Raw genomic sequence first — 230,686 nt, forward strand, 5'->3', positions numbered from 1 at the left:
CGCTCCATAGAGGGCTATCTGGGGTACACTCGCGTCAAGTCCGCCCGTCGGCTCTTAATCCCCTCCACACCACAGGTCGTCTACTGCAGCGGCGGATCCGGGCGAATCCGCTGTGTCATGCTCCCTCGACAATCCTCACTGTAGCCTCCGGCTACACCTCCGGTGTGTCTCGGTCGCCTTCCTTGCGTTTCCACCCGTCTGCACCGCTTCGTCACGACGACCCATGGCCTGGAGGAGATCTTCTGTAATTCAACAATTACATCATTTTCTAAAGATGAAATTACTCCAAGTCCAATATCCATGTGGGATCAGTTGGGAATGTGTTGGAATACGCCACAATGATTACAAGTATAATCACTACCAGTAAATAAATGAGCATGAATGATACAATCCATTTACGCTTGAAAATCAAATAATAGATGACCATGATGATCGATGAACCCCAAAGAATCAAATAAACCAAATGGGGAGCGAAAATAATATAGTCAAAATAGGATTTCCAATTAAAAAAACCAGATACAACAACGAGGATCATGAATTTTCTTAAAAAAACAGTGGCGAGATATTGTGATAACAGGAAAATGGCGATGATGATCGCATTGTTAATCTTACTTTCTGATTTTGAAGCATCGGTTTGATTGTTCATGAACGAGTAGATAAATCATAGCAGGTTAACCGGGACTCGTCACGTAAAATATGCCGTAATTCAATGGTTGCCTGAGATGATCGAGTGCAGGTGGGTAACTCATTACATCGATGAGTCCATACTGAGTTCCCTGACTACAGGCTACTGACTACTATTTCTCACACCACAGGTCGTCTACTGCAGCGGTTGTCAGGGGACACGTAACGAGTACATGTCCCCTCGGCGGATCCCCTTCTTCCTCAGGGCTGCGTGACGATACCGTAGGCTTCCGGGTGGAGGTAGCGGCCCCGCTCTTCCACAGGCTTCTCCTCCCGCACCGGTATGCGATGGGCCTCGGCCCAGGGGTCCTTCCGGATGCCGGTCACCTGCCAGGAGACCTTCGTAAAGGGCCGGTCGGTTCGGATGACGAAGGTATTGCCTTCAATCTCATGCCAGACGACGGCGTGCGCGAATGAACCCAGGACCGTGAGCTGATAACGGAAGTCCCGATTCAGGGAATCGAAGTAGTCCGGCAGAGTGACCACGGCCTCGCCGGACTGGTCGGTCGTGATGTTCCCGTTATAGATGTTCATCATGTCGGGGGATTCCACGAAGGAGTGATAAAGGTAGAAGTTCAGGGGGTCGTCGGGGTAGTCGATCTTGAAGCTTCCTCCACCCTTGGAAAGTGAACCGGTGACGTTGACGTTCCCCACGAAGTATCCGGCACTGGCGTTGGTTCCCGCCCCGATCGCATAGACGGCCACACCGTTGTCACCCTCCGCGGAGGCCTGGAGACCCCTTCCTCCCTGACCCAGGGCAATCGCCCGGACTCCGTTCCCGTAGGCCTGGCTGGAGGTTCCCATAACGCCAGCACTGACGCCGCTGTCTCCCCACACCGCCGCCCGCAGATCCACAGGGTTGGCGGGACTGTAGCCGCTGCCTCCACCGCTCACACCGAAAATTGAAATGGAACTGGATGATCCCGCCACAAGGGCGTAAGAATTATCACTCTGGGCGAATACCCCGGCGCTATTCACAGACTGCCCCATGACACCGTAACCATTGTAGCCAATACCGACCGCACCGGCGGTGCTGGCTCCTAATCCTCCCTGGTTATTGCTGGCGGAATGGACCCCGAAGACACCCACGCCGGCGGGAGAGGAACCGAAGACACCGCGTTCGCTCTGGGAAAATCCGTAGACTCCATAGTCGTAGCCTCCCAGACGTCCTTCGTCTCCCGACACGTCATTGTGTCCCATGACACCCATGCCCGAAGTGCTCTGGGAAAAACCGGCGATTCCGGCGCCGTCGACGTTGGAGGCTCGGATGGTGTGAGTCCCACCACCGGAGAGCTCCAGAGGAACAGCGATGGAAATGGCATCAGCACCCACCTGGATTCCCGTTCCACCCCCGACATGGAGCGTGACATCACCGGTGGAGCCCCCTCCGGTGAGGCCGTTGCCAGCTGTTACTCCCGTGATAGAACCGGTGGAGGCATTCTCTGCGAGCAGGTCATCCTTAAAACGCATCTCGAAGGTGGAGGGATCGTTGCTTTGGTTGGCCAGGCCGGAACCGTAGAGGAGGACCTTTCCGTTTCCCGAGACCACTTCGGCCCGGATTCGAAAGTTGTCCCCGTCGATGGCCGGAAAGAGCTCTTCTGCAGCGAATTGCCTGGGCTGAAAGACTCCTATATCGGCGTAGGTCTCGTGGATGGGCAAACCCTGGGGGCTGAGAAAGGTCAGCTTTACCGTCACCGGTGCACCGGTTGTCTCCACTAATCCTACGTTGTAGCGGAAGAGGGAGTCTGTCTTGGGGCTGGTCTGGTGCACGCCTAATAGATCGGAGGTCTCCCCCTGGCCGATGGCGAAGCTGGCAGGCACTGCGGAAAAGAACTGGCCGGCTGAATCACGCTCCGTCCCTCCGGAAGGCGTGGAATAGATGCGGGAGTTGACCAGAACCGGTTCTGTTGACGTGATCCTGAGGGCGCCGAAGCCGTCGATCCCGAACATGGTGACGATGGCGTCCTCGTACCGGCGGGTCTTCCCCGCGGAGATCGTGTCGGTGAAGGTGAGGGGGCCGGGGTTCTCCTGCTCCCTCGCAAGGAGCGCGAATGTCACGACGGCGTCGGTGGACCCCGGGTTGTAGACCCAGACGGTCGTGGACCAGTAGGACCCCATGGCTCCGGGTCCCGTTCCCGCCGCGGGGAGAAAGGACTCCGTCGCGGGAAAAGAAGCGAAGGCCGCGGCCGCGGCCAGGGTGATGACGATAATGATAAGAAATTGGCGATGATTCATGGCATCCCTCCCAAACGAGATACGCCTACTCTATGCCTCCTGTACCGGGACTGTCAAGGATACGCGATATGGAGAGATGCCCGCCTGGTACGATCTCTGAATTGACACAGTTTCCTTGAAAAAACCAACCGCCCCCGCATTACGGGAGCGGCCTTTCGGATTGCCTTGTGACTGTGCTGAGCTATGTTCTTTTAGCTTTTGCTGTTGGACTTGCTTTTGGAGCCGGATTTGGCGCCCTGCTTGTTGACGCCCTGTTTCCCGCTCTGCTGTCCGCCCTGTTTTCCGGTCTGGGTCTGACCGTTGTCGGTGCTGGAGTTCCCGGAACCTGCCTCCTGACTTCCGGTTCCCTGCTGCGTTCCCGACTGGCCCTGCGAATTGCCGGCGGAGTCACCCTGGGAAGTACCCTGGCCGCTGCCGGACTGGTTACCCGAGCCGGATCCATCACAGTCACCGGTTCCGGAACCACTGCCCGAATTGTTACCGCTTCCGGAGCTACTGCCCGAACCGCTGCCGGACTGGCTTCCAGAACCGGATCCACTGCCTGATCCGCTTCCCGAGCCGTCCTTCATCTGGCTTCGCTGGGCTTTCATGTACTTGTTCATGGTTCTGGATCCGTTCTGACTGCCGGATCCATCGGCACTTCCCTGCTGTGAGCCCTGGCTTCCACTGCCTGAATCGGAAGATTTCTGCCTGGACTCCTCGTACCATATGGTCTGCTGGTTCCCTGAAGGATTGGGATTGGTCGACACACCCGAACCGGATCCCTTTGCTGCGGAATTCTTCGATCCGGAGCCTGATCCAGAGCTGGTATTTGTTCCCGAATTGCGGGAATTTCCGGATCCGCTCGTCTGGGTACCACTGCTCCGGGAAGAAGATCCAGAACCACTTCCACTCCCGGATTGTCCTGAAACCGATTGTCCTGATTTTGATGTGGAGGACTGCTGGCCGCTCTTTCCTTTTCCTTTACTCCCACCACCAGGCGGCAGGGCAATAAGAGCTATTGACATACCAGTGATACAAAAAAACAGGCCCAATGCTTTCATGTTGCCCTCCTTGTAGATTTAGTTTTTATCTTATCATAAGGCAATCTCTATTAAAACCTGTGTGTCCCATTAGACTATTCCAACCGGGAATATTCGGGGACTCGATTTCCTTGGTGTACAATACCCGAATGAGCGTCCACCCTGATATCGTCTGGCTTGCAGCCGCTCTCTTCCTTTACAGTGCCGCACTCTATGTTGCGGTTTTCCGGATTGTGAAGCAGCATCGGGCTCCGTCCAGAATTGTCAACCTGCTTCTCGGCACCGGTCTCCTCTTCCATATCATCTCCATGGTTATAAGCGGCCACCCCATGGCCATCCTGGCCCATGTCCTCTCGGAGCTTGCTGTCTTCGTGCTTATCATCTACTTCATCATGCAGGCTCTGGGGAAGTGGGGAGCCCTTGCCGTTTTCATTATCCCGACGGTGATCATTCTCTCACTCTTTTCTCTTCTCCTGCCGCGGGATTTTGCGGGAGTAGGGGTTTCGAACATCCTCTTTGCCATCCATATCATCGTCTCCCTGGCCGGGATTGGAGGCATCTTCACGGGCATGTTTTACACCTTCCTCTTTGTCATGCAGGAGAAAGCCCTCAAGCGCCACGACCTGGGAACCTGGTTTCACCTGATCCCCTCCCTGAGCGCGTCGGAACACTTCGCCTGGCGTTCCCTTATTGGCGGATATTACCTTTACACTCTCGGGATTCTGCTCGGATTCCTCTGGTCCTTTATCTCGAAAAATGTGTGGTTTTCCCCCAACCCCAAGAACCTGGGCGGTGTGGCGGCATGGGTTGTCTTTTCCATCCTGGTTCTGGCACAGCATTTCTTCCACGTGAAGGGGAGACGAAGCTTCGTCTTTTACTTCCTTGGCTTTGCCTGTATTCTGCTGGCCTTTTCTGGAATTCGCCTGGGATGAAGGAAATCCTGCTCGTCGGATTAAACCACCGTACCGCACCCGTGGAAGTGCGGGAGAAGGCCGCCTATTCGAAGGAAATACTCCCCGCGGTACTGGAACGTGTCTATAACCTGGAGGACGTTTCCTCCTGTGTCATCCTGTCGACCTGCAACCGCACGGAGTTTGTCCTCCATGCGGATCCGGTTCTGGACCGGGATATCCGCTCCCTTCTTGCAGAGAACCTGGCCATGGATCCGGCAGTTCTGCAACCCATGATCTACACCTATCGTCAGGACAAAGCCGTCAAGCACCTCTTTCGCGTGGCCTCGGCACTGGATTCCATGGTTTTAGGGGAACCCCAGATTCTCGGTCAGGTCAAAGAGGCATTCCAGATCTCCTTTGATCTCGGTCAGACGGACACACTGCTGAATGTCCTGTTTCAGAAAGCCTTTCACCTGGCAAAAAAGATAAGATCCGATACGGGAATTGGCGAAAGTGCCGTTTCCGTTTCCTTCGCGGCGGTCGAAATTGCCAGGAAGATTTTCGGATCGCTTGCCGGAAAGACATGCATGGTGATCGGTGCAGGGGAGATGTGTGAGCTGGCGGCTCTCCACCTGAAAGAAAACGGTGTGGAAACGATCATGGTTCTCAACCGTACCCTCTCCAGGGCGGAGGATCTGGCAGGGAAATTTGGAGGAACGGCCCACGGCCTTGAGGACCTTTCCCGACTCCTTCCTCTGGCTGACGTCGTGATTACCAGTACCGGGTCTCAGCTTCCCATCCTTACCCGGGACATGCTTGCGATTACGCAGCGCGAACGAAAGCATGCGGCCCAGCTGATTGTGGATATTGCCGTTCCCAGGGATGTGGAAGAAGAGGCTTCCAGGGTGGATCAGATTTACCTCTACGATATTGATGATCTCCAGCACGTGGTGGAGGAGAACCGTAAGGAAAGAGAGAAACGTGCGGAAGAAGCCGAAAAGCTCGTATCCGCCGCAGTCGATACCTTTATGAATCGACTCGGGGAGTTCTCCATCGCTCCCGCCATACAGGAGCTTCGTCAGAAAATGGAATCCGTACGGGAAGATGAATTGAGCCGGTGTCTTAAAGCCATGGGTGAAATCTCGGAAGATCAGCGACAGACCCTGGAACGTTTTTCCAACGCTCTTCTCAATAAATTTCTCCATCAGCCCATTGTGCAGATGAAGGATTTTTCGGGAGAAGAGCATGCGATACAGCTCATTCGGCGGATTTTCGGACTGAAGGAGGACTGAGGTGAGACTTGGTACGCGACGAAGCCCTCTTGCGCTATGGCAGGCACACCACGTTTCCGCAAAGCTTTCGGATCTTGGAATCGAGGTGGAGCTGGTCCCCATCGTGACGCAGGGGGATAGAATCCAGGACCGTGCACTGATCGAAATTGGAGGCAAGGGGCTCTTTCTGAAGGAAATCGAAGAAGCGCTCCTTGAAGGAACTGTAGACCTCGCTGTTCACAGTCTCAAGGATGTTCCCGCCTTCCTTCCGGATGGACTCGTGATGTCTGGTTATCTGAGCCGGGAGGATCCAAGGGATGCCTTTGCCGGGAAGAACGGCCTGACGGTCCGCGCAATCCCCGAAGGAGGGAGAGTCGGCACGGGAAGCCTGCGACGGGCGGTTCAGCTCCTCAAGCTGCGTCCCGATCTGACGATCGTCCCCATTCGGGGAAACGTGGAAACGCGGTTGAAAAAGATTGAAACGGAAGACCTCCACGGTGCCGTTCTTGCGGCCGCAGGTCTCCATCGTCTGGGTCTTTCGGACCGGATTACCGATCTCTTTTCTCCTGAGGATATGATTCCCGCCGTGGGTCAGGGCATCCTGGGGCTGGAATGCCGCAAGGGAGATGCTTCTGTCCTGGAAGCCGTATCCCGAATCGTGGATGGTTCCACCATGCGGCTGGCGGAAGCTGAACGGGCCTTTCTGGGTATCCTGGAGGGTTCGTGCCAGGTTCCCATGGGCGGACACTGCTGGAAAGAAGGTGATCGCTTCCGAATGGTCGGGTTTGTGGCCAGCCCGGACGGCTCATTCTTCACCCGGGAGGAGGGGGAGGGTGGCGACCCCTCGGCCCTGGGTATGCTTCTCGGTCAGAGAATTCTCGATCAGGGTGCAGCCGAGGTGATGGCTCATGTGGACGATTATCCTCACCCGTTCTGAAGAGGAGTCCGCAACCTGGCTTTCCGCGCAGATCAAAGGTGTTTCCTTTCTCTGTTGCCCCGTTGTGGAATATCAACCCATTGCCGATGTCGTTCTTCCTTCTCTGGATCGATATAGATGGCTGGTGCTGACGTCCGGCCGAGCCGCAGAAATCTTCTATTCCCTCGTCTCTCCTGACGATTGCGCCGACCTGAAAATTGCCTGCGTCGGGGCACGGGCCGCCGTTTCGGCCGGGAGGTGTGACGTCCAGGGAGCTTCGGCCGCCGATCTGGCGGAAAAGATGATTCCTCTGCTTGCATCCGGTGACCGGATCCTCCATCCCTGTTCCGCGGAAGCGCGACAGGAATTGCCCGATCTTTTATCCTCTGCCGGGTTCACTATTGACCGGGTCCCCCTCTATCGCCCCGAACCTTTCGAAGATGCTACGCCTTTTCTCTCCGCCCTGAAGAGGTCGGATGGGGTCCTCTTCTTTGCCCCGAGCCAGGTTCGAGCCGCCTTCCGTCATCACGGAGCGGGAGAAGCCCTGCGTCATGTTACAATTCTTGCGATCGGCCGGACGACCGCCGGCGCAATTCCAAAACCTTATCCCGTGGCTGTCCTGGATTCACCGACTCCGGAGGGGCTTGCCCGGGTTCTCGAAGGAGGGTTGCATGAAGCTCGTTGAATGTGTACCAAATTTTTCCGAGGGAAGAAATCGAGACGTGATCGACGCCATCGTCGGAGCCATGGCGGGCGTGAAAGGGGTGCGGGTCCTGGATGTGGATCCGGGTGCAGCCACCAACCGCACCGTTGTGACGCTTGTGGGAGACCCCGATGCCATTGTAGAGGGTGCTTTTCAGGGGATCAAAAAGGCCTCTGAAGTGATCGATATGCGCCTTCATCGCGGGGAACATGCCCGGCAGGGGGCGACAGATGTCTGTCCCTTCGTTCCCGTAGCCGGTGTGACGATGGACGACTGCGTGGAGCTGGCGAAGAAGCTTGGAAAGCGGGTGGGTGAAGAGTTAAAGATTCCCGTCTATCTCTACGAGGCTGCGGCGGCGACCCCGGAGCGGAAAAACCTTGCCAACATCCGCAAGGGGGAGTACGAAGCTCTTCCCAAGAAGCTGAATGACCCGAAATGGGCTCCCGACTTCGGACCTGCGGAATTTAACGCACGGGCAGGAGCCACGGTCATCGGGGCACGGCCCTTCCTCATCGCCTATAACATCAATCTCAATACGAAGAACAAACTCAAGGCCAACGGCATCGCCTTTTCCCTCCGGGAGCAGGGGCGGATCGCCAAGGACGAGGATGGAAACACCCTGAAAGATGAAAAGGGTGAGGCCATTCGTGAACCGGGACTCTTTAAGGAGTGCAAGGCGGTCGGATGGTTCATTGATGAATATCGTCGCGCACAGATCTCCATCAATCTGACCAATTACCATGTCACCCCTCCCCATGACGTCTTTGATGCGGCCTGCAGGCTGGCGGAAGAAAAGGGTCTTCGCGTTACCGGAAGCGAGGTTGTCGGCATGGTTCCCCTGGAGCCGATCCTCCAGGCTGGACGCCACTATCTCAAGCGCCAGACCTCCTCTTCCGGGGTTTCGGAAGAAGAATTGATTCAGACCGCCGTGCAGTCCATGGGACTGGATGAAGTCGCTCCCTTCGATCCAAAGGAAAAGATCATTGAGTATAAGATCGGATTAAAGGAGGGGAAACTGGTTGCGATGGGGGTCCGTGAGTTTACCAACGAGCTGGCATCGGACAGTCCGGCTCCTGGAGGCGGAAGCGTCGCCGCCCTTGTGGGCGCCCTCTCTGCAGGCCTGGCAGCCATGGTCGCCAACCTGACCTTCAATAAGAAGGGATTTCGAGCCCACAACGATGAAATGAATGATGTGGCCGAAACGGGACAGAAGCTCAAAGATGCCTTTCTCTCCGATATCGACCGGGATACCGATGCCTTTAACGATATTCTGGATGCCGTCCGTCTTCCCTCGAAGAGTCCTGAAGAAATCGAGGCCCGGGAGGCCGCCATTCAGTCTGCCACCCGCGGAGCCATCGATGTTCCCCTGGGTGTCCTCAAACGGACAAAGGAGATTCTTCCCCTGGTTGAATTTGTGGCACTGAATGGAAATCCCAATGCCGCAAGCGATGCCGGAGTCGCGGCGGCTTCAGCGAGAACCGCAGCATGGGGTGCCTATCTCAACGTCATGATCAACATGGAAGGTGTCACTGATTCCGTTTATGTCGAACGTACCCGGGATGAAGCCCGGAAGGTCCTTGATTCCGTGCAGAAGGAAAGTGATCGGCTCCTGAACCTGATTCACGAGAAGATTCTGGCCGGAAAATCGGGTCAGGGCGGAAACGGCGACGACGACTGAGAATGATTCTGCAAGATTGAATTCGAAAGGCACGACGAGTCATCGTCGTGCCTTTTTTACCCCGGCCTGGTATGGACCCGAAATCAGGCGTGGTTGATCCGGTGGATCCTGACCTTTTGAACCTGGTTGGTTTTCACGCATGCCGTCTCTTCACTTAACCCGCGCCCACCGGAACTGGGCGTCTTCAGTTCAATTCCTTTGCCGCTTTGAATCAGTGTTTTCAAGCGGTGAACCAGGGCTTCCAGACCTTCTCCATTCCCGTAAATTTCAATCGTCTTTCCCCCGTCGCTGAAGAAGATCGACAGGTGACCCTCCTTCTCATCGGAGTCGAGGGGCGGTTCCGGCTCAGTAGTTGATGACAATTCTCCCTCCCTGTTTCGTGAGTCTAAGGGTCTCCAGACTCTTGTCCAGCTCATAGAAGATCAGGGCGGGAGCGGAGGGATCCAGATCCAGAGCTTCATGGGGGAAGGAATCCAGGGATCGAAAGTCCACCTTTTCCAGATCTGCGACGGGATCGAGGGCCGGGTCGTCGGGATAGGCCTGAACAAAGATAGCAGGTCCAAAAGTGCCGTAATCCTCATTCCGGAGAAGGCCGGGAAGGCGGACCAGGGTGAACTCATCTTTTCCGAGCAGATCGGGATCGCCGGCATCATAGACCGGGGAAGGCGAGGTCCCGGTCAGATATACGACGGCATGGATCAAGCCTTCTGAACTCCACCCGGATGTGTCGATGGAAAGGGATAGGTTCCCGGTTCCGCTCGAAACCGTCACCAATGTGTCGATAAGGGTCCCCGATTCATCGTACAGTGCCACCGTCATGGAAGTGCCCGGGTAGTAGTACTCTCCGGAAAGATACACGGTGTCGTGGAGATTGAATGTTTCCCCCGGGACTGAATAGAAACTATCTTCGTACGATTCCAGCGTAGTTCCGACGAGATAGGTTACGGATTGCTCCGCGATTTCATAGCCGCAGGATGCTTCCCAGCGTGCATGAACCTGCCAGACGCCCGGGGTTGGAAAGTCCACGCCGGGAAAGGTGAAGGTGTCCGTCCGGTTCGATTGGGCGTTCACGGAAAACGCAGAAGAGATTCGGGACCACTCGGTTCCCGAATAGGGAGCCATGGCCGATCCGTCCCAGTACAGGGTTCCGTCACCGGAGAGGATGACCTCCTTGAGAACCGAATCGGTGTACTCCCCCCCGAGGTTGGTATTGTTGAGACGGGCAGAGATCCCTACGGATGCCAGAAGATCGTATCGCTGGCGTCCGGTGGAGAGGGGATCGATGGTATTCGTGTTTCCGAAAGGCTCAAGGGTCAGGATGATCGTGTCCCAGACAACGGAACCGTCGTCGGCCATGATTTCCCAGGATCCGGTATATTCAGTATCTAAAAATGTGTAGCTGTCGTTGAACCGGCCGATACCGCTGGCAATGGTATCGGTAAGCTGGCGTTCCAGAGGTGTCGGGTCGTTGTAGGTCAGAGTGTATTGGTCGAGGGGCTGGAAGTTGTACCCGGTGACATACACCGTGGAGCAGTGGGCGAATCGAGTGGCCGTGGTCGACCGAACCGCGTCCTCATAGGGCACGAGGTAGGAAATACGGATTTCATCCGTGGCCGTATCGTTCCACGCGGGATCTTCCTGTGAAGTGGCGGTGATGAATACCGAAACCGTTGTTCCCCCGGTCAGTGAAGCCGGGAGATGCACTTCGGCGACGATGCACCTCGAACCACCGTTTGCGGACAGGATTCCGGTGTTGGCGATGGTGGATCCGTCCGAGATGGATCCATCGCAGTTCGGATCACTCCAGAAAGATACGGTGGCACCATTGGACGCCGAATAGCTGAGATCCGCCGTGTCCTCAGCTCCAAAAGCGTTCGTAACGACATGCGGGAAAAAGACTGAATGGCCGGCGGCACCGTAGGCGTTGGTGTCGTCGGCGACCCGGTGGTCCGGCTCGATGGAGAGCCTGGGAAGCACGGTCAACGTGTCCGCTGCCGTATCCAGCACGCTCCCGTTCAGCGTTGTCGTGGAGCCGTAGAGCGTTATGGAACATACGGTGTTCAGGGCGGTGCCGGACGGAATCGAAACTTCCAGGAGAAAGGCACAGGCTGTTGCGGCAGTCAGAAGGCCTGTATCGGGAATGCCATTGGAATCATAGTCGTACAGCGGGTTGACGCTGTCTCCCGGATCGGAATAATCACCGTCGCCGTTGGCATCCACTCCCATCGTGTCGTTGGGTATCCCATCTCCCTCCGGGTCCGTATAGAGGGTGACCGCCCAGCCGGGATTGGTCACGGCCCTCAATTGTATGGCATCGGTCAGGAGGTAATGAATCACGGTGTGAGAGAAAAACACGGCGGTACCGGGTGTTCCGCTGAGATCCCGGTCAGGCTCGACCTGGATATCGCCGATCATGAGCGTGTCGGTGGCTGTGTCATCCACCCCCTCGTCTGCGTTGAAGGCTGTGACTACGGCGGTCTCCACGAGGTTTGGAGTCCCGGGAGGAACCGTGATGTCAAGAAAGATGGGAACCTGTGTGTCCGGTACAATCGATCCGGTGTCTGGATACCCGTTCCCGTTGGAATCACAGGCTGGATTCAGGTAATCGCCTCCATCGTTAAAATCACCGTCTCCGTTAGCATCCACTCCCATCGTGTCTCCAGTCGACGAGTCCCGCAGGGTAAGGGGAAAACCGTTTGAGGAAGCAAGCTTCATATCGATCGAAAGGTCAAAGGTCCCGGTGTTTTCAACGATGTGAGAAAAGGTCACGGTGTTATCAGGCTGTGTGGAGGCGGATTGATCCGGGGAAATGTCGAGGAGGTAGAATCCGAAGGTACCGATCCCTCCGTCGGGACCGCCGCAATTGTCGTCGATCTGTGTGGGGAGGTTGGACCCGTTGGAAGATCCAACATGAAAAAAGATACCGGTTCCTGCCGGAATGCCCAGATCGGTCCACGGGACACGCGTCTCGAAGCCCGTACCGTCGGAAAACCCGGCTTTGGGATCCCCATAGGATCCCACGTATCCGCTGGGCCAGCCCGGGAGCGTATAGCCGTCGGCCCAGCCGTCCAGATCCACCATCGGGTCGGGATCGCCGCCGGCTTCAGCGTAATGCCACAATTCGGTCGATGACGATCGATTGCTTCCCTGGTACTTGACGTGCAGGACAAAATCTCCCGTATTCATGAGCTGGTCTTGCCCGACATCCATGTAAAACCAGAAATCCTGAACGTTGGAGCTGTGCCCGAGGCGGGTCTGGTAAATATAGATGTAGGTGTTGTCGAAGGTCCAGGCAAAGGTCCCCAGGTCGCGGCCGACCGAACTGACCGGGCAGTCCCGATCGGTGGACAGAGTGCCGCAAAGAGCGGGGTCCATGGAGGAACCGTCTCCATCCATGGTGACCTGAAGGGGATTGGCAAGGACCTCGGTCCAGTCGGAGGGATTGCCGTCGAGTGTGATGGTTTTCAGGGTCGGCATCCCCGCGAAGAGGGAAACGGTAACCAGTGAGTACAGAATAAGAAAGAAATGGTTTGCCTTCATCATTATCTCCCGTACTTATTTCCATGCAATACCTGTGCCATTGAGGAGAATGAGAGACGTGTCGACCATGGCATTCCTACGATAATCCAGTAATTTAAAGGATAATGTGATTCAAATCACACTTTCCTTTTTGAAGGGATTAAAATACGCCATGTAACATTATGTTACAATTTGTGAGAAGTTTTCGGCGGGGAGTACGCTGTGCCATACGGCCTGCGTGTATAATGACCCTCATGATCGCCATCCTTGATTTTGGTTCACAATATACGCAGCTGATCGCCCGCAGTATCCGGGAACTGGGTACCTTCAGCAAGGTATTTCCCTTTCATGAACCCCTGAAAAACGTGCTGGATGAAAAACCCTGCGGAATCATCCTTTCGGGCGGACCGAGAAGTGTTTACGACAAGGGGGCCCCCATGATCGGGAGGGAAATTCTGGATCTCGGGATCCCCGTCCTGGGCATCTGTTACGGTCAGCAGATCACCTGCCTGCTCCTCGGAGGAAAGGTGGCATCCTCGCAGAACCGGGAGTACGGCCGAATGGAAATCGAAATCCTGGATGAACACCCCCTTTTCAAAGGTTCACCGGACCACCAGACCGTCTGGATGAGCCACGGTGACAAGGTGGAATCCCTTCCGGAGGGGTTTAAAATCATCGCACGGACCCCTTCCACACCCTTTGCCGCCATTGCCAACGATTCACGCAGGATGTTTGGGGTTCAGTTCCATCCGGAGGTCCGCCATACCGAACACGGCCGTACGATCCTGAAAAATTTCCTGAAGATCTGCGGGGCGAAGAAGAACTGGGATATGGGCAGCTACCGGAAACAGCAGGTGGAAATGATTCGGGAGCAGGTCGGATCCAGCAACGTCATCTCCGGGCTCTCGGGAGGAGTGGATTCCACCGTGGCTTCTTCCCTTGTTGCCGAAGCCATCGGATCGCAGTTGACCTGTGTCTTTGTCGACACCGGTATGTTGCGGAAAAATGAAGTGTCCGAAGTCGTAAACTATTTCAAGGATCACCACCATCTCAACGTCCGGGTGGCTGATGCGGCCGATCTCTTCCTTTCCAGACTCGAAAAGCGGGCTATCGATCCACGTCGGAAACGGAAAATCATCGGCCACACCTTCATCGAAGTCTTTGAAAAAGAGGCCGGGACTCTACCCGACGTGAAGTACCTTGTTCAGGGGACCCTCTATCCCGATGTCATCGAATCGATATCGGTCTGGGGTCCATCCTCCACGATCAAGCTCCACCACAATGTCGGCGGATTACCGAAAAAGCTGAACCTGAAGCTGATCGAACCCCTGCGCTTTCTCTTCAAGGATGAGGTTCGGACACTCGGCAGGACCCTGGATATTCCCGATTCCATCATCATGCGGCACCCCTTTCCAGGACCGGGCCTTGCCGTGCGAATCCTGGGGCGCGTCACCGCCGAACGGGTTGCCATCCTCCAGGAAGCCGACGCGATCTACATGGAAGAGCTGAGGACTTCGGGCTGGTACAAAAAGACGGCTCAGGCCTTCGCGGTTCTTCTGCCCGTCAAATCCGTGGGTGTCATGGGAGATGAGGGAACCTATGAACACGTCTGCGCTCTTCGTGCTGTGACCACGGAAGATTTTATGACAGCAGACTTTGCCGCCCTTCCTCACGATCTTCTGGGACGAATCTCCCGGAGGATCGTGAATGAAGTCCGGGGCATCAACCGGGTTGTTTACGATGTCACAACGAAGCCGCCGGCCACGATCGAATGGGAATAGGGTGAGAAGTAAGATACAGGTTTTTCAAGAGTTTCCGTAAAAAGACCGGCTTCCATATCTGAAATTGAGAACGGGATTGTGTTACAATCAGTCCATGAATCCTGACCTTGAAAGGCTTGTTCTGCTTCAGAAAAACCTCTCCAGGCAGGGCGAAGTCCATTCTCAGATTGAAACGATTCCCCCGCATTTAAAAGATATCCATGATGCCTATTCGAAAATGGCCTCGAAGCGGGACGCCCTTCAATCTTCCAGTGAGGAGGCCAAACGGGCTCAACGTGAGCTGGAAGCGGTGCTGGAAGACGCCCGGGAGGAACGGAAAACCTATCGAAAACAGCTTATGCAGGTGACCAACCAGAGGGAATATGGTGCGGTCCTGAAGGAGATCGATATTCTGGATGAAAAGATCAAAACGATGGAAGACGATCTCTTTACCCGGATGGAGGTCGTTGAAAACGCGCAGCAGACCCTGGAACAGGAGAAAGAAGTCTGGGAGCGCCTCGAGACTGAATACCGGGAGAAGATGGCTCAATGGGAAGATGAAAAGCACGCCCTGAAGGAAGAGAAGATCAGGCTCGAAGACGAGCAGCGTGGCCTCGAATTTGAATTACCCTTAGATCTGAAACAGTCTTTCTGGCGCCTCATGAAAGCCCGCGGCAAACGTGCCGTGGTTCCCGTCGTCGACTACACCTGCAGGGGTTGTAACGTCAAACTCCGCCCGCAACAGTATGCTGAGGTGCGGGCCGGAAAGAAAATCTGCACATGCGACGGCTGCATGCGGTTTCTCTATTTCGATGAGCAGGAGAGTTGAAGCCTACATCGATGGAGCCTCACGGGGCAACCCGGGGGAAGCTTCCTACGGAGTCGTACTGAAAGAAGGAGACACCCTCACCCTGATGGGAGGCTATCTGGGAACCATGACGAATAACGAAGCGGAATACCATGGACTTCTTGCGGCGCTGAATTGGGCCCTGGAACACAGTGTATCCGAGATGAAGGTCTTTTCCGATTCGCAGCTTGTTGTCAACCAGATCAATGGACGCTTCAGAGTCAAGGCTCCCAACCTTCAACCTCTCTTTCTGGAAGCTCTGGATAAAAAACGTAAAATCGAACGGTTCAACATTTTCTATATTGCCAGGGAATACAACAAACGGGCCGATGCCCTGGCCAATCAGGCCCTCGATGGAAAGGGCACCGTCCATCGGGTGGAACATGTCGGTCGCTGAACGTCTCGATTCGGTCCGGGAACGGGTTGCCCGTGCCTGTCAGCGTTCGGGCCGTGCCGTGGAAGAGGTTTTACTCCTTGGGGCTACGAAATCGGCATCAGTCAACCGGATCCGGGAGGCCGTGGATGCGGGTCTCGATCTCTTCGGGGAAAATCGGATTCAGGAAGCACTTCCCAAGATTGCCGGGCTCCGAGACCTTCCTCTCCGCTGGCACTTCATTGGAAAGCTTCAGAAAAACAAGGCCGGACAGGCGGTGGAACACTTCGAGATGATCCAGAGCGTTGACTCCCCCGGGCTGGCGGAACGCCTGGAACGGGTGGCATCCCAGGCGGAAGTGATCGTTCCCGTTCTCCTTGAAGTCAATGTCGGACAGGAAATTTCCAAAAGTGGCGTCCTTCCCGGGGAAGTTCCAACCCTGTGTGCAAGAATCCGGGAATTCGAACATCTTCGTCTGGAGGGGCTGATGAGCATACCTCCATACCATCCTGATCCGGAAAGGGTTCGACCCTTTTTTGTGGAACTGAGGAGGCTCTTCGAGGATATGAGCTCATCCTATTCTACGGTGGATACCCTCTCCATGGGAATGAGCGAAGACTACGAGGTGGCCATTGAGGAAGGTTCCACGCTGATCCGCCTGGGCCGCACGCTTTTCGGGGAGAGAATCTGATGCCCGTCGGGAAGGCTTTCATCATGGCCCTGCTGACGGTGGTTCTCAACCTGGTCTGGCTTTACAAATGGATCATTATCATCCGGGCCCTCATCTCCTGGGTCAACCCAGATCCCTACAATCCCATTGTCCGGATTCTCTATGTTCTTACCGAACCGGTCCTTCGGCCGTTCCGGCGATTGATGCCGCCTTATAAGACGGGGGGCCTTGATTTTTCTCCTCTCTTTGTCTTTGCCATTCTTTACTTTATCGAAGTATTTGCCCATTCGCTGATCGCGCAGGTCGCATGGAAATGACCCGGAGAATCCCGAAACATCAACAGGGGTCATCCGGGCCAAGGAGGAAGTTATGAGCGTCAAATACAGCCCGATGGAAATCCAGGAAATGCAGTTCGCCCTTTCCCGAAAGGGCTACGACATGGAAGAAGTGCGATCCTTTCTCATGAGCATGGCCGAGCAGATCGAGCTATTGCTCAAGGAGCGGGAGCAGATGAGGAGGGAACTGGATTTTGCACGGGAGGAACTGGCCGGTCACAAGCAGAGGGAACAGATCCTGAAGGATACGCTCCTGACCGCGCAAAAGGTGGCCAAGGATATCAAGATCCAGGCCGAACGGGAATCCGAGGTCATGATCAAGGAAGCTGAGCTTCGGGCCGATATTCAATACCGGGAGGCCTCACGGAAAGCCGCCGACGTGGAGCGTCAGGTGAGGGATCTGAAGCTGATGAAAAACCGGCTTATCTTTGACATGGAACAGACACTGGAGAGGTTTCAGCGTTTCCTGAAAGAGGAAACGGGCCAGGAAACTTCCAGGGAAGCCGATGTTTCCACCTTTGTCAGGGGGCAGGACTGAGTGGGGGATCTTCTCCTCACCGATTGCACCGAAGTCGTTACACCTGTTCGCCCGAACGGTTCTCCGGAACTTGTGGTTCTTCACGATGTTTCCATCTATATCCGGGAAGGCAGGATTGTCGGGATCGGATCCCGTGACGAGATCCGGAACCGGTTTGGCGAACTGACCGGGATTCCTGTCTATGACGCAAAGGGGAAGACCGTTCTTCCGGGACTGGTCGATGCCCATACCCACCTCCCGTTTTCCGGGTGGCGGGAAGGGGAGTTCAACCGGCGTCTCCACGGAGAAACCTACATGGATGTAGCCCGGAGCGGAGGGGGAATCAACTCCACCGTGCGGGCCGTGCGGGTGGCAACCCTGGAAGAGCTTACCCGATCCTGCCTGGAAGGCCTGGATGCTTTCGTGGCCCATGGGGTCACTACCGTTGAAGCCAAGTCGGGGTATGGACTGAACCTCGTGGATGAAATCAAGCAGTTGGAGGCCATCCGGGATGCCGGATCCCGCCATTCCGTGACCCTTGTACCCACCTTGCTGGCGGCCCACGAATATCCTCCGGAGTACAAGGAAGATCGAAAGGGCTACGTACGGCTGGTCATCGATACGATCTTACCCGAAGTGGCCCGCCGGGGGTTGGCGCTCTACCAGGATGTCTTCTGCGAAGCCGGTGTCTTTACCGTCGAGGAAAGCAGGGAGATTCTCCTGGCTGGAAAAGCTTTAGGGATGACTCCCCGGATCCATGCCGATGAGATTGAAACCACCGGGGGCGCGGAGCTCGCGGCCGATGTCGGGGCTGTGTCCGCTGACCATCTCGCGGTTCCCTCCATGGAAGGCATACGCAGGATGGCGGAAGCCGGTGTCATCGCCATCCTCCTCCCCGGGACTTCGTTCTTTCTGCGCCACACAAAGCATGCGCCTGCACGGGCCATGCTGGACGCGGGCGTTCACGTCGCCCTGTCCACCGACTTCAATCCCGGATCCTCTCCCACGACGAACCTTCCCCTCATCATGAGGCTGGGCTGTTTTCTCCTCGATATGACCGTGGAGGAGGTCATCCACGCCGTGACCGAAGTGCCGGCCCGTAGTCTCGGGTTTTCTGAAGATCGAGGCGTTGTGGAAGAAGGAAAGAGGGGGGATCTCTCGGTGTGGAATGTGGATAACCATCTGAAGATCTTCTACCGGTACGGTGAAGCCCGGGTCGAGGGAACGGTCATCGAAGGAGATATCGTCTACCATGCGGATCTTTGATGCGGCCAAACTGGATAAGCGGCAGAATCACGCGCTGCAGCTCTCCGTCATCGTTCCACGGCCGATCGGCTGGGTGTCAACAGTCTCGGCCGACGGCATCCCTAATCTTGCTCCCTTCTCCTTCTATAACGGGGTGAGCAGTAATCCTCCCATCCTGATGGTTTCGGTAGGTCTGCACCACGGGACGGAGAAGAAGGACACGACCCGGAATATCCAGGAGACCGGGGAGTTCGCGGTGAACGTGGTTCCCGAATCCATGATGAACGAGATGCTCATCACAAGCAATCGAGCCGAGCCCGAGGTCAGTGAGTTCGATCTTGCGAAGCTGGAAACGGCACCCTGTGTGAAGATCCGTCCTCCAAGGGTGGCCCTCTCGCCGGTCTGCATGGAGTGCGTCCTCGAGCAGCACCACGTGGTCCACTCCACCGACCTCTTCCTCGGACGGATCCTCCTCTACCACGTGCAGGAGGACCTCCTCACCGATGGTGCCGTCGATCCCGAAAAGCTCAAACCCCTGGGACGCCTGGGCGGCAAGCTCTACACGACCCTGGGCACTGTCCTGACCTCCGAAAAGAGTTAACCGGTAATTTTTAACCGTCGGACCTGGTAGCCGAGGGCCTGGGGAGTGATCCCCAGAAGCTTTGCAGCTTTCCGGCGGTTTCCTCCCGCCCGTGCGAGGGCGTCCACGACTATTTCCCGGATCGCCCGGTCCACTCCCTCGTGGAACGATCCGCGATAGGGGCTGTTTTCCTGCAAGGAATCGGGAAGATCCTGCGGCCCGATTTCCTCCCGGTCCCTGGCCCGCGCGGCGGCCGCCTGGACGACCTGACGCAGCTCGCGGATATTTCCCGGCCATTCGTGGGCAAGGAGGAGGTTCGTGGCACCCGGGTCGACTTCCTTGTAAGAAAGACCGCAGTCTTCACAGAAACGGTCCAGGAAGAGCCGGACAAACATTGGGATCTCCTCCCTGCGCTCCCGGAGGGGAGGTACGTGAAAGGTGAGACCGTTAATCCGATAGTAGAGATCCTCACGGAAGGTTCCCTCCGAGACCATGGTTTCCAGATCCCGGTGGGTGGCGCTGATGAGGCGGAAGTTGACGTGAATCGGCCGGTAATCTCCCACCCGGTAGACGGTGTGATCGTTCAGGATTCGCAGAAGCTTGGCCTGGGCTTCGGGGGGAAGCTCTCCGATTTCGTCCAGGAAGAGGGTCCCCCCGTCGGCAAGCTCCACGAGCCCCGGCTTGTCAGCCACGGCTCCCGTGAAGGCCCCCCGGCGGTGGCCGAAGAGCTCCGATTCAAAGAGTTCCGAAGGAATCGAGGCGCAGTTCAAAACCTGGAAGGGCCGCCCGTCGGCTCCTCCCTCCCGGTGGATCGCATCAGCCAGGATCTCTTTCCCCGTTCCCGTTTCTCCCCGGATCAGGATGGGAAGGGGTAGATCGGCTATGGGGCGGGCTTCATTTACCAGACGCGTGGTAACGGGAGAAGCATAGGCCATGCCGTGCCACGTCCCGGAGGACTCTCTGTCCGGAGATTCGCTCCGGGGATCGGGAAGATAGTCGACAGCCAGGTTCCAGAACTCCTCCGGATACCGGTAATAAATCCCGGGCTCGATGGAGAGTCCTCCCCGGGGAGAGGGAATTCGAACCCGGTCATTACTCTCTCCCGGGATTCGGGAAATGCCCTTCGGCATCGCGTCATCAAAGGGTTCCCCCGATTTCAGGGCGTTCAGGATATTCCAGGCTTCTGCGTGGAGAGGTTCTTCGAGCCAGCGCAGATACCCGAGTCGGCCGGAACGAATCAGATGCTCACGAGCCCGTTCCACAAGGTGCTCCGGGGGTGAACCCAGGTGTGAATAGGCGCAACGCAGGTCGCAGAGCAGGATCGATGCTTTTGCAGGCTCCCGGCTCAGGTAATCCGAAAAGAGTCTGATTACAGCTTCCCAGCCCTTCTTTTTCAGAACCCATTCCAGTTTCTTCGGTTCGCCGGACGGGGCTGGCACGCTTTTCCCTGCACGCACAGCCGCCTGCCATTTCAGGTCCTCAAGATCGGAGATCGTATCGGGATCCTTCGGGTCGGGTTTCAGGTTCCGGAGCGTATCGAGATTCAGGTTTCCCCGCCACTTTTCCAGGATGACGCGGAAGAGGGAAACGTGACAGGCGAGGGGATGATCTTCCATTTCAGCCAGAAGCGATTCGGCTTCGTCCAGGGGAGTGCTGGCTTTGTCGAACATTCCCCGGGCAATAAAGATCTTCACCTTTTGAAGAAGGTCGTACAGAAGGTCCCAGGGAGTTCCTGACTCCCGGTGTTCGGACTCGAGCTCCTCGAAAATGGAAAGGGCCCGGTCCCAGCGTTCCAGGTGGATCTGAACCGATCCGAGGTTGTGGAGGAGGAGGGAACGGCTTGCCGAGGCACCCAGGGCGGACCGGTACCGCAGGGCCGATTCGAGGTTTCGCTGTGCAGTCGGCCAGTCCTTCCCGGCTGCGGCCAGGGAGGCAAGATCGGAATAGGCAAGGGCGGCCTGGGAAAGCCAACCCCGGGCCAGCGCGGTATCGAGCCAGCGCTTCAGAGCATCGTGGTCCAGGTCCCAGGATCCGATAAAACGCGAAACCTGGGAACGGTGCCACGATGAAAGGGAAGGTTCCAGACGCAGTGCCTCTTCGCGAACCCGTGCCCTGAGCTCCGGACGGTCGCGCCGATCGGCCAGGTAGAGCCCGGCAAGGAGATGGACCGGTCCCGATTCTTCTTCCCAGACGCTCTCAAGTCTCTTCAGGTAGTCTTCGATCTTTCCCTCCCGGAAGGCCAGGCGTGCCTGAAGCAGTCTTCTGGCCCCTCCATCGGGCATCGTCCGGAGGTAGGGCTCGATCCGTTGAATATTGTCACCCTCCAGGGCGCAGAAGAGGGCGTGGGACAGGAGGCGGCCCGGGTTGTCCGATTGATCGAGGACGTGGGAGAGGGTATCGATGTCTCCGGAGAGGGAGGCGGCCAGGGTATGGATCGATTCCGCGTCCTGTCGAACATCGAGGGCGGGAAGAGCGGCCAGAAGGGTAAGGGCATTCTGGTCGGCCAGGGCCAGGTCGATCTCCTCCGGACTCACTTCCAGGGTGTACGCATGTAGATCTTTGCTGTCAGTGCCGGGAGATTCCCCGGAGACCGCGAGACAGAACGCTGCCGGAGAGGCCCGTTTCTTTCCTGGATCAGGATGAAGGAAGAGCTGTTCCACGGGTGTCAGGTGGGGAAAGTGAAGATGGCGATGCATCTCCTCCCAGCTGACGACCGGCAGGGGGCGCCACGCGAATCCGTCAAGGCGCTCCCGGTCCCATCCGGTGATGATCGAGGCGGGAAGGATGTCCGGCAGGGAGAGGATCAAAGAGTCCAAAAGGTTCCGGGAGGCGGGGTCAACCCGGTCGATGTGGTCCAGATGAATGCCGTGGCCGTGAAAGTCGCGGGCTACCTTTTTTTTGACTTCTTCGAGAGAAGCTCCATCTGGAATTCCCAGGAGGTCCAACAGACAGTCCCAGCCGGATGACGAACATCGCGTGAAGTCCAGGACGATCCATGGCGTCTCATCAGACAGGCTGATGCGGTGGCGCGTCCACCGTGCCGCCGTCGAAAGGCCGGGTCCCGGATGGGAGGGGATCAGGATATGGGATTCGGAACCCTTTTCCCAGGATTCGGGAATATAGAGCCGGGTCGTGGGCTGGGTTATCTTTCTCCTGCGGGCGAAGGCGATAAGGTCGATGCTCTCAGGGATGGATGACCAACGGCTTCGCAGGAGCCCGGAAATGTGAGCCTGGAGGGACCAGGGGTCAGCTTGAATTCTTCGTCCCGATTCGATTTCCACGAGGTTGCCGGAGGCGTCGGTGGTGAGATCCGGGAAGGTGGGAAGTTCCCGAAAGGCTTTTTCGGAGAAGTGAAATCCGAAATGGGCGAGTCCGGTAAGAAGGGAGAGGGTCCGTTCCATCGAAACCCGTGTCGGAGGGAGAACCCCTTCGATCCGTTCCGGTGTTATGCGTGTGATATCGGGAAGCAGGGGATGGTCCAGGCGGACCATCTCCTTAAGAATCCGGGGTTCCGCGATCTTCAGGGTCCGGTTTCCCACGTCCAGTCGTCTATCGTGTTGATGCAGAGTGCACGGTGATCATCCTCCCAGGCGGGAAGGATAAGGAGTGTCCGGTTCTGGCCGTGAATAACGGCTTCCTCGTGGAAGTGGCCGATGACGGCAAGATCGATATGATCCAGATCTGCAAGGAATTGTTTCAATTCTTTGACCGGAAATTGCCGACGGTACTGGAAATTGGTCTTCTTCAGGCTTTTCTCCATTCGATCCACCAGAGGTCGCAGCAGGGACGGCGGAACGAGGACCATGATCATCCGGGTGAGCCAACTCTTGGAAATTGCACGCCAGAGCCTGTATTTCCTGTCTTTGCGGTTGATCAGGTCTCCATGCTCGACATGGATCGTACCATTCCCCGTCTCGATCCGCAGGTCCCTGTGAATCGAGGTGACCGATCGAGCCAGGGAGGATCCCCGGAGAAAGAAATCGCGATTTCCTTCCAGATAATCGATCGTTACACCCCTGGCTTTCAGATATGCAAGAAATTCTAGTACCTCCTGCGAAAACAGCTTCTGCCAGGAACGGATCCCGATGTAGTAATGAAAGATGTCACCCAGGAGGACCAGTTGGGTCATCCCTTTATCGTGGAGTCGTTCCAGGTGATTCCGAAAGGTTTCTACGTCACCAGGATGTGCTCCCAGATGGGCGTCAGCCAGGAAGATCAGAGTCACCGGATAAGCTCACCCGGGAGTATGATCCGGCTCTCCGATCGTTCCTTCAGGGAGTGGGGAATGAAGACAAGGCAGAGCTTGTCGCGACGGGAGGGGTCCCCGCGAAGGTTCTTGACTACATGGTCGGGGACGGCCACCTTGATGTACGCCGGGCGGTCCGACTTTTCCCGGGCACTGTCGATGATGTACTCGGATATGTCCACAACACCGACTTCTCCGGGGTGTTGTTCCAGGGCCTTCTTGACGAGTTCCGCGGTTGGGTCCATGCGCTCTACCTCCCGAGGAGCCATTGTACCGTATGGCTCCTTTGAAAACAAAAGCCCCGGCCGTGCGGGGCCGGGGCATCCTGCCGCAGCAGGGAAAAAATGAAATGAAGGCTAGGGGCAGTTTTCGGTGGCCGATCGGGCCAGAGTTTCCGAATCTTCTCCCAGCGGGCCCTCCGAACCCGCCACGCCGTTGTCCGCCGTGACGAGGAAATAGATTGTTGATGTGTCCCCGGTCAGGCCGTTTTCCAGCGAGTACCCGCTAAAGGTAAGCATCTCACCGTTATCGGTGGCCCCATCGAGGCCGCCACAGTCCGCCTTTCCATCGTCGGTCAGGGAAACGAGGAAATCGTGGGTGTCCGCGGCTGTGGAGACATAGATGTTGTAATGGGATGCCCCCACATCTTCAAAGGTGAGGTCGACATCGTCCCCATTTTTATCGACGGTCATGTAATGCAGGTCATCGTCGGAGACTTCCGGGGCCGGCGTGACGCCGCCGCAGTCTCCCGATCCAACGTAGGAACAATCCCATGATCCTGAGGTGAGATGGAGGGTCCAGGACTGGAGGGTGCCGCTGTTATTAGGCCCCTGTCCGTTATTGGTGATCCTGAGCCTCCAGGTCCCATTCCCGATATTGGAACCGTTTACCATGTTCGTGAGTGCGAAGCCGCTTATGTTGGTCCAGCCAGCCACGGTCCCTGAAAAGATTGTCTGCGTGAAATCGTAGGTCCCGTCATTCCCCGGGTCGTGATCAATAATGACACTGAGGGTCCAGTTCGAGTATCCGGGGGGTATCATGGAAATATCCATGGTGCACGCGGAAAGGACCCCGGGTGTCGAGATCACGGGGGAAGGTACGGTAAAGAAATTCGTGGTTGTTTTCGATGCGATGGTTCCTGTGGCGCCTGTTGCGTCATTGACCGTCATTCCTCCTGATGCGACGGTTGCACTAAAAACATTTGATTCGTCCACTCCGGCGGGAGTCTGCTCCGTGGAAGTCTTGGTGATGATGTTGAAGGTAATGTCACCTGGACAGTTCCCGATAGAAAAATTGCTGATAATGATAAAGGTATAGGTGAAGGTTTTCAGGTCGCTTCCGCCCTGGTCGATGGCTCCAAAGGTACCCGGACTGGCGCAGAGGGTGATGCCGTTTCCGGTCAGGATTGCGGTGACGTTGGTTGCGTCCAGGTTTCCGTCGTTTCTGAGGGTAACGTCCACGGACCACTTTTCACCCTGATTCAAAAATCCGTCCATGTTTCCCGTGAGCTCGGTCCAGGTCCCGATCGAATCAAAAACGATATTGGTACCGTAAAGAGTCGCGGATACTTCGTCGGAGTATTCCGAAATACAGGCCAGTCCGTCGGAAGCATCCACGACATAGTAATAGGTCTGTCCCGAAGCCAGGGGGGTGTCCTGGTAGGTGTAGGTCCCACTGTTGGCCACACCCGGGCTCGTATCGGTCACTGTATTGACCAGTGTGTACGGTCCGGTCGATGTGGTGGAGCGATAAATTCGATATTCCACGACGGAGTCCAGGTCGGAGTCGTCCCACGAGACATCGATCCGGTCAGGCTGGACGGCTGAGGCTGATGCCGTGGGAGGAGAGGGAAACTGTACGCATCCGCAGGCATCAAACTTGAATGCCGCGATTTTTGTGTGCCCTGTTCCGCCATATTCCGTCGTGTACCAGAACGTACAGTCATCCGCCGGATCTACACCGATTCCGGAGTAGTCCCCCCATCGCTCGTTATTTGTTTTAGAGGTTGTCGCATCCTGGATCACATACTCGTAATAGGGCATTGTGCCGGTCGGATCGCTGGATAATCTCCCTGCGTAATAAATGGACGGATAATACGGTGCGGTAGACCCGGTTCGCGTGTACCCGACGGCGATGTTCCCTGACTGATCCATGGCGGCGGAACAGACGCTTCTGTGTCGGGCATCCCCGCCGATTACGCCATCCTGATGGAGGTCCCAGCCTGAACCGGTATTCCGAATCTCAAACCAGTGAACGGCCGCGTGATCCGTTCCGTCCACATCCTCAGCGAAACAACCCACCAGGGTTTCATGGTCGCCGAAGTTCCGGTATTGAAGGGGAAAATGGATCGGCTCCCGGATAGGGTCGATCTTCTGTGTTGTCCCTGGCTGGGGCATGCAGTCCCAGTTCCCGGAAGTTCCGCACAGGGTATGGTCATATTCTGCGATTTCGATATTGGGAAGATGGGTCAACGTGGAGTTGGCAGGTGTATCCCAGTCCATGGTGAGGGACCAGATGTCCATGATATCGCACGGTTCCGAGCAGGCATACCCGGAGTGGAGTTCATTGTCAACAGGACGCAGAAAGAGAGCGGGAGTATTATTGGGGGGTGGAGTGTTTCCCTCGTGATTTGCAGGGAGGAGAAGCTCAAAGGAAAAGGCAGGAAGATCAGGAATTGAAAACTTGACCGGCGATGTGGTCAGCCCCTGGAGCATGGCATCCCGATCCAGGGCGAAGACGTCGCGATATCCGGAAGCTCCCGCGTTGACTCCGATCAGATAGGATCCCTCATCATAGATTCCGTCACCGTCATCATCCTGCGGCCAGACCCCATACTTAGGGTAGTCCGGATAGCTTGTGTATCCCGCTGGGAATTCATAGGCATAGTAACTTCCCGTCGGGTCACCGGTCTGGGAGACGTAGACGCAGAAGTAGCTTCCCCGTCCAGCGAACTCGCTCACCACCCACCGGTCGGCGATCTGATCATAGAGAATAATGGGATCGCAAAACCCGTTAGAACAATTCGTCAATCCGGCCCCAAGGGTTTCCATCGTAAAAGTCGCCAGGGTCGTTCCCGATTTATTGAAGACACGAACGGTGGAATTAGCGGAATTGATCCCCTGGACAAAGTGATTCGGACCCACGTCCCCGGTGTCATCGGGGGGGGAGGAGCCGGATTCAAATCCTTCGAAATTCGCGATTGTGGTTGAAAAAGCTTTCATCTCTTTGGAATCGGGTTCCGGAGCATTTTCCTGCACCTTCAGGAGGGGATTGTCCCAGGGTTCCCCCTGGAGGCTTGGACCCGAGTAATCGTATTCGTCCCTCCGGTGCATTTCGAGGCCCAGAAGATTGGGGTCTTCGGTAAATGGCGGCAGATCTCGAACGGCCGGTGTAATCATCGGGGTCACCGGATTTCCGATGTAAGTTGGACCGGATGGTAAAAGTGGGGAGGATACGGCGAGACTTACAATACTTACGCTGAGAAGACGAAAAACAAACTTTAACATTCAGGCCCCCTGAACGAACGTGACAAACCTATCGGATGCGGATCGTTTGCCCGGTCCAGTAGAGCAGCCTCGGTTTAATCCCTCCCTTCGCCCTCCGCTGTTATTATATTACAAAACAGAGGATATTCAAGGCTTTGCTTGAATATCCTCTGTCCGGGTTGTCAACCTGTGTCTACAGGTTACACCGGTCATCGCTGGAGCGTTCGGTGGGGATGGAGTCATACCCGAGGGTTCCCTCGGTCCCCGACCCGTTGTCCGCGGAGATCAGGATGAAGAGATCCGAGGTGTCCGCCGTCGGGTGAAATCCCGATTCAAGATCCATCCCCGTCCGGGTCATCATCCCGTTTCCGTCCGGCCCCGTTACCGGTTCGTCACAGTACGCCACACCCACCTGGTAATCCAGCACCAGGAAGGGATGGGTTCCCGCCGCCGTGGAGACGTAGACGTTGTACGACGAGGCATTTACGTTTTCAAAGTTCAGATCCACCAGGGCCGGATCGCCGCTGTTCTTCGTCACGGTGAAGGGATGGGCCGAGTCGTCGGAGACTTCTTCCACGGTGCAGGGGACGATCGTGACCGTGTGGTCCGCGGACGTACCCGTGCAGCCTGAGGTGTTTTCATAGGTCACCGTGTACGTTCCGCTCGAGGAGACCACCAGCGTGTCGGAGGTCCCGATCGGGGTCGGAATCGTCGACTCGTACCATGCGTAGTTGCTCATTCCCGTCTCCGTCGTCAGGGTTACCGTCATGTCCGGACAGGTGTTGGTGATGGGACCGCTGATCGTCGGGTTGGCCGGATCGTAGACGTCTGTGGCGCTCACCCCGGCTGTAACCGCACTCTGGCCGCATCCGTTGGTGTACCGGACGGTGTAAGTGTAGGATGTTCCGTTCGTTCCCAGGGTGTCGGTGTAGGCCGTGGTTCCGTAGGGGAGGCCCGTCGCGATCTCTGTCCCGTTGCGCAGGATGTCGTAGGTCCGGGTTCCGCCGGCATCGCCCCAGTCGCCCGCGTCGGCGAACCAGGTGATCTCCACCCCGTCATCGGCACAAGGGCCGTTCAGGTCTGTAGCCGCGTTGTTGGTGAGGCTCGAGGGAGCGGAGCAGGGAATACAGGAGGCCGTCCACGTCGTGCAGCCCGGTCCGCCGCCCGACGAGGCGGCCACCGTCATCGTGATACTGGCCACGCTGCAGGTGTTGTTCTTGTTGTTGACGTCACAGTCGACGAGCTCCGTTACCCGGAAAGTGTAGGTTCCTTCCTGCTCCGCGTTGTAAAACGCGGTCACGTCGTAGGGACTGGCATTGGCCGCTCCGAACGCCTTCAGGATCTGGACCGTTCCCAGGGGGGAAATCAGGGCCGTTTCCACGCAGGTCACCAGGTTGGTGTTGCCCGTCAGGGTGTAGCTCACCGAGGCTCCCGTCGTGGAATTCAGGGTGAAGGCCGGGGAGAAGTCCTGGGAGGAGACGTCGTTCTTCAGTGCGGTGACGCTGGGTGCCGTTGCGCTTTCGCCGCCCGAGGGGCTTCCCACCGTCTGGGAATCAAAGTTCATGTCGTTGAGGTAGGTATAAAGACCCCCGTCGGAGGACTTAGCTGTAAGGTCAAAGCCGATCGACTGACCGCAGGCGTACGTGTCGTACCATTCCGCCGAGTCGACGACAAATTCGAAGACATATTCTGACGACGTTCCGCCGGGGCCTACGTTTCCGAAGTCTCCGGGGTTATTGCAGACCGTGATCCCGTCTCCATCGAGGCTGCCCAGGACCGCCCTCGCGCCCGCCAGGCCGTCCGCTTCCCGTACCGTCACGGAAATCGACCACTTCTCTCCCGCCTCCATGATCTCGTCCCCGTCTTCCTCCAGGGCCACCGGGGCCAGGTTGGAATTGTAAACAATCCGAGGCACGCAGGCCTGCCAGGATCCCGTCACGTCCGAGGGATCGGTTACATACCCCGGACAGCCTGCCGAATCGGTGACCCTGCAGTTATACACATGGCTCTGGGCCGTGGCGTAGTTCTGGGTCAGGGTCGGACTGGTTGCGCCGCTGATGGTTGAGCCGTCCCGCGTCCACTGGTAGGTGTAGCTTCCGCTTCCGCCGCTCACCCCGCAGGTAAAGACGATGTCGGCGCCCGTGCAGACCAGCGTCGTGCCGTTGGGCTGCACGTCCACCGTTTGGGTCGGTCCTGTCCAGGTCCCCGTCGAAGGGGTCCCGTCCTGGGCCGCGCACCCCGTCCCGTTGTCCGTCACGAGGCAGGTGTAGGTGTGGCTCTGGGCCGTGGCATAGGTCATGTTCAGCGTGGCGCTGTTATTCCCCACCGGGGTGCCTCCATCTTCGAGCCACTGGTAGGTGTAGTTCCCGCTGCCTCCCGTTACGGAGGCCGTAAAGGGAATGGCCGTGTTCGTGCAGACCGAGGAAGAGGTCGGGGTCACACTCACCGTGTGGGCCGACGTCCATGTTCCCGTGGAGGACGAGGCATCGGTGTAGGTCCCCGTGCAGCCCGACGTGTCCGTCACCTTGCAGTTATAGGTGTGGCTCTGGGCTGTGGCGTAGTTCTGGGTCAGGGTGGCCGTGGTCGCTCCGGTGATATTGGATCCGTCCCGCGTCCACTGGTAGGTGTAGCTCCCGCTTCCTCCACTCACCCCGCAGGTAAAGACGATGTCGTTGCCCACGCAGATCGTGGAGGTTCCGTCCGGGGTCACGTTGACTGTCGGGGCGCTCATCGAATGGGTTCCCGCCACGCAGGCCGATACGGCGGAGTTCCCGCAGTCGGCGGATACCGCCGTCACCCGGTAGGCCCGGGCGGTGCCGCTGGATACGGGGTCGAGATGGGATGTCCCTGTGACGCCGGACACGAGAGGGTTCCACTTGTTGGTCCCGCAGGGCCCGACCCGGTACTCGATCGTGAATGAATCGGCGTTCGGATCCGCTCCCCACGATATCTGAAGCCCGTCACACGTGTCCGTCACGCTGATCACGGGCTGGGTGGGGGTGCTGAGTACCGTTGCCGTGACGCAGTTGGAATCTCCGGAAATGCACGATGTGTCACCCGAATAGGCCCGGACGATATAGGAGTAGGTATTGCCTGCCGTCAGCGGAGAGTTTGTAAAGGTCGTCAGTGTGGCGGTACCGACCTGGGTATATGTTCCGCCACAGGTACCGTCCTTCCGGTAGACAACATATCCGTCTGCACCGGAGGAGGCTGTCCAGCTCAAAGAGACAGAATTGCAGAGTCCGGTCACATTCAAGCCGGTCGGTGCGTTTGGTGGGTTGCAGGTTCCGCAGCTCGTGTAATTCATGCCGTTAAGATAGGTTGCGCCTGTATTTCCCGGATCCAGGTAATTGGAGAGGCCGGCGGCATAAGAAACGCTCAGCCGGCCATAGTAATCATCGACATTATTTGAGCAGGAGGCATACCCTCCATGGAGCTGGCCGACAATCCGTTTGGTACTGTTCTCCCACTGGGCGGAACCGGAGGATCCTCCTTCCGTTGTTCCGGAATCCCATCGTGCAACGCGCCAGTGGGTTCCATCGCCAGGAGAAGAGGTTCCCAGGTAGGAAGTGATCGTCAAGGCATTGTTCTCGTGGCTGATTTTTTTATAGTCTCCGTAAGGGTGGTGAATACACGTCGACTGGGATGGAGCGTTTCCCGCCGCGGTCCAGCCTGCCAGATAGGGCACGTACGCATCAGGCGGGAATGAGTTGAGTTCGAGCAGTGTGCAATCCGAAGGCTGGGTGGTAAAGATGAGGCTGGAACCGCTGACCGTATGGTTGGTCGGTCCCGTTCCGCTCCCGCAGAGTGGACGTTCAAAGTTCCAGTAGGTAACGACGCTCGACGCATCATTCGCACGATCAACACAGTGGTTGGCCGTCAGAAAGTAAGGTGTGCAATCCTGGCTGGTATTGTTGATCAGGGTTCCGGTGCACATATAAGCACCAAAAGTATAGTGCGCGACGGAGTTGATTTCATTGTCCCAGCCGTTCTCACAGGCGACGTCCACCTCGCAATACTGGCTTCCGCCGGGATTGGGATTCAGCTCTGGAGGAAGAACAAGCTTGAGTACCGTGTCACGATAGCCATGAATGGCACTCATGATTCCTACGGATGCCTTTTCCCTGACCGATGAGGGAAGATAAAGTTCAACGATGGCCGTGTCATAGGGTACGGCGGGGGTCCAGAATTCGCCGCTTGAGCTTTCATTTTGATGGGTGTAGGGCCCCCAGATGAGGCTGAAATCGGGAGGATAGAGAAAGAGCTGTGCACCGGGAGGAAGGTTGAATGGATTCAGCTGAAAGCTGAGGGAAAAAGCACCGGGTGAAATAATCATAATTCGATAGAGAGCGTCCCCATTGGAAAGCTCTTCGAAAAGACCGTCCCTGGATAAAAGGATATCGACAGGAATGGACGCTCCGTACCGGAATGGTATGTCTTTTCCTAAATTTTCTTCATCTTCCTGGAGATAGGCAGAAACATCAATACCGGGAAGGACTTTTACAGGTAGCCGGTCCTGGGGCTCCACCTGGGAAACAGCACTGACCGGAGTCGGAACCTGGGCATAAATCAACCCTGAAATGATCGAAAAAGTGATGAATAACAGGAAAAACTGTAATGGGAATTTTGAGTGGATTCCCCGGGTGTCTGTTTGCTTTTGATTCACGGTGCCTCCTGCGTTTTATGTTTTTAATTCCTCCCGCTCTCCGGGTTGATACAAATTACCTGTAGATTACACAAATCCATAAGATTGTTTGCAAAACATGTGCCTTACTAGTCGCTATGTTATGTTGCATTTATAATATCTTTATTATGAGATGGTTATGATATTTCGTTTCGAAGGTGTCTGTGAGATCGATAATTCCCGGTGTTACAAAAGGTGTCGAAAAGTCGGGGCGATTCATACAGATTCCTTGTAACCGGGAGGGAATCGAGTATCGATTTTGTAATAAAGAATGGCTTCATGGTAGGCTAGATCCATGTATGAACTCTCCTTTCTCGGCGCCTGCGGTACCGTTACCGGATCCAAATACCATTTCAAGGTTCGTAAAACGGAATGGTTGATCGATTGCGGAGTCTTTCAGGGAACACAGGAAATCAAACAGATGAACTGGCAGGAGCTTCCCTTTGATCCGGAAAAACTCGACGCGATCATTCTCACCCATGCCCACATCGACCATTCCGGTTTCGTTCCGCGGATGGTCAAAATGGGATATTCCGGACCCGTGTACTGTACCCGCGGTACGGCGGCTCTTCTTCAGATTCTCTGGCCCGACGCCGGATCGCTGCAGGAAGAAGAAGCTCACTACGCAAACAAGCGGCAATACACGCCTCATAAACCCGCCCTTCCGCTCTTTACGGAAAAGGACGCCAAGCGCGCTCTCAGTCTTCTTCGGCCAACCCATTACGGACATAAAATCGAATTAAATCCCGGGATTGATTTCATTTTTGAAAGGGTCGGCCATATCCTCGGAGCATCCTTTATCCAACTCAGGATAAAACGTTCGCGGGATGAACACCATCACTGGATCTTCTCCGGTGATGTCGGACGGCCGACCCATCCGATCCTCAAGCCTCCCGTAACCTTCCCGGGGGCCGATTATCTGGTCGTGGAGTCTACGTATGGTAAGAGACTACATGGTATGGAGGACCCTGCGGAAATCCTGGGAGACGTCGTCAATGAGACGATTCGGCGGGGCGGAGTTGTTCTGATCCCCGCATTTGCAGTAGGGAGAAGCCAGGAAATTCTCTATTACCTCCGCAGCCTGAAACTGGATGGACGCATTCCTGAAGATCTTCCCATCTATATTGATTCTCCCATGTCGGTGGAGGCGCTACAGCTGACCCGGCAGTTTCACCGGGAACATAATATTGAACTTAGGATGTTGGAAGGAGAAGGGGTGGAGTTTCTATCGGGACCCCACATCCATCCAATCCAGCGCGTATCGGATTCCAAATCGCTGAACCATATCAAAGGTCGGGCCGTGATCCTCTCGGCCAGCGGAATGTGTAACGGAGGCCGGATCGAACACCACCTCAAGCACAAACTCCCCGATCCCCGTAATACGATCCTCTTTGTGGGTTATCAGGCCCATGGAACCAAGGGGAGAAGGATCCTGGAAGGGGAGGAGGCGATCACGATTCACGGAGACGAAATTCCGGTGAAAGCACAGGTTCGCGTCATTAACAGTATCTCGGCCCATGCGGATGCGGACGAACTTCTTCACTGGCTGAACCACGACCATTTTCGCGAGCCCGATGTCTTTGTTGTCCACGGGGAAGATGAGCAGAGGGAAGGATTTTCCGATCTCCTGAAATCGCGATTCGGGTGGCGGGCCACCATCCCAACCCTGGGGCAGCGGTTCCGTTTCCCATGACTCGAGTCAGGGATGCCTTCCTCTTTTTCCGGCTCCTCTACCAGGGGATCTCTCGGAACCGGATCATGGACAAGGCCGCCGCTCTTTCCTATTACACCCTGATTTCCTTTGTCCCGCTTTCTACCGCGTTTGTCTCCATCTATGTGGTCTTTTTTCCCTACAGCGTCCAGCAGCTGCAGCTTCTGATGGCCGAATTCCTACCCTACGAAAACGAAACCTGGGTCACGGTCATCGATGATTTTATCCGTCAGACCCAGAGCCTCGGCGGATTTTCCCTGATTGTTTTCTTTCTCATCGCCCTTCGAGTCCTCATGATCATTGAGGCCCATATCAATCGTATCTGGGGTGTGGACCGGGTGCGGAGCCTGGGAAGCCGCATCTCTTCCTTCACCCTCCTCCTTTTCTGGGGACCCATTCTTCTCGGGCTTGCCGGAAGTCTCTTTCTTCTGCTTAACAAACAACCATCGACCCCGGCCGTCGTTCTCTTTCTGGGCCCCAAGGCGATGACCCTGCTGACCTTTACGATGCTCTTCTGGACAGTTCCCTATACAAAGGTTCGCCTGGACAGTGCGCTCTTTGGCAGTATCGCGACAACACTTCTGATCGTGGTGGGCAAGGCTGGATTCCTTGCCTATTTGCGGGCGTTTAAGGTTTTTTCCGGCATTCTGGGATCTCTGGGTTTGGTCCTCCTCTTTTTTATAACGATCAATCTCATGTGGGCCTTCGTTCTTTCCGGGACCCTGGTCGCCTTTACCCATCAGAATTACCAGGCCCTGAAGGCGGAGTACAGACGTCACGAAATCCCCCAGGATCGTTTCCTTGTGTTCTGGGCCCTTGCCCTTCTGATCCATGTGGCCAGAACCTTTTCAGGAAGGAATGAGCCTCCAACGGTGGCCAATCTTGCGGAAGATTTTCAGGTTCCCCTGGATCGGCTGCAACATGTCACCGATGCCCTCTCCGAGTCGGGTCTGATTGCGGAAGGAGATAAGGAGGGCCATCTCCTCTTTACCCGATCCCCGGAGACCATCACTGTTGGGGATGTTTTTCGATCTTTTCATGCAGACTCTCTTTCTGTTCCCGATGGAGATGAAATTCCCATGCGCGATGTTCTTACCCCTTACCTGACCCGTTTTGATCAAGTACTCTCCGGTGATCCCTGGTCCGCAACGATCCAGGATATTGCCCGGCTGGAGGATTCCCATGGTTCCCAATGATGAGAAATTGAAATTTCAGGTCACAGGGATGGGCTGTGATCACTGCGCAGCCAAAATTCAGAAATCTCTCCATGTATTGAAGGGAGTTGCGCGGGTGGATGTCAATCCTGTGTCAGGCATTGTGCAGGTCGAGGGTGGGGATCTGGATAGGACTGTGATCGTAAGTACAATCGAAAGAGAGGGATACTGTGTTCAGGCGTGATCTGGGAGAATGGATCCGAAAGCATCTGGTCGAGGTGACGGAATCACGATGGGGGGTACGCGATCTTCCGGGACCCGAACTCCCTCCGCAGGTTTCCATGGGGGATCTGGCTTACTCCGCCGCCATGAGCCTGGCCCGATTCGCCCGTAAAGCGCCCCGGGCCATCGCAGAAGATCTCGTGCAACATGTTCCAGCCCATCCCATGGTGAGGAACATTGAAGTGGCCGGAGCAGGCTATCTGAATGTCTTTCTGAACCGAACGGCGTATCTGAAATTCCTTCTCACTGCACCTTATTCTTCTCCCCTACGGGATGAAAAGGTTGTGGTTGAGCACACAAATATCAACCCGAACAAGGCTGCCCACATCGGCCACCTGCGAAATGCGATTCTGGGTGACACCCTCTTCAGGATTTTGTCTTATTCAGGATGCCGGGTAGAGGTTCAAAATTATATCGATGATACGGGTGTCCAGGTCGCGGATGTCGTAGCTGGATTGCTGCACCTGGAAGATCGTACCTGGGATGAAATAGAGCGCACAGAAAAGAAGATCGATTTTTATACCTGGGATCTCTACGCACGGGTCAGCCGTCACTATGATGATTATCCGGAAGACAAATCGTGGAGGGGAGAAGTGTTACGGCATGTCGAGGAAGGTGAGAATGAGGTTGCCCGTCTCGCTGCAAAGGTGGCTGCCACGATGGTTTCCTGCCACCTTGCCACGATGAATCGTCTCGGAATTCGCTACCACCTTCTTCCAAGGGAGAGTGACATTATCCGGCTGGGATTCTGGTCGGATGCCTTTGAGCGTCTTCGCGCTTCGACAAGCGTCTACTTTGCCGAAGAAGGGGAGCATTCCGGCTGCTGGGTGATGGATCTTTCCGCAGCAAATGAGCCGGATAAGATCCTCGTCCGAAGCAATGGAACGGTGACCTATGTTGCAAAGGATATCGCGTACCAGATGTGGAAGTTTGGTCTTCTGGGCAAAGATTTCCAATATTGTGAACATTCACGATACGCGGATGGATGGGTGGTCTGGCGGACTGCTTCGGAGGGAGATGGGAAATCTCCAGGATTCGGAGGAGCAGTGAGGGTTTTTAATGTGATTGACGCGAGGCAGAGCTACCTTCAAAAGGTTGTCAAGGAATCCCTTAGGGTTTGCGGTTTTGAAAAGGAGGCCGAGAACTCCGTTCACTTTGCCTATGAGATGGTCGCGCTTTCGGAAAAATGTGCCCGGGATATGGGATATGGAGAAGAAGGGATGACGGGAATTTCGGGACGAAAAGGCCTGGGTGTTAAAGCCGATGACCTTCTTGATGTTCTCGAATTGAAGTGCAAAGATGAAGTGAGGCGTCGCCACCCGGATCTTGATGAAGAGAATCTTGAAATACTGGCTCGACAAATTTCATCGGCTGCAGTGAAATTTTTTAATCTCAAGTTCGGCGTCAACAAGGTAATCGCCTTTGATTTTGACGAAGCTCTGAATTTTGAAGGAGACTCCGGACCCTATCTCCAGTACGGCGTGGTCCGTGCCAGGAGCATTCTTGGAAAGCTGGCTGAGACGGGAAGGCCCTGGAAACTGGATGATCTTAACCCGGATCTTGTTTCCTCAGCTCCCGTGGAAGATGAAGTCTGGGATCTGGTCCGGGCCTGCGGGGAGCTTCCGGAGGCGGTGGATGGTGCGTTACGGACACTGGATCTCTCCATCCTGGCCCGGTACGCCCTGGATCTTTCATCGAAATTTCACCGTTTTTATCACACGTCCCCTCTTTTGCAGGAGACGGATGAATCGCTCTACCAGATGAGGCTTGCCGTCGTCCATCTCTTCATTCGGGTGCAGACCGAAACCCTGGCGCTCATGGGAATCGATGTACCGGAACGTATGTAGCACGTTTCATGATCTTGTCAGATTCTGTATAATACTTTTTTATCAATCCAGGAGGGATGATCCATGAAAAAAAGTTTCCTGCTGTTGGCAATGATTCTCTTCGCATCGTTTATTCTTGTGGCGGATGAGGCGGAACTGAAACTGACCGGTGTCCACTGTCCTGTGGGAGCCGCCAAGGTGGAAAAGGCTCTGAAGGCGGTCAAAGGCGTTGCTGACGTTAAAATCAATATTGAAAACGCTGTCGCCAAGGTGATCTACGATGGAAAGATCGTCAAGCCCGAAGATATGGTGGCTGCGGTGAAGACGACAGGCTACTCCGCAGAAATGGCCGCCGGGGAAAAGGCCCATGCCTGTCCGACCATTGGGGTTCAGGCTGTGGATGAGTTTCACCTTGTCCTCCACGGAATGCATGAAGCGATGAACGAAGGCAACCTGGACGGGTTGAAAAAAGACATCGATGCGATGAAAGGTAAGAGAGATGCCCTCCTCAAACACTGTCAGAAGGCTGTGGAAGAGGCGCCCTGCCCGGAGTCCAGGGCTCAAGCGAAAATGATGGCCGATATGGCTGAAGGCGTTTCCAAAAGTGTGGATAACCTTGAAAAAGCACTTCAGTCAGGGACGAAGGAAGAGGTGACAAAGGCCTTCGATGCGGTTCACGAAAATTTTTATAAGATTCTTGACCAGATCGGCTCCTAGGTAAGTGAGGCCTCTTTCTGATCCTGAACTGTAGATCATTACGCTGCCAACAACCGTGCCCGCCTTTCCTTACAGGCGGGCATTGCTTTATCAGGACCGCATGCTCAGGGTTCTTTTTTCTTGTTCTTCTGGTTAGCTGTGGAGCCGACCTCTCTTCCATCCGAAACCTTGATCGGGGAAAAGGCCGCTGCATTGTTGTCTTTGGAGACAGCATCACGGCGGGGTACGGTGTCGAATCCGATCAATCCTTTCCCGTACTCCTGGAACCGTTGGTTGAAGTTCCGGTTGTCGCCAGGGGGCGAAACGGAGACACTACAATTCTTGCCCGTGATCGAATCGAACAAGCCATGGCGGACGACCCCTGGATTGTCCTGGTGGAACTTGGTGGAAACGATTTTCTGAAGGGTGTCGCAAAAGAGAGGACCGAGAAGGAACTGAAGGGCATTGTAACCGCGTTTCAGGATGGGGGGGCCATTGTGGTTCTTCTGGGGATGGATCTCGGGCTCTTCACCGATGAATATGGAGAGATCTATACCCGCGTGGCAGAGGATGCGGGTGCCTTTCTGATCCCCTCGATCAATAGGGGGATCCTGGATAAAGGCGCATATCGCCAGGAGGACCGGATCCATCCCAACGCGGCAGGCCACAGGAAGCTGGCGGAACGACTGGCGGATGAACTGAAACCGATTCTCTTGAGAGCCAATCGACCGCCTGGCCTTTAACAGGATGTAACGGCTTATGGGTCTTCGTGATACCATTTCTCCGTGACGGCTTCCCCGGTGATGGATAACCCGATTTCAACCGGTCATTTTTCCATCAAGAAAATACGGCATTTTTTCACTTTCCTTCTGGCCGCCATTCCCATAGCTGTTATTTTCGGGTACTTTTACTTTCATCTGGTTTTCGGGATCTTTCTGATCTTCCTGCTCTTCATGGTGCACCCGGAGACTCCGGTTCCCCTTCTGGCGCGACCCTGGGTTCTGCTTGGAGGCACAGGATTTGTCGCTGCACTTTTCTTCCCGTGTTTTTCCCTGGCTCTCCTGATCAGCCATTTCTACCCGCCGCTCCCTTACAACCGGTTCTGGCCCGTTTTACACAAACTATGGACTGAGTGGTTCATTCTGATTTCCGCGTCGGCTGCGGTCCTCTGGGCAATTGTAAGATCGATCCGGGAAGTGAGCTGGATCCTCCAGGAAATCAGGCAGGTGGATAATCTTCCCGGAAGCAAGGCGAGGTCCGTCACTCCTGGTCTGGCCGAAATGTCGGGTACAGCCAGGTCTCTGGACGCGGAAGGTTCGGGAATCCATCCCCTCCTTCGGCTCATAGAGGCGGACAGGCTGTCCCGGACGAGAGTCGCCGGGGTTCCCTTCTATCTGGAGGATGAGACGGGGAGAATTCTTGTTGATCCCGGGAAGGCTCAGCCGGGGTCCGCCTGGGCTTTTATCCTTGGATTTCGATGCCACGACATCATTCTCACACGCCATCGGATAGCAGGTTCCTGGTTTTCGCCTTCCATCCGGGAGTTACGTCCTGGAGATCCCGTTTACATCGTTGGATCGGTACAGCTTCGCGAGGATTCTCCCCAAGATGCCAGGGGTCCGGAAGCCCTTGTCATTCGTCCCCTGGTGGAGGAGCGCCAGGACTTCTTCTGGAAGATTTTTCACAGATACCTTTCGGATGAGCACCCCTTCAGTCATCGTTTTCAGCATGTTTTTTTTCTCTCCGACACGGTGGAGATTACCGCGAGAAAGCTTCTTATCCGCCATTTGGTTGCAAGCCTGATCATCGCTCTGGTGTGGATCGTGCCGGCGCTCTGGGTTCTGATTAACCACTGGATACGATACCCCGGTTTGTGAACTGAATAGATGGAAGGCCGTATACTACTGTCGAGGGATCAGGAGGACTTATGAAACGTTTATGGATTTCTGTCGTCACGATTCTATTCGCAATGGTTATGTGGGGTGGCGGGTTCCACATGAAGTTTCAGGAACATCGGGACGGGTACTACCACCATGGAACGATGGATCCCGCGGTCGATCGCGAATATGATCTATGGTTTTCTGATGGAAAGATCGCTCTTTCTTCTGAGAATTTCAGAATTCTTCTGGATGGAAAAGGCCACACGATTCGATTCCTGAATCTTGAGGGATCTTCCTATGTTGAATCGACGCTGCCCCTGAACCTGGCGGGTATGGCCGAGGAATCTCTGGCTCAGCGCCTCGCCATGTTTCCTGTCCACGGTGTCGTAAAGCCTACAGAAGAAAAAAAGATCATCCAGGGTGTTTCCTGCAGGGGATTTGATCAGGAATCCTGGATCGAATATCAGGGAGAACGGTACTACGAGACGGAGACACGAACGTGGGTGGCAGATCAACCTTTTCAGGACTGGGATCGCTATCTCCCGCTGGTAATCGATCTCCTTAAACTTGAAAATCCGGATGAAGAATTCCTGAAGGCTCAAATCGCTATGGGAGGGTTGGCTGTGGCCACGGAATCGGTCCGTTATGCGGATGCAAAGGCCATCCGGTCCTCTACGACCCTGCTCCTGGCGGAAGAAGCGGAAATTCCTGCCGAACTGTTTGCAATTCCAGAAGGATTTGAAAAAAAGGCGACCTTAACGCGGCAGGACCTGCCGTAGTATGAGAAAGAATCTGGCGTCAGGGAGGATACCATGAGTGAAGAAAGAAAATCGACCAATCGCCGAACCTTTATTCGGATGGGTGTTGCAGGTGTTGCAGGACTCTCTGCCGGAGCGTTGAAGGGACAGGAACCTGAAAAAAAGACGCCGTCCGGTAAAGAAGAGACGAATCCGCATCCGATCCCGCGGCGGAAGCTTGGAAGGACTGGAATTGAAGTACCCATTCTGAGCATGGGTGCCCAGGCGGAAGATCCGGCGGTCTATCGGGCTGCAGCAAAGGCCGGAATTACGCACTTTGACACGGCTGAAACCTATAATCGCGGGCAACATGAGGAGATGTTGGCCGAAGCCATGAAAGACTTCCCCCGGGAGCAGCTTCTCATCGGAACCAAGGTGTACATGCACGCAGATCAGAAAACGGGTCTCTATCCGAAAAATCTCTCCATCTCTTCCTTTTATGAGAAATTTGAAGGCAGTCTGAAGCGGCTCAAGATGGACTATGTCGACATCCTTTATATTCACAGCGTGACTTCCGCGGGAGGAGTCTCCTGCGCACCCCTCATGGAAGCCCTTGTGAAGCTGAAAAAAGAAGGGAAGACGCGTGCGATCGGATTGTCGACCCACACGAATGAAGCCCAGGTGATCGACGCCGCGAGGGAGGCAAAGGTATACGAGGTAATTCTCACGTCTTACAACTTTCTCCAGCCCCATTCAGCGGAGATGCAGCGCGCCATAGAACAGGGTGCGAAGGCTGGAATTGGATTTGTGGCAATGAAAACGCAGGCCGGTGTCTTCTATGACCGGGAGAGAAAAGAACCCATCCCGATGAAAGCGGCCTTGAAATGGGCTCTTTCCAATCCCCATATTGCGACGGCCATCGCCGGGTTCACGACCTTTGATCAGCTTGAGGAAGATCTCGCCGCTGTCCAGGATCTTTCGCTTTCTGCCGAGGAAAAGAAGGGCCTCCGTCTGGTCGAAGGAAAGGCCGGTCTCTATTGCTCTCAGTGCCGTCAATGTCTGGATCAGTGTCCTCACAGCCTGTCCATTCCTGACTACATGAGGGCCTACATGTATGCCTATGGCTACCGCAATCTCTCAAAAGCCTATCAAACCCTTTCCGAATTCAAGGGAAAAGCGGTTCCCTGCACAGAGTGCCCATCGTGCACGGTCACATGCGCGAAGCAATTCGATGTAAAAATGAAAGTTCTCGATGTGGCCAGGATTTCAAATATTCCGGAGGATATCCTTACCTGAACCTCCAGGTCAGGAAGGTCCTCCAAAGGGCCGGCGGTGCTGACGGCCTTCGATCGATACCAGGGAACAGTCGATTTCAGTTGTAGCATCAGCGGCCACAACAATATTTTCGATCGTTAAGGGTGCATACCCTTCCGCCCTGCATGTCATGGAGTAGATGCCCGGTTGAAGGATTCGATGGAAGTCTCCCAGCCGTGGATCGGTCGGGACAGCCTTATAGGCATGGGGGACTGCGGTGTAGGTCGATTCTGTCGCCGTCACCTCCACCCGGCCATCCAGGGCCTGTCCCGTGGCGTTATCGGTCATCCGACCGGATACACCCTGGAAGCTTTTCAAGATGTAATTGATGGTGGCCTGGCGGTGCTGTTCGGTATAGAAGGGGATTTGGTTTGAGTTGGGCCACTTGGTGGTAGTGACTTCGACCGTCGTGTCCAGGTCTCCCCATTCGGAATAGGACCAGTCGTTGGTGTCCCCCCGTGTGATGTACCATTCCGCACCGTTGGTGAACCAGAATCCATAGGTTGTAACATCCCGTTCATACGCTTCTGCAAGTCCGTGCTCCGAAGGGTCTGCTCTGCCCCATGGACCGCCGGACCGGGAAGAAAAGAAGATGGGTTCATCCGTTGTGGCCGCGGGCGTGTAATTGTAGACCGAGTTGAACAGGGTCGCCCCGGAATGGAATGAAATGGAGGTTGTAAACCGATGTCCAAGCACCTCCGTGAGATCCCTGATTGCCCGGGTCTCGGACTCTGTGAAGGGCTGGTTGTAGGGCTCGTCATTCCCGTTTGGTCCCCGAAAATTACGGTTGAGGTCAATCCCCCGGCTGTTGAAACGGCTCTGCGCGGCCAGACCCCAGGGGTTGACAAGGGGCACGAACCAGACTTCGGCGCCCTGGACAATCTGTGTGGCCTCCGCATCGGTTCCGTAGTTCTCCACGATCCAGTCCAGGACAGAACATGCAACCATCATCGAAGAAGTTTCATCGCCATGAATCGCCGCGATAATTCGGACCTCCGGTTCCACCTCATCCTGGTCCGGGTTGTCCGATACTTTTATGGCAAGAATGTCATACGCTCCATCCTGGGAATCACCAATGTCGTAGAGGCGGGTTATATCCGGATGCTGGACATGGAGATCAAGAAGGTGCTCCATGAGAGATCCTGTCGGAGGCGATTCTGTGTCGAATCGGGAAGGTGTGTAATAACAGGGCCATGGTGTTGTGGAGCAATACCCGGGAATCGCACGCTGCGCCCGTTCTTCGGTCATGATTTCCGTCAGGATTGTGTACGGAAGACCGGAATGCGTGAGTTTTTCCATCTCTTCAGGGCGAACGTAAACCCGAAATCGTGATCCCTCCCTTTTATCAATATTTAACTTCAGCCCGTACAGAGAGTCGATCTGCTGCTCTGTGTCAGTTCTGATCTCCACAAGCACGCGTTCCTGGAAAGTGTCGGAAAGGGCCCCGCGTGGCGTGCTGAGAAGTGCGATGGCAAGAACGAGTAGGAATTTGTTGTGAATCGGCATGGGATATCTATTGTACGATACTCGGTCCGGAAGGAGAACTACGTTTACATTCGCCACCCCATTCAGTACAATAACCGGACATCCCCTTGAGGGAAAGACTTCACCGAGGAGGGCTGAACCCCATGTTTCGATATCTTTCCATGCTGATGCTTATCGTTTCAATTCCTGCACTGATCTTTGGGTGTACAAATTTTTTAATCACACAGGGAGCTTCCGTGGATGGGTCGGTCATGATCTCCTATTCCGCAGATTCCCATGAATTCTATGGTGATCTTCTGATTCTTCCCGCGGGTGTGCATGGAGAGGGAACCATGGTTGATATTATCGAATGGGATTCCGGAAAATATCTGGGGCAGATTCCCCAGGCGCCCCGGACCTACAGCGTGGTCGGTCACATCAATGAGCACCAGGTCGCCATCGCGGAAACAACCTTTACCGGGCGGAGCGAACTCGAAGGACCCAGCGGGATCCTGGATTACGGAAGTTTAATGTTCCTTGCCCTGCAACGGGCAAAGACAGCCCGTGAAGCCATCGGTGTCATCACGAGCCTTGTGGATGAGTATGGTTACGCTTCCACGGGAGAATCTCTTTCCATTGCCGATAAAAATGAGGCATGGATCATGGAGATCATTGGGAAGGGCAAGGGAGAGAAGGGAGCTGTCTGGGTTGCTCGCAGAATCCCGGACGGGTTCATTTCGGCCCATGCCAACCAGTCCCGGATTCATCAGTTTCCTATGAATGATCCTGAAAACTGCGTCTACGCTCCGGATGTAATCGAATTTGCAAGGAAGAAGGGATATTTTGAAGGGAAGGATAAAGATTTTTCCTTCGCAGATGCTTACGCTCCGGCCGATTACGGCGCGCTCCGTTTTTGTGAGGCCAGAGTCTGGGCCATGTTCAACCGGGCTCGGCCCTCCGAGAAAATTTCATCGGATTATGTTCTGGCTGAAGAAGGTGCGACTCCGATGCCCCTGTGGATCAAACCCGATAAGAAACTTTCCGTTCATGATGTCATGGAGTTCATGAGAGACCATTTCGAAGGAACGGTTCTTGATATGACCAAAGATGTGGGTGCGGGTCCCTACAAGCTTCCCTACCGCTGGCGCCCGCTAACCTGGAAGGTCGATGATGTTGAATACTGCAACGAGAGAGCGACCTCCACACAGCAGACCGGGTTTTCCTTTGTGGCCCAGATGCGTTCCACCCTTCCCGATCCCATAGGTGGGATTATCTGGTTCGGGGTGGACGATACGTACAGTACAGTCTACGTGCCGATGTACTGCGGGATCACTCGGGCTCCCCACAGCTTCGCCCGTGGAACGGGTTCATTCCATGAGTTTTCCTGGGATGCGGCCTTCTGGGTGTTTAACTTTGTCTCCAACTATGCGTATGGTCGATACAGCGAGATGATCCAGGACATTCAGAAGGTCCAGCGGGAGCTGGAAGGGTCGTTTCTTGCCGAAGTCCCGGAGATCGATCGGGCAGCTCTGAATCTTTACAAAGACGCTCCCCGTCGTGCCAGGGATTACCTTACGGAATACTCCGCACGCAGGGGGGACGAAGTGACAGCGAGGTGGAAAAAACTGGGAGAATTCCTGATTTACAAGTATCTCGATGGAAACCTGAAGGATGCCCAGGGACATGTTACCCACCCCGGCTACCCTGAAGACTGGTACAAAAGAGTCGTGCAGGATACGGGTGACCATTTCAAGATGAAGAAGCTACCCGGAGAAGAACCGACCCACTGAGCTGGTATCACGACCTTCCTGTTTTTCCATGATATGATGGAAGAGTCAGGAGGGCGCATGGAGCATCTGTCAGCTGAGGAAAAGAAGATCCTTCATGTATTCGGGTCCCATTCTCCCGTCTCTGGATATGGAATCACCTATGAGGCGTTCCTGGTGGAGATCGACAGCCTTTCTCCCCAGAGCATAAATGGAGCGATTCACAACCTGGTGAAAAGAAATTTCATTTATGAACAGGAGGAATCGGGGCGCAGGCTCTTTCATCTGGCCCCGAAAGGACAATCCTATCTCGACTTGCGACCGGAGTCGGAATCTTCGTAGAACGGGTCAGCGATCCCGGTATTTTTCTCGAATCGTATTCAGGACTTCGAGAGCTTCTTCCCGCGTGGCAATATCCCCTTCCACCTGCCGCCGAACGATACTGTCCAGAATTTTTCCGATATCAGGGCCGGGAACCATTCCAAGAACATTCATCACATCCTCACCTGAGACCAGCTTTTTCGGCTCAATGATCTCGTCATGGTGCCGGTTGAAAAGCTCCAGGATCTCCTTGGAACAATGAAGCGCCGTCTCGTCTTGCCCCCGACTGAAACGATCGGCAAGGTAATGGAGAATCAGGATCGGTAAATCCGATCCCATTCTGTGAATGAGCCTCCGCACACCTCTTTCCGGACATCCCGCGAGAAGAAGCTGAGTGGGGCGAAGATGGTTCCGGATAATTCGGCCCACACGCTCCGTGCGTGCGCGGGACCACCGTAATCTACGGGAAAGACTCTCCATGATGGCCACGGAAACTTTTTCATGATTGTAAAAATGAACTTCATCCTCGTCATCCACTGTCCGGCATGCGGGCTTTCCAATATCGTGCAGAAGGAGAGAACTCATCAGGACCACCCTGTCTTCTCCGGTCGGGACAGTCGGGAAAAGTGGCTTTACTCGTTCCGTAACATCTTCCACCATATTGAGACAGGCCAATGTGTGGGTAAATACATCATCCGGATGGTAGGTGTTCTGAATAACCCCTTTGAGGGAGGAGAGCTCGGGAAGAACTTCCGCTAGAAGTCCGGTTTCGTCCAGAAGAAGAAAGCCTTCATAAGGAAAGGAACTTTCTAAAATAGCATCCAGTTCCATTGTGACTCTCTCTCCCGGCATTCGGGATAAGAAGTGACGGTTTTCCGTCAGAGCACCGAAGGTCGCCCGATCCAGGGCAAAACCGGGCAGGGTAACTTTGAATCGAATGGCTCTCAACAGGCGGACAGGATCTTCTTCGAAGGTTGTCAGAGAAAGCGTTCGAATCAGTTTCCGTTTCAGGTCGTCCTGGCCATTGGTCGGATCGATCCATTCATCATTCAAAATGTCGTAGTAAACAGCATTGATTGAAAAGTCACGTCGCCAGGCATCTTCCTCCACGGTCATCCGCTTCAACTCCCAGACATCCATCGTAGTGCCGGAAAGGGGAAGCCGGTAGGTCATGAAGGAAGCCTTTCCCATGGTCACGACTCTGGTTTTTAGTTTTTGCCCCAGCCGATGAATCCACTGAGAGATATCGCCGGATACGGCGATATCGATGTCTTTGATGTCTCGTCGAAGGAAGATGTCCCGGACCGTACCTCCCACGAGGTACATCTGCCGTTCCGTGCTTCGGGCCAGATCGGCGGCTTCCCTCAGACAGGGCAGAGAAAGGAGTTCATTCAGCTTCATGGCAGGGTAATTCCAGTGTGAAGGTTGTCCCATTCTCTGTATCGCTTGTTACGACGATCTCGCCCCCCAGGACTTCAACAATGGACTTTGCCAGAGCCAATCCCAGGCCGTGTCTTCCATCTCGTGAGGAAGTTTGAAGAAAGGGAATAAACAGTGTCTTCAGCCGTTCCTCACTCAGGGGAGGGCCCGGATTGTGTACGTGAATCTGGACCCTGTCTCCTTGATCCTCCACCGTCAGAGATACGTCAGACTTTTTGGGGCAGGCATGGATGGCGTTGATGATCAATGTGTCAAGAACCTGATTGACACGTGCCCTGTCGGAGTCGATCCAGATCTTGTCAGGACAATGAACCGCGAATCCGATTTGATGCTTTTTGATCAGGGGGCGAACCATTCCGTCCAGTTCCGAGATGAGATCGTGCAGATCGAAGCGTTCTTTGCGTCCGGGAATCTGCCTGGACTGAAGGCCGGAAAGCTCCAGGAGATCATTGATCAGCCCTTCCATTCGAAGAATTGATTGCCAGGCTGGCTGAAGGAGTTCATCCGTTTGAGGCGGGAGTTTCGCGTGAAAGTCCGTCATCAGGGTCTCGAGGCAGGCTTTCAGCGTGGAAATCGGAGTTTTGATTTGATGGGCGGCGGCGGAAATGAAGGTATACCGGAATCCCCGCTCTTCCTCCAGCTGAGTGTTCACTCTCGAAAGTTCCTGGATCTGGCGGTTCAACTCCCTTCGGAGGTGTTCCTCTCTCTCTTTGGAAGCCATAAACGCCCGCAGATCACGGGCAATTCCCATCATGGCGACGATGCTTCCCTGTTCGTCAGAGATAGAGTGGACCTGAATTTCCACGGGGATCAGCCCCGATTTTCTTGTTTCAAAATGCCCGATTCGGGGGAGGAGTTCCTCCCCTTTGAGAAGTCGCTCAATCCGTTTTTCGGACAGAGCCCGTTCTTCATGGGGGATGATTCCCGAGAAACTTCGAGCAAGAAATTCCTGTTCCGTATATCCCGTCACGTCACAAAGTGCCTTATTGACTGCGAGAAATCGTCCGTCTGAATCGATGATGTAGACATAGTTTGGCGCGTCCCAGATCAGTTTCCGCAAGGTATTCTTGAACTGGTTCAAAAAGTAATTCAGGCTTTCATCCGGATTCTGGTAGGTCACGATGGAAATCACCCTGTCGGAGTGGAGCGGGTCGGCCATGACCGTAGCCAGCAAGCGAATTCGGGATCCTCGTTCATCCAGCATGGTGATGGTCTGCTGACTGATATTTCCCGGCTCTCCTCCAAGTCCTGCCAGAAGATCGAGCACTTTCATGTGGTCCTGCGGGTCCAGGAAATGTGTGACACGCTTCCCCATCACATCCTGAATCCGGTATCCCAGTTTTTCGGTAAAGTTTCCACCGACCTCAATAATCGTTCCCGATGTGGACAGGATGGCATACCCGTTGGAGGCCTTCCTGATCAGATTCATGACGGAAGCATAGAGTGTCGCGATCGTCTGGCGAGCCACGGGGGAGGCCACCTGGACGGGAAATACCTGGCTGAAGAGATTTGCCACCAGGGGCAGAATCGCCTCTTCCGCGCCTGTCATTTTTTCGTGACGGGATTTTGATTTCAGAGAAAGGGCTCCCCAGCAGGTCACATTGTTGTGGAGAGGCTGGACGTAGAGCGACACAAACCCGGTGGAAGCAAGCCGATCCCTGCTGTCTTTCAAAAAAACATCCTGGCTGACTCTGGGAACAAAGATGGGATTACGTTCTGTTCGCGCAGCCTGCAGCTCGGGGTATCTTGTCAGGTTCAGTTGAGCCTGCCAGTCCATGGGTGCATCGGATGAAAGCCATGCCTCAACGGAGCGGTCATCGGGAAGAAATCGGTATAAAGTCACTCGATCCCAGCCGAATCGCTTTCCCAGGATGACAAGACAGGCCTGGATCGATTTTCTGCGCTCCATGGCTGAGGTGAGTTGATCCAGGATCTCAAACAGGATTTTTAATTGCGGGCCTGTCAGGTTTCCCATGTTCCGGGAATCGGGACACACCTTTCCCCGGCGCCGACTGACACGCGAAACACCTTTACCGGAGGAAGGATTTTCAGCCTTCATGCAATCATGATAGATCCACATCGGTGAAAGGTCAAGAAAAGTCCGCGAGAAGAAGAAAACGGAGATATCTTGGGCAAGACCGCCGCCCTGTGATACCATGACCCGATGCGCAGATTTAATCGTACACTTTCTCTTGAGATCGATTTGGGTTCCATGCCCCCGTGGAATTTCGGCCGGTAGTGAAAATCGCATTAACAAAGGGGAGGATTCATGGCTCGAGGGCCAGAGCGCATTTCCTTCTCTGGGGTATTCTGGCTTTACTTTCTATCCTGATGATTTCAGCCTCATCTGTTCAAAAGAAGGAAAAGTTGGATGACAGCACCGATGTCTATCTCACCGCTTCCCAGGAAATTTTTCTCAAAGTGACTCCCCATCGAGGCGATGGTTATTATCATATTTCCCAGAGATATACGGGCAGCAAGGCGAATGCGGTTGCGATTAAGAAACTGAATGGAGACCGGAAACAGGTTCTTCGAGGATTTTCCCTTACCATTCCCTTTGATCTGCTCTCAGACGTGTGGAAAGCCAGCGCCCTCAAAGCTCTGTATCCGGGGGATCGGCGTGTCCAGCGGGGTTGGAGTCATGAGGTTTTGAATGAAAGCCTCTGGAGAATTGCGGAATGGTTTACGGGAGATGGCAAGAATTACAAATTGCTCCGTGAATTTAACGAACTCGCAACCCTGAACACAAAGCCGGGTCAGACAATCGTAATCCCCAATGCCCTTCTGATCCGGTCTCTCCGGGGTGTTGCCCTTCCGCAGGAAAGCCAGGATCTGGAATACAAAGACCAATATGCCCTTTACAAGTTGAAGAAGGGAGAGGCTCTTTATACTTCCGTTGTTGTGCGGTTTACCGGGAACGTGAGCGCCCAGGATGTCAACGAATTGGCGATGGAATACGCCAGGGAATCGGGCATCACCGACGTTACCAGGATTCCCGTTGGGTACCCAATCCGTATCCCCTATGATGACTTACTTCCTCAATACCTTCCCGAAGACCATCCAAGGAGACTGGAATGGGAAGAAAAGATTCTGGAAACCGCAGACATCGCCACTAAGATTCAGGCGGCGGATCTGACCGGGATTCACGTTATTCTGGATTCGGGGCACGGGGGCGTCGATACCGGAGCCATTGTCGGTGGAGTCTGGGAAAGCACCTATGCCTACGATATCCTATGCAGAATTAAAAATCTTCTTGAGTCCAACACTGCGGCAAAAGTGTATCCGACTATTCTGGATGAGAAACGCAAATACACGATTCCGGACAGTGACCGGCTTTCTCAGCACAAAGAGCAGGTTCTTCTTACAAAACCCCGATACAGGCTGGGTAATGTCAAGACGGGAGTCAATCTGCGGTGGTATCTGGCCAATGATATTTATCGGACCATTGTGAAAGAGGGTGGAGATCCGGAGAAAGTCGTCTTCCTTTCCATCCATGCGGATGCCCTTCACCCCACGATTCGGGGAGCGACGGCTTACATTCCGGGTGCGAATTACTATGATGGCTCCTGGGGCAAAGGTTCGGGTTCCTATGCCCAATATGACGAGGTGAAGCGGGCCAGCTCCGTTTCGCTCAGCCGGGACGAACGGCTGAAATACGAAGCACTCTCCAGGGCCTTTTCCCGGTATCTCGTTGAAAACTTTACCCGTTCAGATCTCGCCGTACATAAATACGGCCCCATCCGGGAAAGTATCGTGCGCCGGAGAAGACAGTGGGTTCCTGCGGTAATCCGGTATAACCTGGTTCCCACAAGAATTCTTTTTGAGATCTGCAACCTGAATAATGAAGATGATCGAAAGCTTCTGCTAACCAGTGATTTTAGACAGGCCGTGGCTGAGGCCATTGTGAAGTCCATTATGGACTACTACGGAGTCGTTCCGGATTCCGAAAAACTCCTTGCCCTGTCCGCTTCCTCGTGATACGATTCACAAGGACAATTTAAACCCTGGAGGTAGGTTATGAAGGTACTCATCTGTGATCCTGTCGATGACAAAGCGATCGCTCGCATGCGTGATGCGGGTCTGGACGTAACAGTAAAAACCGGAATGACCCCGGAAGAGCTACTGCCCGCCCTTTCCGGTTTTGAGGCTGTCGTGGTTCGAAGCGCCACAAAGATCAGGAAAGACGCCATCGATGCTGCGGACGCACTGAAGGTCGTAGTCCGGGGCGGGGTGGGAGTTGACAATATCGACGTGGCCTATGCCAGGGAAAAAGGCGTGGAAGTACGGAACACGCCTGCTGCTTCCTCGGATTCTGTCGCGGAGCTGGCCGTGGGGATGATGTTCGCCCTGGCCCGGCAGATCGGAGCTGCGGATCGATCCATGAGAGAGGAGAAATGGGAGAAGAAGAAATTCAAAGGGATCGAGCTTTCGGGAAAGACTCTTGGCGTGATCGGGATCGGCCGTATCGGGCTTGCTTCCGCCCGTCGTGCTCACGCCCTGGGTATGTCTGTCGTGGCATATGACGCCTTCATCAACCAGGTCAGTGAACCCTTTGTTTCGATGGTTTCTCTCGAAGAACTTCTGGAACGGTCTCACTTTATCACCCTGCATATTCCCTTTGATCCGACAACCGGTGCGGTTCTCGGTGCGGCCGAGTTTTCCAAAATGAAGGACGGTGTCTATATTATCAACTGTGCCCGCGGCGGAGTGGTTGATGAACCTGCACTTCTGGAAGCCCTGAACAGCGGAAAGGTTGCCGGTGCCGGAATCGATGTGTACGCCAAAGAACCAACGGAAAACTGGAATCTGGTCAAGCATCCTTCCGTAATCTGTACACCTCACATCGGCGCCTCAACCAGGGAGGGACAGGCCCGTGTGGGTGGAGAAGTGGCCGATATCCTGATCGAGTACGCCGGGAGAAGTTAAACTCGCCCGGACCAGGGTGTTCCTGTAAAAAGAGCCCATACCTCCGCATAGGTCAGGGGTGCCGATTGCATCCCTGGTGGTAGAATGTCGCGTATGGCCGAATTTTTCCACTTCAAGAGTCAGGCTGCTGTATGAGATGGGTCTTACCCCGGGGGTGGATAGAGTTCGATCAGCGGGTCGTCATCATTTTTATCTGGACGATTCTCGTCCACAGTCTCTTTCTCCTGGGTAACATCGATCTTCATGCTCCGTTCAGTGCCTTTCTCTACGGAGACAACCCGGTCTATCTGGCTCAGGCCCAGGGCCTTCTGGGGGGAATGCCCTTCGATGCAGGGTTGCCCTTTCATCCCCCTTTTACGGCATGGATCTGTCTGCCTGCCCTGATTCTCTTTCAGGGGGGAAAAGCCTTTATCGCATCCAAGTTCATCATGGTTCTGCTAAACGCCGGTACGATGGCCGGCCTATACAGGCTACTACACAAAATCCCCATGACATTTCTCATCTTTCTTCTCTTGCCTCTGAACTTTGGTGAACTAATTCTCTCCTCCGCCGTTTCCAGCGAAGTCCCTTACCGGTTTCTTCTCGTGATCCTCTTTCTCCTGGGAGGAAGGCTCCCCATCATCGGGGGAGTGCTTCATGGCCTCGCGCTCCAGTGCCGTGCAGAACATATTCTTCCCGTAGTTCTTCTCCTGCTCCTGGGATTCTCCAGGAAATCGTGGAGTCGCTTTACCCTGGTCAGCCTGATCGGGTTTCTTCTGCCTACGCTCCCCATGACGATGCTGAACGCAGGGAAAATACGCGCTTATAATCACGAACATGCCTCTACTATGGCAGAGCCGCTCCCGGAAATAGTTCCAGCTTCTCTCTATGGGCCGGTTAATTTTGCCCTTGCACAGTCGTCCAGGGATATTTATTTTTCAAGAGAGGTGCTTCCTCCCGATACGATGGGAGGAGAATCTCTGGATCCGCGACAGCCTGTTCATAACCGGTACATGATTCATGGGTACCGAGCAGGGTTGAATGCCATCTTCGAACACCCGGGACAAGCGTTTATCAAGGCACTTCGAAAGGGGATATACTCTTTACAGGCATTCAGTTATGGTTGGACATGGCGAGATCTACCCGGTAAAGGAGAGTGGCCCCGTCAGCCTGTGGATATGGTTCAGTCCAATCATCTTATCTTTACCCTCCTTTCCCTCCTTATGACCGCGGTTGGAGTACGATCCCTTCGTAAGGAAAGGTATCTTCTGGGCTGGATCTTTGCTCTGGTGGCCTATCGGCTTGTTGTGAATATGGCCTTTTTCCCCTACCTCCGCGGCATGATGATCGCGGCTCCCGCGGTCTATTACCTTCAGCTTCAGGGGTGGTCGTCTCTGTTTGGACGATGGAAAACGAAGATTCTTACGTTCATCCTGTTTTTACTCGCTTCATTCCACATCATGACTGCTCCGCTGAAACGTGAGTATGCTGTGCGGGGTGTTGTGGATGAAAAGGGTGCGATCATCCATGATGAATATCTGGAAGTAATATTTAGCGGGTACGTCAAGGATCAATGAAATCCGAGAGCAGGATCATCGGTCTGCGTCCGGATACTCGTTTATTCTGCATAGATCTTACAGTAAATCTTTTTTATGATACTGAAATTCATTATGGATAATATGAAATAATCCTTAAGAAAAGGGGTTTACTCCGCAGGATGAAGAGATTTATTATAGAAAACCAGAATGATTTTGACATTTATATCTTGAATCGTGTATATAAATTATAGTGATATTTGCTGATATAGTATTAAACGTCTCGGAGGGGTTGTTTTTCCATTAAAAAGCAGCTTTTTGCGAGGTGAACTGATCTGGCTGTACTGAAATTTTACCTGGAGGGTGCATCATGCAAAGAGATTCTTTTATGAGGCAATGGTTATTCATTGTCATGGTTCTGGTTTTTTCGCTTTCAGCTTACCCTTTTAGAACGAAGGAAATGAAGTCAGCACTGGACGCAATGACCTATATTGCACCAGAGTTGCGGGTCAGTGAAACCGGGGAAGATTATGAGGAAATAAGAGAAACTTTTGCAACGTCGAATGCTGTTCAACAATTTCTCAATGCTAACGGAGGAGAATGGCGTGCCTACATCGATTTGCGCCGCGGAGTTCCCTCACTCCTCGAAGGGAAAGGGATACCCTTTTTGCCCGGCCTCTCGAACAATCTCTCCTGGAATTCATTTGGGGCTGACTGTTCTTCGATCCAGTGCATTCCCAAGGAAAAAGTCGAAACCCTCGCGCGCAATTTTTTGGAGCAGTACCAGGGTCTCTTCCCGGTCAGACAGGATGAGCTGGTTTTAGATCCGGATGGTACCGTTCCAGTCTGGGAATCGATCTACCTGATCCGCTTTCAATGGGTTATGGACGGGATCCCTGTAGAACGCGCTTCCATCTATTTCATTATCAACAATGGAGGTTTGATTCAGATTTCCTCCAAGAGGATTGCACCTATCTATCTGAACACTACGCCCACGCTCACAAAACAGGATGCCTGGCTGATTCTGGATCGTTATCTGGGAAAAAACTCTGTTACAAATGACGATGTAATTCTCGATGCCGGGTCGCTTTCGATCATTCCAACAACAAAAAAGGGGATGGATACCTTCAAATATTCAGGAACGATCGGATCCATGGCCGACTATCGTCTGGTCTATAAAATTGCGTTTCGCAGGTCCGGACTGGATGGAACCTGGGAAGCTTCGATCGATGCTCACAGTGGAGAATTGCTCCGATTTGTTGACATCAATCGGTATGGAAGAATTCACGGAGGGGCCAAGACTTCGGACGGTGTCCCCATGGATGAAGACCGGCCCTTTCCTTTTGCCGATACGGGTCTGGCTTCCCCGAACCAATATTCGGATGCGCAGGGAAACTTTTCCGGTGACAACGCCACTTCTACCCTGACCGGGAAATATTGCACGATCGCCGATGCCTGCGGTTCGATCAGTAATACCACAACCACAGGTGACATGGATTTTATTACGGATCCTTCGGATGAATCGGTGACAGACTGTTCGGTACCCCCGGGCAACACTGGCGGTTTGGGAAATACTAAATCCGCTAGAACCCAGTTTTTCAATTTAACCGCAATTAATTTAAAAGCGCAGATCTACAATCCATCCAACACCTGGCTTACCAGCAGTTCCATTACAGCAGAAACTAATGACGGCACAGATTGCAATGCGTACTCAAGCGGCTCATTAGTTCATTTTTACAAACGAATCGCAGGTAGTTGCAATAATCTGGGAGAAATTCCCGGCGTATCGATGCATGAATGGTCACACAGCTATGATAATTATGACGGGTCGGGTGGCGACTCTCCGCCGCTTGAAACCTATGGAGACTTCGCGGCGATTGTACAGACCCACAACTCCTGCACAGGTGCAGGATTCCTGATCGGGGTCAACTGTCATGGGTATGGGGATGCCTGTACAGACTGCACCGGTGTCCGGGATTGTGACTGGGCTAAACATGCTTCCAACACACCGTGGACTGTTTCCAACAATGCCGACAATGGAGGCACGGTCTGGGATTCCTGCGGGACGGGGAGCTACCAGGGTCCGTGCGGTTGGGAGGACCATTGCGAATCCGGAATTTCGACACAGGCGTTGTGGGATTTCGTCTATCGGGACCTGCCGACGTACAGCGGCATGGATTTAACTTCAGCCTGGATGCTGGAAGACCGTCTATGGTTTACGGGGGTCATTACCCTCGATGATATGTACACCTGTACCGGTTCCTCCTCAAGTGGATGTACCGGGAACACGCTATACAACGTTATGCGTGCTCTGGATGATGACAATTCCAATCTTAACGATGGAACACCTCATGCGCAGGCGATCTATCAATCCCTTGCCCGGCATCAGATTGCCTGCGGAGCAGCAGGAGATGCTGCAAACCAGAACTACAGTACCTGCCCAAGTCTGACTACACCGACGCTCAGCACTGCAGGTGGGAATAATTCTGTCACGCTTACCTGGACATCGGGTGGATCCAATGCCACCCGGTATTTCGTATACCGAAATGAATCAGATTGTGACGTAGCCTTCAACAGGATTGCGGTCGTTAATGCACCAACATTAACCTATGTGGACGATGCATGTGTGAACGGCTATACGTACTATTACCGAATTCAGGCTGCCACGAGCAATGACGCCTGTGTTAGTTCAAGCAGTAACTGCGCCACTGGTATCCCTGTTGAATGTACAGGATCTCCGATCCTGGACTCTTCCCTTTACAACTGCAGCTCAACGGTCATTGTTTCCATTGGTGATTCCAGTGCACCTTCTTCCCCCTTCACTGTCGATGCCTGGTCTACTTCAGATCCCACGCACAGAGCTGTGACGGTTTCAGGCGCTGGTTCGCCCTACACGGGATCCTTTACCATAACCAGCGGAGCTGGGGGACCTGGTGTTGTACACGTTGAACATGGTAATACTCTCTACGTGGAATACACCGATCCGGATAACTGTGGAAGCGGAACGCTGGCCGTTCAAGCGACGGCACTGATTGATTGTTCCGGTCCGATGATTTCCAACGTGAATGCCATCAATATTTCAGGTACGACGGCAGATATCGTATGGGACACGAACGAAAATTCGGACAGTGAAGTCACCTATGAAAACGCGACGCCTCCTGTATCCGGCTATGCCAGCGACTTTGCTCTCACGACTTCTCACTCCGTCCATCTGACCGGACTCAGCGAATGTACGCAGTACTATTTTTACGTCGAATCGACGGACCCGGCCGCGAACACCGCCATGGACAACAACAGCGGCAGTTACTACACGTTTAAAACGGTGAAGAACACGCAGCCAACCTATACGAACACGACGCAGGTACCCATTCCAGACAGCAACACCACAGGCGCGAGCTCGGTGATTAGCGTTCCCGATGACAAGGTGATCAGCGATGTCAATGTGACCGTCAATATTACCCATACCTATGATGGAGATCTGGAGATCCATCTCATTGCCCCGGACAACACGGACATTATCCTTTCCAATAACAGAGGAGGTAGTGGGGACAATTTCACCGACACGGTCTTTGATGACGAGGCGTCGACAGCGATTGCTTCGGGTGCAGCGCCCTTCACGGGAAGCTTTATCCCGGACCAGGCTTTGAGCACGTTTGACACGATGAGCGGTCTGGGGGACTGGACGTTGAAGGTCATTGATTCCGCGGGTGGCGATACGGGGACGATCGACAGCTGGTCGATCGAGTTCACCTTCCCCGCGGGCGTCTGCCCCGACTCGAACGGCTGGATCCAGCTGGACGACGTGGTATACGGCTGCAACAGTCCGATGGAGATCACGGTGCAGGACGCCGATCTTCTGGGAACGGGGACCCTGGGTGTAGAGGTTTTTTCCGACACCGAATCAACGCCGGAGACGGTGAGCCTTACGGAGAACCCGGCGAGTTCCGGGATCTTTGTGGGGACATTTGACACGACCAACGCGGCGCCGGCCGGGGGAGATGGGGCGGTCAGCATCTCCCATGGGGACACGATCACGGCGCGGTACATCGACGCCGATGACGGGTTGGGTGGCACCAACGTGCCGAAGACGGACACGGCATCGGCGGAATGCCAGCCGCCGGTGATCTCCAACGTGCTGATCAGTAATATTACGGGGAACAGTGCGGAAGTGACATGGGATACAGACAAGAACGCGGACAGCACAGTCGTCTATGAAGACGGGATGCCGCCTTCGGCCAGCACGGAGTTCGACGGGACGCTGGTTATGTCGCATTCAATCGTTCTGACCGGATTGACGTCATGTACGACATACTATCTGTACGTCCAGTCGGCGGATGTCTACGGAAGCACGGCAACCGATACCAACAGTGGAAGCTATTACAGCTTTACGACGATTCAGAATTCCAATCCGACCTATGCCTCCGCCGATGTTCCCAAGGCCATCAGTGACTACGCGACGGTCACCTCCACGATTGACGTACCGGACACGAAGGCAATTGTGGATATCAATGTGTTGATCAATATCACCCACACTTTCGACGGTGACCTGGACATTTTCCTGATCGCCCCGGACGATACGCGGGTGGAGCTGACGACGGACAATGGGAGCGGTGGGGACAACTTCGTCGACACGATCTTCGACCAGGAAGCCGCGACGAGCATCACGGCGGGAGCGGCACCGTTTACGGGTTCCTTCCGGCCGGAAGGCGACCTGTCAACCCTGTATACCAAGATGGCCAACGGAACCTGGACGCTGGAAATTTACGACGATGGAAGCGGGGACACGGGCACGTTAACGGGATGGAGCCTGATCTTCACCTTCCCTGGAGCTGCGTGCGGTCCCCATATGACCTACAGCACGCACGCTCTGGTGGCGGATACCTGCACGGGAACAGGAGGAGCGGTGGACGGAGTCTGGGACGCGGGAGAGCGGGTACAGTTCAGCGTGACGGTGGAGAATGACGGGACCGTGGACCTGACGAACGTGACCGCGACGGTCACCGCGGTTACCGCGGGAATGTCGATGGTGGATGGGTCCGCCTCGTTTGGCGCGATCGCCCGCGGTGCAACGGGACTCTCCCAGGGAGATCATGTGATGGTCCAGCTGCCTCCGGGGCTCTCCTGTGGGCAGATGGTGGATTTTTCCATCGAGATCACATCGGACCTGGGAACCACATGGACGGACACGTTCAGCCAGGAGCTCGGGTCCTACTCCGGAGGGACGGTTCCGATCTGGATTGATGACTTTGAAACAGACAGAGGCTGGACCTTCTCGAGCGCAGCGGGAGAGTGGGAGCGCGGGGCGCCTCAGGGACTCGGCGGTTCGGCGAATGGAGGATCGGGGAATTCCGATCCCTCCGCGGCGGTATCCGGCACGCGGGTACTGGGCAATGACCTCAGCGGTCAGGGGAGTTATTCGGGCAACTACGAGGACTCGATTACCACGGCCTCAACGGCGACCTCTCCGGCCATTAACTGTTCGGGATACAGCAACGTCCAGCTTTCCTTCCAGCGATGGCTTGGGGTTGAATCCTCCACCTTTGATCATGCCCGGGTACAGGTGTCCAATGATGGGACGAACTGGACAGAGGTCTACGGAAACCCCTCCAGCAGTTTCAGTGACTCAAGCTGGGGGTTGTTCACGTACGACATATCCGCGGTTGCGGATGACCAGGCTGCCGTTTATGTCCGATTCTCCATCAGCTCGGACGGCTCGGTTCGCTATTGCGGGTGGAATATTGATGATGTGACATTACTCGGAGACATTCCTCCGGTCTGCAACATGAACATCTGCACACCGGGGTCATCGGGCCCGACGCCGATTCCGGACGGGAGCGGCGGATCGACAGCCGTGATCGTTACCAAGGCGAATACCACGGGATCCCAGCTGACGGTAACATGGGACGACATGTGCTCCCCGGCCGAAGCGGACCTGATCATGGGGCCGTTGAGTTCGATTGCTTCGTACACGGTATCAGGATGGCAGTGCACGTTGGACAACCCGCATACCTGGGACATCGGATCAACAACCAATGTCTGGTTTGTCCTGGTGGGGGAGGACGGAAGCGGGACGGAAAGCAGCTGGGGAACATCTGCCAGCGGCCAGCGAAATGGTACGACCATGAGCGGTGTCTGCGGTCACAGTGCCAGGGATAATAACGGGACCTGCCCATAAGAGGTTTTACAATGATCATAACGGGGGCGGTAATCCGCCCCCGATTGTTTTTCCAGGAGGGCTTTAATGCGGGGACGATTGAAATTCTATGGTTGCGTACTATCATTGGTTCTGGCTTCACAGCTGTTTGGACAGGCCTTAATTCGAATCGAGCGGAAAACCCAGGAAGATCGAATTTTTCTTCTCGACCACACGGTTCCAATTATTGCGGAGTTTAACGAATCCTTTCTTGTACTGGGTGAGCCGACGGAACTCGTCGATCGAATTCAGTCGATGGGATTTGAAGTCAAGATGTTGGATCCCGATGTGAAAGGGTACACCTACTACCAGGTTGGACTTCGAAACGGCTGGGTACCGCAGGACCTGGAACTCTGTGGAGAAGCAATCCACTACGAGGAAAACTGGGCCATTGTAAGGCAGAAGGGAAAATCCAATGAAAAATGTTTTGAGTCCCCGTACCTCATGGTCGCTCCGATCCGTCTTTCGATCCTGAAACCCGCACGGCCCGCGCCTGCTGTAAGACGCTCGCCACCACAACCACGCGACGTGAAACCTCTTGTTCAGCAAATGGTAGGAGAGGCGACGTCGACCCTGATCAGCAACCAGTGGGATTTTATTATCGGGGGCCTCAACCAACCACCCGATTATGGAACTTATACGACTCGGAACTCAAACACCGCTGGATGCCAGACGGCCGTGGAGAACGTCGCTGCACGCTTTCGGGAGTACGGCCTCGATTGGGAACTCTTTGACTACGGGAGCTACCCTCCTGATGCCATCGGAACCCTTCCGGGGGTGGTGACTCCTGACAATGTCTTCATTGTCATTGGACACATTGACGACATGCCCTCTTCGGGTGCAGCCCCCGGCGCCAACGATAATGCAAGCGGTACGGCCACGGTCACCGCCCTGGCCGAAGTCATGTCCCGGTACCGATTTGAAAACACAGTTAAATTTCTTGCCGTAACCGGGGAAGAACAGGGACTCCATGGCAGTACGGCCTATTCCGATCGGGCATCCACGGAGGGCGAAGCCATTCAGGCAGTCCTGAATGCCGATATGACAGGCTGGGATGGGGGCAGACCCGCGACCGAAAATGTCAATATCAACTACAACGCCTCTTCCCTGTGGCTTGCCCAGGCCATGCAGCAGGCGGTCCAGGATTATGCCACGGGAAGCCCTGTAAACCTGATCAGCTGTTCCTCCCTTACGGCAAGTGACCATGCCCCGTTCTGGGCCGATGGATATTCAGCGATTTGCGGCATCACGAACAACGAGGGGTATTGCGTTTCGGGTGAACCCAGTTACCAGACTTACTACCACACAAGCAATGACACCAGGGCGAACTGTGGAGACCCGAACTTCTTTTATGGTGCCGTGAGGGCTTACCTCGCCACGCTGGCCGACCTGGCTGTGCCTGTCTGCAGGATTCCCGATCCTCCTCTTTCTCCTACAGCAGTCAAAAACGGTGACAATCGAATAGATCTAACCTGGACTTCTTCAGAATCCGGAGCGACGTTCGAAGTGTTCCGTAGTCCTGGGGGTTGTTCATCCGACAATCCATGGACCAAAATTGGCGAGACAGCTTCTACATCATTTAATGATATGGATGCTTCGGGTGGAGTGACGTATGGGTACAAGATTCGGGTTACTGATTCAACAGGTTTTTGTACTTCTAATCTTGGAGAATGTTCTGAGGGTATCACTACAGGTTCCTGCTATGAACCGATGGTGTTCAAGGGGATTCAAAGCGTGACCAACTCGGGGAGTGATCCATGCGCTCTGGATCTTGCCTGGGATGATGCAGTCTTATTTTGCGGAGGTTCCGTCTCTTATACCCTTTATCGATCCACAGTACCGGAATTTACTCCCGATCCTTCATCTTTGCTGATTTCCGGTATTCCCTTTACCTCGTTCCGGGATATGGATGATCTGGCGCATAATACGACCTATTACTATATTGTCCACGCAGTGGAATCCGTTAGTGGGACGGAGGATAACAATGTAGTCGAAATATCCGGAAGTCCCTATGGACCCGGTGGAGGAATTCAAACCCTCTTTTCCGATGGTTTTGAAACCGATACGGGCTGGACGGTCGCCGGATCGGGAGAATGGCAGAGAGGCACACCGCAGGGACTGGGTGGGGAGCACGGGAATCCGGACCCTTCCGCCGCCTTTGCCGGATCCTATGTCTTCGGAAATGATCTCTCCGGAACGGGGACCTATCCAGGCGATTATGAAGCCAGCCTGAGTGCTACATCGATCACTTCCCCCGCCATCGACTGCTCGTCCGCTTCCAATGTGCAGCTATCCTTCCAACGATACCTTAACGTGGAACAACCTCTGTACGATGGTGCAAGCATCCGAGTTTCTACAAATGGAAGTACCTGGAATACTGTCTGGTCTAGCTCCGCCACGATTACCGACTCCTCTTGGAGCCTGCAGACCTATGATATTTCGACATGGGCCGATGGACAGTCCACAGTCTACGTTCGATTTCAGATCGATAAATCAGATACGGCATGGCAGTATTCAGGATGGAATATCGATGAGGTAAAGATAGAGGGTTTTATTGATGCTGATTGTACTCCTGGAGTCGTGTGCTACTCAAACCCTTTAGTAAATGTTGTCGGTGACGGTCCATTTACTCTGTGCGAAGGCACGGATCTATTACTATCCGTGAATCTTTCCGGTGGCACGGGTCCATTTCAATACCAATGGACCCGGGACGGTGTGGACCTGCCAGGCGAAGATGGGGATACTTACACCGCCAATAACACCGGGACACATACCTACAACTGCCTTGTCCGCAGTACAGGATGTTCCGTGGACGCCTACGACCCGACGCCCACAACCATCACCTGGAGAACGGAACCCTCCTTTACCGGAATCCAGAGTGTCACAAATCCAGGAGAGGCCACCTGCTCTCTGGACTTGACATGGTCAGCGGCAACGTCCTACTGCGGTGGACCCCTTGTGTACCGGATCTACCGGTCCACTTCGACACCGGTCGTTCCCGGTCCCTCCACCCTCATTGCCACAGTCGCGGCTCCTGCAGTTACTTACCGGGACCAGGCCGACCTTGTGAATGGAACGCCCTACTATTACCTCGTGCGGGCAGAGGACAATGGAGTTGAAGATTCCAATGTGGTGGAACATTCAGATGCACCTGATGGTCCGGGTGGCGGGGTGCAGGAGCTCTTTTCAGATGACTTTGAAGATGCGGGAACCTGGTCTCAATGGACTGTGACGACCGGCCCCGGGCCTCACACCTGCGGTCCATGGAGCCGTGTAAATAGTGTGGATCAATTACCTGCATCTGGAAGCGGCTACTACGCTCTTACCAATTCGGACGCCTGTGGAAGCGGATCCACGACATCGACAATCCTCACCAGCCCGTCGATTGATTGTTCAGTTCCCGGGCTGCAAACTGTAACATTATCAGTAGCCTATTATTACAATTACTACAACGGAGATGATGCATCCATCCAGGTTTTCAATGGTTCAAGCTGGATATCTGTCTGGAATGATTCCAACACGGATGAGGACAGTGTTCTGACAGATCTGGATGTAACCATTCATGCTCTGGCTGCTGGCTCAGACTTCCGGATTCGTTTCAGTTACCAGAATGCCTCCTACGACTACTGGTTTGCTGTGGACAATATTCTTGTGGAAGGTTTAATTGCCAACGGCTGCACGACTGCGGCCTCTGGGCCGAAGTCGATTCCCGATGGATCGATGGGGACCGATCCCTTCACCGTTGTGAAAACGGACATGGCCGGTCAGACGCTTGAACTGGATTGGGATGCAACCTGCACACCCGACCACGTGAACGTGTTATATGGAAACCTCGCCAGTCTGTCTTCCTACGCGCTCCAGGGATCGTTCTGTGATCTTGTTTCCAAATCGATTACCGTGGGCACTCAGACCGATCTCTGGATGGTTCTGGTTTCCGATGACGGGTCGGGAACGGAGAGTTCGTGGGGACAGGCTGCATCCGGCCCCCGGAATGGAGAATCGGCCAGCAATCAATGCGGGGATTCCGTCAGGAACAACGCGGGCAGCTGTCCCTGACCCTGTCAGGAAGGGAAACGCACCGGACGCCGTGCTAGACTACATCCGTGCGTAAGGTTCTTCCCCTTCTGATTCTGGTTCTCCTTCACGGAGCCCTGTTCTGGAAATATTATGTCGGGATCGAGCTTCCCATTCACCGGGATCTAGTCTATCAGCACATCCCCATGAAGGTGGAGGCCGGACGCCAGTGGGCGGCCGGGCACCTCCCGGCCTGGGATCCCAATACCCTCAATGGCCAGCCTCTTCTGGCCAACCCGAATTACGCCTCATTCTACCCATCCACATTCCTGATGGGGTATGGAAAACCCGTACCACGGGCCTGTGGTGTTCTTCTCTTTCACCATCTCTTTCTCCTTCTGGGGTGGTATGTGCTGGCCCGCCGTCTGCAGCTCACAAATCCTGTGATCGTCCTGACCGGCACCATCGTGGGGTTTGCCGGACCCACGCTGAGTTCGATGGCCTATTTTAATATGCTCGCAGCCATTTCCTGGATTCCCTGGCATCTTGCTTCCTGGACTGTAAAGCAGAGGTCATGGAGAATAACCCTGGCAGCCGTCACTCTTGCCCTTATCGTGCTTGCGGGATTTCCCTTTGCAGTTCCTGCAGCGCTTTTTCTTGCCTTCTTCTTTCTGATCCTGAGGGGTGACTATCGCTGGAAGACCCGTCTCGCTGATCTGGCCATGGCCGGTATTCTTGCTGCAGGGTTGGGAGCCATCCAGATAGTGCCGGCTGCCGCCATGGTCGGAGACACTCTGAAGGCTGAAGCCATTCCGTACAGCGAATCCCTCGGTTATTTCTCCTTTTATCCCATTCGCACTCTGGAATTTGTCTTTCCCGCTATCTTTGGAGATCCAAATGGGGAACTCTCTTCCCAGTACTGGGGATCATCTTTTGCCGATTCCGGAAATCCCCTGATTGCCTCGCCATACATCGGTATTGTGACAATCATTCTTCTCATCTTTTTCCTGAAGAAACGGCGGGCCTGGGTTCTGGGAGCTCTGGGTGTGATTCTGATCCTTTCGTGGGGCCGCTTTGCCGGTCTCCACTGGCTTCTGACGACTCTGATTCCGCCCCTGGGTGGATTTCGTTTTCCGGAAAAATATCTTCTCCTCCTGCCCTTCGTAGCCGCTCTGGGGATCATGGTTCAACCCGATTTTTCGAACTTTACGCGAAAAGTACGGTATCTTTTTGTCGGTCTGGCATCGATTCTGACCGGTGTGGGCCTCTTTGGCGTCGGTATGGTATCCCGTATCTTCTCTGTTTCCGACCCGGTATATGCCTCCGGTATATTGCGAATTCAATTCCTGGTTTCCGCCATTCTTCTGGCTTTTCTTGCGATGGAACGAAAAAGGGCTGGAGGGGAGCATAAAAGAAGCTGGTTTCTCGCAGGACTTATCGTATCGGATCTTCTTTCCTTCCATGCAGGTGTCATGCCCGGCGCAGAAAGCAACATGGTTTCCTCACCCCCTCCGCTGGTCAAGGTGCTGAAGGAAGAAAACGCGGGAAGAATTTTTCATCTCCTGGCATCGGAATTTCAACTGGATGAAGAAAACCAACTTCAGGTTGACTCCTTTTATCGCGGATTTGACCGCTTCGCCTGGGTCGCTCTCTTTCCCCGCTCGGGAACGCTTTTCAACCTCTCCTATGCCCTGGATCCTCCTATCGATAATATGGCCATTCGGTTCATGGGGATGGAAGCTCTGAAATCGATGAACCATGACTATGTGGATGTTGAACTTCTTCGCCATCTTGGTGTGACACATATCTTTCATGTTACAGATCCCTTGCCCTTTCCAACGGAACGGAGCCATCCCTTTCGAGGATTCACCCTCTCTCAGATTTCCGGCGCGTCGCGCCTGTGGCTGGAAGATGACACGGGAAAGATCGAAGCCGTACAGGAGAACCGCCATTTTGAACCGGGACGGGTGGAGTTTCAGGTTGATATCCCCCGCGAGGGACTCCTTTATACCGATATTACATTCACAAGTGGCTGGCAATGTAATGTGAACGGTTCTGGCGCGGATTTGGAAATGTCACCCTGGGGAACACTCTCGATCCCGGTCCGTCCTGGAGCGATCCAGGCGGAGTTCACGTACATGCCTCCGGGATTCCGGGCCGGGATGGCGATCTCCGTACTGACCGGTCTTGTTCTACTTCTGATGGTGATCTGGAGCTTCCTGAGAGTCTACGGGAAACAGAGTGAAGGGCTTATTGAAGATAGCCCAGGGACCTGAGCTCCTCCAGAGGAGGTCGGACCCCGGAAGAGAGGGAGTTGTCCCGGGGCGGGAAGGTGGAGACCGTTCGGATCTCCGATCCATTCCATGGGTCGGCAAAGGTGGGACGAACCATGGAAACATGGACAGGCAGATGTAACCATTCGAGGATGGCGGGAGTGATTTCCATGGATGTGACGGTCTCATTCATGATCCCGGGGGATTCGGATGGATAGAGACACAGGTACGATGGTGCGGAGCTGGTGCGACCCGGATGGAGAATCAGAATGACCCGAGTGGTTTCACTTGCAAGGTCTGCGAGAGCCACACCCAGATAGCGAATTTGATCTGTCAGTAGATTTTCCGTTTCCAGCAGGTCGGAAAGGTCATTCCGTACTGCGGCATGAAAGGCGATATCACACCCGGGCAGGTAGAGAACTTCAAGAATCGGGGGGTGATTTTCTCTCATGGCCCGTAAGGTTTCCAGGGCTATCTTGTCCAGGGCAAATCCAGGGGCTCCAGCGGGGATCGTGTCGGGAATGTTTTCCTCGATGTTCCCGGGTTGAAAGGCTTTCGACTTTTCTCCACTCAAACGATGAAGGAGTTCCAGGTTGGATACGATCCTGGGAGATTGGTTCCATGGTGGCCAGCTGGACCAGGTGTTCACGACATTCGACGGGATTCCGGCCGATGCGCTCCACTCCCACAGGGTCGGACACAGGCGTGCCGTGTGGGTTGAGATGGATCGACGCGCAATCCTGAGTGTTCTGAGGATGGAACTGAGAGGCAGACGGGTAAAGGGTCTCTCGATTCCCAGCACCTGAATGGCATCAAGAGTTTGAACGCCATTCACGGCAGCTGGAAATCCTGTGGTGACCTCTGTCCAGTTTACGGCGGGTATGGATCGATAATCATCGGTGTACGGAACGATTGTAGAGCGGGAAAGAATCGTCTCCAGCTCGGAAGAAAATTTTGCCCCGCGGATGCTTACACCATCCAGGATCACTACCATCGTTCTGGGAGGCATGGAGGATAGAGTCGGAGGAACACCCTCCTTGAAACCCGGTAAGGAGGGGGAAAGGTACGTGTTGCCGGCTATCACGGCAACGATGACAAAGGTGAGCAGGGCCCCAATCATCCACGGTCGTGCCCTTGTCAGGTTTTCAATGGGAAGGTGATACCGCGTCAATGTCAGTGTCATTAAAGCAGGGGTCAGGATTGCATACACCGCAAGGGTGAAAAAGAGAAGGGCGATGGTGGGAATCGACAGAAGCCCTGAGGGCATAAAGATGGGTTTCCAGAGCATGAACGCAGAAATCAGACTGACCGCAAGTCCCAGAAGACGGGAAAGTCGGATTGGATGGGTGAGGGGTTGTACACGGAAAGCTGCCCACAGGATTCCGGATAGAGAGAGGTAAAGGAAAAAAAGGAACAGGGAAAGAACGGGAAAGTAATAGATGGAGAGAAGAAAAGTCTCCGGCCGTGGATCCTGAATCAGAATGGCGGCTCCCAGCAGGATCGAAAGGAGAGCTCCGGTAAAGAGTGCGGCCAGGATTTGAAGTCTTACCAGGCCCCGTCCCGACTTCAAGTAGTCCTGGAGTCGACGGACAAAGATGCGTCCGACGGGCGAAGTCAGATATCCTCGGCTGACCAGGAGTTTTTTAAGATCGTCAGGAGCTTCGCCGGCGGACATGTTCAACCAGACCTTGGAGGAGCGGTGCTCCTCCGGGAAACGTTCGTAACGTATCCTCCACGGTTTCAAAGAGAGTATCGACAGCCTCCCTGCACCGTTCCACGCCGAATAGGTCAACGAATGTTTTTCGATGGGGAGTATTGGTCTCCTTCCCGGTGATGGCTGGAGTGGAGAGAACATCCAGAAGGTCATCCTGAATCTGAAATGCCAGGCCGAGATTTTTCGAAAATGTCCGGATCCCTTCCAGGTGTTTGAGTTTTGCCTGAGCCGCGTAGGCTCCGCAGGACGCGCTGGCTACGAAAAGTGCCCCGGTTTTATGAGAATGAATGTATTCCAGAGAGTGAAAATCGATGTGCTCCGGAGGGTGCAGATCCTGAACCTGTCCCCCCACCATTCCCGAAAAACCTGTTGCACGACTCAGCGTTTCAATGTAATCCCGGACCGCATACCGCTCGACGGGCAGTCCATGCACGGCTGAAGAGACGATTTCAAAGGCTCTGGATAGCAGGCCAAAGGCTGCAAGGATGGCGATATCTTCCCCATGAGTCCGATGGCAGGCTGGTTTTCCTCGCCGCATAATTGCGTCATCCATGCAAGGCAGATCATCCAGGATCAGCGAGCTCACATGAACAAATTCCATGGCACATCCCAGATCAAGCACACGCTCTGCGTTAAGTCCAAAGGTCTCCGCAGTAGCCATGGTCAGAAGCGGGCGAATCCGTTTCCCCGGCGCTGTTACCGATTCGATCGCAGCCGATGCAAGTCTTTGTGGGACGGATGACTCCCCCAGAGCCAGAGCCTGTAATCGGTCATGAATTCCCGGGAGCCATCGTTCGGAAAAATGCTGAAAAGACATAGCCCTTCATTATATCAGGTTAATATGCTACGATGATTTTGTGGCGATTCACCTTTTTACGTCATTTATCTGTTTCTTTTTCTTTTTGATTCTCCTTCCCCTGGTTCTTCCTCCCGATGCCTCGTTCTTTTGGACGGCATTTCTGGGATTCCTTGTAATCGCCGCTCAATTCATTACCATGCAGATCATCGTTGCCCGTCAGCTGAAGCGGAGATCGAAGGGGGTTCGGGAAGTCATTGACCGAATTGTTGCGGGAGATCTGACATTGGGGCGTGGAGAAATCCGGGAATCTGTCCGTTCTTCGATGCTGACCGGAGGTCTTATGGGGCTTTCCCGCGGGATTGGTCGCCTTCTCCGGAGATTCCAGGCAGTCCAGGATCAGTCCCGCCAGACATCCGTGAAATTGCACGAAGCCGGCCTTGCGCTCACCCGTTCGGCAGTTGGCGGCTCCTCGGCTCTGGATATGACGGCCGAGGCGATCGGGAGTGTGTATCACTCCCAGAGCTCTCTGCACGAATCGATCGAGAGGCTGGGAGTTGCGGGAGAAGATACTGCCTCCAGCATTTTACAGATGAGTGCATCCCTGGAAGAGGTATCCCACTTTGTTCACAACCTTTTCTCCCATGTTGCCCAGGTGAACGAGGCATCAGAGGATATCTTTGCCTCCATTCGTGATGTCCAGGAGCACATTCAGCACCTCAGTTCCTTCGGTATCGAGACCGCTACATCGATGCAGGAAATGCGGGCTTCCATCGAGGAAATCGACCACCATTCTCAGACTACCTCTCAGCGTGCAGAGGAGAGCCGGGCCGTGGCCATGGAAGGAAAGACCATGATGGGGACCATGGTCTCTGCCGTAGACAAGGTACAGGATCAAATGGGTAAGATCCAGGAAACGATGGGGAATCTGGAAGAAAGAACGCGGCGGATCGGAGATGTGGTTACGGTCATTACCGATATCACCAAACAGACAAATCTCCTCGCGCTGAATGCTGCTATCATCGCAGCTCAGGGAAAGGACAAGGGAAAGGGGTTTGCTGTTGTCGCCGAGGAAATTCGGGATCTTTCCGAGCGTACAGCTCACTCCACGGAGGAAATCAATACCCTTGTGAGCGGGATTCAACAAGTTGTGAAGGCGCTCGGGAAGGAACTGAACCAGGGTACAGAATCCATTCGGTATTCAGTATCCATGTCCAGAGACATCGCTACCCGTTTTGATCAGGTCTTATCCGGTCTTGAAATCTCCCTGGGTTCGATCAGTCAGATTGCGACAATGACCCGGGAGCAGAATCGAAACAGCGACGATGTCGCCAGAGCTGTTGAGGAAGTATCTGAGCGGATTCAGGAAATGAACCAGACAATGAATCGCCAGGTCGAAAAAACTCGTTACCTTTCCGAATTCAGCCGGAAAATTGTGGAAGGCGTGACTCATATTCAGCGTTCGACGGAGGAACAGAGTAAGAGTTCCGCAGTCATCATGGACGCAGTGAACCATATGAAAGGGGGAATCCATACCCTGGCTGAGGCCAGCGACCACATCGTGAAATCCAATGCCATGATCATGAAGGCTCTGGGTGAACTGAAGCAGACGGTCAGCCAGGTCATGGAGCGTTCTTCCGCTGTCCGCATGCTTTCTGACGCAATACAGGCAGGCTCTGCCGATCTAGAGACGGTGGTTTCCGCCTTTCAGAGTCCGGAGCCCAGGCGGGGAGGAGAATTGAAATTCCACATCGCCTGGAAGGGCGAGATGCGATTTGATCCCCTTTCCGTTCGATATATGGAAACAAGCCAGGTTACACGACATATTTTCGAAACTCTCGTAGACGTGGATCGGTCATCTCTTCCTGTTCCCCTTCTTGCAAGATCATGGGAAATGGGGGATGGCGGGAGAACCTATACCGTCTACCTCCGGGACGGGGTCGCTTTTCACAACGGGCACAGATTCACTTCAAAGGACGTGGTATGGACCTTTCGGCGCCTGTTGATGCCTGAATCCCCCTCCCTCAACAGGGAATTGTTCTGCTGTATTGAGGGAGCCAGGGACTTTATGGAAGGACGATCCGGCGATCTTCCCGGAGTCTCGGCTCTGGATTCCCTGACCGTGCAGTTCAGGCTTGACGAACCCCTGACTCTCTTCCCCATTCTCCTGGCGATGAATGATACGGCCATTGTCCCGGCTGATGAGGAGGGTCCGGCCCTTGGATCGCAGGAAAATCTTCCGGGTACGGGTCCTTTTCTCCCGGGAGAGGTGAAGGAAGATGATTGCATCACGCTCCTTCGAAACGACCGATACCACCAGCCCGGCTCTCCGCTCCTGAAGGAAGTCCATCTCGACATCCACCATCGCTCTTCTTCCGACATTCTCGAGCGTATGTCGCAAGGGGAGCTGGACATGGTGCTGGGTGTTCTCCCCACGGAACTGCCTGCATTCCTGGACCGTGGTTTTCTCCACGTCAATGCACCCACTCTCCGAACGACCTTTGTCGCCTTCAATCAGGAATATGAACCCCTCCAAAATGCCAGAGTCAGACAGGCATTAAACCTGGCCATAAACCGGGATCCGATTAATCAACACCTCTACGATGGACACGGGATACCTGCATCTGGAATATTACCGCCCGTGCTTTCGCCTGCCGGGCGTCCGGAAGGATATGTATACAATCCGGATCTGGCACGGGACCTTCTGGCAGATGCCGGATTTTCAAATGGTCTCCGTCTTTCCATATGGGTGCGGGAGGAGGAAGACCTGGCTGCTACGCCGATTCCGGCAATTCTTGAGGATTTCAGGACTATCGGAGTTTTTGTCGACGTGGAACCCATGAGTTCCAGCGAAATTCAGCGCAGGCGATCCAAGGGTCAGCAGAGCCCTCTCTTCCTTACCGGATGGTATGCGGATTATCCCGATCCGGACAGTTTCTTTTCTTCTCTCTTTCTCCCTGAATCGGATGCGGTGAACCTGCACCTGGACTTCCCCGCCTTTCACCAGAAGATTGAAGCGGCGCGCCGGGAGCCGGATATGCGAAAGAGAAGAGATTTGTATGGAGAGCTGAACCGGATTGCCAGCCGCGAGGCTCTGGTTCTCTTCCTCTTCCATCCCTCCGAGGTTATTGTGTATTCGGAAAGGGTACAGGACGTCTTGCCCGCAACCATCCCTCCCTTCCTTCGCTTTGGCAGGCTGTGGCTTCAATCGCAGGCATCCTGATCTGGACCCTGGTTCTCTTTCTCTTCCTCGTCGGTCTGATCGGGGCTGTCCTTCCCGTACTTCCCTGTACACCCTTTGTCTTTGTGGGGATCCTGATCTATGCCTGGTGGACGGGATTTGAGGTAATTACACCGCCATGGCTTATCGGATTTGGAGTTCTGACTTTGCTCAGCGTGGGATTAGATTATCTCTTTTCCGTTCTGGCTCCCCGTAAGATGAAAGCCTCATGGTGGGCTGTTTTCGGTGCGGCGGTGGGCCTCTTTGTGGGTCTCTTCTTTGGCCTGCCCGGTATTCTGCTGGGTCCGCTGGTGGGAGCAGCACTTTTCGAGTATATTCACAGCCGGGAGACCCTGCAGTCCATGGGTGCCGGCATCTCCACGCTGGTCGGATTCATTCTGGGAACCATGGTGAAGGGATCCATCGCGTTCATCATGATAGCGCTCTTTTTTATCCGGATCTGGACGGCATAAACAAAAGCCCCTGAACTGTGCTACCCCGCAGGCTCGAATGGATCGATAGAAGTGATGATCCATAGAGAGCCCAGGACATTGACTTGCTCACCCTGTGTCTTGTCCAGTAATGATGCACCGAGTTCGGATTCGTATGAATAGACATCCGATTCAGGGTCACTTTCCCAGGGTCCCAGAATCGTAAGTGTCCGTTTACCGCCGGATGGATTTTCCAGCGTAATGCGGGTTCCCACACGGACTTCCTTTACGGGCGATGGGGGTGGGTCGATGATGCGCACTCGATCAAGATCGGATCGCAATCGTGCAGCCAGAACCTGTAGATGTTCGTATCGCTCCCGCCCCGATTTGTATTCAAAGTTTTCCCTCAGGTCTCCCATCGCCGCAGCTTCGGAGACGGCTTTTCTCGCTTTAGGGATTTCCTTTCGCATGATCTGTTCAAACTCTTTTTCCTTCGCTTCCAGTGATGCGCGTGTACACCAGAGTGCGGAATCGGATTTCGCCAGATCCGGAAATGCCATGAGAAACTGGGCCCGGATGGCGTCATACTGAGGGAAGCCTCCATGACGGCTGGCCGTTTCATCAAGAAACTCAAGGACTTCTGCGGCTTCGTCCTGACGTATCTTACCTCGCAGAAGACGAACGGCCCCTCCTTCCGGTCCCCAGAGAGAACCCAGATCCGTGGTCAGTGTGTCAAACGCAGGCAGTGTGAAAGCTTCAATGGCGGCCTGGAGCAGCCCTGAGGTGAGATGGCCGGCCAGATCGGTGATCACAGGATCCTCACCAATGAGATTCATGAGGAAAATAAAGGCTCGAGGAGCCTCTGCCGGTTTTGAAAAAATATTGTCGGCAGCCTTTTCGTCCTGGAGCCTGTTCCAGATCTCTTTCAGACAGTCTGGATGCGCCTCCACCATCAGTAACTTGCTGAGGACCGCCGGGTCCGAAATGACAGGAAGGATTTCCAATCGTTCCCTGTACCCCGGAAGAGACGAATAGAGGATCTCGGGCGAGTGGGAAAGAAAGATATCCTGAATCAAGGGCGCCGTTTCTGGACTATGCTTCTGCAGGGCCTTCCACGTGCGATAGGTTACGACCGGGTCGGATTTATCCATTTCGTCCCTTAGCAGGCTCAGAAATCCCTCTTTCAGACCGGGAAAGGCGGGAAGGTTGGTGTTGATAAACGTGAGACGGTCTTTGGCATCCATGGATTGTGCCATGCGAAGAGGCTCCTCAGGGTCCTTCGCCGGGCGGTAACTGTGACGGCTTCCCTGAGGAATGGTGATGAAGGGAATTTTTTTTCGAACGTCATCCCACCAGCGCGGGATCTCCTCATCCTCCAACAAGCCTCGAAGCATGGTCCGAAGATCATCCACGGTCACGGAGACATCCCGATCCCGAAAGACCGAATCGAGATAGGCACGTGGATCATTCAAAATCTCCGATCTCTGATCTTCCTTTGATGATTTCGCAGTGCTGACTCCCGAAGAAAGAACTGTGAGAAATTTGGTGGCCGCTCGAAGAGGAACGGAAACGGTCTGTCCGGAATCCAATCGAACTTTGAAGACACCAAGATTCGAGTTGAATTCAAGGATCTTTCCCGGTTTTCCCTGGAATTTTACGATCGACTCCGGAGTCAGTTCGAGTAATTCCTCCAGAGTGGAGAGGATCTTTCTGGGACTCTTGCGATAATCCTTCTTCATGTGGGCCATGATGTCCTTTACTACAGGATGGCCGGGATGACATTCCAGAAAGTGGCTCCAGATATTCTCCCAGTCTTCCTTCCCCTCGGGAGCATGTTCAAGTCTCCACTTTGCCACTTCCCAGCGGGAAACATGGTTTCCCCGGGTGGCAAGGGTTTCATCCAGGAGTGAAATATACTCGGGTATCTTCTTTCGTTCTTCGCCTTCCAGCGCAAGCAGAAGGGAAAAGATGGACGAAAGATCCTCCGGCTTTTCTTCCAGCATCTTCAGGTATTGGAGTTCTACATCTTCCATGAATCTATTATATCGATAGATGCTCAGAACTGCACGGATGGGATGATCCTCCATGCTATAATCCGTGCCATGACCAAGCAAGCCCGTTGTATATGGACACGAAATCTTCAGTTTGTCGCTGAATCGGACAGTGGACATGCGGTAGTCATGGATACGAGCCATGCCGATGGCATGGACAGTGCCTCCACACCCATGGAACTCATCCTTATGGCTCTGATGGGATGCACGGGAATGGACGTGGTTTCCATTCTTAAAAAGATGAGGAAGGAACCCACTTTCTTTGAAGTCACCTGCGAAGCGGAATGGGCCGATGCCAAGCCTCGCTATTACGAGACCATTCACCTCCACTTTCGGGTGTCGGGCCCCAAAGTGGACGCTGCCGCTCTTGAGAAGGCCATCGATCTTTCAAGGGAAAAATACTGTTCCGTTTCCGCCCAGCTTTCGGGACGTTCGAAAATCACGTCGGATTTCGAAATCTTAGAACCACAGACCGACTGATATCCTCGATTGGGAACTTCGTAGAGAATCGGGAGTCTCCCTTATGAGAAGGGAGAGGTTGATTCGTATTCCATTCCCCGGTAAAGTTTCTATTATGAATAAGGATTCCCTTCGCTTACTCGTCATTCTTGCAATCGTTTTCGTGGTTATTGCCGTGATCTATAACCTTGGCCATCGGCCCGTCGTCGTGCAGGTGCAGCCGGTGACCGCCTGGGTTGTTCTCCCCGATGGGGAATTGTACAGCAACGGTAAGGTGATGTCGGGACCCGGACCCCTGGATATCCATGCGGTTGTGAAAATGGAAGAAGCCGGGGGAAAATACTGGTACGCAACGGATGTGGCTCGTTTGAAGCTGGATGGAGCCATAATTCCTGAAACCCTCATCCGATCCTGGACCGATCCCGATGTGGGTGTTCGAATCGTTTATTTTTCCGTTGAACCCGAAAATCCATATTACCTGGTCAACACCGAAGAAGATCTTTCTGCGATTCAATTCAGGCACTATTATCTTGCCGGCGGGGAGTCCATGTGGTCGTATACGGGGCCCAAAGGCGCGAAGAATGTTCAGACTTTTTCCGAAGCCCCGGTGGGAACATGGGCGGGAGAAACCCTTGGAATCGGTACCATGCGATTCAGGGTTATGGTGGACTTTTTCCGTCCCGATGCTCCCATTAGTTCGGTCCGCAGAGTCGCGTCTCCTGGAAAGGATCAACTGGATTCTGTCCCGACTCTGATCTCCGGTCTTGGTGATCCGTCCTCGTCTCTCTTTGCTCTGTCAAGTTACGCCAACCTTCCCGGGGCGGGGTTCGGGTCTGAGGTCAGTGAATCCGTGCGTGGGAAGCTGCTGGAGATGATTCAAGCCCGCTGGGTGTATGGAACCGTGCTGTGGACGAGGATCCTGAATCGATTCCCTGATCCCTTCAGGGTCTATTTTGATGGAGGAAGGGTTCTGCATGGAGAACACTCTCTTCAATGGAACCGGGATGTTTTTCCGGGGGATATGTTGTCCATGCCTGAGAGTTCCTCACTTTTAATCGAAGATGATGGAGATGGATTTCTGACGGCAGATGACCGGGTCATGACCAAGGTACAGGGACCGATGTGCGTTACAACCCTCCAGAGCTCTCTTCCGGGAGAGACCTATATGATATTTGTGCCGACGGGCCATGAGCCAGCCAGGTAAGGTCCTTCCCTGTTTCTTTTTCTGTGGATGCATTCACGGGATGGATGCACTCACTCCGGAAGTCAAACAGGCGCTGGAGGATCTTTTAGGCGGGATTGACAGTCAATCCGGTCTGATACCCTTTCAGGAAACGGATCATTATCGTGCCGAAATGGGAACGGATCTGTCCCGAACCTTTTTTATAAGGGAAGAACTGCGTTACGATCCGGAAAAGCTCGTGGAATTGAAGCTCAAGGCGTGGGAAATCGAGAAGACATTCTCGTCTGAGGGCAGGCGATTGATTAACCTCGACCCCGGGTATCTGAATGCTCACCAGGTCGTGATCGCCACATTCAAAAACTTCACCCACAGGATCTATCTGGGCCGCGGCGTCTTTGCTCACATGGAGTATGTATTCAAATCGGGGAATCCTGTTCCCCTTCGATGGACGTACCCCGATTTTCGAAGAGATGATTATCGGGAGTTTTTCAGGACGGAACGAGGTCGGTACAAAAAAAAGTGGGAGGTACAGGATTTGAACCTGTGACCCCCTGCGTGTAAGGCAGGTGCTCCACCGCTGAGCTAACCTCCCGTACCGAGAATCCTAAAGGATGAAGGACGGTAAGTCAATAGAAGATTTGATGTACCGAAGAGTGCGTTCAGCCGGTGTCCCTTTTTCTCTCCCCTCCAGGAACGTTATAATAGGCTTGTGATGCGAAAAGAACACTGGGTCCTTCTTCTTATTTTGCTGAGTCTTGTTCTGTGCGTGTTGCTTATCCTGAATGGACTGGAGATCCATCGTTCAATTACAGGACTTGCTCTCGATTCCCTCGAATCGATTTCAGATAAATATGTACGGGAACTCAGAGGGTGTTCCGGCGGAGGTCATATCCGGATGGACAGCCTTCAGGCCTGTATGGACCGTCTGCAGCAACGTGAGGCCGAGTATCTTCAATATATCGTTCTGGAAGATCAGGAGGGAACTGAAATCATCCGAACCTCCGATGGCGAACTGGGAGAACCGGCCATCGAAGTCCGAAGAATTCTGCATCGCCGCTTACCGGGATACAGCGTGAATTTCGGGTTTCACGAAGACCTGCTTGGCCAGTGGCAGCACCTCGGACGCCGTGCCTCGTCGATCGCGACACTGCTCGGGCTTGCATTTATTCTCTTCGGAGGTCTTGCATCGTATGCCCTGATAAAAAACATACGGTTGAGCGAAACGGTAATGAGGTCCAGGCATCTGGGTGAGGTGGGGATCATGGTTGCACAGCTGTCGCATGAAATCAGGAATCCTCTGGCTTCCATTCGCGGCCTGGCTCAAATTCTCGAGGAAGAAGTCAGGGAGCCCGAGTTGAAGAACCATGTTGCGACCATAATTTCAGAGACGAGCAGGCTGGATCTTCTTGCCCGGGATCTGCTGAGCTTTTCCCGGCCCGCGCGTCCGGTTCCGGAAAAGCTGAATGTGACGGATGAAACTCAAAAAATTATCGCCGATCTCGGGATTATTCATGAGACAATCCTGGAATGCCCTTCAGAACCCTGTGCGGGAAGGATGGATCCATCTCATTTTCGTCAGATCATGGAAAACCTTCTCATGAATGCCTGCGACGCTACAAAGGGAACGTCCCCCGTGGAAGTGAAGATTCAGGAGCAGGGAAAATACATTATCACGGAAGTGACCAACAGGGCTGAGAACGTTCAGGCTTCCGACCTGGATTCCTTTTTTACGCCCTTTTATACGACAAAATCAGGCGGCAGCGGACTGGGCCTGTCCGTGTGTAAAAAATTGGCAGAGGCAAACGGTGCAATTCTCCATGCGGAGCTCAAGGCCGAAGAATTTGTTTCGCTTACCCTGAGGATTCGACATGAGTAAATTGAGAATCCTCATCGTGGACGATGAGCCGGGTGTCCGGCAATTTTTAAAGGCGGCACTGATGAAGGAGCATACGGTATCCGTGGCTGCAGGCGGGGAGGAAGCGATGGCGATGATCGACCGGGACTCTTTCCACCTGATGATCACCGATCAGAGGATGCCAAGAATGACCGGAATCGAGCTTCTGGAACGGGTACGGACGAGGTATCCGGAAGTGTCAATTATCGTCCTCACGGCGTATGGTACCCTGGAAGAAGCCGTTGAAGCCATGAAGCTCGGGGCACTCGATTATATTACGAAACCGCTGAGCTCTCCGGAAGAATTAAGATTGAAAATCCGACGGGCTGCAGAACGTATCCGACTCCAGAACATAATCCAGGTTCTGGAAGGTGACCCCGATCGAACCCCCGATATGGAATTCATCTTTGAAGATCCAGTGATGGTGAGAATCGTAGAATTGTGCCGACGGGTCGGTCCGGACCGTGCTTCCGTTTTACTGTCTGGAGAAAGCGGAACAGGTAAGGATGTACTCGCGCGGTTTATCCACCGTCTCAGCCCCCGAAAACATGAGCCCTTTGTGGTTGTCAACTGCGCGGCCTTTTCAGATACCCTGATTGAAAGTGAATTATTCGGCCATGAAAAGGGAGCTTTTACCGGCGCTCACACGACCCGGCCCGGAAGATTTGAGACAGCCGATGGGGGAACGCTCTTTCTGGATGAAATTGGGGAAATTCCACTTTCCCTTCAGCCAAAACTTCTTCGCGCCCTTCAGGAACGCACCTTTGAACGTCTGGGATCCAATCGGCTGATCCATGTGGATGTCCGGATTCTAGCCGCCACGAACCGGGACCTGGAAGAATCGGTTCGTCGAGGTGAGTTTCGTGAGGATTTATATTTTCGCTTAAATGTCTTTCCCATTCGTGTTCCTCCGCTGCGGGAGCGGAAGGGAGATATTCTCCCTCTGGTTCATCACTTTCTCTCGATAGCATATCGGCACCGGGGAAAAGAGGTACCTGCACTGGATAAAGAGGTACAGAAAATTTTCAAAGAATATAGCTGGCCCGGGAATGTAAGGGAATTATCCAACCTGATTGAGAGGCTTTCCATTATCCATGAAGGAACAGTCCTGACTCGGGATATGATCCCGGGATTTGTGGGGACCATGGAACCTCCTCCCAGGGTGGAAAATGGACTGGTACCCCTGGAGGAGGTGGAGCGAAACCATATCCTCTCCGTACTGCGGTTGTGCAAGGGAAATCGGACCCATGCGGCGGAAGTTCTGGGGATCTCCCTCCGGACGCTTCAATATCGCCTGAAGTCGTATGGACTGACGGTATAAAAAAGGAGCCGCCATGAGGCGGCTCATAATATACAGGATGGAGGCGCATCCTGCTCTTACTGGCTTTTTGGTTGGTTTCCTGATGAGTTATTTGGTTGTACTGCGGGTGCCCCCTGCACCTTTCCTTTCTTTCCGGCCCTGTGCCTCTTTCCGCTCCCGTCCTGAGGTCCACTGCGATAGGCCTTTCCCTTCAGCGATGCCTGACCCGCCCCTTTCCCTTTGTTCTTTTGCGCTGAAGCGGCGCCCTCATGTTTTCCGTGCATGTTTCCTGAACAATCCTGAGGCCCCGTCCGGTGACCGTTTTGCAGGCCCACGGGGTTTTGTTCGGATACGCTGGACTGCTGTGTGCCGGATTTCTTCTGGCTGGTTCCACCATCTGCCGCAGGAAGAGCCATGAGAGATCCGGAGATAATCAGGATTGCCCCGATCAATCCAGCTGAATTCACCGTATCCTTCCTCCAGTTCGAATTGTTCATCACTCTGTACCTTAAGCAAAGCGTATGCCAGGTTTGTTAAATGGAAATCCATGCTGATCTGCAGGGGAGAGTCAGTCATATTCGCGGACAGGTGCAAATCCTGCATCTCCAGGCACGCAATATTTGCGCACCCCTTGAAAGCAGGCCATGAATGTGCGATACCTAATAGGGAAGGAGGGAATCATGGAAACTCACTACCATCGAATTCTGGTACCTCTTGATTTTTCAAAAACGAGCGAATTTGCATTTGCGCATGCATACAGGCTGGCCTGTGATTACGGCTCAACGCTGTTACTCCTGACCGTTCTGGATGATCGATTTCCCTATCCCGAAATATTTTCATTTGATCAGCCCAACGAAGACTATTTCCACCACCTGAGAGATCGTGCCCGGCACCATATCGAGGAACTTGTGCAGGCAATGGGCCGATGCGAGCTTCCCTATGAAATCCTGATTCTTCGGGGAGATCCGTCCCGCGAAATCCTGGACGTGGCTTCCAGGGAAGGAGTGGATCTTATCGTGATGGCAACCCATGGTACGACCGGGCTGACCCACTATCTTCTGGGAAGCGTGACCGACAAGGTCGTCCGAAAGGCACCCTGCCCGGTTCTTGTGGTCAGAAAAAAAGAATCAATCGGGTAAGAATCGGCTCAGGAGTTTTTTGAATTACAGGTTTTACAGGTACCAAAAACCTTCAGATTGTGATGTGTGGCGGCGAAACCGAGCTCTTTGCAGCGACGTTCCAGGACTCTTGGGACGTCCTCATCGGTAAATTCAAGGATTTCCCCGCACTTTTTGCAGATACAGTGGTAGTGGTTGTCATCCTCCCCCGCGCATTCATAGAGGTACTGTTCTCCGCCGAGGCGTTCCCGGTTTAAAAACCTCATCTCGACGAGAAGCTCAAGGGTCCTGTAAATGGTGGCTCTGGAAACCTTCCGGTGTTTCTTCTTCATCTTGATCAGGAGGTCATCCGCATCGAAATGGTCCCGCGTCGAACAGACTTCTCGAAGGATTTCGATCCGTTCCGAGGTTATTTTATATTTGTTTTCCCTGCAAAATTCTTTGAATTCCTGAATGCGTGCGTTCAGATTCATATGGACCCCCTGGAATTGAGAATGTGTCCGATTATGATTTTATCACAGGGGGGGGTGAGGGTCAATCTTCTTCGATTTTTTATTCAGAATTTGAACTGACAATCTTTCGCAGCAGCGCGATATTATCCTGATGCCCCGTCAACCTGGCAGTGACTTTTCCTCTGACGGGAAAGCCCAGAAGAAAGAGATCTCCGATAATATCAAGAATTTTATGGCGGACAAATTCATCGGGAAATCGAAGGGTTGTATTGATAACTTCATCTTCTCCAACCAGAATACAGTTATCCAGACGGCCCCCGGACCCCAGCCCCAGCTCGTTCAGCATCTTGAGGTCTTTCATGAATCCAAAGGTTCGGGCCGGCGCGATCTCCCGAACGAAGGCCTCCGGGGACGAAAGGGTGAAGGAATAGGATTGTTCTCCGATGGGTGGGGGATATTGAAGGAGGTAATGAATGGAAAAGGAAGAATCGGGTTCAATAAGAAGGGATTCGCCTCTTCCGGCCTTAACTTCGTAAGGCCGATCAATGGTCAGAACCTGCTGGACTTCGTCCTGATCCTGAATCCCCACTTCCTCCAGGATTCGGCAGAACTCAACCGCGGAACCATCCATGACGGGAATTTCTCCGTGGACTTTGATCAGTAAATTGGTGATTCCGTAAGCATGGAGGGCGGAGAGAAAATGCTCGACGGTGAAAACTTGCTGATCATCCCTGGAAAGGGTTGTGGCATAGGTTGTATTCGCCACGGCTCTCAAATGGGCTGGAATCATCGTTCCCGATGGAAGGGTAAGGAGATGGATTCCGCTATGGGCAGGAAGGGGCTGAATGATTAATCCGGTTCTCTTTCCGGAGTGGAGTCCATGACCATAAATCACCGTCGAATGGCGAATGGTTCTCTGGGGCTGAGAAGAGGGACGAAGAATCGGCAGGTGTGGCGGAGGCTCGGTCTCGTGTTCCGCCATGTGACGGTCCCGACGAAGGTCCAGTGCGGAAAGAAGCTGCCGATCCTCAACGAGGGATCTGCGATAAGCGATTGCGCCACGAATTCCGTCGATAATCTGGTGGTAGGACAGGGGTTTCTCGATGTAGTCATATGCGCCCATTTTCATGGCCTTTACGGCTGTGGCAATCGTGCCATGTCCTGAAATCATGATGATGGCTGCAGAAGGGTCTTTCTCGCGAATTGCCTGCAAAATTTCCAGCCCGTCCCTGTCCGGTAGCCATATATCCAGAAAGATGACATCCGGACGTTCGTTGATGTAACGATCCACCACTCCCTCACCGCAATCCATCGAAATAGGTTCATACCCCTCGTCGGTAAGAATTTCGGACATGGTGGAGCGGATCCCCTGTTCATCGTCGACGATCATGATTCTCGTTGTCATATCTGTCATTGTAACCCAGATGGCATTGTGCTACTATTTTTTCATGATAAAGGCGAAAGGTCCCATCCTGAAATCTGTTCTCAAATACATTAAAGGCCATCTCGGGGAATCGGGGTACGAAGCATTTCTGAAAACTCTCCCTGAGGACATCCAAAAGGTTCTCGCCCGTCCGATCCTGACTTCGGAATTTTATCCATCGGATATTATTGTCGGCATCATGGATGCGTACGTGAAACAGGGGGATCTTGACGCGGCCAAAGTGTTCCATGATATGGGGCGCGTCAGTGCCGATGAAGGCTTCACCGGAATCTATAAGATCTTTCTGAAGGTCGGATCTCCGGCCATGATGATTCGCCAGGCACCGCTGATCTTTAAATCATACTACAGCCAGGGAAAGATGGAAGCGGAAGTCGTCTCCAAGAATGACGCCAATGTGAAGATTACGGGAGCTGAGTTTGGCCATCCGGCCCTTTGCACGCGGATTACGGGATTCATCGAACGAACCATGGAATTGTCCGGTGGAAAGAGCGTCAGGCTCACCCACACCAAGTGTGAATCACGGGGGGATGACGAAGAATTCTGGTACGGACTCTGGGAGTGATGCTGTCCGATTAGAGGTTTTTCCGAAGTGAAAAGGCACCGCGAAGATCACCGACCTGGTGGCCTCTCGCTCCATCATCCGGATACAACTCCTCCAGTTTGGTTTTTACTTCTGCAGGAATTTCCTTCCCATGACAATTCAGGCAAAGCCCTTGCGTTACAATACCCTTCATATACCTGAACTCTCTGGTTTTGCCACTCTCGACGATTTCAGATCGTACCAGGGATTCAGGTGGATCACCCTTACTCAGCAGCGTTTCAAACTCACGAAGGACCTTTATCTCCCACGGATCTGGCCGATTCGAAACGTTTCGGGCCTTCAGACTGACTCTCCGAATCCTCATTCCAGTTTCCCGGGAAATGTCTTCGGCAATCTTAGGTGCCTGGATGTGACAAACTTCGATGGCACCGGAGAAGCCGCCCTCCTGGATCGATTGTGAAAGGGCTGTCTTGAGTCGGGTGGCGAACCGGGAAGCGGCATCGGCGGCGGCTGTTTCATCGGATGCGGGGGGGGATGCGGCAAGAAGGAGAAGTGCGGCCCCCAGAATAGAGAAAGCAGATTGCTTCATCTTACCTCCTTTCATGATACAGTCTACCAGACGTTGCATTGTCTCTTCACGGAAAGATCGTTTTTTCACAATCCCGGGCCGCTACAGGTGTACGGGGGAGGGGAACAGGAATAGAACATGAATCGAAGATGTTAGAACGGATGAATATGAATCAAAATCTTGACTGCCAACAGGTTTGCACCTTTCTCTATGCATATCTGGATAATGAACTGGATAGCAAGACAGCACTTCTCATTGAAGAACATCTGGAACGTTGTCCGGAGTGTGCGGGTAAATTTGACCAGGTCCAGCGGGTTCGGGAAGAAATCCGTCACCACGTCCTTCAGCTGAGGGCTCCGGAGCGCCTGAAGGAAGACATCCGCAGACTTTGCCAGGAAAGGGAACGCAATTACAGACCTCTTCTTTACGTCCTTGCCGCCAGCCTTCTGCTGGTCATGGGAGGACTTGTGACGACCCTGTTCCGGGGCGGAGAAATGTCGGCGCAGACCATCGGGGCTGCCGTGGTTTCTGCATCCGTCGGGCAGCCCGTACACCTGGAAGGTGAAATTGTCTGTCTGCGCTGCATGATGAATCATCAGCACAGGGGGCTCCGTCCCTGCTCGGAAGTCGGACATGCATACGCTCTCCGTACTGACTCCGGGGAGATCTGGGTTCTACTCCCGAGTAAAACCCTTGACTCTCTTATGGATCAAGAGTCTGATCCTCTTTCCCGTCATGCCACCATCGATGGGCTGGTTGCCTCGACTGCCCGACCCATTGTGGATGTAGCGTCTCTTTCTTTTTAAAACTAAATCTTTACAATTTATTTTTCCCGCAAAGAGTCCAAGATTTCATTTGGGGACAGGTCATCTGTGTCCCCGGTAGAAATGAGGCAGGCATCTATCCCGGATAATCCAGAGCTGCAGCGCCTGTTTCCTGCTTTCTCCCTTCTTTTCCTTTACTCGCTGGACTGTTGTTCTTTGTGAGGGTATCTCGTCGATTGACTTAATTCTCACGGTTTGTTCAAATGGAAGAGCCGTCATTCTATTCCAGGGAGGTTCCAATGAAGGGAAGCAAGAAGGTAATATCAATCCTGAATTCGGCTCTCGCCGATGAATTAACCGCCATCAACCAGTACATTGTTCACAGTGAGATGTGCAAGGACTGGGGATACGATATTCTCCATGAAAAGATCGAAAAGCGTGCCATTCAGGAGATGAAGCATGCAGAAGAACTTATTGGACGCATTATCTTTCTCGAAGGGTGCCCTGTGGTTTCCACGCTGAATCCAATCCACATCGGGGATGCGGTCGAGAAAATGATGGCGAATGACCTTACATCCGAGTATGGAGCGATCAAAATGTATCAGGGGCATATCAAAACATGTCTCGAGCTCGGAGATGCGGGAACACGGGAAACCCTGGAACATATCCTGAAGGATGAAGAGGACCACGCCGACTGGCTGGAAAGCCAGCTGGATCAGATTTCCCAGATGGGAATCCAGAACTATCTCGCCCTCCAACTGCGGGAATCCTGAAAAGGCGAACCTTTCCGTATAAATCACTTACCCTGAGAAGGGGGTCAATCCCCGGGCCGTCTCCCTGTAGCCAGTAAGATCCGGAAGTCCTTGGTTTCTCCTGAAGAGGTGACTTTCCGTGTGGTGTGCACAAATCTGACGTCCACATCTGTGTAGCCGGCCCGGGTAAGGATCTCCCGAAATTCATCCCCGGAGAACCCATGATGGAATACCCCGGTAGAATCTTCATGGAAATCTCCATCTTCCCGATCCAGGTCCGCCATGGCCAGAGATCCACCTGGGTGCAGGAGAGCGGACATCCGGGAAAGCAGTCTGATCGGATCGGGGATATGGTGGAGGGTCATGCTGGATACGATAATGTGGAACCGTTTATCGGGAATCGGATCGTGCTCAAAGTCCAGCTTCCAGACATGAATCCGGTCATGATCGTCGGGATGAATCTTCCCGGACATGACGTTCAGCATGCCCTCCGAACTGTCTACCCCGGTAACGGTGGCGACGTAGGGAGCCATCTCAAAACTGAGAAGTCCGGTCCCACAGCCATAATCCATCAATTCCCAGGAGGGTTTTATCTCGATCTGTCTTCGGATTCCCTCTGCGACGGCCCGGGCAAGTTCGATTCTTCGGGTCTTTGAATCCCAATCTGGAGCGGCATTGTCGAAATTTCTTCTTTGAGTCATGGCGCCAGTATATCAGGTGTATATTTGGTTGGAGAACAGAGATGTATAATAGAAATCGCGATGAAAATCCCTTGTTTTCTCATGGCCCTGTGATGATTCGATCCGAAGCAAAGATCCAGGCATGTGTAAGGATGGAAGCATGAGTCACCAAAAGCTCTCAGGGAGGAAATTCCTCCTTTTTCTCTCTCTGTTCCTGGTCCTGGTTTTGCTCTATTTTGTATGGACATCGTTCTTTTCCCGCATGTCTTCTCCGGATATGGAAAAGACGTGGCCGGTTCCCGGCCGGGTAATCGTGATTACCATCGATACCCTGCGGGCCGATCATCTCTCCTGCTACGGATATCCGAGAGATACATCGCCTTCCCTGGATGCCTTTGCACGGAGCGAAGCCGTAAGGTTTAAAGAAGCCTATGCCTGTTCCTCCTGGACCCTGCCTTCGATGATGTCATTTTTCACCTCTCTTACTCCTCCCCAGCATGGCGTGGAGGATCGGGGGACCCGCCTGAATCCGATCGTACCGACTCTGGCTACGGCCTTTAAGGTTCAGGGTTGGAATACCTCCGCTTTCATTACTCATATTTACGTAAGCCACATCTACGGCTTTGAAAAAGGATTTGACGAATTCCTTGAGCTTTCCATCGACTGGAATTACCGGGAAGGTCAACAGCTTCGAGCGGACCAGCTGAATGAAGCGGTTTTTCCGTGGCTCGAATCTCACGGAAAGCAGAAGTACTTTCTTTACCTGCATTACTTCGATCCCCACTTTCCCTACGATCCTCCTTCACCCTACGATGAGAAATTTTCCGATCCCGGCTACGATGGCGAAGCTGACGGTTCCATCGGATACCTCCTCTCTTATCTGGATCGTACCCGGTTGATGTCGAATGAGGACCTCCAACAGGTCGTCGGGCTCTACGACGGTGAAATCGCTTATGCCGATCATCATATCGGGCGTCTTTTTTCCCGGTTAAAGGAGCTGGACCTCTGGCAGGACAGCCTGATTGTTGTGATGGCTGACCACGGTGAGGAATTCCAGGACCACGGTTCGGTTCACCATATTCGTACCCTTTACCAGGAAGTGGTCCATGTTCCCCTGCTCATCAAACTTCCAGGAAGACCGTCATCCTCCCTGCGAAAGGTGGTTCCGGAACGGATCTCTCTCCTGGACCTGGGGCCTACCATCCTTCGTCTTTCCAATCTCTCTGCGCCTCCGAGCTTCAGCGGCCGACCCTTTGATTCCCTGATGCGTGAGCCCGGAAAGGATCGTACGATCTATGCCCGGACAAGGCGTCACGCGTCTGACAAGGCCGCAATTATCCGCCAGCGCTTCAAACTTATCCATCCTTTCGGTACCAACCACGATCCAGAGGAACTCTATGACCTTCGTGAGGATCCAGGAGAGCAGCGCTCTCTATTGCAGGACAAAACCGAAGTGGCGGATCAGTTGAGGAAAGAGATTGAAGACTACATGAATCCGGATGGGAGCTTCCGGGCGGGAGAGCGTGACCAGGTTGTTTTGAGCGAGGAGCAGAAAAAGCATCTCTCATCCCTTGGCTACCTGGATTGATTCACCTCAAAGGAATATTTCAGGCCGATAACGGATTTTCATGGGTGATCCTATGATGACGCGAACACTGTATTCAGCCCTGGTTTTCATCGCTTTTCTGGCCATCAGTCAACTGGCCGGGATCATGGGAGCGCTGGTCACACGGCCGGCAATTTCCTCCTGGTATGTGCATCTGGAGAAACCCTTTTTTACACCGCCAAACTGGCTCTTTGGCCCCGTATGGATTCTGCTCTATATTCTGATGGGGATTGCCGCTTTCCTCATCTGGCAGAGTTCCGCTTCTCTCAGCCTGATACGTGCCGCACTGATACTCTTTTTCGCACAGCTTGTTTTCAATGCGGCCTGGTCCTTTCTCTTTTTCGGAATGCGCTCACCTCTCCTTGGATTGATTGACATCGGTATCCTGCTCGTTCTCGTGGCATGGACCCTGGTAGCATTCATGCGAATCCATGTAGGGGCGGGGATCCTTCTGATTCCCTATTTTCTCTGGCTCACTTATGCCACGGTCCTGAACGCGGCAATCCTGTGGCTGAATCGCTGAGGGGCCGCCGTATCCTCGTTCTGGGTGCGACGGGGTTTGTGGGTTCAAGGCTCATCCCCGTTCTCCTTTCCAGGGGTGCTTCTGTTCGGGCGGCCGGAAGGTCGATGGAGAGGTTGAAGCACCACCCCTGGAGCACCTCTCCCGGGGTCGAATGTGTTTCCGCGGACGTTCTCGATCCAGCTTCCCTGCGTGAAGCCTGCCGGGGAGTGAATGCTGTTTATTACCTTGTCCATTCAATGAACCCTGGTGTTTCCAATTTCGCATCCACCGATCGAAGAGCCGCGGAAACAATGGCGGAAATTGCGAGGGATTCTGATGTACGACGGATCATCTATCTCGGCGGTCTGGGTGAGGAAGAACAGAAGCTGAGTGCTCATTTGAAATCCCGACATGAGGTCGCTGATATTCTTGCGGGAAGCGGGGTCCCTGTAACTACTCTCAGGGCTGCCATGATTATCGGATCGGGAAGCGCCTCCTTTGAGATTCTTCGTTACCTTGTCGAACGGCTTCCGGCCATGATCACACCCCGTTGGGTCCGAACCCGGAACCAGCCAATCGCCGTGACGGATGTCGTTCATTACCTTGCGGGTGTCCTGTTCCACGAAGATTCAAGGAACCAGACCTATGACATCGGGGGACCGGAAATTCTGACGTACCATGATCTGATGAAGATGTACGCCCGCATCACCGGGCTCTGGAGACGGCTGATTATTCCGGTTCCGGTCCTGACTCCAAGGTTAAGCTCGTACTGGATTCATCTGGTTACGCCCATCCACGCCTCCCTTGCCCGCCCCCTCGCGGAAGGTCTTTCTCATGAAGTGATCTGCAGGGACCATACTATCCTCTCCCTTATCCCCCGCACATTGCTCACACCGGAGGAGGCCATCCGGCGTTCCGTACATCCTTGCATCGAAAATAAATCACCGGGAGAAGATGGGGTTCTCGAGCAACCCGTGCCGGGAGATCCATCCTGGTCGGGCGGTCCCCGGCTGGAGGATGTGAGGAGGAAGATTGTTCGCACCGATCTTCAGCACGCCTGGCATCCGATTGGATCGATTGGAGGCGCGAGGGGATACTACTTTGCCAACTGGCTCTGGAGACTGCGGGGGTGGATGGATAAAATGGTCGGAGGCCCGGGCTTTCAGCCATCCGGTCCATCCGACGAACTCCGCAGGGAAGGAGATTCGGTCGATTTCTGGACGATTAGAATTTGGAATCCTCCCCGTCAGCTTCTTCTGGAAGCGGACATGAAATTGCCCGGTTCGGCGACCCTTGAATTTACCCTCGGACCAGGGGAGGCAGGCCATGTGGAGATCACACAGCGCGCGACGTTTATCCCGCGCGGACTGGGGGGGCTTCTTTACTGGTACCTGATCTATCCCTTTCACGCGGTTGTCTTTCGCGGTATGATTCGAGCCATAGCCCGGAGAGCTGTGAAGAAGGAAAACGGGCAGTCCAGGAAAGAAGGGAATCAATAACCGCCATGGGCCTTTTCAAAATTGAACGCCGCCAGGTGATTCCCGTCAGCCTGACCCGTGCATGGGGATTTTTCTCGGATCCCGGAAACCTGTCAGCCATGACCCCCTCCGACCTTCATCTGGTCGTGGAAGGTAATCCGCCGGCCATGTATGAGGGGATGATCCTTACCTACCGGATCCGGCCTGTGGCAGGCATTGCAGTTCGATGGGTCACAGAGATCACCCATGTCCGCGAACCCCATTTTTTCGTCGACGAGCAGAGAATGGGACCGTACCGTTTCTGGCACCACCAGCACCATTTCCGTGAAGTCCAGGATGGTGTGGAGGTCGAAGATATTGTCCATTACCGAATTCCCTGGTACCCCCTGTCGATTCCTATTCATTCCCTGTTCATTAGACCCCGGCTTCGCGGAATTTTCGATTATCGTTCAGAGAAACTTCGCCAGATCTTTCCATCGGTTCCAGTGGAAGAGCCATGATTCTGCCTGAGAGGATTCGTGATTTAAACAACCATAGGCCTCAAAAAAAGAACTACGTTCTCTACTGGATGCAGGCAAGCCAGCGAGTCCTGGATAATCATGCCCTGCACTATGCGATCGGATTGGCAAACCAGTGGAAGTGCCCCCTTCTGGTCTATTTCGGGCTGACTGACGGATATCCAGGGGCCAACCTTCGCCATTACCGTTTTATGCTGGAAGGGTTGCGGGAGGTTGCCGCAGAAGTAAAGGAAATGGGAGTCGCTTTTGTTCTTCGCAAAGAAGATCCTGAGGAAGGTGTGATGGAACTTGGACGGGAAGCTTCGGCGGTCGTGGTGGATTGCGGATATACGCGCATCCAGAAACAATGGCGAAGCCAGGCGGCCATCCAATTGCAATGTCCTCTGATCCAGGTGGAAACCGATGTCATTGTCCCCGTGGAAACTGCTTACCCCCGTGAAGCCTGGTCTGCAGCTGTATTGCGACGCAGAGTAAGTCAGCTTCTTTCCGACTACCTGGTCCCGCTTCACCCGCAACCTCTGCGGTATCCATGGATGGGGGAGCTGCCGGAAGGATTAGACGTGAATGACCTTCCTTCCATTCTGGAATTGCTCGACGTAGACCGTACTGTTCCCCCGGTCCCCGGGTTACAGGGAGGGACGGCCCGGGCCCTTGACTCATTTACTTCGTTTGTTGAGCACAATCTTGATCACTACCATGAAGATCGAAACGATCCTTCGCTCCAGGGAGCGTCGGGCATGAGCCCCTATCTCCACTTTGGTCAGATCTCTCCTCTGACGTTGGCTCTCATGGCCAGGAATAGACCCGGCCCGGGTTCGAAAGCCTTTCTCGAAGAACTGATCGTCCGGAGAGAGCTTGCGGTCAATTTTGTTCATTACAACGCCGAGTACGATACCGTTCAATGCTTACCGGAATGGGCGGTTCGAACGTTATCGGAGCATGCTTCTGATGACCGTGAAACACTCTATTCGTTTTCGGAACTGGAAAGGTCCCAAACCCACGATCCTTACTGGAACGCGGCACAGCTGGAGATGGTTCGGACCGGGAGTATGCACGGATACATGCGGATGTACTGGGGAAAGAAGATCCTTGAGTGGTCCGCGACATGGGAGGAGGCGTTTCAAACCGCCCTTGATCTTAATAACCGGTGGGAACTGGATGGAAGGGACCCCAACGGATTTGCCGGTGTGGCCTGGTGTTTCGGGAAGCATGACCGCCCGTGGCAGGAACGTGCCATATTTGGAAAGATCCGCTACATGAACGACAAAGGACTGACGCGGAAATTCGACATGGATGGCTATGTGCAGCGGATCTCCGAGCTTGAACCCTATCCCTTCTGATTACAAAACCTTCTGATCCGTAGTGGCTTTTAGTGATTTCGCTGGTATTGTCCGCTCTTCGCTAATGTTCTCTGTTGTGTAGCGGCCATTTACTTTGTCCATCTTTTTGCTTTGAAATATGTTGACACGCTCAATTTACCTATTCCTTGTGTGTGAATCTGTTTCCAAAATTACAAATATGCAACCATCGGATTATGAGTGACAAGGCGGGGGTTTATTTTGGATTCAGCAGTAACTCCATCATGGGTGTGGCTGTTTCGAAATGGACCATGGAATCATAGGGGACCCCGAGTAAGCCCGTCGATAGCCCGGGTCCATGCATGCCATCCAGGAAGAGGTGAGCCTGGCCGGCCGCAAGAAGCTCATCCAGGGGGGTGAGGAGTTCAATAAGCCGTGCAGCGGTTTGCTTTCCCATTTCCTGGATCGTGGTTTGGATCGGGTTGCCCAGAACGGGGTGACGATATTCGATCGGATGTTCAAAGAAGGGGATCTTTACGGGCTCAGGAGAGGGATAGAAAGAAGAGAGGATCAGATCACGATCGAAGATGGGCAGGGTACCCAGAGCATTCACCAGGAAACGGATGGAAGGTCTGAAAAAAAGAGACTGAATCCAGGCATGGTTGCGAATGGCTCTCCGAATGCTCGTTTTCCCTGCTGAACCCTGGACGCCGTAAAACGCTGATATTCTCTGGACGAGCCATGACCGGGATACCGGGATGCCTTTCAGAAGGTTCCTTACCCGTCCACGATTGGGAAGGCTTTGAGCCGAAGCCACATAAATGTCAAGGTAGGTTTCAAAGGTATGGTGGCGGATCGATGCCGTCCGGTTCCGGTCTCGATCGCCTGAAACCCGTCGCCCAGAAACGTAATAGACAAGGGGATGAAACGATGCGTCGGCCAGGATGTGGGTAAGTGCCCCGACTGCAAGAGCCAGGGTGGCAGGGTTACCGCGCGGCTCGTCCTTCAGGAGTCTTCGAATCGAGTCGAAGGTATCTTCTCCCGCCGTGCCGTTCAAAATCTTTTCCGCGTGATCCAGGGAAGGGAAGGGATGTCCCCGAATCGTGTAATACGAGGAATCGTGCACCACAGCGCCGAAAAGGTAGAGAGGAAGGTGGGTTTCCAGGCATTTCTTCAGAGGGCCGGATGGAAGAGCATTCCGGACCTCCATGGCCAGGGTCCAGTGGGTCAGTTCTTTTGGCACCCTGTCTCCGAAAGGTCGATACGTACCAGGATGAAGACTCCCGTACCGAGGAGAAGAAGCAGGCTTAAGACCCCGAACCGTGAATGCCCGGAGAGGCGGGTGGTCAAACCCATCAGAATGGGTCCAAGTACAACGGCAAACTTGCCGAAGATGTTGTAGAACCCGAAGAACTCCGAAGCGGAATCACGGGGTACCAGACGGGCAAAGAGAGAACGGCTCAGAGCCTGGATTCCTCCCTGCGATGAGGCGACAAGAAGGGCCATGACCCAGAAGAGGATCATCTGCATGTCCGGGTCTGCAAGGGAGGGGAGGAGATAGCCGGTCAGAATGATGAGAGTGTAGACACCAAGTCCGGCCAGAAGCATGAATCGCCCGCCCAGTTTCCTTGCAAGCCAGCCGTAGAGAAGGGCACAGGGAAAGGCGACAAACTGGATGACCAGGACAACTGTCAACAGCATGGACGTTCCGAAACCCAGGTCCTTCCCGTAGGCTGTGGCCATGATGATGATCGTATCCACGGCGTCAATGTAGAAAAAATAGGCGAGGAGGAAGAGGAAGGGTTTCCTGTACTGTCGGATATGGCTGAATGTGGCGCTTAATCGCCTGATTGAGTCACGCACAGGATGAGAAGTGGGAGGGACGCCATGGTGCTGGGTGACGTTTCTTGCCATGGGAATACCGAAGACGAACCACCAAACAGCCGTGATCACAAAAGCCAGGCGAGTGGCTTCCCCTGGTCCGGATAGTCCTACAAGGGAAGGATACTGGATAATGGCCAGACTCAGCAGGAAGGGGATGGTACTTCCAATGTATCCCCATCCGTATCCCAGCGTGGAAATCCAGTCCATCCGCTCCTCTCTTGTTACATCGACAAGAAAAGCGTCGTATACGACATTGGCACCGGAAAACCCGATTCGAGCAATTCCATAAAGGAGAAGACAGAGCGTGATGGTTCCCGGTCCGGAAAGGGCAATAGGAAGGGTGAAGAAAACGCCGATCAGCCAGAAGATCATCCACACAGGTTTTTTGAATCCGCGGATGTCTGCCAGGGAGCCCAGAAACGGGGCGATAAGGGCGATGCAGAGGGAAGCAAATCCATTGACGAAACCCCACTGGGAAGTGGAAACAGCAGGGTCGACTCCGGATGAAACAACCTCCTTGAAATAGAGAGGAAGAATGGCTGTAGTAGCAATCAGAATGAAGGCTGAATTGGCCCAGTCATAGAGGATCCAGGATTTTTCGTGTCGTGTCAGGGCCATGGCCGGGTACGAATTACTTTTTTTGAAAGGGGGCAAACATAGAAAAAACGGGAATCCCAGGCGTTTGGGACTCTCATTCTGATGGGGAGAGTACCTCCCAGCAGGAACCCTCGCAGGAGTGATTCTCAAGGCTTCCAAACTTGGGATTGTCGCAGCATACGCCCTTGAGTTTCAGATCTCCATCTTCATCCTTCCATTCCACGAGAAGGTGGGCCGATCGTCCTTCCTCAGGGCAGGTCACGGTTTCTTCGCTCCAGATAATGGTCTCTTTCATGGCAACCTCCTCATTTCTGACGACCGGCAATGTCTGGTCCTGATTATTGTACGACAGAGATTGGGTGAGGTCCAGAGCCAGGGTTCAGGTTATCTTGAGTACGACAAAGGTGATGTCGTCTTCCTGGTGCCGTTCCTTCCGCCACTCATCTCCGGCATTGACGAGGTGCTCAATGATCTGTCCGGGACTTTGGTCGGCCACCTCTTCAAAGATGCGGATCGCCCGCGGGTAATCCAGGATCTCTTCCTCGTCACTGTATAATTCAGCAAACCCATCTGTCATCAGCAGAATCGTATCCCCCGGATCCAGATGGAAGTTCTCATCCCGGTGAGGGACGGGGAAATCCACGCCCAGAAGCATACCCTCAACCAGGAGTTCCGTTACGGTTTCTTTGGCTGCCTTGTAGATCAGGACCGGAGGCATTCCTGCGGAGGTGAGATTTACATTACCATCTTTGTACCGGAGAAGGGTTAAGGCCATCCACATGTTTTCCAGCCGCATGGTCTTCAGCAAAATATTGGTTTGCTGCATGAATTCTAAAAGGTTCGTTTTCCCTCGTAAGGTGGAAAAGAGACCCTTCATGATCGCGACCATGATCCCGGATCGAGTCCCGTGGCCGGTTGCATCTCCAATTGCCACGGTCAGACTCCCATCCTCACAGACGTGGAAGTCGTAATAATCTCCACCCACTTCGGAGGCGGTCTGCATAAATGCTGCAATTTCCAGACCGGGGATCGAAGGGGGCCGTACCGGCAGCATGGAAAGCTGAAACCTTCTAGCCTCTTCCAACTCCTGATTCTTAAGATCGATTTCGTTTTGCAGCGCTCTGGACTGAGCTTCTGCGACACGGGACTGAAGTTCCGCCGCCCTGGCTCTCAGCTCTGCTTCTGTCAGACGGGCCTTTTCCCTCTCCCGGGCTTTTTCAACGCGAACGATGGTCAGAACGAGGCCCACGGCGCCAAAGAGGTAGAAGAGATAAGCCCACCACGTTTTCCACCACGGAGGATGGATGCGGATGCGCAGCTGAGCCCCTTCATCGTTCCAGATGCCATCACTGGAAGCTGCTCGAACATGAAAGGTGTACGATCCAGGAGGAATGTTGGTGTAGATAGCAATCCGACGGTTTCCCGCCATCGTCCAATCGTCCTCTAATCCCTCCAGCCGGTAGGCGTACTGATTTTTCTGAGGAGCACTGAAGTGGAGACCGACATACTCGAAAGACATGGAGTTCTGATTGTAGGGGAGATCGATTACTTCGGTAACGCAGATAGCCTGACGCAGAGGAGAATGCTCGCCCACGGTAACCGGTTTATTGAACAGACGGAATCCGGTTATGGTCACTTTGGGCGGGTGCGGGTTTTCACTCAATATGTCGGGGGAAAAAACATTCAACCCTCTGACACCTCCGAAAAACATATCTCCGGAGTCGTTTCTAAAGGATGCGCCGGCGTTAAACTCCATGCTTTGAAGGCCATCTTCGACACCAAACCTCTTGATCATTCCGGTTTCCGGCGTAAATCGGGCGATTCCCGCATTGGTCGAAAGCCAGAGATGTCCCTCCCCATCCCTCAAGATTCCGTAGATGACATTATTGGGGAGACCATCTCGCTCCATAATATGGGTGAAACGCCCGGTTGTAGGATCGAGACCGTTCAGCCCGCCCCCGAGTGTTCCAACCCAGATTTTGCCCTCTTTATCCTCCTCCAGGCACTGGGTGTAAGGGTGATTCAGACCATAGGGATTTCCAGGGTCGTGAGTCCAGCAGTCAAACCCATTTTCTTTCCGCATGTACCGGCACACTCCACCGCGTGCCGCAATCCACAGGGTTCCTTTGCTGTCTTCCATGATGTCCCGCACGGCATCACCCGGAAGACCTCCTCCCGGGCCCAGACCGATCGTGAAATTGGTGAAGGTATTCTTTTCGGGATCCCACCGGATCAGGCCATATCCTGCCGTTCCGAACCACATGGACCCATGGCTGTCCTGATGAATGGCGATAACGCCCCGCGCATTCAGCTGACTTATTCTGGGAATGTTAAATGAAAAGGGCTGAAAGTCTTTGTCCGAAGCGCGTTTTCGGTGCAGGCCCATCCGGGCGGCCCCTGCCCATATCGTCCCTTCTTTGTCGCAATACAGAGACTGAATCGTATCATTCGGAGGATTCATGGAATCCTCTTTTTCTGTATAAAAATAGTGGCGGATCGAACCTGAGTTCCGATCGATTTCATTGAGCCCGCGCTGTGTACCCACCCACAGCTTTCCATCCAGATCCTGGGTAACGGACCACACCATGTTACTGGTCAGCGTTTCGGTTTCTGTCGGGTTTTTCTGAATCCGTGAAAATTTGGTTCGTGTCGCATCGTAGATGTCCAGCCCCATGGTTTCAGTACCGATCCAAAGAATTCCCGAGGCATCCATATAGAGGCGATAGATGGGGTTATCACTTAACGATCCGGGGTCATTGGGATCGGGGGAAAAATGGTCCAACTCACCCGTCTGGGCCGAGAAACGGTATAGACCTCCATCCCGCAGGGCAAACCATACCGATCGGTCCCGGGTCATCAGGCCGGCCGTTAAACGTTCCTGCCAGTTCGGTGCCGGGTCAATCGAAAAGGGCTCCAGATATTCAAAGTGATCCGATGCTTCTCCCGGTACGAATACACCCTGAGATGTCAGACAAACCAGTCCCTTGTCGGTTTCACACATGAAGTAGGGAACCAGGGGGGAGGGATCCACGGACTCCATGGGTACCTGATGGAAGGACTTATCCTTCGAGTCCCATCGAAGGACCTGTGTATCCGCAAGCACCCACACCTGCCCCCTGTCATCGGAAAAGATACGGAGTCTTTCCAGTGCATGCCCCGTATCTTTATCAGTCAATGGATATTGGAACCACTCTCCTGTACGGGGAAGAAACTGGATGATCGTCGACAGCCTGTTTCCCGCCGAAATCCATAAGTTTCCCCGGGAATCTTCACAGATTGTGCCGATTAACATGCCTCCGGATGACACATCCTTTTCGGGAACAAGAGGAAATGAGGTAAAAGTTTCAGTGTCTGAATCAAAACGGGCAAGCCCTCCTCCGGCTGTCCCGACCCAGAGAGTTCCTTCTCGATCTTCGTATAAAGCGCTTACGATACTGTAGGGAAGGGAACCGGGATTACCCTGAATATTTCGATAGATCGTGAAGGAATAGCCGTCATACCGGTTGAGTCCATCAGAGGTCCCGAACCACATGAATCCCTGACGATCCTGCAAAATCGCCGTGATCGTTCCCTGGGAGAGGCCGTCATCGACCGTGAGATGATCAAAGGCCATGAGGTTCGCTGTGAATACTCCAGAAAGGAGGATGCAGACAAAGGTCGCTATCCTCAAGAAACAAGTTTGGTGAAGAGACATGAAGATTCGTTTCATCGGGTTAAACAGTCATACGAAAATTCTCACCAAAGGGTTCATGGGAGAGTAAAGGTACACGGAAAGGAAATGGAAACCCGCCGGTCCGGCGAGTTTCCGGCAGTCGGAAGAACGGCATTGGGGAGGGAGGTTTAAGTCTACTGCCATCTATGATAACAATCGAACCAGCCGCAAACATTCCCATTTCCCTGGTCTACTCTGCCTTCAATTCTTTCATTTCCAGCAGGGTGGGAGTAAAGGACGAGACTTTCCAGCCGTCAGGAGTCTTTATCACGATGGCTTCCGTTTCGATGCGTGCCGCCATGGTAGCCCGCATGGCAGAAGTCACGCCGGGCGGGTTAAAGAGGATCAGGATACGACCACGAGCATCCACCCCCTCCCCAGCAGGACTGGTTTCCATACTGTCCACGTGAACGGTGACCCCCATAATGCTTTCCATCATATGGTGGGTAACATCATTCACTCCCAGGCCTTTCAGATCCTCCCGCAGACCCGGAGCGCCATAATTCATCGCCTCTCCCAGTCGATTCAGTGCCCAGGATTCGCTGAACTCCTTGAACGCCTTTTCACTGCCGGAACCCACAAAGAGCTTCAAGACAAAAAAGAGAACCACAACACATACCAGAATCAGGATTACTTTTTTCATGTCAGCACCTCAGTTTACGTAGGATCACATCTATTCGATGTACGGATGCTCTCTGCTTTCTATTCTACAGGGATCCGGTCTCATGATCCAGACACATGGTATAATTTCTCCGTGGAACGGAGGGCGCTGATCGTCGAACTTCCCGTCGAGGTCTACGCCAGAATCCTGCCCGTACTTACCAGGGGGGGGTTCTCTGTGGATCGTCTGACTCGAGCGCAGGGTGCGTCGAGCTTTATCCTTCACCAGTCGTATGACCTCATTCTTATGGGGTACCCTGTTTCCGGCAGAGGCGTGCAGGATTTGTTCGAAATTCTTCGATGGGAAGATTCCCCCTGCCTCCATACTCCTCTCCTGATGTTTTCACATCCCGCCAAAATAGATGAAGCCAGAAAGTATGTTGGACGGGGTGCCAGCCGTGTCATGCCCATCAATTCAGCCGCCCAGTTCATCATGGCCACGATCGAGGAACTCCTGTACGTCGCACCAAGGCTGATGACGCAAATCATGGTGCGGTTAGATATCCCGGAACGACGTCCCAGGGGTATTATCCTGTGTCAGACAATCAACCTTTCCGCTACGGGTATGCTGGTTCAGACGGGACGGCGCCTCGATATCGGTGACCTGGTGAACTTTGAATTTATCCTTCCCGGAGATAAAGAGGTTGTCCATGGATCGGGTGAAATCGTCCGCCATACCCTTCTCAGTAAAGAGAAATCCGGCGGAATGGCGATCAAATTTACGCACTTTGACGGAGATAGTGATCTTCGACTATCTTCCTTTATTTCAGGACGTTGTGATAAAGTTCAATCGGAAAATTCCAGGGTGGCGACGGTCTGAACTGCATGGCTTGTGAAATATAGCGCTTGACAGGCATCATAAAATGATGTATTATAAGACTATAATAATGATAGACATTAAGGATATATAGATGCTCTCGAGAAAGGCTAAGTACGGATTGAAGGCCATCCTGTACCTTGCTCAGGTACACGGAAAAGGGCCTGTGCTGATTTCCGACCTGGCTGCCGCGGAGCGTATTCCAAAGAAGTTTCTGGAGCAGATTCTCCTGGAACTTCGCAAGCAGGGCCTTCTCTTTGCGCGAAGGGGCCGGGGAGGAGGATATGAACTTGCACGTCCGCCACGAGATATCACAATGGGAAGTGTGATACGGATTCTGGATGGACCCCTTGCCCCCGTCTCCTGTGTCAGCCAGACTGCCTACCGGCCCTGCGAAGAATGCCTCGACGCTAAGAGTTGCGGGATCCGGCTTGTCATGCAGGATGTGCGGGATGCCATGGCGGATATCCTGGACCATACTGATCTTGCAGCGGTTCTTCTCAAGAGTGAATCGCACCGAAAAAGGGGAGAGGACTGATGCTTTTTTTTCGTGCCTATATGTCTATAAAAACTATGGACAATATATTTAATATGGGATGGATCCTCGTGATACTCCCTGCCCTGACGGGCTTTTCTGAGGAGATGGATCCAGGGAGGATCTATGTTCCGTAATTTCTTGTGTGTCGTACTTTTCATCGCTTGTCTTGCATCTATCGGATGCGGACCTGAACCGGAGAAAATTGATTCCGAAACGTTACAGGGAAAGATCACTCTTTCCGGCGCGTGGGCTCTCTATCCCATGGTCGTGACATGGGCCGAAGCCTTTCAGAAGGAAAATCCAGGTGTTATGGTCGAAGTATCTGCAGGAGGGGCAGGGAAAGGAATGGCCGATGCCCTTTCCGGGACTGTGGATCTTGGCATGGTTTCCAGGGATATCTCGATGGAGGAAGTCGCCCAGGGTGCCTGGTGGATTTCAGTCGTCCGGGATGCAGTTGTCCCCACGGTGAATGTCTCGAACCCGCTTCTCGATCAACTTCTGGCCAGGGGAATGGATCGGGAGACCCTGCGGTCAATCTGGATCACGGGAAAGACTCAGAACTGGAAGGAGAGTCCTGGAAATGAACCTCCTCTTTCCATCCATGTCTACACCCGATCCGATGCCTGTGGTGCGGCCAAGACCTGGGCTGACTTCCTGGGTGGGGAACAGGAAGATCTTATGGGAGTCGGAGTCTATGGCGATCCCGGCCTGGCCGAAGCGGTACGGAGTGATCCCCTGGGGATCGGGTACAACAATATCAACTATGCCTATGACCGATCTACCCGGCACGCAAATCAGGGAATCCGCGTACTGCCCATCGATCTGAATGGGAGTGGATCCATTGAACCCGAGGAAGACGTATATGGGACTCTCGACTCGATTACCGAGGCGATCGCGAAAGGTATCTATCCTTCTCCGCCTGCCAGGGATCTTCACCTTGTGACAAAGGGTGTACCTGAACGGAAACTGGTCCGATCCTTTCTTCTCTGGATCCTCAAGGATGGTCAGAGATTTGTCGAGCCTGCCGGGTATATTGCACTCCCGGAAGCAAAGCTTCAGGACCAGATGAAATCCCTGATCGATCCAGCGGCCGTGCAGCCCTGATACCCATGCGTCGGTTCCTGGATAGCTCGGCCAGGAGAGGGATGCAGCTTCTTTCCTTCTTCAGTCTGGTTCTCATGGTCACCATAGGTATCGCACTGCTGGTGAAATCTCTGCCGATTTTAAAGGCTCACAACCTGAGTGACCTTCTCCTGGGTTCGAGCTTCAAACCTCTTCGGGGCGAGTTCGGCTTCCTTCCATTTCTGGTTGGAACCCTGTGGGTGACGGGAATTGCCGTTGGAATTGCCTTCCCTCTATCTCTTCTTTCGGCTCTGTACCTGTCAGAGTACGCTCCCGGTTCTCTGCGAAACGCGTTCCGGCCCCTTATCGATCTTCTTGCAGGAATCCCTTCCGTCATCTACGGTGTCTGGGGAATCGTCGTCTTTGTGCCGCTTGTCCGGGATCACCTGGCCCCCGCCATGGGCCGGTTTTCATCCGGGTATTCGGTTCTCACGGCAGGTATTGTGCTGGCGGTCATGATCCTTCCCGTCGTGATTCATGTTCTTCTTGAGGTCTTTTCCGCGGTTCCGGTGGAATCTAGGGAAGCGGCTCTCTCTCTTGGAGCCACCCGCTGGCAGGCCGTAAAGCACGTCGTTCTTCGACGATCCATTACGGGGATCATTGCCGCCTGTGTTCTGGGGCTCACCCGGGCGTTTGGAGAGACCATGGCCGTACTGATGGTTGCGGGTAATGTACCGGTTATCCCCCGGTCTCTTCTGGATGCCGGGTATCCGCTTCCGGCTTTGATTGCCAACAATTACGGCGAAATGATGTCCATCCCCCTTTATGATTCGGCGCTGATGCTGGCCGCCCTGCTTCTCTTTGGTGTCATTCTCTTCTTTTCGATTCTTTCCCGCTGGGTACTGGTGCGGATAGAGAGGAGGACCCTGTGATCCGGCGATGGGTACGATGGGAGGAAAGGTTTTTTGTGGGCTTGATGATTGGAGCCACATTGCTGATCGCGCTTACCCTCCTGTCCATCGTTGGAACCATCGTGATCAAGGGACTCCCGGCGATGAGCCTGGATATGGTGTTGAAAACTCCCCGCGGAGGGTTTTATCTCGGAAAGGAGGGAGGGATTCTCAACGCCATTCTCGGGTCTCTCTTTCTGACCGGTGGTTCTACGCTTCTGGCTCTCGGATTGAGCCTCCCGGTGGCGTTATACCTGAACCTCTATGCAAGAAAGGGATCGCCCACAGCTCATCTCGTTCGACTTGCCCTGGACCTTCTCTGGGGGGTCCCTTCCATTGTCTACGGGGCTTTCGGGTTTACTCTCATGATTGCGATGGGGATGAAGGCTTCCCTTCTGGCTGGCATTATCACTGTGACCCTTCTAATCATTCCGATTATGGCCCGTGCGATGGATGAAGTGATCAGTATGGTCCCGACGGAGCTTGTGGAAGCCTCTCTCAGCCTGGGGGCAACCCGTCTGGAAACGGCGTTGCGCGTTGTGGTTCGACAGGCTTTCCCCGGACTGCTGAGTGCTGTTCTTATTGCCGCGGGACGGGGAGTGGGGGATGCGGCAAGTGTTTTATTTACGGCCGGATTTTCTGATGCCGTGCCATCGTCCCTTCTTGATCCCGTTGCAACCCTGCCCCTTGCCATCTTTTTTCAGCTGGGAACTCCATTTCCCGAAGTCCAACAGAGAGCCTATGCCTCTGCCATGATTCTTACCATCCTGATCCTGCTCCTGTCAGGGAGTGCAAGATGGATATCCCGTCGCTGGATACGCCACGTTGTGAAATAGGAGATACCATGTCGACTCACATTTCCGTTGAAAACCTGAACGTACATTATGGAAAAGCGCAGGCACTGCATTCCATCAATATGGAAATCCCGGATCGTGCAATCACCGCCATTATCGGGCCCTCAGGGTGCGGAAAATCGACACTTCTCCGTACATTCAATCGACTTGTAGATACGGTGGAGGGAACTTCAGTCTCGGGCAGCGTTCTGGTTGATGGCGAAGATATCTATGCGCGGAATGCGGATGTGACAAGGATTCGTCGAAAGATGGGTCTCCTTTCCCAGCGTCCCTTTCCACTGCCAATGTCCATTTATGACAACGTCGCCTATGGTCCGAGAATCCATGGAACGCCAAACCGCAAGGATCTGGATGCTATCGTGGAAAAGTACCTGAAGATGTCCAGCCTCTGGGAGGAAGTGAAGGATCGCCTCCATGAGCCTGCTACAAGGCTTTCCATCGGTCAGCAGCAGAGGCTCTGCCTGGCCCGCGGCCTGGCGGTAGAACCGGAAATCATCCTGGCGGATGAACCGACCTCGGCCCTTGATCCCGTAGCCAGCCAAAGGATTGAGCAGCGTTTTAAAGCATTGAAAGACAGTTACACCATCATCCTGGTTACTCATATCCTTCGGCAGGCGCGACGGCTGGCCGATTATGTGATCTTCCTTTACATGGGAGAGCTAATAGAGCATGGAAAAGCGGAGGACGTTTTCTCAAGTCCGAAAGAACCCCTGACCCGTGATTACATCATGGGTACAATCAGTTGAGGGCAGCCGAATGAGGTTGTAAATCCTTTCTTGAAAAGAAAGGCCGTTTCTGACACAATACAGACGTGTTCACCCTACCGAACCTTCTGACGATTTTACGGATTTTTCTGGTCCCCATTCTTGTCGTTGTTCTGCTGACCCGATTTGAAAACAGGGAATACATCGGTCTGATCATCTTCTGGCTGGCCTCAATCACTGACTTTCTTGACGGGTATCTTGCCCGTAAATATTCACAGGTGACCACACTGGGAAAGCTCCTTGATCCAATCGCGGACAAGCTGTTAATTTCGAGTGCATTCATTTCACTTGTAGAACTGGGCCTGGCTCCCGCATGGATGGTTCTCATCATCATTGGTCGTGAATTTGCCGTCAACGGGCTTCGCAACGTCATTATCGAAAAGGGGCTTGTTCTCTCGGCCAGCAGGCTGGGGAAATTTAAAATGGGATCCCAGGTTGTATGTATTTCACTTCTTATCCTGGGGGAAAAACTGGGAGAATTCGCCTTTCTGGGGAATGTTGCGCTGTGGGTCGTTCTTGTCGCAGCGATCGGGTCGATGGTAGATTATTTCGCCAAATTCTGGATCCTTCTCTTTCCAAAGAATACTGAATGACAAACAGGGCCAGGATTCGAAAGACATTTTTCAGCGGGCTGATCCTGCTTCTGCCTCTTTGGGTGACCCTTTCCCTCACCGCGTTCATCATCAAGAGGATCACGTCTTTTGTCAGCCCCGGGATATCCAAGATTTTCGAAGCGCTGGAGATCGATATTTCCGCGCCTCTTCTCTATGTCCTCTCCCTGGTCATCGCTCTTCTCCTGATCTACCTGGTGGGCCTTCTGGGACGCAGGGCGGCAGGAAAAGCCGTCATGGCATCCCTGGACAGGCTTTTCCTCAGAATTCCGGTGCTAAAAACGATCTATGCCAGCACACAGCAGATTCTCAGCGCCTTTCAGGGAACCAAAACACGAACCTTCCAGAAGGTCGTGTTAATCGAATATCCAAGACCGGGGATTCAGACCCTTGCCTTCGTCACCAACCAGATGGGGGAGTATCTGACTCTTTTCATCCCGACGACACCCAACCCGACTTCCGGCTGGCTGGCTCTGATGAAGGAGGAAGATTGTATCACGGTGGATCTTACGCCTGATGAGGCACTCAAGCTGATTATCTCCGGAGGGATCATCCTACCCAAACACTTCACTTTCCAGGCACTGACTCGACCGTGATGCAATTTCTGATCCGACACTATCGAAAGGTCGCTTTTGCAACCGTCCTGATCACCATCGGATGCGTCTTTATCATTCCGGGGCTTCAGATAGAAACGGATATCGTCAAACAGATGCCTCAGGATAACAAGGTTTTTGAAACCTTCCGTCATGCTGTCGAAGATGTGGGTACCCTGGATGTCTTTCTGATCATCCTTCGCCTGGATCCCGATTCCGATATGGATACGATCACCCATTTTGCCGATGAACTGGCTGTAAATGTGGAACGTTTGCCCGATATCCGACGGGTGGAATATCGGCTTCCCGATCCCCTTGCCTATTATGGAAGGCTGCTTCCCCATCTCATGGCGATGTCTTCCGACGAAGAATGGGAGGCTGTTCGGGCTCGTCTCGAAACCGGTGCCATCGAACGCAACCTTGCCCTCGTCAAGAGCCGTCTCCAGACACCGCTCTCCGGAACAGTAAAAGGCTGGCTTCGAAACGATCCTCTGAACTTCCTGGAAATCTTCCAGGATCGCCTGACCCAGGACGGACAGGGTTTTTCCCTCGATTTCGGGACCGGCTACTTTCTTTCCGGGGATCACCGCTTTCTGATCCTTATCGCCCGTCCCATGCGCCCGGCACAGGATATCCTTTTCTCCCGTGAACTTGTGAGGGAAGTGAAAGAAGTGGAAGAGCGCACCCTGGGAGAATTTCGAAAGTCACAGGACCTGCCTGAGTTTCAGGTCACAATTGAACATGGGGGCGGATACGTCATCGCCATCGAAGACGGTGCGATCGTCAAGTCGGACATGTTGCGCAATATGGCGACGTCGTTTATTGGCGTTCTCATCCTCTTCCTCTTTGCCTTCCGAAGATACGGTTCCCTGATCTTTGCCGCCATTCCCATTGCCGTGGGGATGCTGCTTACCTTCACCTTTGCGACCCTTGTCATGAAAGAGGTGAATGCCGCCTCCTCCGCCTTTGCCGCTCTTCTTATCGGGCTGGCCATCGATTTCATTATTGTCACGTATGCCCGTTACATCGAGGAGAGGGGGCACGGGATCGATTGTGAGGGAGCCTGCAGGCTCCTGTCCCGCACCGTGTATCCGCCTATATTTATCGGCGCCATCACGACCGCAGCGACCTTCGCATCCTTCGGTGTGACGACTCTGCCCGGACTTCGGGAGCTGGGGCTTCTGACCTCGACGGGAATCCTGATCTGCATGGCCACAATTTTCATCCTTCTCCCCACGATGTTACTTATGGATGCCGGGAAGAAGAGAGTGTCCCGCCTCTATCTCCATTCCTTCGGTTCCGATCAGATTGTTCGATTCTCCATCCGCCATACCTGGATCATCCTGATTGGATCGATTGTCATTACTATAGTCTGCATCTATCTGGCAGTCGGAATTCCCTTTATCGATGATGCCAACACGATGCGAAGCCCTGACAACCGGGGTGTTGTGCTTCGGAAGGAACTCGCTGAATCCTTCGGAACGACCTTCTCCCCCATGATGGTCCTGGTTGAAGCTCCTTCGGAAGATGAGCTTGTGGAGCGAAACTCCAGGCTCAAGGACTTTTTGAATCAGCTCAAGTCTGAAGGGGTGATCACAGGACATGCGGGCCTCTATCAGCTCCTCCCCTCCATATCCTGGCAGCAGGAAAACATTGAACGGAGAAAATCGGAATTCACACCGGAGCATGTGGAAGAAATTCGTAGGGTATTCACCACTACCTGCCAAAAGCTGGAACTCAATGTCGGGGTTTTTGAAACCTTTCTGGGTACCTTCTCCAAAACGCTGGAAAACCCGACTCCGATAACGATAGCCTCCCTTCCGGAACATGATCCGTTGATCCAGCAATTTATCCGACGGTCTGAGGGTAAGGTGGAGAGCATCGTGTCGATCTATCCTCCACAGGGTATGTGGCGACGGGAGCCTCCTCCGACACTCGAATCCTGGATCGACAAGCAGGGGGAGGGAATGACCCTTACGGGAGTGAACGTGTTAAGCCGTGAAATCCGTACGATAGCCCGTCGAGATGCTTTCCGGGCGACAGTTCTGGGATTTGTCCTCGTTTTCATTCTTCTCTACCTTGACTTTAAAAAACTGTCCCTCACCTTTTTCTCATTGATTCCCCTGGTGTTCGGGATCCTGTGGATGCTCGGGACGATGAGGCTCCTCGATATTCCGCTCAACAGTATGAATATTTTTGTCATCGCAATGATCATCGGGATCGGGGTCGACTATGGCATCCACGTCGTCCATCGCTATATGGAGGGAAAAGATGACCCCTGGGCCAGCGTGGCGCGAACGGGGAATGCCATCATCGTTGCGGCCCTCTCCACGATGATTGGCTTCGGGACCCTCACAATGTCCCACTTCCCGGGGCTGCGAAGCATGGGGCTCCTTGCAATCCTTGGGGCAGCCTATTGTGCTCTTGCCTCCCTCACAGTTTTCCCCGTCTTTATCAAGGTTGCCCACCTCTTCCGCCGCGATAATTCCTGAATCATTTCATATTCGATTCAGACGCGCGAAAACCAATGATTTTCGCATCTTTGAGTGCTATTTTGCCATTCATTCCGGGTAGAGTAATATAATAGGTATCTGGTAGAGTCTGTGTGATCCGGATAGTAGAACGCTGTTGCAAGAATGGATAAACCCAGTAAATTCGATTTGGTTTTCATTCAGGAGGGTGGACAATTAATCAACGAATAATCATCCGTTCAAGGTAACGAAGAACAGGTGTTATCATGATCCGGCTCCGCAGCTCAATCCGATCCATTTTTAATCGGATTCGTCGCCTCTGGTGGTTTGTCCTTCGGATTCCCTGCCTTTTCCTGCCTTCCGGGAAGGTTCCTCGAAAAATCCTCTTCGTCTGTCAGAATGCTTTAATGGCGGAACATCTGGCCTCTGTCTGGTCGCTTATCAGGGAAGATGACCGGATCCAATCTTCAATCTTTCCAATTGTTTCTGAATCGGATGACCGGGAAGAGATCCATCGGGCTATACTGCATCACCTGCCTTTTCCGAAGGTTTGTCCTGCAGTTGCATATACCGCTAATTGGGATCTGCTGATAACCGCCGACCGTGTAGATCGATATCTTCTGAGGCCGTCCAGGTATCCGGCATTGAGGGTCCAGCATGGAGTGGCCTTTGACCGTATCTCAAAAAAAGATAACTATCTTTTGCGGGATGCGGGTTCCAGGGGAATAAAAGGTTTGCTTCCCTACGCCAGGGTGTTTGTGAGCTCGGAAAGAAATCTAAACACAATGGTGACATCAATGCCCGAACTCAAGGGTGCGGTCCGAGTAGTGGGAAATCTCCACGATGACCGGATGTTAGAACTCAACGAGAGGCGATCTCAGGTGCGGAGGGACCTGGGATGGAGAGAGAACGAAAGGATCGTTTACGTGATGGGACACTGGGGGAAAGATAACCTTTACCGATGGATGGGCCTTGAATTGATCACAAGATGTCAATCTCTTTCCGAACAATATTCATGGATATTTGATGTGCATCCCAATGAGTATCGTAAAGGGGGATTCGGTCTGATCCTTCAGTCACTTTCAGGGAAGAACAACGTAATCAGAAGCCCGCACGAGAGCTGGATTCCCTTTATGGTTGCGTGTGATGCCTGTATCTCAGACCATACGTCTCACGCACTTCATGCGATGCTTCTAGGAAAACCGGTCATCCTGGCTTCTCAATCCCTTCGCAGGGTTGAAACCGGTTCGATACTTCATCAGCTTGGATCCCTTTTCCCAAATCTCAACAATGACGCCTCCAACCTGAAAGAATGCCTCACAATAGCAATGAATAATCCAAGGACTGCTGAATTGAAAACCCTCTCAGAATTGATCAATTCCGCACCGGGCCAGTATCGTTCAAGGGCCAGGAAGGAAATCTATGATCTGTTAAACCTGGCTCCACTGGAGAATGCGGTTTCATGAGTCAGACAGGTCACGCACTTTACCGCGGAGCCATGACCCGATCTCTGGAACATGGAATCACCATTGTGAGCGGTCTGATTCTTTTACCCATCATGGTGACCTCCCTCGGAACCCGCCTGTATGGATTATGGGTCCTGATTGGGACACTGGGGGGGTATTTTGGACTCCTGGATCTCGGTCTGACGTCCGCCGTACAACGTTTTGTTTCCAGAGAACTCGGACGCAATAACAGAGTGGGAATCGATCGTTTTATCACCACAAGTCTATATTTGTTCTTTTTCTATGGAATGATCGTTTTTTTTATTGCCGGGTTGGTCATACTGTCTGTGCCTTTCTTTACCGCTGGCCCTGAGGATATTCGATTAATCCGCGAGTTAATCATGATCACCGCCGGCGCCATGGCGATTTCATTTCCAATACGGAGTCTTCGGGGTGTCCTCAATGCCTATCTGCGTTTCGACCTCCTCAGTTTGATTTACACTGGAACAACAATTGTCCGCACAGCTCTGATTTCTTTTATTCTTATGCGGGGACACGGCATTCTGGCATTGGCCCTGATCTCCGCTGGATGTCAAATCTTTCAAAGTGTTCCGATTGGATTGGCTGTACGCGCGGTCCATGGAACCATACCCGTAAAGCCGAGATATTTCCATCGTCCCTCCATGTCTGAACTGATGAGCTATGGTGCCTTTTCACTCATGGCACAGGTGACCGACTTGCTTCGGTTTCATGTGAACCCTTTTATTGTAGCCACTTTTCTGGGGATTCCGGCAGTGACCCCCTTTGCCATCGCCGATCGTCTGAGAAGAATGACTGGAGGCATCAGCACCCTTTTTCCCGCCATGCTGACCCCTGTCTTTAGCCGTAAGGATGGAGAACGGGACGAGGAAGGTATCCGGGATTCATACTTCTTCGCCTATCGGTTTTCCTGTTTTCTCGGAGCCTTTCTCGCCGGGCTCGTGTGGATGCACGGACATGAGTTCATTCAGCTCTGGCTCGGCCCCGGCAACAGGGAGATTGAGATTATGCTGTATCTTTTTATGGGGGGAACACTCTTTTCCATGATTCAGACACCCACGGTCAATCTCCTGTATGGAATGTCCCATAATCGCTACTACGCCATGATTAACGGGATTCAAGCCATAGGCACCGTGATTTTAAGTCTGATTCTGGTTCGTCCTTACGGGTTAATTGGCGTCGTGATCGCGAATTCTGTCATCAGTATTTTCGTGAAGACAGGGCTACAGGCGTGGGGAGCCTGTCGTATCCTGGGAATCTCCCTTTTAGAATTTCATGTGCGCCACACCATTCCAAACCTGGCGTTGTCAGCCCTGTTCTTTGCTCTGGTTGTTCCTGCCATCTTTGTCTTTCCCGCTACAAGTCTGCCCGGAATAGCAGGCAGTGCCGCGATAATGACTCTGCTTTACTTTTCTTACATTATTATGGTCGGTTTTACACGTCAACAGAGAAAAATCGTGTGGAAATCGGTGAATGGACCTGCAATGATCAGGACCAGGGCATGAATCGCACGCTGCTTCAGAGAAAATCCCCAGCGGGTTTCATAGAAAGCGCCAAATTGTATCCGCTTGTCAGTATCATCATCCCTGCCCTCAATGAGGAGCTGTGGATTCGCCGATCCATTGATTCTGTTCTTAGGCAGACATGGAAGCATCTCGAGGTGATCGTGGTGAATGATGGATCCACGGATAACACGGAAGCCATCTGTCGCACATATAGAAATCGTATCCGGTACATTCGCCAGGAGTGGAGGGGGGTCAGCGCCGCCAGAAATCGGGGAATTTTCTTATCCAGTGGTTCGCTCATCGGCTTCCTGGATGCCGACGATGAACTCTTTCCTGACATGGTGGATCACCTCGTGAAGCAGCTCCTGCGTTTCCCTCAGGCAGGTGCGGCATCGGGTGCTTTCGTTCTTGAAGGAGATTATGCACCCATTCGTAAGCCTGGCAGGGGATCGATATTTGCAAATGGCGAATCTTCTGGAATTATTCATTCCTTTTTTGACGTCCTTGATAAAACTATCGTTTGTACGGGATCCATGCTGGTTCGGCGTGAAGTTCTTGATCAGGTCGGTCACTTTAACGAGGCCCTGCATGTGGGTGAGGATATGGAGCTTTGGTGCAGGATAGGTGGGAATTTCCCGTGGGTTTTTTCGGATCGGGAGATGATGATCTATCACAAGAACGAGAGTGATTCCGAAAAGAAAAGAATCCGACAGGGGGCAACGTGGAAATGGATATTGACAAAGCGGGAGATGAAAAAGAAAATCCTTTCAGAACACTGGGTAAGTTATCGTCAGTACCTGGAAAGGATCTATATAAAATACTCCAAAAACCTTCTTGTCAAGGGGGAAACTGCAAGAGCCAGAGAAATTCTTGGTACAATCAGTCCGCAGGTTAGAAATATTAGCTGGTACATGCTCTCGATCCTCGCCTTGCTACCATCTTTTCTGGTCGTTCTTATTGTAAAAAGTGTAATTACCTTGAAAAAGGGGTATCGGCTCAATAATACGAAGTGGGTATCCGAGCATGTAAGAAAATTCTGTCAATTACGACGGGCGCATTCGCCTCAGATGTATGAAGATTGATTTCACTCCAAATAGTAAATACAAGGTTTTGGGGCGAAGTCCTTGATTTAGAAATTGAATTTAACTATATTGAAGACATTGGGAGGTGTACATGGAAAACTGTAAAATGCTGGAAGGGTGTCTTTTCTTTCACGACAAGCTTGAAGCCATGCCTTCCACGGCTATGCTGCTGAAAGAAAAATACTGTCTGAAAGCCTATGAAGACTGTGCCCGGTACCGGGTTGCGACAACTCTGGGACGGGAGAAAGTTCCTGGGAATCTCTTTCCCGGCCAGACCGATCGGGCGGACCAGATCTTGAAATCGGCGGGGCACTGAATCTGAAAATGACTTGATATTCTGAGACACCCTTGAAGAACAGAGAATTCCTTGATTTCGTTCTGGACCAGTTGTCCGGGTTAGGATCTGTCAATGCCCGTGCCATGTTTGGCGGGTATGGGCTCTATGAGGGGTCCGTAATCTTTGGCGTCATCCATCGGGATACGCTTTATCTCAAGACCGATGAAATTACCCGAATGGATTATATTCTTGCGGGAATGTCACCTTTTAAGCCAAATGATAAGCAGACACTGATAACTTATTATGAAATCCCAACCGAAATTCTGGAAAACTCTGAAAGCCTGGTGGAATGGGCCATCGCCGCTATCCACTGTCAAAGGAAAAGGAGCTGACCCCCCTGCTTTTCATTGTTATCGTTTCCTGTTCGCCGTATAGCGCCATATGTATTCGACGGGTTTCCCCTGTTGCTCGCCCTTTGCCTGCACGAATAATATTCCCTGTGGCTCAAGCCGATAGAGAATGAATTTTGGGAAATCGTGATTCGGATTTTCGAAAATAACCTGGTTATCGTCCATTTTCGTCATTTGGAACCCGGTTTCGCCTCTTCCGTTGGGCATCGCCAGGTAGACGATTCCATCTTCGCCCTGCTGAATCCGTAAGAACTCAAAGAAGGTTTTTTTATTGGGGGCCGTATCCCGGTGGAATCCCAGAATCATATCCCCCGAGGGTGATGACCATACTTCTTCCTGCTTCATATCACCATCCTGCGCAATCCAATGACCTTCAAGCCAGGAGAGGCGTTCGAGGGAAGGATAGGGTGGGGAATCTCCTCCATGTAAAAAGGTTGCGAGACAGAGAATAGTGGTAAGTAGAGTGATCATTCTTATGGGTTTCATGGTTCTATTGTACTGAACTGTTGACCCGTAAAACAGGGACAGCTTATATTTTTAACGCTCCCGGGCTGAACCGAGAGTATACTGGCCTCGCTTCGCTTGATCATCCTTTGCTCACCGGGATTCTGCACAGACATCTCGGGAGCGCAGGATCGCGTCGAATTGCCTGGGACATGACCTGATTTGTTTTTAAGGGCCGCGATGATATTCTTTCGTTCACGGCAGGGACACGTAACGAGTACATGTCCCACGTTCACTCGCTCATACCCTGAAAAATCAGGATCGTGTCCCATAGGTCTCTGGAGACCACTCCTGGCCTTGAAGCTCTTCGCTTGCCTCAAAGCCCAGCCCCCCCCGGTTGGCTCCGCGGCCTTTGGCCTGGTCGCCGCGCTCCCAGGTTGGACCGAGGGTATGCTGGCCTCGCTTCGCTCGACCATCCTTTGCTCAACCGAGATTCTGCGAAGACATCTCGGGAGCGCAGGATCGCGTCGAATCCCTACTGGCCTTGAAGCTCTTCGCTTGCCTCAAAGCCCAGCCCCCCCCCGGTTGGCTCCGCAGCCTTTGGCCTAGTCGCCGCGCTCCCAGGTTGGACCGAGGGTATGCTGGCCTCGCTTCGCTCGACCATCCTTTGCTCAACCGAGATTCTGCGAAGACATCTCGGGAGCGCAGGATCGCGTCGAATCCCTCCTGGCTTTGAAGCTCTTCGCTTGCCTCAAAACCCTAGAACGATTACAATACCCACACTGCCAGTAGCTCAGGTGGATAGAGCAACGGACTTCTAATCCGTAGGTCGGGGGTTCGAGTCCCTCCTGGCAGGTGTCCTTTGTAAGGGGTCCATTCGGGCCTCGCACCTCCAGAGTGAAAATCGTGGGTATGCTGGCCTCGCTGCGCTCGACCATCCTTTGCTCAACCGAGATTCTACGAAGACATCTCGGGAGCGCAGGATCGGATCGAGTCCCTCCTGGCAGGTGTCCTTTGTAAGGGGTCCATTCGGGCCTCGCACCTCCAGAGTGAAAATCGTGGGTATGCTGGCCTCGCTGCGCTCGACCATCCTTTGCTCAACCGAGATTCTACGAAGACATCTCGGGAGCGCAGGATCGGGCCAAATTACCCGGGACATGACCTGATTTGTTTTTAGAGGCCATGATGATATTCTATCGTTCACGGCAGGGACACGTAACGAGTACATGTCCCGCGTTCACTCGCTCATACCCTGAAAAATCAGGATCGTGTCCCACAGGTCAGTTGGCACCTCAGCCTTTGGTTTCGTCGCCGCGCTCCAGAGTGAAAATCGTGGGTATGCTGGCCTCGCTGGTTTGGATCATCTCTCTAACGGGAAGGTTTTTCCCCTGAGGCTTGTTATGATGAGACGTAGTCTTAATTCCGAATAGGCAAGGCGGCTCATATGTTGTTTATCTCATATTTCTCAGTGTACAATGATCGAAGTAGGGAGGTATAGGCGATGCTGGAGACCCGTGCACTCGTAAACACTCTGTATTCCAGGCTCAATATCGAGGAAACACTCAAGGGGTTAAAGCCTCAAAAAATGGTGAATTATCACCTTCTTCACTGTCCTCAGTGCGGGAAGAAAAATGCATACCTTTACAACAACCGGGTGAGATTCACGTGTAACTGGCTCGATACCTGCCGGTTTTCGATGAGTCTCTGGGACTACATTAAGAAGAGCCGGAAACTGGATGATGTCGGCACCCTCCATGAATTGACACGATTGGCCAACTACCCGATACCTGATCTGGATGAAGCCCTGGCCACCCGTGTTGCCAGGTTGGAAGAAGAAACCGATGCTCTTGAAATGGCCCTTCACCACTTCAAAGAGGCCCTCTGGTCCGAGAGGGGAAAGAGGCTGCTGGATGTGCTGAAGATGCGGGGACACACCGAAGGCGAGATCATCCTGATGGATCTGGGTAATTTCACAACTCCGGGAGAAGTTGACACCTATCTGACACAAAAGGGATTCGCACCCTCGGTGATCCGTGAGTTGGGTCTGAACGGGGAGGGGATGGGATACACACACAAGCTGGTCCTGCCTCTCCGGGATGCAGCCGGAATGCTTCGGGGGTTAATTGTCCAGGCGACCGAGCAGGCGGAAACCATCTACCTCTACACCCATGAAATGGATCGAACGGCACTGTTTAACCTTAACGAAGTCCGGGACATGAAGGAGCTGCTTGTTGTGGAATCCTATCTCGACGCCCTTTCCATGACGGTTCGGGGGATGAAAGGTGTCGTAGCCACGGGTGGTTCCACTATTCACGATCCCCAGGTACATGAAGCACTGCGTCATGGAGTCCGAAACCTTATTCTCGTGTTTAACAATACGGAAAGTGGTAAGCAGGGCGTCGAGCGCTCGCTTACCTATTTGAATATTGTTGGCCTAAAGGTCTTTATCGCATCCCTGGTGGAAGGGTATGGCTCTCCGGGAGAGGTGATGAATGGGGATAAGGAGAAAAACCTATCCCCGCTTGGAATGCAGGGGTTGAAGGAACTCCTCCGAAAACCGACAAGGGCGTGCGAATGGAAGGCGGAGCGGATTCTCTCCCGGTACAACCTCTCCAATCCCCTGGAATGGGAAAAGGCCAAAACCGAGGCGTACCGGTATGTCGAAACGATTAACGATCCCATTGAAACGGAGATCTTTTTCAATACCATGGCTGCAGCCATGGAAATCTCCGACGATTTCTTTGAACGGGGGTTAAAACACTATGAAGAGGCCCAGGAAAATCTCAGGATCCGCCAGAGCCTTGCCATCTTCCTGAACAAATTCGCCACCACGCAGGCTGCCGGTCAATCCCTGATGGATGACGGAAAATATAACGATGCCAAAGACTATCTGGAAAGGGAACTTCGGACGCTGGTCCTCGATTTCGAACGGGTCAAGGCCAGAAGAGCCAAAGATTTAAGCCTGTACCTCCGGGATAAATTTAATAACCTTGCAGAAAGAAAACAGGAGCTTCTCGGCCTTCGACTCAACCGTTTCAAGGAGTTGACCCGAATGTTGGATGGAATCCAGCCCGGCCTTTACATCCTGGCGGCGGAATCCTTTGCAGGGAAAACCGCCTTTCTGACCAATCTCTTTATGGATATTCTCTCCAGTGACCACGATGTAAGAGGACTCTTCTTTTCCCTGGACGACGACAAGGATGCCATTATCCATCGTCTTGTGGGAATCCTCACAGGCCTGGATATCAATATTCTTCAACGGTGGCCCGAAGAACCTGATATTCAAAAACAATTACGTTCTGCATTCAACGAGTTGATCGATCTGGCTGAGACGGGCAGGCTGGATCTTTTTGACCTTTCGGATACGGCGAACCTGGATTCCGTTGAATCGGAAATCCGAAAGCGCGCGGGCAGCAAACTGGTTGTGGCCATCGATGGGATGTTCAATCTGGAAGAGAGGCAGGATGGAAGCAGGGGACCAGGGAACATTGAGATTTCCAGGCGGCTGAAAACCCTCGTCGATACATTTAAAATCCCCATCATACTGACAGAAGAGTTGGGAAATTATATGAGCGGTCTCCCTCTCGATACGAAGGCAGCAGCACGGGAGATTCTGGATATCGGTCAATATGACTACCATGCCGGCGTCGTCTGGCTACTCTACCCGCAAAATCGGAGTGAATATCCCCACCACGACAGTGCACCACTCGTCCTGGATTTCGCCAAAAACAAGCTGTCCTCCTTTCGGGGGCATCTGAACCTTATTTTCCACAAAAACCAGGGAAAAATCGATGAAGTAACGACTACCTGAATGAGTCATACTGAGGTCCAGAATCATCGCCTGTCTGTGGTATACTTATGGCCCACTTGAGCAGCAGGGCCCCATTTCGGGCAACCCTGCAGGTCGTTCATGGAGTCCTTCTCCGGAGCGGCACGGTGGTGAGCGTAGCTCAAGGGCAGAGCACCGGACTGTGGATCCGGTGGTTGGGGGTTCAAATCCCCTCGCTCACCCCAACTTCGCGCCTGTAGCTCAGTCTGGATAGAGCGTCAGACTCCGGATCTGAAGGCCGGGCGTTCGAGTCGCCCCAGGCGCATTCTCGACTTCCTCAATAGCATTTCGATTCGAGCCCTCAACCGGTATGGTTGTTGGGGCTCCTCGCTTGCCCTGCCATAGCTGTGAGCGACGGCGGGCGCCAACAGAGTAGGGTACTGGGGATGGTGGCCTCGCTGCGCTCGACCATCCTTTGCTCAGCCGAGATGCTGCGCAGACATCTCGGGAGCGCAGGATCGCCCCAGGCGCATTCTCGACTTCCTCATTAACATTCCGTTCGAGCCCTCAACCGGTATGGTTGTTGGGGCTCCTCGCTTGCCCTGCCATAGCTGTGAGCGACGGCGGGCGCCAACAGAGTAGGGTACTGGGGATGGTGGCCTCGCTGCGCTCGACCATCCTTTGCTCAGCCGAGATGCTGCGCAGACATCTCGGGAGCGCAGGATCGCCCCAGGCGCATTCTCGACTTCCTCATTAACATTCCGTTCGAGCCCTCAACCGGTATGGTTGTTGGGGCTCCTCGCTTGCCCTGCCATAGCTGATGAGCGACGGCGAACTGCCACAGGCTCAATGACTGGCTTTTGGATGAAAATTTTTAATGCTTTGAGCTCTGTTGACCTCCTGGTTTTGGGCATGGTAGCCTGCATATACCGGCGGTCCCGAGAATCGTATCTGGGCTTAAACATCAGATACCGGAGCCGCAGAACCATTCAGGGAGGTGACTGTGAAACGAGTGACAGGCATCGGAGGAATATTCATCAGCGCAAAAGACCCGGCCAGATTGTGTGAATGGTATAAGACCCATCTCGGAATCGATGTCCATGAGTGGGGCGGTGCGATCTTTCGCTGGGTTGACGATACTGGTACTCCTGTAAATGGCACAACCGTCTGGTCCGTTGGAGATGGCTCGTACTTTGCTCCGAGCAGGGCCTCCTTCATGGTCAACTACCGGGTGGCAGACTTAAAAGGGCTTCTGAAGGTGCTTCGGGAAGAGGGTTGTCAGGTCCTGGATAAGATTGAGGAATCAGAATTCGGGATATTTGGCTGGGTGATGGACCCCGAGGGTAATAAGGTTGAGCTGTGGCAGCCTCCTGAGGGTCAATAGGCAGAACCGGATGTTGAAGATTCCGTCGACTACATTTACGCCCGGTCAGGTCTCTGACCGGAGCTGTATCCCGCCCACCAGGTTGTCGTAGATGGAGAAGACCATCGGGACACTTTCGGTAATCGGCGTCTGGGAGGGTGTATTGTCGGTCAAACGCCCCTGGTAGTTGATCCTGGTTGGGACAGGCTGGGCAGATAGTGATGTGGAAACAATCAACCCCAATACAACAGAGAACATGGTGATCGACCGAATTATCTTTTTTTGATGTTCCTCTGTACCCTCCTGGGTCATTTCCTAGGTGCCGCTGGATATTTCCGGTATGCGGGGTGGGTCTTCCGGGTGGGGTGGAACAGGCCCTTCCGGAGAATTGTGGTGCCTGGTCTCCCGAGACTTGGATGGTTCCTCTCCCGGTTCCGGGCTTTCCTCAGAGTTTGCCTTTGCGTTCCAACTCACTTCCGCCGTCTCCACTCGGGCGACCCAGCGGATGGTCTCTCCGTTGCCCTGCACCTGGGGCATCAGGGCGTCGAGGGTGTCGCTGGCGAGGACCTGGACGTTCCAGGCTGCATCATCCTCACCCAGGACGGTGATGATGGGTGTTCCGACCAGTGTTGTGGTACCCCCGACGTTCTCGATGAGTCCCTGTGCACGGTATCCGGCTGACTCCCCGGCCGACGTTCGTCCGGCAAACAGGATATCGAAGGATACCGTGCGTCCGTCAGCAATGGTAATACGCTGACTGGTGCTGTTCCCGTCCAGGAAGAGGTCGTGCCAGGTGCCCGCCGCCATGGCGTATTCCCTCCGCAAGACGTATACCGAGGTCTGGGCATCGCCCGCGACCGCAAAGCCGCCACTGGCATAGGCCATCTCACCAAAGTGGGTCGCACTGCCATAGACGCCGCCCGGTACGGTGGCATACGCACCGCTGACCGTGTTGGCCCGGCCCCCGGCGACGGCCCAACTGCCGCTGGCCGTGTTGTCCTGTCCGCCGGCGACCGTGGCATACGAGCCGCTGGCTGAATTGCCCCGTCCACCGGCAACGGTGACATAACTGGTGCTGGCAGTGTTCTGGCGGCCGCCGGCTATGGTGGAATAGCCTGACGCGCCATCAATCACGTTTCCATATCCCCCGCCGATGAAATTGCCCCAATTGGTGGCTGGAATCAGATTGTTGGCTCCGGCAACGATGGCATTGTAAATGCCGCCGGTGACCTGATTGTTTGCCCCTCCGCCAATGAAGGAATAGTCCCCGCCAGCTGCCGTGTTATATTGACCGCCGACCACGACATTTGGACCAAAGTTTGGTCCGTTGGCCTCGTTGTCATAGCCGCCGCCAACGAAAGCGTACTGACTGCCGGCAGAATTGCTCCGTCCTCCCGAAACAGTCGAAGCATAACCGCCGGCAGTGTTCGTCGTTCCCCCGGTAATCGCCGACAACGTACCGCTGGCGGTGTTGTTCGCGCCACCACCGACGGTGGCAAGCGTGTTGTTGCCCACAGTTCCGTCGTCGCTGCCAGCCTGGTTGTTCTGACCGCCGCCGACCACGCCCACGTGATCGACCACCCGGTTAAGATTTCCGTTCTGCCCCCCCCCGCCGATCACGGCGCCAAAGGTCCCGCTAGCGATCCAGTTGCCACTGTAGCCGCCGATGAGGTTGGGGCTGGTGCCGGGCTCTATTCGGAGAGCACGGGTGTTGGCGACTTCCAGGTTCAGGGCAAAGGTATCGTTGGTTCCCAGCCATCCTTCCGCCCCGAAGGTATTTCCTCCCTGCTGGTAAAACGAGCCTGCGTGAAGGCCGTCGAGGAGATCGGCGTTGAGGTTGGTTACTACGGTGGTACTGTCCACTGAGAACGGGGCGCTGGCCCCGGATGTGCCGCCGTCGAAGGCCGGTATCCCGGTAACGGTTTCGTTCTGTGCCAGGTTGAAATACTGCGGGTGGTCATCGTCACTTAGGCCGGTCAGCGCCCCGTGGTCGGTTACTCCTCCCGCACTGGCACAGGTCGGGGTGCCATCCTGGGCGAACCCGGTCAGGAAATCCCCGGGAGAGCATGGGGAGATCAAGGCCATCTGCCAGGAGGAGGATTCAATCCCGCCGAGGGCATCGCTGTCGGAGGCCTTTTCCGCCTGGTTGGCATACCCCACGGAACCAATCGGCTGTCTCGGAGTCAGGGTTTCTCCCGCCGCAGTGATCTCCAGGTAGCGGGCCGTACCTTCGGTGAAGACGGAAGCAGGAATGGGATTCCCATTGCTCCCCAGCAGGACGCTGAAGATCCCGTCCACTACATCCACGCCGGGCCAGGTCTCGGTCCAGAGCTGGGTTCCGCCCACCATGTTGTCGAAGATGGAGAAGACCATCGGGACACTGTTTGTGATCGGTGTCTGGGAAGGTGTGTTGTCAGTCAGGCGCCCCTGGTAATTGATCGTGGTCGGGACGGTCTGTGCCAGCACCGGAAAGGCCGTAATCAGAAGGATTATTATGATGCCCAAAATAGCAATGGCTGCAAATGTCTGTTTCATGGTCTTCTCCTTACAGGGTCTGTTTGTCAACGTGGTTCATAACGGGACCACGGTGCCCGGATCGATCCATTCAGCTCAGGGGAGATCGACTCTCCGCTTCGCCCCGGTGCTGTGGCCAGGATGTTGTAGCAGGTCAGGTCCTCGGAGGGAGGAGATTCATCGGTGTAGTACTTCTCCCCTGTGCTGTCATAGAGGCCGCTGAAAATTTGGGAACAGTCGATGGCGCGGTAAATGGAATAGGGTGCATTGTTGCCGGACCAGTCCAGCCTTGGCCAGTCGGGATCTCCCATATCCCTGGTCACCATGAGAATCACCGGGACAAGGGTGGAACCGTACCGTCCCCAGAATCCAGACTGGAGGACATAGTGGTAGGACGAAGAGCAGCCGACCGTCATCTCCTGACCCAGGGAACCATTCATTGCAAAGCTTGGCGTGGAAGAGTCTGCCGGCTGACCCGCGGTATTTAGGGTCACCTGTTGAAGGCAATAGGAGGTGGAACACCCGAGAGTCCGAAGTCCATTCTGCATTTTCCCGGAGTCAGATTGGATAAAGGAAGGAGAGGAATGAATGGAGCCCGGAGGTGAATTTGTTCCCTGATGGTAGGCTGTCTGAGCATGGAGTGGATAAGCTGTGATAAAAAGTAGGAATACGGTGATACAAACGATCCTGAAAAGAACGGAATGTTCTTTCATTAACCCCCCAATCAATTGTCAGTTCCGAAATCATTTCATAGCAGATTGGCATCTCAAGTATACGCCTGTGTTAGAGAGAAAAGATAGAGCCACAATTAGAAAATCAATCCTGAAAATTCAAGATTTGAAGATGCGGTTGTTACGATGAATTAATTCAGGGAATCGATGTGTCTGATAGATGAAAAATTATGAACCCGGTTCCAGGAAGTTGATTCAGAAGGTTTTATATTGCACTGTTTCTCAGTGCTTGTGCTTTGATTCCTTGATGCAGTCTGGCAGCCAGATACAGTCGGTGCGGTCACAGTGTCCGTCTCGTGCCGTGCCGTAGCAGGGGAAGTTCTTTTCCTGGGTCTGGATCGATCGGATGAGGTTCGCCTTCGTGACCTTATGAATTTTTGTTATGCCTAATTCCCTGGCCTTCTCCTGAATTTGCTTTATGTTCATGTCCCCCTCCTTACCTTTACGATGGGATGGGAGGGGCTTCCCTGTCAAGGAGATCGAATCCATTACTAATGATTTGCTTTAGTTTATTATCCCCTGAACAGACAACCGGTCAGAAGCGGTCCCCGATGGTCTGGAAAAGCCGATCTCTGCCCTCCTCAGTCCTTCCATATTCCAGAAAGAGAGGCCTAATGAAAAGGTGATGAACCATTCTTTGTCTCCTGAAAACCTGAAGGCAAGTATATTGATAGTTTGCAGGCCGGATAAGAAAACGATGTCATGCAGATTGAATTCACCGGGGTTTCCGTACTTCTGCCCGGCATCCGGGGTCTTTGTCCCGGTGATACAATAGGGTGTATGCGCGTATACATGGCTGCGTCGGAATGTTCTCCCTTCGCCAAGGTGGGAGGGTTGGCCGATGTTGTCTTTTCCCTCTCCCGTGCACTTGCCGATCAAGGGGTTTCAACCACGGTTTTTCTTCCCAATTATGGGGGAGTAGAACGGGATCGGCTGATCCTGGAATCATGGGAGGATGGAGGCCCGATCCCCGATGAAGGAGGAGGCCACCAGTGGAATGTCCACCTGAAAAATACCAAGGCGACATTTTGTCTCCTTGACCTTCCCCCCTGGTTTAGCCGTCCGGGTATCTACGATGATCCGGCTACCGGGGAAGGATACCCGGACAATGGAGAGCGTTTCCTTGCCTTTTCCCATGCCGTGGCTTCGATCATCGGGAAAGCGGCTGGAGAGAGAGACGTGGTGCATCTCCATGATAACCATACGGGTCCGGTCGCGGGTTATCTTCGACAGGCATCTTGCCCGGGTCGGATCGTCTTTCACATTCATAACCTTGGTTACCAGGGCAACTTTGAGGCTGACCTCTTTGCCCGTTCCGGGCTTCCCGAATCGTGGATGTGGGCGGAGGGACCCGCAGAGTTCTATGGGAAGTTTTCCTTTATGAAGCTGGGAATTTCCCTTGCGGATGAGGTGGTCACCGTCAGCCCGCGATACGCGGAGGAAATTCTCTCCGGTCCCGAATTCGGATGCGGTATGGAGGGTCTGTTGAACTCCAGGGGGACCCATTTCCGGGGAATTCTCAACGGTATCGATCCTGTCGAGTGGGACCCCGCCTCCGATCCTCTGATTCCCCATCCCTATGATCCGGGCAGGATGGAGGGGAAGGCGGCCAATAAGAAGGCTCTAAGAGAAGCATTTTGCCTTCCGACACCCCGGACCGACACCCCCATGGTCGGTATGATAACCCGTCTGGCCGAGCAAAAGGGTATCGGACTGGTCATCGATGCCATGAAAGAACTGATGTCTCTCCCTCTTCAGCTCGTCATCCTGGGGGAAGGTCGTCTGTCGTACCATCAGGCACTGCAGTCTGCGGCAGCGAAAAACCGCCGCCGTTTCGGGCTCAGGCTTGGATATGACAATAGTCTGGCCCATCTCATCGAGGCCGGTTCCAACCTCTTTCTCATGCCATCCCTCTACGAACCCTGCGGGTTGAACCAGATGTACTCTCTCCGCTATGGAACCCTTCCAATCGTGCGGCGGGTCGGCGGTCTTTTCGATACGGTTCGACCCGTGACGGAAGATGGGAAGGACGGGTGGGGATTCACCTTTGATGAGGCTCATCCTGACGCCCTCCTGGAAGCGGTTCGCGAAGCGATTTTCACCTATCGGAGAAAGAAAATCTGGGCTTCCGCCGTTCAACGTGCCATGGCCCTGGATTTTACGTGGGCGGCATCGGCTCGAAAATTTCTGGAACTCTACAGGGGAATGGCGTGACGGGAGGTCCCAGGGTCCACATCTGGTGGCACTTTCATCAACCGTTATACCGGGTGGGTGAACGGGCCCTCCTTCCCTGGACCAAGCTCCATGCCTGCCGGGACTATCTCGATATGGCCGACGTCATCGCATCAGTGGAAGGTGCACGGGCGACCTTCAACTTCACTCCGGTCCTCCTGGACCAGCTTCGAAGCTGGGAGCCCGATGTTTTCATGGATGTGTTTGAAAAACCGGCCAGGGACCTTACCGATGAGGAACGGGTCTTTATTCTTAAACACTGTTTCAACGTGAACTGGCGAACGGCGGTCTACCCCGTTCCCCGGTACCTTGAGCTTCTTAAAATGCGGGGCGCGACCGTAATTGAGGCCGCCCTTCCCGGCGTGGCCCGTCAATGGACCGACCGGGACTTTGAAGATCTTCAGTTTCTCTTTCTGCATGCCTGGTGCGGAGAAGTGATTCGGTCGGACCCGGACATTCATGACCTTGTGTCGGTTCTGTCCGACCGTTCCCACGAGGACCGTCTTGCTCTTCTTGATCTCATGAAGAAGCACTTCACAACGATCCTTCCCCGCTATCGCGAGCTCCATAAGGAGGGGCGCATCGCGCTGACGACCACACCCTACGCTCACCCGATTTTACCCATCCTCGTCAGTCCTTCCTCCGTAGCCAGGGCCCATCCCGACCTCTCGGTCCCTCCCATTACTCCCGATCCCGTTTCGGCCCGTCGTCACATGGAGAAAGCCCGTTCCGTCCATGAAGAGATATTTGGAGTCCCGCCCGACGGGTTATGGCCTTCGGAGGGATCTGTGAGCGAAGAGTGTGTTCCCCTCTTTCAGGGCTATCCCGTTGTGGGAACGGATGAAGGAGTTCTCCGTGCCAGCGAAGCCGAATCGGGTGACCCGGCCTATCTTTATACCCACGATGCGTTTGAGGGACGTTTCGTCTTTCGTGACCATGCTCTCTCCGACAAGATCGGGTTTGTATACGGGGGAATGGGGATCGATGACGCCGTCCGTGATTTTGTTCAGTCGGTTGCCCGGTACCACAGCCACGGAGTTGTCCATGCCATTCTTGACGGGGAAAATCCCTGGGGCGGATACTCCGGGATGGGTCGGGAATTTCTTCGGAAGCTCTACCAGAAATCCGCATCGGAACTTGGAATTGACCATGCACGTGACCTGATCGACGATGGAGAGACCCGATCCATCCAATCTCTTTTTGCAGGCTCATGGATCGATGCCAATTTTAAGATCTGGATTGGGGATCCCGTGAAGAATCACGCCTGGATGCTTCTCGAGGAGGCCAAACAGATCCTGCGGAACGAAGGAGATGGACCCTCACCGTCTCTGATGGCGGCCCAGGGAAGTGACTGGTTCTGGTGGTACGGTGAAGGAAACTCCAGCCCCTATGAACCTGAATTCGACCTCCTTTTCCGGACACACCTGAGTGAGGCGTACACAGAGCTCAACCAGTCTCCTCCCATTCATCTGGGCGAGAGCCTGATCGTCTCGGAGGTTTCCGTGGAGAGGCATCCGGTCCAGACGATCCGTCCATCTATCAACGGGAGGGTTGATTCCTACTTCGAGTGGGAGGGAGCCGGACGCTTTATCGATCAGGGAGATGCCATGATGGGATCTTTTTCTCCCTTCAAGGAGCTGATGTACGGCTTCGATCTGGAAAACCTCTATCTCCGGCTCGATCCCACTCCGCCTGCACGGGCCGACGAGATCTTCGAAGGTATGGAAATTCACCTTTCCCTTCACCTGCCGGAAAAGTGCCTCATCGCCCCGGAGGCCATGGAGGTAAAAATCGGTTCCATCCTGGAGCTCAGCGTTCCCTTCAGGACATTACACGCAGAGCCCGGGGACACGGTTTCCTTTCACCTTATGATGAATCAGGGTGATGCAATGGCGACACGCTACCCGAGGACGGGCCTTGTATCGTTCACGGTGCCCGGCCCCAACTTCAACGAGGAGATGTGGTGCGTATGATTCACTATTTCTTTTTCAGTAATGAAATCTATCGGACCCCGGGGTCCATCCACGGAGGCATCGATGTCTGATCTGCGCCATGATCCCATCCAGAGGCGATGGGTGATCATCGCCACGGAGCGGGGCCGAAGGCCCCACGACTTTCGAAGCCCGGCCGAAGCCAGGCAGACCCATTTCTGTCCCTTCTGCCCCGGTCACGAAGAAGCAACACCGCCGGAAATTGCCAGAATCTCCGAAGGTCGAAACTGGAAGGTCCGCGTGGTTCCCAACAAGTTTCCTGCTCTTCGGATCGAAGGCGGCCTGGACCGCCAGGGGGTGGGAATCTTTGACAAAATGAACGGGATCGGTGCCCATGAAGTCGTGATCGAGACACCGGATCACAATGCCAACCTCTCCGACCTTCCTGTCGACCATCTCATTCTTGTACTGAAGATGTGCCAGGAGCGTCTGAGAGATCTCAACCGTGATGGACGATTTCGATACTGCCTGCTCTTCAAGAATCATGGAGAAGCTGCCGGAGCGTCCATCGATCATACCCACATGCAGATTATTGCGACCCCCGTCACACCGAGAACTGTTGCCATCGAACTCGATTCATGCCGGGACCACTTCCGGCTGAAAGAAAGATGTCTGATCTGCGACATTCTCACACAGGAGATGGAGCAGAAGATCAGGATCGTAAGGGCCAACGAACGATTTGTGGTCTTCGCTCCCTATGCTTCCCGGTTTCCCTTTGAGACGTCCATTGCTCCACGGTTTCATCAGCACGACTTTTTACTCACGACGGAGGAAGATCTTCGCCTCCTGGCGGTCACGCTGAAGGATACGCTGATGCGCCTCAACCGGAGCCTTCTCAACCCGCCCTACAACTTCATCCTCCATAATGCACCCAATACCGGCGCAGGCCCTCTTCGTCCCGGATACTGGCAGACGCTTCCCTTTGATTATCACTGGCATATTGAGATTATTCCTCGGGTTACAAAGATGGCCGGGTTCGAATGGGGGACGGGCTTCTACATCAATCCGACACCTCCGGAGGAGGCAGCCGAATACTTACGGGAAGTAGAGCTGTAGACCGTGAGGGTAGGCCGCGGGGAGGGTTACTCCCCGCGGGAATTCACAATTGAGTCTTACTTCATCTCCTTCATGGAGACACCTTTCCCTTCGAACTCGATGACCATGTCTTCTTCTTCCATCTTGGACATGGCTTCCTGATCCTTTTCGAGATCGAATTCCCACTTCGCCATCGTCTTGCCCTTTTCCGGCGCTGTCGTAGAAACAATCGGGGTGGGGGTGTTAAAGGTGATGGAGACACGGAAGCCCTTCATCATGGGCAGCATCATGTCCTTCATGGCGTCTTCATCCGGCATGCCTTCCATGGAAGGGGCTTCCTCGCCCTCTTCCGCGGCTTCGGCCTTTTCCTCCCCCTTCTTGGACTTCGAGAAGATCACATAGTTACCCTTGGCGTTTTTCGTGATCTTCATGTCGTTGTCCTTGAAGTAGGATACTTTGGACAATTTGGTAAAGTCTTTGAAGGTAAAGGTCAGTTCGACGTGTTCCCAACCGTCCTTCTTGTAGGTCTTCGAATCGGTCAGGGATATTCCATCCTGCTTGAGACTGTCAAATTCACCCTTGATTTTATCTTCTTCAAAATTGAAGATGTTCATCTCGTCTTTTTCCGGCTCTTCCGTGGCTTCCCCGCCCATGTTCTTGGACATCTCTTCCGCCATCTGGCTCATGGCCTTCATCTGCTGGGTCATCATCTCGCTCATGGCGTAATGCAGATCGACCTTGCCGGACCCGTCCTTATTCAAGGTAATAACCTGATCATACTGGATACAGCTCACGAGGGCGATCATACAAACGGTTGCGAGTACAAGGGTAAGAAAAGTGCGCATAGTCTCCTCCTTGCCAAGAGTATACCATGACAGATTTCCCCAACGTCGATAAGCGATCCAACGTATTCGATCTATGAGAGGTCAATTGACATCACTCTGTCCGGCCGATACAATACCGTCATGAAGCATACCTTTTTCGGTTTGCTCGTTTTTTGCCTCGTCTGTCCGCTCCTGGCCCAGATGACTCCATCCGACGCTGTCCGTATCAACGTTCGTGTGGAGCAGACGCTATTGGCGGGTGAGATGGAGGCATACGCGAAACTCTATGCGGCCTGGTCTCAGGAGTTCGGGCGGTACAAGACGCTCCATGATCGGCTCTATACCGTCATTCAGGGTGAAACCCTGGATCGTGAAGAGCTCGAGAACACCACCGCACAGCTTCAGGTGGAATGGAGTTACCTGAACGCCCTGCAGGCACGGCTCACCGACTTGAGCACCCAGATTTCCCGCCGGATGGACCGGATCGCTGCACTCAAAGTGGAGCAGGATCTGGCCAGAGGGGAAGAAGCCACCGAGGAACCTCTCACCGGAAAGTGGGAGGTGATATTGAATCCCGGCGATCAGGAAGGCGTTTTTCGACTCAAACAGTCTACGACCCTGATTTCAGGAGACTACACTCTCACGGGTGGATGGACGGGATCTCTGAAGGGTACGCTGGTGGGGGATCGCGTCAGGCTCGAGCGTATCGATTCGGAAAAAGGTTTTATCGCCGTATATTACGGAAGACTAAAGAAGGAGGAAGAGACCATCAGCGGTACATGGGAGGCCACAATGTTTACGACCGGCGGCCCCATGACCGGAACGTGGTCCGCCAAGAAAATTCATGAACCCTAAACTCGTATTTGCATTCATCATCGGACTGAGCCTGGGACTCCTCCTGGGATATATCTTTACCGATCTCCACTATCGCAACCTTGAACGGGCTCAGATGTCCGGATCCATGATGGGTATGGGACAGCCCCAGATGGCTCCCGGGGAAAATCCCCACTCCATGGACGGGGTCATGCAGAGAATCCAGGACCTGGAAGGGCTGATCGAGAAGGACCCACAGAATTACGATGCTCTGGTGGAACTGGGAAATCTCTATTACGATGCCAATATCTTCGAGAAGGCTGCTCCCCGCTATGAAGCGGCGGTTCAGATCAAGGGAAATGATCCCAACGTCCTCACCGATCTGGGAACCTGTTACCGTAACACCGGCCAGTTCGACAAGGCGGTTGAAATGTACGACAGTGCTTCGAAGCTGGATCCGAACCACTGGCATTCCCTCTACAACGCCTGTGTGGTTTCTCTCTATGATCTGAAGAATAAGGACCGCGCGAAGGCCTATTATGAAAAGCTCAAAAAGGTGGTTCCGAAAGAGATTAATCTTGCGGAAGTGGAGGCGGATCTCGGAGCTTCCTGATGCGCCGGTTTTTCTGGCTCATCCTTATCGGCCTCGCATATCTTTTCTGGAGAATAATTTCACGTAAGCCCCGGGATCCCGATCTCGGGTGGAGGAAGTTTTCCCGGATCCACAAAAAGAGCCACCGCTTTTCAACGGGCGGTGAGATGGTGAAAGATCCTGTCTGTGAGTCCTATCTGCCCAGAGAGCGCGCGGTCGAAGCCTATGGGCACTATTTCTGCAGCAAGGAGTGTGCGGAGAAATGGTCAACCAGAACGAAGTCGCAATAAACATTCCCAACACCTGGGACCAGATTATTTCCATTGGGAGGCTTCTCTACGACAAGGGTCTCATTGTGGGGGGGGAAGGAAATATCAGTCTCCGTCTTCCGGATGGGAATCTCCTGGTCACGCCGTCCCGGATCTGCAAGGGACGTCTTACGGTCAAGGACAGTGTCATGCTCGACCCCATGGGCGGCCAGATCTCAGGGGACCGGGAACCCTCCTCCGAACTTCTCCTTCACCTCCATATTTACAGGCAGAGGGACGATGTGCAGGCCATTGTCCATGCCCATCCCCCCATGGCCACGGGGTTTGCCGCGGCGGGAGAATCACTCAGCGATCCGATCCTGGCGGAAATGTATGCCAATTTCCGGAGGGTACCCGTCACTCCCTACGCCAATCCGGGCTCCCTGGAACTTGCGGAGGCCATCGCTCCCTTCCTTGAGGATCACGATGCCCTTCTCCTTAGAAACCACGGAGTCATTACATTCGGGCCCGACCTGGAATCGGCCTATCTTCGAATGGAACTGGTGGAACACTTTGCCCGAATCTCACTGGTGACCCGGACCCTGGGTCGTCAGTCCCCGATTCCCGGTAAGTACCTGCTTCTCCTGGAGGAGGATTGGCGGAAGCACCGGCACGATCCCTTGCCCACGGTCCCGAAGCGCAGAAGCGCCCGGTCACTCCTTCAGGAGCTCTTCGAAGAGCTGGTTAACCGCTACATCAAGAAATAAAAAACTAAGGGCAGGAGGGGTCGGGATTGATCGTCGCACAGGTGTTCGTCGTCGTGCGTGAAAATCCGTGACCGCCCTCGTTAGGTCCCAGAATCGGAACTACGGTGAAGTAGGCGTCACCTGAAATGTTTGTTGAGTAGGAATGCCCACTTTCCGTGCAGCTTAAGGGATTGGGATCGTATCCTTCACTTTCAAGGAGAGAAAGAGATTTTGAGTAGACGGCAAAGCTCTGCGAAGGCTCCGTTGCCACGTTACAGGGATCACCCCATGTCAGAAGGATATCGTCCCCGGATGGAGAGCGCGTTCCCGCCGCTCTGATCATCCAGTTCCAACCATATGAATCTGTACTGGTATACCCTGAAGGTGTTGTACTGTTGCTTTTGTAAAAACATCTACCAGATGGTGGGGTGTTCGTGTCAGCTGCTGCTGGGTAAGATCCCGGATATGTTGGTGCATCCAAATCGTAGAATCCAACATAGAAATCACCGACAGTAACTGTTTGAGGTGTGCTTAATGTATAGTTATTCCAACTTGAAGAGCTAACAACCTGAACAGTGACATTCTGAGTATAATCGAGTGTGGAATTGGAAGGTGAACCAGAGCCCGATGTATCTCTGTAAAAAAGAATCTGTATATTCCGGCCAACTGAAATTGTACCATCCCAGAAAATTACATTAACTTCAGTAACGGTGATTGGATATTCAGAAGGACTAAAGCGTTTGATCCATGCAAGGCGGCTAGTGCTGGTACCGCCAAATCCAACATTTGTATTTGGTGAACCGTCGTCAAAGGAAAAAGATATAGGAACGTATCCTGTCTGTTTGCTTACCATCACACCATCTCCCGAGCCATCTTCTACGAGCGTACCGGGCGAGCCAGCCTCTAAAACGCACGATGCATTTTCTGCTCCGGTCCGGATGATCGGTTTGACGTATTCATGGAAGATGAGGGGCTTGTCGTACGGCGGCCACAGGTGACAGTAGCTCATGATCGTCCCGTCCGACTCGGCGGCTGGTCCTTCACAGCACCCTGTTTCCACAGGATTTCCCACATAACAGCAGTCGAGCCAGGTTCCGGGAGGGTCCTGATAGCAGTGAGTGTGCCGGGAACCGAAGTTGTGTCCAAGTTCGTGCGCGTATCCATCGGCATCCCACGTATAGGATGTGGTGGGGTAGCCGTAGGTGCCGTTGATTCCGATAACTCCGTACCCATATGTGGTACTGCAGAGGCATCCACCGGTACAACGCCACGCAATCCCGCCGCCCAGGTTTTTAAGTGAGAGGAGAATGGCGGTCGCCCTGTTTACGCTTCCCATGTATGTCTGGTAATAGGTTCCGATCTGAGTGAGCAATGCGGATGTTGTCGATCCTGTATACGGGTAGGGAGAAGCTGTAGATGTCCAGACGACGATATTACCAATACTGATTATGGTGTCGGCATCCCTTTCGTAGAATACTGAAATGGCAGCGGTTAGATCTGTAGCATAGTCAACAGCAGCTTGAACCGATCCGAAATGTGTATAGGCTTCATAATCCATGTCCAGAGCCAGATCCGCTTTCAGAGTTCCGGAACTGGGGACACGAAAGGCAGGATCCTGGTTGACGATATCCTGAAGAGAGGGGATCTCGTTGATGGAATCATCCTGATCGTTACAGCAAGAAAGAATCTTTGAGGGATCCACGGAAGGATCGAACCGGCTCACGGCGGCGAGGGGCTTTTCGTCCGACGTATGTTTTATACCAAAGATGTACCGGGTTCGTTCCAGCTGGATGAATCCGGAAAAGCCGCTGGGCCACAAGGCAAACAGGGCGAGAGAATCGTGCGATCTCCCCAGGACATGGCCTTTAAAATAGGTTCGGTTTCGGCTCGGTTCATGAATGATTGGACCCTCGTCGGACATTTCAATAATTTTAGCGCCGGGGGAAAAGGGATCGAATTCTGTCAGCTCGACGGTAACCCATTGGCCGTTTGAAAGAGGGAGATTGTCAATCTGAATACGCCCTAAGTTTTGAGCCTTATTCAGAAAATCCGGATCCAGGGAGGCCGTGAGTTCTTCAGGAAAATAGGACGAACCCGGTTGGGAATATTGCTCTGTTCCCGGCAGGAAGGGGGAAGGAACCGATGCCTGGATCATACCCTGAAGCATGAATGAGATAAGAACCATGGCAGTTTTCATCATCCTCTCCTCGACAGCTTTATTTCTTCTTACAATTATAGCGTGGATCTTATTCGAATCACAGAGAAACAGTATTTCCGCTGTAAAGGAGAGGCAGATTCCCTACCGATCCCAGAAGACGGCCATCGTGTGGAGCGAGGCGATGATGAAATCCCCCCCGGCAAAGAGGAGGAAGACGAGGGGGAGATGCCACACGGGGATCCCGAACCCGAAGAGCAGGGCTCCGCATGTCCGTCCCAGGATCACGACGGGCACCAGGCCCGCATAGCGCAGGGGACTCTTGACATAAAGAAAGTAAATCCACGCCAGCATGGCCAGAAAGATCCCGCAGAGCTTCAGGTAAACGGAGGGTTCCGGGTAGGGGATGGAGAGAAGATGAAAGATGGGACGGGGAAAGAAGAGGATCATGACCGCAAAGGCGGCGTCATAGATTCCACCGAGGATGAAAATGAGGCGCTGCAAGGTCAAATTACGAAATGGGTCCGGGGGACCCGAAGATCGGAATCAGGAACCGTCCCAGCGCCGGAAAAGGACGCAGGCATTCGTTCCTCCGAAGCCGAAGGAGTTATTCAGTCCAATCCGGAAATCACGCTGGATGCTGCCCTCACGGCAGAGGTTGAGATCGCAGCCTTCGTCCGGGTTTTCCAGGTTGACCGTGGGGTGAGCCAGGCCATGGTAGAGCGTCAGCACGGTCACGGCCGATTCGACTCCGCCGGCGGCGCCGAGGGTGTGACCGATCATTGACTTGGAAGAGTTCATGACCAGTTCATCGGCATGGGATCCAAAGACTTCCTTGACGGCCTGAATCTCCACGATGTCGCCGACAGGTGTCGATGTCCCGTGGGCATTGATGTAATCCACATCTTCCGGAGAGATTCCCGCGTCCTGCAGGGCGGCACGCATGGCTCGTTTCGCACCGTCGCCCGAGGCATCGGGAGCAGCCATGTGAAACGCATCCCCGGACATTCCCGTACCGATCACTTCCGCATAGATTTTTGCACCCCGCTCATTTGCGGAGGTCAGGGATTCCAGAATCATGACACCGGCACCCTCGGCAATGACGAAGCCGTCCCGATCCCGGTCCCAGGGCCGTGAAGCTCTCTGAGGCTCTTCGTTCCGGCTGGAAAGAGCGCGCATCGAGGCAAATCCGGCCAGGGCAAGGGGACAGATGACCGATTCGGTCCCTCCCGATACCATGGCCCGGGCGAGTCCCCGCTTGATGAAGCTGTAGGCGTCACCCAGGGCGTGGGCGCCCGTGGCGCAGGCCGTGCAGGTGGCGGAATTGGGGCCTTTGAACTGGTGGAGGATCGAAACGATTCCTGAAGGCATATTGACGATGGAGCCCGGGATGAAGAAGGGAGATACCCGCCTCGGGCCCTTGTCCCGAACGATATCCCGGTTCTTTTCGATCCAGGAAAGGCCCCCGATCCCGCTTCCGATGACGACGCCGACTTCTTCTCCCGGCAGGGGTGTTTCCTTCAGACCTGCATCCCTCACAGCCTGCTCCGCAGCGGAAATCGCCAGATGGACAAAACGGTCGACTTTGCGTGCTTCTTTCGGGTCGTACCATTCCTCGGTGACGAAATCCTTAACCTCCCCGGCGATGATCACCGGGAAGTCGGTCGTATCGAATTGGGTAATGGGAGCGATCCCACTGGTGCCGGAAACCAGGGCGTTCCAGGTCTTCTGGACCCCGGTTCCCAGCGGGGTAACCAGCCCGAGGCCGGTTACGACGACACGCTCTGATGTCATGCGTGGGCTTTTAAATACTCGACGGCATCACCGACGGTGCGGATGTTCTCCGCTTCCTGGTCAGGGATGTCGACGCCAAATTCTTCTTCGAAGGCCATGACCAGCTCGACGGTGTCCAGGGAATCCGCGCCGAGATCGTCGATGAACTTGGCGGCGGCAACAACTCGATCAGCTTCAACACCTAACTGCTTAACGATGATTTCTTTCACTTTTTCTTCAACATTAACGCTCATGTGCTTCCTCCCTTTTGGAGTAAAAATACGGGCTTGGTTTTACCATATTTCGGGCCTGAACGCAACGGGTCAGCGGCGGAAGAATCCTCCCGATTTGCTTTCGTCTCCCTTGGAACCGCCCCGGGCTTCCGTAAGTTCGTTGTTCAGCGTACGGATCCGCTCCTGCAGCTGCTTAAGCTTTCCCTGGTATTCGCGGTCCATGGTTTCGTTCGCGCGCTTGAGCTTTTCGATTTCGGCGCGGAGCTCGCCGCTGGCGCCGCCGACATCCTGGATTTCGGCACGGAGACGCTGGAGATCTTCTTCCATCTGCTGGATGATCTCGTCTTTCTCCGACATTTGAAGCCGGAACTTCTCTTCCTGCTCTTCATAGAGCTTCTTGATACCCATGAGTTTCTGGACTTCGGAGAAGTCTGCATCGGATGGGGCCACGACCGCCTCCTTCCTCTGTTCGAGATGCGGAAACAACTTCCTGAGCTTCAGTGAGAGATCGTCGCTTTCGGGTGAGCAGTCCATGGCGGTTTCGTAGTCGATCACCTGGTTAACCAGGAGGGCGATCAGAGACTGGTTCAGGCTCTGCATCCTGAAGTGGGCCACGGATCCCTCGATCTCTTCGTGAATATTCTTGATATCCCCCTCTTCAATCGACTTTGTGATTTTGGGGGTGTTTTTCATGATTTCAGTCGCCGCCACCATGCCCTTTCCATCCCGTCTCGGCACCAGCTTGAGCGAAACGATGGCCCGGAGGACCTGGCCCAGCTGGCTTCGGATCTGATCCTGCTGATCGGAGGGAAAGGCGTCGATGATCCGGTCGATCGTCTGAGCCGAAGAATTCGTATGGAGCGTCGAAAAGACCAGATGCCCGGTCTCTGCTGCGGTGAGAACCGTGGATATCGTCTCCCGGTCGCGCATTTCACCGACCATGATGACATCGGGGTCCTGGCGCATGGCGTTGCGGAGGGCCTCCTTGAAGGAGGGAGTGTCCGTTCCTACCTCTCTCTGGGAGATGGTGGCCTTGTTGTCGGAGAATAGGAACTCAATGGGATCTTCAATCGTGATGACGTGGTCATGCCGGCTGGCCACAATTTCCTTGATAATGGCCGCAAGGGTAGTAGATTTCCCCATGCCCGTCGCCCCGGTAACCAGGACCAGGCCCGTCTTTATTTTGCAGAATTCGTAAAGAACTTCCGGGAGATTCAGATCTGCGATGTTCTGGATGTCATAGGGGATCTGCCGGAAGGAAGCGGAAATCGTTCCTCGCTGGAAATATATGTTTCCCCGGAATCGGGCCACACCCTTTACCCCGTACCCCAGATCGACAGATTGATTCAAATTCAGCTTCTCCACCTGGGGTGGCGTGAGGATCTTCATGACCAGGTCCTCGATCTGCTCGGGCTTCAGGGGGTCTCCCTTGACAGGGAGGAGCTTTCCCTTGATCCGTAACAGGGGAGGCCTCATCGGTTTCAGGTGAAGATCGGATGCGCCCTGGTCTTTCGCAAAGCGTAAGAGTTCTTCGAGACTCACGGCGATATTGTATCACATGCTAGAATCTCAGCCATGGACGTCCGCGCCAGCCGTTATTTCCGCATCATTCTGGGATTGTTCGGGATAGGAATCCTCGTCGCCTTCATCCTTTCCCTCGGAGTCAGGGAGGTCGCCTCGTCGCTCTCCAAGATTTCTCCTGTGACGGTCCTCGGGATTGTAATAGCGTACGCACTTTCCTATTTGATCCGCATGGTAAAGTGGGCTGTCGTACTCCATCTTTCGCCATGGAAGTTTTTCAGGATTTACGCCCTTCAGGTGGTGGTTGGGATCCTCACTCCGCTCCGGATGGGCGAAGTGGCCCACGTTCCCCTTGTCGAGCCGGTGCGTGGCGGTTCGACCGCCCGGCGGACCGGCGTGTTTCTTTTAATTCGGGCAGTGGAAATCGGACTCTATCTTTCCCTGGTTTTCCTGTCCTCCATCGCGTTGGGTCTCTTTCATCGCCAGGTGGCCATCGGGCTGGCTGCCGTTGCAGCTGCAGGCGGAATCCTCTTTGCGGTCCTGTGGCTGGGAAGCGGCCGTGCCGAGCGGTTTCGCGCCTTCCTGCGGGAGACCCTTTCCACGCTGAGGGAAACAGCCGATGTGCGGACCGTTTTGATCCTTGTGGCTCTTACCCTGATTCAGCATCTCTTCGAATGGACCTCCGCCATCCTTGCCATGAAGGCCCTGACTCCCTGTTCGCCGATGGTCATCATCGCCACCTACTTCCTCGCCTCCTTTGCCAGTGTCCTTTCCTTTATACCCGGGGGACTCGGTGTGGGTTCCGTAACCTGGGCATACCTCCTTCACCTCTCCTGTGCCGATCTGCTGGGTGCGGGAACGGCGGCCGTTATCCACAAGGTGTTGACCCTGGGCCTGATCGCCGCCTTTGCGGGGGTCACGCTCCTCGTGCCTGATCGCGGACGCCCTTCGGACGGATGACGGGAATCGAGTTCTGCCTGAGGGAATGGTACAATTTCCCACATGGTTACCCGCATTTTTCATACTCGGTGTGTAGCGAGGCGGTGAAGATGTCTGTGAATGCAAGGAAAACGAGTGAAAAACACCGGACGCACAGCCGCAGCCTGCGTCGAGGATTTTTGAGTGAGTTTGACGCAGCAGTGGCGGGCATATTTGCCGCCGCAGGAGTAGGGAGTGTGAGAAGTGCGGGTTAACCGAAGGTTTGTCCTGAGCCGGCCGGGCGTCCTGGATATGATCGAGGAAGCGGTTCCCGCCGCGGGTCCGGGTGAACTGCTTGTGCGGGTTCAGGCGGGACTTACCTGCGGTACGGATATGAAGATGTTCGATCGCGGCCATCCAAAGCTCACCTTCCCTACACCCTTTGGTCACGAGGCAAGCGGCGACGTCGTCGAGGTGGGAGAAGGTGTGGAAGGGTTCCAGGAGGGAGACCGGGTCATGTTTCCCATTTCGGCTCCCTGCGGGACCTGTTCGTATTGCAGGATAAACCGGGAAAACCTCTGCCACACGCTGATGGAGAAAAAGCTCTGGGGTACCTTCAGCGACTATATCGTCATTCCTTCTCATATCGTTTCGTGGCAGACTTACACAATTCCTGAACGGGTTTCCTATGCGGAGGCCGCGCTCCTCGATCCTCTGGCTTCGGTGATCTTCTCCTGGCAGAGGGTGAAAATAAACGTGCCCGGTCCCCTGGTGATTACCGGTGCCGGTGCGATTGCCCTGATGCATGCATGGATTGCCCGGGAACGGAACTTCGAGCCCATCTTTATCGCGGGGAGAAGACCGAACCGCCTGGAGGTTTTCAAACAGTACGGGTTCGAGACAGTGATCATGGACGAAAACTTGCCTGAAATCATTCGATCCCGGACCGATGGCCTGGGTGCGGAAGTGGTGATTGAAACCAGCGGAAATGCCGACCTTTGGGAGCCCGGCATCGCCTGCCTCCGGGGTGGTGGTACCTTCATGGCATTCGCCGGTTGTGAAGAAGGGACCTTCACCCGTGTGGATGTCACCGCCCTCCATTATGAACAGCTCACGATCGCCGGATCTTTCCATTACGACAGGAGGGCCGTTGCCGCAACGTACACAGCCATCGTGTCAGGAACCTATCCCCTTCACCAGCTTTTTTCGGACACCTATGATCTGCCCTCTCTTCCGGAAGCCCTCGATCGGCTCAGGGGAGGGGAGGGATTCAAGTTCGTGATCAAGCCATGAAAGTCGCCGTCGCCACCGACCATCTCACCGTCCGTACCGAAGAGTGGCCCGAGCCCGTACCGGGTCCGGGAGAGCTCCGGGTGCGAATCCGGGTGTGCGGAGCCTGTACCTCCGATGTCCTCTCGTGGTACGTGAAGAAGAAAGCGCCTGTCGTCCTCGGCCATGAACCGGTCGCCGAGGTGCTGGAACCGGGGGACGGAGTGGATGGGTTCCGGCCCGGACAGCGCCTCTTTGTCCATCACCATGCCCCCTGCGGTTCCTGCAGGTTCTGCAGGAGAGAACAATATATTCTCTGCCCCACCTGGAGAAAGCAAGCCCTCTCTCCCGGAGGGTTTGCCGAGGAAGCGATCGTCCGGTCCCAGGCGGTGCGCATGGATACGCTAACCCTTCCCGACGAGGTCTCCGATGAGGCCGCTGCCCTGATCGAACCCTTTGCCTGCTCGATCCATGCCTTCCGGCAGGCTGGCATCCGTCCCGACGACCGGGTAATCCTCATTGGAATGGGGGGGATGGGTTTTTTAAATGCGTACGCGGCCAGGGCCTACGGGGTCAAAGAGATCGCCGTGACCGACCTTATGCCAGAACGGCTGGAGATGGCCCGTGATCACGGGTTTGGATCGGTGATCGATGGAAATACTCCCGATGCTGCGGAGGCTCTCCGGGAAGCCTCGGGCGGGGAGGGGGGCGACATCGTGATTGTGGGCCCCGGGTATCTGCCTGCCATGGAATTAGGAATGAAGGTTGTCGCCCCTGGAGGAACGGTCGTCCTCTTCACGCCATCGGCGCCCGAAGACGTCCTGGGTATCTCCCCGCATCACCTCTACTTCAACGACATCACCGTCACGACTTCCTACTCCTGCGATCCCAACGACACGAAAGAATCCCTCCGTATGATCGCCGGTGGTGCCCTGCCCGTGGATCGGCTCATTACCCATCGCTTTCCACTGGACCGTGTGGAGGACGCCCTGAAAATCCTGTCGGCGGGGGGAAGGGTTCTGAAGGTGCTGGTGGATGTCAGTTAAGAAGTTTCTCGAATCGTGGCGATGGGAGGGCGTGACCAACCTGCCCTATGCAGATGGGGAGGGTTTTGCCGGGGCGACCCGGAAGATCCTTGTCGAAGGTTCCGAGGTTATCCTCCGCTACTTCGAGCTGGAAGTGAAAGGATTTTCCCGAAGAGAGCGCCATCCCCACGAGCATGCCGTTATCATCCTGCGGGGAACAGGGGAAGTTCTGGTAGGCGATGCGTGGACCGAAGTGAAGCCCTTCGACGCCGTCCACATCCCCGGGAACGTCGAGCACCAGCTGAAAAACACGGGGCCCGAACCCTTCGGCTTCCTCTGCGCCATCCGCCCAAAGACTACCAGCTAGAATTCCCTGATCCTTAAAACCAATTGCAACCAAAAAACCAGGGAAAATTCCTGGTTTCCTATTCAGTAGATTTCAAAAGGATATTTTTACTGTTGTGGATTAATATTATGCGTATACAAGACGGCCCTTAGGCTCTGGAATTTCCCTTCCAAGCTCTCGCGCGGTATCCAACCACTCCTGAATGATTACGTCCACGTTCGCAAGCGCTTCCTGCCTGGTTGTACCGTCGGCCGCACAGCCCGGCAGTTCCGGAACCTCCGCAATGAATGCCTGATCCTCGTCACTCCAATAAATAATCACTTCATATCTGGTCATGGACCTATCCTCCTAAGCGATACTTCAGGACAATTTTACGAACCTGTCTAACCTGATAAGGTTTCGCTTTCGCGCCTTTCGGCTGAATATTCAAAATCTCCTCAATGCAGCTTCTAGTGAAGATATGATGGTCTCCGCGAGTTCTCTCATCGAATCCTAGTTGTAAGAGAAGGTTACAAAGATCATGAAAAGGAATATTAGCATCCGATGACCCGCGAAGAATGCGGATAAGAAGTTTTTCATCCGGGACCATTGATCACGTCTCCTTGCTCAGAGTCAGGATTGTTCTCAATACTGTGCCGGAAGTACTCAATTGCAAATTCATTGTTCTGATTATAGCATCCTGGCCATTCCACTATCCTGTATTTATATCTAAAACTTGTAGTAGTTGTGTTATGAGGTGTTTGAATTATGGATTGTTGATTTCCCTTGTATGAAGAGTTTCCATATATACGAGCGATAATTCAAATACTTGGTTGGAGGTTTGTTCTGGCAAAACCTCTCCTGATAAGCTCATCCAGTGATTCACGCAGAATGCGAGTCCCTCTCTGAATTTCCGAATTCGTCAGTTGTCGGTTAATACTCTCTGTACCGGCTTCATAGGCTTCCTGCCATCGATTGAGTACCATGTATGCGAGACTGAGACTTTGGTAGATTTTTGAAGCCATTATATGATCCGGATGAGACTTTAAAAATATTGACGCATATTTGATATATTCTTCTGCCTCTTTGTCTGCAGATTTAATGAAATATTTTCCATCCTTTGTTTTTGGATAGTTATTACCCTCTGAATTTTCCACTAATCGGCCCGTTCTTTTTCTTTCATTTACTGGTTTAAGCATGTCCGCAATTAAGTCTCTTCCATTTCCCCAATCCATTGTAGCTCCCGGACTGATTTGCGCCAACCTCCACCCTGAATAGGTTGAATTAGGATAATTCTCCAGTACCTTCGAGTCTCTGAACACAAAGGAGAATTGTTGAAGACATCGTATGGCTTCATCCTCTGTCGATTCAATGCAATCCTTAATTACATTTAAGGCCTTTTTATCAATTCCTGATGGTTTGATGATTTCAAAAGTCAGAGGTACCTGAAGTGTTCCGTGCCAACCTCTGGTATCCCAGGGGCCCAGTGCCAAGCGTAGAAATCCTTTATAAATACCTGGAGTAGCGAATCGGCAAGGGTACCATTCAGTCAATAGTCCGCTTTTAATTTCTCCCGGTTGCATAGAAAAACTTCTATTTTCATCTCCCACTTTGGGTGATACATCATAGTATGAGACATATTGTGGTATTTGTTCAACAATATCTTCGGGGCCAGATGTAACATGAAATAAAAAATAAGGACCACTTTTTTCGCCAATGATTGCACTCCACTTATAAGGTAGCCAGATCTCATTATTAGAAACGTTTGTGAAAGTATACTGAATTTGTATCGGTTCTAACGGAAGATATTTACCATTACCCACTACCGATGCCTGCAACTCCAGACCGTCGTGTACATTTGCATCAATCTCATAAGCATATATGATAGAGGGAAGAATAAAAAAACACAGGATAATAAACGTCATTATTGTTGTTTGTTTCTTCATTATGAGAGTCAATCCGATAAAATTATCACTCACCCAAGAATTATAACACCCGGTAATCCCGCAAAATCCCCAAATTCATGAAATTCATTAAATTTATAAAATCCACTAATCCATGAAATTCTTTAATTCTCTAATTTTCAGTCCGGGACATTAAGATTGAACCACGCCTCCATCGAGCCGGCATCCTGTTCACTCTTTTTCGTACCCTTCACCGAGCGCTGGGCCATCGAGAGAGCCTTGGAGATGGCGGGAGAAGAGAGGGGCTGGGCTTTTTCCGTGCCGAGGGAATGGAGAAATTTCATGAACATTTCTGAGGTGAACCGCCGGATCAGGGGGTCTTCCAGATCGACATGGAAGGAAAGGGTTCCCTTTCCGACGTATTTCTCAAGGGCTTGAACCAGTTTCTCATCCCTGTCCCGCAGGGGATGACGCTCCAGGACAGCCACGTGGAGCCGGCTGAGCAGGTGGTCGTCCAGCTCGGTGGAAAAATCACGATGGGTCAACACCTGGACCAGGACCACAGCTGCCTGGTGGTCGGCATCGTGGCCATTTCCCAGGATTTTGGGGAGTTCTCCCACAGAGCCAGGGCGGGTGAAGTTTATGCGGCTGGGTTCTGTTGCGGTCAGGAATGCATCCAGAGTTTCCTGAAAGTGGGCGGTGACGACGACGGGTACGTCCATCGCCACATTGGCCCTGACTTCCTCCAGGATTCCCATGTGTTTGTCCTCCCGGGTCAGCCAGAGCTGATCTTCCAGCTGTTTTATCCGGAGAGTATGAAAGAGGGACATATCAGGATACGCTCACAGGGATGGGCATAAAGCTGATCAGGAAGACAACGAAGACCACGATAGCAAGAATTTTTCTCCGCAAATCCAGGGGGACGGGTTCATCCCACATCCGGGGGTGGCGGAGGCCGATAAAAATAAGAATAACGGCCCACAGCCACCAGCCCCACCAGAAGACACCCATGGCGACAAGAAAGATATAGAGCGGAAGAGCGAGACGATGCTGTCTCTTTCCTATGACGCTATACAGGATGTGCCCTCCATCCAGCTGTCCGAAGGGAAGGAGGTTAAGGCTTGTCGCCAGGAGTCCAACCCATCCGGCGAATGCCAGGGGATGGATCATGATCGTCATTCCCTCGGGGAGGGAATGAAAAAGATAGGACAGCCCGAGGAAGAGAAGAGGTGTCCCGAGCTGGAGGCTCTGCTCTGGAATGGCTGCGATGGGTGTGGGTGTGGAAAGGGCGATCCCGATAACCAGGAAGGGAAGGGTGGCCACGAATCCCGCAAGGGGGCCTCCGGCGCCGATATCGAAGAGCTGGCGCTTGGAGGGGATTGGTTCCTTGATTTTGATGAAGGCGCCCAGGGTTCCGATCCCGAACGGGACGGGGATAAAGTAGGGAAGCGTGGCATCGACCCGGTGGATCCGGCAGGCAAAATAGTGTCCCATTTCGTGGGCAAGGAGAATGAAAAGCGTGGGGAGAGAAAAGAGAAGTCCCCGGATCAGGTTCTCGGGGTGAATCAGCGCCATCCCCAGGCCGGAGAGAGTCTCGGCGTTTTCATAATCGGTGCCAAACCAGAGACCTCCGATCAGGGTCGTCGTGATCAGAGTGAGAAGGAGAAGTGCAATGTGGATGAAATAGCGATGCTGGAACCGTGGCGGCGGTTCAAGAAACCAGGGTGCTTCAGGCCAGTTCACGCAATTGTTTTCCAGGCTTGAACTTAACGGTTTTTCCTTCCGGTACCTCGACCTTTTCTCCGGTATTCAGATTCCAGCCCACTTTGGGCTGGCGGGTGTTTACCTGAAAAACGCCAAATCCGCGTATCTCAATCCGTTCACCTCTCAGAAGGGCATGTTTCATCCCTTCAAAGATAGTGTCCACGGCTTTCTTGGTCTGGTTGCGAGGCAGCCCTAAACGATCAACGATCGTGTTGACGATCTCTTTTCTTGTCATATAAGAACCTCCTGCGGATCTCTTTCATTATATGAGGGGGGGCGAAGGGAGTCAACTCCCCTGTTGTGTTCGATCTTCCACACTTCGGATAAAATCCCGGTTGATAAAAATGATTTCAGATTCGCAGAAGACAGGGAGAAATTGTCGCGTATCGTTCAGAAAATCACTCACCCGCGAATGCTGAACCTCACCGAAGATGTGAACCTGGCCATCAATGGAGTCGCCATTGAAGAGGTCGACACGAACCTCGGGAGAAGCTGTAGGTATCATGTCGTAATCTCCCCGCCGGGTCTCATCTTCCATGGGCGCCGTCAGGGTCACGATGAGCTTCTTACTGACAAGAATGTTCCGGTCGGTTGCCAGTACATGGACAGGGATGAAATATCGTTCGTCCTCGTTTAGAAATTCGTCCAGCGATTCCTGTCCGTCATGCTTGGAACTGGATTCTGCGAGGAAGACCGAACATTCCAGTCGTTGTGTCTCAGCCAGAACCAGCCTGACATCTACGCTTCGTTTGGGAACACGATAGATTTTTCGAGTATCCATGGGAATTCATAATACATGATTCATTCATGGCATACAACCATTCTGGAAGCCCTTTATACAAGGGGAAATTTTCCTGATAAGGTGATTATTGGATAGGTAATTAAAGTGATACTTGAACTATTGTTAACTTTGTGATACAAATAGTCTGTGCTGACAAATCGGAAAAAAAAGGAGCGTGCGTTTTACGTCTATCAGGTCTATGGAAAACAGGCCGCGGACGAGGCGCGCCACGCGTCGGCCATCATCTTCTATCGCAAGGCCCTGGAACTTGATCCCAGCAACATCGGCCTCCTGCTGAAAATCGCGGATTTGTACAGGATCACGGGAGAAAGGGAGTCTTCCCTGGAGACGTACCGGCGTGTGCTGCGTCTCTCCGGATGGGGGTCATCCGTCGAGGCCGAAACGGCACGACGGGCCATTCACAAGCTTACAGGGGATAGGGTCCTGTCACCGGGCGCAGCCTAGGTTCCACCTTACCTGTTCCCTCCAGAATTACATATCGAACCCAGCAGGCTTCCGGTGTCGTCCAGTGGGAAAGCTCCGGGAAGGGACCGGTTTCCAGGGGCGGTTGTGCAAGAGCCGCTTCCAGCGTTTCTCCCCAGGAGAGCCTGAAAGGATCGGAAGTACGGATTTCAGGGTACCCAAACGTGGCCGACCCAAAATCGTAGAGGGTACGGTTCCCGCGGCGCTCGGTCGTGACAGGATTCAGGACAGGCCCCCCGGCATAGGTCGGGAAGAGCGGTTTTTCACCGGGCCGGGAGATGTCCGTAAGATAAGGAAGGGGCGGGACACCAAGGGTACGGATCCCAAGGGGGCCTTCGGAACTGGATACGGTCCATGATCGGCCCGATCGAAGCTCCTCTCCCCTCCATCCCGCAGGGTGTGGATTGCAGAGCAGATATCCGAATCCGTCGGGGGAGGGGATCACGACCCGCAGGATATGGGTTCCGGAAGAGAGGATGGGATCCAGAACGTAGATGTCATCCTGGTCCCAGCCTCCGCCGATCCGCGTGTCATCCAGATAGAGAAGATAAGATGGAAAGGCATGAACATAAAGGGTCATGGGAGGAATCGGGTCCTGGAGCGTGAAGGTCTTTTCAAAGGTGAGGATTTCGGGCGTTCCGGTGGGGACCTTGCCTTCCCGCCAGATCAATGTCGCGCCTCCTGTGTAAGGGGCCATCCGCGGAGCCGTGGCACGGGAAAGGAAAACGAAGATCACCGCAACGGTAAGAATCCCGCTCCACAGGAGGAGGGTATGCGGGAAATGAGGCTTAAAACCTTCCAAGGGATCCTTCCCGTCTTGCCCGGTTGATGGAGGCATTGAAGAGTGCCATGCCGATGCAGGAGAAGACAACTGTGAAAAGGAGCAAATAGAGCAGGTCCGGGATGACCTCCGAAAAAGCCATGCCGTTGAGGAAGCACCCCCGGAGGATATGGAGAGCGCGTGTCATGGGCATCCACTCTGCCGTCGACTGAAGCCAGGGCGGGAGGATATCAACGGGAAAGAAAACAGTTCCCAGGAGGGCCTGCATCGTCGTGATCAGGAAGTTGAAGGGATTTCCCTTCTGAAAGAGGATCACGGCACTTGCGCTCAGGCTCCCCAGGGCGGCGAAGGTCGTGGCGGTGAGGAGTAGGCCGAGAATCAATCCGATCCACGATCCTGTGTCAATGGTAAATCCGCCGAGAAATGCTGCAAGGAATATGAAGGCTGCAGCATTGATCGACGCATTCAGCATGTCTGCCAGCGTACCGCCAAAGAGGAGATAGGATGGTGGTGTCGGTGTGGCCAGGACACTTTCCAGGGTCCCGGTCACCTGTTCCTCACGCATCCTTCCCGCCGTACCGTACAGGAGGGTGGTCAGAAAGCCCTGAATGGCGATGCCGACAATGACATACTCGAAGTATCCCGGATGCGAAGGTTCAAGCAGGCGGGATAGAAAGTACCAGAGGGAGACGGTAAAGAGAATCCCTGCAAACCGCATGAGAAATTCAGCCCTGTAGGAAAACATGACCTGGAGGTCTTTACGGGTAAGGGCGACAATCTTAGAGCGCCTCAACGTGGCCTCCCTCGATTTTCAGAACACGGTCGGAAAGGGACATCAGGGCGTCTTCGCGGGGAAATGCCATGACAACCGTGGCGTGGTTTCGATGGGCACCATGAAGCCAGCGGGTAAGGCTCTCTGCTCCCTCCGTGTCCAGGCTCCGGGTCGGTTCATCCAGCAGATACAGGGATCCACGGGCAGATAAGGCCCGGGCCAGTGCGACACGCTGTTTCTGCCCCGAAGAAAGGGCTCCGAACCGGCGGTTCAGGAGCGGGTGAAGTCTGAGAAGGTCAAGGAGCTCAGGATCCAATGACCCGTCCATCAATGTGGCGAAGAGCTTCAGGTTGTCCCGGACCGTGAGCCTGTGGTAGAAGCTGCGCTCATCCGGAGCCAGATAGTGGACCCGGGTTCGTACGGGTTGTTGTTCGTCGGGTAATCGATGACCGGCGACCATTACGGATCCCTCATCGTGAAAGAGAAGGCCAGCCAGAATTTTCATGAGGGTGGTCTTTCCCGAACCGTTTGCTCCAATAATGGAAAGGGTTTCCCCTTCCCGGATTTCGAGATTTACATCCGTAAGGGCCTGCACCGGAGTGCGGGACATCTCCCAGACCTGCCACCAGCGGCGGGCCCGGAATGTCTTGCCCACCCCGCGGAGGTCCGCAACGTTCATATCAGATGCCGCGGGTGGTCCGGTAGCGGCGAAGGATCGGTTCCAGGGCGGAGAGTGTTTCCTGAGGGACCAGGGAGAGATCGGTCACGATGGACGTGTCCAGGACCGACGCACATTCGCAGTTCCTGGATTGGTTTGCCAGCCTGGCGACGCTCTTCCGGACAATGGACTGCGCCATGGCGGCATTTTCCCGCAGGACTTCCAGGACATGGGTCCCCGTCACATCCTCGGTTCCTTCCCGCCAGCAGTCATAGTCGGTGACCATGGCAATCGTGGCGTAACACATCTCCGCTTCCCGGGCCAGCTTGGCTTCCTGGAGGTTCGTCATCCCGATGATGTCCATGCCCCAGGAGCGGTACACAAAGGATTCGGCCCGGGTGGAGAAGAGGGGCCCTTCCATGCAGAGGTAGGTCCCTCCCCGATGGACGGTGGCTCCGGCTTCCCGTGCGGCATCGCTCGCGGTGGAAAGCAGGTCGCTGCAGATGGGATGGGCAAACGCCACATGAGCTACGATACCGTTCCCGAAAAAGGTGTCCACGCGATGACGGGTCCGGTCGAAGAACTGGTCCGGAAAGACCACGTGGCGCGGTGCGTATTCCTCACGAAGGCTTCCTACGGCGGAGACAGAGAGAAGCCGTTCCACGCCCAGTGACTTGAACCCGTAAAGGTTGGCCCGAAAGTTCAGCTCGGAGGGCAGGATTTTATGACCCACGCCGTGCCGGGGAAGGAAGACCACGGGAATATCATCCAGACGGCCGATAACGTAAGCATCAGATGGAGGGCCGAAGGGGGTCTGGAGTGTTTCGGTACGGTCGATGACCATGCCTTCCATGGCATAGAGACCTGAGCCTCCGATAATACCGATGGGGTCCGGATTACTCATTGGACGACCTCCTGAATGGTTTTTGCAAGCTCAAGGGCCTGGCCGGCCTTGACCCCGTCGACGAGCGGTTTGCGTCCCGTTCTGCAGGCTTCCAGGAAATCCGACAGCTCGCTCACGAGGGGCTCGCTCATTTCTATGACCGGTTTTTCCTCCTCGATGGCGGGACCGTCGGGACTCTGGGCCAGTCGGTACCCCTTCCAGGTTTTCTCGGCGTAATCTACAGATACATAGGCGGATCCGTGGAAGACTCGAAGCTTTCGGATCCTCGTTTCCGAGACCCGGGATGCCGTGATGTGGGCCATGAAGCCGCTGGGGAAGGTCAGGTGAGCCGTCGCCATGTCCACGCGGGGAGAGAGAACGGGAATACCGAGAGCCTTGATGTCTTCAGGCATGGATCCCGCCAGCTCCACGACGATCTGGAGATCATGGATCATGAGATCGAGGATGACATCGATATCCAGGCTTCTCCGCGTGAAGGGGGAGAGCCTTTCAATCACGGCGTACTTTGGTCGGGTCACGGTGGTAAGGAGGTGGCGGACCACCGGGTTGTGCCGTTCCACGTGTCCAACGGCCAGGACACGCTTCGTCCGGTCCGCAAGCTCCGTCAGCTTGTGAGCCTCTTCCACCGTTTCCGTGATCGGTTTTTCCACGAGTACGTGGCATCCAGCCTCCATGGCCCGGCTGGCCACGGAATAGTGGTGAATCGTGGGCACGGCCACAACGACCGCGTCACAGGCCGAGAAGAGGTTGTCCAGATCCGGGTAAAAGGCCACTTCCGACGATTCAGCCATGGACCGGCCGTGGTCGGGGTTGGCGTCGTGGATCCCTACAAACGGGGGATTCAGCTCTTTGAGAATCCGGAGATGATTTTTTCCGAAGCTTCCGCAGCCGACTAGACCCGTGCGGATCATCTTGCAATGACTCCCCGCTCCGATGTGCGGACAAAGTCGATCAGAACCGCAGCGTCGGGATTCTTCCCCATCTCCGCCTCGACTTCCGGCAGGGCTTCGCCCAGGCTCCTTTTGGTCAAAAAGAGAAGACGAAAGGTTCGCTTCAGAGCCGCAATGGCGTCTTCTGAAAATCCCTTCCTCTGGAGGCCGATCGTGTTGATTCCATAAACTCTGGCCGGTCTTGATCCCACGGTTTTGCAGTAGGGAAGGACGTCCTGGGTCGCCACGGTAAAGCCCCCCAGGTAGGCGTAGGCGCCCACCCGGCAGAATTGATGAACGGCACAGAAGGCGCCGATGGTGGCATGGTCTCCCACGGTGACATGACCGGCGAGGGTGCCGGCATTGGCAAAGATCACGTGATCCCCCACATGGCAATCGTGGGCTATGTGGCTGTAGGCCATGTAAAGGCCGTGACTCCCCACGCTGGTCAACCCTCCTCCGTGGCCCGTTCCCCGGTGGATCGTCACAAATTCACGGATGACGTTATGGTCTCCGATCACGCAGCGTGTTTCCTCTCCTTTGAACCGGAGATCCTGGGGAGGGAGACCGATGGTGGTCGGGCCATAGATGATGTTGTCTCTGCCGATTTCGGCTCCCTTTCCCGCGTGAACGCCCTGGATGAGTTGAGTACCGGCTCCAATCTTCACACCTTCTTCGATGATGCAGAAGGGACCGACAGTCACGCTTTCATCAAGCTGTGCCGACGGATGGATGACGGAACTGGGGTGAATTGTGGTCATATACGTTCTCCAACCATGGATAGAAATTCCGCTTCTGCAACAAGCTTCCCGTCGACCCTGGCTTCGGCCTTCAATTTGGCGGTGGAGGCGCGGCGCTTGAGAACCGTGGCCTCCATGACGAGCTGATCGCCGGGAACGACTTTCTGACGAAACCGGGCATTGTCAATCCCGAGAAAGTAGATCAGGCTGTTTTGAAATTCGTGTTGAAGGTTGTACATGAGGCATCCGCCCACCTGGGCCATGGCCTCAAGGATCAGGACCCCGGGCATGACGGGAGCGCCGGGAAAATGTCCCTGAAAGAACGGTTCGTTAAAGGTGACATTCTTAATGCCGACGACGCGCTCGCCCTCCATCTCGATAATCCGGTCCACCAGGAGAAAGGGGTACCGGTGAGGAAGCACTTCAAGAATCTTCTCGATCCGAAGTTCCATCTGTCTCTCCTTTCAAAGCTTTGATCGTTCGGGGGAGCCGCTGCAGGGTGGCAAGTTCTTTCAGCCACTGGTGGTGATCCCTCGATGGGAATCCGGACACAGTTTTTCCGTCGGGAACATCCCGCGTCACTCCGGTCCTGGCCGTCACGGTGACCCTGTTCCCGATCTTGATATGTCCCACGGCACCCGACTGCCCCGCGAATACGCAGTAGTTGCCAATCCGCGTGCTTCCGGAGATCCCGACCTGGGCCACGAAAACAGAGTGGCGGCCGATCTGGACATTGTGGGCGATCTGCACCAGATTATCGATCTTGGTTCCCTGTCCGATCGTGGTAGGTGTCAGGGTCCCGGCATCCACGGTCGAATTGGCTCCAATTTCCACGTCATCTTCGATCACAACGCCGCCAACCTGGGGGATCTTGTGATAAGCACCTTCGTGGAATGCGAAGCCGAATCCATCACTTCCGATCACGGTACCCGCCTGCAGGATGACGCGATTACCGATCCTGCAGCGGGGATAGATCGTCACGTTCGGATAGACGATGACGTCTTCTCCCAGCGTGGTGGGGCCCATGATGGCTGCACCAGGATGAATGACCGTTCTTGGCCCAATGACGACTCCAGATCCGATGACGGCTCCGGAGCCAATGAAGGCAGACGGATCAACTCTGGATTCCGGGTCCACGGAAGCACCGGGATGGATCCCGGGCCGGGGTGGGGCTTCCTTCCGGAAGAGAGGTATGACCCGGGAAAGTGCCCAGTACGGATCGGAATGCCGGATGAGAATCTTGCCTTCTAGGGATACATCCTCATGGCACAGGAGCGCGGGAGCCGGCGAGCTCGAGGCTTCCCTTGCGTATTTGGGGTTCGTCAGGAAGGAAAGATCCCGGGGGCCGGCGGTCTCCAGCGTTGCAATATTCTCAAGCTGAAAAGCGTCATCCCCCGATACGGACCCGCCGATCAGGTCGGCAACCTCGCGAACCGTAGGCATTATTTTGCAGGCGGCGGAATGTTGATCTGCGTATTGAAGCGTCGGAGAACGTCCTCGGTAATGTCCACCGCTTCCGAGGCATAGACAAGGCCGCTGTTGAACTTGTTAAAGATCAGGGAGTAATTGCCTTCGCGGCCGACTTCCTCGATGATGGGCATGATCTTCTTCTCAAGCTTCTTCAGCTCTTCCGACCGTGCATTTTCCATTTCCCTCTGCGTGTCGTCTTTGAAGCGCTTGTAAGAAATGTTCTTGTCTTCGTATTGTTTGCGGAGTTCGGCAAGCTTTTCTTCGGAGAGGACATATTTCTGATCCGACATCATCTTTTCCAGGTTGGAAAGGTCTGTTTCGTACTTTTTGGCTTCCTCGGCCTTCTTCCTTCCCATCTCCTGAAGATTCTGGAAGGCTTCCTTGCCGGCGGAAGACTCCAGGACTACCCGGTCGACGTCGATGACGGCCATCTTTGTGGGCATTTGCTGGGCCGTAAGGATGCAGGGGATCGCCATTAAAAGTGCCAGGGATAAAATGAACCGCTTGTACATGTAAACCTCCTCGTTCATCTATGATGTTCTAAAAGTTAGTACCGATCGTAAATTGAAAATCACTGCGGGATTCTCCCGGTTCCGGGTCCAGATTTATACCGTAAATGAACCGGAGGGGAGCCATAAAGGCAGGGATGAAGATACGCATTTCCGCACCGGTCGAGTACCTGACCCTTCCCAGGTCCCAGTTTTCCCATTCGCCATAGGTCTGGCCCATATCCATAAACAGAACGAAACGGAAGGGACCCTGAATACGCCAGATCGATTCGAAATTGACGAGGAAATATCGATTTCCTCCGAGCAGCCCGTCCTCCGGGTTTTCCGGGCGGATGGACCGTGTTGTGAATCCGCGCAGGGACCGCTCTCCTCCCAGGAAAAACCGCTCGTAAAATGGAATTTTCCTGTCACTGATCGTGAAGATATGGCCGTATTCCGCGTGGAGGGCGAACGTGTGGTGACGATTCACCGGCTGGTAGAGGGTATATTCAAGGGAGGGCTTAATCAGGTCGATTTCTCCGCCCAGAAAGCCTCCGGCATATTTGACCGAACCCCGGATCGCCTGGCCTTTAAAGGGATCAAAGGGGTCGTCCCGGCCGTCGTAGCTGAATACGGGTGTGATACTGGAACTGGTGACGTCATAATCCTGGTAGGACCAGTTGGGGGTCTTGTGGCCCTCATCATCGGTAACGTACCGGTACGAATCACTCCACGTGGCTAGAATGTTTTCATAGTTATAAAGAAGGGAAATGTTGGAAAAGATTCCCAGGCGGATTCCATACCCGAAGGAAAATCCTTCACTTTCCCGGTCGAAGTCGATATAGTCCAGGGTTCGCGAGTAGATCGAACCTGTCAGCAAATGCGGGCGATCCAGAAACCAGGGAGTCGTGTAGGTTAACTCGTAAAAATCTCGCCGTCTCCCCGTCTGAAATCCGACGGAGAGGGATTCGCCCCTGCCCATAAAGTTCCGCGTATTGAAGTAGAGCTGACCGAAGAAACCATCCAGCTCCGAATACCCGAAGCTGAACTGGACATCGTTCCGGGAATGTTCCTGACCGGCGATCAGGGCGTCCACGGTCTTATCGTCGGGATTGAAGGAGAGATCCACCGGTTTTTCCTCGTCCAGCTTGAAGTAGCCGAGCTGGTTGAGGCGGAAGATCGATCTCCGGAAGGAGGGGGCATTGAAGATGCCTCCTTCAAAGATAAAGAGTTCGCGGCGGAGGACTTTGTCCAGTGTTCTTGTGTTGCCGGTGAATTCAACACGCCCGAGGTGATACTGATCCCCTTCATCCAGTTCCAGTTCAACATCCAGGACGTGCTCCTCCTCTTCCACCGGAGTGAAACGGGGGATTAGCCGCATGAAGAGATAGCCGCGGGCGGAATAGAGCTCGCTGATTCCATCCTGGGCATCTTCAAGTTGTTGAAAGTTTAATATTTTGCCGGTCGTGAGCTTGATCTGCTTCATAAGCTCTTCCGTGGGAAAGACCGTAGCTCCCGTAATAGTGACATTTCGAATCCGGTACTGGGGGCCTTCATCAATGGGGATCGTAAGGATGACGCCCCGTTTTCCCTTTTCGTTCGATTCCTGGATATCCAGGCGGGGTTCTCCGATCTTAATATCCTTATATCCGTGTTTCAGGTAGAGGGAACGGACGCGCTGGATATCTTCGTTGATGTTTTCCATGTTGTAGATGCCGTGTTTGCTCAGGGCGGATATCCAGTTCCACTTTTTCGTTTTTCGCAGGGTAAACCGAAGTCGGCGCGTGGAGAAGATTTCATTTCCGGCGAAATGAACGCCAAGGATTCTCATTTTTGTGCCTTCATCCACGGTAAAGACGGCTTTCCGGTTTTGCTTCCCGAGGTCCTCAACCCGAACCTCCACCCGGGCGTTCGGGTATCCCAGTTCCTTGTAGGCGTCAATAATGGCCGCCTTGGCCTGTTGAATGATATCTTCCCGGAGAGGCATACCAACCTGAAATCGAAGTTTCTTCTGTTCGAATTTTTCGCGGATCTGGGAATCACTGAGGGCTTTATTGTTTTCGTAATCGATTTCCTTCAGGATCGGTCTTTCGACGACGTGAATCGTCAGTCTCACATTCTCATCTTCTTTTTCATCGGTGATCCATGCATTTGAGAAGAGCTGGGTTTCCACGAGTGTCTGAAACTGGTGCTGAATTTTTGCGGGAATGTAGGGGTCACCCTCTTTGATCTGAAGATAATAGAGGATCGTCTCCTTCGCGACCGAGACGTTACCCTCGACCTCGATGGAGGTGATCACCGGCGGGTTATCCTCCGCGAATGCGAAGAATGCTCCGCTAAGGATGAGCAGTAGTGACAGGATGGCTAGAGACGGTTTCAATGGTCACCTCTCCCTTGTGCCCCGTCGCGCGAAGTACGATGGGGCGTTGGTGGTTTCGAATCAGAGCGTCCGAGATGGCGGATTCCACGATCTCTCGAATGGCGGCACGCAGGGGGCGTGCGCCGGATGCGGGGTTCAGACGGGTCTTCGAGAGAATGAGTTCTTCCAGGCTCTCGTCCCATGATATATCGATCCTGTTTCGGGAAAGAACCTCCCTGAGCTCTCCGAGGAGGATCTTGGCTACGCGCTTAAGTTCGGTTCTTCCCAGGGGATTGAAGATCACCACGTGATCGATTCGGTTGATGAATTCCGGTGGGAAAATATCTTCGAGATCCCGTTTTACAATATCGTTTACCGGCCTGGTTCCGGATGAATCGGAGGCGAATCCCGGAACGCGCCGTGCCATGGATCGGCTTCCGATATTACCGGTCATGATGATGATGGTATTCCTGAAATCAATCGATCGACCTGATGCGTCGGTGGCTCGGCCCTCCTCCATGACCTGCAGAAGAAGATTATGAATGTCGGGATGAGCCTTTTCGATCTCATCCAGAAGGATGACCGAATAGGGACGACGGCGAATTCGGTCTGCCATCTGCCCGCCCTCGTCGTGGCCCACATACCCGGGCGGAGCCCCCATGAGACGGGAAACCGTATGGCGCTCCGAATATTCACTCATGTCAAATCGAATCAGATGCTGATCATCGTGAAAGAGAGATCGGGAAAGCTGGCGCGCCACTTCCGTCTTTCCCACACCCGAAGGTCCGAGAAAGAGAAAGACACCGACGGGCCGGTCGGGATTTTTCAGACCCAGGCGTGCCCGGCGAATGGCCTGGGCCAGAACCGTAAGGGCCGAATCCTGACCCACAATTCGCCTGTGGAGAATCGCCTCCATGGCTGAAAGCTTCTGGGCTTCCCCCTCGGACAGTCTCGAAACGGGAATCCCGGTCGCCTGGGCGATAACCCGGTTTACATCATCCTCTGTTACGCTCAGAGAGGAATCAACCGGTTCACCATCCATCTGATGATAACTTTCCCGCACATCCACAGCCGCTTCACGGAGTCGAATGGCTTCATCAAAGTTCCGGGAAGAAACGGCGGTTCGGATCTCTCTGGAGAGGCGCTTGAGCTCACGTTTTACTTCAATGGCTCTCTTTCGCTCGGAGGTCATGGTCAGCTTTACCATGGCTCCTGCCTCATCCAGAATATCGATGGCCTTGTCCGGAAAGGCGGCATCGGCAATGTATTGACCGGAACGGCGAACGATCGTGGTCAGGACGTCATCAGAGTAGGCGACCCCGTGAAAATTCTCATAGCGGTGTCGAATCCCCTTGAGAATGGCTATCGTTTCCTCTTCCGTTGTGGGCCGGATGTCCACGGGTTGAAACCTTCGCATGAGAGCCCGGTCTTTTTCGATGTGGCGCCGGAAATCCCGGGGTGTTGTTGCCCCAATGCAGGTGAGGTTTCCCCGTGAAAGGGCGGGTTTCAGGAGGTTCGCCGCATCGAGGGAACCTTCCGCGGCGCCGGCTCCGATCGCTGTATGAATTTCATCAATGAAGAGGATCGTCTGCTCATCCTTCGCGATGTCGGAGAGCAGTCCTTTGATCCGTTCCTCAAACTGGCCGCGATACTTGGTGCCTGCAACGAGGAGTCCCATGTCCAGGGCCAGGATTTTGCAATTCTGGAGGGGTTCGGGAACCGTGCCTGCAACGATGGCCTGGGCCAGCCCCTCGACCAGGGCCGTTTTTCCCACCCCCGGCTCTCCGATAAGAAGGGGATTATTCTTGGTTCGTCGGCAGAGGATGTGAACCATCCGCTGAAGTTCGGCATCCCTCCCCACCAGGGGATCAAAAATTTCCTGACGGGCCATTTCGATCAGGTCGTGACAATATTCTGAAACGCTGTCCTGGGTGAGGCCCTCAAGGGCGGGATCTTCTTCCTCGGTGTCGGAAAGACCGGGAATGGTTTCCCGAAGGGTGAATAAATTGAGACCGTGCCGGTTCAGAAGCCGGGAAGCACTGCAGTCCACACGCATGATGCCAAGGAGAAGGTGTTCAAGGCCAACGCGGGAACTGCCGGTTCCTTCCAATTCATGCACTGCGTAGGCCAGGATTTTCTTTACTTCCTCGGAGAGTGGAATTTCCCTTGGGTTTCCCGTATCCGTCGGGTCTGTTGGTTCACATTCGATTTCTTCCTCCAGGTGCTGGAGGTTGATGTTGAACTGGGCAAAGATCGATTCGATTCTCTCGTCATTTTCCATGAGCAGTCCCTGAAGAAGATGATCCGATTCAAGGACTGTGCTTTGGCTCTGTGCCGCAGCAACACGTGCATGGTACAGCGCCGTCAGAGACTGTTCGCTATAGTTCTCAAACATAAGTATCCCTCAGCATGCCTCCCTCAAAGTGGAGCACACGCCGAGCATAGGGCATGAGGTGCTCATTATGCGTTACTATAACCGATGTCCAGGCGTTTTGTCCATGCAATTCCGTAAGAAAATCCATCGTGAAGCGTTCCGTTTTTCGATCCAGGTTTCCGGTAGGCTCGTCGGCAAGAAGAATGTTGGCACCCGTCACCATGGCCCGGGCCAGGGCCGCCCGCTGCTGTTCTCCCCCCGACAGTTCCCTTGTGTACCGGTGCTCCTTGCCCGCAAGCCCAAGCCGGTCAAGGTATTCAGCGGCTCGTTCATAGGCCGCTTTTCGCTTTTCACGAAGAATGAGAAGCGGAATGGCCACGTTTTCGATCAGAGTGAATTCTTCCAGCAAGTGGTGAAACTGGAAGACCATGCCAATCCTTCGACGGCGGAAAACGATTCTCTCTTCTTCGCTCATTGAAGTGATGGGGGTGCCGTCGATGGTGACCGTACCCGATGTCGGTATATCGAGTCCGCCCAGAATGTGAAGAAGCGTGCTCTTCCCGACCCCGGAGGGTCCCATGATCAGAACCAGCTCTCCCTTTTCAATGGAAAGTGAAAGGCCGGAGAAAACCTCGACCGCTGTCTCTCCTTCCCCGTAGACCCGCGACAGACCACTGGCGGTTATGAGGGCCGATGATTCAAGGGGCATGGAGAACCTCCACGGCGCGTAAGCTTTTTGCGTATGCGATAGAACCTCTCGCGGCCAGTATGCAAAGAATGACGGTCGTTACGACAATTCCCAGCACGGTTGTGGGGTGAAGGGTCAGGGGAACCTGTCCCAGAAATTCAATCGAAGCCGGAAGTTCCAGGAGTCCCTGACGCGTCACGAGATAGGATATTCCCCACGCCATTGCGGCTCCACCTGCAGCGCCCACAAAACCAAGAATAAGGCCGATGGCGGTGAGATAGAGCGAAAGAACTCGCTGGGTCAGGCCGTGAAGCCGCAGGATGATAAAGGTGTCCTGATGGTGGATCACCACGAGGCGCAAGGAGGTGGCCAGCTGCATGGCGGCAATGAGCAGGATGAACGCAACGCCCCCGAACATCAGCCATTTCTCCAGGGCAAGGGCATAGAAGAGAGGCTGGTTGAGGTCACGAAAGGTCTGCAGAGTCCATCCCGCGGGAAGAACGGAGGATAGGGAAGCGGCTGCGGCAAGAGCCTTCTCGGGAGGGTCGAAGGTCGCAATAATCCGGTCCGGAGTTGCCGTGGCGTCTATGTGGTCCCGGACCCAGGACATCGGGACGTAGAGTGCTTCTTCCTCACCCGGAACGCCTCCAACTTCGAGGTGGTCGAGGGTCATTCTCCTGGGTTGAAGTCCAATGGGGGACAGGGCCAGTCTGGGAAGGACAAGGGTGAGGGAATCCTGAACCCTGAGCCCCATCTGCATCGCTACGGAGATGGGAAGGGTGGGCTGTTTGACATCGGTACGTCCCAGAAGGAGCAGGGGTACCGAGCGATCTTTCAGCATGGCCCAGGCGGTTCCCTGCCAGGCTTCGTCCAGTCTCGTCATTCCCTGGTGAGAAAGCTGCTGGATGAGCTGCGGGGGAAGATCTGGACCGGCAGCAGAACGCATCAGGAGCAGATGGGGGGTTCTGGCGAGGTGATAGGACCGAATCACATCCTGGGCGCCATCCATAAAGGCCTGTGTCAGAAGGAGAATCGTAACGCCGATCAGCATCATGGCGACGGAGAAAAGGGTGAAAAGTGTCAGATAGGAGTTGGAACGGAAGGTGAGAATGTAGCGACGGAGAAAGAGCCAGAAAAGGGTCATGCGCCGTCCCGCGGCCGCAGGAGGGGAAAGAGGATAACCTCCCGGATCGATTCCTGGTTCGTGAGGAGCATCACCAGACGGTCGATACCAATTCCCTCTCCGGCCGTAGGAGGCATGCCGTATTCCAGTGCATCAATGAAGTCCCGGTCCAGGACCCTGCCTTCTCCCTTTTGTACCTGTTCGGCGAAACGACGCTCCTGTTCCATTGGATCGTTCAGCTCACAGTAGGCGTTGGCGAGCTCCATGCCGGCAATGATGAGTTCGAATCGGTGAACCGCGGTTTCATCACCCTTGGCAAGCGGGGAGAGTTCAACGGGGAAGCCTGTGATAAAGGTCGGCTGGATCAGGGTCGATTCGACATAATGCTCAAAGAGGGCCATCATCAGGGCGGCACAACTTTCGTCCCCGTTGAGGGGAATCCCGGCGTTTCTGGCTGCGTCCCGAAGGGCATCAAGGTTGTCAGGATCAGGTCCGCCGGGAACCCGGGATTTCACGGCTTCCGGAATCGACACTCGATCCCAGGGCGGGGTGAAGTCGAGCGAGTGGCTGCCATACTCAAGTTCGTAGGATCCCTTGATTTCTTTAACAAGGGAGGAAAGGAGCTCTTCGGTCAGGGCCATCAGGTAGGTGTAATCCCGGTAAGCCTCGTAGAACTCCAGCATAGTGAACTCGGGGTTATGTCGGGTTGAAATCCCCTCATTCCTGAAATTCCGGTTGATCTCGAAGACACGGGGAATTCCTCCTACGATGAGACGCTTCAGAAAGAGTTCAGGGGCGACCCGAAGGTAAAGATCCAGATCGAGGGCGTTGTGGTGCGTGGAAAAGGGCTTGGCCGCGGCTCCTCCCGGGATCGTCTGCATCATGGGTGTTTCGACTTCGAGGAAGGACCGTTCCTTAAAGAAGGTTCGTAAAAAGTCGATGATCCGGGAACGTGTTTCAAAGATATCCCTGACGTCGCGATTCACGATGAGATCAAGGTATCGTCTCCGATACCTGAGCTCCACGTCGGCCAGACCGTGGAATTTTTCAGGCAGGGGCCGGAGAGCTTTGGCAAGGAAGACGAAACGCTCCGCAAAGAGGGTGAGTTCCCCGGTCCGGGTGCGGAGGAGTGTCCCCTCCACGCCGATGTGGTCGCCCAGATCCAGCTGTTTGGATTGTTCCCATGCATCATCTCCGAGGATCTGTTTCTTTACATAGATCTGGAGCCGATCCTTTCCGTCCGAAAGGTCAAGGAAGGTCACCTTGCCGTGCTCGCGGATGGATACAATCCGTCCCGGAACCGTATGACGGGACTTGTTTTCCTCCAGGGCGGCGGCGTCCGTGTCGGCGTACCTCTGTTTGAGGGAGTGAATATCGGTATCGTATGAGAAGTTGTGGGGATAGACCTCCACTTCCAGCTCACGGAGCCGGTTGAGTTTCGAGATCCGTACCTGTTTCTGTTCGTCAAATTCGCTCATGAACGGCTATTATACTACGTGCTTCCCCTCCTGTCCGTTGGATTGGAAGTGCATTCTGAAGGCCGGGCTGTGATATTGTAAAGTCATGGAACGAATCCTCTTCCGGATGATCCTGGTTCTGCTGGTCGTTTTTTTCGCCTACCTCTATCTCTGGGTTCCTTACGTTACGGCCGTAAACGGGGGAGGGGACGTGGTGTTCACCCTCGATGATTCCTATATCCATCTGGCCTTTGCCCGAACCCTCGCTCAATCCGGCACCTTCGGTATCCGTCCCGGTGAACCCGTCGGTGGAAGCACCTCACCCCTCTGGACATTCTGGCTGGCGCCTGCCTTCTGGCTTCCCATTTCTCCGGAATTATGGATGGCGGCGTGGTCCATGCTCTTCACCTTCGCAACCTTTTATCTCCTGTATCGGTTATCCGTGATGATCGGGGTGACCCGTCTCTTTTCCCTGTGCCTGGTTGCAGCCTATGGGGCTTACTATTCCACCTACCTCTCCACGCAGTCCGGAATGGAGATACCCATGACCACAGCCGCCATGCTCCTGCTCTTCCTCGTGCTGGAACGGGGAGGAAGTAACATCGTCCTGGGGATTCTCATTGCGGCTCTGGGTCTCCTTCGGCCCGAATTCTACCTGCTGGGGGTCCTGGTCTTTCTCTACCTTATTATAAATAAGCGTCTGACCTGGACCTTTTTCCCGGTTCCGATGGTTACCCTTGTGCCCTACCATCTCTGGCTCTGGTCTGTGAATGGATTTCCCCTTCCCACGACCTACTTTGCCAAGGTGCCCAGCGTGATCACCCGCCAGTCTCCCATGGAGTACTTTGCCGCATTCAGCGCGTTTCTCTTTCAGCACGCCGGTCTTTTGACGATTCTTGTTCCGGCCGGGCTCTATCTTCTCCTGCGAAGGAAGGTCTGGATCAGCGGCGCCTGGGTTTGCAGCATGGTTGCATGGTCCAGCCTTTCGGGAAAGAGCGGATTGTGGACCCCGACCTATCTGGGGAACTTCGGCCGATACGCGATGATCGTCATCCCGATTCTCTTTCTCGCCGGATTTCTGGTTCTTTCCCGGGGGTTCGAATCGGGGGGGCGAACCCTGCGCCGCTGGATCATCCCCGCTTCGACGGGGTTGATCCTGGTTCTGATCTTTATGACCGTTCCGATGTCCCTGGCTCACTATCGAAAGAGCGTGGAGGATATGCGAATGGGGGACATCCGGGTGGCCCGGTGGGCCGCTGCAAATCTTCCCCGGGATGCAGTTCTGGTCGTTCATGACCTCGGTGCCATGGCCTATTATGCTCCCCAGCGCCTTCTGGACCTGGTGGGGATTGCTTCGCCGGAGGCTCTTGCCTATCGCCGTCAGGGGCGGCTTGTCTCCTTCATCGATGACCGGAAGCCCGATTACCTTATCTTTATCAAGGACTGGGGAGGGTTCCTCGGTTCCCGTCTGAAGGAGTTTCCCCCGGTGATGATCTTCAAGGTGCCCAATACGATCATCTTTTCTTCCGACGAAATCTGGGTCTGCCGCACGCCCTGGACCCGTGGTGATGGCCCCTGAACCATTGTTGAATCCGCAGAAATCCAATCGATTCCGCTTCCCCGGAACATGGGGTGGAATCCTCCTTCTTTATCTGGTTTCACGCATCATCCTTCTTTTCTTCGGGGTCATGTCAATGCAGGCCCGGGGGGTTCAGGATCATAATTACACCCACAATCTTCACCTGACGGATAACACCAATCCCTATCTTGAAGTTGTCTATCGCTGGGATGCCGTCTGGTATGTCGATATCGCAAGAGAAGGGTACCTTGCCCAGCGGAGTAACCCCAATTATGCACAGTGGACCGAAATCCCCTTTGCTACGGGATTTTTTCCGCTTGTACCCCTGCTGATCCGGACGGCCCATGTTCTGATCCCGGAATGGTACCTGGCCGGGGCCCTGACCGGTCTGCTCCTGGGTGCCATGGCTCTCCTGCTCTTGACGGCCGAGATTCGGGATCGGATGGGAGAGGAAGTTGAAACGGGTGTCGGATTACTGTTCCTTGTGTTCCCATCCGCAATCTTTCTTTCTCTCCCCTTTGCCGAAAGCCTCGTACTGATCGGTTTCGTGGCTCTGGCCCGGGGAGTCCGTCTCCGGCAGTGGGAGTGGATCGTCCTGGGAGGACTGATCACGGCCCTCGCCAAACCGATCGGGATTCTTCTCCCCCTCGCCCTGATCTTCGTGAAGCGGGATCGCTGGCGGGAGAGCCTGATTGCCGGGCTGGCCTGGATGGCAGGTCTCCTCCTCGTCTTTTTCGTCTTTTATACAGAGACCGGTCTTCCCCTCGCACCCTTTCTCCGGCAGAACCTCTCCCGCGGGTTTCCCTCAGGACCGTGGCGGGGTTTTGTACACTTTTTTGTTTCAGAGAAATATCTCTTCGGATGGCATGGTTCGTGGGTCGACTTCATCTGGGCTCTATCCTTCATTCTGTTGATGACGCGTGCCTCCATTGCCCGACGTTTCGATCGCCTGACGCTCGTATGGGGCTGGATTCTTCTTCTGGCACCCCTCAGTTCCACAATGGTTTCTTACCAGCGGTTGAGCGTGGCTGCGTTTCCCGTTTTAGTGGAAATTGCTCTCCTGGCACGGAAACCTTCCATCAGAGCCGTACTGTACGTTCTCTTCAGCGGACTGCTCTTTTTGTGGGTCTTTCGATACGCCACGTTCCAGTGGGTCGGATGATCCATCTGCCGCGATGAGCCCCGGATCCCGCCTGCGTGTTTCCTTTCTCTTCATTTTCCTGATTTACAGCCTGACAATCCTTCTCCGTTACCATCCCTATACCTTTCTCAAAGGGGATTCTTTAATCTATGGATTTACAACCACCTCTCTTTTGAAGGACGGCGACCTGGATCTGACCAACAATCTCCCATTTTCCGTGCCCCGAACCCAGGAAAAGAGCTTCTACGCCGTTGATAAAGAGGGAAATCTGGTTCCCAAACATTCTCCCTTTCTGCCTCTTCTGGGGCTTCCCTGGGCGGCCCTGTTCGGCTTCAACGGTCTGCTCATGCTCAATTTCCTGATCGGGCTGGGTGTCGTCACCCTTGCCCTGTTTACCATGCGGAATTCCCGGAACAACCTGAGTCCGGTGATCCTGGCTGCGACCTTCCTCCAGCCCGTATTCCTTCACTATATCTATAACTTTTCCCCCGATCTCCTCGCCACCTTCCTGCTTGTCGCCTCCTTCAGCGCTGCAGTGGCACGCAGGGAATTTCTCTTCGGGCTTCTTTCAGCCATGATGGTCCTGATCCGTCCGATCTTTGCCGTCCAGGTTCTGCTGGGTTTTCTTCCTTCCACCCGGCGATGGAGATATCTTGCAGGTACAATCCTGCCCCTCCTGGCCTGGGGGACCTATAACCAGATCATCTTCGGGGCTCCCTGGATTACGGGCTACCAGCGAGTGGCTGTTTCCACGGGGACGGGGATTGTCATACAGAGTCATGCTCAACTTCTGAATTTCGATCCGTTGCGCATGATCTCCATTCTCTTTTCCTATCCCATGGGATTTCTCTTTACGAGCGCCCTCAGCTTATGGCAGATTTTTCTGCTTCTGCAGCGAAGACAATATCCTCGCCGGCTCTATCTCTTCCTCTTGCTGACCGTTCTCTGGCCCTTTCTTTTTTTATGGTTTTACTCTCCCTGGGCAGCCAGTTCGTTTGGAAACCGTTTTCTGCTGCCTGTATCCGGAGTTCTGATCTTCAGCTGGAGCCTTCGAGGCTGGAAGGAACAAACTGCGTCAGGACCCGGCCGTCCCGACGATCCACAACCTGAAGGCGGGGTCGGAGAGACCCCGGAAATGTCATCGCGGGAAGTTGTTCATCGAGAAGAATAAAGACCCGGTGGCCCTGGGTGGACCAGGTGGAAACCGAAGCCAGCAGGCGATCATTTTGTTCCATCCATGCCGGGGGAGAGAGCCCGCGAAGTTCCAGCCAGCCCGGATGGGAATCCGATTCGAGCGGGTGCTGGTGATCTGTAATGTCAATCCCGGATTTGCTGAGATAGTAGGTCGTTTCCAGGCGTTCCGTACCTGTAAAGATCACAATATCCCCTGAAGAGAGATGGGGAGCCATCCATGCTGCCAGAGCCTGACCCGCCGGTGTATGCCGGATTTCCCTGATCGAGGCTGTCAGGGTGATAATCAGCCCCAGCACGGTCAGACCGATCAGACATGCCAGCTCCCGCTTGCTCCGTTTGGATGTCGACACCGCAACGGACAGAAGAAGGGGAAGAAGGATGATTTCCGTTCGGCCCGGAAAATAAAGGGGAGCGGACAGGATGGAATACACTGTCAGGCTTCCGGCCGCCCCAAGGGCTCCGAAGAGCAGGTGCCTGCGGTTTCGGACCGTCGGGATGAGAAGGATTGAGATCAGGCAGATGGCAAGACCGGCGGCGGCCAGGTTCGGAATGCCTGTTGCGAATGAACCCGGGAACAACCCGCCGGCGAGGATTCCCGGGGGCGTGAGAAGAAGGGAGAGAAGGCTCTGTCCCTTCGCATAATCCGCCATCCATAGAATCGAAACCCGGGGCTGGGCCATCATCGTCGGCCACCAGGGCAGGTAGGCCAGAAAGGCTGCAACGGGCAGGTAGGCCCGTCTGGGGTAGGCAATCACCCAGGCGGGAAGAAGAAAAAGGGCGATATTATGGGTATAGAGAGCCCCGATCATGGCCGCCAGGGCAATCCAGGGCCTGGAACGCTCCATGGCCGCCAGAGCGATCATCATGAAAAGGAGGAGGAGCCCGTAATTCCTTGCCTCGACCGCGTAGGCGGCGACGATGGGGTGAACTGCCAGCCACAAAGGAGCCCTGTGCGTGATGGAAACAAAGACAGCCAGGAACCCGAGAGAGGCAAGGAAGCTCAGGATACGGATGGATTGTATGCTTGAGCCGGCGAAGGCGGACCAGATGTGACTGGCAATGTAATAGAGGGGCGGGCCCGAATCGTCTTCCAACGTATGAAGGATACCCGGGATCGACTCTTCGGTCAGGCGAAGGGTGTAGATTTCATCGTGCCATGCGGGGCGGAGAACGATGGATGGGATGGAAATCAGGATCGATACGAGAAACAGCCAGAGAAGCGCGCGGCAGGGAAAGGAATTGACTGGATGTGCGGGCTGATCCGGGGAAAGGGGAGACGCCACTTCGCGGCCGGATCTTAACCCGGGTAACGGTCGAAGAGTCGGGCCCAGGCTGAAGTGCGACGAAGCTTTTTCATTCGAGACTTTCCGAATGTCGGCCACCACAGGTAGTCATGATAGGCGTACGAGCCGAAAACGAAGAGATAGACGATGGGAGTGTGGAAGAAGAGCTTCTGGAGGCCTCGAAAGGGGCCGAACCACATGAGATCCCCCACGCGGCTTGCCAGGTTATCACCCACGGAGAAGCTTGTGGTTTCTCCGGAAATGTCGTCCCCGACCAGTTCGATTTCCGACGGCTTTCCGCATCCCAGGCCTCGCTCGTGGGCCCTGGCGATGTACTCGAGGCTCATGGGGTCAAACCCCATTAATTTTGCAGCCACTGCATCGATCGCTACCATGTCGGAACTGGCCAGGAGAAGGTTTTTCTCCACCGGGATCATGGTCCGGGGACCGGGACCGCTACCGCAAAGGGTTCCGTCCATGACCGCAAAGAGACCTGTGTGAATCTCTTTTTGAATGGTCAACAGGTCGACCAGTGTGCGGTGAATGTGGGAGTGCGTGTAGTGACGGCGGGTGTTGAGCAGCCCTCCGAAGGCGTTCTTCATGGCCCCGGTGGTCGTCGTGTAGATGTGGGTCTTCACCGTAGGGAGGTGAACGATGTTCTTACCCAGGAAAAATTCCGGTATGTGGATTCCCCGGGGATAGATGGAGGGCAGAACCAGCATCTCGCCTTTGGGTTCATAGGGGATCCACTTCAAATCGTCCTTTCGGCAATTGTAGCGTTCCGGGACCTGATGGGTTTCGTACACCGGCTTCAGCTTGCAGAGCCTCTGCCCCTTATCGGGGTCGGTCACCACGGTGTTGTTGTGAACGGCAACCAGATCCTGGAATCCATCTGCCCGGAGGGCGCGTATCGTTCCTTCCAGCTGCCACGGTGTCGTGTTGGCGGAGAGGAAGGGAAAGTGCCAGGAAATATTATCTTTCAGGATTGTTGTCGATCCCGGATCAAGTGCCGATTTCATCCCTGCCAGACTGCTAAGGCGCGCAGTGTCTTCTATAACCGTATCTGGAGTGGTCCGGACCGCGGCAACGCGGGAAAGTGTCATATTATCCAGTATACACGATGAGAATGGAGGCGGCGATCCAGAGAAGAACGTTGATTGCGAAGGGCCCGTCTCCCATGAGGACATCGGTGGGATTCCCCCCCATGTCCCGGTTGTGGAGAAGGTAGAGATACCGTGCGATTCCATATACGACAAAGGGAATGGTGGCGATAAGGTAAGGGGAGTGAAATTTCACCTGGGTGGAGGGAGAGGTGACATAGAGGGCGTAGCAGAGGATCGTAGCCGCCGTGGCCATTGTGATCATCTGATCCAGGAAGGGGAGCGTGTAGTCGCCCAGTACCTTTCGATGGCGGGTGGCCTCGTCCAGTGTGGCCAGTTCGTGACGTCTCTTGCAGAAAGCCAGAAAGAGGGCAAGGAAAAAGGTGCATAGAAGGAGCCATGAAGAGACCGGGACATGGATAATGGCTGCACCCGCCACAACACGAAGAACGAATCCCAGGGCTATGGTCAGGGTATCCAGTATGACGATTCTCTTGCCTCCAAAGGTGTAGACAATCTGCATCGCAATGTATGTAAGCAGGAGAAGTTGAAACTCCCAGGCCAGAAAGTAAGAAAGAGCCAGACCCCCCGCCAGGCAGAAGAAGGCAATGATCAGCGCCTGTCCTGTGGAGATCTTTCCTGCCGGAATGGGGCGATGACACTTTTCAGGATGGAGGCGATCCTCTTCCCTGTCCCGGATATCATTTATAATGTAAATCGTGCTGGCCGCGAGAGAGAAGGCAAAGAACCCCTGGATCGTTGCGAGAACCATATGCGGATCGAAGAGTCGCTTGGCGAAGACCAGGGCTCCAAAGAGGAAGAAGTTTTTGCTCCACTGTTTGATCCGCAACAGACTGGGCAGATTCGGTATGATTCCCCCGGTATCTTCGGACATGCCGCCATTATATCACCGGGTTTGGCGATGAACCGGACCCGTGACCGGTTTCGTGACCTTTCTTACGGAATTCTTCTGATTGCTGCCCTTTTTCTTGTATGGCTCACAAATCAGCGGTTTCCCTTCTCTACTTCTTTTCTTTTCCATGTCCTGAAACAGGCAGTTCTCCTGGGAGCCTTTTCCTCGGCTCTGATGGGCTGGGGTCTTGCCATCCTTGCCCTCTTTCGATCACCGGGGCCTCACAGGGGCGGATTCCTCTGGGTCCTGGGGGCGACTTTCCTTGCCACTCTTCTCGGGCTTCTCGGACCCCTCTATTTCCCCGGGCCCTGGATCAGTGGTCTCATAACAGGGGTCGGTGTCTTCTTCGCCGTTCTGTTGTTCCGCCGAATCGAGCGACCTGTGTTCCATTTCCAGATACCCGCCGAGTTCCTCATCCTTTTCGTCCTTCTGATTCCTCCCGCGCTTCTGGCTCTGGCACCTTCCCTATCCCTTGATGCCCTCGTCTACCATCTGGCCGTTCCCGGACAGGCCATCCTGAAAGGGCAGCTTATACCCTCCCCGACAAATATCCATACCTTCTTTCCCATGCATGCCGAGGTTCTCTACGGGCTGCTTCTTCCCCTGGGCGGACCTGTAGCCTGTCAGGGCCTCCATTTCCTGGCAGGTATGATTGCCCTCTCATCCCTCGTGCGCTTCCAGCGGATTCGGGGCGGATCCCTCTCCCTGATGCCGGTCATCGTTCTTGCCGGAGTCCCGGTTCTCAACGTGATTCTGGGCTGGGCCTGGAATGACTGGTTTGTTCTCCTCTTCCTGGGGGAAGGACTCATAGAACGGGAGCGCTTCCGTGCCGGCGCGGATGAGGGTTCCGCCGTGCGATCCGCTCTCTGTTTCGCCGCTGCCGCTTCCGTCAAATATTATGCTCTGCCTCTTCTTCTCCTTGCTCCCAAACCCCGGCGCAGGCGTTCCCTGGTTCTGGCAGGGCTTCTCACAATCGTGACGCTGGCTCCATGGTATGGAAGAAACCTTGTTGTAAAGGGAAATCCAATCTATCCCATCCTGAGTGCCCACACGGGAGCTTCTGCTCTAACGCAATATCGCCAGGGAGAGGGAGGTCCGATACCTGTTATGGACTATCTCGGCAGAAAGGACCTGGTGGATGAGAGTGTGGGAGTTCTCCTTCCCCTGATGATTCTCCTGGTTCCTCTGGCGGGGTTTCGGCGGTTCCGGGAAGATCCTCTTCCCTTCCTTTTAATTCTGATGTACCTGGGCGCCGGGTTCGTGGTTCATCCGACAGCGCGTTTCTTTGCTCCGGCCATGATGCTGATCTGTATTCTCGGGGGAGAGGTGCTCTCGGTATGGCATGCTCGCAGGTCACGGGCGGTGATGGTAATCGTCGCGATGCTCTCCTGTATCAACCTTGTCCAGATTGTCAAAGTAGTGACGTATTTTGACCCGGTTGAGCCCGCTCTCGGGCTTGTAAAAGCTGAAACCTACCTTGACGAAAGCCAGTCGTACCTGCATGCTTTTCGATGGATTCAGGAACGGACGGATCCGCGCGAAAGGATTATGGTTGTGGGGGAAAGTCGTATTTACTATCTGAATCGACCGGCTATCGCCGCTTCCTACCTGGATCCGCCTCCCTACACACCCTGGATTTCACGAGACCGAACCCCCGAAGGCCTTGCGGACCGCCTTATGAAAGACCGTATCTGCTGGATCTTTATCAATCGTGCACAGTACCGCCCCGGACAGGCTGCGGTTCAACCGGTCCGGGAACTGAGATTCGACGCTTCCGAGGAAGAAGACTCACTCTTTGAGACGATGCTCGCCTCCCGCGGGGTTCGAGTTTACGCGAAGGGTTTCATTGAAATATGGCATCTGGAATCTTCCGCGGGCCGGGATATCCGTGAATAGAGGGAACCGGACAGCTGCTTTCATTTTGTTGCTCGGAGTGCTGGCCATCTCACTCTTTCCCCTGAGGAGCAACGATCTCTGGTGGCACCTGGCGACCGGCCGGACGATCCTGGATCAGGGGATACCTCAGACTGATCCCTTTTCTTTTGCCTCGGATCCTGTTCCCTGGGTTAACCACGCGTGGGGATTTGACGTCACGGTCTATTGTCTTCAAATGGTTCTTACCCCTCCCGGCCTGATCGCTCTCCGGATTGCCATCGTTGCCCTGATCGCCCTGTTTTTGTGGGTTCACAGAAGACGTCGGGGTGAAGGCCCATGGATCGCGCTTGCCTGGATCCTTCTACTTCTGGTCCTGGCTCGCCATCGCCTCATGGTTCGACCGGAACTCGTTGCCCTTCTGCTCCTTGTCTTTCTTCTTGGGAGCTTTGCGGATCCGTCTTCCCGAAAGCCGCGCCAGTTTTTCCGGATCGCGCTGATCCTCCTGATCTGGGTGAATGTCCACGCGAGCTTTGTCCTCGGGCTTGGCATTGCGTCGGTTCTTCTCCTGGGCCAGTCGTTCAGGGACCGGGATTGGAAACCATTTCTCTGGATCCTTCCCTTTACCGCGATTATCCTGGCCAATCCCTTTGGCTACCGTGCACTGGTTGCTCCCTTACGACTCATGGGAGATCTGGCAAGACTTCCCGTTGAGAATCCTGAGTGGGCACGCCCTTCCGCAATGATGGCTCTTCCCCTTGCGGCCGTTACGCTATTTGGTCTCTGGATTCTTGCGTCCCGCAAAGATCTCTCTCTTTCCTACCGGGTACCTTTCTCATTCGTGATCGTGATGTCAGCCGTTCTGGCTCTGACTGCCGTGCGCCATTCCGGAATTCTGGCCGTCACGCTGGCTTCTCTGGTACCTCCGATTCGATGGCGTGCCATCGGCATCTTTCTGGGCGGGGCACTTCTGGCCGTATTTCTTGGCGCCTGGTTTACGGGGCCCCGACCCGGATGGGGTGTCGATCGAGAAAAATTCCCGATTGCAGCGTTAGACATAGTTGAGCAGGTACCACCCCCCGGCAGGCTCTACAACCATCCCGGAATGGGTGGATACCTTATCTGGAGGCTCTATCCAGAACGGCAGGTCTTTATCGATGGGAGGAATGAACTCTATATAAAACTTCTCACGGAGATCAACAGAAGCCTGGTCAGCCTGGATCGATGGGTTGAACTTCTGGAAAAATACGGGATTCGATGGGCTGTTCTGCCCTACCAGGGGGAAGTCCGGGTCCTTCAGGGGGAAACCATACGAAGCCTGCCTGCATCGATCGCCCGTTTTCCCACCGATGCGTGGGTTTTGATGGATTACGATGACGCCGCCATGATCTTTTACGCCCGCTCGGAAGTCCCCTCGACCCTTCAGGGTCGGGCCTATCGCGTGATTCCGGAATCCCCCGCATACGTCCTGGATCGGATTCGCGAAGGAACATGGTCTTCCGAAGAGGTGAAAGAGGAGCTGAATCGTAAACTGAAGGAAAACCCGGACTGCCGCCGTGCCCGGGAGCTCCTGGACAGGATTGCAAGTGAGCTTTAAAACAATTATCGGAATTGTCCTTACGGCTCTGATCCTGGGCTTTTTCCTGATTCCGACATACAGGGACAATGCCTTTGTCCATCTTCCCATCTTCCTGTCACTTGATCAGGTCCGGTCCGGAATTATGCCCCCGTTCGTCCATCCCGGTCTGAATGGAGGCCAGCCCCTGGCGGGAGATCCGAATACTCTTGCGCTCTATCCCACTGCTTTTTTGACCCATTTCATGCCGGGGGCCTGGGTCTTCGGGTTTCACTTTTTCCTCCATCTTTTTCTCTCCGCGTTTTTTATGTATCGAATTGCACGTCAAACGATGGAGCCCGACGGAGCCCTGCTGACCGCCCTGGCATGGATCACCTGCGGTCCCTTTCTTTCCGCGTCCGTGGCCGCGAACCTTTTTACGACGGTCTCCCTTATGCCGGCCGTCTTTCTGACCACCGTGCCCCGCGTTCGCCCGGGGTGGGCGTCCCTCACCATCGCCCTTCAGATCTTTGCCGGAGAGTGGGTGCTGGCTCTGGCAACATTTCTTTTCTGTATGGTTCTTACAAGGGACCGTCTCATCCTGACGGGAGAGATGATTCTGGGATGCCTGATTTCAGCTCCCCTCTTCATGTACATGGCTCCCGTTGTGGGCTTTTCGACCCGGGCCATGGGAATCACAACCGCAAAAACTGCGCTCGCGGCATCTCTCCATCCGGTGCGGCTTGCCGGAAGCCTTCTTCCCTTTGCTTTTGGAAACTCCGCCGATGCAGTTGTGGGATGGTGGGGGAGTTCGTACACCAGGGCTCCTGGTTTTCTCCTGCCCACTCTTCATATGGCCTGGTTCCTTCTCCTTGCTTTTTTCACCAGTCGAAAAAACCGTTCGGCACTGATCCTGCAGTTCGTGTTCCTCTTTTTTGCCCTGGGAGCCTACAATCCCCTGATTGCCGTGGCTGCCGATCGATGGCAAGTACTCAATCTCCTTCGTTCTCCGGAAAAACTCTTTATCGCCATCACCTTTCTTCTCCTGGTGCAGATCACATGGCCCCGTATGGATCGAAAAACACTGCTGGTCGGCGGGTTGGTTTTTACTGCCATTTCCCTCGTCCTTATCCTCTATGCGGGGGGGCCGGGTCTTACCCCTGTTCGCATCGCCAACCTGGTGGCACAGATTATCCTGCTTTCCTGTCTGACCCTCCGCACGCAGATCCGAGCCATCATTCTGTCGCTGGGACTTGTTCTCTATGCCGTGTTTTTTCTCTCGCCGGTACTTGGGCTGGATCGAACTTCGAAGGTTCTGGGCGCAACCCTTTCTCTTGCCGATACAATCGGCCCCAAGGATGTTCTTGCTGATCTCACGGGAAATCGAGTCCGTGGATTTTCGACCTTCAGGGACTATGTGCGTTTTGCTTACGCCCATGCGATTCAGCCCACGGGAATCGGTCAGGGTTTCCGGTACCGTCTGTCTCCCGATGTTGCAGGATCGTGGTCCGTGATGGATCGTCTGGTCCGCGAGGCCTATTTCTCCAAGGTCGGCCAGGGAGGTCAATCCATTCTCCATTCCCAGGGGGTTCAAGCAATCCTGCGTTTCGACGGAGCATCCGGTGATCAGGGTCTGTTTCTCGAAAGGGTGGAACATCCTCTTCCCGACATTGCCCTTTTTTTCCATGCACGAATGGCGAAGGATCCTCAACAGGCGGTCGACATTCTCTCGGACCCCTCCTTCGATCCAACCCGATCGGTAGTTCTGGCAGGGCCTGAAGGTGAAGCGGGAGAAGATCGGTCCTTTCTTCCCGTAACGCCTGCCCTTCTGGAGGCGGATCGGGTTGAGGTCCGCCTGACGACGGACCATCCCGGTTTCCTCTTATTTCAGCGCGCCTATTTCCCCGCCTTTGCCTTCACAGACAATGGACGTCCCGTTTCCGCCGGTCCGGGAAACGTCGCGCTGACCTGCCTGAGACTGGAACCGGGGAAACATTCCATTGTCGGGTGTTTTCCCATGAGAGGAATATATGGAGCACTGCTTCTTGCCTTTTTTTCCCTCTGTGGCGTAGCATACAGGGCATGGTCATCCACGTCATAATTCCCGCCTATAACGAAGCGGGCCGGATTGAGGGAACCCTGGACGCGCTGTACGAGTACAGCCGGACGGGTCCCCACCGCCTCGCCGTATCGGTTGTGGATGACGGATCTACCGATCCTACAGTCTCTATTGTCACGGCGTACCGCGACAATGTCTGGTCCGAGGTTCGGCTTGTCCGGCTTCCCCGGAATCTGGGAAAAGGCGCCGCAGTCCGTTACGGAATGATGCACCTCGCACCGGGTTGTGACTGGGCCCTGCTCTCGGACGCCGATCTTTCCACCCCGATTGAAGAGGTTGAGACTCTACTCGCCCACTCCAGGGAAGCAGGGATCCTGATAGGTTCAAGGGCTTTGAACCCCGATCTCATCACGATCCATCAGCCGGCCCTTCGACAGCTGATGGGCAAGGTCTTTAATCTGCTCATTCGAACCCTTTTCCTGGATGGATTCTATGACACGCAGTGCGGGTTTAAACTCTTCCGCCCGCACATCGCCAGACAGATCTTCACGGAGCTGACCACGCCGGGATTTGCCTTCGATGTGGAAGTGATTGCCAGGGCGTACCGACGCGGCTATGTGGTCAAGGAAGTTCCCGTGCGCTGGGAGCACAGGGAACTCAGCCGGGTTTCGATCGTCGGCGCTCCTTTAAAGATGTTGAAGGAAATCGTTAAGCTGCGGCTCAGGATGGGCAGGGTGCGTCCAGCTTTTCCACCCGCCTGGCGTGACGGCCGCCGGAAAATTCTGTAGACAGAAAGAGCTCCGTAATCTCTTCCGCCAGGGCCGCGGCCACAATCCTGGCTCCCAGGGTCAGAACATTGGCATCGTTGTGCTGCCTGGCAAGGCGCACCATGTAGAGGTCGTTGCAATTTGCTGCACGAACGCCCGGATAACGGTTCGCCCGAATGGACATCCCGATTCCCGTCCCACAGACCAAAATCCCTCGGTTCCATCTTCCCCGGGATATTCCCTCGGCGAGAGCCGATGCGTAATCCGGGTAATCGACGGACTCAGCTCCATCCGTGCCCAGATCTTTGACGGAATAGCCCTTATTCCGAAGAAGATCTGCCAGATAGTCCTTCAGGGAAGCGCCCGCGTGGTCAGCTGCCAGGGCGATCGATTCAGCCATTGCATCACCTCCGAAACAAGATAGAGAGACCCTGAAACCAGGGTGGTGGGAGAGCCTGATGCGCCCGTAAGGGCATCGGAAAGATTCCGTTCGAGTGTGACCGGTATCCTGCTGGTAATGGAGGAGGCGGTTCGATGCATCATGGCCTCTGTCCAGCTGCGCGGAGTGGAAATAATAGGAACGAGACGGATCCGATCCACCCGGGGGGAGAGAATCTGAAGAGATTGCCGGGGTTTTTTTTGAGTGACGCTCCCAAAGATCAGTTCGACCGGTCTCGGAAGCTGGACCCGGTCGAGATAGGCTCCCAGAGCCCGGATTCCGCTGGGATTATGGGCCCCGTCAATAATAAGCCTCCGATTCCCCAGGCGAAACGTTTCCAGACGGCCCGGCCAGCGTGTATGGGCAACGGCAATCTGTAGAGCTTCCGCGGTCGGATGGTCCAGAAGGGTGGAGGCAGAGAGAGCCGCAGCCAGGTTTTCGATCTGGTGTGGACCGGTCAGAGAGGTGTGAAAGGGTGTCCACGTGCCATGAATTTTTGCTTCGAGGACCATGCCATCCGGATCCATATGAAGGGGTCGGATGCGGACCAGTCGGGATGATTCCACGATTTCTGCCCCAACGGTATGGGCGATCTCCCTGAGCTGCCTGAGGACAGGAGCTCTTTGCGGTGTGACAACAACGGTTTGTCCCGGTTTGATGATGCCGGCTTTTTCCCCCGCAATCTGTTCGAGGGTGCGGCCGAGGAGATGCATGTGATCATGGGCAATCCGTGTGATGATCGAGACCGGGCCGGTAAGGATGTTGGTGGCGTCAAGCCTTCCGCCAAGCCCTACCTCGAAGACGTTGAACCGGGTTTCGGATCGTTGAAAGTGCAGTGCGGCGGCTGCAGTAAGAAATTCAAAATATGTGGGAGGTGAATCCATTGACGGCAAAACGGAGGCAATCTCTTCCACCAGGGCGGCAAAGGTTTTTTCATCAATCGGCGTTCCTGAAACCCGTATCCTCTCATGGACCGAAAGCAGGTGAGGGGAAGTGAAGAGCCCCGTGGACCCGGAAAGGGTTTCCAGGATCGAAGCGAGAAATGCGGAGGTCGAACCCTTACCGTTGGTACCTGCAACTAGAATGTTGTTTGAATGGGACTGAATGGGAAGCCGTTCTACAAGGGAGCGGACCCGTTCCAGGCCCAGGGTCATTTCCGAGGGTTTCAGCGATTCAAGAAAGCCATCAACGTCCATGAAGAATGGATAAAAGAGATGCGATGGATCCCTTGAGCTGGTCCCGGGGTACCACCATGTCAATGATGCCGTGCTCCAGGAGGAATTCCGCCCGTTGAAATCCTTCAGGTAATTTCTGCCGGATTGTCTGCTCAATGACGCGGGGACCGGCGAATCCGATGAGAGCCCCGGGTTCAGAAATAATGACATCTCCCTGCATGGCATAGGAAGCCGTGACCCCGCCCGTTGTGGGATCGGCCAGTACCGATATGAAGGGAATCTTTCCGGTTTTTAATCGTCCGATCGCGGCAGAAATCTTGGCCATCTGCATCAGGGAAAGCGGACCTTCCTGCATCCGGGCGCCCCCGGAACAGGATACGATGATGAGAGGAGCGTTGTCGGATAACGCCTTTTCCGCTGCCCGGGTTATTTTTTCACCGACCACCGATCCCATGGATCCCCCCATAAAGGCAAATTCCATGGAAGCAATCACTACCGGCATTCCCTCAAGCGTGGCTGTTGCCACCAGGACTGCGTCCTGATCGCCGGCCTTGATCATAGACTCTTTGATTCGGTCCCTGTACTTCTTTTTATCCTTGAATTTCAAGGGATCGGACGAGGTTGTTTTCTCCGAAAACAGGGTGTATTTTCCTCCATCAGCCAGGAGGCAAAGCCGCTCCGCTGCAGAAAGGCGAAAGTGGTAGCTGCACTTGGGACAGACCTTGTTACGCCGCTCGACTTCCTTGAAGAAAATGATTTCTTTGCAGGCCTGACACTTGACCCACATACCTTCGGGGATGCGAACGGGACCGGAAGGTCGATTCTCCATGGCGACTATGGTATCACGGGGCCTCTGACCCATCAACACGCGGGGCGATCAGGGGGCCTGTCAATCCGTCCGCCCGGTCAAAGGGGCAGTCAAAGAGATCCTCCCAGGCCTGGAGACGTGAAAATTCGCCCTTTCCCTGAAGGTGCTCCACCATCCTTCCCTCTTTGAGAAGAACGATGTCCTGGCAGACCCGGAACAGGAGATTGACATCATGGGAAACGACGATGATCGTTCGCCCCGATCCGTGAAGGGAAAGGATCTTTTCCGCCATGTGTCTCTGGTGGTGAGGATCCAGGTGAGTGAAGGGTTCGTCGAGAAGAAGGATCTCCGGATCGGCTGCCAGGGCACGGGCGAGCAGAACCCTCTTTCGCTCGCCTCCGCTCACGTTCTGGACGGGTGTCCTTCGATAACGGATCAGTTCGAGTTGAGAAAGTGCCTCATCCACAGCCTCCCTGTCCCGCTTTGAGAAGGGTGCAAAGGGAGAGAGGTGTGGATATCGTCCCAGCCGTACCATGTCTTCCACGGTAAGGGGGAAGGGTAAAAGAAGTTCCTGCGGAACCCAGGCGACCATGCGGGCATATGCCTTTCTGTGTATGGTTCCAAGGGGATGGTCCGAGAGAAAAATCCTTCCCTCGTCCGGCTTCAGTACCCGGGCCATTAATTTCAAAAGGGTGGACTTTCCGGCGCCGTTGGGACCCGCAATTCCCGTCACCTTCCCGGCTGGAACCTCCAGGTTCAGGTCTTTCACTATCGTCTGGCCGGGCACGTATCCAAAGGTGACATGTTCCAGCAGAAAGCTCATGTGTCACGTCCTAAAAGCATAAGGAAGAAGGGAGCGCCTACCAGGGCGGTCACGGCTCCTGCAGGCAGATCGCCCCCGGGGAAAAATCTGGCCGCACTATCGGCCAGAACAAGAAAGGCTCCGCCCAGGAGGGTTGAAGTGGCAAAGAGAACGGTATGGCTGCTGCCCCACCAGCGACGGCACAGGTTCGGGACGATCAGGCCGACAAATCCGATAATCCCCACAAGAGCCACGGTCATGGCGGTCAGGAAAGACGCGGAGAAGAAGACGACACGTTTCAGCCGTTCCACGGAAATACCGCTGGAGGAAGCGGTTTCCTCACCCAGCAGAAAGACGTCCAGCTGCCGGGTCAGGAGCAGCAGGGGGAGAGCTCCAAGGATCAGCAGGGGGGCCAGGGTTCCTGCCGTACCCAGGGAAAGATCGGAGAGGTTTCCCATCATCCAGTGCATGTAGCTGGAAAGCTGGCGATGGTGAACATAAGAGAGTCCCATCAGGATCAGGCTTGCAAAGAAGGCATTCAGGATGACGCCTGAAAGCAGCATGCGGGTCGTATCCATTCGGCCCCGTGTCGTTCCCATGAATGCCACACTCCATACGGTCAGTGCGCCTCCAAGAAAGGCGAGCAGAAAGGTTGAGATGGAATACGGTGAAAAACCAAGCATGAGGCTGGCCAGCATTCCTGCAGCCGCGCCCGAGGAAACTCCGAGAACAAAGGGATCCGCCAGGGGGTTACGGAGAAGTGTCTGGAGGCCCGATCCGGCGAGGGAGAGGGCGGCTCCCACAAGAAACGCAGCGATGGCCCGGGGGAGTCGAAGGTAAATCAGAACCTTCCATGCCGTCGGATCTCCCGAACGAAGGCCATCCAGAACCGGGTAGGGACCGGTGCCGAGGCTCAGGAGACATGCCAAAAGCAGCAGAAGGATCAGGAGCAGAGTACGTCGCATGAATTTCCATTATACGATGATCTGCGCAGGACAGGGATTTCTCCCCGGGATCGAACCGGGGAGACCTGTTACAGCATGGAGGGGGGCGCTAAAATTTTAGTGAAGTCTGCATATAAAAATATTCACCATTATCCGCCAGGCCTGTATCTGCCAGATAATCACCGGCAGAAAAATGAGAATATCCGAACAGGAACGATAGGTGGTCACCGAAGGGAAGTGCAGCGGTCAGGTCGAATTCTGTTCCAACTTTATTGCTTATCGAAGGATCATCGGAGGTGCGCAGTGGTTTTCTGGCAGCGCTGTAAAGGGAGTCCGTCGTTTCTGCAAGACGAAGGAAATGGATGTCGGCCTGGACCTTGACCTTGCTTGCCGGAACCAGGGAAAACGAGAGCCTCAGGTCCTTCAGGTTCTGGAGACTCGCGCGGTCCATGTACCCGTAAAACTTATGGTTTGTAGGGAATAAATTGTCAAAGGTGTTTCGCGTACCGTCCACAGGGTCATCGTCTCCGGAACCGAAGGCGTATTCGAGTCCGATCCTTGGTGTGTACCGGAATGGAAGAGTGTACCCGATCTGGATAATCAGCGCGTAGGCGGAAATGTCCTGATCGCCGAAATTACCAAACTGATAAGCGCTTTCGAACCCATAATCAAATCCCGCAACTTCTCTGCCCCGGAAGAAGAATCCGATTGTGGACTCAGAAAGCGTCCCGGAACCGACTTTGGGACCGAAGGTTATGGCGGTATCGGTATCTCTGAACAAATAGTACAGATCAAGGATGTGGTGAGATGTAACTCTCCCCGAAGTGTAAAGGCCCCAAAGGGTGTCTTCATCGTTCCATTGATTCAGCTGGTCGTATTCTGTAATGACCTTTCGAACGGCAAAGAGATCGGTTGTCCACATGGATTTCTGATGTCGGATTTTAATCCCATCGAATGATTGCGCCACGTTGGACCAGTTAAACCCGCCGATAAGCCGTTCCTCACCATAGATGAGCTCCATTCTCCCCGCTGTCAGGGAGAAGGATGAGAAAACGGCCGGGTGATAAACGGCATATGCCTGTCGGATATCCAGTTGATCCCGATAGGGAGCTGGGCTGCCAACTTCGAGATTCCATACTCTTGCATCCTGAAACTGGGTGAAAAGGGATAGTGTTTTTGTTGCCTTCCACGACAGAGTGAGACGAGAACGAAAGAGATGAAAACCCAGCTGATCATCTGCCAGAGAATTGAAGTCGAAATTATCCTGATATTCAAACCGATGCCGGAACTCGACCTGGATATTCAGATTGTCATTGCCGGCAAGGCCTCCTGCCAGGCCGAGTGCAAGTACGAAAAATAGAAGCCGCTTCATGGAATTATCTTCTTCTTTATTAATTACTGCTTATAGCGATCAGAGTAAAACTTCTGAATTTTCTGGAGGGCTTCCTTTCCCATACCGTCCCTGTGCCATTGATGGCCCTCCTGGGAGTAGACATATTTATCCAGAAGTTCTTTCGCTGTTTCTTCTCCAGCCACCTCCTTCAGCTGAGGAATGAATTTCTCGTAAAAATGTTTGCCAACCTCATACATGCCATGCCACCAGGTGTAATCGGGTCCCTGCATTGCAGCTCCATGACGGGCACGTCGTCCCTCGTGATGCCACAATTCCCACCAGGTCCATTCAATAGGATCGTCGAAATCGGGTTCCGAGATGATTTTTCGGAATTTAAGTTCTGAGATTATGGAACGCGCAGGAAGGGCAAACTTGGTATTGTAGAGATCAACAACACCGTCAAACTGGTCATAAGCTCCCGATGTGAATTCCTTGCTGTGACACTGGTTGCATACAGTCTTCATCGTGTCACGGCGATCTTCCCAGGTTTTAAATGCGGTAACTTTCTTTCCCTTGAATGTGGCATCCACGGCAGGAAGTTCGGGGGAATCACCCGGAATGTCAAGCTTGGAGTGATCCTCAAAGATCACCATGTTTAGCTTGGTTGAAATCGGAGGACGAAGCGTCCACGAAATTCGTTCTCCGACATCATGGGTGACTCCCAGATTTCCCGCCGCACCCATGTGACACGATGCGCAGGTCGGCCCGGAGAAATAATCTTTTCCCGCAACCCAGGTATCCTTGTCAAGATTCAGGGATTCACGATTGGCACGATACATGATGCCGTGTTTGGATTCCTCCCATACTTCAATCTGGGGGTGGTCAGGTCCGAGGTGGCATTTTCCACAGGCTTCCGGCTGTCGTGCCTGGGCGGCGCTGAACTCGTGCCTGGCATGGCAGGCGGAACACGAACCAGCAGAACCGTCTGGATTGATTCTTCCCATACCTGTGTTGGGCCAGGTTTCTTTGGTGGGTTTTCCCTGATCATCAACACGGACTGCAGATCCGTGGCACTGTCTGCACCCGGCATCCACGGCCGGCGGTCCTCCCACCACCTCGCCAAGGAGATTATCCAGAGACCCAAGAATCTCCGCGGCCTTTGCATGGTGGGATCCCTTCTGCTCCATGAACTCTTTTTCGTGACATTGGCTGCAATCCTTCGGGGATACGATGATCGAAACCCATGCCCCGTTGTGCAGGAAAGCGTCAGGTTCTCCTTCTTCGGCGCCATGGCAATCGGCACAATCGATTCCCGCCTTAAAATGTTTGGAACTTTCCCACTGTTTTACAATTCCCGGAGTGACTTTTGTGTGACACGTTGTGCAGGGTGCTGATCCCAATAAGAGGGATGTGACCAACAGAATTGCCAGGGTTAACGGCCATAGATAGTTGTTTTTCATGATTCCTCCTATCCCGTGGTTGTCCTGTATGATAATTAGGACTCCTATATAATAGGACGAAAATTAACGTTTGTCAAGCCCGGCAGGTGGAGGGCGTCTCGTACCCGGAAAGCATCAAAGAATGGATTTGTAAGATCCGGAATAATACAGGAATTCTTACATGGTGTCGTCGATGGAAGAAAGAGCCTGGTGTCCCGTATGGGTCAGCTGATAGAGCCTGCGGTAAAAGGGAAATTCGATCAGGATGCCCTTCTCGATCAAAGACAGGAGCACGATTTCCAGTTCATCCTCAAGGCTGTATTTCAGTTCCGATCGGAGAATGTCATAGGTTAGACCCATTCCCTCTTTGATTCCGCGTACCTGGTACACGTGAAGGATCGAACGCTCATCATCGGTAAGTTCGTGCATGGTGCCCTCTAAAAGTTGTAATTCCCACAACGTGAAAAATATTCCTGGCAGTCAAATACTCGACGAAGTGATTCAGACACTCTCCAACTGGAAACCATTGTCAGATAAAGGTGCAATGAAATTCAAGCTGCCACTGCAAAACACCTGGACCTGATTTATATCCTGCAATACTTTTTTTCTTTCAAATCGGCAATAAAGCGACATTATCGTGATGGGATCTGCTTACGGACACTCCTTTCCGGATCGCGGGGTTCCATCGGAGTCTGTCCCGAGGTTTTCTCCGCACCCATTCTGTATTCTTATCAGGTAATAGTAGGTGATACCGGCGCCAGGCGCTCCATCCGGATCGGTTGAATTGAGAAGTGCTGTGTTACCCGCCAGACAGTCTGCTCCCGAAAAATCGGTGGGTGAGATGCTTCGGAGAACATCGTAAACCGGTGCGGAACATCCGGGGTCCGTAGAGGGTTCCCATGTGATCGTCGTGGGAAGATTTCCCGCAAGTGCCGCGTGGATGACGGGAGAACCGGGAGAGGTCCAGATCGTGTCATCGAAGGGGAAGCAGTCCGTTGTGTCATCCTCGCCGTCGTTGTCGTCGTCGGGATCACAGACGTCTCCGAGACCGTCTCCCTCGAAGTCTGCCTGGTCCGTGTTGAAGCCATCGGGGCAGTTATCGCAGAGGCTCCCTACGCCGTCACCCAGGCCGGTGGCATACACGGCCTGGATCTCTTCAAGGGTCAGTGCTCTGTTAAAGACGGCTGCGTCGTCGATCAATCCCAGGAAGGGGTGGGTATTTGTAAGGTAGTATCCGCCCACAACCCAGGTTACGCAGTCCTGGAGGTCGGCGACGGGGTTGTCGGGTCCTGCCAGGACCAGGCCGCCGTCCACATAGATTCTTCCGTTGGTCCCGTCGTAGGTGTAAACCGCCAGGTGCCACTGGTTGTCGGTCCATTTGACCGTATCGGTGTCCACCTCACCGTACCGGGTTGTGGTTCCCTCTCCCGTGGTCCATCCCCTCAACGCTCCGTCGGTGTCGTAGACCAGAGCGTGGCTGTGGCTCCAGTCCCCGCTGGCATCGGAGACCTCGATGAGACGAGGAGAACCGGACCCTCCGCCGGGGCTTTTGAACCAGGCTGCCAGCGAAATTTCCGAACCAAAGGTTCCGCTCCATGCTCCCAGCACCTTGTCGTTCGTACCGTCAAAAGAAAGGCTATAGGGATCATTCGAGAGAGCTGCGGGTGTATCTTGCGAATAGATCGGACCGTTGGTAAGAGTTCCATCGCCACCATATCCTGATGAATCGAGAGCCGTGATTCCTGTACCTTCATTAAAACGCCAGGCCGCGATATTATCGGGGAAATCGACGTCCTCCTGATCCGGATTCAGATGGTCAGGACAGTTATCGCAAAGATCTCCCGCTCTATCTCCCACACCGATGTTATAGACCTGCTGAATCTCCGGCAGCTCCAGCTTCCGGTTCAGGATGGACACCTCATCAATGGTGCCCTGGAAGGTGTTGTTCGTGTCCAGGTAGTACCCTCCCGAAACCCAGGTCTTACCATCCTGAATGTCGGATGTGGGATTGTTGGTGCTCGAAAGGATTTCCACAGCGTCCACATAGAGTCGACCGGTGATCCCGTCGTACGTGTAAGCTGCCATGTGCCATTGACCATCCACCCACTTGGCCGGATCCGTATCGATCGTACCACCCCGGACTCCGGTCGATTCATCGGTTACCCAGGCGCGAAGGGCACCATCGGTGTCATAGACAATGGCACAGCTTTGATTCGAGTGGCCGACTTCGTTGGAGAACTCGATAAGACGGGGGGATCCTTCCCCTCCTCCAGAACTCTTAAACCATGCAACCATGGTCACTTCCGACGTGAAGACCTGATCCCAGGTTCCGGATACCTTCCCCGAAACCCCGTCAAATTGAAGGGCAGCGCCCGAGTGACCCGGTACCCAGGCGGCTCCCTCGATCACTCCATCACTGGTTCCGTAGGAATCATATGCCGTGGATCCCGATGCTTCATCATAGCGCCAGACCGCCGCGAGCCCGATCAGGTCGCTGTCTTCCTGCCCCGAGTTTGATGCCGCCGGACAATTGTCATTGATTGCGCAGAATCCATCTCCATCATCATCGTCCCCTGTACTGTCCCGTCCAATGGTTTCGGGTGTGCTTCCTGACAGGTCGCAGCCGTTACGATATGTAACTTTATACAGGTACCATTGTCCATCGAACCCGGTCCCGTCCATGTATCCGGTGAATCCTTCAGGGATACCAGTTTCAATAGCAATTCCATCTCGCAGAACCTCGTAGGTCCGGCTGCCCTGCCCATGATCCCCCCAGTCGGCGGGATCTTCCTGCCAGTTCAGAGCAACACCTGCATTGTTACACCCGTCCATGTCCATAAGGTCGATAGCCGGAAGTCCCGACGGCGCCGATCCCACGAGGTCAGTGAGAGAAACTCCGGCGGTGGCATTCGCATCGGAGCATCCGTTGATGTATCGAACCGCGTACGTGTAGGCTGTGCCGTTTGTCCCGGTATTGTCCGTACAGGACGTGGTCCCGTAACTCTTGGTGCCCGAACACCCACCGGATGAGAGCGTACTTCCGTTTCGATATACCACGTAGGTCCTTGTTCCCACACCGTTGTCGTTCCAGCTGACGGGGTCCTGGTTCCAGGTGACCGTGACGCCGGTATCGAGGCAGAGATCAGGATCGGATCCTCCATTGTTGGTCAATCCCGCAGGATTTGAGGAGACTTTATCCATTGCCGTGGCTGAGGAAGTATTGGCATAGAGTGCGCACCCGTTCGTGTACCGGACACGGTAGTAATAGGTCTGATTGTTGTTGGGAGGGTTGTTGGTGTAGGAGGTGATATTGTCGCTGTAGGGGATATCGCTTCCTACGGCGGCCCAGGAGGAGACTCCATCGGGGCTCCTCCAGACCCGATAGGTACGGGTATCACTTTTTCCGTTATCTCCCCAGCTGGAAGGATTTCGAGGCCACGTGATCGTTATGCCGGTATCGGTACAGTCACTGGCGTCCACGGCCGTGATCGTGCCGAGACCGGTCGGGGCGCTTCCGGTTTTATCGGTCCGATAATATCCGGAAGTAAAGGCGACATTTCCGCAGCTGTTGTAGTACCTCACCGCATAGCAATACGTACCATCCGGTTCCGCCGTAGTATCCAGATAGGTGGTGGGGTCTCCATAAGGGATAAGACCCGAAAGGGTGTTTACCGAACAGTTTCCCCCCAGGGCTCCCCGATAGACCCGATATTGACGAAGCGAGGTGTCGATGTCGTGATCCCCCCAGTCCGAAGCATCATCGGCCCAGTCGATCCGAATTCCTGAGTAGGCACAATCATCTTCGTCATAGGCTGAGTAGGATAAACCCGAGGGAGCACTGCCAACCCGATCCGTAGCCGTCACGTCCGACGTTTCTCCTGATAATCCACAGGCGTTCTGGTAAACCACGGAGTAGGTGTACTCAATATTCTGGTCGCCAGTAAGATCCGTAAGTGTGGATGTCCCATAGGGAATTGTCTCCAGGAGGGTCTCCGAACGGTAGACTAGATAATTGCGGTTAGTATTGCTGATTCCTCCGTCTCCCCATGCCGCGGGGTTTGCGCCCCAGGTAACCTGAACCCCGGTGGCACTGCAGTGATCCAGGTCGGTCGCGGTGACCGCAGAGAAGCTGGATGGCGCAAATCCGGAACAGTAGGCCGTGCAGTAGATGGCTCCATTGCCGTAGTAATCCATCCCGACCCCGGGACAGTGACTCCCTCCCCAGACAATCAGGCTCTTTCCCGTCCAGTGGCCCCCCATGTCTCCCCTTGGAGAGAGAACCCCGTCGGAATTAAAGGAAAACCAGTCTTCCCTGGAGAGTGTATAGCGATAGCCGGGGTTGAAGCCTTCTCCGCTGGCATCCTCCTCAAGGAAGGTCAGGAAGAAGGCGCCAGTCCAGTCTGCAATGACTGGACGATTTCCATATCCGCGGGAGTCAGCGGGAAGGGACCATGTGTCGGTAGACGGGTGATAAAACTCCATGACATTATATGGAGGATTTGTAATGTATCCGATATAGACGATCATCATGTCGCCGGTCCAGACCGCGTTATGAAGGCTTCGCGCCTCGGCGGCGTTGGACATGGATGTCCAGGTGTCATTGAGAGGATCGTAGCGGCCCCCTGAATTTTTTGGGGTCGTTCCAGTCTGGCCGCCCCACACAATCATCTCATCGTCTGCCCACACGGCAGAATGGTAGTATCGCACTGCAGGCAGTGCCGGATCTCCAGTGTTGGTGGCGGTCCAGGTGTCTATGTCAGGGTCGTATCGTCCCCCCGTGTTTAAGTAGGTACTCCCGTTATACCCGCCCCAAACAATGGCAACACGTCCCGACCAGACCAGGGAATGTCCATACCTGGAGGAGGGTGCGTCGGTGGTTGTCATGGCTGTCCATGTATTGGCTCCCGGATTGTAGCGTCCCCCCGTGTTCCGGCTTGTGTTTTCTCCTCCCCCCCACACGATCATTTCAGAGCCGGTCCAGATGGCGGGGGCATCGGTTCGCGCAATAGGGGCGTTCGTCGTGGTCATGGCGGTCCAGGAATCGGTTGCGGGGTTGTACTTCGCCCCGGTATTCATCGATCCCATGTTGTCTCTTCCCCCCCATATGACCATTTCCGTACCGGTCCAGACGCTTGAATAGTCTCCCCGTGCAGCCGGTGCGCCGCTGGTGCTCATGGTCTTCCACCAGTTGGTGCCGGGGTCATATCGGCCTCCGGTGTCCTGGGCCGTCGATCCGGCATTCCCTCCCCATATAACCATTTCCTCACCCGTCCATACCGCAGAGTGGCCGTACCTGGCTAAAGGAGCACCTGTAGTTGTTGTGGCATCCCAGGCGTTCAGGGTGGGGGAATAGCGGGCGCCCGTGTCGAAACAGCTCGAACCGTTCCATCCGCCCCAGATAATCATTTCCTGGCCGGTCCAGACGGCTGTATGGCCCCTGCGTGCTGAAGGTTGTGATGTCGTAGGAAATGAGCTCCAGGTTAGGGTGTTCAGGTTGAGGATCCCACCATCACCAAGGTTTACACTCGAATTCCTTCCTCCCCAGACCATCATTAATCGCTTTGCGATGATTGCTGTATGTTGCGACCGTACGGAGGGGGCGTCGGTCGTCGTGAGGGTTCCCCAGAACCCCGTATTTAGATTAAGGTAACCACCGGTTCGAAAATAGCTTGCCCCATCCTGACCGCCCCATATGATCATTCTATTTTCCGAGGCATCCCAGATCGCTGTATGGTCGAACCGTGCGGAAGGTGTATTGGGATCGTAAAGATTAGGGGTGGGTGACCATGTCCGGCCTGCGACGTAGTAATGCGCCCCGCTTTTGAGAGGGTAGGGATAGGCCGTTTGAAGGCCGCCCCAGATCGTCATGTACGTACCGGTCCAGATGGCGGAATGGTTTGTTCGGGCTACCGGGAGATCGGCACTGGACGTGTCCGTGGCGACCCATGAATTGCTTCCCGGGCTGTATTCCCCGCCGGTGTTGTAATAGGTTGATCCATTGTTCCCCCCCCATACGATCATTTTGGAACCGGTCCAGATGGCTGTATGGGTGGTTCGTGCCGAGGGCGCTCCCGTAGAGGACATGGAGGTCCACGTGTTGGTAGAGGGGGTGTACCGTTTTCCGTCTGCACAGGGTGTTCCCCCAAAATCCCCACCCCAGATAATCATCTCGGTTCCTGTCCAGACAGCTGTGTGGTTGGCCCTCAGGGAGGGAACCCCCGAGGTGGATGTCGAAGACCACACGTCGGTTCCGCAGACCGTCGCAAGTGTGCGGGGAAGGGTGTATTCTCTGATGGATGTCTCTGTCTGAACCGGCAGGCTATCCTTGACTTCATTCCACCAGGAGTCAAAGGGTCTCTTGGCCCAGCTGGCATACCCAACACGGATCCAGTCACTCCCCTTGTCCACGATAACCGTGGCATAAAACGAAGTCTCCGACTCCTGGAGAGGGCTTACCATACCGATCTCAAGGATATCCAGGAGTTCTTTATCGGAAAGGTCTTCATGGCCACCGTCCAGGACCGTACGAATGGCGTCAAATCTGGCAAGATCCCGGGAAAACTCCGCGCTGTACTGCGGAGGATTCGGTGAGGTTGACAAAGATTGAGACGAGTGGGGAAGAACCCCATCCTGGCTGATGGCATATACGGCTTCGGTATAGGTGCCACCTGAACCTACCGGATTGCGAAAATCTTTGTGAAGAGCCATGTCTCTCTCTGCCAGGCTTTTTGTACTTTGATGCAGGTCAGGATCAAAGGCATAGCGACGATGGATTCTTTCTTCGATCAGGATGGTGCGGGCCAGGCATTCCGCGATTTTCAAAGGGTCATTCCCCAGAGCTTCCCATAGTTCCCGAAGCATGGCCGGATCTTTGCTCTCCCGGGCCATACGGTCTATTTCCTCCTGGATTTGTTGAGGTGTTACTGGATCACTCCACCAGCGATCCAGTGCTATTCCCATTTTAAGGGTTTCGGTGACGTATTCCTCAAGTAATTCATTTGGAAACTGGCTCTCAAAGGGTGGCTTCGTCCCCGGATTTTGTGAAGGCCAGATTCTGTGCTCGAAATAGATTCGTTCCACAACGCGGCGGCACTCTACCCGTTCTGCCAGGTCGAAGGAGCGGTTTAATTCAGGTCCCTCTGTGGCAGGGGACAGCGATCCGGATTCACCACCTGCAAACGCAATTGCCCAGGTAATCACCAGCAGGGTCAAGAAAATCGAAATACATTGTTTCATGATGACCTCCATCTCCGGTTCGGGAACATGCACTTATTCTGGCAAACTTCAAGTTGTTCTTACCGGATATGAAGGATTCCGGAGCTTACATTCTCCACCTCATTTTTTGAAACAATCGAGGTAGAAGAACAAAGACTCAATGTCCTGCATGGATAATTCCCATCTCTCCCCGGCAAATTGCTTCACCAACCCTTTTCTCACCTATATGATGGTGAAATTAGCAGAGGTTGTCAATATGAGACCTTTGTGCCTCGTTGGTCTGGTATGTGGAAACATGGGGGGAAGATCTAATGAATCCAGGTTCCTTTTAATTTTTTTCGAATTTCGTAACCTCAAAGGGGATCAGATCCCAGGGTTCAACGAGGAGGAATTTCTTTCTTCCCAGTTTGTAGACAATTTTGTTGATTGTCAGCATATGGGGTCCGGGTTCCAGCATGCTTACGTCAATTTCTGTAATCCACCCTGTCTGATGGGTCAGGGGGTGTTCAGTCCGGTACCATTGGGACGGATGGAGAGGCAGATCATCGATATCGATCTGAAAAAGATCCGGAGGGATAAGATGTTTTACATCCTTTGTGATTTCAAAGGTTTTTCGAGCTTCTGTGTTGTGCTTAAGGATTCCGAGGTTGTAGTTGTCATTCTTGTAGAAACTTAAAAAGAGGTTCAGGGTCGAACCCTCCACCTGGAACTCATCGATCGCAGCCCGTTGAATGCGGACCGTAGGGTTTCGCTGATTTTCATAATGGTTCGGGTCCAGTGTCACGATGGGTAAGGTGTTGTTTATGGAAACGGGCTTGTCGTTTGCAAAGGAAAACGAGCGGATTTCCGGCATGGCAATCAGGAGGATGATGGCGAAATAGGAAAGGAAAAGCATACCTGCTTTTCGGATTCCGATGTTGGTAATATAGATAACCAGCGTGATCTGAAAGATGGAAGATTCGATCCATCGTTTCACTTTGCTGTCCTTCCACTTCGTTTCCAGAAGAATACCCACGGTCGATCCAACGAACACGACAAGTCCGACATAAACCAGTGTGGCAACTCTCATCCCGGCGCGGTCCAACCCGAGAAAGGCAAAGAGGATGACGGGAATCTCTACGATGAACACTCCGATGAACAACACCACAGATGTAAAGATAAATGAAAAGAGAAGGCTGCAAACCTTCTCCAGCTGGATCACGTAGGTATCCAGGCTTGGAAACTCCATGCCTGCATTGGAAGGGTTCAGGTTTTCCCTTTTTACTCCATGCGGGTAGACAAAACTTAAGCCAACAAAGGCGGTCCAGACTCCCCGTAGAATCAGGTGGATTACCAGGGTGATCTTCAATCCTGTAATTAAGAAAGTTGCTACGATAAAGACCAATCTGGAGGCTGCATCAAAGACTCCATGCTCCTGGATGAGCATCCCGAAAAAATTGTAGACGTAACCGGAGAGAAGAAAGACAAAGGTGAGAGTGATACCGGAAATCAGAATTTCCGGTTCCCAGCTCTTGTTTTGAGCTTCGATCAACCAGTCGGGCGTATTTTTCTCCATCCCGAAGCCTCCCTGAATGCCAGATCGTTCAACAGACCATTATACAGGAAGGCGAGGTCGGTTCCTTAATAAAGAGGCTGGATTATTCTCTGAAAGGCCGGAGCTCAGGTCCAGAGCCAGACAAAGATACCCGCGGTTGTCAGGGCATAGATCAGACCGTCAAAGGTGGATTTCATCGTTGTACAGACCGGGCGGTGGTACCAGATCGTATTCTGCCACAGGGCAAGAGCATATCCGATGAAGGCCGTAGCTCCGGAGAAACGAAATACCGCCCGCCATGTGGGGTCGGGACCCACGGCCCGGCTGGTGATATAGGCGGCGAAGAGGCTGACGACCCCGCAGTAGAGAAACCACAGGAATAGACTTTTTGCCATCGAGATTCCTGAAGGAAGTACAGTCATGAAGGCAAGGGGGCCCTCCTCGACTTTCTTCAGATAAGCTGGATCTTTCATAGCCGAGGGGGAACCGGCGTGGGGCATCACGTAGTCTCCTGGCGGAATAGAAAAGGGGCGCAAAGCTGCCATGGTTTCGTCTTCTGAAGGCAGTTTTATAAAATCAGATCGGTGGTAGGGAAGGAGCATGTGGATAATGGAGCTCACGAAAAAGACCGCGATAGCCGACAGGATGATGGGTAGCCAAAAATAGAGAATAGGACTCATAATATCTCCTGGTTTTCCAAGCATACCACATATGGAAGGAAGAGAGAACTTTTCCGTAAGGAAAGTGGATAAGTCAGAAAACCATTGATTTTGGAGTCCTTTTGGAAATTGCAACATTGTTGCTCTACCCGGGGTGGGATATACTTTCACTGGAGTGACGAATATTTCCGGTGAATATTGCCCTGGTGTATGGCCTGGATTTCGACGATCGTTTCGTGCCGTTCGAAGCTTTCTGTTCCTGTATGTCTTGCTCCTGTTTTCGATACCCGTAAGGGCGGATCGGATCTATGTCGATCCAACTGGAGCAGGGGACACAATCACGATTCAGGCTGCCGTGGATAGAGCTTATCCGGGAGATACCATTCTTATTCATTCCGGTGTCTACATGGAGTCCGTTGAACTCCATCGATCGGGAACCGAAACTGCCCCCATCATTCTCCAGCCGTTCGGAGACGGGGAGGTAATTGTGGATGGAAATAATGGGACTAAGGAAGCCTGTATTCTGGCCCGTGGAGTCAGCCACGTCACGTTGAAGGAACTTACCTTGCGGAATGCCTCCATTGCGGGATTTTACGGAGAGGCACCAGCGGAGGATCTCATACTTGAAAAGATGACGATTGAAAATATCGTGCACAACCAGCGGGCCGTCGGATACGGAATTTACTTCTATGCCCTTCCCGATTCAATCTCTTTCTGCCAGATCAAGAACTGTGAAATTCGGTACACTTCGAGTCACGGTATCTTCCTGTACGGCAGAAATCACTCCATCACCATAAAGGAAAACCACGTTTCCTACAGTGGATTTCAGGAGGGAGCCTGGGGACATGCCGTAAAGACAGTGGTGTGGAATGAAAATGGAGCGGAAAACGGACCGGAACATATAACCATAGAAAATAACCAGCTGGAATATGCATGGACACAGGGCATCATGACCTGGAATGCCAGGGATGTGATCATTCGTGGTAATCATATTCACCATTGTGGCGCTACCGGAATTCAGATTGAAGACGGAACCATAAATTTTATAGTGGAAGATAATCTATCCGAATGGAATCAGCAGAGGTATAACACCGAGACCGGGATCTGGATTGATGATGCGATTAATGGCGTCGTACGGAACAATATCGTGCGGCATAACCAGGTCGGAATCAAGGTAAGTAAAAGTGACCACGTGATACTCCGCAATAATCTTCTTTACGACTGCAGACGTGAAAACCCGGAGTTTGGAGATAATGGAGGGATCTATTTGCTGGCTTATGACGGGATCGATAATCGTGACATTATATTGATCCACAACACCCTCTCGAGAATAGGAACACCAGGGTACTGGAATGCCGGCCTGGCTCTTGTCGAGTATGGAACTGCAAGGATCACGGGTACGGTTTTCAAAAACAACATTATGACCGATACCTATGAGGGATTCGAATATGTCATCGATGGAAATACTCCTGAATCCGATTCCAACGATCTGTTTAATCCTGCCGGGATCCATATCATCTGGAATGGATTTGAGCTGACATGGGAAGAGTACCGTGCCCTTACAGAACAGGACGGCGCCTCCATCGTGATGGATCCTCTCTTTCATAGGCCGGACTCAGATGATTTTCGGCTGTCCGCTTCCAGTCCCTGCATCGATGCCGGGGGCAGCCTGACGGAAACGCGCTCTGACGGTATCGGGACGATTCTGCCGGTCCTGGATGTCCGCCCCTTTACGGATGGGTTCGGAATTGGGGAGGGGGATACCATTTCCATCGGCGGGAGAGTGGTTGTCAGAATCATGGATATTGACTATCTTGACTCCACGCTGACTCTGGATCGGGAAATTACATGGGTTTCCGGGGAAAAAATCTCCTTTCCCTATTTGGGATCGGCACCGGATATGGGCGCCATGGAATCCAGGCGTCACCCACGGCCCTTTTAATGCAGAACCAGGATATCTGGGGTTGTCTTCTTTTCCCATGAAACGCTATTATGGTTTCCATATGGATGGAATGCGAGTTGCAGGTTTCATGGGACTCCTGGTTCTTTTCCTGATCATTATGGACCCGGTTCAAGCGGATGAAATCGTCCTCCAGGGGGTCCACAACGGCACCTTTGAAGAGGGGGTCGATTCTTCGGGTGATCGACCGAATTGGTGGTGGGTGGGAGATGAAGAGACACCACCCGATGGTGAAGGATCATGGGCGGTTGTAGTCGATGAGAACATCGGATCAAATGTTCTGGAGCTTACTCCTCTTGACCTCGCACTTTCCTATTCTCTTTCTCAGTTTCCTGATCTTCCGCAGTCCATCGGGCCCGGTTCCACGCTGACATTCAGCCTGGATGTCGATTCCCGAAATCTGAATGGAAGTGTCCTGGCCCTGATGGCAGTCTGGAATCCACTTGCACCCGTTGACCCGGACCTCGGTGTGCCCCTGGCGGGGAAGGTCCTCCTTCAGCCCGCAGGGAGTGGATGGGAACATCTGGAAGGTTCCCTGACACTTTCCATGAAGGGATATCCCTGGATCTATCTTGGTGTTACCGGAAGCACGGGATCCGCACGCTTTGACAATGTCTCCCTCACGACAAGTCTGCCGCTGCCCTCCTGCGGAAATGGGGACAATATCCATCTTCCTCCGGAAGGTATCCCTCCTTTCCCGTTGGGAATTGTTAACGAGAGTCCGAAAAACCTTTCGGAGTATGCCAGGGGATCTCTGGTGCGGGAGGCCTCCTCCATGGCGGACATGGTCAATCTCTTCATCCATATCCGGTGGAATGATCTGACCGGTCGGCCGCTGCTTGACGGTCATGAGGCGTCGCTTCGGCAGGCTCAAGAACTGCGCCGTCTATCCATACCCCGAATGGTGACCTTTGATTTCACGCATGGAAATCTCGAAGGTCTGGGAAATATCAACCCCAGGCCCGACGGTATGCCCGTGGAGCGACTGGATGATCCAGGTGTCACGGATGCCTACCTGGATGAGCTGTATGCCCTGGTGGAGGCAATCCGGCCCGAAATCGTCTCTGTGGGAATTGAGGTGGATTTCTTTTACGGTCTCCATCCGGATCAATGGGATACCTATCGTTCGATGGTGTGCCAGGCCCACTCAGCACTTCATGCTCTCTACCACGGAATCCACGTGACGACCTACATGACGCTTCCATCCCTGGTACATATGGACGCAAGCCTGAACCCGGTCTTTTCGTCTGCTCTTTCCTCTCTGCAGCCCTGCATTGACTCGGTGGGCTATTCCACCTATCCCGCCTTTGACGGGAGGCACCTTGACGATTACCCGGACGGTTACTTCTCGGCACCGGGAAATATCGTCCCCGGCCTTCCCCTGATCGTTCCCGAGTGCGGTTACAGGGGAGACGAGGCCTATCCTGAGGAAGAGCAGGAATCTTTCCTTCAGCGAATGATTTCCGAACTTGAATCGAGGGGAGCCGGGGCCCTTTTTGTCTACTCCCTGTACGACCAGCCCTATTTCGGGGTCGATCCATGGTTCAAAGAAGCCTTTTCCACAGTGGGTCTCAGGGAGATGGACGGTTCCCCGAAGAGAGCCTACCTTCTCATGAAAAAGATCCATGCCCGGCGTCCCCACGCCAGACCCTTCTCCGGCCCGCCCGAACCGTGTGAAAGGCACTGAAGGGTTTCATTGGCGGTCTTTTGTTTAGGTGGATAGGGTTCCTGGAAGCTGATCAGGATGTACCGTTTTATGGGAGCAGATCATCTTTCGAGCAGCGTCCACTTTTCCCCATACATCCATAAGCAATACACCACGCAGCCTTTCCTCGTCGACGTAATAGAGAACACCTTTCTCGTGAGGTGTAGTCCAGTCTTCAATTACGCTGAGGGTGGAATCACATTGCCCGACGGCTTCATATCCAATATGAAAGAGGTCTGAGTAGAAAAAGGGAAGATGGTCATAGGCACGGACCTCTCCAGCCATGGCTCTGCCTGCGTGCTGGCCTCCCTGTAAGGCGTTGTCCTCGTGTTCCACTCTTATGAGACCTTCGAATCCTGTGCATGGGAATTTAGCCACATCACCCGCGGTGAAGATCGAGGGGTGGCCCGCTCGAAGCGCACTGTCTGCGATGATCCCATCGTCTGTCATGAGACCGGCTCGTTCCGCGAGGTCTACATTGGGAGATAAGCCGGCGCCAATAACCACGAGGTCTGTTTCCAGGGTCTTTTCTTTGGAATTACCTGCTGTTTCAATCGTCAGCTTTACGGTTGAGCCGGCTGGTTCCAGGGCTTTTACGCGGGTCCTGGCTTGAATATCGACACCTTTCTTACGAAAAAGATCGTTCAGGTAATGGGAAGTCTGCTCCGGCATAATCTTTGCTCCGATTCCAGATTCCGGAAAAAACATCTGGAGGGTGGAGACTCGATCCACAAGCGCCGCGGCCATTTCAGAGCCGATGAACCCTCCTCCCACAATGGTAAGATGCTCTATTTCAGGGAGAAAAGATTTAATGGTTCGATAGTCATCTAACGTGCGAAAGTGAATAATCCGTTTATCGTACGGACCGAGGGTGATGGGTTTGCCGCCCGTCGCCAGGAGCAGTTTCCCGTACGTGTATTCATTGCCTGCAGAGTCCACGACTTTATGATCCGCCGGAATAAGCTGCCTAATGTCAGTTTCCGTATGAATGGCAACCCCCTCACTCCGGGAAGCCTCCCGCCATATTTTATCTTCCTTTTTCCACTCCCAGATTGACTTGGAAAGGGGAGGTCGATCATAGGGAGGATGAGGTTCGCGGGTGAACAGGGCAATCTCTCTATCGGAATCAATCTCGCGAATTCCTGAAACTGCGGCATCCGCTGTCATACCTCCGCCGACAATAATATAGGGGAAGTGTTTTGTCATACTCCCTCCTTTCATGAATTTCATGCTCTAATAGGGTCAGGGTGACGATACGTCAATGAGATCGATGACTCTTTGTACACCCGTAACACTTTCCGCCGTTTTCAGCATCGTTTCTTTTGTGGCCTGAGAATCGACGGTTCCCTCAAGGGTGACGGTGCCTTCCGCCGACCCCACGTTAACGGAAAAAGCGTTGGTGTCCGTTTCCTTTATCAATGCGATCTTTATGCGGGATACGATCATGGCATCGGAAACTTCGTTTTCAATTTCCCGGGTAGCTTTCGTCACCTTTGCCTGGGCTTCCGGTTCCTCCACGGAGAGATCGTTCTGGACTTTGTGGATTTCTTCAATGCTCTGCGTTATGGTCTCCGCCAGTTCGATAGATGCCCTGTCGGTGACGGTTCCTGTCAGATGAGCCGTGGTGCCTTCGAGGTCGACGTGTACATGAAGTCCCTTGCCATGGAGTGTCTCAAGAAGAGCCAATTTTGCCTTCAGAATCACTCTCTCGCGGTCAATGTCCTCGATGACATTGTGGAACTTATTTGCATCTTTCAGCTCGGTGGAAGGTTTCTTCAGAGACTCATCTTTTCCGGCGCATCCGGAAAAAGCCAGAGACAATATAAAGGGAAAGATAATGAAAATGGATTTGGTCATCTTCATGGGAACCTCCAGTGTTGTGACAATCAATGCTTTTACCGTATAACATATTAGATCAATAAATAATTCCTTCTCCATAAGAAATCTAGTATTGTAAATATAAACAATGTATTAAATATGATGATATTTATTAATAGTAAATACTCATCAAATCGTAATGTTATGAAGATCTGGCATGGTATTGATATATAATTATTAGATAAATATTATTTAATAAATGGAATAAAATTAAAATGCGATTTGTTATCACTAATATATATGGTGTGATGTAAGGAAAATATATTCATAATTATCAGGGTCTTTCCTGATGCTGCATTCTATCGGTGTAGTGGCATGAGTACCAACACCGAAATGAATCTCCTGGGTGAACTCAGCAGTTCTGGTTCTACTTCATGGGCATGAAGATGCTCTTCAAGAGAAGACCCCCTCAAACAGGAGGTGTTATGTACAAAAAATGGGATCATCAATCATCAATGAACGAAAAATCTTCCGGGAAGGCCGGAACACTTAAAATCCAGATGGAAAAGGGGCAGCTACCTTTCTGGCATGCCCTGTTCGGTCGCAGTATCCAGCTTACGAGGAACCACCATGATGCCCAGGATTTAATTCAGGAAACCTACTCTCGCGCGTACAGGTATCGCGACTACTTTAGAAATGGAACCAACCTTCGCGCCTGGTTGTATCGCATTCTTCACAACACCTTCATTAACATTTACCATCGTCGCAAAGGGGATAAATCCGCAGTCCACCTTCAAAACTTCGAAGATATGGCTTCCTATCTGCATAATTCCCAACAGATAGAAGACAATTCTACTGGTGGTAAGGCAGGAGACGAAGTCAACGATATACTCTTGTCCATGGATGAAGATGTGCAGAAATCCCTGGGGAAATTGCCGGAGAAATACAGGATTGTTTTGCTCTTATCCGATATCTTTGACTTTTCCTACAAAGAAATATCCCGGTTTATGGAGATTCCCCTGGGAACTATAATGTCCCGGATTTATCGAGCTAGGAAAATGTTGGAAAAGGACTTAATGGCCTATGCATGTGCTAGGGGATACTTTCGGAGCCACAATCCTCGACGAATCCGGGACCATGAATTGATGGAGTCATTTCAGTGATGCCCCATGCCTTTCAACGGGGGTTGCATTCCCCTTTTATGAAGGTATCCCCCTTAGTTAGTTAGCATGGGGAAGCTGCTGTAGCAACGAAATCAAAAAACGTCCGGCATCTCAAAATGTCGGGCACGAAAGGAGAACGATATGAACAAAAAAGAAAACTATGAAAGAATGGCCAAAGCTCACATGGATCTTATGAAATCCAGGCTGCATACTATGAAAGCCCGGATGCGCCTGATGAAGGAGAAGGCCAGAATTGGAGTTCAGAACGATCTTGACGTCGCTCAAGAAAAATTTGATCAACTCCAGGCTAAGGTTGAATCTTATCGGGAGGCAGGTGAAGGAGCTCTGGAGGGTATCCATAAAAGCTTTGAGGAGGGTTTTCATGTGCTGCAGGAAAAGGTGGAAAGTCTCTACGAGCAGATCATGGAAGATAATTCCTAGAGTCGTTAGCGTGAACTTTTCCCAGATCATACCCGAAAAGTCGATCGAATTCGTTTCACCAGCTATAGTTTAGAGAAGGAGGAACAGATGTTACCCATCCAGACGATTCTCTGGCCGACGGATTTCAGCAGTAGCTCCCTGGGGGCGCTTGAGTATGCTGGAGACATCGCAAAGAGCTTTCAATCCAGATTGGTGCTTGTGCATGTGATTCCCATGCTTCCCATGGTTACCGTTCCATCGGGGATCACAAGTTTTGACGTAGTGGAATTTAAGGACACGCTCATGGTTTCCCGCAAGGAGCAGTTGGAGGGGATCTGTAAAGATAAGGTTCCGAATGGGGTTACTGCTGAGTGTGTCGTGGATTACGGTTATGAAGTGGAGGGAATCCTCAAAGCGGCGGAGAAGGTGGACGCAGATCTTATCATCATGTCAACCCATGGAGTCACCGGTTTTCGTCGGTGGGTTTCCGGATCGGTTACAGAGAAAATCCTTCGGGCTTCTACGTGCCCGGTTCTGGCAATCCCCATTCCCTCACCATCTGAGTAGGAAACAGTTATACGACTGTTCCTCCAGGTATCCCTATTCCGACATTAGCTCCTCTACGGCAGGGGGCAGGTGGGCCAGGTTCCTATGCCCATGCGCTCCTCATTGTCAGAGTTCTGACCGCAGCTGGACTCGCCTGAGGCATTGCTTGCACTCACGGTTACCCAGTGATCTGGAGGAATGATCACATCCAGGATCACCGTGTCCCCGTTGTCGGTCCAGGAAGTGATCGTGCAGACACTGGCTCCGGAGTCGTCCGGAGAGTACCAGTCGTTGATCGCGTCAATATAGACGTTGTAGGCTGTGGCTCCGGCGACCTTTTCCACTTCCACGGCGTTTCCGCCTTTTGAAATCACCTGGAGGGGGAATGATGATCCTACTCTGGATGGTTCCATCACGCCACATGATGCGGCGGCCTTGGCGGAACAATCTGTTGTGGTGGCTGTCCTGACTTCGATTCTCCATGCAGAAACGTATCCGTTTTTTCCGTTCTTTCCGTCGGCGATCTCCAGGGTGTAATCCCCATCCCCCTGATACAGGGTGGTAATATCTACAGTCATCAGATTGCCCTCTGAGATCGGCGTAAGAGCAAGAGTGGAGGAATCGGGGAACCGAAGCTGGGCAAAGCCGTCCTTATTGATATCCCCGATTCTGTCGTGGACAATGGTGAAATAGAGTTCCACAAGCGTTGCAGAAGACTCGGTGGGTGAGACCGTATCGGTGTAATAGGCTGTCAGGTTATTGTCGGGAATATCTCCCGCGGGAGTCCCCACCAGGGTGCCGTTGTAGACTGAAGTTCCTCCCGCGACAACTACGCCAAGTTGATGAAGTACCTCACTTACCGTGACGCTCCCTGCAGCCTCATTGGGACCGGCGCTTGAACCCCCGTCGTGGACCTTGTTGAGAAAACCAAATTCGATGTCAGAGGGACAGGGCCCCATCCAGTCTGCAGGAATGACTAAATCTGCTTCGATAAGTCCACTCGTCTCTCCTACGCTTAATACTCCATCACTGTTTCCATCGGGGATCGATACGGGGTTTATGCAAAAATCATCCTGGAAAACGCCGTTGTTCGCGGAAATCGTCAGGTAGGCGGGCAGAATGGCTTCCGCCGTTCCGGTTACGTTATCAACCTGGAAGGATAGATGCCACTTCTCTCCCGGGTTCATGGCGCCCGTGTCCGCATCTCCCTCCACCTGGGTGAACGTGACCGATCCTGATGTGTACATGATCCGTGGAGCGCAGGGCCCGGCCGCGTCGGAAAAGGATTGGGAAGCGGAGTCAATCGTGCAGGAGCCCTTTATGGCCTGAATGACATAAGTGTGCGGCAGGGAATCGCCGGGATTGTAAGTGGATCCTGAAGTAAACCCGCTGACTTCCAGTCCTCCGTCGACGTAAAGATCGTGACGGTCCGGCGAGTTGGGAGCAGCGGTGAAGTTGATGGTTATCCCGGTCTGGAGACATACATCGTTATCCACGATGGACAGGATGACGGGAGTTCCGGGGCCGTCGTCCGTGTCCTGTCCCGCCTGCGCCGGCGATTCGGTATAGCAGGATGCAGCTCCATTTATGGCACGGATCGTGTAACTGTGGCTGGCCGAGTCTCCCGGGTTGTAAATCCCTCCGGAGAGAAAGCCGCTTACAGCTAATGAACCGTTGTCGTACAGATCGTGCCGGATGGCAGGGGTCCCGGCGGTATAGGTGATGGTTATGCCGGACTGGGCGCAGGCGTCTCCATCCTGGATATCCGTGATGGCCGGTGCGCTCGGATAGGTGCACGTTCCTTCGCAGATGTTCATATTGCAGGTGGAGGGACGGGTCCCGGATACGGTGACATTGTCCACCTGCCATTGCCAGCCGTAGTACCCAACATACCGGAATCGAATCCGGGCGTTGGTTTCCCCCGCGTACGTCAGAAGGGAGAGAGTCGCGTGGGCCATGTCGGCCGTTGTTGCAGAGTAGGTGACCAGGGTGGTCCAGGATGTCTGATCCGATGAGTAGTCTACGTACCCAAAATCCTGGGTGTCCCAATCTTGATAGTAGTGGTCAAACTGCAGGCTTACGGTTGTGGCGTCCCACGGAATGTCAAAGGCGGGCGTGATCAGGTACTCGTTCTGGGTCTCGGTGGGGGAGTAGTAGACACGGGCAACCGCACCGTAAGCTCCGCCCTTCGCGTAGTTATGCCAGTCGTTGTTGTCCCAGACCGCCGGTGTCTGGCTGCCGTGGTCTTCAATCGTCCATCCGGCCGGCGGGTTGTTTCCGTAGGGCCCCCAGACTCCCTCGAAATTCTCAGAGAGAAGAGAGAATCCTCCGGGGATCGTCTGACCGATGCCTTGAGAGAATGTGTCGGTCCAGGTTCCTTCGTTCGTGTTGATTTCTACCTGGAAGTCCACCACGTCTCCGCAGGAAAGCGAGTCGGGCAGTTGGACTATGAAGTGGGGGGACTGGGATACGCCCGTGGTGTCCGTGGGAAGGTTATTGTAGGCCGCCGTGTCATCCACCATCGTGACTCCTGGCGTCAGGGGCGTGATCGTGGCACTGACTCCGGTAATGGGATCCGTGCCGTCACTGTAGATCGTCATGCTGAACTGAACCTGCTCCCCGGCATCCCAGATCGTGTCATCATCCCCGGGTCCGCCGGCGGAACAGGAGTCCAGGACCAGGGTGTGGGCGGAATAGGATGCGTGGGGACCGCAGGACTGGGCGGGATAACTCAACGTGAGGCTCCAGCTCTCGATACTTCCCGTATCGCCCCCGGCATCGTCGTAGACCCGAAGCTGCCAGTTTCCCTGGGCGATCTTTCCGTCCAGAATGGATAGGAGCCCTTCCGGCCGGAAGATCCCTGTAAAGGGAGCGGTACCCGAGGTGATCGGGGTGGCGGCTTCGTCGTCAAAGGTGGTATTGGTGTAGTTGTCACTGGAGCCGCCGTTGTCCGTGGAGAGTTCAACTTCTGTCCCGTCGGGACCGCGAAGGTAAATGTCCAGGTCGCTGTCGTAGGTGTGGGTGATCGTCAGGGTTACGTTGACATCCATGACGACCTTGTTGTCAGGGACGGCGATCGTGGAGAAGACGCTCGCGTTGTCCACAATGGTGACCGGCGTGTCCGTGGCCGTGTAGGTGGGCTGAACATTAACGCCCGTAGTGAAGGTGTAGTAGCTTCCGGTATTGTCTTCATAGGTGGTGTTCCCCGCCGCATCCGTCGACTCCACCCAGTAATAATAAAGGGTACACTCGCTCAGACCGCTGACATCAACGGTGTGGCCGGTTACGAGCAGGGTGTCGGTGGTCGTGGTCCAGGAAGGAGGAAACTCGGCGACATAGACAACGCTCGAAGAGATCTCATCTGTATCCCAGGTGATCGTGGCAGTGGTTCCCATGACGTTTGTTGCCTGGACATTGGAAATGACGGGACCGATACAATCTGCGGAAGAGGTGGCGTCCACGTTGACATCCGGTATGCCGCAATAGGACGCGTCCACATAGCGCACCGTGATGGTGTCACCATCGGCGATTCCCACGGCTCCATCCCCGCCCCCCGTGGAAGTCGATGTGAGAACGGTTCCCTGAAACTGTCCCGAGTTGGCGGGGGATTCCGAAAGAGTCACTGTTTCGGCGGGGCTGCCCGAGTTACCCTCGGAATCGGACCAGACGGTCACATCGTAGCTTCCCGTACCCGAAATATCGCTATCCAGCAAATGAATTGAAATCGTATCACTGCAATTATAGGTCGAACGGTCCAGGCTGACGGCACCGGCACAGGGTTGCGGCGTTACAGCTTCACAGTTGCTCATGCCACTGGTGCAGGAATCGGATGCCGAAGCGGCCTGAAGCCGGTAAAAGTAAGTAAGGCCGTTAACCACCGTCGTGTCGGTATAGGATGTGGCAGGTGCGTTGATTGTGGCGATTCGAGTAAACCCCGCGTCGCAGTCCGTCTCATTTCGATAGAGGAAATATCGGGTTGCATTGGCCACGGATGCCCATGTCAAAACGGCAGAATTGCTCCCCGCCGCACTGGAAAGGGTCGGTGGATTCGGTGAAAAGGAAGGGCAGGTTGTCTGGTTCTGGTTCGCCAGGTCCGATGCGTTGCCGCAGGCAATGTTGTGGCGGTCTAAAGAAGCGAAGATGGCTTCCGCGTGGGGGGTACCGTTCCCTACACCATCCCCGTCGTCGTCGATCGCCCGCATCAGGGTGTACAGGGTTACACCTCCGCACCCGTCGGAATCGGGGGGGCTGCAGTTGTACATGTCTCCCAGCTGGGGATGGCTGACGTAAAAGAGACGGTCTTCCAATTGCCAGGCAGAGGTTACATCTATGCCGGAGAGGTTGGGAAGATCAGTATGGACAAATTCCCAGAGGGCCTGGGTGGAAATCCCGGACTCGCAGTGGTCTTCCAGCCCGCAGGGGCCAAAGTACGAGCCTCCCGAGCAGTTCCAGAACGTACCGTGGTTGGCGGCAGTCCAGGGTGTGTTGTTTGCATGCTTAGTGTAATCTCCATCGCGAATTCCCGAACAGTCGAGGCAGGCATCTCCGTATCCACCGCAGTTCCCCGATGTGAATGCACCTCGACCGCAACAGGAATCGTGGGTCTGGAGGGTTGCGGTCCAGTCGGCACGCGTCTCGAGAGGAGGGCTGTCCATGCCCGCTCCATCATTGTCGTCCCAGCTGTGCCCCCATTCATGGAGGGAAACCCCGGGAAGTTCACCCAGGTTCCAGCAATCATTTGCCGGATCGGACTGGTAAAAATTGAGTGTGCCGCCCCCGGAAGTGGCATTGCACCAGGAGGCCTGGTTGACGTTGACGTTCATATGGCTGGTCGTGAGCCAGGTGTTTGTGGGATGGTAGCTTCGAGCTTTTATGTTGACCATCGTCAGATGGTAGTACTGCGTTCGGGCGGACATCGTGTTCCCGGCTTCTCCAGGATTGGGGGACGGCGTTTCACAGTCGGTTTCGGCACCGCTCCCCTGATAATCGGCATCCCCCGTCGTGGTCGTCAGATCGGTGGAACCACAGCTGTCGTTGACCCACGTGTACTTTCCCTGCGAAAAGCTCACGGTGGCATTGTCGCCGGGGAATAGCCCGCCTGCACTGGCGTATTCGTCGGGAGAAGGAAGGTTGGTCAAAACAAAGGGCATGGGGCGGTCGGCAGCGTTGTTGTGGCCGTCGCCCGGATAGACGACACCATGGACTTTTCCATAGCGGTTTACATCGACAAAATGGAGAATTTCTCCTGTGTGGGCGTCAATGAGGGCTTCCCAGGTCCCAACCTGGCCCTCCCGTGTGAATTGCAGCCGGTACGCCAGAGTATATGAAAGTCCTGTTCCGATCGCACCATTGAAGGCGTCGGGATCCTTGCCCCTGGGTGTTATGGGAAGAATCATTAGGGTTCCGGGATCGATAACATGGTCATATTTTGAGGGTAACTCGCCCAGGTAGCTGTAAAGGACATCCCATGCGTTCTTAAGGGACACCTGGGGAATCGTGGAAAGATTGATGTCCGCAACCTTGTCCATGGCAACCTGGATCAGATTTCCACCGTTGAGACGAAAGTCAATATACGCACCCTGAACCGGAATCCCCTTGTAATAGACAAAGTACCGGAGAAAGTAGATGGAACTGCCAACGGGGCCGGATCCATCCCTGGAGGGCATCAGGTCAAACGCTCCAGCCTTAAATACATCCGGGTACGATGCAAGAAATGCACGTCCCATAGCGTCAACTTTCTCCAGGGGAATACAGGAAACATCCTGGCAGCCCGGCATGAATTCCTGAAAGCTGAAATCATTGGCCGGACCAGGAATCCAGGGAATCGCCCCGCCCTCGATGAGGGAGGGGCGCCCGGTCCGTTCATCCACAAAGGCGTACCAGGAAGGTCCAAGATCGGTCATCATCGATCGATAACTCGTCCCATTGTTCAGGCGGTCCTCGATGGATGAAAATCGTGAGATCGTCCGAACCACCCTCATTTCGGGTTGAGAATAGACCGCCTGGTCCAGGGGCTGGTTGGAATTTTTCGGCGTAAAGCCAAAGAGCCCCACGGAAGAAACCACCAGAAAGAGAAATGAGATTACGCTTCGTTTTATTCGCATGTTATGCCTCCACCAGATCATTGAAAAGTTCTCCTTACTGCATGATAAGGATGTGATTTGAAATTCATGTTGTATGGAGAAAGTTACTGGGACCAGGGAAAAAAGAAACGATTTCAGTCGTGTGGCAGAAAAAAACCCTCCGAATCACGGATAAAGTATAACAGGGAAAGAAAAGGAATCAAAATGTATGCCAGAATAACGCCTTTTGTTGCGTCAATTGACAGCACGGCAAGGTTGCTTATGGGGTCTCATCCTCCTCGCTGGAAATGAGGGTAACCCGTTCGACACCCTCAAGGGTGGACAGCTCACTGACCAGGGCTTTATTGGATTCCTTCCTGCGAAGTTTTACCTGGAAGGTCAGTTCAAGGATGTTCCCAAGCTGAAACGATCGGACATGGAGTAGAGAGTGAGATGCAAGGTAGGAGTCGAAGGTCGACTGATAGACCGGGTGTTCCGAATCATCCGGCTGAGCCCGTATCTTGAGAAGAAAATCACGCCCTCCGTTTTGTCCGAGTCCGGTGCGGAAAATAATCAGAATCAGAAGGCCAATCGTCAGTGTCCCGATCAGAGCCAGGTGTGTGCTGCTGACCCCGCAGGCAATTCCCGCGGCCAGGGCAAAGAAGACAAATGCCGTGTCACGGTTATCTTTCACGACCGTGCGGAATCGGATGATGGAAAGGGCGCCCACGAGACTGAAGGCACGCGCGATGGAGTCTCCGATCGCCATCATGACCATCGCCGTAACCATCGCCAGGATGATTAACGTGTGAGTCAATGAGATCGAGGGGAGGCCGTTCTTTACGGTTGCCCTGTAGATAAAAGCGACAAAGATGCCCAGCAGAGCTGCGGCCGCAATGTTGAGGATAATGTGGTATGCGCTCACGTCGGTTACGAGGGAGAATAGGGAATCAAACATTACAGGTGTCTCCTTCAGGCAGTGGATCGAATGGCGTCCGGACGATCCATGTCGCAAAGGTCAATTCCCGAACAATACTTGGAAACGGATCGTCGGAACAGGCCGCATTCCCCCAGGACCGTTTTCAGCCATCCAGGGACTAGACCGCAGAATTTGCATTCCAGGACCGAAAAGCCGGGGAAGAGGGGGTTCATAGAGGATTCGCTGAAGATATCCCGGGTCGCCGACACAAACCGTGTCCGGATGTTCCTGTCAAAGGTGATTCGGACGTTGGAATCTTCCCTTGCGAAATAGGCTTCCCTCTCGTAGGTGACGAGAAGGGTCGGACGAAGATTGAGGCGCTGAACAAGAAATCGGATTTTATCCAGAGTCCGGTGGTTACGGTAGGTCCACGTGCCGTTGGATTCGGAAACGGCACAAAGCAGGAGATCAGGAATAGTTAGCCGCTCTCGGGGTAAGAGGATCCGCTCCTTAATGATGCGCTGGTTCACCCTGTGTTTGATTTCCATGATCAGGGGAACGATTTCTCCTGGATGGTTATAGGTGCGAAGACGGATCTTTTTCCGGACCCTCAATCCATCGATCTTCTGCCAGTAAAAGAGACGGCCCGGGGAGTCGAAATAGATACTGCGCACAGTGTACATGCCATCGGGTCGTACGGCACTGTACGGGTCCGCTTCCACGTGAGGCGCCAGGCGGTGTCTCAGCTCCCCGATTCGATTCTCCTCCAGGGGAAATTTGAACTCGATCCGGTTCTGGCAAACGTCTGGGTTCTGATTGATACCCATGGTCATGGACCCTCGAAGGGGCGGTTGTGGCTTCTGCCCGCTCCATTGGATGTTCCGGGAGTCGGATGGTCAAAGAAAACCCAGTTCGGTCCGCCGTCGACGCTTCGCCCGTAGGAAATGTCGGAAGACTGAGGGCCGAAGGTGATCAGGTCGATCAGTGTTGTGCCGTCGGTGTCAAAAAGTCCCACAGATTCCCCATCGGCGGAGAGCTTGAAACTGGTGTGGGTCGGGCCCTGCTCCTCGTCGTTGTCCGCCCAGAAAAGGATGAATCCTCCGGCTTCCACGACGACGCCCGTAGGAACCTGCCACGCGGTCGGATCTGTGGGGTCGTCGGTGAGGTACATTCCCCCAAGATCGATGTCCAATACGCCAGGGTTGTAAATCTCAAACCAGTCCGGGTATCCTCCGTTGCCGTCCGGATCCGTGATGGTCGAATCGTTGTCTGCCATGACTTCGTTGATAAAAACGATGGCTGAATAGGTCCCCACAGTATAAGAATAAACCGATTCGGGGGCTTCCTCGGGATCCCGGGACTGGTTTCCGTTTTCATCGATGACCAGGATGTAATACTCAATGGTTGTTCCCTCCGGCTGCCCGGGGATCGCAGTCTGGAACTGGTTCCCTCCCGAAGAAAACATCGTGAGACACACAAAGTCTCCTGTCAACGTCCGGTAAAGAAGGCAAGGGCCTGCAAGCGTGCTGCTAGCTGTGACCTGTGTGGTAATCGTTACGGCCTGGCCCGGCTGGGGCGGATCCGGTGTGTGGGCCGTATGGGAGATGGTCGGCAGGTTCCCACCGCACGCCGGGGAGGTGGAAGTCAAATAGGAAGAAAGAAAGGAAGCCCTGGCCTGGACAAAGTGAAGTAGTCCGTAAATCGTGTCCCGGCCATCCACGACATCCTGCGCGAGATTCTGCTCGAAGGCGGCATTGGAGTACATCTTGTTTCCATCCGCGTACACATCCGGCCGGATTAAATCCGCCAGCTCATGAATACGGACCTCGAAAAGGTCGGCGGAAAAACCCTGGTTCAGAAAGGACTGAAGATCGCAGAGGTACTGGTTTTGTAATCCGGGATTGGCCCAGAGATTTTCCATCAGAGGGCGCTCCTGGGCCACGGTCTGCCCGGGAGGGCCGATCGGGGAGGGGAGCCAGAACGGGTCCATCTCGAGGGGATCCTCACCTGGGGTCACGGACATCAGGAATCGGCCGAAGGCTTCGTTGGTGTCCCAGTGAAGGTGGACAAAACGGCCTGTGTCATCACGATCGTAAAGGAAGTAATTGTGTGCGGATCCATTGTAGGCATCCAGGTTGACAAAGAGATTATTCAGAGCCAGTGAAATCAGGGCCATCCGGGTGTTGAAGATCGGATCGAGCCGAAAGGGAAGGTCCCCGGGATCCGCATGGTTCAGGACATCGATAAATTCAATCAGTCCGCTATAATCGTCCGCTTCCTCGTTAGTCTTCAGCTGGTAGTGATCATGGTAGGGATCGGGGTCCCATCCTTCCCAGGTCAGGTCGGAACCAAAATCGCTCTGGGGGGCGTCCAGGTCATCGCTGGCTGCGGCCTTGAAGAGGTTTCCGTCTTCACTTTCCCCGAACCGGCTCTGCGCAAAGGTCTTGTCCACCTGCTCCACGGCCGTGTACAGCCCCCAGTAAATGTCGTTGATATAGACACGAACATGGACTGCCCGGATGGCGGGCATGAAACTTGAAGTGAAATCGAGGAAGAGCTTTTCCCGAAGGAGGGTGGGATCCTTGAATCCGTTGTTCAGGTTCAGCTTCTTAAGTCCGAAAAAGGCCAGTTCATCGTTGTCTTCGTCGTACTCGTCGAAATCGATCTTGATCGATTTCTTTACCCCCGGAATTCCGAACGAAGAGTTTCCCTTGAACCTTACGCCTACGGGATCGAGCGTGACACCATCACACGAGAGCCGGGCGGGAAAGTAAGGGTCCTCGGGATCATTGGCATGGCTGGCATAGAGAACCTGGTACCAATCGGGGTTGTCAAAGGTGATCCGGATTTCATGGACAAAGCTGTCGTCAAAAAAGGCGGACGCCTCGTCCTGGACCTGCACCGGGTTCCCCAGTACGGAAAGTGCGGATAAAAAAAAGAACGGGGTGAGCATCCATTTCATCACATCCCTCCACGATCAGGGTGGCTATTACACCCGTTAAGACGGAGGAACCGGGGATCAGGATGACATGGAGATCAGGTGCCGGACAGGAACAGGCGTTGTGGGATCGTTTCCTAGCGTGACAAGTAGACCTCGTCCGTCCTTGCAGCCATGATGAAGTCGTTTCTGTGGAGGCCCCGGATCTTGTGTGTCCACCATGTGACAGTCACCTTTCCCCACTCGGTCAGAAGTGCCGGGTGGTGGCCTTCCTGTTCCGCGATGTCGCCGACACGGTTGGTAAAGGCCAGGGCTTCTGCAAAATCCGGGAATGTGAAGGTCCGCTGTAATCGGGGAATATCTTCCTCCGAAACGACGGTCCATTCAGGAATCAGGGGCAGGAGGCGATCCATTTCCTCCCGGGTTGCGACCGGAGCATCGGCCCGGCACGCTTCGCACGATTCTTTGCTCAATGTGGTCATTTTGAAGGTCCTCCCTTTTATCTGATCTCTCTTCGATGAGAGGAGCCCAGAAGGCATCCTATCTATATCCCAAGAATGCATCAAAAAATTTCATTGGTTTTAATGATCGTCAGGATTTGCTCCGCATGGGACCTGAGAATTATATAAATAGTTTCTTGATTTCTTGATCTCTCAATTCATTCCTGTCGATCATGTCTTATCGGGTAAATTCCAGACGAACCAGATTACCGGTGCGGGTGTTCACTTCCGCGTCGAGGTGAGTTACGATCCCATCCCCGGCGCCGGACCATCTCCACGTCTCGGTCTCCATCTCCGGAGTGAGAGAACGACCCACCCGGAGACCCTTTCCCAGCTCCTCCTCGATCTCCTGGAAAGTGCAGGATGAGACGGAAAAAGCACAGAGTTCTCTGGCAGCCATAAGCCCGGGGAGCTTGATTCTGGGACCGGAAACCTCCGGGCCTGCGTTGATGGAAAAATAGATCAGTCCTCCCGTGTCACCAAACTGGCAGGTCCCGTAAATCATGATGGGATCGCCCAGGGCAATACCCGGCGGAAGATTGGGAAATCCCATAAATCCCCACTGATCACCCGCAGAGGGCCGCATGACACCTTCCCCGGGTCCAGACCAGCGCTTGTTCAGGCCGTAAAGATCATCCCGTGTCATCCCGATCTGCACGGCATCCACCTGGGGCGGCAGGGCCGGAATGACCAGCTCTGTTTGAGTATCCCTTTCACATCCCGAGATAAGTAAAATTCCGAGTAGAACGAAGGTTGCTCGAACTGTAATAAAAAATTGGTTCAATGAATTCATGCAGTTCGATTGTATCAAAGGAGGAAGAGGAACGATATTGAAACTTTCGATTCGGAACACGGCTTCAGGATGGCCGGATACGGGAGCCTGCCTGCAAAATGGTGAGATCAAGTTTGAGTTATTGAGCTCCCAGCCGAGGAAGATCAAAAAGAAATCCGTTGGTCGTTTATGTCAAAAATATCAAGAGATCAATTCGCCGGTAGCAAGACAATATGTCTGGCTCCCCCCACCATAGCTCGCTCCAGGTTGATTATGAGACTTTGATACTCAAACTTTGATTTCACTTTGATGGACACGTTATTGGTAACATCTCCAGGGGATGGGAATTGTTTTTCACGTTCCTGCCTCCTTAGGAGTAATAAATCTCCCTCCATGCAAGAACCTGACTTTGTTACAAAGATCCTGATTGATCCCCCTTGAACAGACGACGGTTCAAAATTCTGAAGATCCGAATGATCTGTAATCTCCACCAGGGGAACATGTTTTGGCATATCCACAAAGGCAACAGGCAATGCAGCTAGAGTCACTCGGGTAGCACCCCGTGATGCCAGAAAGTCAAAGGTTTCCAGTATTCTGATGTAGGAGAGTGTAGCATCCGCTTTCAGGATGACCCAGGACGGGAACGGATCTATATTCATTCTTTCCTCCCATCCAATCTCTTGAATAACCGGGATTTCTTCAGGGTGATAATACTTTATGACCTTTCCCGATGCAATGATCTCGATGATCAGGTCAGGCTCGTTCTCTACAGGATTCGATTGTCTCAAATCGATTGTGATGCCTCTGTATGTAAAGAAACCTGTGACGGGTGGAAGACATAAAGTACAACGTTTGTTCCCCCATGTTCGACTGACTTCCATTGTGGGCATATAATTTCCTTCTGGACCCAAAGTCAGCCAGTACTTGCGTAGTATTTTTAAGCCCATATCATCCGTTGGTTTCCCGTACTTGAGTAATTTTTCCCATGTTTCATTGGTACTAATGTCGCGCAATACATTTTCATGTAGGACAGGACGAAGAAGAACATTAGGAAATGTAAGTGGGGTCAGTATACCCAACAGGACTACTGGAGTCAGATATATGGCCAGAACGGCCAGGGAGAATCGCGTCTTGCGCTTTAGCAGAGAGAAGCTTGATAAAAATACTATAATCAAAGTAAGAAGAACGATCCATATAAGACGATCGAATGGTTCTGTAACCTTTCCCTGAAAACAGTGGAGATTCTTAAACACTGTTGAATGTTTCCACCCGACACCACCTAGGATCGTCCAGATTGTGATCAGCCTGTAGACAAAGATATAAATGAAAATGGAAATCAAAAGAAGACCAAGAATATTGGCGCGTTCTAGATTTCTCGATGTAATAAGAGTCTCTTCTTCCCCTTGCTTACGTGGCCATGCGTAGACGAGAAATGCCATGCTACAACATAGAGCAGGAAACAAACTCAATACCCAGAGAAGAAAAGATGTATTAAGAACCAATCCGACTGTTTCAGGGGAAAAATCGTACCCTTGGGTAGAATATAGCAAACCAATTTCTTGAAGATAATGAAAAAGCGCCAATGACGCAATCCAAAACCAAGCGGCAACCATTATCAACGCATGCCTGAATGGCTTAAGTTGTTTAGGGAAAAGGGATCTTTCGCGTATTCGCACACTGTATGATAGCACCGTACATTGTGATACCCTCATGGAGGTGCATGATTCGCCACTCTTTTATGTTCACTTAATCATATTACGGGGTGGTGGAAGAAGAAAAAATTACGACTTGAAAATCAATCACACCCGGTAATTGCTGCTACCGGGTGTGATTGATTGTGATTCTATTGCGGCTCCCTTACCCGGAAACCGCCATGATGGGTGAACTTACTTCTTTGCTTCTTCGTGGTGCTCCTTGGCTTTGTCTGTGGCGCACTTGTCCTTGCTGGGGCACTTTCCGCAATCGTGCTTCGCGGCGTTGGCGTCGGCCGGTTGAACCTTTTCGAGCTTCGTCTGCGGGTCAATCTTTGTCAGCGCCTGCGTCAGAGCTTCGGGATTGGTCTTGGCCGGTTCGAAGGTGACGAGGAACTGGCTGTTTTCTGCATCTGCCTTTGCGGAAACCACGCCTTCGATCGTTGCAAGGGACTGGGTAAGCTTCTTGACCACGGCTTCGTCCTTCAGGTTCTGAACCTGGAAAACGGCGGTTTCAGGTGCCTTGGCGTCACCGGCGGGAAGGATTCCCACGAGAGCGATCAGAATGAAAAGAAAGAAAGCTACAGACTTTGAAGACATGTGCAACCTCCAGAAAATATTGTTCGACAGCATTTATTTTGCGGCGTATTGTACACCATCTGCTTCTACAATGCGATAGACACCAAAGAGAAACTCTCCGGTTGATGCGTTGTACACGGGCCCCTCGATGGCGTTGATGATGTCATTTACAGTGCAGATGTTGGAGTCGAAGACAATCTCGGCACGGTTCCGTGAAGCAAAGGCGGTAAAGGATACAACTCCGGGGACACCCTCAAGTTGTCCCGCCGCCCGCTCCGCCGTATCCACGCATTTCAGCCCATCGATAACGAGAATCGTGGTCGCGAGGGACGCGCCGGCCGGTGGGGAAGCGTAGTTTTTCACCACACTGGGCATCACCAGGAGACGGGCGCCTCCGATCCCGATCCCGGCACAGAGGATGATCAGAAAGGGCAGTACCCAGGTCGGAACCCTCATGGTTTTTTACCGTTCGTAAAGAGTTCCAGGGCTCCGGGGGAGGGGCAGGCATCGGTACATTCCAGACATAGCGTGCACTCTCCGGAACGCACTTCAGGGACTGTCGCGATGGTGAGGGACTGGGGACAGGCTTCATCACAGGCTCCGCACCCGGTACATGCGTTTTCGGAGCGACGCAGGCGGAGGAAGCCGATCTTTGAGACGGGCCACAGCGCCGTACCCAGAGGACAGAGAAAACGGCACCATGCCATGGGCATAATCACGCCGATTCCCAGGAGTGCTCCCAGGATGATGTAGCTCCACATCCGCACATCGTGCCCGTGAACGGAGAAGAGGATGTAATAAGGATCGTACCCGCGAAAAACCAGCTCTCCCGTTGTCCATGTGGCGGCCAGGACTGCTGCAATCACGATCGTCCGAAGGACAACCTGAAACACGCGACGAGTTTTCTCTGGTATCTTCCAGAGGCCGTCGAATGAAGGATAACGGAGCCAGCGCTTTCCCATCTTTCCCGTCCACTCCGAAAGAGCGCCTACCGGGCAGACCCACCCGCAGAAGGCCTTTCGGGCCAGAAGGGTCAGAAGGATCAGAGAAAGAAAAAGCGCGAGGTTCAGTTCTCCTGCCGCGCAGGTGAAGCGCTGACGGGTAAAGAGAGCATAGGCCGTTTCCAGGCCGCCGAAGGGACAGTACTTTTCGACGGAAGTCAGGGAATGACCCAGGGAGAAGCGGATCCCGGTAACCGCCGCTGCGATCACAATTCCGAGCTGAAATAGAACCCGAATCCGCTTCATCGCCAGGACTCCGGAACCGTGATCGAGGCACCCTCCAACTTCTCAGCATGAGAAAAACAATGATCGTTAAACAAAACGGCCTATTGTAATGAATTCTGATATCTCAGTCAACGAATTCTGTGCTGATCTTCCTGCGAATCGTAAGTTTCGGAAGGTGTAGATCCTTAATGGTACGGGCACCACTGCGTCATGCCGCGTTCGGCCGGGATCGAGTCAAATCCGGCACTACCTTCCGTACCCGAAATTCCATTATCTGCAGTCACAAGGAAAAACCAGGCTCCTGTCTCCGTCGGAAGAGAGGGGTCCACGCCCGATGCAAGACGGTTACCGCCTGTAGAAAGGCCCGGATTTGCATTACAGATGGATTTCCCGTTTGAGCCGTTGGAGTCGAAAAGATTGGTAGCTGAATTTCGAGGATTGTTGGCGATGTAGATGTTGTAGTTGAGGGCTCCCACATCTCCGAATTCCAGATCGACCAGAGAACCGTTCTTCATGGCGTACAGAGGCGGATCGGCGGGAGGTGCCGAGACTTCGTCCACAGGGGATTCGGATGATGGAACGATGGGAATCAGGCACCATGTGTTCAGAGTACCCGTATCCGAACCAACACGATCACTGGCGTTCAGGGTCCATGTTCCGGATGCGGCCTGGCCGTCGAAGGCGCTGAGAGGGTTGTTGGGAGTATAGGGGCCTGTATCAATCGTGGGGGTTGACCCCTGGCAAACGTTTTCCACTGAACCGTTTGCGGCTTCGTCGTCCAGGTGCGTGTCGATGTTATCCCCGGAGCAACCATAGGTGGAGGCAGGGACGCCCGGTCGATCGAACACGGTCACCGAAGTGGTTGCAGATGGATTCGTAAGTCTAAAGATGACATCTCCCACCCAGGTGTGGGTCGCTGTGATCGTGATGTCCAGGTCCACAAGGTTCCCCGGAACAGAAAGAGACAATGTGGAGTTTGCTCCAGTCGTGTTATTGTCCGGGATCGCCATATTGGGGGAAGTACAAACCGGTGTACCTCCACCTACAAGGACGGTCCGGAATCGATAGGTGGAGGACGTTCTCGGATTGCAGCTGTTTTCCGCCGTGACCCGCCAGTAATATACGGTCCCCGATGTAAGGGATGAGGGAATCGCAATACTGGTCCCGGTAAGGGTTGTGGAATAGACAATGGAGGAGAAGTCAATCGTATCGGAGATTTCAAGCAGATAGCTGGTTGCCGAGCTGGATGATCCCCAGGACAGAGTTGGATTCAAAGACTGATCCACGGCTCCGTCGGATGGGGATGACAAAGAAAAAGCCCCGGGAGCCGCTTCCACACTGAGAGTGACCGGAAGATCCGCCGAATAGATCCCATCGTTTCCAGTGACGGTTGGTGTGTAGGTCCCGGCGGTGATGCCATCGAGACCGCTGATCGTAATAATCGTTGAACCGGGAGCTGTAACAGGATTGGTCTGGAACGAACAGGTTGCCCCCGCGGGACATCCTGTCAGGCCTAAAGTTACAGGTCCGGTAAAACGGAAATCATCGACATGGACCGTATAGGTCAGGGTCGGGGTCGTGCTCCCGCACACGGCATCACAGCCGTGATCCACCTGGAGAGCTCCGCAGGCGGGGAGAGTAAAACTGCCGATCCGGGTTCTCCAGCTTGTCGTGGCAGTGGACTGGTAATATTCACCGACATACCAGAACGTGCAGTCGTCCGCAGGATCGACTGTAAGGTTCGTGTAATCGCCCCAGCGGCCTGCAGAACCTGTCTGGGATCCATTCCCTGTCATCATCGTGACTTCGGACTGAAGCGTGCCCGGACAATCCGATGCGTACCGTGTGGCATACCGGATCGATGGAGAAACAGTGCTGGAGGTAACACTGTACCCGAGAGCCAGGTTGCCGTCTCTGTCCTGAGCCACGCTTCCCATGAAACGATTGGTGGTATCCGGGGCCTGGGTTCCCTGGTTCTCAAGGCTCCATGAACCTCCTGTTCGGGACAGCTCAAACCATCGGGGAGCCGCCCATTTGCCCGAACTGTTGACATTCACGGTCCAGGTACCCGCAAGGGACTCACGGGTGCCCAGGTTTCGGTAGGCCAGCCTCTGCATGGGCCACCAGGAGGCACTGTCGATGAGAACGGAAGTTCCGGGTTGAGGGAGACAGTTGCTGACAAAGAAACCGCAGACCGTCCAGTTAAAATCAGCAAATCCGTCGGAGGGAGTGATGGATTGGGATAGAGTGAAGGTCGAGCTTGCAGGGGTGCTCCAGTTTACGTCAAATTCATAGATCTCAATCCGATCTGTGGTCGGGTTATTGAAGTAAGGCTCCCCGCCGTCCTTGAGCGTGTAAAAGAGACCGGGAGAATTGGATGGAGGCAATGTGGCCCCATCAATATCCGCAGGCATAAGAAGGTTTGCGTAGCCCTGGAACGCCTGGGCCGAGCGGACGGTACCATTGGTCAGCATCCGTTCACGGTCCAGGGCGTATACGTCATACTGGTTCTGATATCCGCTGTTGGTTCCCATGAAATAGGCGTTGTTATTAGGATCGGGCCAGAGGCCGATCTTGAAGTAGTCCGGAAAGCGAAGGGTCGGAACGGCATATCGGTAATAGGCTCCAGTCGGATCACTGGTCTGGGAGATCGCGATGCAGACGTATTCATTGGTGGTTTCAAACTGACTTAAAAGCCAGCGGTCGGCAAACTGATCGTAAAGAAGGATCGGATCTCCATCGTCGGATCCCTGGCAGGGTGCCCCTGCACCGGAAAACAGGGTGCTGATCAGAGAAGGTCCGTACAGAAGGGTACCCGACTTGTTGTAGATCGCCAGATGCACGTTGATCATCTCAACATAGTGATTGGGGCCGACATACCCTGTCGTGTCCGGAGGGTAATATCCCGCGATGTTCGTCATTCCGTCAAAGGTCAGGTTGGCGGTCGGGGTTAAGAGATAGGGTTTTATCGGTTTTGACTGACTGGCCAGGGAATCGTTGATCTTCGGTGTGGCTGTACCAAAAAGGTTACCACGATCATCGTAAAGGGATCCATGGCGCACCGGGTTGATTTCTTCATCCGATTCTCCTCTGAAACCTGCCGCATCAGTCGCTGTTTCCATCGGCATGTCACGCAGAGGTATGGAGGGTGGAAGGGTGATCACGTCCAGCAGCATGGGGGATGTCTGGAAATCGGGAGCGGGTGAACTCATGGGGTCCGCTTCCATGGGAGGTTTGCTGTCATTTTCTGCCGGTCTCAGGATGGCTGCCTGAACAGCCGTCGCGGCGCCGGGAGTATCCCAGCCTTCCCACCGAGATGCGATATCATCGTTGGAGGATGGTTCCTTTTTCCCTTCGGGGCCGGCATGCAAAGCCGCTTCGCGACGGGTCCTTTCACTGTGACCTGCCGGATAAACCTTGATCCAGGGATCATAGGCAACTCCATCCAGAGTCACTCGCATATAAAGAGTGTGATGGTTCCGGAACACTTCGCTGAGGGAACCATCTGAAACAGGGCTTGTTGTATCTATTGAAAGGGAAAATTGACCGTCTTTAACTTCCACCTGCTCCTGCAGGGCTTCAAAGAGGACCGTGCCGGAAGATGGATCATGGAAAGACAGTTCTACGGGAAAAATCCCATTCAGGGGATGTCCTTCAGAATTCACTGCGTGGCCGGAATACCGAAACGGGAAAACGCTCTCCCCGGGATTCTCGCTTCCATGAAGTGGAAAAGAGAAAGTAAGAAAAATACTCGAGATGATGCCTGCAAAGACCGCACACCTGCTGAAAGCAAAGAAAGTACCCATACAATCTCCTTGTGAAAGAATCTCATTCTCACATCAGGTTTACAACAACGATTTTCGAAAATAATTCCCATTTACACGGGATTATTCGGATTTATAATCTGGATTTCAGGGAGTCCCTGGATCGATCTAGAGGTTTTCTAGAGTTTTGCTGAGTACGTACCACACCTTTTCATTCAGATACCGGATTCGATTTTCATCGATTTCCAGGGAATCTACCTGAAACCATGGGGGAGACAGGTACAGAGCCCGGCTCATCTCGATCTGGACAAAGGGGATGGGACCTCCCCCCACCCGCTGTGTGATGTACCCTCCGGAGAAAGGGACATTCATGCTCGCGATGGATGGAACGTCCAGTTCCACGTCCTCATGTTGAAAGGCGCGGGAAAACTCATCCGCCATAAAACGAAGCATATCCGGGGGGCAGGTAAGGCGTTTAAAGGGCGGTGCCTCGTGCCCATCGGCCCCTCCCAGGTTTCCCAGGCAGATCAGGGGCCGGGGTTCCCCGGCATTTGCCTCGATGGGGGGGGCGACGGCCGCCATACTGTGACAATCCACACCCAGCTTGATGTCAGAGCGGGACATGGCTTTGTCGAGCCGGGCGTGGTAGGGAAAATAGTACCGCTCCAAAAGTATCTTTTTCAGAGCCTCGTCGGGAAGGGAGTCAGGCTGATAGACCTCAATGTTGTAACAGGTATGCGATTTAATTACGCCATCCGGATTGGCGGGAGCGATATCATCCGGTCTGCGGTTCAGATCCACTACGGCACGAAAATACTCCATCACCAGGTGCACTTCTACCCTGTCCGAAAAATCATAGATCCTTGAGGTGAAGGGATCTCCATCATGAAAAGCGTCTTTTGTTTTCAGCGCCCAGATATTTTTTATCTCTTCTGCAACCCTCCAGCCGCCATGGGGTACGGATACGAGAAGAGGAGCGTTCATGTCAGCAGCTTTCCCGGGGGCTTTCTGTTTCAAAGCAGGGAATGACCATGGCAATCTCTCCGGATTTAAACGATGTCAGCTTGTCCGTTGAAGCCCTTCCGAGAAAACCCCCGAGCTTTCCATCATAGATGTAGGGATTGATGTTATAGATACAGCGAACGGTCTTTACCTGATCGTCCTCAAAGTATTCCAGGTCGATCTCGGGGAGCTCAATCTTCTCCTGCACAATCCAGTCACCCCTCAGGGATTCATCCACGATGTCAGACCAGGGACCGGGTTTCACATCTTCTCCGATATACACGGCTGCGGAAGAATAGGCGTTGGCATGTTTTACCACCAGATGGTTCCGCTCTTTTATCAAGTAGGAACGGGCATCACATTCCGATCCGTCTTTCAGGATAATCCTGTCCTTGATTTTTTTCGTCCAGGGGATGATGGCACGGACAATCTCCAGATCCTCCTGCAGATGATCCGGAAATACGTCAGAATATTCCTCATCCTTGAAAAGGACCATGATATTTTTCGAATCGACACGTTTTGTACAGAATGGATTCACCACTGCAACGCTGGCGTGATCCCAGTCTACAGCCATCTGCCATGATTTATCCGCAAACTTTGGCAGCTCATCGGAGGTGAAACGCCGATAGATTAGATCAATTCTCTCACCCTCCGGCGAGAATGCCATTCCGGCCCGAATCTGGATTTTATTGGGGTCGATGACGTCGCATCGATGGCCCTTGTTTCGGATGTAATCCATCAGAATGTTGTACTCTCCCCGAATTCGATCGATTTCCGACTGCCATTGGGCCAGGTAAATCGTCAGGCTTTCTTTGGCCGGCAGATGAAAATATTCCGCCTGTACTGAATAGTAGGCCATCAGGGTGTTATATACGATCTCCATTCGTTCAACAGCATGGAAGTTGTCTGCGGTTAAGGACTTCAGGTACTCCTGCTCGAGAAAATAACTCTCCTCGTTTCCCCCGGGGATTTCCGTGTTGGATTCCACCATCCTGAATCCTTCTTTCGTGAGAAAGATGTCAATTCTTGCGGCGGCAAGATTTCTAGGATAGATATGTAGTGAATTCAGGAAATGCTCGAGATCGTGCGGATATTCAAGAACTTCTTGAATATTTTTACTTGTGGGGAATTTCTGAAAAACGAATTCAAGCAAATGTGCATACGCACGGGTGACGCGGTCCATTGAATTCCAGAAGACACGGTCAAATGAAAACGGAGTCAGACACAGCTTCGCTGTCCGTCGACCATGCGGATCCAGGACTTTGTTTACACGATTGGAATAAGTGCGGTAACTCTCATACATGGGATCTCCTTCCAGGGCTGATCTTTTCGATCACTTAGCATTATACACACTCATGCGAGAGCGACTTCAGTGCCCGGGGGTTAGAGTTAACCTTTCTTATCCGTCTTGATCACGCAGGGTGCCCGTTTTCAAAGGTGGAAAACGGGTTGCTTCATAGTGTCGTGATCCATACATGCATCATCGGATAGACACTCGGAAATTACCCCAGTTCGAAGGTGGTAATCCCGAAAATTTCATGCATAGGAAGCTCCGGCCTGAAGCCGTAATACATACGGGCACAGCCAAAGACTTCCTTCATTCCATGGTTTCTGGCAAGGACGAGAGCCTCCGGGTTGATCTCGGGAACATCCAGGAAGATGGGTTCGCCCGGGACTCTGGAAGAAAGAGTCTGAAAAAGTTTTTCCGCGATTACCGGGTTGTCCGCAAAGAGGGGACCGATTTTATATCCCAACCGGCAGGGGCGAAGAACAGCGTACCCGAAGAGAAAATCACCATCTAGAATCCCGACGGCGTGTCCGCCTTCGGGCCGGATCCAACGTTCAAGGAATTCTTTTCGTTTGGCCGGGAAATGGTTCTGGTCATACTGTTCAACCACGGGGAAAGAGACGTCAGTCAGGTCAATGATATCGGCAGAGCATGAGTGGGCATACCCCGATCCTTCAAAACGGAGACCTCGGTAGTGAAAGGTGAACCCTCCCTTTGCGTAGTAGGACTGCATCGTGAAGACACCATCCATCCCGATGATTTTGGGTTCCTTAAGACGGGAAAGGAGGTGATTCCTCCGCCAGTTCCAGAGGAGGTTTCCATATCCCTTTCCGCGGAAATCTGGTCGCATAATGAAGAATCCCATGAATCCAAACGTTCCCCCGTAGCTTATGATGGACCCTCCCCCAACCATCTCACCGTTGAATTCAGCAGTAACAAAACCATCCGGATCGACATCCCAGAAAATCTCCGCATCGTGGAGACCAGGGTTCCATCCCTCTTTTGCCGCCCATTCCACTAGAATATCGAATTCTGATCGCTGCATGGGGCGGATTGTGAGATCACTCATCGAAGGTATCGTGTTTCGTTCGGCATGGACGAACCTCTCCTGGAAATGTGCTGATGTTTATTATAAATTGACTTGTCCCTTGCGGAAAATGGGTTCTTCCCCCTTGACATTTGAGTTGCACTGTAATACTATATAGTCATGAAGTTTTTCAAGAGCATCTTTACCTCCGAAACGCCCCCCGCCGTCCTGCCCGGAAGGAACGAACCCTGCTGGTGCGGGAGCGGAAAGAAATACAAGCAATGTCATTACGAGCAGGACCAGCGGAGAGAGGCAATCGAACGCGCCCGCCGCTGTCGTGGCTTTACATGAGGGGTGTGATTTATCCCATCGGAGATGGGAAAACATCCAGATTATCAGTAAGAATCTTGAAGTAATCGTATTCAGTGAAAATCCAGCGTCTGAGTTTTCAGAAGACATGAACCGATTGACTGGACCTCCTCGAAGAGCCTGAAACTTTTCTTTATGGTATGATACGCGCCGCAATTGTAGGAGCCGGATCGCCGAAGTCGTCCCTGATGCCTTCCAGAGCAGTTGACTCTGCCTTGTCCCTATCACTCTCTACAACCAAAGGTGCGCAACCCTGCGTTCCTGTGCCAGCTGCAATTGTATGTCCCGGAGGTCACGCTTGAGTACTATGAAACAGATACGGAATATCGCAATTATTGCCCACGTCGATCATGGGAAAACGACGCTCGTCGACGCCATGCTGAGGCAAACGGGTGTATTTAAAGCGCACCAGCTTCTCACGGATCGTGTTATGGATTCGAATGACCTGGAGCGGGAAAAGGGAATTACCATCTTTTCAAAGAATGCATCCGTGATCTATGAAGGGTATAAGATCAATATCGTAGATACACCGGGCCATGCGGATTTTGGGGGAGAAGTCCAGCGGATCATGAAAATGGTGGATTCGGTGCTCCTGCTGGTGGATGCCTTTGAGGGCCCCATGCCCCAGACAAAATATGTTTTGAAAAAGTCATTGGAACTCGGGTTGAAACCTATCGTGGTCATCAATAAGATCGATCGGCCCAATTGCAGGCCGTACGATGTCCTGAACATGGTCTTTGATCTCTTTGTGGAATTGAATGCCTCAGAGGAGCAACTTGATTTTCCCACGATCTATACCTCGGCGAAGGCCGGCACGGCCACACTGGATCTGGATGTGGCAACCCATGATCTCAAGCCTCTCTTTGATGCGATTATCAAGTATGGAGAGGAGCCTTCAGGCGATCCCCTGAAGCCCTTTCAGATGCTGGTTTCCGCGATTGAGTACGATTCTTACCTGGGACGTCTGGGAACGGGGAAAATTCATCACGGTACCGTACAGCAGGGGATGACCATGGTTCGAATTGCCAGAAACGGTAGACAGAACCAGTTCAAGGTGACCCAGATTTTTTCCTTTGAAGGCTTGAAACGAAATGAGCTCAGGGAGGCACGGGCTGGTGATATCGTTTCCATTGCAGGTCAGGGGGATATCGATGTGGGTGAGACCATCACGGATCCTGAGTTTCCGGAGGCTCTCCCCGGAATCACCATCGATGAGCCGACAATTGCGATGACCTTTTCAGCCAATAATTCACCCTTCATGGGACAGGAAGGGAAATGGGTGACCTCCAACTACCTCTGGGAACGGTTGGAACGGGAGCGGCAGTCCAATGTGAGCCTTGTCATCACAAGGGGAGTAACATCCGATTCCTTCATCGTCAAGGGCAGGGGAGAGCTCCAGCTTGCGATCCTCATAGAAAACATGCGGCGGGAAGGGTATGAGTTCCAGGTGTCCAAGCCGAAAGTCATCTTTAAAGAAATCAGCGGGAAAAAGATGGAACCCATCGAACGGGCCATTGTTGACGTCGCCGACGAGTATATCGGGCCCGTGATCGAAAAGATGGGCATCCGGAAGGGAAAATTGATCAAGATGGATCAGGGGATTGCGGGTTATACCCGGTTGGAGTTTTCTGTTCCTTCCCGGGGACTGCTTGGATACCGGAGTGAGTTTTTAACGGACACCCGGGGAACGGGAATTCTGAACCAGTATTTTGAAGGCTATGACGACTACAAGGGAGATCTCCCGACGCGGAGCAGGGGTGTGCTGATCCAGATGGAACAGGGCGTCTCGGTCGCTTACGGCCTGGATAACCTCCAAGATCGCGGTGTCTTCTTTATCGGTCCCGGCGTCCAGGTGTACGAGGGAATGATCGTGGGTGAGAATAATAAGGATCAGGATCTTCCTCTCAATGTATGCAGAACCAAAAAGTTGACCAATATGCGCGCTTCAGGCTCGGACGATGCCGTCAAGCTTACTCCTCCGCGGCAGTTCAGCATCGAGCAGGCTCTGGAGTACATCGCGGATGACGAGCTGATTGAAATCACCCCCAAAAATATCAGGTTGAGGAAAATGATTCTGAATGCCAATGACCGGAAACGGGCGATGAAGGCTTCCTGATAGATCGTTGTTGCTGTTTGTAAATCCATATTATCGAATACAATAGGGAGATCATGATAGGCTACTTTCTATCGGCTTTCCCTTTTTTCGCATTGTCCCTCTTTTTCCTCATAACCTGGATTTCTCCCCTTTCCTTCGGGGAACAGGCGGTGAAATACGCCCTCTTTCTCATGCTTCTGGAATTTATCGTAGTCCACTCCGCCGGGTTCATGGGGTTCGTTGTTCTTTCCAGGACAACAAAGGTCCAGAAGATCATCCGTTTTCTGGGACTTGTTCTTTTTTACTCTCTCTTTGCCGGTGCCTTTTCCCTTGCGTATGGAGATTGGTGGCCCCTGATCGCCTTCTGGTGCCTCTCCTTTAACCGAATCATGGTGGTCTTTACGGGTCCTTTAAGCGAGGAAGCAAAATCAAGAATGCAGATGGACTGGGTTCTGGGTGTCTTTCTTTACGTGGTTTTGGCCATTGTGACAACGTTACTTCCCATTCCCGCGCTGGGTGTTTCCGAGAGGGTTGTCGCAGCCCAGGGCTTTGAAATGTCAGGGGAATGGGTGGAGCATCCTCAGAGGGTTCTGGCTTTTGGATTTCTCTATTTTGGTCTCTTTGGGGCCGTGGAGCTCTTGCTTTCCCGACGCGCCGCGAAACCCGCGTCAGAGTAAGTAAATACAAGGATAATCCTGGTGTTTTCATCGATGTATTTGTGGTATATTTTGTTATGGCGAATTCATCCACTCCACAACTCATAAAAACCGATCTCACCGTTCCCGTCATTCTGGCCGGAATGAAATTTACGCTGCACCTGGCCGTCCTTCTTTGGGCCGGGTACGGACTCTTTCGGGACGAGCTCTATTATATTGTATCCACAGGACACCTGGACTTCGGGTATGTCGATCATCCCCCCCTTTCGATCCTTCTTCTGGCGGGGGTGGTGAAGCTTTTTGGAAACTCAATGATCGCAGTGCGCCTGCCCGCCGTTATTCTGGGAGCGATGACTGTGTTTTTTGTCTCCCTGACGGCCCGGGATATGGGCGGCCGCCGCTTTGCTCAGCTTGTGGCGGGGCTCTGCGCCTTCGTTTCCCTCTTTTATATTGCCGTCAGTTCGGTTTACTCGATGAATGCGATCGATCTCTTCCTCTGTTCCCTGATTGCATGGTGGACCGTCCGGTTGGTCCAGGATCCTACCCCTACCCGCTGGATGACCCTCGGGTTCCTGTTTGGTCTCGGTCTCCAGAACAAGATTGGGATGTTATGGGTTGGGGCCGGGCTCTTTGCAGGCTTCCTTCTTACTTCTCACCGAAAGCTCCTTAAATCCCCCTGGCCCTGGTTTGCCGGAATTCTGGCTTTTCTTCTGTTCACCCCCTATGTTCTCTGGAATCTTTCCCACGACATGGCTCACCTGGAATTTATCAGGGAGGCTACAACAGGAAAATATTCTGGATTGACGCGCCTTGATTTTCTTCTGGGGCAGAGTCCCACGCAGAATCCATCGACTCTTCCGTTCTGGATTGGCGGTCTAATCTGGCTCTTCCTGGCCCGGCGAGCACGAGCGTATCGATACATGGGAATTGTCTGGGTGACAGGAGCCCTTGTTCTCCTGGCCAAGGGTCACATGAAGCCAGAGTACCTGGCGGCTCTATACACCTTCATATTCCCCGCCGGGGGACTTGCGATGGAGGGAATCTTTACGGAGAAATGGAAAAAATGGAGATTTGTCCCCGTTATTGTTGTTCTTTCCGGCATGATTCTCTCCCCCATTACTCTTCCTGTCCTTCCGGTCAATACCTATATTGCCTGGGCCGATCGAATGGGGATTCAGCCCCATACGACCGAGACAAACGAACTGGCCGAGCTTCCCCAGTTCTATGCAGACCGCTTCGGCTGGGAACAAAAGGCGACCGATGTGGCCCGGGTGTATGAGCGATTGACCGAAGAAGAACGGCAGGCATGTGTGATCTATGGGACGAACTACGGCAGGGCCAGTGCCGTGAACTATTTTGGACATGAATATGAATTACCGCCGGCCATCTCCGGCCACAACTCCTACTGGATCTGGGGACCCGGAAAAAAGAATGCACGTGTTGTCATTGCCATGGGAGGGAACGAGGAAGGATATCGGGAATTATTCGGATCAGTGGAGCTGGCAGCTGTGTCCCGCTGCACCTATTGCATGCCCTACGAGAACAACATGCCTATTTATGTCCTGAAAGATCCGAAGATGTCCCTTCAGGAGATCTGGCCGCAGGCAAAACACTACCAGTAGCTAGAGAGCCTTGAGGTAGATGATCTTGTCATCTCCCGTATTGTAAAAGTCCTTCAACCTCGCGGCTTCCGTGTACCCGAGGCGGAGGTAAAACCCCTGGGTGGCCGCATAGAGGGGAAGACCGGAGGTCTCAATCACGGCAAGACGGCCGTTTCGGCGTTTAATATCTTCCTCAGCATGGCGCACCAGGAGCTTGCCGACTCCCCGTCCCTGCAGGGAAGGGTCGACCGCGATCCAGTAGATATCCCAGGTTCCTACCGTGCAGGCTGTGGCTCCATAGCAGATCCAGCCCACGGGTCTGCCGTCCATCTCGGCTGTGAAAGAGATGTACCCCATTTCGGGGTTGTGGACGGCTTCATCCACGACTTCTCCCGCAGTGGCAACTTCCTCGGGTCGGAAAAAGGCGGTGTCCCGTACCAGACCGACAATGGCTTCCCGGTCCTGGTTCAGGGTTGGACGAATCGATACCGTGCCGGGCTCAACCTGGGAGGATGTAGGGGTGAATTTCAGTTCCGGCTCTTCGTGAAACCCTTCCATTCGGATACGCATATTGTCCAGGAGAATCTGAACAAATCGTGCATAGGGTTGGCCGGCCGCCGCAAGGGCGGCTGAAAAGCCGGCATCGGGAGAAATGTCGGGATTGGCGTTAACCTCCAGAATATGAAGTTCACCATTTTTTCCCATGCGGAAATCGACACGTGCATAATCCCGGCAGTGGGTCACCCGAAAGGCCGCCATGGCCAGGGCACGAATCCTGTTGGCGGTCTCCTCCTCGAGGGGAGCTGGGATCACCCTGGGCGTGTTGTTGTACTCAAAGGAATCGGACTTCCACTTTGCGGCATAATCGACAATTCTCGGCTTGTCCCTGGGAAAGGCCGAAAAGTCGATCTCCGCCAGAGGGAGGACTTCAATGTGGCCGTCCGTCTGTAAGACGGAGACGTTGAGTTCTCTCGATCCCACCAGGGCTTCCACAATTACCGGATGACCGAATCGATTGTGCAGGTTTCGTACGGTTTCCCACAGTGCATCGGAGGAACCGTTAAATATGGAAGACGTGCCATCAAGACCTTCGCTGGCATCGACGCAATCGGGTTTAACGATCAGCTTTCCCCGGGGCAGGTTGACACTTACGGGCAGGGACGTTCCAGGAGGAATCGTAATTCCCCGTGGAACGGGAAGCCCGGCGGCGAAGAGGACCGCCTTGGTCCATGTTTTGTTAAGCGTGAGATCAAGGGTAAGACTTGAATTACCGCTGCAGCCCTTGCCGAAGGCTTCACAGATGTCGGGAACCCGGGCCGCCAGGGCTGCACTGCCCTTGAGTGACTCAACCAGGTTGATCACCCTGGGTTCGGGGGCCTGGGCCATGAGGTTTGTCAGCTCGGTAAGGTCCTGGACCGCCAGAATTCGAAAGGGGATACCGAGAAGGTTGAGCGCCTCCTCAACGGCATGGACCTGGTCCATGACTCCCGATTCACTTTCCACACATCCGCCCACGCTCTCTCCGGGAGTGTTGTGCAGGATGAGAATCCGGGGGGCCGCCGGGGTACTCACAGCGTAGCTCCGGAAGACGGAGTCTGATCCGTGAGTCCTGCAAGGCGGGGTTCGGTGAGACGACCGGGTGCACAACGCTCTGAGGCACTTTCGATGATGCGTCGGATCAGTTCGGGATAGGAGACTCCCTCCCATCCTGCAATCATGGGCAGATCAGAGTGTCCGGGCATGAGGCCGGCCAGGGGATTCACCTCAATAAAGCTGGGTTTTCCCAGCCTGTCGAGCCTGAGATCCACACGGCCGGCATCTCTGCACTCGAGGACCCGGTAAGCTGCCAGGGCCAGAGCCTGAAGGTCATCCTTAAGGGGACCGTCCTCGAGACGGGTATATCGGACCAGTTCGTCGCAATTTTCCTTGGTTTCGTAGGAATAGATTCCCCGGTTTTCAGGATTAAGAATCGTCACTTCCATCGTACCCAGGGCAAGGGCACGGTTTCCGGTCCCCAGCACGGCCGTGGTGAACTCCCTGCCGGGCAGAAATTCCTCCACGAGAATGGGGGCCAGGGAACGATCCAGGAGTTCAAGGCAGAGAGCCCTGTAATCCTCTGGAGTATCCACTCGCGAACGTGAATCAATCCCCTTTCCGGTCCCTTCTTCATTGGGCTTCACGAAAAGGGGATAGAGGAGGTTGTGATCTTCCAACTCGTTCCAGGAACTGCCGACAATGTGCCGGGGTGTGTTCAGGCCTGCGGCAGCCACCACTCTCTTGGCGAATGCTTTATCCAGGGTGAGGGCACAGATTAGAGGATCGGCAAAGGTGTAGGGGATACCGTAGGCTTCCAGGATCGCAGGTACCTGGGCTTCCCGGCATCGGCCGCCAATTCCTTCGGCAATGTTAAAGACCAGGTCCCAGGTACGTCCCTCGGCAAGGGCACGAACGAGGTTACGAACATGGCCGATCCGCTCTACCTCGTACCCGAGGTCAAGAAGGGTTCCATGAAGAGCTTCGAGCGTGCGATCGGAATCGAATTCAGCCACGGCTTCCTCTGTGAAGCCCATGGCGAGGTAGTCCGAGCGCAGGTCATAGGTGATGCCGATCTGATGGATCATGAGGTGATCTCCCGGGCGCTGAGCCCCTGTGTAATGCCGGTGAAGAGTCGGGTGATTCCGCGACGTAGATTGCGAAGCGTATACCCGCCTTCCTGGACAATCAGGATGGGAAGGTACATGGAAGCAAGACGTTTTCCGATGGTTGCCATCACATCGGGGCCAAGAAGGAAGGATCCCGTCGGATCTCCCCGCAAAATGTCAAACCCGAGGCAGAGAACCAGAAAGGATGGCTTGAAGTCCTGAATCATGCCGAGAGCACGGGAAAAAGCTTCCATATACCTGGTTTCGTCGGCGTCTTCAGGAAGGGGAAAGTTCCGATTAAAGCCGCGGCCGTCCCCCTCTCCGATTTCATCGGCAAAGCCGCTGAAGTAGGGGTAGGCATAGTTTGGGTGGCCGTGAATCGACAGCGTGAGCACGTCCCTGCGTGTGTAGAAAATGTCCTGCTGGCCATTCCCGTGATGAAAATCGATATCGAGGATGGCGACACGGCCCTCCTTCGAAAGACGGTTTGCGGCAAGAGCTGCGTTGCTGAAATAGCAGAAGCCTCCAAAAAGCCTTCGTTCCGCATGGTGTCCGGGCGGGCGGCAGAGAGCATAGACAATCCGGCGACCTGACAGGAGTTCTTCAGCGGCGGTCATGGCGACGTCCACGGCGGATCTTGCGGCGTTATAGGCCTTGACATCCAGGGGCGTGAAGGTGTCAAAACAGTAATACCCGGCGCGAAGGGCCAGCTCCTTCGGGCGGCGCTCGGGTCGCCGCACGGGAAAGACATACGGGTAGACGGGAGGACCGTCCTTGATCGTAGCGCAGGCCGCCTTGAGATATGAGACAAAGTTCGTGTCGTGGACGGTTCGGAGGACATCTCCTCCAAAGTGGCGAACCGGCACGGTGTCTGCAATCTTCATGCGTGAAACCGCGTCCACCAGGGTGTCCACTCGAGCGGGGCGTTCCACGTACCCCCTCTCGTGGAGGTGGTGGATTCGATGGTTGTCCGAGTAGACCATTGCAATCGATTTCTGCAGGCTCACCGGGAGCAGAACAGGAGCTTCGTGATTGGGCGTCAGGTACCGGGCATCCCGGAAGCGTACGGGATCGTCGATGAAGGATTCGACAACGCGTTCGATGTAGTCCTGTCCGACGAGATCATAGTACTTTCGGCGTAGAATTAATCGGACTGCGGCTCTCGCTTCCGAACGTTTTAAAGAGTTTTTTCGCCCCAGACCATCAAAGAGAAGCATGGGCGCGACAGGATCGTCTCCCACCGGGGTTTCATAATCGGTTCCGATGATGGGAAAGACGCCGTAGTGCTCATAAAATTTAAGTCGCTTCCGATTTTCCTTCAGCAGGGCCGGGTCCTGGATGACCTGAGGATCGTCCGGAAGGACTTCCATGAACAGGCCCCGGGATTTCAATTCCATGAGATACCTTCGCGTGGCTTCATAGAGCGCGCCTCCGACCCCGCCACCTCGTGTTCCCCGGCGCACCGCGATGAAATCCAGGAGGGAACTGTTGATTTCGGGAAAATGGAGAAAGAGGGAAAAACCCGAAACTGCACCGCCCCTGGACTCGGAGATCAGAAGGATCGATCGATATCCGAACTCGAAGGGGTTGCGGAGCATGTCAGGAATCCTGTCCGCGTAGTCCGCCACAGAAGGAAAGTGGGAGCGAAAGATGGTCTGAACCTGTTCCAACACCTGGCGGTTGGCATGCAGGACGTCGTCGTGAATCTGACGAATCGTGAACATGGGAACGGTGTCCCCTTATCCTGCGACTACTTCAGGCCGACGACGCGGGAGGTGCGGTGCTTGTTCGAGGATCGGCGGCGCATTCGTGCCGTCTTTTCCGGAACCAGTGAAGGGATTCTTCCCGTGGATAGATCCCAGACCGAAGGTACGGAAGGTGCGGAAATATCCTCCACCCTGGGCTCGATTCCCGGTTCGGGATAGGCGATCAGCATGCCTTCAAAGTTCCGAAGGACCGTGTGGGTCGGGCTCATGGAGACGATATAGTTCGGGTTGACGGGAATCTTGCCGCCTCCACCGGGAGCATCCACCACGAATGTGGGAATGGCCAGCCCGCTGATCCGCCCTCGCAAGTATTCCATGATCTCGATCCCCCTGGAAAGGGGAGTTCGAAAGTGTTCGGCACCGTGAACCAGGTCGCACTGGAAGATGTAATAAGGGCGTACCCGACCCCGGACCAGGGTCCGCATAAGGACCTCCATCACACGCGGATCGTCGTTGATCCCCTTGAGAAGAACTGTCTGGTTTCCCAGGGGAATACCGGCATCGACGAGGCGAGCGCAGGCTTCCGCAGAAGCCTGAGACCACTCCTGCGGATGGTTGAAATGTGTGTTCACCCATACAGGGTGGTATTTTTTCAACATCCTGCAAAGTCCCGGTGTGATTCGCATCGGAAGGGTGACCGGTGTGCGGGTCCCGATTCGGATTAAATCTATGGAGGGAACGGCCCGGATGGCCTGCAGTACACGCTCCAGCGTCGGAGTGGGCAGTGTGAAAGGATCGCCTCCCGAGAGGACCACATCGTGGATTTCCGGGTGGGATTTTAAATAGGATACCCACAGGTCAAGATGGATCAGCGTGTTCTGTCCTTCCCTGCGTCCCGCCACACGCTTTCGCGTGCAGTGCCGGCAATAAACAGCGCAGGTGGAAGTCGTAATGATCAGGGCCCGGTCGGGGTAACGGTGAACCAGTCCCGGAACGGGCATGTCATGATCCTCCTCCAGCGGGTCACTGTGCAGGAAGGCAGGATCAACCAGTTCGTCTCCCGAAGGCACGCTCATCCGGAAAACCGGGTCCCGTGGATTCAGTTCCCGGATCAGAGAGGCGTAGTAGGGTGTGATCGCCATGGCAAAGGTCCTGGACGCGGAGTCGATCTCATTCGCTCCCGGGAGGTCGGGGTAGTATCGAAGAAGCTCCTCGACCGTACGGATGCGGTTCCGCATTTGCCATCGCCAGTCATGCCATGGTGAAAAGGGATAGGTTGAACTGGGAGGTTGAGACTCCTTCGGGCCGTCGTCGGTCGACACAGCCTCTAAGGAGATAAGTGGAGGTTCGTCGTCTTTCGAGCTGGTTTCTTTTAGCATTTGGCAAATTCTCCTCCCAGTTTTTTCGTTTGTCAATAGGCACGATAGGGTGAATTCTTATTGTGGAAATCCTGCACAGGATCATGGCAGGCGAGCTGAAGGTTGAAATTTTATAAATATAAATATATGAGTTATTTGAGAATATTATAGTTTCGGGTTGCTCTGTTGTGGAAGTTGACCACCCCCAAGATCTTGGGGGTGAAACCTGTCTTCCATTTGCTATTCCGGATCAAAAAGAGACCGAAATTCAAGTTTCAGGGCCAGGTGGGATGAAAATAGGGGGATTTGCCAGTCAGGAAAAGGAATTTCCGGGCTCAGCGGTGGATCGAAAAGCTGTGAAACTCTCCCGTAGCCTTGCACCATTCCAGATCGATGTCCGTCACCTTCGCGTGAGGCTGGTCGTACCGGCAGCGATGGATCACTGCCAGGATGTCTTCCTTCCGTCCTTCAAAGAGAGCCTCCACGGTTCCGTCGGGAAGGTTCCGCACCCATCCGGTCAGGTGGGCGGAAACGGCATAAGCCTCCGTATGAGCCCGAAAGAAGACGCCCTGAACCCGGCCGTGAAAGACGCAGCATGCCCTGACCCTGGTTTCAGGTTCGGACAAATCGTCGTCCCTCCAGGGCCCAGTTGCCGTCCAGCACGATCTGGATGGCCTCGGCATAGGCCTTATGTTCCTGTTCCAGGATTCGGGCTGCCAGAGTGTCCACATCATCCGTGTCATACACCGGTACGACTTTCTGGAGAATAATGGGTCCCGTGTCGGTTCCTTCATCCACGAAGTGCACGGTGCATCCGGCGATTTTCACGCCATAGGCGTGCGCCTGTTCCTGGGCATGAATGCCCGGAAAGGAGGGGAGAAGGGCCGGGTGGATGTTGACGATGCGGTGGTGATATTTCGCGACAAAATCCGGGGAAAGGATCCGCATGTAGCCTGCGAGGACGATAAGATCGGGATTGACCTGATCGATTACTGCAGCGACCTGTTCCTCGTGTTCCCCGCGCTTCATTCCCGTGTGGGGAAGAACATGGACGGTATATCCGAAAGATTTCGCACTCTCGATTCCGGGTGCATCCGGTACGTTGGAAAGGACACCGACGATGTCGGCTTTCAGATCACCCTTCTGGATTGCATCATGAATAGCCAGAAAGTTACTGCCTCTTCCTGAAAGGAGGACGAAAAGAGTCCCCTGCTTATCCACGAAGGTTGTAGACGACATGACGGGATCCCTCGTGGATTGATCCGATAATGTTGAATGGGTGGCCATGGTCCTTGAGATAAGAACTGAAGTCGGACAGGTGGTCAGGCCCTACGATGGCAACCATTCCAATTCCCATATTGAATACCTGAAACATCTCTTCGGTGGCTACCTTGCCTTCCCGCTGAAAGAGATGGAAAATCTCGGGGATCTCCCATGATCCCACCTGGATGACACAGTCGCATCCTTTGGGAAGAATACGGGGAATATTATCAGTCAGACCGCCTCCGGTAATATGAGCGAGTCCCTTGACCCATCCCATTCTCACCGGATCCCGAAGGATCGACAAGTAGGAACGGTGGGATCGAAGAAGCTCTTCCGCCACGGTTGTACCAATGCCGGGCAGTCTGGAATCGACTTTCAATTTCATTTTCTCGAAGACAATCCTGCGGGCCAGAGAGTATCCGTTGGTGTGCAGTCCATTGCTGGGGAGGCCTACGGCCACGTCACCGGACGCAATCCCGGGACGGGGCAGGAGCTCGGAACGTTCTGCCGCGGCGACAATAAATCCTGCCAGATCAAAGACACCCTCGGTATAGAAGCCTGGCATTTCCGCAGTCTCCCCTCCGATGAGAGCCATGCCGTTTTCACGGCAGGCCGCTGCCAGGCCCTCCACCACTTCCACCATCCTGTCGGGGTCGAGACGGCCGGCGGCGTAGTAATCCAGGAAAAAGAGGGGTGTGAGGGCTCCCTGAACCAGGACATCGTTGACACAGTGGTTGACGAGGTCAACCCCGATCCCGGCGCATCGTCCTGCATCGATGGCAATACGGATCTTCGTGCCGACACCATCCGATGATGCGACAAAAACCGGTTCTTTAAACCGGTCGGATGGTATGGCAAAGCAGGATCCAAAGGCTCCCAGTTCCGTGAGAACCTGGTCATTGGCGGTACTCTTCAGGAGATCCTTGACCCGGCGAAGCGCCCGGTCCTGGGCGCTGATGTCGACACCGGCTTTCTTGTAGGCGTCCATATCAGGCTTTAATCTCCTTATCTTTCATCTCGTGCTCAAAGAGCGTGGCCTGTTTTTCTCCCTCAAATCCCACCGGATAGGCTCCGTCCCAGCAGGCCGTGCAATAGGTATTTTCCCCGCCAATGGCCTCCAGCATGCCATCCAGGGAGAGGTAACCCAGGGAGTCCGCCTCAATGAAATGGCAAATTTCCTCGACGGTCGCTGCATGGGCGATCAGTTCCTCCGACTTGGGAGTGTCGATTCCATAGAAACAGGAGAAGCGGATGGGTGGGCAGGAAATCCTCACGTGGACTTCCCGGGCCCCTGCGTCACGAATCATGTTGACGATCTGATTCATGGTCGTTCCGCGCACGATGGAGTCATCGATCAGAACCACACGCTTTCCCCGGAGGAGATGCTCCACCGGGGCAAGCTTCCGGTAGACGCCGACCCTCCGGGTCTTCTGGTCGGGTTCGATGAAGGTGCGACCGATATGGTGGGCCCGGATCAGACCAAACTCAAGGGGGATATTGGCACGTTCCGCGTACCCAAGAGCAGCGAAGACGCCGGAATCGGGAACGGGAACGACAATGTCCGCCTCGGCGGGTTGCTCTTCCGCAAGGCGATGGCCGAACTTTCTCCGGGTTGCCGCAACGGGATGCCCGGAATAGACACTGTCCGGACGGGAAAAATAGACGTGCTCGAAGATGCAGAATGTGACCCTCTGGCCGGTTTTCCACGGAATGATATGGAGGTTTTCACCTTCGGCAATGATCACTTCCCCCGGTTCGACTTCGCGAATCGTCTCCGCTCCGATCAGTCGAAAGGATGCGACTTCAGAGGCAAAACAGTACGCGCCGTCCTTCTTTCCCAGAAAGAGGGGACGGAATCCATTGGGGTCCCGCACACCCATGACACGTCCGGGAAGGAGGATCGTCAGGGTGTAGGCGCCTTCGACCCGGGAGAGAGCATCCAGAATGGCGTCTTCTATCTTTTTCTTTTTCGAGCGGGCAATGAGGTGCATGATGACTTCAGTATCCGAGTTTCCCGCGAAGATGGCGCCGCCGCCTACCAGCTGCTGGCGTAGCTGTTTTGCATTGACCAGGTTTCCGTTGTGCGCAATGGCGATCCGGCCCTTGGATGTCTGGGCCTTGATGGGCTGGGCATTGATGAGGGAACTGGAACCGGCGGTGGAGTAACGGACGTGACCAATGGCGGTATCCCCCGAAAATTCCATGATAGCCTTGGGCTTGAAGATGTCTGCCACGAGACCCATCCCGACCTTGACGTTGATCAGGCCGTCCTGGAATACGGCGAGCCCCGTACTCTCCTGGCCCCGGTGCTGAAGACCCTGCAGGGCCTGGCAGGTCAGGGTGACGGCGTCTTCATGGCCGGCAATGCCGAATACTCCGCACATTCAGACCTCCAAAATCTGGGGAAGAGTTTCCTCGTAAGCATCGATCAGATCCTGAAGAGACAGATCCACACCGGTTCCCTCAATAGTGAACCGATCTCCTCCGACCTTCCCCAGTTCCTGCACCGATACACCGTTTTGCGTAAAGTGGGTTTTGAGACGATCGGGGTCGTTTGAAATCACAAGGGCCGTCCCGCATCCTTCCCCAAAGAGGGTTCGAAGCGGATCTACCACCTGCGGGGAAAGAGTGATCCCTGTTCGATAAAAAGCTGCCAGCTCTGAAACAGCCGCGGCCAGACCTCCGGTGGAAATGTCGTGTGCGGCCTCGACCAGATCGAGAGAGAAGGCTTCCCGTATGGTATCGGCAGTTTTCCTGATTCCCGGAAGGTCTAGGCCGGGAATTCGTCCGGTAAGGCTTCCCTTCGTGTAGGCGTAGAGGCTGGCTGCGAGGCGGGTTTCCGCTTCACCGACAAGGAAGACCCTGGCGCCGGGTGTCAGGCTGTGGACGGGGAGGTGGTCCACACTGTCCACAACACCCACGACGGCTACCGTTGGTGTAGGCCAGATTGCTTCTCCCTCGGTTTCGTTGTAGAAGCTTACATTTCCCGAAACCACGGGAATTTCGAGTGCACGACAAGCCTCCGCCATTCCTTCGACGCTTTCGGCAAACTGATACATGATGTCGGGTTTCTCCGGGTTTCCAAAGTTGAGACAATCCGTGAGCCCCAGAGGTTTTGCTCCCACGCAGGCAAGGTTTAATGCTGCTTCGGCGACGGCATGGGCCGTTCCGTTTCGGGGATCGAGGTAGCAGTAAAGAGGATTAACGTCGCTTGTCATTGCCACCGCACGGTTTGTGCCGACGATTCGGATGACACCGGCTCCCAGTCCGGGAGTTACGGCCGTGTTAATGCGGACCATGTGATCGTATTGCCGCCAGATCCATCGCTTTGAGCAGAGGTTGGGAGATGCGATGAAGGAACGCAGCTCCTCTGACATGTCGGATGGCGGAGGAAG

185 protein-coding genes and 4 tRNA genes (1 of these 189 cut by a window edge) are annotated in these 230,686 nt (G+C 53.9%); 92 read left to right on the forward strand and 97 right to left on the reverse strand.

Annotated features, from left to right (window positions below; genetic code table 11):
- Nucleotides 1-885: 885 nt before the first annotated feature.
- On the reverse strand, nucleotides 886-2,919 hold the full coding sequence (locus PLD04_00995) for a hypothetical protein (GenBank protein ID HXK66893.1): 2,034 nt from the start codon (nucleotides 2,917-2,919) through the stop codon (nucleotides 886-888).
- 167 nt (nucleotides 2,920-3,086) lie between these two features.
- On the opposite strand from PLD04_00995, the gene PLD04_01000 reads away from it, so the two are divergent.
- The 6 genes from PLD04_01000 to ftcD all read left to right on the forward strand — a co-directional run bounded on the left by PLD04_01000 (nucleotide 3,087) and on the right by ftcD (nucleotide 9,402).
- Nucleotides 3,087-3,464: a hypothetical protein gene (locus tag PLD04_01000; GenBank protein ID HXK66894.1), complete on the forward strand. Its 378-nt coding sequence runs from the start codon at nucleotides 3,087-3,089 to the stop codon at nucleotides 3,462-3,464.
- A gap of 626 nt (nucleotides 3,465-4,090) precedes the next feature.
- On the forward strand, nucleotides 4,091-4,873 hold the full coding sequence (gene ccsA, locus PLD04_01005) for a cytochrome c biogenesis protein CcsA (GenBank protein HXK66895.1): 783 nt from the start codon (nucleotides 4,091-4,093) through the stop codon (nucleotides 4,871-4,873).
- Nucleotides 4,870-6,126, forward strand: a complete 1,257-nt coding sequence (hemA, locus tag PLD04_01010) for a glutamyl-tRNA reductase (protein HXK66896.1) — start codon at nucleotides 4,870-4,872, stop codon at nucleotides 6,124-6,126. Before ccsA ends, hemA begins: the two co-directional genes overlap by 4 nt.
- A gap of 1 nt (nucleotide 6,127) precedes the next feature.
- Complete coding sequence (gene hemC / locus PLD04_01015; GenBank protein HXK66897.1) at nucleotides 6,128-7,042, forward strand: hydroxymethylbilane synthase; 915 nt, start codon at nucleotides 6,128-6,130, stop codon at nucleotides 7,040-7,042.
- Nucleotides 7,014-7,706, forward strand: coding sequence for a uroporphyrinogen-III synthase (locus PLD04_01020; protein HXK66898.1), 693 nt, complete (start codon nucleotides 7,014-7,016; stop codon nucleotides 7,704-7,706). Before hemC ends, PLD04_01020 begins: the two co-directional genes overlap by 29 nt.
- Entirely contained in the window at nucleotides 7,693-9,402 is a 1,710-nt protein-coding gene (gene ftcD / locus PLD04_01025; GenBank protein HXK66899.1) for a glutamate formimidoyltransferase, read from the forward strand. Before PLD04_01020 ends, ftcD begins: the two co-directional genes overlap by 14 nt.
- Before the next feature lie 83 nt (nucleotides 9,403-9,485).
- On the opposite strand, the gene PLD04_01030 is transcribed toward ftcD, so the two are convergent.
- Together PLD04_01030 and PLD04_01035 are read right to left on the reverse strand one after the other, a co-directional pair.
- The gene (locus tag PLD04_01030) at nucleotides 9,486-9,764 is read right to left on the reverse strand and encodes a hypothetical protein (protein HXK66900.1); all 279 of its coding nucleotides are present in this window, start codon (nucleotides 9,762-9,764) and stop codon (nucleotides 9,486-9,488) included.
- Nucleotides 9,748-12,942, reverse strand: coding sequence for a hypothetical protein (locus PLD04_01035; protein ID HXK66901.1), 3,195 nt, complete (start codon nucleotides 12,940-12,942; stop codon nucleotides 9,748-9,750). Before PLD04_01035 ends, PLD04_01030 begins: the two co-directional genes overlap by 17 nt.
- Nucleotides 12,943-13,166: 224 nt before the next feature.
- Between PLD04_01035 and guaA the strand changes: the two genes are divergently transcribed.
- From guaA to PLD04_01075, 8 genes are all read left to right on the forward strand, one after another.
- A complete protein-coding gene (gene guaA, locus PLD04_01040; GenBank protein HXK66902.1) occupies nucleotides 13,167-14,702 on the forward strand; it encodes a glutamine-hydrolyzing GMP synthase in 1,536 nt (511 codons plus the stop codon).
- 94 nt (nucleotides 14,703-14,796) lie between these two features.
- Entirely contained in the window at nucleotides 14,797-15,510 is a 714-nt protein-coding gene (locus PLD04_01045; protein HXK66903.1) for a C4-type zinc ribbon domain-containing protein, read from the forward strand.
- On the forward strand, nucleotides 15,494-15,925 hold the full coding sequence (locus tag PLD04_01050; protein ID HXK66904.1) for a ribonuclease HI family protein: 432 nt from the start codon (nucleotides 15,494-15,496) through the stop codon (nucleotides 15,923-15,925). The genes PLD04_01045 and PLD04_01050 overlap by 17 nt, the downstream gene beginning before the upstream one ends.
- Nucleotides 15,882-16,592 carry a YggS family pyridoxal phosphate-dependent enzyme gene (locus PLD04_01055; GenBank protein HXK66905.1) on the forward strand — a complete coding sequence of 237 codons (711 nt, stop codon included), beginning with the start codon at nucleotides 15,882-15,884 and terminating at the stop codon, nucleotides 16,590-16,592. The genes PLD04_01050 and PLD04_01055 overlap by 44 nt, the downstream gene beginning before the upstream one ends.
- Nucleotides 16,592-16,888 (forward strand): YggT family protein, encoded by a 297-nt coding sequence (locus tag PLD04_01060; protein ID HXK66906.1) that lies wholly within the window; start codon nucleotides 16,592-16,594, stop codon nucleotides 16,886-16,888. The genes PLD04_01055 and PLD04_01060 overlap by 1 nt, the downstream gene beginning before the upstream one ends.
- Before the next feature lie 52 nt (nucleotides 16,889-16,940).
- Nucleotides 16,941-17,444 (forward strand): DivIVA domain-containing protein, encoded by a 504-nt coding sequence (locus tag PLD04_01065; GenBank protein ID HXK66907.1) that lies wholly within the window; start codon nucleotides 16,941-16,943, stop codon nucleotides 17,442-17,444.
- Nucleotides 17,445-18,689, forward strand: a complete 1,245-nt coding sequence (gene hutI, locus PLD04_01070; GenBank protein ID HXK66908.1) for an imidazolonepropionase — start codon at nucleotides 17,445-17,447, stop codon at nucleotides 18,687-18,689. It abuts the gene before it with no gap.
- On the forward strand, nucleotides 18,676-19,269 hold the full coding sequence (locus PLD04_01075; protein HXK66909.1) for a flavin reductase family protein: 594 nt from the start codon (nucleotides 18,676-18,678) through the stop codon (nucleotides 19,267-19,269). Before hutI ends, PLD04_01075 begins: the two co-directional genes overlap by 14 nt.
- Here the strand turns inward: PLD04_01075 and PLD04_01080 are convergent.
- The 5 genes from PLD04_01080 to PLD04_01100 all read right to left on the reverse strand — a co-directional run bounded on the left by PLD04_01080 (nucleotide 19,266) and on the right by PLD04_01100 (nucleotide 31,645).
- Nucleotides 19,266-22,787 carry a sigma 54-interacting transcriptional regulator gene (locus tag PLD04_01080; GenBank protein ID HXK66910.1) on the reverse strand — a complete coding sequence of 1,174 codons (3,522 nt, stop codon included), beginning with the start codon at nucleotides 22,785-22,787 and terminating at the stop codon, nucleotides 19,266-19,268. The genes PLD04_01075 and PLD04_01080 overlap by 4 nt on opposite strands.
- The gene (locus PLD04_01085) at nucleotides 22,769-23,377 is read right to left on the reverse strand and encodes a hypothetical protein (protein ID HXK66911.1); all 609 of its coding nucleotides are present in this window, start codon (nucleotides 23,375-23,377) and stop codon (nucleotides 22,769-22,771) included. The genes PLD04_01080 and PLD04_01085 overlap by 19 nt, the downstream gene beginning before the upstream one ends.
- A 92-nt stretch (nucleotides 23,378-23,469) precedes the next feature.
- Nucleotides 23,470-23,739, reverse strand: coding sequence for a hypothetical protein (locus PLD04_01090; protein HXK66912.1), 270 nt, complete (start codon nucleotides 23,737-23,739; stop codon nucleotides 23,470-23,472).
- A 111-nt stretch (nucleotides 23,740-23,850) separates the two neighbouring features.
- On the reverse strand, nucleotides 23,851-27,000 hold the full coding sequence (locus PLD04_01095; GenBank protein ID HXK66913.1) for a hypothetical protein: 3,150 nt from the start codon (nucleotides 26,998-27,000) through the stop codon (nucleotides 23,851-23,853).
- A gap of 172 nt (nucleotides 27,001-27,172) precedes the next feature.
- On the reverse strand, nucleotides 27,173-31,645 hold the full coding sequence (locus PLD04_01100) for a hypothetical protein (GenBank protein HXK66914.1): 4,473 nt from the start codon (nucleotides 31,643-31,645) through the stop codon (nucleotides 27,173-27,175).
- Nucleotides 31,646-31,958: 313 nt separating this feature from the next.
- Here PLD04_01100 and PLD04_01105 point away from each other — a divergent pair, with 313 nt between their 5' ends.
- The 5 genes from PLD04_01105 (at nucleotide 31,959) to PLD04_01125 (ending at nucleotide 37,353) form a co-directional block, all read left to right on the forward strand.
- Nucleotides 31,959-33,356 carry an MBL fold metallo-hydrolase gene (locus PLD04_01105; protein ID HXK66915.1) on the forward strand — a complete coding sequence of 466 codons (1,398 nt, stop codon included), beginning with the start codon at nucleotides 31,959-31,961 and terminating at the stop codon, nucleotides 33,354-33,356.
- Nucleotides 33,353-34,570, forward strand: a complete 1,218-nt coding sequence (locus PLD04_01110) for a YhjD/YihY/BrkB family envelope integrity protein (GenBank protein ID HXK66916.1) — start codon at nucleotides 33,353-33,355, stop codon at nucleotides 34,568-34,570. Before PLD04_01105 ends, PLD04_01110 begins: the two co-directional genes overlap by 4 nt.
- Entirely contained in the window at nucleotides 34,557-34,772 is a 216-nt protein-coding gene (locus tag PLD04_01115; GenBank protein ID HXK66917.1) for a heavy-metal-associated domain-containing protein, read from the forward strand. The genes PLD04_01110 and PLD04_01115 overlap by 14 nt, the downstream gene beginning before the upstream one ends.
- Nucleotides 34,759-36,657, forward strand: coding sequence for an arginine--tRNA ligase (locus PLD04_01120; protein ID HXK66918.1), 1,899 nt, complete (start codon nucleotides 34,759-34,761; stop codon nucleotides 36,655-36,657). The genes PLD04_01115 and PLD04_01120 overlap by 14 nt, the downstream gene beginning before the upstream one ends.
- A gap of 63 nt (nucleotides 36,658-36,720) precedes the next feature.
- Nucleotides 36,721-37,353 carry a heavy-metal-associated domain-containing protein gene (locus tag PLD04_01125; GenBank protein HXK66919.1) on the forward strand — a complete coding sequence of 211 codons (633 nt, stop codon included), beginning with the start codon at nucleotides 36,721-36,723 and terminating at the stop codon, nucleotides 37,351-37,353.
- A gap of 104 nt (nucleotides 37,354-37,457) precedes the next feature.
- Here the strand turns inward: PLD04_01125 and PLD04_01130 are convergent, their stop codons facing one another.
- Nucleotides 37,458-37,598, reverse strand: a complete 141-nt coding sequence (locus PLD04_01130) for a hypothetical protein (GenBank protein ID HXK66920.1) — start codon at nucleotides 37,596-37,598, stop codon at nucleotides 37,458-37,460.
- Here PLD04_01130 and PLD04_01135 point away from each other — a divergent pair.
- The 4 genes from PLD04_01135 to PLD04_01150 are packed head-to-tail and all read left to right on the forward strand — an operon-like array spanning nucleotide 37,566 to nucleotide 41,245.
- On the forward strand, nucleotides 37,566-38,075 hold the full coding sequence (locus PLD04_01135) for a GDSL-type esterase/lipase family protein (protein HXK66921.1): 510 nt from the start codon (nucleotides 37,566-37,568) through the stop codon (nucleotides 38,073-38,075). The genes PLD04_01130 and PLD04_01135 overlap by 33 nt on opposite strands.
- Before the next feature lie 42 nt (nucleotides 38,076-38,117).
- On the forward strand, nucleotides 38,118-39,209 hold the full coding sequence (locus PLD04_01140) for a hypothetical protein (protein HXK66922.1): 1,092 nt from the start codon (nucleotides 38,118-38,120) through the stop codon (nucleotides 39,207-39,209).
- Between the two features lie 50 nt (nucleotides 39,210-39,259).
- A complete protein-coding gene (locus PLD04_01145; GenBank protein ID HXK66923.1) occupies nucleotides 39,260-39,991 on the forward strand; it encodes a hypothetical protein in 732 nt (243 codons plus the stop codon).
- A gap of 33 nt (nucleotides 39,992-40,024) precedes the next feature.
- Nucleotides 40,025-41,245 carry an aldo/keto reductase gene (locus PLD04_01150; protein ID HXK66924.1) on the forward strand — a complete coding sequence of 407 codons (1,221 nt, stop codon included), beginning with the start codon at nucleotides 40,025-40,027 and terminating at the stop codon, nucleotides 41,243-41,245.
- A 9-nt stretch (nucleotides 41,246-41,254) separates the two neighbouring features.
- On the opposite strand, the gene PLD04_01155 is transcribed toward PLD04_01150, so the two are convergent.
- Nucleotides 41,255-42,769, reverse strand: coding sequence for a DUF2817 domain-containing protein (locus PLD04_01155; GenBank protein ID HXK66925.1), 1,515 nt, complete (start codon nucleotides 42,767-42,769; stop codon nucleotides 41,255-41,257).
- A 122-nt stretch (nucleotides 42,770-42,891) separates the two neighbouring features.
- On the opposite strand from PLD04_01155, the gene PLD04_01160 reads away from it, so the two are divergent.
- Complete coding sequence (locus tag PLD04_01160; GenBank protein ID HXK66926.1) at nucleotides 42,892-44,517, forward strand: C69 family dipeptidase; 1,626 nt, start codon at nucleotides 42,892-42,894, stop codon at nucleotides 44,515-44,517.
- A 57-nt stretch (nucleotides 44,518-44,574) separates the two neighbouring features.
- Nucleotides 44,575-44,835: a hypothetical protein gene (locus PLD04_01165; protein ID HXK66927.1), complete on the forward strand. Its 261-nt coding sequence runs from the start codon at nucleotides 44,575-44,577 to the stop codon at nucleotides 44,833-44,835.
- 6 nt (nucleotides 44,836-44,841) lie between these two features.
- Here PLD04_01165 and PLD04_01170 read toward each other — a convergent pair whose 3' ends face one another.
- Complete coding sequence (locus PLD04_01170) at nucleotides 44,842-46,215, reverse strand: HD domain-containing protein (protein ID HXK66928.1); 1,374 nt, start codon at nucleotides 46,213-46,215, stop codon at nucleotides 44,842-44,844.
- Nucleotides 46,202-48,313, reverse strand: a complete 2,112-nt coding sequence (locus PLD04_01175) for a PAS domain S-box protein (GenBank protein HXK66929.1) — start codon at nucleotides 48,311-48,313, stop codon at nucleotides 46,202-46,204. The genes PLD04_01170 and PLD04_01175 overlap by 14 nt, the downstream gene beginning before the upstream one ends.
- Nucleotides 48,314-48,621: 308 nt before the next feature.
- Here PLD04_01175 and PLD04_01180 point away from each other — a divergent pair, with 308 nt between their 5' ends.
- The 6 genes from PLD04_01180 (at nucleotide 48,622) to PLD04_01205 (ending at nucleotide 65,177) form a co-directional block, all read left to right on the forward strand.
- The gene (locus PLD04_01180) at nucleotides 48,622-50,232 is read left to right on the forward strand and encodes an N-acetylmuramoyl-L-alanine amidase (GenBank protein ID HXK66930.1); all 1,611 of its coding nucleotides are present in this window, start codon (nucleotides 48,622-48,624) and stop codon (nucleotides 50,230-50,232) included.
- A 39-nt stretch (nucleotides 50,233-50,271) separates the two neighbouring features.
- Nucleotides 50,272-51,180, forward strand: a complete 909-nt coding sequence (locus PLD04_01185; GenBank protein HXK66931.1) for a D-2-hydroxyacid dehydrogenase — start codon at nucleotides 50,272-50,274, stop codon at nucleotides 51,178-51,180.
- Nucleotides 51,181-51,311: 131 nt separating this feature from the next.
- The gene (locus PLD04_01190) at nucleotides 51,312-52,736 is read left to right on the forward strand and encodes a hypothetical protein (GenBank protein ID HXK66932.1); all 1,425 of its coding nucleotides are present in this window, start codon (nucleotides 51,312-51,314) and stop codon (nucleotides 52,734-52,736) included.
- Between the two features lie 418 nt (nucleotides 52,737-53,154).
- A complete protein-coding gene (locus PLD04_01195) occupies nucleotides 53,155-58,869 on the forward strand; it encodes a proprotein convertase P-domain-containing protein (GenBank protein HXK66933.1) in 5,715 nt (1,904 codons plus the stop codon).
- 66 nt (nucleotides 58,870-58,935) lie between these two features.
- Nucleotides 58,936-62,943: a M28 family peptidase gene (locus PLD04_01200; GenBank protein HXK66934.1), complete on the forward strand. Its 4,008-nt coding sequence runs from the start codon at nucleotides 58,936-58,938 to the stop codon at nucleotides 62,941-62,943.
- A 47-nt stretch (nucleotides 62,944-62,990) separates the two neighbouring features.
- Entirely contained in the window at nucleotides 62,991-65,177 is a 2,187-nt protein-coding gene (locus PLD04_01205; GenBank protein ID HXK66935.1) for a YfhO family protein, read from the forward strand.
- On the opposite strand, the gene PLD04_01210 is transcribed toward PLD04_01205, so the two are convergent.
- Both PLD04_01210 and PLD04_01215 read right to left on the reverse strand, forming a co-directional pair.
- Entirely contained in the window at nucleotides 65,152-66,849 is a 1,698-nt protein-coding gene (locus tag PLD04_01210; protein ID HXK66936.1) for a hypothetical protein, read from the reverse strand. The genes PLD04_01205 and PLD04_01210 overlap by 26 nt on opposite strands.
- Nucleotides 66,827-67,705, reverse strand: coding sequence for a polyprenyl synthetase family protein (locus PLD04_01215; protein HXK66937.1), 879 nt, complete (start codon nucleotides 67,703-67,705; stop codon nucleotides 66,827-66,829). Before PLD04_01215 ends, PLD04_01210 begins: the two co-directional genes overlap by 23 nt.
- 40 nt (nucleotides 67,706-67,745) lie before the next feature.
- Here PLD04_01215 and PLD04_01220 point away from each other — a divergent pair, with 40 nt between their 5' ends.
- Together PLD04_01220 and PLD04_01225 are read left to right on the forward strand one after the other, a co-directional pair.
- Nucleotides 67,746-70,907: an ABC transporter substrate-binding protein gene (locus tag PLD04_01220; GenBank protein ID HXK66938.1), complete on the forward strand. Its 3,162-nt coding sequence runs from the start codon at nucleotides 67,746-67,748 to the stop codon at nucleotides 70,905-70,907.
- Nucleotides 70,883-71,377 (forward strand): DUF456 family protein, encoded by a 495-nt coding sequence (locus tag PLD04_01225; protein HXK66939.1) that lies wholly within the window; start codon nucleotides 70,883-70,885, stop codon nucleotides 71,375-71,377. Before PLD04_01220 ends, PLD04_01225 begins: the two co-directional genes overlap by 25 nt.
- Nucleotides 71,378-71,397: 20 nt before the next feature.
- Here the strand turns inward: PLD04_01225 and PLD04_01230 are convergent, their stop codons facing one another.
- Nucleotides 71,398-73,368 (reverse strand): GreA/GreB family elongation factor, encoded by a 1,971-nt coding sequence (locus tag PLD04_01230; GenBank protein ID HXK66940.1) that lies wholly within the window; start codon nucleotides 73,366-73,368, stop codon nucleotides 71,398-71,400.
- Between the two features lie 69 nt (nucleotides 73,369-73,437).
- On the opposite strand from PLD04_01230, the gene PLD04_01235 reads away from it, so the two are divergent.
- The 3 genes from PLD04_01235 (at nucleotide 73,438) to PLD04_01245 (ending at nucleotide 75,575) form a co-directional block, all read left to right on the forward strand.
- Nucleotides 73,438-73,866, forward strand: a complete 429-nt coding sequence (locus PLD04_01235; GenBank protein ID HXK66941.1) for an OsmC family protein — start codon at nucleotides 73,438-73,440, stop codon at nucleotides 73,864-73,866.
- A gap of 94 nt (nucleotides 73,867-73,960) precedes the next feature.
- Nucleotides 73,961-75,049 carry a hypothetical protein gene (locus tag PLD04_01240; protein HXK66942.1) on the forward strand — a complete coding sequence of 363 codons (1,089 nt, stop codon included), beginning with the start codon at nucleotides 73,961-73,963 and terminating at the stop codon, nucleotides 75,047-75,049.
- A complete protein-coding gene (locus tag PLD04_01245; GenBank protein ID HXK66943.1) occupies nucleotides 75,033-75,575 on the forward strand; it encodes a DUF4416 family protein in 543 nt (180 codons plus the stop codon). Before PLD04_01240 ends, PLD04_01245 begins: the two co-directional genes overlap by 17 nt.
- Here PLD04_01245 and PLD04_01250 read toward each other — a convergent pair.
- Nucleotides 75,549-75,620: transfer RNA gene (locus PLD04_01250), tRNA-Val, on the reverse strand. The genes PLD04_01245 and PLD04_01250 overlap by 27 nt on opposite strands.
- A 120-nt stretch (nucleotides 75,621-75,740) precedes the next feature.
- Here PLD04_01250 and PLD04_01255 point away from each other — a divergent pair.
- Both PLD04_01255 and PLD04_01260 read left to right on the forward strand, forming a co-directional pair.
- Nucleotides 75,741-76,904 (forward strand): histidine kinase dimerization/phospho-acceptor domain-containing protein, encoded by a 1,164-nt coding sequence (locus tag PLD04_01255; protein ID HXK66944.1) that lies wholly within the window; start codon nucleotides 75,741-75,743, stop codon nucleotides 76,902-76,904.
- Nucleotides 76,897-78,243, forward strand: coding sequence for a sigma-54 dependent transcriptional regulator (locus PLD04_01260; GenBank protein ID HXK66945.1), 1,347 nt, complete (start codon nucleotides 76,897-76,899; stop codon nucleotides 78,241-78,243). Before PLD04_01255 ends, PLD04_01260 begins: the two co-directional genes overlap by 8 nt.
- A gap of 56 nt (nucleotides 78,244-78,299) precedes the next feature.
- Here PLD04_01260 and PLD04_01265 read toward each other — a convergent pair whose 3' ends face one another.
- Nucleotides 78,300-78,689 (reverse strand): hypothetical protein, encoded by a 390-nt coding sequence (locus tag PLD04_01265; GenBank protein ID HXK66946.1) that lies wholly within the window; start codon nucleotides 78,687-78,689, stop codon nucleotides 78,300-78,302.
- 213 nt (nucleotides 78,690-78,902) lie between these two features.
- Between PLD04_01265 and PLD04_01270 the strand changes: the two genes are divergently transcribed.
- Complete coding sequence (locus PLD04_01270) at nucleotides 78,903-79,361, forward strand: universal stress protein (GenBank protein HXK66947.1); 459 nt, start codon at nucleotides 78,903-78,905, stop codon at nucleotides 79,359-79,361.
- Between the two features lie 8 nt (nucleotides 79,362-79,369).
- Here PLD04_01270 and PLD04_01275 read toward each other — a convergent pair whose 3' ends face one another.
- Nucleotides 79,370-79,813, reverse strand: a complete 444-nt coding sequence (locus PLD04_01275) for a Fur family transcriptional regulator (protein ID HXK66948.1) — start codon at nucleotides 79,811-79,813, stop codon at nucleotides 79,370-79,372.
- Nucleotides 79,814-79,892: 79 nt separating this feature from the next.
- Complete coding sequence (lpxC, locus tag PLD04_01280) at nucleotides 79,893-81,197, reverse strand: UDP-3-O-acyl-N-acetylglucosamine deacetylase (GenBank protein HXK66949.1); 1,305 nt, start codon at nucleotides 81,195-81,197, stop codon at nucleotides 79,893-79,895.
- Nucleotides 81,198-81,240: 43 nt separating this feature from the next.
- Here lpxC and PLD04_01285 point away from each other — a divergent pair, with 43 nt between their 5' ends.
- Nucleotides 81,241-81,798 (forward strand): hypothetical protein, encoded by a 558-nt coding sequence (locus PLD04_01285; GenBank protein ID HXK66950.1) that lies wholly within the window; start codon nucleotides 81,241-81,243, stop codon nucleotides 81,796-81,798.
- A 10-nt stretch (nucleotides 81,799-81,808) separates the two neighbouring features.
- Here the strand turns inward: PLD04_01285 and PLD04_01290 are convergent, their stop codons facing one another.
- Entirely contained in the window at nucleotides 81,809-82,366 is a 558-nt protein-coding gene (locus PLD04_01290; GenBank protein HXK66951.1) for a DUF3365 domain-containing protein, read from the reverse strand.
- Between the two features lie 146 nt (nucleotides 82,367-82,512).
- Between PLD04_01290 and PLD04_01295 the strand changes: the two genes are divergently transcribed.
- Both PLD04_01295 and bfr read left to right on the forward strand, forming a co-directional pair.
- Complete coding sequence (locus PLD04_01295) at nucleotides 82,513-83,151, forward strand: zf-HC2 domain-containing protein (protein HXK66952.1); 639 nt, start codon at nucleotides 82,513-82,515, stop codon at nucleotides 83,149-83,151.
- Between the two features lie 257 nt (nucleotides 83,152-83,408).
- On the forward strand, nucleotides 83,409-83,882 hold the full coding sequence (bfr, locus tag PLD04_01300) for a bacterioferritin (GenBank protein HXK66953.1): 474 nt from the start codon (nucleotides 83,409-83,411) through the stop codon (nucleotides 83,880-83,882).
- Between the two features lie 44 nt (nucleotides 83,883-83,926).
- On the opposite strand, the gene PLD04_01305 is transcribed toward bfr, so the two are convergent.
- A complete protein-coding gene (locus tag PLD04_01305; GenBank protein ID HXK66954.1) occupies nucleotides 83,927-84,562 on the reverse strand; it encodes a class I SAM-dependent methyltransferase in 636 nt (211 codons plus the stop codon).
- Between the two features lie 139 nt (nucleotides 84,563-84,701).
- Here PLD04_01305 and PLD04_01310 point away from each other — a divergent pair, with 139 nt between their 5' ends.
- From PLD04_01310 to PLD04_01330, 5 genes are read left to right on the forward strand one after another with little or no spacing between them, the layout of a single operon-like run.
- Nucleotides 84,702-86,129: a sulfatase gene (locus PLD04_01310; GenBank protein ID HXK66955.1), complete on the forward strand. Its 1,428-nt coding sequence runs from the start codon at nucleotides 84,702-84,704 to the stop codon at nucleotides 86,127-86,129.
- Between the two features lie 55 nt (nucleotides 86,130-86,184).
- Nucleotides 86,185-86,670: a tryptophan-rich sensory protein gene (locus PLD04_01315; protein HXK66956.1), complete on the forward strand. Its 486-nt coding sequence runs from the start codon at nucleotides 86,185-86,187 to the stop codon at nucleotides 86,668-86,670.
- Entirely contained in the window at nucleotides 86,655-88,148 is a 1,494-nt protein-coding gene (locus PLD04_01320) for an SDR family oxidoreductase (protein HXK66957.1), read from the forward strand. The genes PLD04_01315 and PLD04_01320 overlap by 16 nt, the downstream gene beginning before the upstream one ends.
- A gap of 5 nt (nucleotides 88,149-88,153) precedes the next feature.
- Nucleotides 88,154-88,627: an SRPBCC family protein gene (locus tag PLD04_01325; GenBank protein ID HXK66958.1), complete on the forward strand. Its 474-nt coding sequence runs from the start codon at nucleotides 88,154-88,156 to the stop codon at nucleotides 88,625-88,627.
- The gene (locus PLD04_01330; GenBank protein ID HXK66959.1) at nucleotides 88,624-89,985 is read left to right on the forward strand and encodes a deoxyribodipyrimidine photo-lyase; all 1,362 of its coding nucleotides are present in this window, start codon (nucleotides 88,624-88,626) and stop codon (nucleotides 89,983-89,985) included. Before PLD04_01325 ends, PLD04_01330 begins: the two co-directional genes overlap by 4 nt.
- Before the next feature lie 214 nt (nucleotides 89,986-90,199).
- Here the strand turns inward: PLD04_01330 and PLD04_01335 are convergent, their stop codons facing one another.
- The 5 genes from PLD04_01335 to PLD04_01355 form a co-directional block, all read right to left on the reverse strand.
- Nucleotides 90,200-91,186 carry a zinc dependent phospholipase C family protein gene (locus PLD04_01335; GenBank protein HXK66960.1) on the reverse strand — a complete coding sequence of 329 codons (987 nt, stop codon included), beginning with the start codon at nucleotides 91,184-91,186 and terminating at the stop codon, nucleotides 90,200-90,202.
- Entirely contained in the window at nucleotides 91,171-92,445 is a 1,275-nt protein-coding gene (locus PLD04_01340; GenBank protein ID HXK66961.1) for an MFS transporter, read from the reverse strand. The genes PLD04_01335 and PLD04_01340 overlap by 16 nt, the downstream gene beginning before the upstream one ends.
- A gap of 73 nt (nucleotides 92,446-92,518) precedes the next feature.
- A complete protein-coding gene (locus tag PLD04_01345; GenBank protein HXK66962.1) occupies nucleotides 92,519-92,719 on the reverse strand; it encodes a hypothetical protein in 201 nt (66 codons plus the stop codon).
- An 84-nt stretch (nucleotides 92,720-92,803) separates the two neighbouring features.
- On the reverse strand, nucleotides 92,804-96,094 hold the full coding sequence (locus tag PLD04_01350) for a two-component regulator propeller domain-containing protein (GenBank protein HXK66963.1): 3,291 nt from the start codon (nucleotides 96,092-96,094) through the stop codon (nucleotides 92,804-92,806).
- 232 nt (nucleotides 96,095-96,326) lie between these two features.
- Complete coding sequence (locus tag PLD04_01355) at nucleotides 96,327-96,779, reverse strand: hypothetical protein (GenBank protein ID HXK66964.1); 453 nt, start codon at nucleotides 96,777-96,779, stop codon at nucleotides 96,327-96,329.
- 111 nt (nucleotides 96,780-96,890) lie between these two features.
- Between PLD04_01355 and PLD04_01360 the strand changes: the two genes are divergently transcribed.
- From PLD04_01360 to PLD04_01425, 14 genes are all read left to right on the forward strand, one after another.
- A complete protein-coding gene (locus PLD04_01360) occupies nucleotides 96,891-97,616 on the forward strand; it encodes a PilZ domain-containing protein (protein HXK66965.1) in 726 nt (241 codons plus the stop codon).
- Nucleotides 97,617-97,707: 91 nt separating this feature from the next.
- Nucleotides 97,708-98,151 (forward strand): Rrf2 family transcriptional regulator, encoded by a 444-nt coding sequence (locus tag PLD04_01365; protein HXK66966.1) that lies wholly within the window; start codon nucleotides 97,708-97,710, stop codon nucleotides 98,149-98,151.
- Nucleotides 98,152-98,274: 123 nt separating this feature from the next.
- The gene (locus PLD04_01370; protein HXK66967.1) at nucleotides 98,275-99,255 is read left to right on the forward strand and encodes a PstS family phosphate ABC transporter substrate-binding protein; all 981 of its coding nucleotides are present in this window, start codon (nucleotides 98,275-98,277) and stop codon (nucleotides 99,253-99,255) included.
- A gap of 41 nt (nucleotides 99,256-99,296) precedes the next feature.
- Nucleotides 99,297-100,145 carry a phosphate ABC transporter permease subunit PstC gene (gene pstC, locus PLD04_01375; GenBank protein HXK66968.1) on the forward strand — a complete coding sequence of 283 codons (849 nt, stop codon included), beginning with the start codon at nucleotides 99,297-99,299 and terminating at the stop codon, nucleotides 100,143-100,145.
- Nucleotides 100,142-100,999 carry a phosphate ABC transporter permease PstA gene (pstA, locus tag PLD04_01380; GenBank protein ID HXK66969.1) on the forward strand — a complete coding sequence of 286 codons (858 nt, stop codon included), beginning with the start codon at nucleotides 100,142-100,144 and terminating at the stop codon, nucleotides 100,997-100,999. The genes pstC and pstA overlap by 4 nt, the downstream gene beginning before the upstream one ends.
- A complete protein-coding gene (gene pstB / locus PLD04_01385) occupies nucleotides 100,960-101,763 on the forward strand; it encodes a phosphate ABC transporter ATP-binding protein PstB (protein HXK66970.1) in 804 nt (267 codons plus the stop codon). Before pstA ends, pstB begins: the two co-directional genes overlap by 40 nt.
- A gap of 65 nt (nucleotides 101,764-101,828) precedes the next feature.
- Nucleotides 101,829-102,374, forward strand: a complete 546-nt coding sequence (gene pgsA, locus PLD04_01390; GenBank protein HXK66971.1) for a CDP-diacylglycerol--glycerol-3-phosphate 3-phosphatidyltransferase — start codon at nucleotides 101,829-101,831, stop codon at nucleotides 102,372-102,374.
- Nucleotides 102,371-102,988, forward strand: coding sequence for a DUF502 domain-containing protein (locus tag PLD04_01395; protein HXK66972.1), 618 nt, complete (start codon nucleotides 102,371-102,373; stop codon nucleotides 102,986-102,988). Before pgsA ends, PLD04_01395 begins: the two co-directional genes overlap by 4 nt.
- On the forward strand, nucleotides 102,988-105,477 hold the full coding sequence (locus tag PLD04_01400) for an MMPL family transporter (GenBank protein HXK66973.1): 2,490 nt from the start codon (nucleotides 102,988-102,990) through the stop codon (nucleotides 105,475-105,477). The genes PLD04_01395 and PLD04_01400 overlap by 1 nt, the downstream gene beginning before the upstream one ends.
- A gap of 386 nt (nucleotides 105,478-105,863) precedes the next feature.
- Nucleotides 105,864-106,922, forward strand: coding sequence for a hypothetical protein (locus PLD04_01405; GenBank protein ID HXK66974.1), 1,059 nt, complete (start codon nucleotides 105,864-105,866; stop codon nucleotides 106,920-106,922).
- A complete protein-coding gene (locus PLD04_01410) occupies nucleotides 106,919-108,445 on the forward strand; it encodes an oligosaccharide flippase family protein (GenBank protein HXK66975.1) in 1,527 nt (508 codons plus the stop codon). The genes PLD04_01405 and PLD04_01410 overlap by 4 nt, the downstream gene beginning before the upstream one ends.
- Nucleotides 108,442-109,527, forward strand: a complete 1,086-nt coding sequence (locus tag PLD04_01415; protein HXK66976.1) for a glycosyltransferase family 2 protein — start codon at nucleotides 108,442-108,444, stop codon at nucleotides 109,525-109,527. Before PLD04_01410 ends, PLD04_01415 begins: the two co-directional genes overlap by 4 nt.
- A gap of 91 nt (nucleotides 109,528-109,618) precedes the next feature.
- A complete protein-coding gene (locus tag PLD04_01420) occupies nucleotides 109,619-109,843 on the forward strand; it encodes a hypothetical protein (GenBank protein ID HXK66977.1) in 225 nt (74 codons plus the stop codon).
- 32 nt (nucleotides 109,844-109,875) lie between these two features.
- A complete protein-coding gene (locus tag PLD04_01425; GenBank protein ID HXK66978.1) occupies nucleotides 109,876-110,196 on the forward strand; it encodes a TfoX/Sxy family protein in 321 nt (106 codons plus the stop codon).
- 18 nt (nucleotides 110,197-110,214) lie between these two features.
- Here PLD04_01425 and PLD04_01430 read toward each other — a convergent pair whose 3' ends face one another.
- On the reverse strand, nucleotides 110,215-110,700 hold the full coding sequence (locus PLD04_01430; GenBank protein HXK66979.1) for a DUF6265 family protein: 486 nt from the start codon (nucleotides 110,698-110,700) through the stop codon (nucleotides 110,215-110,217).
- A gap of 740 nt (nucleotides 110,701-111,440) precedes the next feature.
- Between PLD04_01430 and PLD04_01435 the strand changes: the two genes are divergently transcribed.
- From PLD04_01435 to PLD04_01455, 5 genes are all read left to right on the forward strand, one after another.
- A tRNA-Arg gene (locus tag PLD04_01435) sits at nucleotides 111,441-111,514 on the forward strand.
- 645 nt (nucleotides 111,515-112,159) lie between these two features.
- On the forward strand, nucleotides 112,160-114,469 hold the full coding sequence (locus PLD04_01440) for a DnaB-like helicase C-terminal domain-containing protein (GenBank protein ID HXK66980.1): 2,310 nt from the start codon (nucleotides 112,160-112,162) through the stop codon (nucleotides 114,467-114,469).
- 128 nt (nucleotides 114,470-114,597) lie between these two features.
- Nucleotides 114,598-114,672, forward strand: a tRNA-His gene (locus PLD04_01445).
- A gap of 5 nt (nucleotides 114,673-114,677) precedes the next feature.
- Nucleotides 114,678-114,752, forward strand: a tRNA-Arg gene (locus PLD04_01450).
- Nucleotides 114,753-115,430: 678 nt separating this feature from the next.
- Nucleotides 115,431-115,811 carry a VOC family protein gene (locus PLD04_01455; protein HXK66981.1) on the forward strand — a complete coding sequence of 127 codons (381 nt, stop codon included), beginning with the start codon at nucleotides 115,431-115,433 and terminating at the stop codon, nucleotides 115,809-115,811.
- 45 nt (nucleotides 115,812-115,856) lie between these two features.
- On the opposite strand, the gene PLD04_01460 is transcribed toward PLD04_01455, so the two are convergent.
- From PLD04_01460 to PLD04_01475, 4 genes are all read right to left on the reverse strand, one after another.
- The gene (locus PLD04_01460; protein ID HXK66982.1) at nucleotides 115,857-116,048 is read right to left on the reverse strand and encodes a hypothetical protein; all 192 of its coding nucleotides are present in this window, start codon (nucleotides 116,046-116,048) and stop codon (nucleotides 115,857-115,859) included.
- Nucleotides 116,049-116,105: 57 nt separating this feature from the next.
- Nucleotides 116,106-118,325 carry a hypothetical protein gene (locus tag PLD04_01465; protein ID HXK66983.1) on the reverse strand — a complete coding sequence of 740 codons (2,220 nt, stop codon included), beginning with the start codon at nucleotides 118,323-118,325 and terminating at the stop codon, nucleotides 116,106-116,108.
- A gap of 26 nt (nucleotides 118,326-118,351) precedes the next feature.
- Nucleotides 118,352-119,017: a hypothetical protein gene (locus PLD04_01470; protein HXK66984.1), complete on the reverse strand. Its 666-nt coding sequence runs from the start codon at nucleotides 119,015-119,017 to the stop codon at nucleotides 118,352-118,354.
- A 240-nt stretch (nucleotides 119,018-119,257) separates the two neighbouring features.
- Nucleotides 119,258-119,461 (reverse strand): SAP domain-containing protein, encoded by a 204-nt coding sequence (locus PLD04_01475; GenBank protein ID HXK66985.1) that lies wholly within the window; start codon nucleotides 119,459-119,461, stop codon nucleotides 119,258-119,260.
- Nucleotides 119,462-119,815: 354 nt separating this feature from the next.
- Between PLD04_01475 and PLD04_01480 the strand changes: the two genes are divergently transcribed.
- The 3 genes from PLD04_01480 (at nucleotide 119,816) to galT (ending at nucleotide 124,314) form a co-directional block, all read left to right on the forward strand.
- The gene (locus PLD04_01480) at nucleotides 119,816-121,249 is read left to right on the forward strand and encodes a glycogen synthase (protein HXK66986.1); all 1,434 of its coding nucleotides are present in this window, start codon (nucleotides 119,816-119,818) and stop codon (nucleotides 121,247-121,249) included.
- Nucleotides 121,246-123,240 (forward strand): glycoside hydrolase family 57 protein, encoded by a 1,995-nt coding sequence (locus tag PLD04_01485; GenBank protein ID HXK66987.1) that lies wholly within the window; start codon nucleotides 121,246-121,248, stop codon nucleotides 123,238-123,240. The genes PLD04_01480 and PLD04_01485 overlap by 4 nt, the downstream gene beginning before the upstream one ends.
- 63 nt (nucleotides 123,241-123,303) lie before the next feature.
- Complete coding sequence (gene galT, locus PLD04_01490) at nucleotides 123,304-124,314, forward strand: galactose-1-phosphate uridylyltransferase (protein ID HXK66988.1); 1,011 nt, start codon at nucleotides 123,304-123,306, stop codon at nucleotides 124,312-124,314.
- A 56-nt stretch (nucleotides 124,315-124,370) separates the two neighbouring features.
- On the opposite strand, the gene PLD04_01495 is transcribed toward galT, so the two are convergent.
- Nucleotides 124,371-125,138, reverse strand: coding sequence for a hypothetical protein (locus PLD04_01495; protein HXK66989.1), 768 nt, complete (start codon nucleotides 125,136-125,138; stop codon nucleotides 124,371-124,373).
- A 120-nt stretch (nucleotides 125,139-125,258) separates the two neighbouring features.
- On the opposite strand from PLD04_01495, the gene PLD04_01500 reads away from it, so the two are divergent.
- From PLD04_01500 to PLD04_01510, 3 genes are all read left to right on the forward strand, one after another.
- A complete protein-coding gene (locus tag PLD04_01500; protein HXK66990.1) occupies nucleotides 125,259-125,972 on the forward strand; it encodes a hypothetical protein in 714 nt (237 codons plus the stop codon).
- Nucleotides 125,962-126,543, forward strand: a complete 582-nt coding sequence (locus PLD04_01505) for a tetratricopeptide repeat protein (protein HXK66991.1) — start codon at nucleotides 125,962-125,964, stop codon at nucleotides 126,541-126,543. Before PLD04_01500 ends, PLD04_01505 begins: the two co-directional genes overlap by 11 nt.
- A gap of 241 nt (nucleotides 126,544-126,784) precedes the next feature.
- Nucleotides 126,785-127,537: a class II aldolase/adducin family protein gene (locus PLD04_01510; protein ID HXK66992.1), complete on the forward strand. Its 753-nt coding sequence runs from the start codon at nucleotides 126,785-126,787 to the stop codon at nucleotides 127,535-127,537.
- Nucleotides 127,538-127,541: 4 nt separating this feature from the next.
- On the opposite strand, the gene PLD04_01515 is transcribed toward PLD04_01510, so the two are convergent.
- The 5 genes from PLD04_01515 to PLD04_01535 form a co-directional block, all read right to left on the reverse strand.
- Nucleotides 127,542-129,713, reverse strand: a complete 2,172-nt coding sequence (locus PLD04_01515) for a M12 family metallo-peptidase (protein HXK66993.1) — start codon at nucleotides 129,711-129,713, stop codon at nucleotides 127,542-127,544.
- A gap of 102 nt (nucleotides 129,714-129,815) precedes the next feature.
- Nucleotides 129,816-130,175 carry a hypothetical protein gene (locus tag PLD04_01520; GenBank protein HXK66994.1) on the reverse strand — a complete coding sequence of 120 codons (360 nt, stop codon included), beginning with the start codon at nucleotides 130,173-130,175 and terminating at the stop codon, nucleotides 129,816-129,818.
- 42 nt (nucleotides 130,176-130,217) lie between these two features.
- Nucleotides 130,218-131,465 (reverse strand): beta-ketoacyl-ACP synthase II, encoded by a 1,248-nt coding sequence (gene fabF, locus PLD04_01525; protein HXK66995.1) that lies wholly within the window; start codon nucleotides 131,463-131,465, stop codon nucleotides 130,218-130,220.
- Complete coding sequence (locus PLD04_01530) at nucleotides 131,462-131,698, reverse strand: acyl carrier protein (protein ID HXK66996.1); 237 nt, start codon at nucleotides 131,696-131,698, stop codon at nucleotides 131,462-131,464. The genes fabF and PLD04_01530 overlap by 4 nt, the downstream gene beginning before the upstream one ends.
- A gap of 69 nt (nucleotides 131,699-131,767) precedes the next feature.
- Complete coding sequence (locus PLD04_01535) at nucleotides 131,768-133,219, reverse strand: PilT/PilU family type 4a pilus ATPase (GenBank protein ID HXK66997.1); 1,452 nt, start codon at nucleotides 133,217-133,219, stop codon at nucleotides 131,768-131,770.
- 33 nt (nucleotides 133,220-133,252) lie between these two features.
- Between PLD04_01535 and PLD04_01540 the strand changes: the two genes are divergently transcribed.
- The 4 genes from PLD04_01540 to PLD04_01555 all read left to right on the forward strand — a co-directional run bounded on the left by PLD04_01540 (nucleotide 133,253) and on the right by PLD04_01555 (nucleotide 136,777).
- Complete coding sequence (locus tag PLD04_01540; GenBank protein ID HXK66998.1) at nucleotides 133,253-134,158, forward strand: lysylphosphatidylglycerol synthase domain-containing protein; 906 nt, start codon at nucleotides 133,253-133,255, stop codon at nucleotides 134,156-134,158.
- A gap of 222 nt (nucleotides 134,159-134,380) precedes the next feature.
- Nucleotides 134,381-135,409: an alcohol dehydrogenase catalytic domain-containing protein gene (locus tag PLD04_01545; GenBank protein ID HXK66999.1), complete on the forward strand. Its 1,029-nt coding sequence runs from the start codon at nucleotides 134,381-134,383 to the stop codon at nucleotides 135,407-135,409.
- Nucleotides 135,406-136,431: an alcohol dehydrogenase catalytic domain-containing protein gene (locus tag PLD04_01550; protein HXK67000.1), complete on the forward strand. Its 1,026-nt coding sequence runs from the start codon at nucleotides 135,406-135,408 to the stop codon at nucleotides 136,429-136,431. The genes PLD04_01545 and PLD04_01550 overlap by 4 nt, the downstream gene beginning before the upstream one ends.
- Nucleotides 136,421-136,777: a cupin domain-containing protein gene (locus tag PLD04_01555; GenBank protein ID HXK67001.1), complete on the forward strand. Its 357-nt coding sequence runs from the start codon at nucleotides 136,421-136,423 to the stop codon at nucleotides 136,775-136,777. Before PLD04_01550 ends, PLD04_01555 begins: the two co-directional genes overlap by 11 nt.
- A 105-nt stretch (nucleotides 136,778-136,882) precedes the next feature.
- Here PLD04_01555 and PLD04_01560 read toward each other — a convergent pair whose 3' ends face one another.
- The 7 genes from PLD04_01560 to PLD04_01590 all read right to left on the reverse strand — a co-directional run bounded on the left by PLD04_01560 (nucleotide 136,883) and on the right by PLD04_01590 (nucleotide 141,184).
- Nucleotides 136,883-137,092 carry a type II toxin-antitoxin system HicB family antitoxin gene (locus PLD04_01560; GenBank protein HXK67002.1) on the reverse strand — a complete coding sequence of 70 codons (210 nt, stop codon included), beginning with the start codon at nucleotides 137,090-137,092 and terminating at the stop codon, nucleotides 136,883-136,885.
- A gap of 4 nt (nucleotides 137,093-137,096) precedes the next feature.
- Nucleotides 137,097-137,345 (reverse strand): type II toxin-antitoxin system HicA family toxin, encoded by a 249-nt coding sequence (locus PLD04_01565; protein ID HXK67003.1) that lies wholly within the window; start codon nucleotides 137,343-137,345, stop codon nucleotides 137,097-137,099.
- A gap of 211 nt (nucleotides 137,346-137,556) precedes the next feature.
- On the reverse strand, nucleotides 137,557-138,714 hold the full coding sequence (locus PLD04_01570; protein ID HXK67004.1) for a hypothetical protein: 1,158 nt from the start codon (nucleotides 138,712-138,714) through the stop codon (nucleotides 137,557-137,559).
- A 104-nt stretch (nucleotides 138,715-138,818) separates the two neighbouring features.
- Nucleotides 138,819-139,469, reverse strand: a complete 651-nt coding sequence (locus PLD04_01575) for a hypothetical protein (GenBank protein HXK67005.1) — start codon at nucleotides 139,467-139,469, stop codon at nucleotides 138,819-138,821.
- Between the two features lies 1 nt (nucleotide 139,470).
- Complete coding sequence (locus PLD04_01580; GenBank protein HXK67006.1) at nucleotides 139,471-140,382, reverse strand: site-2 protease family protein; 912 nt, start codon at nucleotides 140,380-140,382, stop codon at nucleotides 139,471-139,473.
- Complete coding sequence (locus PLD04_01585; GenBank protein ID HXK67007.1) at nucleotides 140,369-140,638, reverse strand: HU family DNA-binding protein; 270 nt, start codon at nucleotides 140,636-140,638, stop codon at nucleotides 140,369-140,371. Before PLD04_01585 ends, PLD04_01580 begins: the two co-directional genes overlap by 14 nt.
- Before the next feature lie 51 nt (nucleotides 140,639-140,689).
- Nucleotides 140,690-141,184 carry a hypothetical protein gene (locus PLD04_01590; GenBank protein HXK67008.1) on the reverse strand — a complete coding sequence of 165 codons (495 nt, stop codon included), beginning with the start codon at nucleotides 141,182-141,184 and terminating at the stop codon, nucleotides 140,690-140,692.
- Nucleotides 141,185-141,331: 147 nt separating this feature from the next.
- On the opposite strand from PLD04_01590, the gene PLD04_01595 reads away from it, so the two are divergent.
- Nucleotides 141,332-141,649, forward strand: coding sequence for a hypothetical protein (locus PLD04_01595; GenBank protein ID HXK67009.1), 318 nt, complete (start codon nucleotides 141,332-141,334; stop codon nucleotides 141,647-141,649).
- Here the strand turns inward: PLD04_01595 and PLD04_01600 are convergent.
- The 14 genes from PLD04_01600 to lysS are packed head-to-tail and all read right to left on the reverse strand — an operon-like array spanning nucleotide 141,612 to nucleotide 156,431.
- On the reverse strand, nucleotides 141,612-142,469 hold the full coding sequence (locus PLD04_01600) for a hypothetical protein (GenBank protein HXK67010.1): 858 nt from the start codon (nucleotides 142,467-142,469) through the stop codon (nucleotides 141,612-141,614). The genes PLD04_01595 and PLD04_01600 overlap by 38 nt on opposite strands.
- Entirely contained in the window at nucleotides 142,456-143,241 is a 786-nt protein-coding gene (locus PLD04_01605; protein HXK67011.1) for an ABC transporter permease, read from the reverse strand. Before PLD04_01605 ends, PLD04_01600 begins: the two co-directional genes overlap by 14 nt.
- A complete protein-coding gene (locus PLD04_01610; protein HXK67012.1) occupies nucleotides 143,228-143,899 on the reverse strand; it encodes an ABC transporter ATP-binding protein in 672 nt (223 codons plus the stop codon). The genes PLD04_01605 and PLD04_01610 overlap by 14 nt, the downstream gene beginning before the upstream one ends.
- 1 nt (nucleotide 143,900) lies before the next feature.
- Nucleotides 143,901-144,782: an S-methyl-5'-thioadenosine phosphorylase gene (mtnP, locus tag PLD04_01615; protein HXK67013.1), complete on the reverse strand. Its 882-nt coding sequence runs from the start codon at nucleotides 144,780-144,782 to the stop codon at nucleotides 143,901-143,903.
- A complete protein-coding gene (locus tag PLD04_01620; protein HXK67014.1) occupies nucleotides 144,779-145,693 on the reverse strand; it encodes a Gfo/Idh/MocA family oxidoreductase in 915 nt (304 codons plus the stop codon). Before PLD04_01620 ends, mtnP begins: the two co-directional genes overlap by 4 nt.
- Nucleotides 145,690-146,472, reverse strand: a complete 783-nt coding sequence (gene lpxA / locus PLD04_01625; GenBank protein ID HXK67015.1) for an acyl-ACP--UDP-N-acetylglucosamine O-acyltransferase — start codon at nucleotides 146,470-146,472, stop codon at nucleotides 145,690-145,692. The genes PLD04_01620 and lpxA overlap by 4 nt, the downstream gene beginning before the upstream one ends.
- The gene (gene fabZ / locus PLD04_01630; protein HXK67016.1) at nucleotides 146,469-146,903 is read right to left on the reverse strand and encodes a 3-hydroxyacyl-ACP dehydratase FabZ; all 435 of its coding nucleotides are present in this window, start codon (nucleotides 146,901-146,903) and stop codon (nucleotides 146,469-146,471) included. The genes lpxA and fabZ overlap by 4 nt, the downstream gene beginning before the upstream one ends.
- Nucleotides 146,875-147,894, reverse strand: a complete 1,020-nt coding sequence (gene lpxD, locus PLD04_01635) for a UDP-3-O-(3-hydroxymyristoyl)glucosamine N-acyltransferase (protein HXK67017.1) — start codon at nucleotides 147,892-147,894, stop codon at nucleotides 146,875-146,877. The genes fabZ and lpxD overlap by 29 nt, the downstream gene beginning before the upstream one ends.
- Nucleotides 147,894-148,433, reverse strand: a complete 540-nt coding sequence (locus PLD04_01640; GenBank protein ID HXK67018.1) for an OmpH family outer membrane protein — start codon at nucleotides 148,431-148,433, stop codon at nucleotides 147,894-147,896. Before PLD04_01640 ends, lpxD begins: the two co-directional genes overlap by 1 nt.
- A gap of 28 nt (nucleotides 148,434-148,461) precedes the next feature.
- A complete protein-coding gene (gene bamA, locus PLD04_01645; GenBank protein ID HXK67019.1) occupies nucleotides 148,462-150,789 on the reverse strand; it encodes an outer membrane protein assembly factor BamA in 2,328 nt (775 codons plus the stop codon).
- Nucleotides 150,746-153,163, reverse strand: coding sequence for an ATP-dependent Clp protease ATP-binding subunit (locus PLD04_01650; GenBank protein HXK67020.1), 2,418 nt, complete (start codon nucleotides 153,161-153,163; stop codon nucleotides 150,746-150,748). Before PLD04_01650 ends, bamA begins: the two co-directional genes overlap by 44 nt.
- Nucleotides 153,156-153,851 carry an ABC transporter ATP-binding protein gene (locus tag PLD04_01655; GenBank protein ID HXK67021.1) on the reverse strand — a complete coding sequence of 232 codons (696 nt, stop codon included), beginning with the start codon at nucleotides 153,849-153,851 and terminating at the stop codon, nucleotides 153,156-153,158. The genes PLD04_01650 and PLD04_01655 overlap by 8 nt, the downstream gene beginning before the upstream one ends.
- Complete coding sequence (locus PLD04_01660; protein ID HXK67022.1) at nucleotides 153,841-154,974, reverse strand: hypothetical protein; 1,134 nt, start codon at nucleotides 154,972-154,974, stop codon at nucleotides 153,841-153,843. The genes PLD04_01655 and PLD04_01660 overlap by 11 nt, the downstream gene beginning before the upstream one ends.
- On the reverse strand, nucleotides 154,971-156,431 hold the full coding sequence (gene lysS, locus PLD04_01665; GenBank protein ID HXK67023.1) for a lysine--tRNA ligase: 1,461 nt from the start codon (nucleotides 156,429-156,431) through the stop codon (nucleotides 154,971-154,973). Before lysS ends, PLD04_01660 begins: the two co-directional genes overlap by 4 nt.
- An 85-nt stretch (nucleotides 156,432-156,516) precedes the next feature.
- On the opposite strand from lysS, the gene PLD04_01670 reads away from it, so the two are divergent.
- Together PLD04_01670 and PLD04_01675 are read left to right on the forward strand one after the other, a co-directional pair.
- Complete coding sequence (locus PLD04_01670; protein HXK67024.1) at nucleotides 156,517-157,989, forward strand: hypothetical protein; 1,473 nt, start codon at nucleotides 156,517-156,519, stop codon at nucleotides 157,987-157,989.
- The gene (locus PLD04_01675; protein HXK67025.1) at nucleotides 157,979-159,151 is read left to right on the forward strand and encodes a hypothetical protein; all 1,173 of its coding nucleotides are present in this window, start codon (nucleotides 157,979-157,981) and stop codon (nucleotides 159,149-159,151) included. Before PLD04_01670 ends, PLD04_01675 begins: the two co-directional genes overlap by 11 nt.
- Before the next feature lie 1,016 nt (nucleotides 159,152-160,167).
- Here the strand turns inward: PLD04_01675 and PLD04_01680 are convergent.
- From PLD04_01680 to PLD04_01690, 3 genes are read right to left on the reverse strand one after another with little or no spacing between them, the layout of a single operon-like run.
- Nucleotides 160,168-161,709: a hypothetical protein gene (locus PLD04_01680; protein ID HXK67026.1), complete on the reverse strand. Its 1,542-nt coding sequence runs from the start codon at nucleotides 161,707-161,709 to the stop codon at nucleotides 160,168-160,170.
- Nucleotides 161,622-162,710 carry a DUF362 domain-containing protein gene (locus PLD04_01685; protein HXK67027.1) on the reverse strand — a complete coding sequence of 363 codons (1,089 nt, stop codon included), beginning with the start codon at nucleotides 162,708-162,710 and terminating at the stop codon, nucleotides 161,622-161,624. The genes PLD04_01680 and PLD04_01685 overlap by 88 nt, the downstream gene beginning before the upstream one ends.
- Before the next feature lies 1 nt (nucleotide 162,711).
- Nucleotides 162,712-163,602, reverse strand: a complete 891-nt coding sequence (locus PLD04_01690; protein ID HXK67028.1) for a decaprenyl-phosphate phosphoribosyltransferase — start codon at nucleotides 163,600-163,602, stop codon at nucleotides 162,712-162,714.
- Nucleotides 163,603-163,629: 27 nt separating this feature from the next.
- Here PLD04_01690 and PLD04_01695 point away from each other — a divergent pair, with 27 nt between their 5' ends.
- From PLD04_01695 to PLD04_01710, 4 genes are read left to right on the forward strand one after another with little or no spacing between them, the layout of a single operon-like run.
- Nucleotides 163,630-165,516, forward strand: a complete 1,887-nt coding sequence (locus tag PLD04_01695; GenBank protein ID HXK67029.1) for a hypothetical protein — start codon at nucleotides 163,630-163,632, stop codon at nucleotides 165,514-165,516.
- A gap of 37 nt (nucleotides 165,517-165,553) precedes the next feature.
- Nucleotides 165,554-167,089, forward strand: coding sequence for a hypothetical protein (locus PLD04_01700; GenBank protein HXK67030.1), 1,536 nt, complete (start codon nucleotides 165,554-165,556; stop codon nucleotides 167,087-167,089).
- Nucleotides 167,079-169,148: a hypothetical protein gene (locus PLD04_01705; protein HXK67031.1), complete on the forward strand. Its 2,070-nt coding sequence runs from the start codon at nucleotides 167,079-167,081 to the stop codon at nucleotides 169,146-169,148. The genes PLD04_01700 and PLD04_01705 overlap by 11 nt, the downstream gene beginning before the upstream one ends.
- Nucleotides 169,130-169,894, forward strand: coding sequence for a glycosyltransferase family 2 protein (locus tag PLD04_01710; GenBank protein ID HXK67032.1), 765 nt, complete (start codon nucleotides 169,130-169,132; stop codon nucleotides 169,892-169,894). Before PLD04_01705 ends, PLD04_01710 begins: the two co-directional genes overlap by 19 nt.
- On the opposite strand, the gene rpiB is transcribed toward PLD04_01710, so the two are convergent.
- The 11 genes from rpiB to PLD04_01765 all read right to left on the reverse strand — a co-directional run bounded on the left by rpiB (nucleotide 169,827) and on the right by PLD04_01765 (nucleotide 186,242).
- A complete protein-coding gene (rpiB, locus tag PLD04_01715; protein HXK67033.1) occupies nucleotides 169,827-170,273 on the reverse strand; it encodes a ribose 5-phosphate isomerase B in 447 nt (148 codons plus the stop codon). The genes PLD04_01710 and rpiB overlap by 68 nt on opposite strands.
- Complete coding sequence (locus PLD04_01720) at nucleotides 170,225-171,508, reverse strand: folylpolyglutamate synthase/dihydrofolate synthase family protein (GenBank protein HXK67034.1); 1,284 nt, start codon at nucleotides 171,506-171,508, stop codon at nucleotides 170,225-170,227. Before PLD04_01720 ends, rpiB begins: the two co-directional genes overlap by 49 nt.
- Nucleotides 171,498-172,316, reverse strand: a complete 819-nt coding sequence (accD, locus tag PLD04_01725) for an acetyl-CoA carboxylase, carboxyltransferase subunit beta (GenBank protein HXK67035.1) — start codon at nucleotides 172,314-172,316, stop codon at nucleotides 171,498-171,500. The genes PLD04_01720 and accD overlap by 11 nt, the downstream gene beginning before the upstream one ends.
- A gap of 13 nt (nucleotides 172,317-172,329) precedes the next feature.
- Nucleotides 172,330-173,118, reverse strand: a complete 789-nt coding sequence (locus PLD04_01730) for an ABC transporter ATP-binding protein (protein ID HXK67036.1) — start codon at nucleotides 173,116-173,118, stop codon at nucleotides 172,330-172,332.
- Complete coding sequence (locus PLD04_01735; protein HXK67037.1) at nucleotides 173,115-174,062, reverse strand: iron ABC transporter permease; 948 nt, start codon at nucleotides 174,060-174,062, stop codon at nucleotides 173,115-173,117. The genes PLD04_01730 and PLD04_01735 overlap by 4 nt, the downstream gene beginning before the upstream one ends.
- Nucleotides 174,063-174,150: 88 nt before the next feature.
- Complete coding sequence (locus PLD04_01740; protein ID HXK67038.1) at nucleotides 174,151-175,413, reverse strand: alginate export family protein; 1,263 nt, start codon at nucleotides 175,411-175,413, stop codon at nucleotides 174,151-174,153.
- Nucleotides 175,414-175,436: 23 nt separating this feature from the next.
- Nucleotides 175,437-176,834, reverse strand: a complete 1,398-nt coding sequence (locus tag PLD04_01745) for a multiheme c-type cytochrome (protein HXK67039.1) — start codon at nucleotides 176,832-176,834, stop codon at nucleotides 175,437-175,439.
- Nucleotides 176,835-176,990: 156 nt separating this feature from the next.
- Nucleotides 176,991-177,242, reverse strand: a complete 252-nt coding sequence (locus PLD04_01750) for a hypothetical protein (protein ID HXK67040.1) — start codon at nucleotides 177,240-177,242, stop codon at nucleotides 176,991-176,993.
- A gap of 222 nt (nucleotides 177,243-177,464) precedes the next feature.
- Nucleotides 177,465-184,049, reverse strand: a complete 6,585-nt coding sequence (locus PLD04_01755; protein HXK67041.1) for a hypothetical protein — start codon at nucleotides 184,047-184,049, stop codon at nucleotides 177,465-177,467.
- A gap of 307 nt (nucleotides 184,050-184,356) precedes the next feature.
- On the reverse strand, nucleotides 184,357-185,583 hold the full coding sequence (locus PLD04_01760) for a hypothetical protein (GenBank protein ID HXK67042.1): 1,227 nt from the start codon (nucleotides 185,581-185,583) through the stop codon (nucleotides 184,357-184,359).
- Between the two features lie 104 nt (nucleotides 185,584-185,687).
- Nucleotides 185,688-186,242, reverse strand: a complete 555-nt coding sequence (locus tag PLD04_01765; protein ID HXK67043.1) for a hypothetical protein — start codon at nucleotides 186,240-186,242, stop codon at nucleotides 185,688-185,690.
- Between the two features lie 154 nt (nucleotides 186,243-186,396).
- On the opposite strand from PLD04_01765, the gene PLD04_01770 reads away from it, so the two are divergent.
- Entirely contained in the window at nucleotides 186,397-188,163 is a 1,767-nt protein-coding gene (locus PLD04_01770) for a right-handed parallel beta-helix repeat-containing protein (protein ID HXK67044.1), read from the forward strand.
- Between the two features lie 37 nt (nucleotides 188,164-188,200).
- Complete coding sequence (locus PLD04_01775) at nucleotides 188,201-189,868, forward strand: hypothetical protein (protein HXK67045.1); 1,668 nt, start codon at nucleotides 188,201-188,203, stop codon at nucleotides 189,866-189,868.
- A 24-nt stretch (nucleotides 189,869-189,892) separates the two neighbouring features.
- Here the strand turns inward: PLD04_01775 and PLD04_01780 are convergent, their stop codons facing one another.
- Together PLD04_01780 and PLD04_01785 are read right to left on the reverse strand one after the other, a co-directional pair.
- Nucleotides 189,893-191,092, reverse strand: a complete 1,200-nt coding sequence (locus PLD04_01780; GenBank protein HXK67046.1) for an FAD-dependent oxidoreductase — start codon at nucleotides 191,090-191,092, stop codon at nucleotides 189,893-189,895.
- Nucleotides 191,093-191,128: 36 nt separating this feature from the next.
- Nucleotides 191,129-191,749 (reverse strand): BON domain-containing protein, encoded by a 621-nt coding sequence (locus tag PLD04_01785; protein ID HXK67047.1) that lies wholly within the window; start codon nucleotides 191,747-191,749, stop codon nucleotides 191,129-191,131.
- A gap of 395 nt (nucleotides 191,750-192,144) precedes the next feature.
- Between PLD04_01785 and PLD04_01790 the strand changes: the two genes are divergently transcribed.
- The 3 genes from PLD04_01790 to PLD04_01800 all read left to right on the forward strand — a co-directional run bounded on the left by PLD04_01790 (nucleotide 192,145) and on the right by PLD04_01800 (nucleotide 193,854).
- Nucleotides 192,145-192,867, forward strand: a complete 723-nt coding sequence (locus tag PLD04_01790) for a sigma-70 family RNA polymerase sigma factor (protein HXK67048.1) — start codon at nucleotides 192,145-192,147, stop codon at nucleotides 192,865-192,867.
- A 141-nt stretch (nucleotides 192,868-193,008) separates the two neighbouring features.
- On the forward strand, nucleotides 193,009-193,308 hold the full coding sequence (locus PLD04_01795; protein ID HXK67049.1) for a hypothetical protein: 300 nt from the start codon (nucleotides 193,009-193,011) through the stop codon (nucleotides 193,306-193,308).
- 87 nt (nucleotides 193,309-193,395) lie between these two features.
- A complete protein-coding gene (locus PLD04_01800; GenBank protein ID HXK67050.1) occupies nucleotides 193,396-193,854 on the forward strand; it encodes a universal stress protein in 459 nt (152 codons plus the stop codon).
- Between the two features lie 53 nt (nucleotides 193,855-193,907).
- Here PLD04_01800 and PLD04_01805 read toward each other — a convergent pair whose 3' ends face one another.
- From PLD04_01805 to PLD04_01870, 14 genes are all read right to left on the reverse strand, one after another.
- Nucleotides 193,908-199,937, reverse strand: a complete 6,030-nt coding sequence (locus PLD04_01805; protein HXK67051.1) for a proprotein convertase P-domain-containing protein — start codon at nucleotides 199,935-199,937, stop codon at nucleotides 193,908-193,910.
- Nucleotides 199,938-200,175: 238 nt separating this feature from the next.
- Nucleotides 200,176-200,853 (reverse strand): DUF4956 domain-containing protein, encoded by a 678-nt coding sequence (locus tag PLD04_01810; protein HXK67052.1) that lies wholly within the window; start codon nucleotides 200,851-200,853, stop codon nucleotides 200,176-200,178.
- 14 nt (nucleotides 200,854-200,867) lie between these two features.
- Entirely contained in the window at nucleotides 200,868-201,647 is a 780-nt protein-coding gene (locus PLD04_01815; protein ID HXK67053.1) for a polyphosphate polymerase domain-containing protein, read from the reverse strand.
- Nucleotides 201,644-203,776, reverse strand: coding sequence for a CotH kinase family protein (locus PLD04_01820; GenBank protein HXK67054.1), 2,133 nt, complete (start codon nucleotides 203,774-203,776; stop codon nucleotides 201,644-201,646). Before PLD04_01820 ends, PLD04_01815 begins: the two co-directional genes overlap by 4 nt.
- A 113-nt stretch (nucleotides 203,777-203,889) precedes the next feature.
- Complete coding sequence (locus PLD04_01825; protein HXK67055.1) at nucleotides 203,890-204,234, reverse strand: 4a-hydroxytetrahydrobiopterin dehydratase; 345 nt, start codon at nucleotides 204,232-204,234, stop codon at nucleotides 203,890-203,892.
- A gap of 196 nt (nucleotides 204,235-204,430) precedes the next feature.
- Entirely contained in the window at nucleotides 204,431-205,045 is a 615-nt protein-coding gene (locus tag PLD04_01830; GenBank protein HXK67056.1) for a hypothetical protein, read from the reverse strand.
- Nucleotides 205,046-205,233: 188 nt separating this feature from the next.
- Entirely contained in the window at nucleotides 205,234-206,637 is a 1,404-nt protein-coding gene (locus PLD04_01835; GenBank protein HXK67057.1) for a hypothetical protein, read from the reverse strand.
- A 273-nt stretch (nucleotides 206,638-206,910) separates the two neighbouring features.
- Nucleotides 206,911-207,315: a cation transporter gene (locus PLD04_01840; GenBank protein ID HXK67058.1), complete on the reverse strand. Its 405-nt coding sequence runs from the start codon at nucleotides 207,313-207,315 to the stop codon at nucleotides 206,911-206,913.
- 33 nt (nucleotides 207,316-207,348) lie between these two features.
- On the reverse strand, nucleotides 207,349-207,750 hold the full coding sequence (locus tag PLD04_01845) for a heavy-metal-associated domain-containing protein (GenBank protein ID HXK67059.1): 402 nt from the start codon (nucleotides 207,748-207,750) through the stop codon (nucleotides 207,349-207,351).
- The gene (locus tag PLD04_01850; protein ID HXK67060.1) at nucleotides 207,747-208,541 is read right to left on the reverse strand and encodes a 4Fe-4S binding protein; all 795 of its coding nucleotides are present in this window, start codon (nucleotides 208,539-208,541) and stop codon (nucleotides 207,747-207,749) included. Before PLD04_01850 ends, PLD04_01845 begins: the two co-directional genes overlap by 4 nt.
- Nucleotides 208,542-208,705: 164 nt before the next feature.
- A complete protein-coding gene (locus PLD04_01855) occupies nucleotides 208,706-212,326 on the reverse strand; it encodes a proprotein convertase P-domain-containing protein (protein ID HXK67061.1) in 3,621 nt (1,206 codons plus the stop codon).
- Between the two features lie 126 nt (nucleotides 212,327-212,452).
- Nucleotides 212,453-213,268 carry an N-formylglutamate amidohydrolase gene (locus PLD04_01860; protein HXK67062.1) on the reverse strand — a complete coding sequence of 272 codons (816 nt, stop codon included), beginning with the start codon at nucleotides 213,266-213,268 and terminating at the stop codon, nucleotides 212,453-212,455.
- A 1-nt stretch (nucleotide 213,269) separates the two neighbouring features.
- Nucleotides 213,270-214,589: a hypothetical protein gene (locus tag PLD04_01865; protein HXK67063.1), complete on the reverse strand. Its 1,320-nt coding sequence runs from the start codon at nucleotides 214,587-214,589 to the stop codon at nucleotides 213,270-213,272.
- A gap of 199 nt (nucleotides 214,590-214,788) precedes the next feature.
- A complete protein-coding gene (locus tag PLD04_01870; protein HXK67064.1) occupies nucleotides 214,789-215,643 on the reverse strand; it encodes a GNAT family N-acetyltransferase in 855 nt (284 codons plus the stop codon).
- Between the two features lie 138 nt (nucleotides 215,644-215,781).
- On the opposite strand from PLD04_01870, the gene PLD04_01875 reads away from it, so the two are divergent.
- From PLD04_01875 to PLD04_01890, 4 genes are all read left to right on the forward strand, one after another.
- Nucleotides 215,782-215,952: an SEC-C metal-binding domain-containing protein gene (locus tag PLD04_01875; GenBank protein ID HXK67065.1), complete on the forward strand. Its 171-nt coding sequence runs from the start codon at nucleotides 215,782-215,784 to the stop codon at nucleotides 215,950-215,952.
- 325 nt (nucleotides 215,953-216,277) lie between these two features.
- Nucleotides 216,278-218,086 (forward strand): translational GTPase TypA, encoded by a 1,809-nt coding sequence (gene typA / locus PLD04_01880; GenBank protein HXK67066.1) that lies wholly within the window; start codon nucleotides 216,278-216,280, stop codon nucleotides 218,084-218,086.
- A 53-nt stretch (nucleotides 218,087-218,139) separates the two neighbouring features.
- The gene (locus PLD04_01885) at nucleotides 218,140-218,742 is read left to right on the forward strand and encodes a hypothetical protein (GenBank protein ID HXK67067.1); all 603 of its coding nucleotides are present in this window, start codon (nucleotides 218,140-218,142) and stop codon (nucleotides 218,740-218,742) included.
- A gap of 56 nt (nucleotides 218,743-218,798) precedes the next feature.
- Nucleotides 218,799-220,343 carry a glycosyltransferase family 39 protein gene (locus PLD04_01890; protein HXK67068.1) on the forward strand — a complete coding sequence of 515 codons (1,545 nt, stop codon included), beginning with the start codon at nucleotides 218,799-218,801 and terminating at the stop codon, nucleotides 220,341-220,343.
- Here the strand turns inward: PLD04_01890 and PLD04_01895 are convergent, their stop codons facing one another.
- From PLD04_01895 to purL, 9 genes are all read right to left on the reverse strand, one after another.
- Nucleotides 220,344-221,894 carry a GNAT family N-acetyltransferase gene (locus PLD04_01895; GenBank protein ID HXK67069.1) on the reverse strand — a complete coding sequence of 517 codons (1,551 nt, stop codon included), beginning with the start codon at nucleotides 221,892-221,894 and terminating at the stop codon, nucleotides 220,344-220,346.
- Nucleotides 221,891-222,943 carry a D-alanine--D-alanine ligase gene (locus PLD04_01900; GenBank protein ID HXK67070.1) on the reverse strand — a complete coding sequence of 351 codons (1,053 nt, stop codon included), beginning with the start codon at nucleotides 222,941-222,943 and terminating at the stop codon, nucleotides 221,891-221,893. The genes PLD04_01895 and PLD04_01900 overlap by 4 nt, the downstream gene beginning before the upstream one ends.
- Nucleotides 222,940-224,688 (reverse strand): histone deacetylase family protein, encoded by a 1,749-nt coding sequence (locus tag PLD04_01905; protein HXK67071.1) that lies wholly within the window; start codon nucleotides 224,686-224,688, stop codon nucleotides 222,940-222,942. Before PLD04_01905 ends, PLD04_01900 begins: the two co-directional genes overlap by 4 nt.
- A gap of 26 nt (nucleotides 224,689-224,714) precedes the next feature.
- Nucleotides 224,715-226,049 carry a KamA family radical SAM protein gene (locus PLD04_01910; GenBank protein HXK67072.1) on the reverse strand — a complete coding sequence of 445 codons (1,335 nt, stop codon included), beginning with the start codon at nucleotides 226,047-226,049 and terminating at the stop codon, nucleotides 224,715-224,717.
- Between the two features lie 314 nt (nucleotides 226,050-226,363).
- Complete coding sequence (locus tag PLD04_01915) at nucleotides 226,364-226,654, reverse strand: acylphosphatase (GenBank protein ID HXK67073.1); 291 nt, start codon at nucleotides 226,652-226,654, stop codon at nucleotides 226,364-226,366.
- Complete coding sequence (gene purN / locus PLD04_01920) at nucleotides 226,641-227,267, reverse strand: phosphoribosylglycinamide formyltransferase (protein ID HXK67074.1); 627 nt, start codon at nucleotides 227,265-227,267, stop codon at nucleotides 226,641-226,643. The genes PLD04_01915 and purN overlap by 14 nt, the downstream gene beginning before the upstream one ends.
- Complete coding sequence (gene purM / locus PLD04_01925) at nucleotides 227,242-228,279, reverse strand: phosphoribosylformylglycinamidine cyclo-ligase (protein ID HXK67075.1); 1,038 nt, start codon at nucleotides 228,277-228,279, stop codon at nucleotides 227,242-227,244. The genes purN and purM overlap by 26 nt, the downstream gene beginning before the upstream one ends.
- Nucleotide 228,280: 1 nt before the next feature.
- Nucleotides 228,281-229,675, reverse strand: coding sequence for an amidophosphoribosyltransferase (purF, locus tag PLD04_01930; protein HXK67076.1), 1,395 nt, complete (start codon nucleotides 229,673-229,675; stop codon nucleotides 228,281-228,283).
- Nucleotides 229,676-230,686, reverse strand: partial view of a phosphoribosylformylglycinamidine synthase subunit PurL gene (purL, locus tag PLD04_01935; GenBank protein HXK67077.1) — the end only. The gene runs 1,185 nt beyond the window's last position; only the last 1,011 of its 2,196 coding nucleotides appear in the window; the start codon falls outside the window, past its right edge; the stop codon is at nucleotides 229,676-229,678.

This window comes from Thermoanaerobaculia bacterium (assembly GCA_035593605.1).
GTDB lineage: Bacteria > Acidobacteriota > Thermoanaerobaculia > UBA2201 > DAOSWS01 > DAOSWS01.

Excerpts from the sequence above, each read along its gene's own strand:
- PLD04_00995 (HXK66893.1), bottom strand. The coding sequence starts at position 2,919 with ATGAATCATCGCCAATTTCTTATCATTATCGTCATCACCCTGGCCGCG.
- ccsA (HXK66895.1), top strand. The coding sequence starts at position 4,091 with ATGAGCGTCCACCCTGATATCGTCTGGCTTGCAGCCGCTCTCTTCCTT.
- hemA (HXK66896.1), top strand. The coding sequence starts at position 4,870 with ATGAAGGAAATCCTGCTCGTCGGATTAAACCACCGTACCGCACCCGTG.
- PLD04_01020 (HXK66898.1), top strand. The coding sequence starts at position 7,014 with ATGTGGACGATTATCCTCACCCGTTCTGAAGAGGAGTCCGCAACCTGG.
- ftcD (HXK66899.1), top strand. The coding sequence starts at position 7,693 with ATGAAGCTCGTTGAATGTGTACCAAATTTTTCCGAGGGAAGAAATCGA.
- PLD04_01035 (HXK66901.1), bottom strand. The coding sequence starts at position 12,942 with ATGAAGGCAAACCATTTCTTTCTTATTCTGTACTCACTGGTTACCGTT.
- guaA (HXK66902.1), top strand. The coding sequence starts at position 13,167 with ATGACCCTCATGATCGCCATCCTTGATTTTGGTTCACAATATACGCAG.
- PLD04_01045 (HXK66903.1), top strand. The coding sequence starts at position 14,797 with ATGAATCCTGACCTTGAAAGGCTTGTTCTGCTTCAGAAAAACCTCTCC.
- PLD04_01050 (HXK66904.1), top strand. The coding sequence starts at position 15,494 with ATGAGCAGGAGAGTTGAAGCCTACATCGATGGAGCCTCACGGGGCAAC.
- PLD04_01055 (HXK66905.1), top strand. The coding sequence starts at position 15,882 with ATGGAAAGGGCACCGTCCATCGGGTGGAACATGTCGGTCGCTGAACGT.
- PLD04_01060 (HXK66906.1), top strand. The coding sequence starts at position 16,592 with ATGCCCGTCGGGAAGGCTTTCATCATGGCCCTGCTGACGGTGGTTCTC.
- PLD04_01065 (HXK66907.1), top strand. The coding sequence starts at position 16,941 with ATGAGCGTCAAATACAGCCCGATGGAAATCCAGGAAATGCAGTTCGCC.
- PLD04_01075 (HXK66909.1), top strand. The coding sequence starts at position 18,676 with ATGCGGATCTTTGATGCGGCCAAACTGGATAAGCGGCAGAATCACGCG.
- PLD04_01085 (HXK66911.1), bottom strand. The coding sequence starts at position 23,377 with ATGACCCAACTGGTCCTCCTGGGTGACATCTTTCATTACTACATCGGG.
- PLD04_01090 (HXK66912.1), bottom strand. The coding sequence starts at position 23,739 with ATGGACCCAACCGCGGAACTCGTCAAGAAGGCCCTGGAACAACACCCC.
- PLD04_01095 (HXK66913.1), bottom strand. The coding sequence starts at position 27,000 with ATGTTAAAGTTTGTTTTTCGTCTTCTCAGCGTAAGTATTGTAAGTCTC.
- PLD04_01105 (HXK66915.1), top strand. The coding sequence starts at position 31,959 with ATGTATGAACTCTCCTTTCTCGGCGCCTGCGGTACCGTTACCGGATCC.
- PLD04_01110 (HXK66916.1), top strand. The coding sequence starts at position 33,353 with ATGACTCGAGTCAGGGATGCCTTCCTCTTTTTCCGGCTCCTCTACCAG.
- PLD04_01115 (HXK66917.1), top strand. The coding sequence starts at position 34,557 with ATGGTTCCCAATGATGAGAAATTGAAATTTCAGGTCACAGGGATGGGC.
- PLD04_01125 (HXK66919.1), top strand. The coding sequence starts at position 36,721 with ATGAAAAAAAGTTTCCTGCTGTTGGCAATGATTCTCTTCGCATCGTTT.
- PLD04_01145 (HXK66923.1), top strand. The coding sequence starts at position 39,260 with ATGAAACGTTTATGGATTTCTGTCGTCACGATTCTATTCGCAATGGTT.
- PLD04_01150 (HXK66924.1), top strand. The coding sequence starts at position 40,025 with ATGAGTGAAGAAAGAAAATCGACCAATCGCCGAACCTTTATTCGGATG.
- PLD04_01155 (HXK66925.1), bottom strand. The coding sequence starts at position 42,769 with ATGCCGATTCACAACAAATTCCTACTCGTTCTTGCCATCGCACTTCTC.
- PLD04_01160 (HXK66926.1), top strand. The coding sequence starts at position 42,892 with ATGTTTCGATATCTTTCCATGCTGATGCTTATCGTTTCAATTCCTGCA.
- PLD04_01165 (HXK66927.1), top strand. The coding sequence starts at position 44,575 with ATGGAGCATCTGTCAGCTGAGGAAAAGAAGATCCTTCATGTATTCGGG.
- PLD04_01170 (HXK66928.1), bottom strand. The coding sequence starts at position 46,215 with ATGAAGCTGAATGAACTCCTTTCTCTGCCCTGTCTGAGGGAAGCCGCC.
- PLD04_01175 (HXK66929.1), bottom strand. The coding sequence starts at position 48,313 with ATGAAGGCTGAAAATCCTTCCTCCGGTAAAGGTGTTTCGCGTGTCAGT.
- PLD04_01185 (HXK66931.1), top strand. The coding sequence starts at position 50,272 with ATGAAGGTACTCATCTGTGATCCTGTCGATGACAAAGCGATCGCTCGC.
- PLD04_01190 (HXK66932.1), top strand. The coding sequence starts at position 51,312 with ATGAGATGGGTCTTACCCCGGGGGTGGATAGAGTTCGATCAGCGGGTC.
- PLD04_01195 (HXK66933.1), top strand. The coding sequence starts at position 53,155 with ATGAAGTCAGCACTGGACGCAATGACCTATATTGCACCAGAGTTGCGG.
- PLD04_01200 (HXK66934.1), top strand. The coding sequence starts at position 58,936 with ATGCGGGGACGATTGAAATTCTATGGTTGCGTACTATCATTGGTTCTG.
- PLD04_01210 (HXK66936.1), bottom strand. The coding sequence starts at position 66,849 with ATGTCCGCCGGCGAAGCTCCTGACGATCTTAAAAAACTCCTGGTCAGC.
- PLD04_01215 (HXK66937.1), bottom strand. The coding sequence starts at position 67,705 with ATGTCTTTTCAGCATTTTTCCGAACGATGGCTCCCGGGAATTCATGAC.
- PLD04_01230 (HXK66940.1), bottom strand. The coding sequence starts at position 73,368 with ATGGAAGATGTAGAACTCCAATACCTGAAGATGCTGGAAGAAAAGCCG.
- PLD04_01235 (HXK66941.1), top strand. The coding sequence starts at position 73,438 with ATGACCAAGCAAGCCCGTTGTATATGGACACGAAATCTTCAGTTTGTC.
- PLD04_01240 (HXK66942.1), top strand. The coding sequence starts at position 73,961 with ATGAATAAGGATTCCCTTCGCTTACTCGTCATTCTTGCAATCGTTTTC.
- PLD04_01245 (HXK66943.1), top strand. The coding sequence starts at position 75,033 with ATGAGCCAGCCAGGTAAGGTCCTTCCCTGTTTCTTTTTCTGTGGATGC.
- PLD04_01255 (HXK66944.1), top strand. The coding sequence starts at position 75,741 with ATGCGAAAAGAACACTGGGTCCTTCTTCTTATTTTGCTGAGTCTTGTT.
- PLD04_01260 (HXK66945.1), top strand. The coding sequence starts at position 76,897 with ATGAGTAAATTGAGAATCCTCATCGTGGACGATGAGCCGGGTGTCCGG.
- PLD04_01270 (HXK66947.1), top strand. The coding sequence starts at position 78,903 with ATGGAAACTCACTACCATCGAATTCTGGTACCTCTTGATTTTTCAAAA.
- PLD04_01275 (HXK66948.1), bottom strand. The coding sequence starts at position 79,813 with ATGAATCTGAACGCACGCATTCAGGAATTCAAAGAATTTTGCAGGGAA.
- lpxC (HXK66949.1), bottom strand. The coding sequence starts at position 81,197 with ATGACAACGAGAATCATGATCGTCGACGATGAACAGGGGATCCGCTCC.
- PLD04_01285 (HXK66950.1), top strand. The coding sequence starts at position 81,241 with ATGATAAAGGCGAAAGGTCCCATCCTGAAATCTGTTCTCAAATACATT.
- PLD04_01290 (HXK66951.1), bottom strand. The coding sequence starts at position 82,366 with ATGAAGCAATCTGCTTTCTCTATTCTGGGGGCCGCACTTCTCCTTCTT.
- PLD04_01295 (HXK66952.1), top strand. The coding sequence starts at position 82,513 with ATGAATCAAAATCTTGACTGCCAACAGGTTTGCACCTTTCTCTATGCA.
- bfr (HXK66953.1), top strand. The coding sequence starts at position 83,409 with ATGAAGGGAAGCAAGAAGGTAATATCAATCCTGAATTCGGCTCTCGCC.
- PLD04_01305 (HXK66954.1), bottom strand. The coding sequence starts at position 84,562 with ATGACTCAAAGAAGAAATTTCGACAATGCCGCTCCAGATTGGGATTCA.
- PLD04_01310 (HXK66955.1), top strand. The coding sequence starts at position 84,702 with ATGAGTCACCAAAAGCTCTCAGGGAGGAAATTCCTCCTTTTTCTCTCT.
- PLD04_01315 (HXK66956.1), top strand. The coding sequence starts at position 86,185 with ATGACGCGAACACTGTATTCAGCCCTGGTTTTCATCGCTTTTCTGGCC.
- PLD04_01325 (HXK66958.1), top strand. The coding sequence starts at position 88,154 with ATGGGCCTTTTCAAAATTGAACGCCGCCAGGTGATTCCCGTCAGCCTG.
- PLD04_01330 (HXK66959.1), top strand. The coding sequence starts at position 88,624 with ATGATTCTGCCTGAGAGGATTCGTGATTTAAACAACCATAGGCCTCAA.
- PLD04_01340 (HXK66961.1), bottom strand. The coding sequence starts at position 92,445 with ATGGCCCTGACACGACACGAAAAATCCTGGATCCTCTATGACTGGGCC.
- PLD04_01345 (HXK66962.1), bottom strand. The coding sequence starts at position 92,719 with ATGAAAGAGACCATTATCTGGAGCGAAGAAACCGTGACCTGCCCTGAG.
- PLD04_01355 (HXK66964.1), bottom strand. The coding sequence starts at position 96,779 with ATGAAAAAAGTAATCCTGATTCTGGTATGTGTTGTGGTTCTCTTTTTT.
- PLD04_01365 (HXK66966.1), top strand. The coding sequence starts at position 97,708 with ATGCTCTCGAGAAAGGCTAAGTACGGATTGAAGGCCATCCTGTACCTT.
- PLD04_01370 (HXK66967.1), top strand. The coding sequence starts at position 98,275 with ATGTTCCGTAATTTCTTGTGTGTCGTACTTTTCATCGCTTGTCTTGCA.
- pstC (HXK66968.1), top strand. The coding sequence starts at position 99,297 with ATGCAGCTTCTTTCCTTCTTCAGTCTGGTTCTCATGGTCACCATAGGT.
- pstB (HXK66970.1), top strand. The coding sequence starts at position 100,960 with ATGGATATCCCGTCGCTGGATACGCCACGTTGTGAAATAGGAGATACC.
- PLD04_01395 (HXK66972.1), top strand. The coding sequence starts at position 102,371 with ATGACAAACAGGGCCAGGATTCGAAAGACATTTTTCAGCGGGCTGATC.
- PLD04_01400 (HXK66973.1), top strand. The coding sequence starts at position 102,988 with ATGCAATTTCTGATCCGACACTATCGAAAGGTCGCTTTTGCAACCGTC.
- PLD04_01405 (HXK66974.1), top strand. The coding sequence starts at position 105,864 with ATGGCGGAACATCTGGCCTCTGTCTGGTCGCTTATCAGGGAAGATGAC.
- PLD04_01410 (HXK66975.1), top strand. The coding sequence starts at position 106,919 with ATGAGTCAGACAGGTCACGCACTTTACCGCGGAGCCATGACCCGATCT.
- PLD04_01415 (HXK66976.1), top strand. The coding sequence starts at position 108,442 with ATGAATCGCACGCTGCTTCAGAGAAAATCCCCAGCGGGTTTCATAGAA.
- PLD04_01420 (HXK66977.1), top strand. The coding sequence starts at position 109,619 with ATGGAAAACTGTAAAATGCTGGAAGGGTGTCTTTTCTTTCACGACAAG.
- PLD04_01430 (HXK66979.1), bottom strand. The coding sequence starts at position 110,700 with ATGAAACCCATAAGAATGATCACTCTACTTACCACTATTCTCTGTCTC.
- PLD04_01440 (HXK66980.1), top strand. The coding sequence starts at position 112,160 with ATGCTGGAGACCCGTGCACTCGTAAACACTCTGTATTCCAGGCTCAAT.
- PLD04_01460 (HXK66982.1), bottom strand. The coding sequence starts at position 116,048 with ATGTTCTCTGTTGTATTGGGGTTGATTGTTTCCACATCACTATCTGCC.
- PLD04_01465 (HXK66983.1), bottom strand. The coding sequence starts at position 118,325 with ATGAAACAGACATTTGCAGCCATTGCTATTTTGGGCATCATAATAATC.
- PLD04_01470 (HXK66984.1), bottom strand. The coding sequence starts at position 119,017 with ATGAAAGAACATTCCGTTCTTTTCAGGATCGTTTGTATCACCGTATTC.
- PLD04_01475 (HXK66985.1), bottom strand. The coding sequence starts at position 119,461 with ATGAACATAAAGCAAATTCAGGAGAAGGCCAGGGAATTAGGCATAACA.
- PLD04_01480 (HXK66986.1), top strand. The coding sequence starts at position 119,816 with ATGCGCGTATACATGGCTGCGTCGGAATGTTCTCCCTTCGCCAAGGTG.
- galT (HXK66988.1), top strand. The coding sequence starts at position 123,304 with ATGTCTGATCTGCGCCATGATCCCATCCAGAGGCGATGGGTGATCATC.
- PLD04_01495 (HXK66989.1), bottom strand. The coding sequence starts at position 125,138 with ATGCGCACTTTTCTTACCCTTGTACTCGCAACCGTTTGTATGATCGCC.
- PLD04_01500 (HXK66990.1), top strand. The coding sequence starts at position 125,259 with ATGAAGCATACCTTTTTCGGTTTGCTCGTTTTTTGCCTCGTCTGTCCG.
- PLD04_01505 (HXK66991.1), top strand. The coding sequence starts at position 125,962 with ATGAACCCTAAACTCGTATTTGCATTCATCATCGGACTGAGCCTGGGA.
- PLD04_01510 (HXK66992.1), top strand. The coding sequence starts at position 126,785 with ATGGTCAACCAGAACGAAGTCGCAATAAACATTCCCAACACCTGGGAC.
- PLD04_01515 (HXK66993.1), bottom strand. The coding sequence starts at position 129,713 with ATGAAAACTGCCATGGTTCTTATCTCATTCATGCTTCAGGGTATGATC.
- fabF (HXK66995.1), bottom strand. The coding sequence starts at position 131,465 with ATGACATCAGAGCGTGTCGTCGTAACCGGCCTCGGGCTGGTTACCCCG.
- PLD04_01530 (HXK66996.1), bottom strand. The coding sequence starts at position 131,698 with ATGAGCGTTAATGTTGAAGAAAAAGTGAAAGAAATCATCGTTAAGCAG.
- PLD04_01540 (HXK66998.1), top strand. The coding sequence starts at position 133,253 with ATGGACGTCCGCGCCAGCCGTTATTTCCGCATCATTCTGGGATTGTTC.
- PLD04_01550 (HXK67000.1), top strand. The coding sequence starts at position 135,406 with ATGAAAGTCGCCGTCGCCACCGACCATCTCACCGTCCGTACCGAAGAG.
- PLD04_01555 (HXK67001.1), top strand. The coding sequence starts at position 136,421 with ATGTCAGTTAAGAAGTTTCTCGAATCGTGGCGATGGGAGGGCGTGACC.
- PLD04_01560 (HXK67002.1), bottom strand. The coding sequence starts at position 137,092 with ATGACCAGATATGAAGTGATTATTTATTGGAGTGACGAGGATCAGGCA.
- PLD04_01565 (HXK67003.1), bottom strand. The coding sequence starts at position 137,345 with ATGGTCCCGGATGAAAAACTTCTTATCCGCATTCTTCGCGGGTCATCG.
- PLD04_01575 (HXK67005.1), bottom strand. The coding sequence starts at position 139,469 with ATGTCCCTCTTTCATACTCTCCGGATAAAACAGCTGGAAGATCAGCTC.
- PLD04_01585 (HXK67007.1), bottom strand. The coding sequence starts at position 140,638 with ATGACAAGAAAAGAGATCGTCAACACGATCGTTGATCGTTTAGGGCTG.
- PLD04_01590 (HXK67008.1), bottom strand. The coding sequence starts at position 141,184 with ATGGATACTCGAAAAATCTATCGTGTTCCCAAACGAAGCGTAGATGTC.
- PLD04_01610 (HXK67012.1), bottom strand. The coding sequence starts at position 143,899 with ATGAACGTTGCGGACCTCCGCGGGGTGGGCAAGACATTCCGGGCCCGC.
- mtnP (HXK67013.1), bottom strand. The coding sequence starts at position 144,782 with ATGAGTAATCCGGACCCCATCGGTATTATCGGAGGCTCAGGTCTCTAT.
- PLD04_01620 (HXK67014.1), bottom strand. The coding sequence starts at position 145,693 with ATGATCCGCACGGGTCTAGTCGGCTGCGGAAGCTTCGGAAAAAATCAT.
- lpxA (HXK67015.1), bottom strand. The coding sequence starts at position 146,472 with ATGACCACAATTCACCCCAGTTCCGTCATCCATCCGTCGGCACAGCTT.
- fabZ (HXK67016.1), bottom strand. The coding sequence starts at position 146,903 with ATGGAACTTCGGATCGAGAAGATTCTTGAAGTGCTTCCTCACCGGTAC.
- lpxD (HXK67017.1), bottom strand. The coding sequence starts at position 147,894 with ATGCCTACGGTTCGCGAGGTTGCCGACCTGATCGGCGGGTCCGTATCG.
- PLD04_01640 (HXK67018.1), bottom strand. The coding sequence starts at position 148,433 with ATGTACAAGCGGTTCATTTTATCCCTGGCACTTTTAATGGCGATCCCC.
- PLD04_01650 (HXK67020.1), bottom strand. The coding sequence starts at position 153,163 with ATGTTTGAGAACTATAGCGAACAGTCTCTGACGGCGCTGTACCATGCA.
- PLD04_01655 (HXK67021.1), bottom strand. The coding sequence starts at position 153,851 with ATGCCCCTTGAATCATCGGCCCTCATAACCGCCAGTGGTCTGTCGCGG.
- PLD04_01660 (HXK67022.1), bottom strand. The coding sequence starts at position 154,974 with ATGACCCTTTTCTGGCTCTTTCTCCGTCGCTACATTCTCACCTTCCGT.
- lysS (HXK67023.1), bottom strand. The coding sequence starts at position 156,431 with ATGAGCGAATTTGACGAACAGAAACAGGTACGGATCTCGAAACTCAAC.
- PLD04_01670 (HXK67024.1), top strand. The coding sequence starts at position 156,517 with ATGGAACGAATCCTCTTCCGGATGATCCTGGTTCTGCTGGTCGTTTTT.
- PLD04_01675 (HXK67025.1), top strand. The coding sequence starts at position 157,979 with ATGGCCCCTGAACCATTGTTGAATCCGCAGAAATCCAATCGATTCCGC.
- PLD04_01685 (HXK67027.1), bottom strand. The coding sequence starts at position 162,710 with ATGACACTTTCCCGCGTTGCCGCGGTCCGGACCACTCCAGATACGGTT.
- PLD04_01690 (HXK67028.1), bottom strand. The coding sequence starts at position 163,602 with ATGTCCGAAGATACCGGGGGAATCATACCGAATCTGCCCAGTCTGTTG.
- PLD04_01695 (HXK67029.1), top strand. The coding sequence starts at position 163,630 with ATGAACCGGACCCGTGACCGGTTTCGTGACCTTTCTTACGGAATTCTT.
- PLD04_01710 (HXK67032.1), top strand. The coding sequence starts at position 169,130 with ATGGTCATCCACGTCATAATTCCCGCCTATAACGAAGCGGGCCGGATT.
- rpiB (HXK67033.1), bottom strand. The coding sequence starts at position 170,273 with ATGGCTGAATCGATCGCCCTGGCAGCTGACCACGCGGGCGCTTCCCTG.
- PLD04_01720 (HXK67034.1), bottom strand. The coding sequence starts at position 171,508 with ATGGACGTTGATGGCTTTCTTGAATCGCTGAAACCCTCGGAAATGACC.
- accD (HXK67035.1), bottom strand. The coding sequence starts at position 172,316 with ATGGAGAATCGACCTTCCGGTCCCGTTCGCATCCCCGAAGGTATGTGG.
- PLD04_01730 (HXK67036.1), bottom strand. The coding sequence starts at position 173,118 with ATGAGCTTTCTGCTGGAACATGTCACCTTTGGATACGTGCCCGGCCAG.
- PLD04_01735 (HXK67037.1), bottom strand. The coding sequence starts at position 174,062 with ATGCGACGTACTCTGCTCCTGATCCTTCTGCTGCTTTTGGCATGTCTC.
- PLD04_01740 (HXK67038.1), bottom strand. The coding sequence starts at position 175,413 with ATGAAGCGGCTTCTATTTTTCGTACTTGCACTCGGCCTGGCAGGAGGC.
- PLD04_01745 (HXK67039.1), bottom strand. The coding sequence starts at position 176,834 with ATGAAAAACAACTATCTATGGCCGTTAACCCTGGCAATTCTGTTGGTC.
- PLD04_01750 (HXK67040.1), bottom strand. The coding sequence starts at position 177,242 with ATGCACGAACTTACCGATGATGAGCGTTCGATCCTTCACGTGTACCAG.
- PLD04_01755 (HXK67041.1), bottom strand. The coding sequence starts at position 184,049 with ATGAAACAATGTATTTCGATTTTCTTGACCCTGCTGGTGATTACCTGG.
- PLD04_01760 (HXK67042.1), bottom strand. The coding sequence starts at position 185,583 with ATGGAGAAAAATACGCCCGACTGGTTGATCGAAGCTCAAAACAAGAGC.
- PLD04_01765 (HXK67043.1), bottom strand. The coding sequence starts at position 186,242 with ATGAGTCCTATTCTCTATTTTTGGCTACCCATCATCCTGTCGGCTATC.
- PLD04_01775 (HXK67045.1), top strand. The coding sequence starts at position 188,201 with ATGAAACGCTATTATGGTTTCCATATGGATGGAATGCGAGTTGCAGGT.
- PLD04_01780 (HXK67046.1), bottom strand. The coding sequence starts at position 191,092 with ATGACAAAACACTTCCCCTATATTATTGTCGGCGGAGGTATGACAGCG.
- PLD04_01785 (HXK67047.1), bottom strand. The coding sequence starts at position 191,749 with ATGAAGATGACCAAATCCATTTTCATTATCTTTCCCTTTATATTGTCT.
- PLD04_01790 (HXK67048.1), top strand. The coding sequence starts at position 192,145 with ATGAAGATGCTCTTCAAGAGAAGACCCCCTCAAACAGGAGGTGTTATG.
- PLD04_01795 (HXK67049.1), top strand. The coding sequence starts at position 193,009 with ATGAACAAAAAAGAAAACTATGAAAGAATGGCCAAAGCTCACATGGAT.
- PLD04_01800 (HXK67050.1), top strand. The coding sequence starts at position 193,396 with ATGTTACCCATCCAGACGATTCTCTGGCCGACGGATTTCAGCAGTAGC.
- PLD04_01805 (HXK67051.1), bottom strand. The coding sequence starts at position 199,937 with ATGCGAATAAAACGAAGCGTAATCTCATTTCTCTTTCTGGTGGTTTCT.
- PLD04_01810 (HXK67052.1), bottom strand. The coding sequence starts at position 200,853 with ATGTTTGATTCCCTATTCTCCCTCGTAACCGACGTGAGCGCATACCAC.
- PLD04_01815 (HXK67053.1), bottom strand. The coding sequence starts at position 201,647 with ATGACCATGGGTATCAATCAGAACCCAGACGTTTGCCAGAACCGGATC.
- PLD04_01820 (HXK67054.1), bottom strand. The coding sequence starts at position 203,776 with ATGAAATGGATGCTCACCCCGTTCTTTTTTTTATCCGCACTTTCCGTA.
- PLD04_01825 (HXK67055.1), bottom strand. The coding sequence starts at position 204,234 with ATGACCACATTGAGCAAAGAATCGTGCGAAGCGTGCCGGGCCGATGCT.
- PLD04_01830 (HXK67056.1), bottom strand. The coding sequence starts at position 205,045 with ATGAATTCATTGAACCAATTTTTTATTACAGTTCGAGCAACCTTCGTT.
- PLD04_01835 (HXK67057.1), bottom strand. The coding sequence starts at position 206,637 with ATGGTTGCCGCTTGGTTTTGGATTGCGTCATTGGCGCTTTTTCATTAT.
- PLD04_01840 (HXK67058.1), bottom strand. The coding sequence starts at position 207,315 with ATGTCTTCAAAGTCTGTAGCTTTCTTTCTTTTCATTCTGATCGCTCTC.
- PLD04_01845 (HXK67059.1), bottom strand. The coding sequence starts at position 207,750 with ATGAGGGTTCCGACCTGGGTACTGCCCTTTCTGATCATCCTCTGTGCC.
- PLD04_01850 (HXK67060.1), bottom strand. The coding sequence starts at position 208,541 with ATGAAGCGGATTCGGGTTCTATTTCAGCTCGGAATTGTGATCGCAGCG.
- PLD04_01855 (HXK67061.1), bottom strand. The coding sequence starts at position 212,326 with ATGGGTACTTTCTTTGCTTTCAGCAGGTGTGCGGTCTTTGCAGGCATC.
- PLD04_01860 (HXK67062.1), bottom strand. The coding sequence starts at position 213,268 with ATGAACGCTCCTCTTCTCGTATCCGTACCCCATGGCGGCTGGAGGGTT.
- PLD04_01865 (HXK67063.1), bottom strand. The coding sequence starts at position 214,589 with ATGTATGAGAGTTACCGCACTTATTCCAATCGTGTAAACAAAGTCCTG.
- PLD04_01870 (HXK67064.1), bottom strand. The coding sequence starts at position 215,643 with ATGAGTGATCTCACAATCCGCCCCATGCAGCGATCAGAATTCGATATT.
- PLD04_01875 (HXK67065.1), top strand. The coding sequence starts at position 215,782 with ATGAAGTTTTTCAAGAGCATCTTTACCTCCGAAACGCCCCCCGCCGTC.
- typA (HXK67066.1), top strand. The coding sequence starts at position 216,278 with ATGAAACAGATACGGAATATCGCAATTATTGCCCACGTCGATCATGGG.
- PLD04_01885 (HXK67067.1), top strand. The coding sequence starts at position 218,140 with ATGATAGGCTACTTTCTATCGGCTTTCCCTTTTTTCGCATTGTCCCTC.
- PLD04_01890 (HXK67068.1), top strand. The coding sequence starts at position 218,799 with ATGGCGAATTCATCCACTCCACAACTCATAAAAACCGATCTCACCGTT.
- PLD04_01900 (HXK67070.1), bottom strand. The coding sequence starts at position 222,943 with ATGATCCATCAGATCGGCATCACCTATGACCTGCGCTCGGACTACCTC.
- PLD04_01905 (HXK67071.1), bottom strand. The coding sequence starts at position 224,688 with ATGTTCACGATTCGTCAGATTCACGACGACGTCCTGCATGCCAACCGC.
- PLD04_01910 (HXK67072.1), bottom strand. The coding sequence starts at position 226,049 with ATGCTAAAAGAAACCAGCTCGAAAGACGACGAACCTCCACTTATCTCC.
- purN (HXK67074.1), bottom strand. The coding sequence starts at position 227,267 with ATGTCGTCTACAACCTTCGTGGATAAGCAGGGGACTCTTTTCGTCCTC.
- purM (HXK67075.1), bottom strand. The coding sequence starts at position 228,279 with ATGGACGCCTACAAGAAAGCCGGTGTCGACATCAGCGCCCAGGACCGG.
- purF (HXK67076.1), bottom strand. The coding sequence starts at position 229,675 with ATGTGCGGAGTATTCGGCATTGCCGGCCATGAAGACGCCGTCACCCTG.